Annotated in this window: 155 protein-coding genes, 3 tRNA genes, 3 pseudogenes and 1 riboswitch; of the genes and pseudogenes, 92 read left to right on the forward strand and 69 right to left on the reverse strand. The window is 73.6% G+C overall.

Translation table 11 applies throughout. The features are described from left to right. Positions 1 to 87: 87 nt before the first annotated feature. Together ABT026_RS16110 and ABT026_RS16115 are read right to left on the reverse strand one after the other, a co-directional pair. Positions 88 to 219 carry an LPFR motif small protein gene (locus ABT026_RS16110; RefSeq protein ID WP_351115060.1) on the reverse strand — a complete coding sequence of 44 codons (132 nt, stop codon included), beginning with the start codon at positions 217 to 219 and terminating at the stop codon, positions 88 to 90. 115 nt (positions 220 to 334) lie between these two features. After that, complete coding sequence (locus ABT026_RS16115) at positions 335 to 1075, reverse strand: enoyl-CoA hydratase/isomerase family protein (protein WP_351115061.1); 741 nt, start codon at positions 1073 to 1075, stop codon at positions 335 to 337. Positions 1076 to 1142: 67 nt separating this feature from the next. Here ABT026_RS16115 and ABT026_RS16120 point away from each other — a divergent pair, with 67 nt between their 5' ends. After that, positions 1143 to 1853, forward strand: coding sequence for an HdeD family acid-resistance protein (locus tag ABT026_RS16120; RefSeq protein WP_351115062.1), 711 nt, complete (start codon positions 1143 to 1145; stop codon positions 1851 to 1853). Between the two features lie 182 nt (positions 1854 to 2035). Continuing rightward, positions 2036 to 2539 carry an ATP-binding protein gene (locus ABT026_RS16125; protein ID WP_351115234.1) on the forward strand — a complete coding sequence of 168 codons (504 nt, stop codon included), beginning with the start codon at positions 2036 to 2038 and terminating at the stop codon, positions 2537 to 2539. 93 nt (positions 2540 to 2632) lie between these two features. Here the strand turns inward: ABT026_RS16125 and idi are convergent, their stop codons facing one another. Together idi and ABT026_RS16135 are read right to left on the reverse strand one after the other, a co-directional pair. Then, positions 2633 to 3208 (reverse strand): isopentenyl-diphosphate Delta-isomerase, encoded by a 576-nt coding sequence (gene idi, locus ABT026_RS16130; protein WP_351115063.1) that lies wholly within the window; start codon positions 3206 to 3208, stop codon positions 2633 to 2635. Between the two features lie 76 nt (positions 3209 to 3284). Continuing rightward, complete coding sequence (locus ABT026_RS16135; protein ID WP_351115064.1) at positions 3285 to 4229, reverse strand: cation diffusion facilitator family transporter; 945 nt, start codon at positions 4227 to 4229, stop codon at positions 3285 to 3287. A gap of 301 nt (positions 4230 to 4530) precedes the next feature. Here ABT026_RS16135 and ABT026_RS16140 point away from each other — a divergent pair, with 301 nt between their 5' ends. The 17 genes from ABT026_RS16140 to ABT026_RS16220 all read left to right on the forward strand — a co-directional run bounded on the left by ABT026_RS16140 (position 4531) and on the right by ABT026_RS16220 (position 22738). After that, complete coding sequence (locus tag ABT026_RS16140) at positions 4531 to 6366, forward strand: DUF5941 domain-containing protein (RefSeq protein WP_351115066.1); 1836 nt, start codon at positions 4531 to 4533, stop codon at positions 6364 to 6366. Further along, entirely contained in the window at positions 6363 to 7115 is a 753-nt protein-coding gene (locus ABT026_RS16145) for a phosphocholine cytidylyltransferase family protein (protein ID WP_351115068.1), read from the forward strand. The genes ABT026_RS16140 and ABT026_RS16145 overlap by 4 nt, the downstream gene beginning before the upstream one ends. After that, positions 7103 to 8167 (forward strand): iron-containing alcohol dehydrogenase family protein, encoded by a 1065-nt coding sequence (locus tag ABT026_RS16150; protein WP_351115069.1) that lies wholly within the window; start codon positions 7103 to 7105, stop codon positions 8165 to 8167. Before ABT026_RS16145 ends, ABT026_RS16150 begins: the two co-directional genes overlap by 13 nt. After that, positions 8145 to 8930, forward strand: a complete 786-nt coding sequence (locus ABT026_RS16155; protein WP_351115070.1) for a CDP-alcohol phosphatidyltransferase family protein — start codon at positions 8145 to 8147, stop codon at positions 8928 to 8930. The genes ABT026_RS16150 and ABT026_RS16155 overlap by 23 nt, the downstream gene beginning before the upstream one ends. Positions 8931 to 9064: 134 nt before the next feature. Continuing rightward, entirely contained in the window at positions 9065 to 9928 is an 864-nt protein-coding gene (locus ABT026_RS16160; RefSeq protein ID WP_502967997.1) for a glycosyltransferase family 2 protein, read from the forward strand. Between the two features lie 117 nt (positions 9929 to 10045). Then, positions 10046 to 10975: an ABC transporter permease gene (locus ABT026_RS16165; protein ID WP_351115071.1), complete on the forward strand. Its 930-nt coding sequence runs from the start codon at positions 10046 to 10048 to the stop codon at positions 10973 to 10975. Continuing rightward, positions 10968 to 11747 (forward strand): ABC transporter ATP-binding protein, encoded by a 780-nt coding sequence (locus ABT026_RS16170; RefSeq protein WP_351115072.1) that lies wholly within the window; start codon positions 10968 to 10970, stop codon positions 11745 to 11747. The genes ABT026_RS16165 and ABT026_RS16170 overlap by 8 nt, the downstream gene beginning before the upstream one ends. Positions 11748 to 12029: 282 nt before the next feature. Next, on the forward strand, positions 12030 to 12929 hold the full coding sequence (gene hpnC, locus ABT026_RS16175) for a squalene synthase HpnC (protein ID WP_502967995.1): 900 nt from the start codon (positions 12030 to 12032) through the stop codon (positions 12927 to 12929). Then, entirely contained in the window at positions 12926 to 13876 is a 951-nt protein-coding gene (hpnD, locus tag ABT026_RS16180) for a presqualene diphosphate synthase HpnD (RefSeq protein WP_351115075.1), read from the forward strand. Before hpnC ends, hpnD begins: the two co-directional genes overlap by 4 nt. A gap of 115 nt (positions 13877 to 13991) precedes the next feature. Next, the gene (gene hpnE, locus ABT026_RS16185; RefSeq protein WP_351115076.1) at positions 13992 to 15443 is read left to right on the forward strand and encodes a hydroxysqualene dehydroxylase HpnE; all 1452 of its coding nucleotides are present in this window, start codon (positions 13992 to 13994) and stop codon (positions 15441 to 15443) included. Positions 15444 to 15496: 53 nt separating this feature from the next. After that, the gene (locus ABT026_RS16190; RefSeq protein ID WP_502967998.1) at positions 15497 to 16582 is read left to right on the forward strand and encodes a polyprenyl synthetase family protein; all 1086 of its coding nucleotides are present in this window, start codon (positions 15497 to 15499) and stop codon (positions 16580 to 16582) included. Positions 16583 to 16682: 100 nt separating this feature from the next. Continuing rightward, on the forward strand, positions 16683 to 18689 hold the full coding sequence (gene shc, locus ABT026_RS16195) for a squalene--hopene cyclase (protein WP_351115077.1): 2007 nt from the start codon (positions 16683 to 16685) through the stop codon (positions 18687 to 18689). Continuing rightward, complete coding sequence (locus ABT026_RS16200) at positions 18689 to 19357, forward strand: phosphorylase family protein (RefSeq protein ID WP_351115078.1); 669 nt, start codon at positions 18689 to 18691, stop codon at positions 19355 to 19357. Before shc ends, ABT026_RS16200 begins: the two co-directional genes overlap by 1 nt. 6 nt (positions 19358 to 19363) lie before the next feature. Further along, on the forward strand, positions 19364 to 20437 hold the full coding sequence (gene hpnH, locus ABT026_RS16205; protein ID WP_351115080.1) for an adenosyl-hopene transferase HpnH: 1074 nt from the start codon (positions 19364 to 19366) through the stop codon (positions 20435 to 20437). Further along, the gene (locus ABT026_RS16210) at positions 20434 to 21813 is read left to right on the forward strand and encodes an aspartate aminotransferase family protein (protein ID WP_351115081.1); all 1380 of its coding nucleotides are present in this window, start codon (positions 20434 to 20436) and stop codon (positions 21811 to 21813) included. The genes hpnH and ABT026_RS16210 overlap by 4 nt, the downstream gene beginning before the upstream one ends. 119 nt (positions 21814 to 21932) lie before the next feature. Next, complete coding sequence (locus tag ABT026_RS16215) at positions 21933 to 22583, forward strand: helix-turn-helix domain-containing protein (protein WP_351115083.1); 651 nt, start codon at positions 21933 to 21935, stop codon at positions 22581 to 22583. Continuing rightward, complete coding sequence (locus tag ABT026_RS16220; RefSeq protein ID WP_351115084.1) at positions 22580 to 22738, forward strand: DUF6126 family protein; 159 nt, start codon at positions 22580 to 22582, stop codon at positions 22736 to 22738. The genes ABT026_RS16215 and ABT026_RS16220 overlap by 4 nt, the downstream gene beginning before the upstream one ends. 106 nt (positions 22739 to 22844) lie before the next feature. On the opposite strand, the gene ABT026_RS16225 is transcribed toward ABT026_RS16220, so the two are convergent. Then, entirely contained in the window at positions 22845 to 23642 is a 798-nt protein-coding gene (locus ABT026_RS16225) for a tyrosine-protein phosphatase (protein WP_351115085.1), read from the reverse strand. Positions 23643 to 24094: 452 nt separating this feature from the next. Next, positions 24095 to 24259, forward strand: a riboswitch (cyclic di-AMP (ydaO/yuaA leader). Positions 24260 to 24263: 4 nt separating this feature from the next. On the opposite strand from ABT026_RS16225, the gene ABT026_RS16230 reads away from it, so the two are divergent. From ABT026_RS16230 to ABT026_RS16240, 3 genes are all read left to right on the forward strand, one after another. Then, positions 24264 to 25115, forward strand: a complete 852-nt coding sequence (locus ABT026_RS16230) for a M23 family metallopeptidase (protein WP_351115086.1) — start codon at positions 24264 to 24266, stop codon at positions 25113 to 25115. A gap of 199 nt (positions 25116 to 25314) precedes the next feature. Beyond that, complete coding sequence (locus ABT026_RS16235) at positions 25315 to 26106, forward strand: SGNH/GDSL hydrolase family protein (protein ID WP_351115238.1); 792 nt, start codon at positions 25315 to 25317, stop codon at positions 26104 to 26106. A 321-nt stretch (positions 26107 to 26427) separates the two neighbouring features. Then, on the forward strand, positions 26428 to 27582 hold the full coding sequence (locus tag ABT026_RS16240; protein WP_502967999.1) for an MBL fold metallo-hydrolase: 1155 nt from the start codon (positions 26428 to 26430) through the stop codon (positions 27580 to 27582). A gap of 147 nt (positions 27583 to 27729) precedes the next feature. Here ABT026_RS16240 and ABT026_RS16245 read toward each other — a convergent pair whose 3' ends face one another. Further along, a complete protein-coding gene (locus ABT026_RS16245) occupies positions 27730 to 28050 on the reverse strand; it encodes a DUF8108 domain-containing protein (RefSeq protein ID WP_351115089.1) in 321 nt (106 codons plus the stop codon). 416 nt (positions 28051 to 28466) lie between these two features. On the opposite strand from ABT026_RS16245, the gene ABT026_RS16250 reads away from it, so the two are divergent. Continuing rightward, positions 28467 to 29327, forward strand: coding sequence for a helix-turn-helix domain-containing protein (locus ABT026_RS16250; RefSeq protein WP_351115091.1), 861 nt, complete (start codon positions 28467 to 28469; stop codon positions 29325 to 29327). A gap of 73 nt (positions 29328 to 29400) precedes the next feature. Here the strand turns inward: ABT026_RS16250 and ABT026_RS16255 are convergent, their stop codons facing one another. The 4 genes from ABT026_RS16255 to ABT026_RS16270 all read right to left on the reverse strand — a co-directional run bounded on the left by ABT026_RS16255 (position 29401) and on the right by ABT026_RS16270 (position 31459). Beyond that, complete coding sequence (locus ABT026_RS16255) at positions 29401 to 29823, reverse strand: hypothetical protein (RefSeq protein ID WP_351115092.1); 423 nt, start codon at positions 29821 to 29823, stop codon at positions 29401 to 29403. An 85-nt stretch (positions 29824 to 29908) separates the two neighbouring features. Further along, entirely contained in the window at positions 29909 to 30202 is a 294-nt protein-coding gene (locus tag ABT026_RS16260; RefSeq protein ID WP_351115093.1) for a LysE family translocator, read from the reverse strand. Positions 30203 to 30347: 145 nt separating this feature from the next. After that, the gene (locus ABT026_RS16265) at positions 30348 to 30650 is read right to left on the reverse strand and encodes a LysE family transporter (RefSeq protein ID WP_351115094.1); all 303 of its coding nucleotides are present in this window, start codon (positions 30648 to 30650) and stop codon (positions 30348 to 30350) included. A gap of 158 nt (positions 30651 to 30808) precedes the next feature. Then, a complete protein-coding gene (locus ABT026_RS16270) occupies positions 30809 to 31459 on the reverse strand; it encodes a TetR/AcrR family transcriptional regulator (protein WP_351115095.1) in 651 nt (216 codons plus the stop codon). Positions 31460 to 31608: 149 nt separating this feature from the next. Between ABT026_RS16270 and ABT026_RS16275 the strand changes: the two genes are divergently transcribed. The 3 genes from ABT026_RS16275 to ABT026_RS16285 are packed head-to-tail and all read left to right on the forward strand — an operon-like array spanning position 31609 to position 35440. Continuing rightward, on the forward strand, positions 31609 to 33009 hold the full coding sequence (locus ABT026_RS16275; protein WP_351115096.1) for a flavin monoamine oxidase family protein: 1401 nt from the start codon (positions 31609 to 31611) through the stop codon (positions 33007 to 33009). After that, positions 33006 to 33860: a universal stress protein gene (locus ABT026_RS16280; protein WP_351115097.1), complete on the forward strand. Its 855-nt coding sequence runs from the start codon at positions 33006 to 33008 to the stop codon at positions 33858 to 33860. Before ABT026_RS16275 ends, ABT026_RS16280 begins: the two co-directional genes overlap by 4 nt. Continuing rightward, the gene (locus tag ABT026_RS16285; RefSeq protein ID WP_351115099.1) at positions 33857 to 35440 is read left to right on the forward strand and encodes an APC family permease; all 1584 of its coding nucleotides are present in this window, start codon (positions 33857 to 33859) and stop codon (positions 35438 to 35440) included. Before ABT026_RS16280 ends, ABT026_RS16285 begins: the two co-directional genes overlap by 4 nt. A 112-nt stretch (positions 35441 to 35552) precedes the next feature. Here the strand turns inward: ABT026_RS16285 and ABT026_RS16290 are convergent, their stop codons facing one another. Further along, complete coding sequence (locus tag ABT026_RS16290) at positions 35553 to 36989, reverse strand: family 43 glycosylhydrolase (RefSeq protein ID WP_351115100.1); 1437 nt, start codon at positions 36987 to 36989, stop codon at positions 35553 to 35555. After that, the gene (locus ABT026_RS16295; RefSeq protein WP_351115101.1) at positions 36971 to 37948 is read right to left on the reverse strand and encodes an arabinan endo-1,5-alpha-L-arabinosidase; all 978 of its coding nucleotides are present in this window, start codon (positions 37946 to 37948) and stop codon (positions 36971 to 36973) included. Before ABT026_RS16295 ends, ABT026_RS16290 begins: the two co-directional genes overlap by 19 nt. A gap of 276 nt (positions 37949 to 38224) precedes the next feature. Between ABT026_RS16295 and ABT026_RS16300 the strand changes: the two genes are divergently transcribed. Beyond that, on the forward strand, positions 38225 to 39025 hold the full coding sequence (locus ABT026_RS16300) for a glycoside hydrolase family 71/99 protein (protein ID WP_351115102.1): 801 nt from the start codon (positions 38225 to 38227) through the stop codon (positions 39023 to 39025). 64 nt (positions 39026 to 39089) lie between these two features. Here ABT026_RS16300 and ABT026_RS16305 read toward each other — a convergent pair whose 3' ends face one another. From ABT026_RS16305 to ABT026_RS16340, 8 genes are all read right to left on the reverse strand, one after another. Then, positions 39090 to 39476: a VOC family protein gene (locus ABT026_RS16305; RefSeq protein WP_351115103.1), complete on the reverse strand. Its 387-nt coding sequence runs from the start codon at positions 39474 to 39476 to the stop codon at positions 39090 to 39092. 104 nt (positions 39477 to 39580) lie between these two features. Continuing rightward, entirely contained in the window at positions 39581 to 40957 is a 1377-nt protein-coding gene (locus tag ABT026_RS16310; protein ID WP_351115105.1) for an amino acid permease, read from the reverse strand. Between the two features lie 258 nt (positions 40958 to 41215). Then, entirely contained in the window at positions 41216 to 41470 is a 255-nt protein-coding gene (locus ABT026_RS16315) for a hypothetical protein (protein WP_351115106.1), read from the reverse strand. A gap of 61 nt (positions 41471 to 41531) precedes the next feature. Continuing rightward, positions 41532 to 42269 (reverse strand): class I SAM-dependent DNA methyltransferase, encoded by a 738-nt coding sequence (locus ABT026_RS16320; RefSeq protein WP_351115107.1) that lies wholly within the window; start codon positions 42267 to 42269, stop codon positions 41532 to 41534. Between the two features lie 57 nt (positions 42270 to 42326). After that, positions 42327 to 42827 carry an HAD domain-containing protein gene (locus ABT026_RS16325; RefSeq protein WP_351115108.1) on the reverse strand — a complete coding sequence of 167 codons (501 nt, stop codon included), beginning with the start codon at positions 42825 to 42827 and terminating at the stop codon, positions 42327 to 42329. Next, positions 42824 to 43297 (reverse strand): GNAT family N-acetyltransferase, encoded by a 474-nt coding sequence (locus ABT026_RS16330; protein WP_351115110.1) that lies wholly within the window; start codon positions 43295 to 43297, stop codon positions 42824 to 42826. Before ABT026_RS16330 ends, ABT026_RS16325 begins: the two co-directional genes overlap by 4 nt. Before the next feature lie 9 nt (positions 43298 to 43306). Then, positions 43307 to 44053: a class E sortase gene (locus ABT026_RS16335; protein WP_351115111.1), complete on the reverse strand. Its 747-nt coding sequence runs from the start codon at positions 44051 to 44053 to the stop codon at positions 43307 to 43309. 217 nt (positions 44054 to 44270) lie between these two features. After that, positions 44271 to 44843 (reverse strand): rhodanese-like domain-containing protein, encoded by a 573-nt coding sequence (locus tag ABT026_RS16340; RefSeq protein ID WP_351115112.1) that lies wholly within the window; start codon positions 44841 to 44843, stop codon positions 44271 to 44273. A gap of 70 nt (positions 44844 to 44913) precedes the next feature. Between ABT026_RS16340 and ABT026_RS16345 the strand changes: the two genes are divergently transcribed. The 13 genes and pseudogenes from ABT026_RS16345 (at position 44914) to ABT026_RS16405 (ending at position 57281) form a co-directional block, all read left to right on the forward strand. After that, complete coding sequence (locus ABT026_RS16345) at positions 44914 to 45192, forward strand: metal-sensitive transcriptional regulator (RefSeq protein WP_351115113.1); 279 nt, start codon at positions 44914 to 44916, stop codon at positions 45190 to 45192. Positions 45193 to 45360: 168 nt separating this feature from the next. Further along, positions 45361 to 46416 carry a patatin-like phospholipase family protein gene (locus ABT026_RS16350; RefSeq protein WP_351115115.1) on the forward strand — a complete coding sequence of 352 codons (1056 nt, stop codon included), beginning with the start codon at positions 45361 to 45363 and terminating at the stop codon, positions 46414 to 46416. A gap of 165 nt (positions 46417 to 46581) precedes the next feature. Further along, positions 46582 to 47451 (forward strand): MBL fold metallo-hydrolase, encoded by an 870-nt coding sequence (locus tag ABT026_RS16355; RefSeq protein WP_351115116.1) that lies wholly within the window; start codon positions 46582 to 46584, stop codon positions 47449 to 47451. Positions 47452 to 47521: 70 nt separating this feature from the next. After that, complete coding sequence (locus ABT026_RS16360) at positions 47522 to 47764, forward strand: acyl carrier protein (RefSeq protein ID WP_351115117.1); 243 nt, start codon at positions 47522 to 47524, stop codon at positions 47762 to 47764. A 334-nt stretch (positions 47765 to 48098) separates the two neighbouring features. Then, positions 48099 to 49323 (forward strand): annotated as a pseudogene (locus tag ABT026_RS16365) (sensor histidine kinase); the annotation flags it as partial. A 1473-nt stretch (positions 49324 to 50796) separates the two neighbouring features. Then, on the forward strand, positions 50797 to 51285 hold the full coding sequence (locus ABT026_RS16370) for a roadblock/LC7 domain-containing protein (protein ID WP_351115118.1): 489 nt from the start codon (positions 50797 to 50799) through the stop codon (positions 51283 to 51285). Then, on the forward strand, positions 51282 to 51659 hold the full coding sequence (locus ABT026_RS16375; RefSeq protein WP_351115119.1) for a DUF742 domain-containing protein: 378 nt from the start codon (positions 51282 to 51284) through the stop codon (positions 51657 to 51659). Before ABT026_RS16370 ends, ABT026_RS16375 begins: the two co-directional genes overlap by 4 nt. A 191-nt stretch (positions 51660 to 51850) precedes the next feature. Continuing rightward, positions 51851 to 52879, forward strand: a complete 1029-nt coding sequence (gene tdh, locus ABT026_RS16380; protein WP_351115120.1) for an L-threonine 3-dehydrogenase — start codon at positions 51851 to 51853, stop codon at positions 52877 to 52879. Between the two features lie 57 nt (positions 52880 to 52936). Continuing rightward, complete coding sequence (locus ABT026_RS16385) at positions 52937 to 54130, forward strand: glycine C-acetyltransferase (protein ID WP_351115122.1); 1194 nt, start codon at positions 52937 to 52939, stop codon at positions 54128 to 54130. 181 nt (positions 54131 to 54311) lie between these two features. Beyond that, positions 54312 to 55220, forward strand: coding sequence for a LysR family transcriptional regulator (locus ABT026_RS16390; RefSeq protein ID WP_351115123.1), 909 nt, complete (start codon positions 54312 to 54314; stop codon positions 55218 to 55220). Between the two features lie 62 nt (positions 55221 to 55282). Continuing rightward, on the forward strand, positions 55283 to 55642 hold the full coding sequence (locus tag ABT026_RS16395; protein WP_351115124.1) for an MmcQ/YjbR family DNA-binding protein: 360 nt from the start codon (positions 55283 to 55285) through the stop codon (positions 55640 to 55642). A 136-nt stretch (positions 55643 to 55778) separates the two neighbouring features. Then, positions 55779 to 57092, forward strand: coding sequence for an MFS transporter (locus ABT026_RS16400; RefSeq protein ID WP_502967996.1), 1314 nt, complete (start codon positions 55779 to 55781; stop codon positions 57090 to 57092). 115 nt (positions 57093 to 57207) lie between these two features. Then, a tRNA-Pro gene (locus tag ABT026_RS16405) sits at positions 57208 to 57281 on the forward strand. 235 nt (positions 57282 to 57516) lie between these two features. Here ABT026_RS16405 and ABT026_RS16410 read toward each other — a convergent pair. Continuing rightward, positions 57517 to 58044 carry an NUDIX hydrolase family protein gene (locus tag ABT026_RS16410; protein ID WP_351115239.1) on the reverse strand — a complete coding sequence of 176 codons (528 nt, stop codon included), beginning with the start codon at positions 58042 to 58044 and terminating at the stop codon, positions 57517 to 57519. 187 nt (positions 58045 to 58231) lie between these two features. Between ABT026_RS16410 and ABT026_RS16415 the strand changes: the two genes are divergently transcribed. Beyond that, positions 58232 to 58882, forward strand: coding sequence for a GntR family transcriptional regulator (locus tag ABT026_RS16415; protein WP_351115126.1), 651 nt, complete (start codon positions 58232 to 58234; stop codon positions 58880 to 58882). Positions 58883 to 59102: 220 nt separating this feature from the next. After that, positions 59103 to 60317 carry an L-2-hydroxyglutarate dehydrogenase gene (lhgD, locus tag ABT026_RS16420; RefSeq protein ID WP_351115127.1) on the forward strand — a complete coding sequence of 405 codons (1215 nt, stop codon included), beginning with the start codon at positions 59103 to 59105 and terminating at the stop codon, positions 60315 to 60317. A 143-nt stretch (positions 60318 to 60460) separates the two neighbouring features. On the opposite strand, the gene ABT026_RS16425 is transcribed toward lhgD, so the two are convergent. Continuing rightward, positions 60461 to 61450 (reverse strand): ABC transporter substrate-binding protein, encoded by a 990-nt coding sequence (locus ABT026_RS16425; RefSeq protein WP_351115128.1) that lies wholly within the window; start codon positions 61448 to 61450, stop codon positions 60461 to 60463. A gap of 153 nt (positions 61451 to 61603) precedes the next feature. On the opposite strand from ABT026_RS16425, the gene ABT026_RS16430 reads away from it, so the two are divergent. Further along, on the forward strand, positions 61604 to 62377 hold the full coding sequence (locus ABT026_RS16430; protein WP_351115129.1) for a sulfite exporter TauE/SafE family protein: 774 nt from the start codon (positions 61604 to 61606) through the stop codon (positions 62375 to 62377). Positions 62378 to 62386: 9 nt separating this feature from the next. On the opposite strand, the gene ABT026_RS16435 is transcribed toward ABT026_RS16430, so the two are convergent. After that, a complete protein-coding gene (locus ABT026_RS16435) occupies positions 62387 to 62908 on the reverse strand; it encodes a DUF309 domain-containing protein (RefSeq protein WP_351115130.1) in 522 nt (173 codons plus the stop codon). Positions 62909 to 63012: 104 nt separating this feature from the next. Here ABT026_RS16435 and ABT026_RS16440 point away from each other — a divergent pair. Continuing rightward, positions 63013 to 63086, forward strand: a tRNA-Pro gene (locus ABT026_RS16440). A 123-nt stretch (positions 63087 to 63209) separates the two neighbouring features. Here ABT026_RS16440 and ABT026_RS16445 read toward each other — a convergent pair. Further along, the gene (locus ABT026_RS16445) at positions 63210 to 64508 is read right to left on the reverse strand and encodes a M20 metallopeptidase family protein (protein WP_351115132.1); all 1299 of its coding nucleotides are present in this window, start codon (positions 64506 to 64508) and stop codon (positions 63210 to 63212) included. 397 nt (positions 64509 to 64905) lie between these two features. Between ABT026_RS16445 and ABT026_RS16450 the strand changes: the two genes are divergently transcribed. Continuing rightward, positions 64906 to 67824, forward strand: coding sequence for a glycoside hydrolase family 48 protein (locus ABT026_RS16450; protein WP_351115133.1), 2919 nt, complete (start codon positions 64906 to 64908; stop codon positions 67822 to 67824). 98 nt (positions 67825 to 67922) lie between these two features. Here ABT026_RS16450 and ABT026_RS16455 read toward each other — a convergent pair whose 3' ends face one another. Continuing rightward, positions 67923 to 69065, reverse strand: coding sequence for an RNA polymerase sigma factor (locus ABT026_RS16455; RefSeq protein WP_351115240.1), 1143 nt, complete (start codon positions 69063 to 69065; stop codon positions 67923 to 67925). Positions 69066 to 69082: 17 nt separating this feature from the next. Continuing rightward, complete coding sequence (locus ABT026_RS16460; protein ID WP_351115134.1) at positions 69083 to 69490, reverse strand: YciI family protein; 408 nt, start codon at positions 69488 to 69490, stop codon at positions 69083 to 69085. A 295-nt stretch (positions 69491 to 69785) separates the two neighbouring features. Here ABT026_RS16460 and ABT026_RS16465 point away from each other — a divergent pair, with 295 nt between their 5' ends. From ABT026_RS16465 to ABT026_RS16505, 9 genes are all read left to right on the forward strand, one after another. Continuing rightward, a complete protein-coding gene (locus ABT026_RS16465) occupies positions 69786 to 70691 on the forward strand; it encodes a universal stress protein (protein WP_351115135.1) in 906 nt (301 codons plus the stop codon). A 122-nt stretch (positions 70692 to 70813) separates the two neighbouring features. Beyond that, positions 70814 to 73189, forward strand: a complete 2376-nt coding sequence (locus ABT026_RS16470; protein WP_351115136.1) for a phosphoketolase family protein — start codon at positions 70814 to 70816, stop codon at positions 73187 to 73189. A 47-nt stretch (positions 73190 to 73236) separates the two neighbouring features. After that, positions 73237 to 75621 carry a glycoside hydrolase family 65 protein gene (locus ABT026_RS16475; RefSeq protein ID WP_351115137.1) on the forward strand — a complete coding sequence of 795 codons (2385 nt, stop codon included), beginning with the start codon at positions 73237 to 73239 and terminating at the stop codon, positions 75619 to 75621. 93 nt (positions 75622 to 75714) lie between these two features. Further along, a tRNA-Pro gene (locus tag ABT026_RS16480) sits at positions 75715 to 75788 on the forward strand. 617 nt (positions 75789 to 76405) lie between these two features. Then, positions 76406 to 77686, forward strand: coding sequence for an ABC transporter substrate-binding protein (locus ABT026_RS16485; RefSeq protein WP_351115138.1), 1281 nt, complete (start codon positions 76406 to 76408; stop codon positions 77684 to 77686). Between the two features lie 145 nt (positions 77687 to 77831). Further along, on the forward strand, positions 77832 to 78725 hold the full coding sequence (locus ABT026_RS16490) for a carbohydrate ABC transporter permease (RefSeq protein WP_351115139.1): 894 nt from the start codon (positions 77832 to 77834) through the stop codon (positions 78723 to 78725). Next, positions 78722 to 79624: a carbohydrate ABC transporter permease gene (locus ABT026_RS16495; protein ID WP_351115140.1), complete on the forward strand. Its 903-nt coding sequence runs from the start codon at positions 78722 to 78724 to the stop codon at positions 79622 to 79624. The genes ABT026_RS16490 and ABT026_RS16495 overlap by 4 nt, the downstream gene beginning before the upstream one ends. Positions 79625 to 79752: 128 nt before the next feature. Continuing rightward, positions 79753 to 81258 carry an arabinosylfuranosidase ArfA gene (arfA, locus tag ABT026_RS16500; RefSeq protein ID WP_351115142.1) on the forward strand — a complete coding sequence of 502 codons (1506 nt, stop codon included), beginning with the start codon at positions 79753 to 79755 and terminating at the stop codon, positions 81256 to 81258. A gap of 70 nt (positions 81259 to 81328) precedes the next feature. Continuing rightward, complete coding sequence (locus tag ABT026_RS16505) at positions 81329 to 82579, forward strand: MFS transporter (protein ID WP_351115143.1); 1251 nt, start codon at positions 81329 to 81331, stop codon at positions 82577 to 82579. A gap of 53 nt (positions 82580 to 82632) precedes the next feature. On the opposite strand, the gene ABT026_RS16510 is transcribed toward ABT026_RS16505, so the two are convergent. From ABT026_RS16510 to ABT026_RS16520, 3 genes are all read right to left on the reverse strand, one after another. Next, complete coding sequence (locus tag ABT026_RS16510; protein WP_351115144.1) at positions 82633 to 83229, reverse strand: hypothetical protein; 597 nt, start codon at positions 83227 to 83229, stop codon at positions 82633 to 82635. Continuing rightward, positions 83230 to 83508: a hypothetical protein gene (locus ABT026_RS16515; RefSeq protein WP_351115145.1), complete on the reverse strand. Its 279-nt coding sequence runs from the start codon at positions 83506 to 83508 to the stop codon at positions 83230 to 83232. A gap of 179 nt (positions 83509 to 83687) precedes the next feature. Continuing rightward, complete coding sequence (locus ABT026_RS16520; protein WP_351115146.1) at positions 83688 to 84029, reverse strand: antibiotic biosynthesis monooxygenase family protein; 342 nt, start codon at positions 84027 to 84029, stop codon at positions 83688 to 83690. Between the two features lie 124 nt (positions 84030 to 84153). On the opposite strand from ABT026_RS16520, the gene ABT026_RS16525 reads away from it, so the two are divergent. Then, positions 84154 to 84465: a hypothetical protein gene (locus ABT026_RS16525; protein WP_351115147.1), complete on the forward strand. Its 312-nt coding sequence runs from the start codon at positions 84154 to 84156 to the stop codon at positions 84463 to 84465. A 50-nt stretch (positions 84466 to 84515) separates the two neighbouring features. Next, positions 84516 to 85334: an inositol monophosphatase family protein gene (locus ABT026_RS16530; RefSeq protein WP_351115149.1), complete on the forward strand. Its 819-nt coding sequence runs from the start codon at positions 84516 to 84518 to the stop codon at positions 85332 to 85334. A gap of 7 nt (positions 85335 to 85341) precedes the next feature. On the opposite strand, the gene ABT026_RS16535 is transcribed toward ABT026_RS16530, so the two are convergent. Then, positions 85342 to 85902, reverse strand: coding sequence for a DUF6817 domain-containing protein (locus ABT026_RS16535; protein ID WP_351115151.1), 561 nt, complete (start codon positions 85900 to 85902; stop codon positions 85342 to 85344). A 267-nt stretch (positions 85903 to 86169) separates the two neighbouring features. On the opposite strand from ABT026_RS16535, the gene ABT026_RS16540 reads away from it, so the two are divergent. Beyond that, a complete protein-coding gene (locus tag ABT026_RS16540; protein WP_351115152.1) occupies positions 86170 to 87189 on the forward strand; it encodes a hypothetical protein in 1020 nt (339 codons plus the stop codon). Between the two features lie 24 nt (positions 87190 to 87213). Here ABT026_RS16540 and ABT026_RS16545 read toward each other — a convergent pair whose 3' ends face one another. Next, complete coding sequence (locus ABT026_RS16545) at positions 87214 to 89835, reverse strand: CHAT domain-containing protein (protein WP_351115153.1); 2622 nt, start codon at positions 89833 to 89835, stop codon at positions 87214 to 87216. A gap of 109 nt (positions 89836 to 89944) precedes the next feature. On the opposite strand from ABT026_RS16545, the gene ABT026_RS16550 reads away from it, so the two are divergent. The 3 genes from ABT026_RS16550 (at position 89945) to ABT026_RS16560 (ending at position 92540) form a co-directional block, all read left to right on the forward strand. Continuing rightward, positions 89945 to 91384, forward strand: coding sequence for a S8/S53 family peptidase (locus ABT026_RS16550; protein ID WP_351115154.1), 1440 nt, complete (start codon positions 89945 to 89947; stop codon positions 91382 to 91384). Positions 91385 to 91446: 62 nt separating this feature from the next. Continuing rightward, positions 91447 to 92022, forward strand: coding sequence for an RNA polymerase sigma factor (locus ABT026_RS16555; RefSeq protein ID WP_351115155.1), 576 nt, complete (start codon positions 91447 to 91449; stop codon positions 92020 to 92022). After that, complete coding sequence (locus tag ABT026_RS16560) at positions 92019 to 92540, forward strand: hypothetical protein (RefSeq protein ID WP_351115156.1); 522 nt, start codon at positions 92019 to 92021, stop codon at positions 92538 to 92540. The genes ABT026_RS16555 and ABT026_RS16560 overlap by 4 nt, the downstream gene beginning before the upstream one ends. A 39-nt stretch (positions 92541 to 92579) precedes the next feature. On the opposite strand, the gene ABT026_RS16565 is transcribed toward ABT026_RS16560, so the two are convergent. The 3 genes from ABT026_RS16565 to ABT026_RS16575 form a co-directional block, all read right to left on the reverse strand. Continuing rightward, entirely contained in the window at positions 92580 to 93827 is a 1248-nt protein-coding gene (locus ABT026_RS16565) for a cytochrome P450 (protein WP_351115157.1), read from the reverse strand. A gap of 153 nt (positions 93828 to 93980) precedes the next feature. Beyond that, positions 93981 to 96203, reverse strand: coding sequence for an NADP-dependent isocitrate dehydrogenase (locus ABT026_RS16570; protein ID WP_351115158.1), 2223 nt, complete (start codon positions 96201 to 96203; stop codon positions 93981 to 93983). A 172-nt stretch (positions 96204 to 96375) separates the two neighbouring features. Continuing rightward, the gene (locus ABT026_RS16575) at positions 96376 to 97434 is read right to left on the reverse strand and encodes a mechanosensitive ion channel family protein (protein WP_351115159.1); all 1059 of its coding nucleotides are present in this window, start codon (positions 97432 to 97434) and stop codon (positions 96376 to 96378) included. A 361-nt stretch (positions 97435 to 97795) separates the two neighbouring features. Between ABT026_RS16575 and ABT026_RS16580 the strand changes: the two genes are divergently transcribed. Together ABT026_RS16580 and ABT026_RS16585 are read left to right on the forward strand one after the other, a co-directional pair. Further along, positions 97796 to 99688 carry an ABC transporter ATP-binding protein gene (locus tag ABT026_RS16580; RefSeq protein WP_351115161.1) on the forward strand — a complete coding sequence of 631 codons (1893 nt, stop codon included), beginning with the start codon at positions 97796 to 97798 and terminating at the stop codon, positions 99686 to 99688. A gap of 802 nt (positions 99689 to 100490) precedes the next feature. Then, the gene (locus tag ABT026_RS16585) at positions 100491 to 101801 is read left to right on the forward strand and encodes a transglycosylase family protein (protein ID WP_351115162.1); all 1311 of its coding nucleotides are present in this window, start codon (positions 100491 to 100493) and stop codon (positions 101799 to 101801) included. On the opposite strand, the gene ABT026_RS16590 is transcribed toward ABT026_RS16585, so the two are convergent. Continuing rightward, a complete protein-coding gene (locus tag ABT026_RS16590) occupies positions 101771 to 102763 on the reverse strand; it encodes a DMT family transporter (RefSeq protein WP_351115163.1) in 993 nt (330 codons plus the stop codon). The two genes, ABT026_RS16585 and ABT026_RS16590, sit on opposite strands and share 31 nt — an antisense overlap. A gap of 259 nt (positions 102764 to 103022) precedes the next feature. On the opposite strand from ABT026_RS16590, the gene glgC reads away from it, so the two are divergent. From glgC to ABT026_RS16605, 3 genes are all read left to right on the forward strand, one after another. After that, a complete protein-coding gene (glgC, locus tag ABT026_RS16595) occupies positions 103023 to 104252 on the forward strand; it encodes a glucose-1-phosphate adenylyltransferase (protein ID WP_351115164.1) in 1230 nt (409 codons plus the stop codon). Between the two features lie 195 nt (positions 104253 to 104447). Next, complete coding sequence (locus ABT026_RS16600; RefSeq protein WP_351115166.1) at positions 104448 to 105986, forward strand: SDR family NAD(P)-dependent oxidoreductase; 1539 nt, start codon at positions 104448 to 104450, stop codon at positions 105984 to 105986. Between the two features lie 330 nt (positions 105987 to 106316). Continuing rightward, complete coding sequence (locus ABT026_RS16605; protein WP_351115243.1) at positions 106317 to 106496, forward strand: hypothetical protein; 180 nt, start codon at positions 106317 to 106319, stop codon at positions 106494 to 106496. A gap of 141 nt (positions 106497 to 106637) precedes the next feature. Here ABT026_RS16605 and ABT026_RS16610 read toward each other — a convergent pair whose 3' ends face one another. Further along, positions 106638 to 108044: a lipase maturation factor family protein gene (locus ABT026_RS16610; protein WP_351115168.1), complete on the reverse strand. Its 1407-nt coding sequence runs from the start codon at positions 108042 to 108044 to the stop codon at positions 106638 to 106640. Between the two features lie 110 nt (positions 108045 to 108154). On the opposite strand from ABT026_RS16610, the gene ABT026_RS16615 reads away from it, so the two are divergent. From ABT026_RS16615 to ABT026_RS16625, 3 genes are all read left to right on the forward strand, one after another. After that, positions 108155 to 108409 (forward strand): hypothetical protein, encoded by a 255-nt coding sequence (locus tag ABT026_RS16615; protein WP_351115169.1) that lies wholly within the window; start codon positions 108155 to 108157, stop codon positions 108407 to 108409. Positions 108410 to 108485: 76 nt separating this feature from the next. Continuing rightward, positions 108486 to 110561 (forward strand): SpoIIE family protein phosphatase, encoded by a 2076-nt coding sequence (locus ABT026_RS16620; protein ID WP_351115170.1) that lies wholly within the window; start codon positions 108486 to 108488, stop codon positions 110559 to 110561. A gap of 81 nt (positions 110562 to 110642) precedes the next feature. Then, positions 110643 to 111509 carry an Fpg/Nei family DNA glycosylase gene (locus tag ABT026_RS16625; RefSeq protein WP_351115171.1) on the forward strand — a complete coding sequence of 289 codons (867 nt, stop codon included), beginning with the start codon at positions 110643 to 110645 and terminating at the stop codon, positions 111507 to 111509. 18 nt (positions 111510 to 111527) lie between these two features. Here the strand turns inward: ABT026_RS16625 and ABT026_RS16630 are convergent, their stop codons facing one another. Continuing rightward, positions 111528 to 112034 (reverse strand): hypothetical protein, encoded by a 507-nt coding sequence (locus ABT026_RS16630; RefSeq protein WP_351115173.1) that lies wholly within the window; start codon positions 112032 to 112034, stop codon positions 111528 to 111530. Between the two features lie 109 nt (positions 112035 to 112143). Further along, a complete protein-coding gene (locus tag ABT026_RS16635; RefSeq protein WP_351115174.1) occupies positions 112144 to 112692 on the reverse strand; it encodes a sigma-70 family RNA polymerase sigma factor in 549 nt (182 codons plus the stop codon). Positions 112693 to 112901: 209 nt separating this feature from the next. Between ABT026_RS16635 and ABT026_RS16640 the strand changes: the two genes are divergently transcribed. Continuing rightward, on the forward strand, positions 112902 to 113810 hold the full coding sequence (locus tag ABT026_RS16640; RefSeq protein ID WP_351115176.1) for a polysaccharide deacetylase family protein: 909 nt from the start codon (positions 112902 to 112904) through the stop codon (positions 113808 to 113810). Between the two features lie 75 nt (positions 113811 to 113885). On the opposite strand, the gene ABT026_RS16645 is transcribed toward ABT026_RS16640, so the two are convergent. Beyond that, positions 113886 to 114548: a class F sortase gene (locus tag ABT026_RS16645; RefSeq protein WP_351115177.1), complete on the reverse strand. Its 663-nt coding sequence runs from the start codon at positions 114546 to 114548 to the stop codon at positions 113886 to 113888. 332 nt (positions 114549 to 114880) lie between these two features. On the opposite strand from ABT026_RS16645, the gene ABT026_RS16650 reads away from it, so the two are divergent. After that, positions 114881 to 115375 (forward strand): hypothetical protein, encoded by a 495-nt coding sequence (locus tag ABT026_RS16650; protein WP_351115178.1) that lies wholly within the window; start codon positions 114881 to 114883, stop codon positions 115373 to 115375. Positions 115376 to 115536: 161 nt separating this feature from the next. Here the strand turns inward: ABT026_RS16650 and ABT026_RS16655 are convergent, their stop codons facing one another. The 3 genes from ABT026_RS16655 to ABT026_RS16665 form a co-directional block, all read right to left on the reverse strand. Next, the gene (locus ABT026_RS16655; RefSeq protein WP_351115179.1) at positions 115537 to 116160 is read right to left on the reverse strand and encodes a hypothetical protein; all 624 of its coding nucleotides are present in this window, start codon (positions 116158 to 116160) and stop codon (positions 115537 to 115539) included. 179 nt (positions 116161 to 116339) lie between these two features. Next, on the reverse strand, positions 116340 to 117104 hold the full coding sequence (locus ABT026_RS16660; protein ID WP_351115180.1) for a bestrophin-like domain: 765 nt from the start codon (positions 117102 to 117104) through the stop codon (positions 116340 to 116342). A 52-nt stretch (positions 117105 to 117156) separates the two neighbouring features. Further along, on the reverse strand, positions 117157 to 117852 hold the full coding sequence (locus ABT026_RS16665; RefSeq protein ID WP_351115181.1) for a hypothetical protein: 696 nt from the start codon (positions 117850 to 117852) through the stop codon (positions 117157 to 117159). Between the two features lie 330 nt (positions 117853 to 118182). Here ABT026_RS16665 and ABT026_RS16670 point away from each other — a divergent pair, with 330 nt between their 5' ends. Beyond that, positions 118183 to 120309: a putative bifunctional diguanylate cyclase/phosphodiesterase gene (locus ABT026_RS16670; RefSeq protein WP_351115182.1), complete on the forward strand. Its 2127-nt coding sequence runs from the start codon at positions 118183 to 118185 to the stop codon at positions 120307 to 120309. 96 nt (positions 120310 to 120405) lie between these two features. Continuing rightward, positions 120406 to 120681, forward strand: coding sequence for a DUF1876 domain-containing protein (locus ABT026_RS16675; RefSeq protein ID WP_351115183.1), 276 nt, complete (start codon positions 120406 to 120408; stop codon positions 120679 to 120681). A gap of 153 nt (positions 120682 to 120834) precedes the next feature. On the opposite strand, the gene ABT026_RS16680 is transcribed toward ABT026_RS16675, so the two are convergent. Then, positions 120835 to 121722 (reverse strand): LysR family transcriptional regulator, encoded by an 888-nt coding sequence (locus ABT026_RS16680; RefSeq protein WP_351115184.1) that lies wholly within the window; start codon positions 121720 to 121722, stop codon positions 120835 to 120837. 92 nt (positions 121723 to 121814) lie between these two features. Here ABT026_RS16680 and ABT026_RS16685 point away from each other — a divergent pair, with 92 nt between their 5' ends. The 3 genes from ABT026_RS16685 to ABT026_RS16695 are packed head-to-tail and all read left to right on the forward strand — an operon-like array spanning position 121815 to position 125216. Next, a complete protein-coding gene (locus ABT026_RS16685; RefSeq protein WP_351115185.1) occupies positions 121815 to 122522 on the forward strand; it encodes a succinate dehydrogenase in 708 nt (235 codons plus the stop codon). A gap of 1 nt (position 122523) precedes the next feature. Then, a complete protein-coding gene (locus ABT026_RS16690) occupies positions 122524 to 124470 on the forward strand; it encodes a fumarate reductase/succinate dehydrogenase flavoprotein subunit (RefSeq protein ID WP_351115186.1) in 1947 nt (648 codons plus the stop codon). Then, on the forward strand, positions 124467 to 125216 hold the full coding sequence (locus ABT026_RS16695) for a succinate dehydrogenase/fumarate reductase iron-sulfur subunit (protein ID WP_351115187.1): 750 nt from the start codon (positions 124467 to 124469) through the stop codon (positions 125214 to 125216). Before ABT026_RS16690 ends, ABT026_RS16695 begins: the two co-directional genes overlap by 4 nt. Before the next feature lie 150 nt (positions 125217 to 125366). On the opposite strand, the gene ABT026_RS16700 is transcribed toward ABT026_RS16695, so the two are convergent. Continuing rightward, positions 125367 to 127148 (reverse strand): SpoIIE family protein phosphatase, encoded by a 1782-nt coding sequence (locus ABT026_RS16700; RefSeq protein ID WP_351115189.1) that lies wholly within the window; start codon positions 127146 to 127148, stop codon positions 125367 to 125369. 177 nt (positions 127149 to 127325) lie between these two features. On the opposite strand from ABT026_RS16700, the gene ABT026_RS16705 reads away from it, so the two are divergent. Continuing rightward, positions 127326 to 127817: a phosphatase domain-containing protein gene (locus ABT026_RS16705; RefSeq protein WP_351115190.1), complete on the forward strand. Its 492-nt coding sequence runs from the start codon at positions 127326 to 127328 to the stop codon at positions 127815 to 127817. A gap of 21 nt (positions 127818 to 127838) precedes the next feature. Here the strand turns inward: ABT026_RS16705 and ABT026_RS16710 are convergent, their stop codons facing one another. Next, a complete protein-coding gene (locus tag ABT026_RS16710; RefSeq protein ID WP_351115191.1) occupies positions 127839 to 128054 on the reverse strand; it encodes a dodecin in 216 nt (71 codons plus the stop codon). A gap of 247 nt (positions 128055 to 128301) precedes the next feature. Here ABT026_RS16710 and ABT026_RS16715 point away from each other — a divergent pair, with 247 nt between their 5' ends. Beyond that, positions 128302 to 129561 carry an extracellular solute-binding protein gene (locus ABT026_RS16715; protein ID WP_351115192.1) on the forward strand — a complete coding sequence of 420 codons (1260 nt, stop codon included), beginning with the start codon at positions 128302 to 128304 and terminating at the stop codon, positions 129559 to 129561. A 21-nt stretch (positions 129562 to 129582) separates the two neighbouring features. Here ABT026_RS16715 and egtD read toward each other — a convergent pair whose 3' ends face one another. The 7 genes and pseudogenes from egtD to ABT026_RS16750 all read right to left on the reverse strand — a co-directional run bounded on the left by egtD (position 129583) and on the right by ABT026_RS16750 (position 135767). Further along, positions 129583 to 130545 (reverse strand): L-histidine N(alpha)-methyltransferase, encoded by a 963-nt coding sequence (gene egtD, locus ABT026_RS16720; RefSeq protein ID WP_351115193.1) that lies wholly within the window; start codon positions 130543 to 130545, stop codon positions 129583 to 129585. 20 nt (positions 130546 to 130565) lie between these two features. Beyond that, positions 130566 to 131366: an ergothioneine biosynthesis protein EgtC gene (egtC, locus tag ABT026_RS16725; RefSeq protein ID WP_351115195.1), complete on the reverse strand. Its 801-nt coding sequence runs from the start codon at positions 131364 to 131366 to the stop codon at positions 130566 to 130568. Continuing rightward, positions 131366 to 132793 carry an ergothioneine biosynthesis protein EgtB gene (gene egtB / locus ABT026_RS16730; protein ID WP_351115197.1) on the reverse strand — a complete coding sequence of 476 codons (1428 nt, stop codon included), beginning with the start codon at positions 132791 to 132793 and terminating at the stop codon, positions 131366 to 131368. Before egtB ends, egtC begins: the two co-directional genes overlap by 1 nt. Then, a complete protein-coding gene (egtA, locus tag ABT026_RS16735; RefSeq protein ID WP_351115198.1) occupies positions 132793 to 134082 on the reverse strand; it encodes an ergothioneine biosynthesis glutamate--cysteine ligase EgtA in 1290 nt (429 codons plus the stop codon). Before egtA ends, egtB begins: the two co-directional genes overlap by 1 nt. A gap of 367 nt (positions 134083 to 134449) precedes the next feature. Then, positions 134450 to 134905: an iron chaperone gene (locus tag ABT026_RS16740; RefSeq protein ID WP_351115199.1), complete on the reverse strand. Its 456-nt coding sequence runs from the start codon at positions 134903 to 134905 to the stop codon at positions 134450 to 134452. 123 nt (positions 134906 to 135028) lie between these two features. Next, positions 135029 to 135489 (reverse strand): annotated as a pseudogene (locus ABT026_RS16745) (VOC family protein). Between the two features lie 65 nt (positions 135490 to 135554). Then, complete coding sequence (locus tag ABT026_RS16750) at positions 135555 to 135767, reverse strand: hypothetical protein (RefSeq protein WP_351115200.1); 213 nt, start codon at positions 135765 to 135767, stop codon at positions 135555 to 135557. Between the two features lie 345 nt (positions 135768 to 136112). Between ABT026_RS16750 and ABT026_RS16755 the strand changes: the two genes are divergently transcribed. The 3 genes from ABT026_RS16755 to ABT026_RS16765 all read left to right on the forward strand — a co-directional run bounded on the left by ABT026_RS16755 (position 136113) and on the right by ABT026_RS16765 (position 138004). After that, positions 136113 to 136418: a hypothetical protein gene (locus ABT026_RS16755; protein WP_351115201.1), complete on the forward strand. Its 306-nt coding sequence runs from the start codon at positions 136113 to 136115 to the stop codon at positions 136416 to 136418. A gap of 1 nt (position 136419) precedes the next feature. Continuing rightward, positions 136420 to 137694, forward strand: coding sequence for a glycosyltransferase (locus ABT026_RS16760; protein WP_351115203.1), 1275 nt, complete (start codon positions 136420 to 136422; stop codon positions 137692 to 137694). A gap of 103 nt (positions 137695 to 137797) precedes the next feature. Beyond that, complete coding sequence (locus ABT026_RS16765) at positions 137798 to 138004, forward strand: DUF4287 domain-containing protein (RefSeq protein WP_351115205.1); 207 nt, start codon at positions 137798 to 137800, stop codon at positions 138002 to 138004. A gap of 171 nt (positions 138005 to 138175) precedes the next feature. On the opposite strand, the pseudogene ABT026_RS16770 reads toward ABT026_RS16765, so the two are convergent. Continuing rightward, positions 138176 to 138409: pseudogene (locus ABT026_RS16770) on the reverse strand (MmyB family transcriptional regulator); the annotation flags it as partial. Positions 138410 to 138461: 52 nt separating this feature from the next. On the opposite strand from ABT026_RS16770, the gene ABT026_RS16775 reads away from it, so the two are divergent. After that, positions 138462 to 138971: an anthrone oxygenase family protein gene (locus ABT026_RS16775; RefSeq protein ID WP_351115206.1), complete on the forward strand. Its 510-nt coding sequence runs from the start codon at positions 138462 to 138464 to the stop codon at positions 138969 to 138971. Positions 138972 to 139271: 300 nt separating this feature from the next. Next, positions 139272 to 140609, forward strand: coding sequence for an NADP-specific glutamate dehydrogenase (gene gdhA / locus ABT026_RS16780; RefSeq protein ID WP_351115207.1), 1338 nt, complete (start codon positions 139272 to 139274; stop codon positions 140607 to 140609). A 119-nt stretch (positions 140610 to 140728) separates the two neighbouring features. On the opposite strand, the gene ABT026_RS16785 is transcribed toward gdhA, so the two are convergent. Continuing rightward, positions 140729 to 142036, reverse strand: coding sequence for a HEAT repeat domain-containing protein (locus tag ABT026_RS16785; protein WP_351115208.1), 1308 nt, complete (start codon positions 142034 to 142036; stop codon positions 140729 to 140731). A 159-nt stretch (positions 142037 to 142195) separates the two neighbouring features. On the opposite strand from ABT026_RS16785, the gene ABT026_RS16790 reads away from it, so the two are divergent. Both ABT026_RS16790 and ABT026_RS16795 read left to right on the forward strand, forming a co-directional pair. Beyond that, complete coding sequence (locus tag ABT026_RS16790; RefSeq protein ID WP_351115209.1) at positions 142196 to 143041, forward strand: TIGR02452 family protein; 846 nt, start codon at positions 142196 to 142198, stop codon at positions 143039 to 143041. Further along, positions 143041 to 143355 carry a hypothetical protein gene (locus ABT026_RS16795; protein WP_351115211.1) on the forward strand — a complete coding sequence of 105 codons (315 nt, stop codon included), beginning with the start codon at positions 143041 to 143043 and terminating at the stop codon, positions 143353 to 143355. Before ABT026_RS16790 ends, ABT026_RS16795 begins: the two co-directional genes overlap by 1 nt. Positions 143356 to 143398: 43 nt before the next feature. On the opposite strand, the gene ABT026_RS16800 is transcribed toward ABT026_RS16795, so the two are convergent. Beyond that, positions 143399 to 143755 (reverse strand): peptidase inhibitor family I36 protein, encoded by a 357-nt coding sequence (locus ABT026_RS16800; protein WP_351115213.1) that lies wholly within the window; start codon positions 143753 to 143755, stop codon positions 143399 to 143401. Between the two features lie 200 nt (positions 143756 to 143955). On the opposite strand from ABT026_RS16800, the gene ABT026_RS16805 reads away from it, so the two are divergent. Beyond that, the gene (locus tag ABT026_RS16805) at positions 143956 to 144507 is read left to right on the forward strand and encodes a DinB family protein (protein ID WP_351115214.1); all 552 of its coding nucleotides are present in this window, start codon (positions 143956 to 143958) and stop codon (positions 144505 to 144507) included. A gap of 103 nt (positions 144508 to 144610) precedes the next feature. Here ABT026_RS16805 and cpt read toward each other — a convergent pair whose 3' ends face one another. Continuing rightward, positions 144611 to 145132 (reverse strand): chloramphenicol phosphotransferase CPT, encoded by a 522-nt coding sequence (cpt, locus tag ABT026_RS16810; protein WP_351115241.1) that lies wholly within the window; start codon positions 145130 to 145132, stop codon positions 144611 to 144613. Positions 145133 to 145341: 209 nt separating this feature from the next. Between cpt and ABT026_RS16815 the strand changes: the two genes are divergently transcribed. Further along, on the forward strand, positions 145342 to 147807 hold the full coding sequence (locus ABT026_RS16815; RefSeq protein ID WP_351115215.1) for a tetratricopeptide repeat protein: 2466 nt from the start codon (positions 145342 to 145344) through the stop codon (positions 147805 to 147807). Between the two features lie 16 nt (positions 147808 to 147823). Here ABT026_RS16815 and ABT026_RS16820 read toward each other — a convergent pair whose 3' ends face one another. Then, complete coding sequence (locus ABT026_RS16820) at positions 147824 to 148702, reverse strand: LysR family transcriptional regulator (protein WP_351115216.1); 879 nt, start codon at positions 148700 to 148702, stop codon at positions 147824 to 147826. Between the two features lie 115 nt (positions 148703 to 148817). Here ABT026_RS16820 and ABT026_RS16825 point away from each other — a divergent pair, with 115 nt between their 5' ends. Both ABT026_RS16825 and ABT026_RS16830 read left to right on the forward strand, forming a co-directional pair. Continuing rightward, positions 148818 to 149186 carry a YybH family protein gene (locus ABT026_RS16825; RefSeq protein ID WP_351115217.1) on the forward strand — a complete coding sequence of 123 codons (369 nt, stop codon included), beginning with the start codon at positions 148818 to 148820 and terminating at the stop codon, positions 149184 to 149186. Between the two features lie 151 nt (positions 149187 to 149337). After that, a complete protein-coding gene (locus ABT026_RS16830) occupies positions 149338 to 149787 on the forward strand; it encodes a DNA-binding protein (RefSeq protein ID WP_351115218.1) in 450 nt (149 codons plus the stop codon). A gap of 45 nt (positions 149788 to 149832) precedes the next feature. On the opposite strand, the gene ABT026_RS16835 is transcribed toward ABT026_RS16830, so the two are convergent. From ABT026_RS16835 to ABT026_RS16855, 5 genes are all read right to left on the reverse strand, one after another. Further along, entirely contained in the window at positions 149833 to 150267 is a 435-nt protein-coding gene (locus ABT026_RS16835; RefSeq protein ID WP_351115219.1) for an SgcJ/EcaC family oxidoreductase, read from the reverse strand. Between the two features lie 33 nt (positions 150268 to 150300). Further along, positions 150301 to 151014 carry a nucleotidyltransferase domain-containing protein gene (locus tag ABT026_RS16840; RefSeq protein ID WP_351115220.1) on the reverse strand — a complete coding sequence of 238 codons (714 nt, stop codon included), beginning with the start codon at positions 151012 to 151014 and terminating at the stop codon, positions 150301 to 150303. 166 nt (positions 151015 to 151180) lie between these two features. Beyond that, the gene (locus tag ABT026_RS16845) at positions 151181 to 151513 is read right to left on the reverse strand and encodes a thioredoxin family protein (RefSeq protein ID WP_351115221.1); all 333 of its coding nucleotides are present in this window, start codon (positions 151511 to 151513) and stop codon (positions 151181 to 151183) included. Further along, the gene (locus tag ABT026_RS16850; RefSeq protein ID WP_351115222.1) at positions 151510 to 151935 is read right to left on the reverse strand and encodes a MerR family transcriptional regulator; all 426 of its coding nucleotides are present in this window, start codon (positions 151933 to 151935) and stop codon (positions 151510 to 151512) included. The genes ABT026_RS16845 and ABT026_RS16850 overlap by 4 nt, the downstream gene beginning before the upstream one ends. Positions 151936 to 152099: 164 nt before the next feature. Then, positions 152100 to 152306, reverse strand: a complete 207-nt coding sequence (locus tag ABT026_RS16855; protein WP_351115224.1) for a hypothetical protein — start codon at positions 152304 to 152306, stop codon at positions 152100 to 152102. A gap of 211 nt (positions 152307 to 152517) precedes the next feature. On the opposite strand from ABT026_RS16855, the gene ABT026_RS16860 reads away from it, so the two are divergent. Further along, positions 152518 to 154176, forward strand: coding sequence for a catalase (locus ABT026_RS16860; protein ID WP_351115225.1), 1659 nt, complete (start codon positions 152518 to 152520; stop codon positions 154174 to 154176). 99 nt (positions 154177 to 154275) lie between these two features. On the opposite strand, the gene ABT026_RS16865 is transcribed toward ABT026_RS16860, so the two are convergent. The 5 genes from ABT026_RS16865 to ABT026_RS16885 form a co-directional block, all read right to left on the reverse strand. Further along, a complete protein-coding gene (locus tag ABT026_RS16865; RefSeq protein WP_351115226.1) occupies positions 154276 to 154641 on the reverse strand; it encodes a DUF1232 domain-containing protein in 366 nt (121 codons plus the stop codon). A gap of 96 nt (positions 154642 to 154737) precedes the next feature. Next, complete coding sequence (locus ABT026_RS16870; protein WP_351115227.1) at positions 154738 to 156861, reverse strand: xanthine dehydrogenase family protein molybdopterin-binding subunit; 2124 nt, start codon at positions 156859 to 156861, stop codon at positions 154738 to 154740. A 64-nt stretch (positions 156862 to 156925) separates the two neighbouring features. Next, entirely contained in the window at positions 156926 to 157918 is a 993-nt protein-coding gene (locus ABT026_RS16875) for an FAD binding domain-containing protein (RefSeq protein ID WP_351115228.1), read from the reverse strand. Beyond that, complete coding sequence (locus tag ABT026_RS16880; protein WP_351115229.1) at positions 157915 to 158439, reverse strand: 2Fe-2S iron-sulfur cluster-binding protein; 525 nt, start codon at positions 158437 to 158439, stop codon at positions 157915 to 157917. The genes ABT026_RS16875 and ABT026_RS16880 overlap by 4 nt, the downstream gene beginning before the upstream one ends. Beyond that, the gene (locus tag ABT026_RS16885; RefSeq protein ID WP_351115242.1) at positions 158436 to 158927 is read right to left on the reverse strand and encodes a DUF5709 domain-containing protein; all 492 of its coding nucleotides are present in this window, start codon (positions 158925 to 158927) and stop codon (positions 158436 to 158438) included. Before ABT026_RS16885 ends, ABT026_RS16880 begins: the two co-directional genes overlap by 4 nt. A gap of 234 nt (positions 158928 to 159161) precedes the next feature. On the opposite strand from ABT026_RS16885, the gene ABT026_RS16890 reads away from it, so the two are divergent. Both ABT026_RS16890 and ABT026_RS16895 read left to right on the forward strand, forming a co-directional pair. Next, positions 159162 to 159593: a hypothetical protein gene (locus tag ABT026_RS16890; protein ID WP_351115230.1), complete on the forward strand. Its 432-nt coding sequence runs from the start codon at positions 159162 to 159164 to the stop codon at positions 159591 to 159593. A gap of 116 nt (positions 159594 to 159709) precedes the next feature. Further along, the gene (locus tag ABT026_RS16895; RefSeq protein ID WP_351115231.1) at positions 159710 to 160273 is read left to right on the forward strand and encodes a roadblock/LC7 domain-containing protein; all 564 of its coding nucleotides are present in this window, start codon (positions 159710 to 159712) and stop codon (positions 160271 to 160273) included. 15 nt (positions 160274 to 160288) lie between these two features. Here the strand turns inward: ABT026_RS16895 and tgmB are convergent, their stop codons facing one another. Together tgmB and tgmA are read right to left on the reverse strand one after the other, a co-directional pair. After that, the gene (gene tgmB / locus ABT026_RS16900) at positions 160289 to 161236 is read right to left on the reverse strand and encodes an ATP-grasp ribosomal peptide maturase (RefSeq protein WP_351115232.1); all 948 of its coding nucleotides are present in this window, start codon (positions 161234 to 161236) and stop codon (positions 160289 to 160291) included. 24 nt (positions 161237 to 161260) lie between these two features. After that, positions 161261 to 161458, reverse strand: coding sequence for a putative ATP-grasp-modified RiPP (gene tgmA, locus ABT026_RS16905; RefSeq protein ID WP_351115233.1), 198 nt, complete (start codon positions 161456 to 161458; stop codon positions 161261 to 161263). Positions 161459 to 161690: 232 nt separating this feature from the next. On the opposite strand from tgmA, the gene ABT026_RS16910 reads away from it, so the two are divergent. After that, positions 161691 to 161969, forward strand: coding sequence for a GlsB/YeaQ/YmgE family stress response membrane protein (locus ABT026_RS16910; RefSeq protein ID WP_108953573.1), 279 nt, complete (start codon positions 161691 to 161693; stop codon positions 161967 to 161969). The last annotated feature ends 55 nt before the right edge of the window (positions 161970 to 162024 follow it).

Raw genomic sequence — 162024 nt, forward strand, 5'->3', positions numbered from 1 at the left:
GCCGCGGGGGCCGGGCCTTCGCGCGTTTCTCGCGCTCACGACGCACGCACAGGAGCGCTCATGGCACGCTCACGACGGGACGCGCGCTCAGGCGCGACGACCGTGCGCCGTGGAGGATGCGCCGCCGAAGAGGCGGGCGACGGCTCGGAAGGGCAGCGTCACCACGGTGGCGATGGCACTGCCGATCTGACGGAGAACGTCCGCGACAGCTCGGAACACGTTGGTCACCTTCCCTCGCTCTGCCCGGCCGGAAGTCCCGGCGCCGGGGAACCTACAGGTAACCGGCCTCGCCACGGACATGCCTGATCGGTCCCGGAACGTGCCGGGCGGCCGGTCAGCGCGGCCAGGTGAAGGAGGCCACGCGGCGCTCCAGGAAGGCGGCGACGCCCTCCTCGAGATCCCTGCTCGCGCGGGCCGCCGCGGCCCAGTGGGCGTCCCGGTCGGTGCGCCCGTCGGCGAACTCCTTGGCCGCCGCCTGGGTGAGCCGCGAACGGGAGACCAGGATCCGGGCGAACTCCTCCACCCGGGCCGCGAGCCGACCGGCCGGCAGCAGCTCGTCCACCAGACCGGTCCGCAGGGCCCGCTCCCCGTCGACCAGCTCCCCGGAGAACAGCAGGTACTTCGCGCCCGAGGGGCCCACCAGCGACACCAGCCGCCGGGTGGAGGAGGACGGGTAGACGATCCCTAGCTTGGCCGGCGTCACCCCGAAGAGCGCGCCCTGCTCGGCGAACCGCAGGTCGCAGGCGGCCGCCAGCTGGGTGCCGCCGCCCACGCAGTGGCCGCGCACCGCCGCGAGCGTCGGCTTCGGGAACGCGGCCAGCGCCTCCTCCGCCTCCAGCGAGAGTCGCTGTGCCACCTCCGCGGTGTCGCGCAGCCCCGAGATGTCCGCGCCCGCGCAGAAGGTGGCTCCCTCGCCGGTGAGCACCAGGACCCGCACGGCGTCGTCGAGCGCCAGCGTCTCCAGCAGCGGCGGCAGTGCCCGCCACATCGCGTCGGTCATGGCGTTGCGCCGCTCGGGGTGGCTGATCAGGACGGTGGCGACGCCGTCGGCGACGCTGTGCGACAGATGGGGCATGTCGCGGATGGTACCGGCGGGCTGGGTACTCGGCCGGGCACGAGGGACAGCCGGCGAGGAGGCCGTGATGAGCAGGATCAGGGCGAAGGACGAGCGGACGCGGATCAACCGGAGTTTCGGCTGGCTGGCCGTCCTCGGTGTGGCGCTGGTGATCGCGGGGGTCGTCGGCCTCGTCTACACGGGTCTGGCGACCCTCACCAGCATGCTGCTGTTCGGCTGGCTGCTGCTGATCGGCGGCGTGGTGGGCCTCGGGCACGCGGTGCAGGCCCGGGGCACCGGATTCTTCTGGCTGGGCGTGGTGGTCGCGGCGCTGAACATCGCGGCCGGCGTGGTGATCCTCGTGCGGCCGGACGCGGCGGCGGTCTCGCTGACCCTGTTCGCGGCGCTGCTGTTCCTCACCGGCGGGGTGTTCCGCATCGTCGGCAGCCTCGTAGTGCGTGGGCCGCAGTTCGGCTGGACCCTGGTGCAGGGCGCGTTCGGCCTGCTGCTGGGCATCCTGGTGCTGAACTCCTGGCCGAGCGACAGCCGCTACGTCCTGGGCACCTTCTTCTCGCTGGCGCTGCTCTTCGACGGACTGGGGCTGGTCGCCACCGGCTTCGGCGGCCGCAACGTGGTGGGGATGGTGACCGAGGCCGAACACGCCGACCGCGGACGCAGCCTCGGGGGCGACGCCTACTACGCGGGCCGCTCGGACGCGGAGCGGAACGTGGCCGCGGGGGAGCGGACCGGCCCGGAGGACGGGCGTCGCGGGGGAGGAGGGGACGTTCCGCCCCAATAAGCGGAAGAGTTCGCGAAGCTTCCCCAGGCGCGCAGGAGCGATCCCGCAACCGCCTTTGGCATACGCCCATCGGTCGACATCGGTCGATAGTGATCGTTTTGTGGACAGCGTCCGGGCGGTGACCTGCCGGTTCCCACACTCGACGTGTGGTGACAGTCGAGCACGAGGGTGGGGACCGGACGATGGAGGACCCTGGGCGCGGAGGCGATCCGGGCCCACAAGGCCCCGTGGAGGCGGCCGCGCCCCGCGGGGCGCACGCCCCCTACGAAGGCGTGTGGAGGTTCACCGCCCCGGCCGTGGACGCCTCGGTGCCGCAGGCGCGCCGCGCCGTGCGGGACCTGCTGCGGCGCCAGGGGGTGCCGGCCGTCGAGGAGGTGGTCGACGGCCTGCTGCTGATCGTCTCGGAGCTGGTCACCAACGCCGTCCGCCACGCCGCTCTGCTCTCACCCGTCCTGGCGGTGGAGGTCGCGGTCGGCGCGGAGTGGATCAGGGTCTCCGTCGAGGACAACCACCCCTACCGGCCCACCGCGCTGATCGCCGACACCGGCCAGACCGGCGGCCGCGGCCTGCTGCTGGTGCGCGAGACCACCCGCGAGTTCGGCGGGGCCTGCGAGGTGGAGCACACCGTCGCCGGCGGGAAGATCATCTGGGCGGCCCTGCCGCTCCGCCCGCCTGTCCATCACTGAGGACCGCGCGAGACGGGCCGAGCCGAAGCCCGGCGGGGCCACGCACGGCGGGCCGGCGCCCCGAGGCGGCCGGCCCGCAAGGAGCGAGGGCGACTACCAGCCGGCCGAAGGGCCGGTGAGCTCGCGGACCGCGGGGCGCGCCGCGTCGAGGACGGTCATGAACCACGCCGAGAAGGGGTCGGCGTCGTGCCGCTTCTCCAGCTCCTCGGGGGTGACGAACGCGATGTCGCCCACCTCCTCCGGGTCCGGGTCGGGGCGGCCGCGGACCAGGCCGACGAAGAGGTGGTTGAACTCCTGCTCCACCAGGCCCGAGGCCGGGTCCGGGTGGTTGTAGCGGACCGTCCCCGCCTCGGCGAGCAGCGCGGGGGAGACGCCCAGCTCCTCGAAGGTGCGGCGCGCGGCCGCGGCGAACGGGGCCTCGCCCGGGTAGGGGTGGCCGCAGCAGGTGTTGGACCACACGCCGGGGGAGTGGTACTTGCCCAGCGCGCGCTGCTGAAGCAGCAGCCGCCCGCGGTTGTCGAAGAGGAAGACGGAGAACGCGCGGTGCAGCAGACCGGGCGCCTGGTGCGCCGTGAGTTTCTCCTCCGTGCCGATGGTCACGCCCTGCTCGTCGACCAGCTCCAGCAGGATGGTCTCGTCCGTCGTCGTCTTCACAGGTGTGCTCGGCATGGCCCCTAGTCTGCCGTACGTGACCCCGTGGCGCGGGCGCGGCACCGCCGACCGGACCCCGCGCGCCGGAGCGCGGTCAATGGCACAGACCCGCCTCGTGCGCCGCGTGGCCCGCCGGTTCGAGCTGGAAGGTGCAGTGCTCCACGTCGAAGTGCGAGCCCAGACAGGACTGCAGGTCGCGCAGCATCCGCTCGTGTCCCCTGCCCTCCAGCGCCTCGGGGCCGACCACCACGTGCGCCGACAGCACCGGCAGCCCCGAGGTGATCGTCCACACGTGCAGGTCGTGCACGTCGTCCACGCCCGGCAGCGCCAGCAGGTGCGCGCGCACCTGGGTCATGTCGACGTCGCGCGGGGCGGCCTCCAGCAGCACGTCCACCGTCTCGCGCAGCAGCCGCCAGGCGCGCGGCACGATCATCAGCGCGATCACCAGGGAGGCGACGGGGTCGGCGGCCTGCCAGCCGGTGAGCAGCACCAGCGCGGCCGAGACCAGCACCGCGACCGACCCCAGCGCGTCGGCGGCGACCTCGAGGAAGGCGCCGCGCACGTTCAGGCTCTCCTTGCGGCCGCCCATCAGCAGCAGGAGCGAGACCAGGTTCGCCACCAGGCCCACCGCGCCGAAGACCAGGGTCAGGCCGCCCTCCACCTCGGCCGGCTCCAGCAGCCGGCCGACGGCCTCGACCACCACGTAACCGCCCACCCCGAAGAGCAGGAGACAGTTGGCCAGCGCCGCCAGGATCTCCGCGCGGGCCAGCCCGAAGGTGTGGTGACCGCTCGCCGGGCGGCCCGCGAAACGGATCGCCAGCAGCGCCATGCCCAGCCCCAGCGCGTCGGTGGCCATGTGGGCGGCGTCCGCGACCAGGGCGAGGGAGCCCGCGAGCACGCCGCCGGTCACCTCCGCCGCGGTCACCAGCAGCGTGATCGCCAGGGCCGCCCGCAGCCGGCCGCGGTGCGCCGCGGTCACCGTGGCGGCGGGGCCGGCGCCCCCGCCGTGGTGGTGCCCGTGCTGATGTCCGGCCCCCATGGAAACCGCCCTCCGTGATCGCCGCCGCCCCCGGGTGATTCGGGGAACGCGGCCTTCCGCCGACCGTTGCCGCCCCCAGTCAACTACCTCCGGTCGCCCGGGGCAAAGCGACGCTGAACACCGTTGTCATATCCCTTGACCTGCGCAAACGCCCGGCGTCCTGCCTGCCGCGGGGCGGGTGGTGATCGCGGAGGTCCGGCGATCCGATAACCTCTGCCGACACGCCCCGGCCGCCTCGCCGGGCGGGCCACCACGTATGCCGCCGGCGCGCCGCAGCGCCGCACCCAGGGAGTGAGTACGGTTGCCGACCGCCATCGTCACCGGTCCGCCGGTTCCCGGATCTTCCTTGGCGGACGATCTCGGAACCCTCGGATTCGAGGTGCGGACCGCCGCCGACGTGGGTGAGACGGAGGCACTGCTCGCCGCCGTCCCCGGCGACCGCCGCGTCGCCCTCGTCGACGCCCGGTTCATGGGCCACCTGCACGCCCTGCGCCTGGGCCTCACCGACCCCCGGTTCCCGGTCTCCGCGATCGAGGGCGCCGTCTCGGTGAAGCCGGAGGCGCGCCAGGCGCTCACCCGGGCCGTCGCCCGGGCCAGCTCCGCCGCCGTCGACGCCGGGGACGCCCCCGCGCCCGGCGACGCCGTCACGGTCGCCGACCGCACGCTGGCCGACCGGCTCGCCGCCGCCCTCGAGACGGACGGCGCGCAGGTGCACCGCCCCGAGCTGGGCAGCCTCGTGGCGGCAACCCCCGCGGACCCGCAGAGCCGGCACGCCACCCGTGAGGCCCTGGCCGCCGTCGACGAGGAGTCGGTCCGGCTGCGCTCCGCGGTGAAGGCCCGCGACGGCTTCGTCACGACCTTCCTGATCAGCCCCTACTCCAAGTACGTCGCCCGCTGGTGCGCCCGCCGGGGACTGACCCCCAACCAGGTCACCACCGCCTCGCTGCTCACCGCGCTGATCGCCGCGTCCTGCGCCGCCACCGGCACCCGCGGCGGCTTCGTCGCGGCCGGCGTCCTGCTGATCGCCTCGTTCGTCCTGGACTGCGCGGACGGGCAGCTCGCCCGCTACTCGCTCCAGTACTCGACACTGGGCGCCTGGCTCGACGCCACCTTCGACCGGGCCAAGGAGTACGCCTACTACGCGGGCCTCGCCCTGGGCGCCGCCCGCGGCGGCGACGACGTCTGGGCGCTGGCCCTGGGCGCGATGGTCCTGCAGACCTGCCGGCATGTGGTCGACTTCTCCTTCAACGAGGCCAACCACGACGCCCAGGCCAACACCAGCCCCACCGCGGCGCTCTCCGACAAGCTGGACAACCTCGGCTGGACGGTCTGGCTCCGCCGCATGATCGTCCTGCCCATCGGCGAACGCTGGCTGATGATCGCCGTGCTCACCGCGCTGACCACCCCCCGCGTCACCTTCGTGGTGCTGCTGATCGGCTGCGCCGTCGCCGCCTGCTACACCACCGCAGGCCGCCTGCTGCGCTCGGTGACCCGCAAGGCGCGCCGCACCGACCGCGCCGCCGCCGCGCTGGCCGACCTGACCGACAGCGGCCCCCTCGCGCAGGCCGTGGCCCGGGTCGCCCGTCGTCCCGTCCCGTCCGGCGCCGCCCCGTTCCTCGCCGCCGCGGGCGCGCTGCTCGTGGTGATCCTCGCCGCAGTGTGCGGCGCCTCGTGGATCACCGTCGCCGGCGCCGCCGGCTACGCGCTGCTGGCCGGCGCGGCCGTCGCCCGGCCCCTGATGGGCGCGCTGGACTGGCTCGTTCCCCCCTTCTTCCGCGCCGCCGAGTATGGCGTCGTTCTGCTGCTCGCGGCCCAATCCGAGGTGAACGGAGCGCTTCCGGCGGCTTTCGGGCTGGTGGCGGCGGTCGCCTACCATCACTACGACACGGTGTACCGCATCCGCGGAAACGCCGGAGCGCCCCCGCACTGGCTGGTGCGGGCGGCGCTGGGCCACGAGGGCCGCACCCTTGTGGTCACCGTGCTCGCCGCACTGCTCACCGCGGCGCAGTTCCCGGTCGCGCTCACGGCGCTCGCCGTGGCCGTGGCCGCCCTGGTGCTCCTGGAGAGCATCCGCTATTGGGTGTCCGCCCACCGGGCCGGCGCACCCGCTGTACACGACGAAGGAGAACCCGCATGATCGGCCTCGTGCTGGCGGCAGGCGCCGGACGCCGCCTGCGCCCCTACACGGACACCCTTCCCAAGGCTCTGGTGCCCGTGGGGCCCGAGGGCAACGAGGACAGCCTCACCGTCCTCGACCTGACCCTCGGCAACTTCGCCGAGATCGGCCTCACCGAGGTGGCGATCATCGTCGGGTACCGCAAGGAGGCCGTCTACGAGCGCCGCGAGGCGCTCGAGGCCAAGTACGGTGTCAAGATCACCCTGATCGACAACGACAAGGCCGAGGAGTGGAACAACGCCTACTCCCTGTGGTGCGGCCGTGACGCCCTCAAGGACGGCGTCATCCTCGCCAACGGCGACACCGTCCACCCGGTCTCCGTGGAGAAGACGCTGCTCGCCGCCCGCGGCGAGGGCAAGAAGATCATCCTCGCCCTCGACACGGTGAAGAAGCTCGCCGACGAGGAGATGAAGGTCGTCGTCGACCCCGAGAAGGGCGTCCGCAAGATCACCAAGCTGATGGACCCGGCGGAGGCCACCGGCGAGTACATCGGTGTCACCCTGATCGAGGGCGACGCGGCCGCCGAGCTCGGCGACGCGCTGAAGACGGTCTGGGAGACGGACCCGCAGCAGTTCTACGAGCACGGCTACCAGGAGCTGGTCAACCGCGGCTTCAAGATCGACGTCGCGCCGATCGGCGAGGTCGCGTGGGTCGAGATCGACAACCACGAGGACCTGGCCCGTGGGCGGGAGATCGCGTGCCGCTACTGACGAGGCTCATTCCGTCGCCGGTCGTCGTCGACATCCGGTCCGGGGCCTTGGACGACCTGGCGGCGATCCTGTCCGACCAGCGGATCTCGTCCTCGGGCAAGCTGGCCTTCGCCATCAGCGCCGGCTCCGGTCAGGCGCTGAGGGAACGGTTCGCTCCCGCGATGCCGCAGGCGGACTGGTTCGACGACGCGGACGGCACCATCGACGGCGCCGTCCGGCTGGCCGACTCCATCAAGCGCAAGGGCCGCTACGACGCGGTCGTCGCGCTCGGTGGCGGCAAGGTGGTCGACTGCGCCAAGTACGCGGCCGCCCGGGTCGGGCTGCCGCTGGTCGCGGTCGCCACCAACCTGGCCAACGACGGACTGTGCTCGCCGGTGGCCACGCTGGACAACGACGCGGGCCGCGGCTCGTACGGTGTCCCGAACCCCATCGGCATCGTCATCGACCTGGACATAATCCGCCAGGCGCCGCCGCAGTTCGTGCGGGCCGGCATCGGCGACGTGATCTGCAAGATCTCGGCCGTGGCGGACTGGGAGCTGTCCCAGCGGGTGAACGGCGAGAAGGTGGACGGCCTGGCCGCCGCGATGGCACGGCAGGCCGCCGAGGCCGTGCTGCGTCACCCCGGCACCATCGCGGACGACCAGTTCCTCGCCACCCTGTCGGAGTCGCTGGTGCTCTGCGGCATCTCGATGTCGGTGGCGGGCGACTCGCGCCCCGCGTCCGGCGCGTGCCACGAGATCAGCCACGGGTTCGACCTGCTCTTCCCGAAGCGGGCCGCCGCCCACGGCGAGCAGTGCGGCCTGGGCGGCGCGTTCGCCACCTACCTGCGAGGGGACGTGGCGACCGCGGGCGAGATGGCCGAGTGCCTGCGTCGGCACGACCTGCCGGTGCTGCCGGAGGAGATCGGCTTCTCCATGGAGGAGTTCGTCAAGGTCGTGGAGTTCGCGCCGGAGACCCGTCCCGGCCGCTACACGATCCTCGAGCACCTCGACCTCCGGACCGACCAGATCAAGGACGCGTACGCCGACTATGTCAAGGCCATCGGTAGCTGAACTGCGGCCCGTCGTCCACCCCGAAGGGGTGAAGGACCGGCGCAGCGGTGAGCACTGGGCGGGTCGTCTCTACATGCGGGAGATCTCGCTGCGGGTCGACCGTTACCTGGTGAACACCCGGGTGACGCCCAACCAGCTCACCTACCTGATGGTGGTGGCGGGCGTCCTGGCGGGCGCGGCACTCCTGGTGCCGGGCCTCGCCGGGGCGCTCCTCGGCGCCCTGCTGATCCAGCTGTACCTCCTGCTGGACTGCGTCGACGGGGAGATCGCCCGCTGGCGCGGGCAGACCTCGGTCACCGGCGTCTACCTGGACCGCGTCGGCCACTACCTCTCCGAGGCCGCCCTGCTGGTCGGCTTCGGCCTGCGGGGCGCCGACCTGTGGGACGGGGCGGAGAGCCCCGAGTGGCTGTGGGCCTTCCTCGGCACCCTGGCCGCCCTGGGCGCCATCCTGATCAAGGCCGAGACGGACCTGGTCGACGTGGCGCGCAGCCGCAGCGGCCTGACCGCCGTGAAGGACGAGGCCGCCGCGCCCCGCTCCTTTGGCCTCGCGCTGGCCCGCCGGGCGGCGGCCGCGCTCAAGTTCCACCGGCTGGTCGGCGGCGTGGAGGCGAGCCTGTTCGTCCTCGCCGTCGCGATCGCCGACCTGATCGCCGGCGGCGGACTCTTCTGGACCCGCCTCGGCATCGCCGTGCTGGCAGGCATCGCGATCCTGCAGACCCTGCTGCACCTCGTGTCCATCCTCGCCTCGAGCAGACTGCGGTGAGCGCCTCCGTGAATTCCGTGAACCCCGTGCACTCCGTGAACGAAGCCCCGAAGGACGCCGTGACCGGCCCCCAGCCCGACGCCGCCCCCGCCGCCGGCCGCCGGCCCGCCAAGGTGGGCGCGGTGATCATCACCATGGGCAACCGCCCGGACGAGCTGCGCGCGCTGCTCGACTCGGTGGCCCGCCAGGAGGGCGACCCGATCGAGGTCGTCGTGGTGGGCAACGGAGCACCCGTGCCCGACGTCCCCGAAGGCGTGCGGACCGTCGAGCTGCCCGAGAACCTGGGCATCCCCGGCGGACGCAACGTCGGCATCGAGGCCTTCCGCTCCGCGGGGGCCGAAGGCTACGCCGGCTACGCCGTCGATATCCTGCTCTTCCTGGACGACGACGGCCTGCTCGCCCGCACCGACACCGCCGAGCTGTGCCGCCAGGCGTTCGAGGCCGACCCGCGGCTGGGCATCATCAGCTTCCGGATCGCCGACCCCGACACCGGGGTGACGCAGCGCCGGCACGTCCCGCGGCTGCGCGCCTCCGACCCGATGCGCTCGTCGCGGGTCACCACCTTCCTCGGCGGCGCCAACGCGGTGCGCACCGAGGTCATGGCCCAGGTGGGCGCGCTGCCCGGCGACTTCTTCTACGCCCACGAGGAGACCGACCTCGCCTGGCGCGCCCTGGACGCCGGCTGGATGATCGACTACCGGGCCGACATGGTCCTGTACCACCCCACCACGGCCCCCTCCCGGCACGCCGTCTACCACCGCATGGTGGCGCGCAACCGGGTCTGGCTCGCCCGCCGCAACCTGCCCGCCCTCCTCGTCCCGGTCTACCTCGGGGTGTGGACGGCGCTCACGCTGCTGCGCACCCGCGACGGCGCCGCGCTCAAGGCGTGGCTGGGCGGCTTCAAGGAGGGCTGGACCACTCCGTGCGGCCCCCGCCGTCCCATGCGGTGGAGCACCGTGTGGCGGCTGACCCGACTGGGCCGGCCCCCGGTCATCTGAGACGCTCGTCGCAGCGGGGCGACCGGGCGGCCCGTACCCTCGGCCGTGCCCGGTCCTCCGCCGGGACGCCGCGCCCGTCGAGACGCCGTATCCATCGAGACAGCGAGAGTTCGAGCAGTGAGTGAGTCAACGCATGACGGCCCGGTCGCGGTCGGCCCGCGCCCGTCGCCCGACGACCGCCTGACGGCGGCGGAGCTCGCCGCCAAGTACGGCCTGACCGTGAGCGGCGCCCGGCCCTCCATCCCGGCGTACGTGCGTCAGCTGTGGAACCGCCGGCACTTCATCGTGGCCTTCTCCCGGGCGAAGCTGTCGGCGCAGTACAGCCAGGCCAAGCTCGGCCAGCTCTGGCAGGTGGTGACGCCGCTGCTGAACGCGCTGGTCTACTACCTGATCTTCGGGCTCATCCTGAACGCGGGCCGCGGCCTGCCCAAGGACGTGTACATCCCGTTCCTGGTGACCGGCGTGTTCGTGTTCACCTTCACCCAGACGTCGGTGATGTCCGGCGTGCGGGCGATCTCCGGCAACCTGGGCCTGGTGCGCGCCCTGCACTTCCCGCGTGCCTCGCTGCCCGTCTCCTTCGCCCTCCAGCAGTTGCAGCAGCTGCTGGTGTCGATGCTCGTGCTCTTCGCGGTCGTCATCGCCTTCGGCAGCCGGCCCTCGCTGTCCTGGCTGCTGATCGTGCCCGCGCTGGCCCTCCAGTTCGGCTTCAACACCGGCCTGGCCCTGATCATGGCGCGGGCCGGGGCGCACACCCCCGACCTGGCCCAGCTCATGCCGTTCGTCACCCGGACCTGGATGTACGCCTCCGGCGTGATGTTCTCCATCCCGGCCATGCTCGCGGACAAGCCGCAGTGGATCGCGGACGTCCTGCAGTGGAACCCGGCCGCCGTCTACATGGACCTGATCCGCTTCGCGCTGATCGACGGCTACGGCTCGGAGAACCTCCCGCCGCACGTGTGGGCGGTGGCGCTGGGCTGGGCCGTGCTGGTCCTGGCCGGCGGCTTTGTGTACTTCTGGAAGGCGGAGGAGAGGTACGGCCGTGGCTGAGCAGCGCGAGGACGCCCACGTCCCGACCGTGATCGCGGACGAACTGCACATCGTCTACAAGGTCAACGGCGCCCGCAAGGGCAAGGGCAGCGCCACCGCCGCGCTCTCGCGCATCATGCGCCGGGGCGAGGAGCGGGGCGTACGCGAGGTGCACGCGGTGCGGGGCGTCTCCTTCACCGCCTACAAGGGCGAGGCCATCGGCCTCATCGGCTCCAACGGCTCGGGCAAGTCGACCCTGCTGCGGGCCATCGCCGGCCTGCTGCCGGCCGAGCGCGGCCGGGTGTACACCCACGGCCAGCCCTCCCTGCTGGGCGTCAACGCCGCCCTGATGAACGACCTGACCGGCGAGCGCAACGTGATACTCGGCGGCCTCGCCATGGGGATGTCGCGCGAGCAGATCCGCGAGCGCTACCAGGAGATCGTCGACTTCTCCGGCATCAACGAGAAGGGCGACTTCATCACCCTGCCCATGCGGACCTACTCCTCCGGCATGGCGGCGCGGCTGCGGTTCTCCATCGCCGCGGCCAAGGACCACGACGTGCTGATGATCGACGAGGCGCTGGCCACCGGGGACCGGAAGTTCCAGAAGCGCTCCGAGGCGCGCATCCGCGAACTGCGCAAGCAGGCCGGCACCGTCTTCCTGGTCAGCCACAACAACAAGTCGATCCGCGACACCTGCGACCGCGTCCTGTGGCTGGAGCGCGGCGAGCTGCGGATGGACGGACCCACCGAAGAGGTCCTCAAGGAGTACGAGAAGTTCACCGCCAAGTGACACCGCGGCGCTCCGGCCTGCGGCGCGAGCCCGGAGGCGCGGTGACCGTGGGTGACCCCCCTGCGTGCGCGCGCCGACGCGCCACGTAGGCTGGGGCGACGCCGCAATCACGGCAAGCGACGACGAAACGGCGTATATCTCGCACTTCGCACGCCTCGCGCTGCGCTCGGCGTGTCCGAAATAGTGCGATTTAGATCCACAGTGTAGAACGGGAGACATGACGGCAATGGCTACGGAAGTGTCCCGACCCGTAGGGTCCGCCGTCCCCGTCCAGGGCCGCGCGTGGTGAGGCGAGCGGCAGCGCCGCGTGCCGGGGACGGCACCCTCGTCAAGGCGGCCGACGAGAACTTCCCGGTGGCGCCCTTCTTCCTGCCCCGCGCCTGGCGTGAGGACCTGATGGCCGTCTACGGCTTCGCCCGTCTGGTCGACGACATCGGCGACGGCGACCTGGCCCCCGGCGGGGAGGACGCCCGGCTGCTCGGCGTCGCCCCCGCCGACGCGGACGACCGGTTCCTGATGCTCGACGCCCTGGAGGCCGACCTGGGCCGCCTGTTCGGCGCGCAGGAGCCCCGCCATCCGCTGATCGCGCACCTCGCCCCCACGGTGCGCCGGACCGGCCTCACCCCCGAGCCGTTCCTCGGCCTGGTCGCCGCCAACCGGCAGGACCAGGAGGTCACCCGGTACGAGACCTGGGAGGACCTGCTCGCCTACTGCGAACTGTCGGCCAACCCGGTGGGCCGCCTGGTGCTCGCCGTCACCGGCACCGCCACCCCCGAACGGATCCGCCGCTCCGACGCGGTGTGCACCGCGCTCCAGGTCGTCGAGCACCTCCAGGACGTCCGCGAGGACCTGGAGCGGGGCCGGATCTACCTGCCGTTGCAGGACATGAAACGTTTTCACGTCGACGAGGCCGCCCTGGCCGCCCCCACCGCCGGCGCCTCCGTGCGCGCGCTGATCGCCTTCGAGGCGGAGCGCGCGCGGACGCTGCTCGACGAGGGCGTCCCCCTGGTGGCGAGCGTCTCCGGACGCCTGCGGCTGCTGCTGGCCGGCTTCACCGCCGGAGGGCGGGCGGCGCTGGCCGCCGTCGCCGCCGCCGGGTTCGACGTGCTGCCCGGTCCGCCGAAGCCCGGCAAGGTACGCCTGCTGCGCGAGGCGGGCGTGATCCTGCGAGGAGAGAGGTGATCGGGACCGTGGACCTGGAGCAAGACGTGTCCGCGCCGGTGCTCGCCGCCTACAGCTACTGCGAGACCGTCACCGGACAACAGGCGCGCAACTTCGCCTACGGCATCCGGCTGCTGCCCGAGGCCAAGCGCCGTGCCATGTCGGCCCTGTACGCCTTCTCCCGGCGCGTGGACGACATCGGCGACGGCGACCTGCCCGACGAGGTCAAGGCGCTCCGGCTGAAGGAGACCCGGGCACTGCTCGCCCGGGTCCGCGACGGCGAGATCGACGCGTACGAGACCGACCCGGTGGCGGTGGCCCTGGCGCACGCCGCGCGGGTCTTCCCGATACCGCTGGACGGCCTGGACGAGCTGATCGACGGCGTGGTGATGGACGTCCACGGCGCGACCTACGAGACCTGGGACGACCTCGCCCTGTACTGCCGCTGCGTGGCGGGGGCGATCGGCCGCCTCTCCCTCGGGGTGTTCGGCGCCGACCCGGGGGCGCGCGACGCCGGACGCGCGGCCGAGTACGCCGACACCCTCGGCCTCGCGCTCCAGCTCACCAACATCCTGCGCGACGTCCGCGAGGACGCCGAGGGCGGCCGCGTCTACCTGCCCGCCGAGGACCTGGCCAAGTTCGGCTGCTCCGCCGGATTCGACGGGCCGACCCCGCCGGCCGGCTCGGACTTCGCCGGGCTCGTCCACTTCGAGGTCCGCCGGGCGCGCGCCCTGTTCGCCGAGGGCTACCGGCTGCTGCCCATGCTGGACCGGCGCAGCGGCGCCTGCGTCGCCGCCATGGCCGGCATCTACCGGCGGCTGCTGGACCGCATCGAGCGCGACCCGCTCGCCGTGCTGCGCGGCCGGGTCTCGCTGCCCGGCCGGGAGAAGGCGTACGTCGCCGTCCGCGGCCTGTCCGGCCTCGACGCACGCACCGTCACCCGGCGCGACGCCAGGAGGACTTCCTGATGGGGTCCCCGGAACACGGGCGCACCGGCGCCCGGACGGCCTCCGCGGCCGTCCGCGCACAGGGCGGCCCCGGCCGCCGGCCGCGGACCGCCCCGGGCGCGGGGGAGGGGACGCGATGACCCGCGCCGCCACGGCCCGCGCCGCCGCAGCGGGCCACGCCGTCGTCGTGGGCGGGGGACTGGCCGGCGTCACCGCCGCGCTGTCCCTCGCCGACTCCGGGGTCCGCGTCACCCTGCTGGAGGGCCGCCCCCGGCTCGGCGGCCTCGCCTTCTCCTTCCGCCGGGGCGAGCTGACCGTCGACAACGGACAGCACGTGTACCTGCGCTGCTGCACCGCCTACCGCTGGTTCCTCGACCGCGTCGGCGGCGCCGCGCTCGCGCCGCTGCAGGAACGTCTCGACGTGCCCGTCCTCGACGTCGCCCGGCCCCCGGGCCGCCGGCTGGGACGCCTGCGGCGCGACCCGCTGCCGGTTCCGCTGCACCTGGGCCGCAGCCTCGCCGCCTACCCCCACCTCTCGCTCGCCGACCGCGCCCGGGTGGGCCGCGCGGCCGCCGCGCTGTACCGGCTCGACCCCGCCGACCCGGCACTGGACGCCCGCGACTTCGGCGGCTGGCTGGCCGAGCACGGGCAGTCGCCGCGCGCCGTCGAGGCGCTGTGGGACCTCATCGGCGTCGCCACCCTCAACGCCCGCGCCGACGATGTCTCGCTGGCCCTGGCCGCCATGGTGCTGCGCACCGGACTGCTCTCCGGAGCGGGCGCCTCCGACATCGGATGGGCCCGCGTGCCGCTCGGCGAGCTCCACGACACCCTGGCCCGCCGCGCGCTGGAGGAGGCCGGCGTCCAGGTCCTCACCCGCGCCCGGGCGACCGCCCTGGAACGCCGCGAGGACGGCCGCTGGCAGGTCGCCCTCGCCGAGGGCGCGGGCGGCGCGCGGACGCTCGAGGCCGACGCCGTCGTCCTGGCCGTACCGCCCCGCGAGACCCACGGCCTGCTGCCCGGCGGCGCCCTCGAGGACGCCGGACGGCTCCTGGAGATCGGGCACTCGCCCATCCTCAACGTGCACGTCGTCTACGACCGCACGGTCCTCGACGCGCCGTTCGTCGCCGCCCTCGGCACCCCGATCCAGTGGGTGTGCGACCGCACCGAGGCATCCGGGCTCACCGAGGGCCAGTACCTGGCGCTCTCCCAGTCCGCGGCCGACGAGGACATCGACGCCCCCGTCGCCGAGCTGCGCGCCCGGTACCTGCCCGAGCTGGAGAGACTGCTGCCGCTCACCCGTACGGCCCGGGTGCGGGACTTCTTCGTCACCCGGGAGCGCACCGCCACCTTCGCCCCCGCCCCCGGCGTCGGGCGGCTGCGGCCCGGCGCGCGCACCCGGCTGCCCGGCCTGACCCTGGCCGGAGCGTGGACCGCGACCGGCTGGCCCGCCACCATGGAGGGCGCGGTCCGCAGCGGTGTGACGGCGGCCGACGCCGCCCTGGCCTCCCTGGGCCGTACCCGTCCCGTCCGCCACGCCTTCGCACCCGACCCGGCGCCCGCCGGAACCCTCCCGGGAGGCGTCGCGTGAGCGCCCGCGCCGCCCGAGGCGCTCCCCCCATCCCTGTCACCCCACGAGGAGAGATCGTGCCCACTGTGCCCCCGGCCGAGAAGGCCGCCGACGCGGTGAACGTGACCGCGCTGCTGGAGCGCGGCCGGACGCTGGCCACGCCGGTGCTCAGGGCCGCCGTGGAGCGTCTCGCGCCGCCCATGGACACCGTCGCCGCCTACCACTTCGGCTGGATCGACGCCGCGGGCAACCCGGCCGCCGGCGACGGCGGCAAGGCGGTCCGTCCCGCGCTCGCGGTGATGTCCGCGCAGGCCGCCGGCGCCGCCCCCGAGGTCGGCGTCCCCGGAGCCGTCGCCGTGGAGCTGGTCCACAACTTCTCGCTGCTGCACGACGACCTGATGGACGGCGACGAGCAGCGCCGCCACCGCGACACCGTGTGGAAGGTGCACGGCCCCGCCCAGGCCATCCTGGTGGGCGACGCGCTGTTCGCCCTCGCCAACGAGGTCCTGCTCGAGCTCGGCACCGTCGAGGCCGGCCGCGCCACCCGCCGGCTCACCGCCGCCAGCCGCGCCCTGATCGACGGTCAGGCCCAGGACATCTCCTACGAGCACCGCGAGCGGGTCACCGTCGACGAGTGCCTGGAGATGGAGGGCAACAAGACCGGCGCCCTGCTCGCCTGCGCCTGCTCCATCGGCGCCGTCCTCGGCGGCGCCGACGACCGCACCGCCGACGCCCTCGAGCGCTACGGCTACCACCTCGGCCTCGCCTTCCAGGCCGTCGACGACCTCCTCGGCATCTGGGGCGACCCGCAGTCCACCGGCAAGCAGACCTGGAGCGACCTGCGTCAGCGCAAGAAGTCCCTGCCGGTGGTGGCGGCCCTCGCCGCCGGCGGCCCCGCCTCGGAGAAGCTGGGGGCGATCCTCGCCGCCGACGCCAAGACCGCCGACCTGCGCCCGGCCGGCTCCGAGGACTTCTCCGAGGAGGAGTTCGCCTCCCGCGCCGCACTCATCGAGGAGGCCGGCGGCCGCGCCTGGACCGCCGACGAGGCCCGCCGTCAGCACGCCATCGCCGTCGCGGCCCTCGACGAGGTGCAGATGCCCACCCAGGTGCGGGAACAGTTCGTGGCGCTCGCCGACTTCGTGGTGGTTCGCACGAGATGATCCCGGAAGGTCCTCGCATCGCGTAGTCGCCGGCGGCTTCCCCCGGGAGCCGGCCGACGGCGGACCCGCAGCAGCCACACCACTGCAGGAAGGGGAAGCCATGACCGCGACAACCGACGGAAGCACCGGCGCGCTGCCCTCACGCGCCGACCCGGCGGCCGGAGTCCTCCCGGCCGACCACGCCGCCCGTCCCCCCGGGGACGGGGCGGCCGGCCCACGGGAGGCAGCGGCCCTCGCCGCCCGGCGGGCCGCCGAGCACCTGCTGGCCACCCAGGACGCCGAGGGCTGGTGGAAGGGCGACCTGGAGACCAACGTCACCATGGACGCCGAGGACCTGCTGCTGCGTCAGTTCCTCGGCATCCTCGACGAGGACACCACCCGCGCCACCGCCCTCCACGTCCGCGGCAAGCAGCGCGAGGACGGCGCCTGGGACACCTTCCACGGAGGGCCGGGCGACCTCTCCGCCACCGTCGAGGCCTACGTCGCCCTCCGGCTGGCGGGCGACGCGCCGGACGCCCCCCACATGGCACGCGCCGCCGCCTGGGTCCGCGCCCAGGGCGGCATCGCCGCCACCCGCGTCTTCACCCGCATCTGGCTCGCGCTCTTCGGCTGGTGGCCGTGGCAGGACCTGCCCGAGCTGCCGCCCGAGCTGATGTTCCTGCCCAAGTGGTTCCCGCTCAACATCTACGACTTCGGCTGCTGGGCCCGGCAGACCATCGTGCCGCTCACCGTCGTCTCGGCCAAGCGCCCGGTGCGGCCGGCCCCTTTCGCCCTCGACGAGCTGCACACCGACCCCACGCGGCCGAACCCGCCCCGGCCGCACGCCCCGCTGGTCGGCTGGGACGGCCTCTTCCAGCGGCTGGACGACGCGCTGCGCCGCTACCGCACCGCCGCCCCGCGGCCGTTGCGTCGCGCGGCGATGAACGCGGCCGGCCGCTGGATCGTCGAACGCCAGGAGAACGACGGCTGCTGGGGCGGCATCCAGCCTCCGCACGTCTACTCGCTGATCGCCCTCCACCTGCTCGGCTACGACCTCGGCCACCCGGTGATGCGGGCCGGCATCGAGGCTCTCGACCGCTTCGCGGTGCGGCGCGAGGGCGGCGCCCGGATGGTCGAGGCCTGCCAGTCGCCCGTCTGGGACACCTGCCTGGCCGTCATCGCCCTGGCCGACGCCGGGCTGCCCGCCGACCACCCCGCGCTGGTCAAGGCGGCCGACTGGATGCTCGGCGAACAGGTCGTGCGGCCCGGCGACTGGTCCGTCCGCAGACCCGGACTCCCGCCCGGCGGCTGGGCCTTCGAGTTCCACAACGACAACTACCCGGACATGGACGACACCGCCGAGGTGGTCCTCGCCCTGCGCCGGGTCCGCCACCACGACCCGGAGCGGGTGGAGCACGCCGTCGCCCGAGGGGTGCGGTGGAACCTCGGCATGCAGTCCGCGGGCGGCGGCTGGGGCGCCTTCGACGTGGACAACACCGGCGTGCTGCCCAACCGGCTGCCTTTCTGCGACTTCGGCGAGGTGATCGACCCGCCGTCCTCCGACGTCACCGCCCACGTGGTGGAGATGCTCGCCGTCGAGGGCCTCGCCGACGACCCCCGCACCCTGCGCGGCATCGACTGGCTGCTGCGCGAACAGGAGCCGGACGGCAGCTGGTTCGGCCGCTGGGGCGTCAACTACGTCTACGGCACCGGCTCCGTGGTGCCCGCGCTCGTCGCCGCCGGACTGCACACCGGCCATCCCGCCGTCCGCCGCGCGGTCGCCTGGCTGCGCTCCGTGCAGAACGCCGACGGCGGCTGGGGCGAGGACCTGCGCTCCTACCGCGAGGCCGGATGGGCGGGCCGCGGCGACTCCACCGCCTCGCAGACCGCCTGGGCGCTGATGGCCCTGCTGGCCGCCGGGGAGCGGGAGAGCGCGGCCGTCGAACGGGGCGTCGCCTGGCTGGCCGCCACCCAGCGCGAGGACGGCACCTGGGACGAGCCCCAGTTCACCGGCACCGGCTTCCCGTGGGACTTCTCCATCAACTACCACCTCTACCGGCAGGTGTTCCCGCTCACCGCCCTCGGCCGGTACCTCCACGGGGAACCCTTCGCCGCGAAGGCCCGGTGATGAGCGCCTCGACCGGGCCGCCGGACCCGCCCGCCCCGCTGCTGGTCGCCTGCGCGCTCGGCATCGAGCAGGTCGCCCTGCGCGCCGGCGCCCGCCGCGCCGGCCGCGCGGGCGGGCCCGGCGGCCCCGTCACGGTGCTGCGCACCGGCATGGGGGCCGCCGCGGCCCGGCGCTCCCTGGCCCACGCCCTGGCCGGGGAGGCGCTGCGGGACGCGGCGGTCCTCGCCACCGGCTTCTGCGCCGGACTCGCCCCCGGCATGCACCCCGGCGACCTGGTGGTCGCCGAGGAGGCCCGGGACGCCCGGGGCCGCGTGCGGTGCACCGGCGCCGCGACGCTGGTGAAGGAGCTCACCCGGGCCCTGCCGGGCCGCACCGTCCACACCGGGGTGCTCGCCGGGACCGACCACGTCGTCCGCGGTGCCGAGCGGACGGCGCTGCGGGGCGGCGGGGCCGTCGCCGCCGACATGGAGTCCGCCGCCACCCTGCTCGCCGCCGTCGGCGCCGGAACCCGTCCGGTTGCCGCCGTCCGGGTGGTCGTGGACGCCCCGGAGCACGAACTTGTACGAATCGGGACGGTTCGGGGTGGAATAACGGCGTTCCATGTCCTTCGTCGCGTACTTCCCGCGTTCTTCGAATGGCACCGTTCCCTGCCGCCCCCCGAGAGGTGAGCCCAGATGGCCATGCCGCTGCGCCAGTCCGTCACGGTCGCTACTTACCTGGCCCGACAGAAGCTCCGCCGCCGGGACAAGTTCCCGCTCATCGTGGAACTCGAGCCGCTCTTCGCCTGCAACCTCAAGTGCGAGGGATGCGGCAAGATCCAGCACCCCGCCGGCATCCTCAAGCAGCGCATGCCGGTCGCCCAGGCCGTCGGCGCCGTCGTCGAGTCCGGCGCGCCCATGGTGTCCATCGCCGGCGGCGAGCCGCTGATGCACCCCCAGATCCACGAGATCGTCCGCCAACTGGTGGACAAGCGCAAGTACGTCTTCCTCTGCACCAACGCCGTGCTGCTGCGCAAGAAGCTCGACCTGTTCACGCCCTCGCGCTACTTCGCCTTCGCCGTCCACATCGACGGTCTGCGCGAGCGCCACGACGCCTCGGTCGCCAAGGAGGGCGTCTTCGACGAGGCCGTGGAGGCCGTCAAGGAGGCCAAGCGGCGCGGCTTCCGCGTCACCACCAACTCCACGTTCTTCAACACCGACACCCCGCAGACCGTCGTCGAGGTCCTCGACTACCTCAACGACGAGCTCCAGGTGGACGAGATGATGATCTCGCCCGCCTACGCCTACGAGAAGGCCCCCGACCAGGAGCACTTCCTCGGGGTCGAGCAGACCCGCGAGCTGTTCCGCAAGGCGTTCTCCGGCGGCAACCGCCGCCGCTGGCGCCTCAACCACTCGCCGCTCTTCCTGGACTTCCTGGAGGGCCGCGCCGACTTCGACTGCACCGCCTGGGCCATCCCCAACTACTCGCTCTTCGGCTGGCAGCGGCCGTGCTACCTGATGAGCGACGGCTACGTGCCCACCTACCGCGAGCTGGTCGAGGACACCGACTGGGACAAGTACGGCCGCGGCAAGGACCCCCGCTGCGCCAACTGCATGGCCCACTGCGGCTACGAGCCCACCGCCGTGCTGGCCACCATGGGATCGCTCAAGGAGTCGCTGCGGGCCCTGCGGGACACGGTGGCCACCAACCGGGCCAACCAGCCGCAGGAACGGGTGGTGGCGGCCGCCGCCGTGAAGGAACTCCCGTGACGGAGTTCGACCTGGCGGCGCTGCTGGCCGACCGTGCGGGGGAGCGCTACGCCCTGCACGAGCGGCATCTCAACCACCAGCTCCCCCGGATGCTGCGCACCCTCGGCTTCGACAGGCTCTACGACCGGGCCGAGGGCGCCTACTTCTTCGACAGCGAGGGAAACGACTACCTCGACATGCTCGCCGGGTTCGGCGTGATGGGCCTCGGCCGCCACCACCCGGTGGTCCTCAAGGCGCTCCACGACGTCCTCGACGCCCGGCTCGCCGACCTCACCCGCTTCGACTGCCCGCCGCTGCCCGGCCTGCTCGCCGAACGGCTGCTGGCCCACAGCCCGCACCTGGACCGCGTCTTCTTCTGCAACAGCGGCACCGAGGCCGTGGAGACGGCGCTGAAGTTCGCCCGCCGGGCCACCGGGCGGCCCAGGATCCTGTACTGCGACCACGCGTTCCACGGCCTGACGGCCGGCGCGCTGTCGGTCAACGGGGAGGCGGGCTTCCGGGACGGCTTCGGGCCGCTGCTGCCGGGCACCGCCGTGCCGCTGGGCGACCTCGGCGCGCTGGAGCGGGAACTGGCCCGCGGGGACGTCGCCGCGCTCATCGTCGAACCCGTCCAGGGCAAGGGCGTGCACGAGGCGCCGCCCGGCTACCTGCGCGCCGCCCAGCGGCTGCTGCACCGGCACAAGGCGCTGCTGATCGCCGACGAGGTGCAGACCGGGCTCGGCCGCACCGGCGACTTCTACGCCTACCAGCACGAGGAGGGGGTGGAACCGGACCTGGTGTGCGTGGCCAAGGCGCTCTCGGGCGGCTACGTGCCGGTGGGGGCGGCGCTGGGCAGGGACTGGATCTTCAAGAAGGTGTACTCCTCCATGGACCGGGTGCTGGTCCACTCCGCCAGCTTCGGATCCAACGCCCAGGCGATGGCCGCCGGGCTCGCCGTGCTCTCGGTGATCGAGAACGACCAGATCGTCGCGGGCGCCCGGGCCACCGGCGAGCTGCTGCGGTCACGGCTGGCCGCGCTCACCGAGCGCTACGAGCTGCTGACGGCGGTCCGGGGCCGGGGCCTGATGATCGGCATCGAGTTCGGCCGCCCGCGGTCGCTGAAGCTGCGGGGGAGGTGGGCGCTGCTGCAGGCGGCCCGGAAGGGGCTCTTCGCCCAGATGGTGGTCGTGCCGCTGCTGCGGCGGCACCGCATCCTGACCCAGGTGTCCGGCGACCATCTGGAAGTGATCAAGCTGATCCCGCCCCTGATCATCGGGGAACGGGAGGTGGACCGCTTCGTGACCGCGTTCACCGCGGTGATGGACGAGGCGCACGAAGGCGGGCTCGTCTGGGACTTCGGACGTCAGCTGATGCGGCAGGCCGTCGCCAACCGCTGAGCCGGGCGCGGCGGCCCCGCCGGGCCGCGGTCTCCCGTTGCGGGGCTCTGCCCCTGTCGCTCTCTTGCCTCTGAGGCAAAGGATTTGCCCTGGAGGCAAGAGAGTGGCTGAATGGTGACATGCCCGCCGCAGCACAGGCGCCCGGCCCCGGGCCGGGAGACCTTCCCAGCGTAGCCCCGACGCTCCGCGCACTCCGGCACCGGACCGGCCTCACCCTCGAGGCCGCCGCCCGGGCCGCCGACCTCTCCCCGGCCCACCTCTCCCGCCTGGAGACCGGCCACCGTCAGCCGTCCCTGCCCGTCCTCCTCGGGCTCGCCCGCGTCTACGGCACCACCGTCTCGGAACTCCTCGGCGAGACCACCCCCGACCGCGAGGCCGTGGTGCGGGCGTCCGCCGCCGCGGAGACCCGGGCCGGCGGCTGGAGCTACTGGCCCGCCGGGGCGCCGGGACGCGCCATGCAGGCCCTGCGCGTCCGCATCCCGCACAGTGGCGGCCCCCAGGACCAGGTGGTCCGGGTCCACCCGGGGGAGGAGTGGCTGCACGTGCTCGCCGGAGCCCTCCGCCTCCACCTGGGCGACACGTCCCACGTGCTCGGCCCCGGCGACAGCGCCCACTTCGACTCGCTCACCCCGCACCGCCTGGCCGCCGAGGGCCCGGACGGCGCCGAGCTCCTGTTCGTCCACACCCTGCTGCAGAGCCCCACGGCCGCCCTCTGCCTCGGACCCGAGGCGCCCGGCGGCCACCCGACCCCGTCCGGAGCGACGTCATGACGAACCCCGAGAAGAACAACGTCCCCGACCGCAGGAACGTCGAGGACAAGTTCCCGCGTGCCCTGTGGATCCGCCTCTTCGTCTACATCGTGGCGGGCCACCTCTTCGCCGGCTTCATCTGGCTGCTCTTCGAGGCGGGCGCCCGCGCGAACTGAGCAGGGGTGCCGGTACGGCCCGGCACAGGGCGAGGGCCCGGCAGCGGACGTCCGCTCCCGGGCCCTCGCCCTGTGTCCTCACGCCTGTGTCCTCATGCCGGCCCCATCAGTCGAGGAGCCGCTCGCGCAGCCGCTCCCGCAGCTCCGGGGTCATGCCCAGTCCCCGCGTCAGGTAGGCGTCGACCCCGCCCCAGGTCTCCTCGATCGTCTCGAACGCCGTCCCCAGGTACTCGGGCCGCGCGTCGAACAGCGGGCTCAGCAGCTCGGTGATCTCCGGCGTGTAGGGATCCGAGGACTCGCCGCCGCGGTGCAGCTTGTAGCGCCGGTGCTTGGCCCCCGACTTCAGGTAGTCCTCCGTGATCGCGTCCCGCTCCACGCCCAGGGCCAGCAGCGTCACCGCGATCGACAGGCCCGCGCGGTCCTTGCCGGCCGAGCAGTGCATCAGGGCCGGTGCGCCCTCCTCGGCCAGCGAGCGCAGCACCCGGGAGTGCTCCTCGGTGCGGGTGAGGACGGTCTGCCGGTACGACGCGATCATGCGCTGCGCCGCGCGGCCGTCGCCCAGCAGGGGCCGCAGCTCGTCCACCCCTCCGCGGCGGACCCGGCGCCAGAACTCGGCGCCGTCGGCCGGGTCGGACAGCGGCAGGCGCACCTCCTGGACCCCGGGCAGCGTGACGTCGGGCCCCTCCAGGCTCCGGTCCGCCTCGTTGCGGAAGTCGAAGATCGTGCGCAGGCCGAGGGAGGCGAGGAAGGCGGCGTCCTCGGCGGTCGCGCTCGCCAGATGGCCGCTGCGGTACAGAACCCCGGGCCTCACCTTGCGGCCGTCCGACGTGGGCATCCCGCCCACGTCGCGAAAGTTGCGCACTCCGGCGAGCTGGGGCTCGGTCGACGGGGCCTGCTGCGTCACGGGGGCTCCTCCCACTCGGCCCCGCCGGCGCGGCATCCGGCGGGTGCGCTCCGACGATACGACACGCGTCCCCAGGACATGGAGGGTGCCGCCGCCCCGGAGCCGTGGTCGCCTCCGCCCGCAGGCCACTCACGCACTGTGCGATTCGGGCAAAAGGGCCTAATGGTGACTTGTCCGGGAAAAGAACAACTCTCCTGCATCGGGGGGCTCGTGGGGTGCGAGTGGGTGAGCAGCCTCATACCGGTGACCGAGCGTCGTCGGTGGCCGTGGTGCAACTGGGCCTCACGGGGCGGGAGTTGCGGGAGGCTCGGCGACTCTCTGTGACCGTTTTGCCCTTAAGTGATCACAAAGAATGCACGTTCGTGGAAATCCGGCGCTTGTCCGGTTGCGCTCCGGTCGCTTACGTTCACCATCCGATCCGGACGGACGCCTAATCCTGCCGCCGCCCGGATCTCTCACACTCACCCGAGTAACCCGAGTACGGCAGGAGCGGGGGACCCACAGGTACACGCCTGTTCCGGTCTCCGGAACGGGCTTGGGGTAAAGCCGCGCACGGCGCGGCCGGGCATCTCCAGCCCGCACCCGACAGCTCACCTCGCAGGCGACGGAGAGGACAACGTCATGCCCGCGAAGCGTCAGCAGCACCGCCGTCCCACCGGCGTCCAGCGCCTCACCCGCTCCATCGCCGTCGCCGGAACGGGCGCCATGGTGCTCGGCCTGCCCCTGATGGGCTCCGCCACCGCCCACGCCGCCGCTCCGCAGAACGCGGCGCAGAGCGTGCCGGCCGCAGCGAAGAAGGCCGTCGGCCAGACCTACACGGTCAAGAAGGGCGACTCCCTCTCGAAGATCGCCGAGAAGAAGAAGGTCGCGGGCGGCTGGAAGAAGCTGTACAAGATCAACCGCGAGGCCGTCGGCGACAACCCGCGCCTGATCAAGCCCGGCACCAAGCTGGACCTCGGCAAGAAGGCGGCCGCCAAGCCCGCCAAGGCCAGGACCGCCGCGAAGGCCGCCCCCGCGAAGCCCGCCGCCCCGAAGACCACGGTCGCCGACGCCGCCGCCACGAGCGGCTACACCGCTCCCGTGGACGCCGCGAGCCTGGGCACCGCCTACCACACGCCCGGCGGCATGTGGTCCAGCGGCTACCACACCGGCTCCGACTTCGTGATCCCCACCGGCACCCCGATCAAGGCGATCGCCGCGGGCACCGTGGTGGCGGCCGGCGACGGCGGCGCCTACGGCAACCAGGTCGTCATCCAGCACGCCGACGGCATGTACTCCCAGTACGCCCACCAGTCGCAGCTGTCCGTCTCCGTCGGGCAGACCGTGACGGTCGGCCAACAGATCGGCCTGTCCGGCGCCACCGGCAACGTGACCGGCCCGCACCTGCACCTCGAGATCCGCACCAGCCCCGACTACGGCTCCGACGTCGACCCGGTGGCCTACCTCAACTCGCACGGGGTCAGCCTCGGCTGACGCCCCTGAGGGACCTGGCGGTCGCACGCGAACCGAGGGCCGCACCCCCCGCCGGGGTGCGGTCCTCGGTGTGTTCGGGCCCTCACACGTGGTATTTCTCACCCGCCGTCAACCCCTCCCTACGGTCGCGTAGCTCACAACCGAAGGAGGAGGATGCCTCGATGTGGCAGACGATTCGAAGAATGACAGAAGAACAGTGATCGGGTCGGTCGGGTCGTACGTGGCCGTCGGGGACAGCTTCACCGAGGGCGTCGGGGACCCCGGGCCCGACGGGACGTTCGTCGGCTGGGCCGACCGCCTCGCGGTCCTCCTCGCCGACCGCAGGCCGGAGGGCGACTTCCGCTACGCCAACCTCGCCGTGCGCGGGAAGCTCCTCGACCAGGTCGCCGCCGACCAGGTCCCCCAGGTCCGTGACCTCGCCCCCGACCTGGTGTCCATCTGCGCCGGCGGCAACGACATCCTGCGGCCCGGCACCGACCCCGACGACGTCGCCGAGCGCTTCGAGAAGGCCGTCGCGGAGCTCGCCTCCGCGGCCGGGACCGTCCTCGTCGCGACCGGCTTCGACACCCGGGGCGTCCCCGTCCTCAAGCACCTGCGCGGGAAGATCGCCACGTACAACGGGCACGTCCGCGCCATCGCCGACCGGTACGGCTGCCCGGTGCTGGACCTGTGGTCCCTGCGCAGCGTCCAGGACCGCCGCGCCTGGGACAGCGACCGCCTGCACCTCTCCGCCGAGGGGCACACCCGGGTGGCGCTGCGGGCCGGCCAGGTCCTCGGTCTCGAGGTCCCCGCCGACCCGGAGCAGCCCTGGCCCCCGCGCCCCCAGCGCGGCGTGCTCGAGGTCCGCCTCGACGACGTCCACTGGGCGCGGGAGCACCTGGTGCCGTGGATCGGGCGCCGCCTGCGCGGCGAGTCCTCGGGCGACACGATCGTCGCCAAGGGGCAGCTGGCGCTGGACGACCTCAAGTCCTGGCTCGCCAGGGCGGTCTGACGCGCGGGCCGTCGGGGCGTGGCGGTGAAGCCGCCCGCCCGGCGGGGTCCGGCGGGGCGGCTCGCGGTCCCTTCCGCCCCGCCCCGTCGTGCCCCGCCCGGCGCGGCGCGGCGTCGGTGTCCGCGGCCCGCGGGCAACGTGAGGTCACGTCCCGGCGTCCTGGGGAACAGGGACGCCCGCGCGGACGTTGCCGGAAGGTCCGCGCGGACACACGTAATGCGACGACGCCGGCCCGGACCACCGGTCCGGCGCGGCGACTGGAGGCCACCTGTGAGCGACACCGGTTCCCTTGCCCGTTCCGTCTCCGCGGCAGGGGCGTCCCTGCTGCGCGGCCTGCGGCCGGAGTCCTTCGGGGCCGAGCCCCGGGGCGAGCGCCTGGCCCGCATCCAGGCCTCGCCCCACTTCGCCGACGGCGTCTTCCGCAACCCGGACGGCCCCGCCCGCACGACCCCGGCCCCCGCCGCGCGCCGCGAACTCGCCAAGGGGTTCCTCGACCGCGAGGCCCGCGCGCTGCGCGCACCCGCACGGCCGATACCCCTGCACCCCGGCACCCTCGCCGAGCTGTCCTCCCCGCCCGCCGACGGCCTGCGCGTCACCTGGCTCGGCCACTCCACCGTGCTGACCGAGATCGACGGCCGCCGGGTGCTGTTCGACCCGGTCTGGGGTGAGCGCTGCTCCCCGGTCGGCTTCGCGGGCCCCCGCCGGCTGCACCCCGTCCCGGCGGAGCTCGCCGCGCTCGGGCCGGTGGACGTGGTGGTGATCTCGCACGACCATTACGACCACCTGGACATGCCCACCATCAAGGCGCTGGCCGGCACCGACACCCTGTTCGCCGTGCCGCTCGGTGTCGGCGCCCACCTGGAGCACTGGGGGGTCCCCGCCGACCGCCTGCGCGAACTCGACTGGCACGAGTCCACCCGCGTCGGCTCCCTCACCCTCACGGCCACCCCCGCCCGCCACTTCTGCGGCCGCGGCCTGCGCAACACCCAGCACACGCTGTGGGCCTCCTGGTCCGTGGCGGGCGACCGGCACCGCGTCTACCACAGCGGCGACACCGGCTACTTCGAGGGCTTCCGCGACATCGGCGCGCGCTTCGGTCTGTTCGACGTCACGATGATCCAGCTCGGCGCCTACTCCGAGCACTGGCCGGACATCCACATGACGCCCGAGGAGGGCCTGCGCGCCCACCTCGACCTCCAGGGCGGCAGCCCCGGCGGCGTACTGCTGCCCATCCACTGGGGCACCTTCAACCTGGCCCTGCACCCGTGGGCGGAGCCGGCGGAGTGGGCGAAGGACGCGGCCGAGGAAGCCGGCCAGACGATCGCCTTCCCGGTCCCCGGGCAGCCTTTCGAGCCCGGCCGAGAAGTTCCGACGGAGCCGTGGTGGCGGGCGGTTTCCGCACCGCTCCAGCGGCCCTGGCGTCAGCGCGGGGACGGCACGGTGGACGTCCTCCCCGGAGGCCGGCCCGCACGGTGAGGGGGACGACTCCCCCGGATCGGCAGCGGCCGTGGGGGAGCGTGCCGACACACAACCGTCCGTCCACGGCACCACGTTCCACGCGATGGCCGCCGTGCGCAGACCACCCGTGGGGGCGAAGAGGAGCAGGCCCCGCGGCCGCTCCGGTCAGAGGCCGCGGATCCTGTTCCAGCGGCTGATGTGCATCGCGTACAGGACGTTGCCGATGCCGGCCGTGAAGAGGAACAGCCAGAAGTGGGCGGCCACGGACTGCCGGCGCCGGCGCATGCCGCCGTACGCGACGGCGGAGGCCATCGCCGAGACGTTGTTGTTGATGACGACGGGCGGAGGCTGCTGCCACTGAGGCGGTGCGGGCTGCCACTGAGGCGGTGCCGCCTGCCACTGAGGGGCCGGCTGCTGCGCGGCTCCCTGCGGGGTCGGCTGCTGCTGCCACTGCGGCGGCTGGTGCTGGGGGTTGGGGTAGGACATGATGGTGATCCTTCTGCGCACGCGGTGTGCAATTGGTGAAGATCGAACGGTACGGTGCGAAACCATCGAGGTCAACGCCGGTGCGCGGCTGCGGAGTGCGCTCTGCGTGGTCGGCAGCCGGCCCACCCCTCGCATTGCTGCGCTGTCTGCCGGCCCCGGCACCTGATAGCCCGTATCCGCAGGTCATGACCGCTGCCGCACCGGCCCGTCGCCCAGGCGACGGCCGCGTCGACTGCCGAGGGCCGCTCGTCCCGGGGGAGTTCGAAGCGGCGGGGCAGCGGCTGGACCCCCCGGCCGGTGCCGACTCCCCGTGCGCCGTGGACCGTTGCCGTCCGGAGGACCGTGCGATGCGGGCGCGAGCCCGCACCCGGTCACCGTGGTGATCGTCCGGGGCCCGATCCGCTACGGTCGGAGCCATGACGACTGTCGGCCCCGGGTCCACCCGGTCCACCCGAGACGGCACGGTCGGTTCCCTGTTGCGGGGCTGGCGCGAGAGGCGCCGCATCAGCCAGCTCGAGCTCGCCCTGCGGGCGGAGAGTTCGGCGCGCCACATCAGCTTCATCGAGACCGGTCGTGCCAGGCCGAGTCAGGCGATGGTGCTGCGGCTCGCCGAGCATCTGGAGGTCCCGGTACGGGAACGCAACGCGCTGCTCATCGCCGCCGGTTACGCCCCCGTCTACACCGAGAGGCCGCTGCACGACCCGGCCATGGCGGCCCTGCGCTCCCAGCTGGACAGTCTGTTGACCGCCTACGAACCCAACCCGGCGCTGGTCGTGGACGGTTCCTACGACGTGGTGGCCGCCAACAGCGGCACAGCCCTGCTGCTGCGCGGCGTGCCGGACCACCTGCTGCGGCCGCCGATGAACGCCCTCCGTCTGAGCCTGCATCCCCAAGGGCTCGCCCCCAGGATCCACAACCTGCGGGAATGGCGGGCGCACCTGCTGGAGCGGCTGGAGCGCCAGCTCGCGCTGCGGCCCTCGGTCTCGCTCCGCGAGCTGCACGAGGAGGTCTCCGCCTACCCGGTGCCGGGCGGCGATCCGGACGGCCGGCAGCCCGCCGGGGACGCCTACGCCTACGCGCTACCCCTGCGCGTCGAACTGGACGGGCGGGTGCTGTCGTTCATCTCCACGCTCACCACGTTCAACACACCCATGGACGTGACCGTCTCCGAGCTGGCGGTGGAGACCCTGCTCCCCGCCGACCCGGAGACGGCGCAAGCCCTGCGGGTGATCGCGGCCGGGGCCGCCGCCCGACCGTCACACCCCGGGGATGCCTGACGGTTCCCCCCAGGGGAGGTGGGCGGTGAGGCAGCCGGTGACGGGCTGACCGCGGCCGCGCCGACCGCCGCGGTCAGCCCCGGGACCGGCGCAGCGCGACGAACTGGAGGGCGGCGAAGCCTCCGACCGTCATCGCCTGCATCGGGATCCAGACCGTGCCGAGCGTGGTGGGGGCGTCCAGCCACAGCAGGAGCGTCAGGAAGCTGAGCACCGTCCACACCAGGTTCGCGTCGATCACCGCCGTCACCGCGGCCGCGGGCGGCGTGGGCCGGGTGGACACCACGGCCACCGCGACGGCGAAGGCCAGGAGGAAGACGCCCAGGCCGAACAACAGGTCGCTGCCCACCCCCAGCATCTCCCCGACGGGCTCGGAGGCCACCAGGTAGGCGATGCCGTTGGCGCCGGTGACGGCGGCGTCGAGGGCGAGGAAGCGGGACAGCCACACCCGTGCGCCCTCCTGGGGGCGGACGGCGGTCGATGCGTGGGTCGAGGTCATGGCAGGTGTTCTCCTCGGAGGTCGTCGGCAGCGGTTCTGCGTCCGTGTGGTTCACACCCTCGTGCAGGGGCCGACGGGCCGTCGATTACCGCAGAGGTAATGGGGAGAGACACCGGGTTGGCTCAGGCGGAGACGGCGATGCCGACGCCGATCGCGACGAACAGCCAGCCGGTGTCAGCTCCCAGCGGCGGTGCACGGCCGGGCGGGCGAGGAAGGCACGGAGCCGCGCGGCGACCGCGACCAGGGCGAACCAGTAGGCGACACCGATCAGCACGTCCAGGGCGCCCAGCAGGAAGATCTGCCGTGCCGGGGACCCCTCGCCGTGCACGAACTGCGGCAGCACACTGAGGAAGAACAGCGCCGCCTTCGGGTTGAGCACATTGGTCAGCAGCCCCCGCGTGAACCCGGAGCGCCACCGCCCCCACCGCCCCGCGCCGGAGTCGGCGCCGGTCTCCGCACCGGCCTCTGCGTCGACCTCCGCATCGCCGGAGCCGCACCCGGAGCCGGCCGGGGGAGTGGCCGGTTCACGCCGGGCGGCCCGTGCCCGCGCGGCCCGCCAGCACCGCCCGTACGCCGAGGTACACGAGGTACGCCGCGCCCAGCAGCTTGACCGCCTCGAAGACCACCGGGCTGCGGGCCGCGATCAGCGACAGCCCGACCGCGGCGGCGAGCATGTGCACGCACAACCCGGTCTGCGCGCCCAGGGCCGCCGCCCGCCCCTTGGACGGGTGGGCGGCGGCGGCCTGCACCACCACGAGGAAGTCCGGGCCGGGCACCAGGTAGGCCACCAGCACCACCCCCAGGAAACCGGCGAGGTCGACCGACATCCGCTCTCCCTCCGTCGCCCGGTCCGCACTCCACGTCGGCGCGTCCGGCCCGGGTACGGGTGCCCGCCCAGGCCCGCCGAAGGCAGCGGTGTTCCGGCCACCCCGCGTGCGGACGGGGCCGCCGATGCCCCATCAGGAGGGTTGCTGTTCCCGGGAGTTCACCCGGCGAGGGCCCGCAGCCGGTCCCGGAGACCCGCCAGCACCGTGGCCAGTCCCAGGTCGAACGCGGCCCGGGCCGCGTCACGTCCCACGCGCGCGCCGACGACCTGTGCCAGCACGGGGGCCTGGCCGGCCGGGACGTCGAAGATGTCGTCGGGCGCCGCCGCGTCCAGGGCCGACCCGAGGACGAAGGACTCCACGGCCACCACGACGTCCATGATCTGGTCGTCCGGCCACCCCCCGGCGCGCAGACCGGCGGCGACCTTCTCGTACATCGCGACCGTGTGGGGGGATCCGGCGACGGGCGTCACCGCGATGACGGGGACGAGCGTCGCGTGCCGTGCGTACGCGTCGAGGTAGGAGTGCGCCCACGCCTCGAGCGCGGCGTCCCAGGGCCGCACCTCGAAGGCCGAACAGTCGATCTCCCGGTTGACGTGGTCCTGGATCCACAGCAGGAGCTGGCGCTTGTTGCTCACGTGGTTGTAGAGCGCCGAGGGCGCGACCCCCAACTGCCGTGCCAGCGCCGCCATGGTGAGCGCCGTGTACCCACGCAGCTCGATCAGCTCCACCGCCGCCCCGGTGATCTTCTCCTGCGACAGCAGGGGCGCGGTGGGGCGCCCGCGGCGTCGCGGCTGGTCGGAGGATGTCACCGCGTCACCCTCTCACGACGCCGCTTCGACGCTCCCCCAGGGGCTGTCCGGCAGATGAACTTCTTACCCGGGACCTATTGACGGGGCACTTCCGGCCCGGGCTAAATGAGCGACATTCATATTGCCTTCGGGAAGAAGCACCAAGCACCATGCACAGCCCCCAGCCCACCCCCCTCACCCTCGACCGTGACGTGGTGGTCGTCGGCGCCGGCCCGGCCGGCCTGTCGACCGCCCGCCGCCTCAGCGAGGCCGGCGTCCGCGTCGCCGTCCTGGAGGCCCGCGACCGAGTCGGCGGGCGCACGTGGAGCGACACCGTGGACGGCGCCTGGCTGGAGATCGGCGGCCAGTGGGTCTCGCCGGACCAGACCGAGCTGCTGGCCCTGCTCGACGAGCTCGGCCTCGAGACCTACGCACGCCACCGGGAAGGCGACTCCGTCTACGTCGCCCCGGACGGCACCCGCACCCGCTACACGGGCGACCGCTTCCCGGTCGGCGAGAAGACCGCCACGGAGATGGAGCGGCTGATCGAGCTCCTCGACGCGCTCACCGCCGAGATCGGCGCCCACGAGCCGTGGGCGCACCCCCGGGCCCGCGAGCTCGACACGATCTCCTTCCACCACTGGCTCCGCGGACAGTCGGACGACGAGGAGGCCTGCCGGAACATCGGGCTCTTCATCGCCGGCGGGATGCTCACCAAGCCCGCGCACTCCTTCTCCGCGCTCCAGGCCGTCCTGATGGCGGCGTCCGCCGGCTCCTTCTCGAACCTCGTCGACGAGGACTTCATCCTCGACCGGCGTGTGGTCGGCGGCATGCAGTCGGTCAGCGAGGCCATGGCCGCAGCCCTCGGGGACGACGTCCACCTCTCCACCCCGGTCCGGACCGTGCGGTGGGACGAGGCGGGAGTCACCGTCGTCTCCGACCGCGTCACCGTCCGCGCCCGGAAGGTGGTCATGGCGGTGCCGCCCAACCTCTACACCCGGGTCTCCTACGAGCCGCCGCTGCCCCGCCGTCAGCACCAGCTCCACCAGCACCTCTCGCTCGGCCTGGTGATCAAGGTGCACGCGGTGTACGAGACGCCCTTCTGGCGCGCGGACGGCCTCTCCGGCACCGGATTCGGCGCCGGCGAACTCGTCCAGGAGGTCTACGACAACACCAACCACGGCGACACCCGGGGCACCCTGGTCGGCTTCGTCTCCGACGAGAGGGCCGACGAGGTCTTCGCCCTGCCGGCCGCCGAACGCCGTCGCCGCATCCTCGAGTCCGTCGCCGTCTACCTCGGAGAGCGGGCACTGGAGCCGGTCGTCTACTTCGAGTCCGACTGGGGCAGCGAGGAGTGGACCCGCGGCGCCTACGGCGCGACCTTCGACCTCGGCGGCCTCAGCCGGTACGGCGCCGACCAGCGCACCCCCGTCGGCCCGATCCACTGGGCCAGCTCCGACCTGGCCGCCGAGGGCTACCTGCACGTCGAGGGCGCCCTGCGGATCGGACGCCTCACCGCCGAGGAGCTGCTGGACGAGCTCGCGGACACGTCCCGAGGAGAGTCCTCATGAGCGCCCCGCACTACGTCGTCGCCTACGGCGGGGACGACCGGAGTAGGATCGCCCTGCGGACCGGCGCCGACCTCGCCCGGTCGCTGGGAGCGGTCCTCGACATCGTGCTCGTGATCCGCGCCGACGACCCCTTCGGCGCGACGTACCCGCCTGCCCCGGACGTCGAGTCGCTGGTCGAGCACCAGGCCCGGCAGTGGCTCGACGAGGCGCGGGCGTCGGTCCCCTCCGGCGTGCCGGTCCACACCCACGTCCGCCGGCACCGGTCCGTCGCCCAGGGGATCCTGGAGGCCGCGGCGGACCTCGACGCCCGCCTGGTGGTGGTCGGCACGGCGTCCGGCGGCGGCCCCGGCTTCACGGTCGGGCCGGTGGCCACCCAACTGCTCCACGCCTCGCCGGTGCCCGTCGCCCTGGTGCCCCGCCGTCACGAGTCGCCCGGGCTGCTCGACCGCGTCTACTGCGCCGTCGGCACCCGCCCCGGGGCCCAGCTGGTGGTGCGCGAGGCGGTCGAGGCCGCGCGTCGCGCCCGCCTCGACCTGCACCTCGTCTCGCTGCTGGAGCTCGACGAGCAGCACGGCGCCGAGGAGCCCGCACGCCGGCGCGCGACCGAACTGATCGCGGCCGCCGCGGAGGGCTTCACCGACGGCCGGGCCCGGGTCGAGATCGGACAGGGCCGGACCATGAAGCAGGCCGTCGAGTCCATCGCCTGGGACCCGCGCGGCGTCCTGCTGATCGGCTCCTCACGCCTCGCGCCGGGACGGCGCACCTTCCTCGGCACCACGGCCGCCAGGATCCTCCGGCACCTGCCCATCCCCATGGTGGTCGTGCCGCACACGGACGGAGAACCGCGATGACAGCGACGACCACTCAGACAGCCGGCGCCACCGCCTCCGGCGGCAACGACGGCGGCAGCGACGGCGGAAACGGCGGCGGCGACGGTGCCGGGGGCGGCGGCAAAGGGCTGGCGCAAGGTCGCGTCGGACTCCTGGGCGCGGTCGTCATCGGTGTCTCCTGCATCGCCCCGGCCTACACGCTCTCGGGCGCGCTCGGCCCCACCGCGGCCGTCGTCGGGGAGCAGCTCCCCGCGATCTTCCTCGTCGGCTTCGTCCCGATGCTCCTGGTCGCCATCGGCTACCGCGAGCTGAACCGGGCCATGCCGGACGCCGGCACCACCTTCACCTGGGCCTCGCGCGCCTTCGGCCCGTGGGTGGGCTGGATGGGCAGCTGGGGTCTGCTGGCCGCGACCATCCTGGTGCTCTCCAACCTGGCCGGCATCGCGGTCGACTTCTTCTACCTGCTCCTCGCCCAGGTGACGGGCGACGACGGCCTGGCCGACCTCACCCGCAACGTCCCGCTCAACGTCGCCACCTGCCTGGTCTTCATGGCCCTGGCCTGCTGGATCTCCTACCGCGGACTCGAGGCCACCAAGGCGGTCCAGTACGTCCTGGTCACCTTCCAGGTCGGCGTCCTCATCTGGTTCTCCGTCGCCGCCTTCGGCCACGTGAGCGACGGCACCGCCTTCGACGCCGCCTCGATCGACGCCGAGTGGTTCAACCCCTTCGCGGTCGACTCCTTCTCGTCCTTCGCCGCCGGCATCTCCCTCTCGGTCTTCATCTACTGGGGCTGGGACGTCGTCCTCACCATGAACGAGGAGACCAAGGGGTCCGCCACCACGCCGGGGCGCGCGGCCCTGACCACGATCATGGTCATCGTCGCCCTGTACATGGCGGTGGCGCTCGGCGTGCTCAGCTACTCCGGCATCGGCGACGGCGCGCACGGACTCGGCAACGCCGACATCCAGGAGAACGTCTTCGCGGCACTCGCCGGCCCCGTGATGGGACCGACCGCCATCCTGATGTCCCTCGCGGTGCTCTCCTCGTCGACCGCGTCCCTCCAGTCGACGTTCGTGTCCCCGGCACGCACCATGCTCGCCATGGGCCACTACGGCGCACTGCCGCCGGCCTACGCCCGCATCACCCCGCGGTTCCAGTCCCCGGGCTACGCCACGGTCGCGGCCGCGCTGGTGGCCTCCGCCTTCTACGCCGTCATGCGGGTGCTGTCCGAGGACGTCCTGTGGGACACCATCACCGCGCTCGGGATGATGGTCTGCTTCTACTACGGCATCACCGCACTGGCCTGTGTGTGGTACTTCCGCAAGGAGCTCGGCCGCGGCGTGAAGGCCTTTTTCATGAAGGGCCTGCTGCCCGGCACCGGCGGCATCCTGCTCCTGATCTTCTTCGTCCAGACCTGCTACGACTCGATGGACCCGTCGTACGGATCGGGGTCGCAGATCGGCGGCATCGGCCTGGTCTTCATTCTCGGCGTCAGCGTGCTGCTGCTGGGCGTCGTCGTGATGATCGCGCAGCGGCTGCGCCGGCCCGGGTTCTTCCGGGGCGAGACCCTTCCCCGCACCGATGCGCGGAGCACGGACTGACGCCCGGCTCCCCGGGCCCCGCGGGCCGGTTCCGCCGAGACGCGTGGGTCTCGGCGGAACCGGTCCGCGGGCGCGTCCGGATGCCCTTCCGGGAGGCGGCGGCCCCGCCCCGTCATACCGGGGTGAGCCGCCACTGCTGGCAGGCGTTGTTCAGCCACGACCACTGCCGGACGTCGGCCCCGTCCGCGGTGGAGCAGTTCGCCACGTCGGCGACCTTGCCGGTGGCCTGGTTGACGATCCTGACGTGGCCGCCGTCGGTGGCCAGGAACCGGAACCGCTGGCAGGTGTTGTCCAGCCACGACCACTGCCGCAGGTCCGCGCCGTCCGCGGAGGAACAGTCCGCGGTGTCGAGCACCTTGCCGGTGGCCGCGTTCACCAGCCGATGGGTGTCGTCGCCCCGGTCCTCCAGCCGCCAGCGCTGGTTGCTCCCGCCGTTACAGGCGTACTGCCGGACGTCGGCCCCGTCGGCCGTCGAACCACCGGCCACCTCCAGGCACTTGCCGCTGTTGCGGTTGGTGAGGGTGTAGGTGCGCAGGACCGCCGAGGGCTCGCCGGCCGGTCCGGCGAGGCCCGATCCGAGCGCGACGGGCGCGCCGAAGTCCGGCGTGCCGTCGGCGTTCCAGGTGAACTTCTGGGCCCGTGCCGTGCGGCCGTTGTCGCAGCCGTCGGACGAGGAGTCGTTGGCGTGGTAGACGATCCAGCTCTCGCTGCCGTCGGGTGAGGTGAAGAACCCGTTGTGGCCCGGGCCGTAGACCCCGGCAGCGTCGTCGCGCTGGAGGACGGGCGTCGCCTTCTTCGTCCAGGACGACGCCGACAGCGGGTCCGAACCGGTGAGGGTGAGCTGCCCGAGCTTGTAGTCGGGCGTCCAGCAGCCGCTCGCCGAATAGATCAGGAACGTCCTCCCGCCGCGTTGCAGGATCTCCGGTCCCTCGTTCACCGTGCCGCCCTGGCGCTCCCAGGACAGCGTCGGCGTCGAGATCGTCCGGAACGAGCCGCTCACCGTGTACGGATTCGACATGCGGGCCGCGACGATGTTCTGCGTGCCGCCCCCGCTCGTGCTGCCGAACAGGTACAGGGCGCCGTTCACCGTGGCGACGTGCGGGTCCAGCATCCAGGCGGGGTTGAGCTGCCCGCGGTAGGTGTACGGGCCCATCGGGTCGGAGCCCGCGCTCTCCAGGACGTGACTGCGCTGGGTCGGGTTGTAGTCGGAGACGTTCTGCCCGGCCACGTAGTAGAGGTACCAGCGGCCGTTCAGGTGGTGCAGCTCGGGCGCCCAGATGTTGCAGCAGCGGGAGGCCGCGTCGCCCTTCCACACCTGCACGCTCGGCGCCGTGGCGAGCCCGGCGAGCGTCGGCGCCTTGCGGACGGTGATGACGTCCGTCCAACTCGTCGTCACCAGGTAGTAGTTGCCGTCGTGGTAGGAGATCCAGGGATCGGCCCCCTTCTGCGCCTTCACGGGGTTGGCGAACGAGGCCGCGCTCGCGGGCGACTGCCCGAGCGACAGGGCGAGCAGCAGCGCGGCCAGCAGGATCAGTAGGCGACGGGCCATCCGCTGCTCCAGTTCAGAAGGTTGACGCCCAGCTTGGCGGTGCCGTTGTCCTGGCCGTCGTAGTAGTGGTAGACGATCAGGTCGCCGTCGGTGTCGTGCAGGATCGACTGGCCGCCCGGTCCGATGTACCGTCCGTGCGACTCCAGCACCGGGGTGCCGCCGCCCAGCATCATCGAGACGCCGTTGCGGTCGCGGTACGGTCCGGTGACGCTCGTCGCGCGGCCCACCTTCACCTTGTAGGTGGAGCTGGTGCCCGCGCAACAGGTGTCGTACGAGGCGAAGAGGTAGTAGTACCCGTTGCGCTTCACGATGTACGGCGCCTCGACGGCCTTGCTGCCGGTCGGACGGGAGGCGAGCGGGTAGCGCGTGGAGTTGCCGGAGAGCTGCTTGCCGGTCGACGGGTTCAGCTGGATCATCTTCAGCCCCGTCCACCAACTGCCGAACGACAGCCACCACGTGCCGTCGTCGTCGACGAACAGGTTGGGGTCGATGGCGTTGAAGTCGCTGGAGGCCGACGAGGTGTACACGACGCCGGCGTCTGACCAGGAACCCGGCAGCCCCGTGCCTGAGGTGGCCAGGCCGATGGCCGACCGGTTGGAGCCGAAGGTGGAGACGGCGTAGTACATCAGGTACCTGCCGCCCTGGTACGAGATGTCGGGCGCCCACGCCTCGGTGGTGCCGTACTGCGTCCACCAGCCCGGGCGGGTGGAGAACGCCTGGGAGCCGCCGCCGAAGGCGATCCGGTCGGTGGAGGTGCGGTAGGCGATGCCACCGCCGGTGCCGTAGAGGAGGTACCGCCCGTCCGGCTTGCGGAGCATGGTCGGGTCGTGGACGGTGACGGTCCCGGTGACCTGGCCGGGGTTCGGATAGGCGTGCGCGGTGCTCGGCAGCAGGGCGAGGAGGACGGCGGCCGGGACCGCCGACAGGATTCTTCTTCGTGTGCGGGATGTACGGCTCACGCGTGCCCTCCGGGGGAGTGGGGGTGCGGTGCTCGGACGCGGCGGTTCGCAAGGGGACCTTCCCGCACCGCCGGGTCTCGTACATCGGCGAAAACACCGGTACGCGCGGAATCGCCCCCGGCCGCCCTCCGGACCTGGCCCGCGGCGGACGGGGCGACGGCAGCCTCAAGTTACCAACGGGACACCCTGGGAATCGGGATGCGTACCGGCCAAGATGTCTTCGACGATCAACCCGCCCGGGACCGCCGGGCGGCATCGGGACTGGAGGCCCTGCACATGAGGAAGACCCGCTTATTCGCCGCGCTCACCGCCCTGCTGGCGGCGACCACCGTGGCGGCGCCCGCGTCCTGGGGGTCCGCCCCCGGACCGGACCACCGCGGTGGTGACCGTACCTGCGCCCACCGCCACCTGATGTTCTGCGAGGACTTCGCCACCCTGCGCGGTGGCGGGGCCACGGGGGGCCGCGGCTGGACGACGGACACCGCCAACGGCACGCTGAGCGTCGAGCGCGACGCCTCCCGTCACAACAAGCACCTGCGCATCCGCACCGAGGGCAACGGCAAGGCGTTCCTTCAGGTCGACGGCGTCAGGCCGCCCGCCAACAGCTTCTGGGGCCGCGTCCGCCTGCGCGTCGACGCCTTTCCGACCGCGCCCGACTGGGCGCACTGGACCATGGTCGAGGCGACCGGCGAGGGCCCCGGTTACATCCGTCCGCTCGGCGGCCAGTACGTGCCGAACCTCGGCAAGAACCTGTGGGGCGTCGGCTCCGACGGCGGGCCCACCGGCGACTGGACGGCCTGGCGCGAGTCCGCCCCCGCCACCGCCGGCGTCTGGCAGTGCGTCGAGTGGCGGATGGACGCCTCCGACAACCGGATCTCCGTCTGGATCGACGGGAAGCCCAAGCCCGAACTCACCGTCTCCACCCGCGATCACGGCGGTGCCGACACGGACTTCGTCTTCCCGAAGTTCGACACGGTCAAGATCGGCTGGCAGCTCTACCAGGGCAACCCGAGCCCGTCCTCGTACGACGTCCGCATGGACGACATCGCCCTCGACGGCCGCCGCATCGGCTGCTGAGGCGTCCGGGCCCGCATCCCTCCCGGGCGGTGCGGGCCCGGCAGCTCCTCACCGCGGCCCCGCGTCAGCGGCCTTGCCGGGCGACCAGGGTGAAGGAGTGACCGGCCGGGTCGGCGTAGGTGCGCACGTCGCGCGGGCCGGAGTTGTCGCGGGTCTCGATGGGACGCGCGCCGAGGCCGACGGCTTCCCGTTCGGCCTCGTCCATGTCCTCCTCGGCCACCAGGATGTGCAGGTGGGCCTGTTGGGAGTCGTCGGGGCGAGGCCAACTGGGCGGTGCGTAGCCGTGGTCACGGCGGACGGCGAGGTGGTTCCCGTCGTTGCCGACGACCTCGACGAAGTCCGGGTCGTTGCCGCGCCGGACGGTGGCGCCCAGCAACGCGGCGTAGAAATCGGCGAGTTCCTCGGGCGCGGCGCAGTCGAGGACGAGCACTGAGGTCTTGGAAGTGGCCATGCCGTACGTGTTCCCGCCCCCGGCCCGCCCAAGGCGCGCGCATCCGGCCGTCCCCCGGCCCGCGGAGGCGTGCCCTGGCCCGCGCCCGGCGCCGGGCCGACAGGTCAGTGGCGCTTGCCGGCCGTGGTGACCGCGTACACCAGGACGCCCGCGAAGAGGAAGAGGGCGCCCTGGTAGACGGCCGCGTAGCCGGAGCCGGCGACCAGCCAGAGGGAGAAGCAGGCGGCGGTGGCGGCCACGGTCAGGTCGCGCAGCAGGCGGGCGCGGTTCACCTGGTCGTGGCGGCCGGCCACCAGGTGGCGCAGCTGGGCGGCGGTGGCCAGGAGGTAGGGGACGGTCGCGGTGAAGGTGGTGATCAGGACCAGGACCTCGAAGATCCGGGCCGAGTGCGACGCGTAGTTGTAGACGGTCAGAAGGGAGGAGAGGACCACGGTGACCGCCACGCCGAAGACGGGCACCCCGCGGCGGCGGTGGGCGAAGCGGGCCGGGAAGAGCCCGTCGCGGGCGGCGGCGTACGGGGTCTGCGCGCTGAGCAGCGTCCAGCCGTTGAGGCAGCCGGTCATCGACACCAGCGCGGCCACCGCGACCGCCCAGCCGCCCCAGGTGCCGCCGACCATGACGTTCACCGCGTCGGAGAAGGGGGCGGAGGAGCCCACCAGGTCGTCGTGGGCGACGGTGCCGAAGACCGACAGCGTGCCCAGCAGGTAGACCAGCGCCGCACCGGCCGTGCCGATGACGGTCGCCCGGCCCACGTTGCGCCGGGGATCGGCCACGTCACCCGCGCTCACCGCGGCGGACTCGACGCCGAGGTAGGAGAACAGCAGGATCGCCGCGGCCGCCGAGACCGCGCCGATCGTGCTCTGCCCGCTCGCGTTGAAGGGGCCGAGGTTGTCGGCGTCGAAGAAGAAGAGGCCGCCCACGGCCACCAGCAGCAGGGGCACGAACTTCAGGACGGTGGAGACGAGCTGGACGGCGCCGACCCACCGGGTGCCGGCGAAGTTGGCGAGCGCCGGGAGCCACTGCAGGACCAGGGCGGCCGCGCAGAGGGACCAGCGGTGGTCGCCGACGACCGGCAGGAGCACGGTCAAGTAGCCGACCGCCGCGACGGCCAGCGCCGCGTTCGAGACCCAGGTGGTGATCCAGTACGACCAGGCGGCGAGGAACCCCGCGAAGTCGCCGAACGACTCACGCGCGTAGACGTAGGGGCCGCCGGTGCGCGGGTCGCGCCGCGCGAGCCGGCCGAAGGTGAGGGCCAGCGCGATCGCGCCGACGGTCAGCACCGCGAAGGCCACCAGGCTCACGGTGCCGAACGGAGCCACCGAGGCAGGCAGCAGGAAGATGCCGCCGCCGATGATGTTGCCCATGACCAGAGCGGTCGCCACCGGGAGGCCGAAGCGCCGGGCGTGCCGGCTGCCGTCACCGGCCGGCGGAGCCGGGGTGCGGACAGGGGCAGGGGAGGATGAGGTTCCGGTGGGGAGCATGGGTGGTGCGCCTCTCGTCGTGCAGACGCCCGGGATCGCCGGGCGCGCCGACCATGATTGGGTACGAGAGGAGATGACGCCAAATCGCACGATATCGTCCGCCTGGACCCCTGCGAGCGCGGCAGATTCTCCGTCGCAGGGGTCCCCGGACCGAAGGATTCCGGTCGGCCCGTGACGGGCCGGGAGGCGGGACCGTACAGGTGGGACCGGGCCCCGCAGCTGGGGCCCGGCAGCCGGGACAGGGCCCGGCGGGCGGGATCAGGCGCCCAGCTTGCCGATGGAGTCGCTCAGGGACGCCGCCGTCCGGGTGAGGTCCGCCTCGTCGGGCGAGGTGCCGCCCAGCCGCTCGACCAGTTCCCCGCGGGTCAGCACGACCGCCGCCCCGCGGAAGGCCGAGTCCCCCTCCAGGGCGGCGCCGTCGACCACCTGTGCCGTCCCTTCGAGCAGGACCAGGGAGGCGTCGTCCGACGGCCTGTCCAGCAGCTCCTTGACCAGCGTCTCGTCGATCACCATGCGTGTCTTCCCTCCGGCTAGCCGCTGTGTGCGCGGGTGCGGGTACCCGCCCTCGGGCGGCTCAGGCGGGCTTGCGCCAGACGGAGACGTGCTTCTCGGAGTCGTTGGTGAACGGGGAGCCGTCCCAGTCCGCGACCCGCAGCTCCCGCTCGAGTCCCGCGATGCGGGCCATCAGGTCGAGCTCCGCCGGCGACGCGTACCGGTGACGGGAGTTGCCCCGCCGGTAGCGGCCGTCCTCCTCCAGGACGAAGTGGTGGGAGACGAGGAGCTGCTCGGTCGTGTCGATCGTGTCGAAGCCGAGGTGTCGCTCGGAGACGTCGAAGGGGACGGCGGTCTGCCCCGGCGGCATCCGGCGCAGGGGGAGAACGCCCAGCTCGATCACGAAGCGGCCGCCGGGGGCCAGGTGCCGGGCCGCGTTGCGGAAGCACTCGACCTGCTCGTCCTGGGTGAGCAGGTTGGAGATCGTGTTGTAGACCAGGTACACGAGGGTGAAGCTGCCGGGCACGACGGTGGTGGCCATGTCGCCGAGGACGACCGGCAGCGTCTCCTCGTCGACCTTGCGGCGCAGTACGGCGGCCATGTGCTCGGACAGCTCGATGCCGGTCACGGGCACGCCCCGCTCCCGCAGGGGCACGCCGACGCGGCCGGTGCCGATGGCGAATTCGAGGGCGGGGCCGTCGCCGGCCAGTCGGGCGAGGAAGTCGACGGTGGGGCCGAGCACTTCGGGCGAGAACATCACCGTCTCGCCCGCGTCGTTGCGCTCGGCCATGGCCTTGGACCAGATCTGGCTACTCGTCACGAGCGGACAGTGTGCTGATCCGTCGGCAGGCTGTCGAAGGGTTTTCCCGGCGTGCACTCAGGTCGCGCCCAGGCCGGCCACGAAGGCGGCCAGCGAGTCGAAGTCCTCGTCGGTGAGGCCTTGGCGGGGGTCGACGCGGTGGAGCAGCGCGGGCGCCGGGTGGACGCCCTCCACCCAGAGCCTGTCCACCGGGCCGATCTCGTCGTCCACCCAGACGAACGGGCGGCCCTCCGCCCGGGCCACCAGGGCGGGGGTCTTCCAGTGCAGGCCCCGCGGTGTGCCCGGGGTGTCCGGGCCCTCGGGATCCACCGGCCACCTCACCACCGGCAGGGCGGGGAGGCCCAGGAGGGGGGCGAGGACCTCGTTGGCCTCGTCCTGCCAGGTGGTGGCCCACACGAGGTCGCAGCCCAGGGAGAGCAGGCGCGGGCCCAGGCCGGGGTCGAGGCGGGACAGCAGCGGGTTGCCCGTGTCGGCGGTCGAGGGCGCGGGACGGGTGCCGCCGAAGGGGAGCAACGGGCCGTCGACGTCGAGGAACAGGACCGTGGCGGTTCGGGTCACCGCCCGGTCACCGGGTCCTGTCGTACGGCGGGGCGGCGGGTCATGACCACGTCGACCGGGTCCTCGGACCGCCGCACGAAGCCGTGGCGCTCGTACAGCCTGCGGGCCGGGCTGCCCTGGAGGACGACGAGACGGAACGGCTCGCCGGCCGCGTCCGCGTCGTCGAGGAGGAGGCGGAGCACGGCACTTCCCAGCCCCTGGCCCTGCCGGGCGGGCGCCAGGTAGAAGTGTTCCAGCACCCGGCCCCCGTCCTCGTCGGGGCGCACGGTGACGCAGCCCGCCAGGGACCCCTCGACGGTCACCACGGATGTGTGCCGCGGGGACCAGGAGTCACGGAACCGCTGACGGACCCTGTGCGCGTCGTAACGGCCCAGCCGCTCCAGGTCCGGACGCATCACAGCGGCCCGTATCTCCACGATCGGTTCGACGTCCTCCGGGCGGGCGGGGCGCAGGGCCCACTGCGTGATCATGGGGAGAGGTTACGCGGGGCGGGAGGAGACCAGGACGCCGATCTTGTCGATGCGGTGCTCGGGATTGCCGTTGGCGTCCCGCCAGGAGTTGCCCGCCGCGTCGTCCTCGGGGGTCGCGCAGGTCGAGACGGTGATCATGGCCCGGGTCGCCTCGCGCCCCGGGTGTCCAGGAACCTCCGCGCGCTGCTCGGCGAGCGAGCGCTCGGAGCGGAAGGAGGTCGAGCGGGTCCCGCTGATCCGGTACTCGTGGACCGTGCCGCCCGAGGTGATTAGGACCGTGTCGCCCACGCCCAGGGAGGGCAGGTCGCGCAGCGGGCCGCCGGCCGAGAGCCGGTGGGCGGTGATCAGGTGGTTGCCGACCTCTCCCGGACCGACGCCGCCGTCGGGCCCGTACGGGGCGGCCGCGTGGCCCCGGTCCTGGATGCGGGTGCCGGCCCGGTCGTCCGTCGTCCCCTCGTAACGGACCACCCGCAGGTCGTCGAGGCCGAGGGCGGGGATGCTCAGCCGTGCCTCACGCGTGCGCGGATCCGGGCGGACGGGGGAGTGCTCCGCCGGCGTCCGGGGGTCCTGCGCCTGGCCCGCCCCTGACGGGGACGCCGGGGCAGTCACCTGCGCGGCGGCAGCCGGGGCCGGGGCGGGCGGACGCGCGTCGGGACGGTCGTCGGCCGTACCGGTGGCGCAGCCGACGGCCAGGAAGGCGGCGGCGACACCGGCCGCTACGGCCGAGGCCGCGGACCTGGGGCGGGAAAGGGCCATGACGCTCGTGAGGGGGACGAGGGACGGCCGGCGCCCCTGTACGGAGTGCGTGCCCCCGCGGGACGACGGCCGCACCTTTCCTCCCCCCTCAACACCGGACGACACCGCTGTGTTCCCCACCCTCGCGGGCGCGGGGGGACGGCCCGGCGAGGCGGCGGGCCGACGATCAGGCGGCGATGCGGCGATGCGGCGATGCGGCGATGCGGCGATGCGGCGATCAGGCGGCGATGCGGCGCCGGGTCTCGTCGAACGTCGGGCAGCCGGCGGCACCCCGGTTGTAGGGGAGCCTGCCCAGCACGGCGGCCATGCCGCAGGTGTTGGTCACCCCGGAGAACACCAGGCCCGCGCCGATCGCGCCGGACAGCCAGTGGGCCGGCGGCCAGGCCAGGCCGACGAGGAACCCGAGGAGCACCAGGGAACCCGCCACCAGACGGACCTGGCGGTCCATGGGCCACACGGAACGGGCGCCGGCCGGACGCTCGAGCGGGTGACCGGCGGCCTGCCAGGCGGCCGTCCCGCCCTCCAGGGTGGCGGCCTGTATGCCCAGCGAGGCCAGCTGCGCGCAGCCGTTCGCGGAGCGCGCGCCCGAGGCGCACACCACCAGCAGCGGGCCCCGGTCCGCGGCGGCGCGCAGGGTGTCCGCCGCCTCCTTCACCCGGTCCAGCGGGACGTTGTGGGCGCCGGGCAGGTGACCGCCCGCGTACTCGCCGGGCGTACGGACGTCGATGATCGTGAAGTCGCCCGCGCGCGCGGCCGCCTCGGCGGTGGACAGGGTGGTGAAGGTGCTCACGCGACAATGCCTTTCAGTGGGTGGCTCAACCGAGGGTAGAATACCCACGGGGGTATGAAGAGGAGGATGTGTGCAACTCGACATGAGTGCCGAGGAGCTCAAGTCGGCGCTGAACCGACTGCGGCGCGCCCAGGGCCAGCTGGCCGGCGTCATCAAGATGCTGGAGGATGGCCGCGACTGCGAGGACGTCGTCACGCAGCTGTCCGCCGTCTCCAAGGCGCTGGACCGGGCCGGCTTCTCGATCATCGCGACCGGGCTCCAGCAGTGCATGACCAGTGAGGACCCGGAGGTCCGCGACTCGGCGCAGATGCGGGCGCGCCTGGAGAAGCTCTTCCTGTCGCTGGCCTGACCGGCCGCTTCGGACCGTAGCGCCTGCCGTCTCCGGGCCTGGCGTCTCCGGCCTCGCCGTCTCCCTTGTCGGCTTCCGGTCCGCGCGGCGGGGGACAATGGCCTGCGCAGCGCCCTCCGGCCGCCCGGCCGCACCCGGGACGCGGCCGGACCCGAGGGAGAGCCAGGCATGAGCCGAAAGCCCGTCGCCGACGACAGGCCCGCGGACGGCAGGCGGGCAGGGGCGCACCCAGACTCGCCCCGCGACCGGCACGAGGTCCTGCGGGCCGTCGCCGAACGCACCCGCGCCGGGAGCCGTCCTGGCGCCCGCGACGACGGCCTGCGGCTCGCCTTGGTGATCGAGGGCGGCGGCATGCGCGGCACCTTCTCCGCGGGCATGGCGCTCGCCCTCCACGACGCCGGTCTGGTCGACGCCTTCGACGCCGTGTACGGCTCCTCGGCGGGCGCCATCACCGGCGCCTGGCTGCTCAGCGGCGCCCCGGAGCAGCTCAACGGCTGGGCCGAGCCCGAGTACGCCAACACCATGATCCGTCTGTCGAACTTCTGGCGCGGGCGGCCGGTGGTCGACGTGCGGACGCTGGTCGAGCACCTCTACGCCGAGGTGGCGCGGATGGACTTCCAGGCGGTCCTCTCCCACCCCGTCGAGTACCACCCGCTGGCCACCGACGCCCACACCGGGCTCTCCACGGACCTGCGTCCCTTCCTCGACGGCCCGGCGGAACTGCGCCTGGCCCTGCGTGCGAGCGCCGCGCTGCCCTTCCTCGCCGGCCCGGCGGTCGAACTCGGCGGGCGGCACTACTACGACGCCGGGCTCGCGGAGTCCGTGCCCTACCGCACCGCACTGGCCCAGGGGGCGACCCACGTCCTCGTCCTGCGCTCCCGGCCCGCCCCCAAGGACCTGCTGCCCGCGCCCGCGGCCGACGGGTCGGTCCGTCCGTCGTACGGCTCCCGGCTGGTCGCCGCCACCGCCCTGCGCCGCTATCCCAAGGCGCTGCACGACAGCTACTTCGCCCGGGCCCACCGGCTGCGGGAGGACGAGGCGCTGCTCTCCGAGTACGACCGCGGGGGACTGCCCGGCCGGGACGGCACGGCGGTGATGTCGGTCCGTCCGGCGCTGGACTCGCCACGGGTGGGACGGCTCACCCGCGACGGCAGGCTGCTCAAGGCGGCGCTGGAGTCCGGCCGCGCCGCGGTCGAGCGGGTCCTGGGTTCCCCCGGGGCCTGACATCCCGACGGGACCCGGACGGGACCTGAGCCGCCTGGACGTAGGCCTTCGGGACCTGCGCCTTCGGGACGTCGACTCTTCCCGAACGCCCGACAGGGGTACTCCGGGCCGGGAACCGGGGAGGCCGACACCTCCCGCAGCCCGGCCAGGAACACGGTGGTTCCCATGCACCCGTCGTCGGACGACAGCGACGCCCTCGACCTGCACTTCGTCGGCAACGCGACCCTGCTGCTCCGCTACCGCGGGCTCACGCTGCTCACCGACCCCAACTTCCTCCATCGCGGTGAGCACGCCTACCTCGGCAACGGCCTGCTCAGCCGCCGCCTCACCGAGCCCGCCCTGGCCGTCGGCGACCTGCCGGAGCTGGACGCCGTGCTCCTGTCCCACCTGCACGGCGACCACTGGGACCGCCGCGCCCGCCGCGGCCTCCCACGGTCCCTGCCGGTGGTCACCACGCCCCACGCCTCCCGCCGTCTGCAAGGGGTGCACGGCTTCCGCCGGGCCGTCGGACTGCGCACCTGGGAGGAGTACACCGTGCGGCGGGGCGACGCCCAGGTCCGGGTGACCGCCGCGCCGGGGCGGCACGCCGGTCACCCGCTGCTGCGCGGACTGCTGCCGCCGGTGATGGGCAGCCTGCTCGAGTTCGGCCCCCTCACCGGTCCTCCCCGGCTGCGCCTGTACATCTCCGGCGACACGCTGATGTACCCCGGGCTCGCCGAGATCGCCCGCAGGTTCCCCGGACCCGACCTCGCCGTGCTGCACCTGGGCGGCACCACCCTGCCCGGCGGTCTGCTGGTCACCATGGACGGCGAACAGGGCGCCGAACTGGCGCGCCTCGTCGACCCCCGTGCCGTCCTGCCGGTCCACTACGGCGACTACACGGTGATGCGCTCCCCGCTCACCGCCTTCCTGGCCGAGGCGGAGCGCGCCGGACTCGCCGACCGGGTCGTGCACTGCCGCCACGGACAGCGCGCGGTGCTCGCACCGGACGGCGTGCCCCGGGTGGTCGGCCGCGCGGGCGAGCTGCCCGTTTGACCCGCCGTCCCCCGTGAAACCCGCCCCACGTCCGCACTTCGACGCTTCGACGTACTTCGGGAGGACCATCATGGCCACGGGTGAGACCGGCTTCAGCGATGTCGTCTTCGACCTGATCTCCGTGCAGTACCACTCGCTCAAGGCCGGGCACGACTACGGCCAGTACGTCCGCGACGCGGAGAACGCCGGGAAGACCGAGATCGCCGAGTTCTTCCGCACGGTGATGGCGCAGGACTCCGACCGGGCGGTCAAGTGCCACCAGTACCTCAAGGAGCTCTCCGGGACCGAGGACGCGGGACCAGGGGCGAGCTGACGACGGAGGACGGGGCATCGCCCCGCCGAGGAGAGGTGGGCGGACGCGGTGGCGTCCGCCCTCTCCGTGTGTCCGCCGGGCTCGCAGGGTTCCCGGCGGCGAACACGCTGCGTGACACCCCGGATCGTGGGGCGGCAGGGGCTACAGAGGCGCGGACGTAGGTCAGGTGTGCGAACTGTCCTACGGGAGGGGGTTGTCGGGGTACGGACTTGCCCAACTGCCCGGCAACACGCGCGATCGCGTGACTACTGTGAGTGTCCGCCACGCGGGGGCGCAGGCGTCACCCGCACGAGCGCCCCCGGTCCCTGACGCACCGCTCAGCACGAGGACGTCGATGTCTCACCTTCGCGCACCGGCCGACCGCAGATCGCCCCTGCGGCAGCAGCAACTTCCGCCCCTCGGGCCACAGTTGTCCCGTATCGCGGTGCTGCCGCCGGTGGCGGTGGCGCTCGGGGGCGGGGCGGCGGTGCTGTTCGTGCTCCTCACCGCCGGCGCCCCCGGCGGGCCCGCCCTGTGGGCCGTACTCGCCGGGGCGCTGGCACTCGCGGTGATGGCGGTGGCCGCCGCGGCGGTCGCCGCGCGCCGGGCCGCGCACTCGGTGACCGTCCGCGTCGAGGAGCTCCGCCGGCAGGTCGCCGAACAGGCGGAGGAACGAAGGGCGGCCGCAGGGGAGCCGACGGTCTCCGACGCTCCGGACGGGGCAGGGGACCAGGCGTCCGCTCCGGCGCCGGGCGGGTCGGCCACCGACGCGTTCGGCAGGCTGGCCGAGGACCTCGAGCGAGCGCACCGCGAGTCGTTGGAGGTCCTGTCCCGGCGCGCGGCGACGACGGACGGGACGACGCACGAGGAGGCGCCGGCGGGAGAGCGCGAGGGCGAGCGGGGCACGGGGGTCGAGCACCGCATCGAGGTGTTCGTGAACGTCGCCCGGCGGCTGCAGTCGCTGGCCCATCGGGAGATCGCGGTCCTGGACGAGCTGGAACGGGAGATCGAGGACCCCGACCTGCTCCGGGGCCTCTTCCACGTCGACCACCTGGCCACCCGGGTCCGGCGGCACGCCGAGAACCTGGCCGTCCTGGGCGGCGCGGTCTCCCGTCGGCAGTGGAGCGAGCCGGTCGCCCTCGAGGAGGTGCTGCGCTCCGCCGTCGCGGAGGTCGAGCAGTACGCACGGGTGCGGGTCGTGCCGCCGGTGGAGGGCACGCTGCGGGGGCACGCCGTCGCGGACGTGATCCATCTGCTCGCCGAACTGGTCGAGAACGCGACGGTGTTCTCCCCGCCGCACACCCAGGTGGCGATCCGCGCCGACGCCGTCGCGGCCGGGCTGGCGGTGGAGGTGGAGGACCGCGGTCTCGGGATGCCCTCCGAGGAGCAGGAGCGGATGAACGCGCTGCTGGCCGACCCCGCCTCGGTCGACGTCGCGGGACTCCTGGCGGACGGACGGATCGGGCTGTACGTGGTGTCCCAGCTGGCCCGCCGGCATGGGGTCCGGGTCCGCCTCGGCGGCAACATCTACGGCGGCGTGCAGGCGGTGCTGGTGCTGCCGCAGACGCTGCTGGGGCCGCCGTCGGCGGAACTGCCCCCGGCCGCCGAGGACGCCCCGGCGGACCTGCCCACGGCGGGTGGCCCGGCCGACACCGGGGAGTGGCGGCTTCCCGGACGCGCGGCGCACCTCGGGGGGCGGCCCGGCGCCGCCGACACGGACGGACCCGGTGCCCCCGCGTGGCGCGGGGCCCGGCCCGAGACCTCGTGGGGTGGTGCCTCGCTGGCTCCCGTCGAGCTGAGCGCCACCGCACCGGACCGTTCCTCGGCCGATCCCTACGTCCCCTCCGCTCCGGTGCACCAGGACGGGCCGAGTTCGCCCGGTGCGGATGTGGTCCGGCCGGCGTTCTCGGCGGACCAGCCGTGGGACCGTGAAGCGGAGGACACGGTCGGACCGGCGGCGTCCTCGAACGGTGCGGACGCCCGGCGCCCGGATGCGGGACCGGACGGGTTCGTGCCCGCGCAGTACCCGTCGGCCGAGCCCTCGCTTCCCGCGGACGCGCCGTGGAGTCGGACCCCCGACCTGCTCGGGTCGGCCGAGCACGCCGCTCCCATGGCACCGGACCGCTTCGCCGAGGTGTCCGGGTCGCCGCCGCACGGGGCCGACCCGTGGCGCTCCGTCGGGGACGCCCCGGCCGACCGCCCCGGTGCCGCGTCCGGCGGCCCGCTGACGCCGCCCTACGCGGAGGTGGCGCACCACCTGGACCTGGGATCGGCCTGGCCGGAGCCGGAGCCGGAGCCGTCACCGGAACGCGCGGCGGCCGTCGAGACCCCCGCCGGGCAGGGGCCGAGCCGGAGCGACGTCGCCGGACGTCCGGGTGACGAGGGCGCCTGGCCCGTGCCGGTCGAAGCGTCGGCCCCGCAGGCCCGGGACGAGGACTCCCCGGCGCGGTCGGACCGGCCGGTCCCCGACGCCCTGCCCGAGGCATGGCGGCAGGCGACGCGCGCACCGGGGGAGACGACGCCTCTGGTGCCGTCGCCGCGGCACGGCGAGCACGCCGCCCCGCGGGCCGAGCCCCGGGTGCCGTTGCCCGTGAGGGAGCGGGACGGACGGGCGACGCCCGCGGGCGCCTTGCCCGGGACGCGGCCCGCCGCACCGCCCGGTGCCCCCACCGCACCCGAGGCCCTGACCTCCCAGGAGTCTCCCGTCGCCGTCCCGCCCCCGCTGCCCCGCCGCCAGGCGCAGTCGCACCTCGCCCCGCAACTGCGGTCCCGGCCGAGTCCCCGCGCCGACGCGGAGGCCATCGAGGAGGAGGCCGGACACGACCCCCACCTGATGGCCGCCTTCCGGCGCGGGGTCGGTCTCGCCGAGGCGTACGACGCGGAGTTCCCCGGCGTGGACGCCGACGCGGCTACAGGTCACCGCACCGGGACCGCCGCCTCCGCCGCCTCCCCGGCGACCGACGGCCGGGACGCCCCCAGCGGCCTCTGAGCAGCCCCGCCCGCCCCAGCCCCCCCCACACCCCAGACCCCCAGCCTCAAGGAGTCGACCCACCATGGCCCCCGATACGCACACCCCCACGCACACCGCCCCCCGTCCCGACCGCGCCGCCGACCTCGATTGGCTGCTGGCCGGCCTGGTCCGGCGCGTGCCGCACACCAGGAGCGCCGTGCTCCTCTCCTGCGACGGACTGGTCCGCTCCGCGTACGGCCTGGACCAGGAGGGCGCCGACCACATGGCCGCCCTCGCCTCCGGCCTGCACTCCCTCGGCCGCAGCGCCGGACTCACCTTCGACGACGGCGGCGACGTCCGCCAGGTGGTCGTCGAGCTGACCTCGGCCCTGCTGTTCGTCACCACCGCCGGCTCCGGCACCTGCCTCGCGGTGATGGCCGACAGCGCCACCGACGCCGCCGTACTGGGCTACGAGATGGCCATGCTCGTCAAGAGCGTGCGCCCTTACCTGGCGACGGCCCCCCGGCACGCCGCCGCCCGCCCGCCCGTACCGCACGCGGCCGCGCCCGAGCCCGCGGTGACCCGGCGTTGATCACGGCGGCGGCCGACGACGGCCCCTGGCTCGACGAGCAGGCGGGTCGGCTCGTGCGGCCCTACACGGTGAGCAACGGCCGCACCCGGCCCACCGCCCAGCTCGACCTGCTCACCCATGTGACGGCGACCGGCCACCCGGCGACCGGCCATCCGGGCCCCGAGCACGGCCGCGCCCTGAGACTCGCCCGCACCCCGGTGACCGTCGCCGAACTCGCCGCCCGGCTCGGGCTGCCGGTGGCCGTCGCCAAGGTGGTGGTCTCCGACCTCGTCGAGGCCGGACTGGTCCTCGCCGAGGCGCCGTCCTTCCGGCACACCCCCACGGACCCCGCCGTGCTGCGGCACGTCCGCGACGAGCTGCGGCGACGCCTCTGAAGGCGGGCACGCTGCCGCCGCGCGGACACCCGGGCGGCGTCTGAAGGAATCCTGAGGCCGAGGTTAAGAAAACCTCGATGGACCCGGACCCCTCCCGTGCGGCATGTTCTAGAGGTAACCCAACCTCTTCCCCGTGCCCGGGCTGCTTCGCCATGCCCGGGCACGGGAACGCACGCACAGGAGCCGCATCGGTGAAGGCGCTGGTCAAGGAGAAGGCGGAGCCGGGTCTGTGGCTCACGGACGTCCCGGAGCCCACGATCGGCCCCGGCGACGTGCTGATCAAGGTGCTGCGCACCGGCATCTGCGGCACCGACCTGCACATCCGCGCCTGGGACGGCTGGGCCCAGCAGGCCATCACCACCCCGCTGGTCGTCGGCCACGAGTTCGTCGGCGAGGTCGTCGAGACCGGCCGTGACGTCGCCGAAATCAAGCCCGGCGACCGGGTCAGCGGAGAGGGCCACCTGGTCTGCGGTCGCTGCCGCAACTGCCTGGCCGGACGCCGGCACCTGTGCCGCGCCACCGTCGGCCTCGGCGTCGGTCGCGACGGCGCCTTCGCCGAGTACGTGGCGCTGCCCGCGACCAACGTCTGGGTGCACCGCGTCCCCGTCGACCTCGACGTCGCCGCGATCTTCGACCCGTTCGGCAACGCCGTGCACACCGCGCTGTCCTTCCCGCTGGTCAACGAGGACGTCCTGATCACGGGCGCCGGCCCGATCGGCCTGATGGCCGCCGCCGTCGCCAAGCACGCCGGCGCGCGCAACGTCGTCGTCACCGACGTCAGCGACGAACGCCTCGACCTGGCCCGGAAGGTCGGCGCCGACCTCGCCCTCAACGTGGCGCGGACGACGATCGCCGACGGCCAGCGCGAACTCGGCCTGCGCGAGGGCTTCGACATCGGCCTGGAGATGTCCGGCCAGGCCGCCGCGATGCGCGAGATGATCGCCAACATGACGCACGGCGGCCGGATCGCCATGCTCGGCCTGCCGTCCGAGGAGTTCCCGGTCGACTGGTCCCGGATCGTCACCTCCATGCTCACCGTCAAGGGCATCTACGGTCGCGAGATGTTCGAGACCTGGTACGCCATGTCCGTGCTCCTGGAGAACGGTCTGGACCTTGCCCCGGTGATCACCGGCCGCTACGACCACCGCGACTTCGAGGCGGCCTTCGCCGACGCCGCGGCCGGCAAGGGCGGCAAGGTCATCCTCGACTGGACCGTCTGACCCGCGGCCCCGGCCGTCCGCCGCCCCGCCATCACCCTCTGGAGCCTGGAGCCCAAGATGTTCGACTCCGTGCGCGACGACATCCGCGCCACCCTCGACGAGATCCGCGCCGCCGGCCTGCACAAGCCCGAGCGCGTCATCGGCACCCCGCAGTCCGCCAAGGTCGACGTCACCGCCGGCGGCCGCCCCGGCGAGGTGCTCAACTTCTGCGCCAACAACTACCTCGGCCTCGCCGACCACCCCGAGATCGTCGCCGCCGCCCACGCGGCGCTCGACCGCTGGGGCTACGGCATGGCCTCCGTCCGCTTCATCTGCGGCACCCAGGAGGTGCACAAGGAGCTCGAGGCACGCCTCTCGGCGTTCCTCGGCCAGGAGGACACCATCCTCTACTCCTCCTGCTTCGACGCCAACGGAGGCGTCTTCGAGACGCTGCTCGGGGCCGAGGACACGGTGATCTCCGACGCCCTCAACCACGCGTCGATCATCGACGGCATCCGCCTCTCCAAGGCGCAGCGCTTCCGCTACGCCAACCGCGACATGGCCGACCTGGAGGCCCAGCTCAAGGCCGCCTCCGGGGCGCGCCGGAAGCTGATCGTCACCGACGGCGTCTTCTCCATGGACGGCTACCTCGCGCCGCTCGACGAGATCTGCGACCTCGCCGACCGGTACGACGCCATGGTGATGGTCGACGACTCCCACGCCGTGGGCTTCGTCGGGCCGGGCGGGCGGGGCACGCCCGAGCTCTTCGGCGTCATGGACCGCGTCGACGTCCTCACCGGCACCCTGGGCAAGGCGCTGGGCGGCGCCTCCGGCGGCTACGTCGCCGCGCGGGCCGAGATCGTGGCCCTGCTGCGGCAGCGGTCCCGCCCCTACCTGTTCTCCAACACCCTCGCCCCGGTGATCGCGGCCGCCTCGCTGAAGGTCCTGGACCTGCTGGAGTCCGCGGGCGAGTTGCGGACCCGTCTGGCGGAGAACACCGAGCTGTTCCGCCGCCGGATGACCGAGGAGGGCTTCGACGTCCTCCCCGGCGAGCACGCGATCGCGCCGGTGATGTTCGGGGACGCCTCGGTCGCCGGCCGGATGGCGGAGCTGCTGCTGGAGCGCGGCGTCTACGTGATCGGCTTCTCCTACCCGGTCGTCCCGCAGGGGCAGGCCCGCATCCGGGTGCAGCTGTCGGCGGCCCACTCCACCGAGGACGTGGAGACCGCGATCGCCGCGTTCGTCTCGGCCCGCGCCGAACTGGAGGGCTGACCGCCCCGGGGCGCCGTCCCCCGCACCACCACGGGCGCCGTCCGCCGCACCGGCGGCGCACCCGGCGCCCGCACCGCCCGCCCACACCCTCCGCCCCGGGACCCCGACGCCCCGGGGCGGACGGGTGCCCGGGGCCGGGCACGGTGCCGGGACACCCGCCGTGAGCTGAGACAATGGCAGCGTGATCGAAGCGCGGCGGCTGCACATCCTGCGGGCGGTGGCGGACCACCGGACGGTGACCGCGGCCGCGGCCGCGCTCTACCTCACCCCCTCCGCCGTCTCCCAGCAGCTCACCGCGCTCGAGCAGGAGACCGGGCACCGTCTGGTGGAGCGCGGCGCGCGCGGGGTGCGACTCACTCCGGCCGGGGAGATCCTGCTCGGACACACCAACGCGGTGCTCGCGCAGCTGGAGCGGGCCGAGGCCGAGCTGGCCGCCTACGGCTCCGGTGAGGCCGGCACGGTCACCGTCGCCGCCTTCGCCACCGGCATCGGCCTGGTCGTCGCCCCCGCGCTGACCGCCCTGGCCCGCAGCCGCCCCGGCATCCGGGTGCGGGTACGGGACGCCGAGGGCGACGCCAGCCTGCCGATGGTCCTCGACCGGCAGGTGGACGTGGCGGTCGCCGTCGAGTACCGCGGAGCGCCGGCGGCCGGGGACGCCCGCCTCACCCATGTGCCGCTGTACGCCGAGCCGTTCGACGCGGTCGTGCCGACCGCCCACCGTCTCGCCGAGGCGGACCGGGTCCCGCTGGCCGACCTCGCCAAGGACCCCTGGATCGGCCCCTACCCGGGCAACCCCTGCCACGACGTGGTGGTCCTGGCCTGCGAGAGCGCCGGCTTCCAGCCGGACTTCGACCACTCCTCCGACGACTTCAGGGCCGTCGTCGCGCTCGCCTCCGCCGGCGCGGGAGTGGCCCTGGTGCCCCGGTCCGCCCTGCGCGGCACGGACCTGACCGGCGTGGCGGTGCGCCCGGTGGAGGGCGTGGCTCCCACCCGCCGGGTCTTCGCCGCCGTGCGCCGGGGTTCCGAGGCGCACCCGCTGATCAGTCCCGTCCTGGACGCGCTGGGCGAGGCGGCGCGCGGAGACTGGTGAGCGCGGGGCGGCCGACGCGCCGCCCGCCCGCCGTTGTCGGTGCCCGCGGCTACCCTGCGGGCATGCCGGACGCGCACGACGTACGCCGAATCGCCCTGTCCCTGCCGGACACCGCCGAGAAGACGGCCTGGAGCATGCCCACCTTCCGGGTGGCGGGGAAGATGTTCGCCACCCTGCCGGAGGACGAGTCCTCCTGCGCGGTGCGCTGCCCCAAGGAGGAACGGGACGAACTCGTCCTCGCCGAACCCGGGAAGTTCTGGATCGCCGACCACGAGAGCGCCTTTGCCTGGATCCGGGTCCGGCTCGCGGAGCTGGAGGACGAGGGCGAACTCCGTGACATCCTCGCCGACTCCTGGCGCCAGGCCGCCCCCACCGCACTGCGCGACTCCCACCCGGAACTCGGAGTCCCCGCCGGGGAATGAACCCGCCCGGCCCGCCGTTGCGGCGACGGACCGGTTGGCCGGCAGGGCGTCATGTTCCGGCCTCCGTGGGCCCCTTCGGGGAAACCCCGGGCGGCGGGGAGCCACGACGCGCGAGGCGACGCGGTGGCGGGGTGGCGTGGCGGGACCGGGGAGGAGCACCGTGGCGGGGCGGGGACTGTGGTCACGGAACTTCACTCTGTTCTTCCTGGCCCGGGCGGTCGTCGCCCTGGGCGACGCCATGCTGCCGGTCGCCCTCGCCGCGGGTCTCCTCCAGCACGGGTACGGCGCCGGGGCCGTCGGTCTCGCGATGGCCTCCACCGCCGGCTCCTTCGCCGCCCTGGTCGTCTTCGGCGGGGTCCTCGCCGACCGGTTCGACGCGCGACGGCTGATGATCGGGGCCGACCTGGTCCGGCTGGTCACCCAGGCCCTGGCCGCGGTGCTGTTCTTCACCGGCCAGGTGGTGCTGTGGCAGATCTGCCTGATCGGCGCCCTCAACGGGGTCGCCGCGGCGGTCTTCCAGCCCGGAGTGGCCGGCACCGTGCCCCGGCTCGCGACCGACGTGCAGGGCGCCAACGGGGCGATCGGCACCGCCGAGGCGGGCGCCCAGCTCCTGGGACCCGCCTTCGCCGGCGTGCTGGTGGCCTTCGCCTCGCCCGGCGGCGTCTTCGTCGCCCACGCGGCCACCTACGGCGTCGGCGCCCTGTGCCTCGTCCTGCTGCGGCTGCCGCCGCTCCCGCGCCGGAAGACCGCGGCCGGCCGCGTGGTGGCCGCCTTCCTGGCCGATCTGGCCGAAGGCTGGCGCGAGTTCCGCTCCCGCACCTGGATGTGGGGCGTGATCCTCATCTGGTGCCTGATGATGGTCGCCTCCTGGGGCCCGACCATCCCGCTGGTCGCCGCCGAGGTGGTCCGCGAGCACGGCGCCGGCTCCTACGGCCTGGTCAACTCCGCCTTCGGGGCGGGCACCGTCATCGGCGGCCTGGTGGCGTTCCGGCTGCGCCCGCGGCGGATGCTGCGTGCGGGAGGCGTCGCCATCGCCGCCTTCGCGTGCTTCCCGGCCGTGGTGGGAGCCGGGCTGGAGGTGCCCGCCATGGCGGCGGGGGCCGTGGTCGCCGGAGCGGGGCGGGCCTTCTGGGCGGTGATGTGGGCGACCACGGTACAGACCCAGGTGCCCGCCGCCGTCCTCAACCGCATCCACGCCTACGAGGTCGCCGGGTCCCTCGCCATGGTCCCCGTCGGCCAGAGCCTCGCGGGACCCGCCGCGGAACTGTTCGGCGCCGACCAGGTGCTGCTGGCGGCGGGCGCGGCCGCCCTGGTCGTCTCCGCCGCCCTGCTCGCCGTCCCGGCCGTCCGCAACCTGCCGCGCGCCGACCGCCCCGCCGTGCGCGGCGGCCCGGCCGCCCCGGTGCCGGAGACGGCGCCCCCGGCCCGCCCCGGGAGCTCCGGAGCGTAGCCCCGGGCGTTCCCGCCGAGGGACGCGTGGGGAAACCCGCGCGCGACCACCGTCCGGAGTACGGTATGGTTGCCATGCACGTTCGGCCGGGGGAAACCCCAGGTCAGACGGCAAACGGGACGTGGCGCAGCTTGGTAGCGCACTTGACTGGGGGTCAAGGGGTCGCAGGTTCAAATCCTGTCGTCCCGACTCGAAGGAGTCGTCGATCAGGGGCCGGTACCGGAGCAATCCGGTACCGGCCCCTGATCGTCGTGCGGGCACGACGACGGTCCTCCCGCCCCTCCACGGCCGCCCCCTCCTCGACGCCCTTCAGCGGCTCGCCCGCCCCTTGCCGTCGGGCGCCCGCCCACCCCGGTGGGGGAGGACGGGCGCGATGCGGCAGGCGGGTACCCGCCGCCACGGGCGGAAAACGAGGACGACCGGGTCAGCTCACGCAGCCGATGTGGGCCATGGCCTGCTTGAGCAGCACACCGTGGCCGCCGGGCATCTCGTTCTGGACCAGCGGGGAGGCGGCCTCCTGCGGGCTGAACCAGACCAGGTCCAGCGCGTCCTGCCGGGGTCTGCAGTCGCCGGCCACCGGAACGATGTAGGCGAGTGAGACCGCGTGTTGCCGCGGGTCGTGGAACGGCGTCACGCCCAGAGTGGGGAAGTACTCGGCGACGGTGAACGGCTGCAGCGAGGCCGGCACGCGGGGGAGCGCCACCGGGCCGAGGTCCTTCTCCAGATGACGCAGCAACGCGTCCCGGACCCGTTCGTGGTGGAGGACGCGGCCGGAGACGAGGGAGCGGGTCACCGCTCCGTCCGGGCCGATCCGCAGCAGCAGTCCGACGCTGGTGACCTCACCGTTGTCGTCGACGCGCACAGGCACGGCCTCGACGTACAGGATCGGCATCCGGGCGCGGGCGAGTTCGAGTTCGTCGGTGGTCAGCCAACCGGGCGTGGTTTCGGTCATGTCAGACACGCTGGCGATCATACTTTCCTCGGTCGGTCGGTGGGCGTGGCGCAGCCGAGGACCCCCGCACGGGGGACGGAGCGTGCGCGGCGCCGTCCCGTCCGCTCCCACCGGGTCAAATGGGAACAAAATTGTTGACAATGCTTTCGCGCGAGCCGTACGTTCGACCGGCACTCAGGGAGGGCAGATGGATCCGAGCGTTCGGCCGGGTACCGGGGAGCAGGCCAAGCAGCATGCGCTGAAGCTGCTGCGGGACGCGATCACGCAGGGCGAGATGGCGCCGGCGCAGCGGCTGGTGGAGAACGAGCTCGCCGAGCAGTTCGGTGTCACCCGCGCGAGCATCCGGGCGGCCCTCATCGATCTGGCGGCCGAAGGGCTGGTCGAGCGGATCCGCAACCGTGGTTCGCGGGTGCGGGTGGTGAGCGTCGAGGAGGCGGTCGCCATCACCGAGTGCCGCATGGTCCTGGAAGGCCTGTGCGCGGCCAAGGCGGCCGTGGAGGCCACCGAGGAGCAGCTCGACCGGCTCCGCCGGCTGGGCGCCGCGATGTCCGAGGCGGTCGCGGCGGGCGAGTCCATGACCTACTCGCAGCTCAACCGCGAGCTGCACGCGCTCCTTCGGGAGTACTCCGGCCAGAGCGTCGCCGACGAACTCCTTCAGCGCCTCAACGCCCAGCTGGTGCGGCACCGCTTCCAGCTGGCGCTGCGGCCGGGGCGGCCGCAGCGGTCCCTGCCCGAGCACCTGGCCATCATCGACGCGGTGACGGCCAGGGACCCGAAGGCGGCCGACCAGGCCGTCCGCGTCCATCTGACGAGTGTGATCGCCGCCCTGCGGGAGTGATCGGCACCCACGGAACTCCGCCGGTGGACCGAGACCGGTGTCGCCCACGCCGAGAGCCCGGGCCGACGCCCCTGCGGTACCGCAGCGCGGTGTCGGGTCCCCCGGACTGCCGCGGCGTCGCGCCGATCTTCCCCGGCGGCCCTTTGAGCGGGCAGGATCACCCCGGGCCACCGGACGTCCCACCGGGGCGTCGGACCGGGCCCCGCAGAAAGGAGAGCCGATGCCCGAGGAAACGATCGCCGTCGTCGGCGCCGGCATCGTCGGCCTCGCCACCGCCCGCGAGATCGCCGCACGGCGCCCCGGCGCCCGGGTCGTCGTCCTGGACAAGGAGCGGCGCGTCGCCGCCCACCAGACCGGGCACAACTCCGGCGTGGTGCACGCCGGGATCTACTACCGGCCCGGCAGCCTCAAGGCGACCCTCTGCGCCCGCGGCGTCGCCCTGCTGCGGGAGTACTGCCAGGACCGGGGCCTGCCCTACGAGGAGTGCGGCAAGCTCGTCGTGGCCGTCACCGCGGAGGAGGTCCCCCGTCTGGAGGCGCTGTACGCGAACGCCTTGGAGAACGGCGTGCCCGGGGTGCGCCAGGTCGCGGGGGAGGGCATCCGGGAGATCGAGCCGCACGCCGCGGGGCTCGCGGCCGTCCACTCCCCGCACACCGCGATCACCGACTACACGGCCGTCGCGCGCTCCTTCGCCGCGGACGTCGAGGCGGCCGGCGGGGAGATCCGCCGGGGCTTCCCCGTCGGACGGATCCGCCGGGCGGCCGACGGCGTGGAGGTCATCTCCCGGGACGGCAAGTCCCTGGTCCACGCGGACCGCCTGGTGATCTGCGCGGGCCTCCACAGCGACCGGGTGGCCCGGCTCGCGGGCGCCACGGCCGACCCGCGCATCGTCCCGTTCCGCGGCGAGTACATGTCGGTCCGGCCGGAGAAGGCCGACATGGTGCGCGGCCTCGTCTATCCGGTGCCCGACCCCCGCTACCCGTTCCTCGGCGTCCACTTCACCCGGCGCGTCGACGGCACCGTGGAGGTCGGCCCGAACGCCGTCCTCGCCTTCTCCCGGGAGGGCTACCGCCGGAGCGACGTCGACCCGCGCGAGCTGGCCCGCGTCGCCGCCTTCCCGGGGGCGTGGCGGCTGGCCCGCCGGCACTGGCGCACCGGGGCCAGGGAACTCCGCGGCTCGCTCTCCGTGCGGGCCTACATGAAGGCCGCCGAGGCCTACGTCCCCGGCATCGGCCCCGCCGACGTGGTTCGCGCCGGTGCGGGAGTCCGGGCGCAGGCCCTCGCCCGCGACGGGTCGCTGCTCGACGACTTCGTCGTCCAGCACCTCGGCCCCGTCACCGCCGTGCGCAACGCGCCCTCGCCCGCCGCCACTTCGTCCATGGCCATCGCCGAACACATCGCCGACGCCGTACTCGACCGGACCGCTTCCGCCTGACCGCCCCAGCACGACCGGCCCGGCAGCCCCCAGCGGGCAGCCGGGCGGGTGCACCGGGCGCGGGTCCGGCGTGCTCGGCACGGGAGGGAGTGGAGGGCGCAGGCGCACCGCGCGGCATCCCGGGCGAGAGAGGCCCGGCGGGGTCAGCCTGCCGGGACGACCGCGCGGCGGACGTCACCCAGTACCGTGCGGGCCGCGATGGGGCCGCCCGGGGCCTCCCAGGCCGAGCCGTCGACCACGGCCACCCGGTGCTTCTCGTCCGCCTCGGCGAGACGCGCCAGGCCGGGGCGGGAGCGGGCCGACGCGAAGGTCTCGACGGCCTCCCCGCGCCCCGCGCCGCGCACGCCGAAGAAGACCCAGTCGCCGTCCGTGCCCTCGCCCGGAGCGCGGCGCAGGCCCAACGAGCCCAGCGTGGAACGAACATGGTCGGAGGCCGCCGGCGGCGTGAGCTCACCGTCCGCCCACCTCACCACGCCCACCGACCGCCGGGTGCCGGCCAGACGGGGTCTCACCGCCCGGGTCGCCTCGGCGAGTTCGGCGCCGTACTCGCCCAGCACCTGCCGCCCGGCCGCCGCCAGGTTCAGGGCGTGCGCCGTGGCCGTGAAGGCACGCTTCCAGTCGTCCTCGCGGGTCGAGGTCACCACCGTCGGCGCCACGGCCTGCAGCGCCTCCAGGTCGTCGACCGCACGGGTGGACTCGTCCAGCAGGATCAGGTCCGGCTCCAGGGCCTCCAGCCGCTTCACCCCGACCCGGCCGTCCCGCGCCACCACCCGGGCGGGCACCGCCCGGTCGGCCAGGTAGGACGGCGTCCGGTCGCCGTCCGCCGCGAACACCGCCGTGCCGTACGGCTCGACGCCCAGGGCCAGCGCCGCGTCCAAGGTCGCGCGGCTCAGCGTCACCACCCGCCGCGGGCCCAGCGGCACCTCCACCGTCCGCCCCCGCGCGTCCACGATCCGGCGCGTGCCCACCGGGCCCGCCGTCTCGGCGTCCTCCGCCCCGTCCGCGGGACCGAGGTCCTCGCCGGTGCACCCCGTGAGCAGCAGGGCTCCCGAGACGGCGACGGCCACGGACACGAGGACGGCCCGGCGAACGGTCCGGCTCGCGGGCCGGATACGGATCGGCGGCATCGGCATGCAGGCGCTCCTTGCGAGGGGTGTGATCGGCACGGTACCGGCAGTGAGGCGTCCGTTTCGAGGCGGGCGCGTCCCGGAGGCCACCCGGAGCGCCGGTCACGGGCCGGACGCGGGTGTCCGGCGGAGATCGATTCGCCTAGCATCAGCCTCCGCATGGACACGATGACACTCTGGAACATCACTCCCTGGGGGTTCGCCGCGCTCGCCGCCGCGGCCTTCCTCGTCGGCTTCTCCAAGACCTCCGTCAGCGGCGCCAACACGGTGAGCCTGGCCGTCTTCGCGGCCGTCCTCCCCGCCCGGGACTCCGTCGGCATCCTGCTCCCGGTGCTGATCGCCGGCGACGTGCTCGCCGTGCTGGCCTACCGGCGGCACGCCCACTGGCCGACCCTGTGGAAGCTCTTCCCCGCGGTCGCGGTGGGCGTCGTCCTCGGCACGTTCTTCCTGATGTGGGCCGACGACGGGGCGGTGCGCGTCTCCATCGCCGTCACCCTGCTGGTGATGACCGGCATCACCGTGTGGCGGACCCGCAGCAGCCGCCCCGACGACGCACCCGACGCGGTGGTCACCCGCTCCGGACGGATCAAGGCCCGCTCCTACGGCGTGCTGGGCGGCTTCACGACCATGGTCGCCAACGCAGGCGGCCCGGTGATGTCCATGTACCTGCTGTCCTCCGGTTTCAGAAAACTGGGCTTCCTGGGCACCTCGTCGTTCTTCTTCCTGATCGTCAACGTCGGCAAGGTGCCGTTCAGCGTCGGACTCGGCCTGATCGACACCCGGGCACTGCTGCTGGACGCGGCCCTGGTGCCGTTCGTGCTGCCCGGATCCCTGCTCGGCAGGTGGGCGATCACCCGGATCAACCAGCGGCTGTTCGAGCAACTCGTGATCGCGGCCACCGTGTTGGGGGCGGTGCAGCTGCTGCTGCGCTGACGCCGCCGCTCACCGGGCGCCGGGCCGTGCGCCCCGCAGCCGCGGGGCGCGGGCACACGGGTCCAGCGGGTCGCGAGCCGTCTCGACGTCGTCCGCCAGCGCCCTCGCCCACGCCACCACCGACGTCAGGTCCATGCCGTGAACCGCGTCCCGCCCGGCGGCGCGGCACCAGGCCTCCACATGACCGGCCCCCCGCCGCAGCAGCCGCGCCCCGCCCGTGAGGTTGCCGCGCGCCGCGTGGGTGAGGCCCACCGCCGTCTGCGCCAGCCCGCGCCACAGGTCGCGTTCCTGCTCCGGGCCCGCCTTCCAGGCGTCCTCGAACACCTCGTGCGCGTGGAACGGCCGCCCGGAGTCCAGCAGCGCCTGCGCCTCGGCCACCGTCTCCGCGGGGGTGCGCACGACGCCCTCCGGCTGGCGGTCGACCCCCTCCGCCCCGTACGGCAGCGGCCGGCCGAGGCCGTCCCGCGGCCGCGCGTTACGCGCCCGTCCCTCGTCGTCCCGGTCCCTCGGTCCCCGCGAAGAGCTGCTCATCGGCCCATTGTCCCGCCCGGCCTCCCCGCCCGCTTCGAGCAGGCCCTGGACGTGCGCTAAAGTACTCCTGAACGTGATCGCGCGGCCCGCCGCGGGAGAGCGATCGGGACGTGGCGCAGCTTGGTAGCGCACTTGACTGGGGGTCAAGGGGTCGCAGGTTCAAATCCTGTCGTCCCGACTGGAGACAGTCGCAGATCAGGGCCGGAATCGGATCTCTCCGAGACCGGCCCTCGGTCGTGTCCGGGGACCGGGCGCGCCCATGGGGCGGCGTCGTGCGGCGCGGGTGGCCCGTGCGCGCGCCTCAGCCCGCCGGGGCGTCCGGGACGAGCGCGCCGGTGAGATGGTCGAGCGCGACATGGGCGTGGAGGCGGACACCGGTGACCAGCGTGCCGTCGTCGGCGTAGAAGCGCGGGTTGTGGTTGGCCACCAGCCCGCGGCCGCCCGGTGCGGGGACGGGACCGCCCCGGTCGTCGAGCTCGGCGTCCTGGACGCCGAGCAGGACGTAGAGCCCGCCGTAGCGGTTGACGAGCTCGGAGACGTCGTCGTAGCCCAGGCCCGGAGGGGACTGCACGACCTGATCGCCGCCGACGACCCGTCGGAGGGTGGGCAGCGCGGCCGTCACCCATTCGGCTCGGTTGTGGACCGCCGGGACGTCCTGGAGGTAGTCGACGGTGGCGGTGCAGCCGTAGCCGGCCGCCGTGTGCTCGGCCAGGGCGGTGAGCTGCTGCCGCAGAGCGCTCATGTCGCTCTCCACCGAGCAGCGGATGGTGCCCCACAGGGTGACGCGCTCACCGATGATGTTGAAGCGGCCCACGTCCTCGACGTGCCCGATGCTGACCGTGAACGGGTTGAAGGCGGGCAGCCGGCGGTAGAGCTGGCCGACGCCGGTGATCACGGCGGCGGCGGCCGGCATCGGGTCGACGCCCATCCACGGCGTGGAGGCGTGCACCTGCTTGCCCGTGACGGTGACCTTGACCAGGCAGGAGGCGGCGTACTGGTTCCCGACCCGGTAGCCGACGAAGCCCTTCGGGTAGGGCGCCACGTGCATGCCGAAAGCCATCGTGGGCGTGGGGTCCGCGAAGGCGCCCCGCTGCACCATCTCGCGCGCCCCGCCCTTCTCGGTGACCGGCGGCCCCTCCTCGGCGGGCTGGAAGACGAACAGCACCGTGCCCGGCAGGTGCTCGCGCACGCCGGCCAGGACCTCGGCGGCGCCCATCAGCATGGCGGCGTGGCAGTCGTGACCGCAGGCGTGGGACACCGGGAAGGGGCCGCCGGGGTAGTCCTCGTCGACCACCCGGGAGGCGAAGTCGACGCCGGACAGGTCCTCGACCGGAAGGGCGTCGATGTCGGCACGCAACGCCACCGCGCGCCCGCCCGGTCGCCCGCCGCGCAGGACACCGACCACCCCGTGCCCGGCGACGTCGGTGCGGACCTCCTCGAGGTCCAGCGAACGCAGGTGATCGGCGATGTACCGCGCCGTGCGGGCCTCCCGGTTCGACAGTTCCGGATGCCGGTGCAGGTGGTGACGCCAGGCGATCACCCGGTCGGCCACCCCGGCGGCCCGCCGGTCCAGATCGGTGCGCAGCGTGCTCTCACCCATGGCCCTCGCACTCCGTTCCCGTCAGGCGGTACGGCCCCCTGTACGGTCCACTGTAGGAACACTCCGCCCGCTCCGCCCGCCGGGACGGCCCCGCTCCGCCCGCCGGGACGGCCCCGCTCCGCCCGCCGGGACGGCCCCGCTCCGCCCGCCGGGGACCGGCGGGGGCGCGCGCCCGCGTCGAGGCCGTTCCGTGGCAGGCCACGCGAGCGGCGACGGGTTCACCTTCTGATCACCGGGCCGCCGCGAGGGCGTCGGTGCCTTCGAAAAGCGAACGGGAGGTCTTGACAGTGTCCCTACAGCCTGCGAACTATGGGAGCGCTCCCACAGGTATCAGCGTCATCTCGTCACCTTCCGTCCCCCACGGGCCGACAGGCCCCTCGGAAAGGAATGCACCCGCATGCAGCTCCTCAGGAGACACCGGCCTCGCCTGCGCGGCCCAGCGGTCGCGCTGGCCGCCTTACTGGCGTTACCCCTGACGATCTCCAACCTGTCCGCCGCGCCCGCCCACGCGGCCGCGGTGCAGTGCAGCGTGGACTACAAGACCAACGACTGGGGCTCCGGCTTCACCGCCGAGCTCACCCTGACCAACCGGGGAACCGCCGCCCTCGACGGCTGGAAGCTGACCTACGACTACGCCGGCAACCAGAAGCTGAGCAACGGCTGGAACGGCGTCTGGTCGCAGTCCGGCAAGACGGTCACCGTCACCAACACGAGCTGGAACAAGACGCTCGCCGCGGGCGCCGCCACCTCGGCCGGCGCCCAGTTCAGCTACAGCGGGACCAACGCCGCCCCGGCCTCCTTCGCCGTCAACGGCACCACCTGCACCGGCGCCCACCAGCCCCCGGTGGCCGTCCTGACCAGCCCGGCGCCCGGAGCCTCCTACTCCGTGGGCACCGAGGTGCCGCTGGCCGCCACCGCCGCGGCGGCCGACAACGCGACCATCAGCAAGGTCGAGTTCTACAGCGACACCGCGCTGCTCGGCACGGACACCACCTCACCGTTCGAGCTGAAGACCACCAGCCTGGCGGCCGGTGACCACTCGCTCTACGCCCGCGCCTACGACTCGCAGGGCGCGACCGGGGAGTCCTCGCCGGTCGGCATCAAGATCGTCTCCGGCCCGTCCGTCACGGCCAACCCGACCCAGCTGGGCGTCCGTCAGGGCGAGAGCGGCACCTACGAGATCGCGCTCTCGAAGCAGCCCTCGGCCAACGTCACGGTCACCACGGCGCGCGAGTCGGGCAACACGGGACTCACCGTCAGCGGCGGGGCCAGCCTGACGTTCACCCCGTCGAACTGGAACGTCCCGCAGAAGGTGACCGTCGCGGCCTCCGCGTCGGGCTCCGGTTCCGCGGTCTTCGCGTCCTCCGCCAGTGGCCACACGGCCGCCAAGGTGACGGTGAGCCAGCTCTCCGCGGGCGGCACCTACGACGCCAAGTTCCTGGACCTGTACGGGAAGATCACCGACCCGGCCAACGGCTACTTCTCGCCCGAGGGCATCCCCTACCACTCGGTGGAGACGCTCATCGTCGAGGCGCCGGACCACGGGCACGAGACCACCTCGGAGGCGTACAGCTATCTGATCTGGCTCCAGGCCCAGTACGGCAGGGTCACCGGTGACTGGACGCGCTTCAACAAGGCGTGGGAGACCATGGAGAAGTACATGATCCCCACCAAGGCCGACCAGCCCACCAACTCGTACTACAAGCCGGCCGAGCCGGGCACCTACGCGCCCGAGTACGACCTGCCCTCGCAGTACCCGGCGAAGCTCGACTCGGCGGCCAAGTCCGGCGTCGACCCCATCGCGGCCGAGCTGAAGAGCGCGTACGGCACGGACGACATCTACGGCATGCACTGGATCCAGGACGTCGACAACACCTACGGCTTCGGCAACGAGCCCGGCAAGTGCGAGGCCGGACCCACCGCCACCGGCCCGTCCTACATCAACACCTTCCAGCGCGGTCCGCAGGAGTCGGTCTGGGAGACCGTCACCCACCCCACCTGTGACAAGTTCGTCTACGGCGGCAAGAACGGCTACCTGGACCTGTTCACCGGCGACTCCTCGTACGCCAAGCAGTGGAAGTACACCAACGCCCCCGACGCCGACGCCCGCGCCGTGCAGGCGGCCTACTGGGCCGACGTCTGGGCCAAGGACCAGGGCAAGGGCTCCGAGGTCTCCACGACCGTCGGCAAGGCCGCCAAGATGGGTGACTACCTGCGGTACGCCCTCTTCGACAAGTACTTCAAGAAGATCGGCAACTGCGTCGGGCCGACCACCTGCCCCGCCGGCACCGGCAAGGACAGCGCCCACTACCTGCTGAGCTGGTACTACGCCTGGGGTGGCGCGACCGACACCTCGGCCGGCTGGGCCTGGCGCATCGGCTCCAGCCACGCGCACGGCGGCTACCAGAACCCGATGGCCGCCTGGGCGCTCAGCAACTACGCCCCGCTGGCGCCGAAGTCCTCGACCGGCAAGTCCGACTGGGCCACCAGCCTGACCCGCCAGATCGAGTTCTACACCTGGCTCCAGTCCAGCGAGGGAGCCATCGCGGGTGGCGCCACCAACAGCTGGCAGGGCGCCTACGCCCAGCCGCCGTCCGGGACGCCCACCTTCTACGGCATGGCCTACGACGAGAAGCCGGTCTACCACGACCCGCCGTCCAACCAGTGGTTCGGCTTCCAGGCGTGGTCCATGGAACGCGTCGCCGAGTACTACCACCAGACCGGTGACGCCAAGGCCGGAGCGGTCCTGAAGAAGTGGGTCGACTGGGCGGTCTCCAAGACCACGATCAACCCGGACGGCACCTTCCAGTTCCCCTCCACCCTCCAGTGGTCGGGCGCCCCGGCCACCTGGAACGCCTCCTCGCCGGCCGCCAACACCAACCTCCACGTCACCGTCGCCGACTACACCAACGACGTCGGCGTGGCGGGCTCCTACGCCAAGGTCCTGACCTACTACGCGGCCAAGTCCGGTGACGCCAAGGCCAAGAGCACCGCGAAGGCGCTGCTCGACGGCATGCTGAGCGAGCACTCGGACGCGCTCGGCGTCTCCGTCCCGGAGACCCGTGCCGACTACAACCGGTTCGACGACCCGGTGTACGTGCCCTCCGGCTGGACCGGCAAGATGCCCAACGGCGACACGGTCGACTCGTCGTCGACGTTCCTCTCGATCCGCAGCTTCTACAAGAACGACCCCGCGTGGTCGAAGATCGAGGCCTACCTGAAGGGCGGCTCCGCGCCGGTCTTCACCTACCACCGGTTCTGGGCGCAGGCGGACGTCGCCACCGCGCTCGGCGCCTACGCCGAACTGCTCGAGTAGCACGCGGCGAGCGGTGACACGGACTGCCCCGGGGCGCTGCGCCCCGGGGCAGTTCCCTGTACCGGTGGCGGAACCGGTGCGGGTGCCCGCGGCAGGCCTCAGCGGCCGCGGGCGTTGAGCCGCGCGGCCTGACGCGTCAGGTGGTCGCGCTCGGCCACGGAGGAGGCGGCGTGCGCCGCCTCCGCGTAGAGCCGCGCCGCAGTGTCCGGGTCGCCGGCGCGCTCGTGCAGGTAGGCGGCCGCCGCGGTGCGGCGGGGGAGCGCGGCGTCCAGCTCCGCCAGCGCCGCCAGCCCCGCGCGCGGTCCGTCCGCCTCGCCGACCGCCACCGCCCGGTTCAGCCGGGCCACCGGGCTGCCGGTCAGGGCCACCAGCTCGTCGTACCACTCGACGATCTGCGGCCAGTCGGTCTCCTCGGCGCGCGGCGCGTCCGCGTGCAGCGCCGCCACCGCCGCCTGCGCCTGGTACTCGCCCAGCCGGTCCCGGGCCAGCGCCGCCTGCAGGACGTCCACGCCCTCGGCGATCGCTTCGGTGTCCCACAGCCCGCGGTCCTGCTCGGCCAGCGGCACCAGGCTTCCGTCCGGCGCCGTGCGGGCGGCCCGCCGGGCATGGTGCAGCAGCATCAGGGCGAGCAGCCCCGCCACCTCGGGATGGTCGATCACCCGGGCGAGCTGACGGGTCAGCCGGATCGCCTCCGCGGCCAGGTCCACATCGCCCGAGTAGCCCTCGTTGAAGACCAGGTAGAGGACGCGCAGCACGGTCGCGACGTCACCCGGCCGGTTCAGACGGACTTCGGAGACCGTGCGCTTGGCACGGCTGATCCGCTGCGCCATCGTCGCCTCCGGCACCAGGTACGCCCGGGCGATCTGCCGGGTGCTGAGCCCGCCGACGGCGCGCAGGGTGAGTGCCACCGCCGACGACGGCGTCAGCGACGGATGCGCGCACAGGAAGTACAGCCGGAGCGTGTCGTCCACCCCGGACACCGGGCCGGGCGCCGGCTCCTCCTCGACGAGGTCCTCCCTGCGGCGCCGCGCCGCCTCCGCGCGCCGGCCGTCGAGGAACCGGCGCCATGCGACGGTGATCAGCCACCCCTTCGCATCGCGCGGGGGGTCCTGCGGCCACACGCGCACCGCCTCCAGCAGCGCGTCCTGGACGGCGTCCTCGGCCGCCGCGAAATCGGCTCCGCGGCGGACGAGGACGGCGAGCACGCCGGGCGTGAGGCTCCGCAGGAGGACCTCGTCCATCGGCGCCGTCACTGCGTTCACTCCGTGACGGTGGGCGGGGCGCCGAGGAAGGGGCGCAGCTCGAGCCACTCGTGGATCGGCTTCCCGCCCGCCCCGGGGGCGGCCGACAGCTCGCCGGCCAGCTCCAGCGCGCGCTCGTAGCTGTCGACGTCGATGACCATCCAGCCGGCGATCAGGTCCTTGGTCTCCGCGAACGGCCCGTCGGTGACCGGCGGGCGGCCCTCCCCGTCGTACCGGACGAAGGTGCCCTCCGGCGCCAGCGCCTGCCCGTCCACGAACTCGCCCGTCTTCTCCAGTCGGGCCGCGAAGTCGTTCATGTACGCGATGTGGTCCTCGACCTCCTGCGGGGTCCACCTGTCCATCGGAACGTCGTTCACCGCCGCCGGGGCACCCCGGTAGTGCTTGAGGAGCAGGTACTTCGCCATGGTGTTCTCCCAGGTCTCGTCGTGACCATTGTGATCACTTCCACCCCGGGGACGGAGCCGGCCGACGGTTCTCGACATCGGCGGACAAGTTTTTCCCCACGTTTTTTCTCCGCGTCCCGCATTCTTTCGTCCCTCCGGAGAACCCGCGAGGCCGCGGGCCTCGCCGCGAGGCTCCCGGGCCGGGCTCCCCGCCCGCGCGGCTCAGCCGTTCGGGTCAGTCCGGGGCGTCACCGGGCCGGGCCGGCGGCAGACTCGGAAGGCCAGACACCGCCCGTGAGACCCGGAGGTCGCCACCATGGTCCGCACCGTCGTCGCCGGACTCGACGGGTCACCCGAGAGCCGCGCCGCGATCGACTGGGCCGCCCGCGAGGCCCGGATGAGCGGAGCGCCGCTGAAGATCGTGCACGTCCACGAGCCCACCCCCTCACGGCTGGCGCAGGCCCCCTTCCTCGCCGAGGAGACCCGGCAGGACTGGAGCCGCCGGGTCCCTCCGCAGGTCGCCGACGCGGTGCGCCGCGAGCAGCCCGGCCTGGAGGTCACCGTCGAGGGCGTCGAGGGCCGCGCGGCCGTGGCGCTCGCCGAGCAGGCGGGGCCCGACAGCCTGCTCGTGCTCGGCTCCCGGGGCCTCGGCAGCCTCGGCGGGTTCATCGCGGGCTCCGTCGGCCTCGGAGTGATCGCCCACGCGGAGTTCCCGGTCGTCATGGTCCGCGCGGGCGAGTCCGCGGCGGACGAACACCTCACCAACGCCGAGGGACACCACGGCGACCCCCTGGCCTACCGGCCCGTGGTCGTCGGGATCGACCCCGAGGGCACACCCGACGCGGTCCTGCGGTTCGCCTTCGAGGAGGCGGCACATCGCTCCACCGCCCTGCGCGCCGTGCAGGCGTACAACCTCCCCGCCTTCTACGAATGGACCGGCTCCGTGGAGGGGGAGGAGTTCGGGCAGATGCGCCGGCAGTACACCGAACTGCTGGACCAGGCCCTCGCGCCGTGGCGCAAGAGATACCCCGACGTGGAGGTGCGGCAGGAGACCGAGCCCGCGAAGGCCTCCCTGCTGCTCGCCCAGGCGTCCCACGACGCCTCCCTGCTGGTCGTCGGCCACGGCATGCGCCGGCACGCCTTCGGCCTGCGCATCGGCGCCGTCGCCCACGCCGTCCTGCACCACGCCGTCGCCCCCGTGGCCGTGGTGCCGCACCGCTGACGACCCCCGCCGACCGCCACGAACCGCCGACCGACCGCGCCACGAACCGTCCGCCACGAACCGTCCGCACCGCGTGCCGCCCGCGCAACCCGGTTCCGTACGCCGATTGATGGAGTCGCCCGATGACCACGGCCCCGCACAAGGACGTCCTGCCCGACGAGGAACTGCGCACCCTGCTGGCGCACTGGCGGGCCGCCAACTACCTGTCGGCCGGGCAGATCTACCTGCTGGCCAACCCGCTGCTCACGGAGCCGCTGCGCCCCGAGCACATCAAGCCCCGGCTGCTGGGCCACTGGGGCACCTCACCGGGCCTCAACCTGGTCTACACCCACATGAACCGGGTCATCCGCAAGCGCGACCTGGACGCCCTGGTCATCTGGGGGCCGGGGCACGGCGGCCCGTCGGTCGTCGCCAACTCCTGGCTCGAGGGCAGCTACAGCCAGACCTACCCCGACATCTCCCTGGACGCGGAGGGCATGGAGCGGCTGTTCCGGCAGTTCTCCTTCCCCGGCGGTGTGCCCAGCCACGTCGCCCCCGAGACACCCGGCTCCATCCACGAGGGCGGCGAGCTCGGCTACTCCTTGGCCCACGCGTACGGCGCCGCGTTCGACAACCCGGACCTGCTGGTCGCCTGCGTGATCGGCGACGGGGAGGCGGAAACCGGCCCGCTGGCCGCCTCCTGGCACTCCGACAAGTTCCTCGACCCCGTCCACGACGGCGCGGTGCTGCCGATCCTGCACCTCAACGGTTACAAGATCGCCAACCCCACGGTCCTCTCCCGCCTGCCCGAGCACGAACTCGACGCCCTGCTGCGGGGCTTCGGCCACGACCCCGTCCACGTCGGCGGCGACGACCCGGAGCAGGTCCACCGGGACATGGCGGCCGCCCTCGACCAGGTCCTCGACCGCATCGCGGTGATCCAGCGCACCGCCCGCGAGGAGGGCGTCACCGAGCGCCCCCGCTGGCCCATGATCGTGCTGCGCACCCCCAAGGGCTGGACCGGCCCCGCCGAGGTCGACGGCGTCCCCGTCGAGGGCACCTGGCGCGCCCACCAGGTCCCGCTGGCCGGCGTGCGCGACAACCCGGAGCACCTGGCGATGCTGGAGCAGTGGCTGCGCTCCTACCGCCCCGAGGAGCTCTTCGACGCCGACGGCGCACCCGTCGCCGAGGTCCGCTCCTGCGTGCCAGAAGGCGTCAAACGGCTCGGCTCCAGCCCGTACGCCAACGGCGGCGTGCTCACCCGCCAACTGCCCGTGCCGCCGCTGGAGGACTTCGCGGTCCCCGTCGAACGGCCGGGCGCGGGAACGCACGAGCCCACCCGGGTGCTCGGAGCCCTGCTCGAGCAGGTCATGAAGAACACCGCCGCGCGCCGCGACTTCCGCCTCGTGGGACCCGACGAGACCGACTCCAACCGGCTCTCCGCGGTCTTCGGCGCCACCGGCAAGGCATGGCAGGCCGAGACCCGCGCCGGCGACGTCAACCTCGACCGGCACGGCCGGGTCATGGAGATCCTCTCCGAGCACCTGTGCCAGGGCTGGCTGGAGGGCTACACCCTCACCGGCCGGCACGGCCTGTTCTCCTGCTACGAGGCCTTCGTCCACATCGTCGACTCGATGGTCAACCAGCACATCAAGTGGCTGAAGACCTCCCGCGCACTGTCCTGGCGGGCGCCGGTGCCCTCCCTGAACTACCTGCTGACCTCACACGTGTGGCGGCAGGACCACAACGGCTTCTCCCACCAGGACCCCGGCTTCGTCGACCACGTCCTCAACAAGAGCCCCGACGTGGTCCGCGTCTACCTGCCGCCGGACGCCAACACCCTGCTGTCGGTGGCCGACCACGCGCTGCGCAGCAAGGACTACGTCAACGTGATCGTCGCGGGCAAGCAGCCCTGCTTCGACTGGCTGTCCATGGACGAGGCCACGGTGCACTGCGCGCGCGGCGCGGGCATCTGGGAGTGGGCCGGCAACGAACAGGGCCGCGAACCCGACGTGGTCCTCGGCTGCGCCGGCGACGTGCCCACCCAGGAGGTCCTGGCCGCCGCCAAACTGCTGCGGCAGCACCTGCCCGACCTCGCCTTCCGGGTCGTCAACGTCGTCGACATGACCCGGCTGCTGCCCAAGGAGGAACACCCGCACGGACTAGCCGAGGCCGAGTTCCACGGTCTGTTCACCTCCGACAAGCCGGTCGTCTTCGCCTACCACGGCTACCCGTGGCTGATCCACCGGCTCGCCTACCGGCGGCGTGGTCACGTCAACATGCACGTCCGCGGCTACAAGGAGGCCGGCACCACCACCACACCGTTCGACATGGTCGTGCAGAACGACCTCGACCGGTACCGGCTGGTGATGGACGTCATCGACCGGGTGCCCGGCCTCGCCGTGCGGGCCGCCGCCGTCCGCCAGGCGATGGCCGACGTGCGGGCCCGCCACCACCTGTACATCCGCGCCACCGGCGTGGACCTGCCGGAGGTCGCGGAGTGGACCTGGACCGACTGACCCGCGCCGCCGGACCGCGCAGCGCACCACCGTCGTGAGGAGACGCCATGGGCGTGTGGACCTGGGAGTACGAGGGGTACGACCCGACGCTGGAGAAGCTGCGCGAGTCGCTGTGCACCCTCGGCAACGGATACTTCGCCACCCGCGGCGCCGTCCCCGAGTGCGCGCGGGACCGGGTCCACTACCCCGGCACCTACGCGGCCGGATGCTACAACCGGCTGGTCTCCGACGTCGCCGGGCGGCACGTCGACAACGAGGACGTCGTCAACCTGCCCAACTGGCTGCCGCTGCGCTTCCGCACCGACACCGGCCACTGGTTCACCCCCGACACCCACACCGTCGAGGACTACCGGCAGAGCCTGGAACTGCGCCGCGGCGTCCTGGAGCGCACCATGCGCTACCTGGACCACGACGGCCGCGCCGTCCGGGTCCGCCAGCTGCGGGTCGTCCACATGGCCGACCCGCACCTGGCCCTGCTGCGCACCGAACTCACCCCCGAGGGCTGGTCGGGGGCGATCGAGGTCGAGTCCGCGCTCGACGCCGGCGTCACCAACGGCAACGTCGACCGCTACAAGGACCTCGCCTCCCACCACCTCACCCACATCCAGCCCGGCGTCACCGAGGAGGGCGTCGTCTGGGTGCGCTGCCGCACCACCACCAGCGACATCCGCGTCGCCCTCGCCGCCCGCACCGAGGTCGACGCCCCCGCGGAGATCCTCACCGAGCAGGAGGAGACCGGCATCGCCCGGCTGATCCGCGTCTCCGTCGCCGACGGCCACACCGTCACCGTCGACAAGACGGTCGCCCTGCACACCTCCCGCGACCCCGCCATCAGCGACCCGCTGCACGCCGCCCTCGACCGGGTCGGCCGGGCCGGCGGCTTCGAGACGCTGCTGGACACGCACGAGGCGGCCTGGGAACAGCTGTGGCGCGCCGCCGAGATCGACGTCCCCGGGGAAGCCGGCCCGGTGCTGCGCGTCCACCTCTTCCACGTGCTGCAGGTCCTCTCCCCGCACACCGCCGAGCTCGACGTCGGCGTGCCCGCCCGCGGCCTGCACGGCGAGGCGTACCGCGGACACGTCTTCTGGGACGAGCTGTTCGTGCTGCCCTTCCTCAACCTGCACTTCCCCGAGGTCTCCCGCGCCCTGCTGACCTACCGCCACCGGCGCCTGGAACGCGCCCGGTTCAACGCGACCGACGCCGGCTACCGCGGCGCACTGTACCCCTGGCAGAGCGGCAGCGACGGCCGGGAGGAGACCCAGCGGCTGCACCTCAACCCGCGCTCCGGCCGCTGGCTGCCCGACCACAGCCACCTCCAGTACCACGTCGGCTCCGCCGTCGCCTACAACGTCTGGCGCTACGCCGAGGCCACCGGCGACACCGGCTTCCTGCACGGCAAGGGCGCCGACATGCTCCTGCAGATCGCGCGCTTCTGGGCCGACTTCGCCACCTTCGACAAGGACCTCGGGCGCTACCGCATCCGCGGGGTCGTCGGCCCCGACGAGTACCACGAGGCCTACCCCGACGCCACCCGCCCCGGGCTCGACGACAACGCCTACACCAACGTCACCGCTTCCTGGGTGATCTGCCGCGCCCTGGACGTGCTCGCCCAGCTCCCCGAACCGCTGCGCCGCGACATCACCGAACGCACCGGCCTCGACGACGCCGAACTCGAGCGCTGGGACGACGTCTCGCGCCGGCTCCACGTGCCCTTCCACTCCGGGGTCATCAGCCAGTTCGCCGGCTACGGCGAGCTCCAGGAACTCGACTGGCGCGGCTACCGGGCCAAGTACGGCGACATCCGCCGACTGGACCGGATCATGGAGGCCGAGGGGGACACCGTCAACCGCTACCAGGCGTCCAAGCAGGCGGACGTCCTGATGCTCGGCTACCTCTTCGCGCCGGGCGAGCTGCGCGCCCAGTTCCGGCGGCTCGGCCACGACCTCGACGAGGAGACCTGGCTGCGCACGGTCGACCACTACCTGGCCCGCACCAGCCACGGCTCCACCCTGAGCAGCCTGGTCCACGGCTGGGTGCTGGCCCGGGCCCGGCGCGGCCGGGCGTGGGAGTTCGTCCAGGAGGCGCTGGCCGGCGACATCGCCGACGTCCAGGGCGGCACCACGGGCGAGGGCATCCACCTGGGCGCCATGGCCGGCACCCTCGACCTGGTCCAGCGCTGCCTGCCCGGGCTGGAGACCGGCGCGGGCGCGCTGCGCTTCGACCCGGTGCCGCTGCCGCAGATGTCCGACTACCGGTTCTGCCTGCGCTACCGCGGGCACTGGGGCGTCAAGGTCCGGCTGCGCGGACAGGAGCTGGAGATCTCCGTCGCCGCGGCCGCCCAGGACCCGGTCACGGTCCAGCTGGGGGAGTGGACCGAGTCCCTGGCCCCCGGGGAGAGCCGCACGGTGTCGCTGCGGGAGTGCGGAGGGTGACCCGGCGGTTCACGACCACGCGCACACGTACGGTAGGCTTGATCCGCACGATCACGCAGGGCAACCCCCGGGGAGCCCCTGCTGAGAGGGCATCGGGACGTGGCGCAGCTTGGTAGCGCACTTGACTGGGGGTCAAGGGGTCGCAGGTTCAAATCCTGTCGTCCCGACACAGTGCACAGCACACCAGGGGCCGGTTCGGGATCTTTCCCGGGCCGGCCCTTGGCGCGTTTCCGGAGGCCGCCCGCCGCCCCGTTCCCGAATGTCAGGTGCATGCCAATTTGGGGGTCCGCAGTCCGTGCCACAACCGGCGACGTCCGGACATGCGCCGACGAGGAGGTACAAGCCGATCCGGGGCCGCCGGCCCTGGGAGGCCGGGCCTGTCCCCGGTTCTTCGAAATGTTTCGGAGACTGGCCCTGAAGGGCCCCTGCGAATTTCGGAAAACTTTCGGAAACATAGTCATTGACTGCCGCTCTTCAGCGCGCGCATACTCACGACCGTTCGAAACCTCCCCGTTGCGGAGACGACTCCGCACGGTCCGTACCCGTCCACCCGGCACGTCCACCGCGTATGTCCGTAGCCCGCCAGCAGGGGGCGCCGCGATCGTTGCGACTGGGCCACGTGCCCGAACCTCATCATGGCCACGGTCGGCCTTCCACCGGAAATGCCCGAATCGGTGCACGCGCACCGTTTTGGGCGTCCAGCAGGCGATTACTTCACGTTCATTATTCACACGCACCTGTGCCGGTGACGACAAATCAGGGAGTTTCCAAGATGGCGAGGAAAATGCGCAGCATCAAGGCTGTTGCGATCGGCGTGGGCATCGTTCTCGCGGCCACCGCTTGCGCAGGCAACGGCGAGACCGACGACAACGCCGAGTCCGGCGGCAAGGTCACGCTGACCGTGTGGGAGAACGCTTCCCCCGGCCCGGGCGCGGAGTACTGGAAGGGCGCCGTCAAGGAGTACATGGCGGCCAACCCGAAGGTCACGATCAAGCTGCAGCAGGTCCAGAACGAGGACTTCGACGGCAAGCTGCAGACCGCGCTGAACTCGAACTCCGCGCCGGACATCTTCCTGCAGCGTGGTGGCGGCAAGATGCGGGCCATGGTCGAGGCCGGCCAGCTCCAGGAGCTGCCCTTCAACGACGAGGACAAGGCCAACGCGGGCGCCCAGGTCGCCGGCGCCTCGGTCGACGGCAAGGTCTACGCCGTCCCGCTGTCCACGAACCCCGAGGGCATCTACTACAGCAAGGACCTCTTCGAGAAGGCCGGCATCAAGTCGACGCCGACCACGATGGCCGAGCTCGAGGACGCCATCGCCAAGCTGAAGAAGATCGACGTCGCCCCGATCGCGGTCGGCGCCAAGGACGCCTGGCCCGCCGCGCACTGGTACTACAACTTCGCGCTGCGTCACTGCAGCGAGGACGCGCTGAACAAGGCCGGCGCCGAACTGAAGTTCGACGACCCGTGCTGGACCGCGGCCGGCAAGGACCTGCAGAAGTTCCTGAAGAAGGAGCCCTTCCAGAAGGGCTACCTGACCACTCCCGCCCAGCAGGGCGCCGGCTCCTCGGCGGGCATGCTCGCCAACCACAAGGCCGGCATGGAGCTCATGGGCAACTGGAACCCGGGCGTGATCGCGGGCCTCACCCCGGACAAGAAGCCGCTCCCGGACCTCGGCTGGTTCCCCTTCCCCGCGGTGGACGGCGGTCAGGGTGACCCCAGCGCCATGATGGGCGGCAGCGACGGCTACTCGGTCTCCAAGGCCGCTCCGAAGGAGGCCTTCGAGTTCCTCCGCTGGCTCGCCACGAAGGAGCAGCAGGAGAAGTACGCCAAGGGCTTCAGCACCATCCCGGTGAACAAGGAGGCCCAGGGCGTCGTCACCGACGAGTACAACAAGTCGGCGCTGGAGGCCTTCAACAAGGCGGCCTACTCGGTCATGTTCCTCGACACCCAGTACGGCCAGAACGTCGGTAACGCGATGAACACCGCCGTCGTCAACCTGATGGCCGGCAAGGGCACGCCCGAGGACATCGCCAAGAACACCAACGCGGCTGCCGCGAAGGGCTGAGTAAGGAACCATGAGCGACACCCTGGGTACTGACACGGCCTCCGGCCGTCAGTCGCAGGGCACGCCAGAAGCCGGGGACGCGGGCAAGTCCGCGTCCCCGGCCTCGCCGCGAGCGGCTTCACGCCGCCGCAGTGGCCGTGCCCGGATGCGACTCGAGATCGCGATTCTGTCCGGACCGGCGATCCTCGTCTTCCTCGCCTTCGTGATCTTCCCCGTGGCTCTTGCCGCGTACTACGGCTTCTACCGCTGGAAGGGTTACGGAGACCCGACCGACTGGGTGGGGCTGGACAACTACAAGCTGATCCTCGGCGACCCCGCGTTCCAGGAGGTGCTGCAGCACAACCTGTTCATCGTGGTGCTCTCCCTGCTGATCCAGGGACCGCTGGCGATCGGCCTCGCGCTGCTGCTCAACCAGAAGATCCGCGGACGCTCGATCATCCGCATCCTGATCTTCGTGCCCTACGTGATCTCCGAGATCATCGTCGGCACCGGCTGGGGTCTGCTGCTGCAGTCCAACGGCGCGCTCAACGACCTCCTGGGCAAGATCGGACTGGAGTCCTGGCAGCAGGACTGGCTGTCCGACCCGGACCTGGCCCTGTGGACGCTGATGGGCATCATCACCTGGAAGTACATCGGCTTCGCGGTGATCCTGATGCTCGCCGGCCTGCAGTCCATACCCGACGAGCTCTTCGAGGCCGCGGAGATCGACGGCGCCTCCTACTGGCAGATCCAGCGCCGCATCACGCTTCCGCTGCTCGGCCCGACGATCCGCATCTGGGGCTTCCTGTCGATCATCGGATCGCTCCAGCTGTTCGACCTCGTCTTCATCATCTGGGGCCCCTACATCGCGGGTACCGCCGGGACGTCCACGATGGCGATCTACATGGTCGCCGAGGGCCGCAACGCGGCGAACTTCGGGTACGGCAGCGCCATCGCGGTCGTGATGTTCGTGATCTCGATGATCGTCGCGCTGATCTACCAGCGCTTCGTCCTGCGCCGTGACCTGCAGGGCGCCGTGACCGAGGGAGACGCGAAGTGAGCGCCACCACCGCCAAGTCCGCGAACCTCACCGGGATCACGCGGCGCCGGCGCAGCAACCGCGGCAACGACGGTGTCAAGCAGAAGTGGGGCAACCCCTTCACCTACATCGTGGCGCTGCTCTTCATCGCGGCGTGCATCGCACCCGTGCTGTTCATCGTGCTCGGCGGGTTCCGCACCAACTCGCAGTTCACCACCGACCCGTCGGGGCTGCCGAGCCCGTGGTCGTTCAGCAACTACACCGACGTCCTCGCGACCCAGACGTTCTGGGGACAGTTCGGCAACTCGGTCATCGTCGGTCTGGCGAGCACCGCGGGCATCGTGCTGCTCGGCCTGATGGTCAGCTTCGTGATCGCGCGCTACGAGTTCAAGTTCAAGGGCGCGATGTACTCGCTGTTCGCCGCGGGCCTGATGTTCCCCCTGGTCATCGCGATCACGCCGCTGTACATCATGATCAAGAACCTGGGCCTGATCGACAACCTGCTGGGCATCATCATCCCGCAGATCGCGTTCGGCCTGCCGACGACCGTCATCATCCTGGTGCCGTTCCTCAAGGCCATCCCCAAGGAGCTCGAGGAGGCCGCGTCGATCGACGGTACGAGCCGCCTCGGGTTCTTCTTCCGGATGGTGATCCCGCTGTCCACCCCCGGCGTGGTCACCGTCAGCATCCTGGGCTTCCTCGGCAGCTGGAACAACTACCTCCTGCCGTTGTACGTCCTGAACTCCGAGGCCAACTACACCCTGCCTCTCGGCGTCCAGGCGCTCTCCGCATCGCAGTACTCGCAGGACACCGCGAAGATCCTCGCGTTCACCTCGCTCGCGATGCTGCCCGCCCTGATCTTCTTCTCGATCTTCGAGAAGAAGATCGTCGGCGGCCTGACCGGCGCCGTGAAGGGCTGAGCCGCACCCCGTCCGCACCGGACCGTCCCACGCCTGCCCCCGTCGCCCCCGCGGCGGGGGCAGGCCCCGTTGACCGTGGCCGCGCCCGCCCCCGCACACCGCGCGCCGCCCCAGGAAGGACCATTGCCATGCCCCGCGCCCACATCGCGCTCGACCGGAAGGCCGTCGTCGCCCCCGTCCGGCGCCGCACCTTCGGCTCGTTCGTCGAGCACCTCGGCCGCTGCGTGTACACCGGCATCTACGAGCCCGGGCACCCGAGCGCGAACGAGGACGGCTTCCGCATGGACGTCGTCGACCTCGTCAGGGAGCTCGGCAGCACCACCGTGCGCTACCCGGGCGGCAACTTCGTCTCCGGCTTCCGCTGGGAGGACTCCGTCGGCCCGCGCGAGCAGCGGCCGGTGCGGCGCGACCTCGCCTGGCGCTCGCTGGAGTCGAACCAGGTGGGCCTCGACGAGTTCGCCAAGTGGCTCAAGCTCACCGACTCCGAGCTGATGCTCGCGGTCAACGTCGCCACCCGGGGCATCCTGCCCGCCCTCGACCTGCTCGAGTACGCCAACCACCCCTCCGGCACCACCCTGTCCGACCTGCGCATCGCCAACGGCACCCCGGAGCCGCACGACGTGCGGATGTGGTGCCTGGGCAACGAGATGGACGGCCCCTGGCAGACGGGCTTCATGACGGCCGACGACTACGGCAAGATCGCCGCCCGGACCGCCGCCGCGATGAAGATGGCCGACAAGGACCTCGAACTGGTCGTCTGCGGCTCCTCCGGGTCCGGCATGCCGACCTTCGGCGACTGGGAGCGCACGGTGCTCGAGCACGCCTACGAGCACGTCGACTACGTCTCCTGCCACGCCTACTACCAGGAGCTCGACGGCGACCTCGGCTCCTTCCTCGCCTCCGCGACCGACATGGACTTCTTCATCGACACCGTCGTCGCGACGGCCGACCACGTGGGCGGCAAGAAGCGCTCGAAGAAGAAGATCGACGTCTCCTTCGACGAGTGGAACGTCTGGTACCTCAAGGAGCACCAGGAGCAGGAGGCCCGGGAGACCGACCTGGAGTGGCGCCACGCCCCGCGCAAGCTCGAGGACGTCTACACCGTGGCGGACGCCGTGGTGGTCGGCAACCTGCTGATGACGCTGCTCAAGCGCAGCGACCGCGTCACCTCGGCGTCGCTCGCGCAGCTGGTCAACGTGATCGCGCCGATCATGACCGAGCCCGGCGGACCGGCCTGGCGGCAGACGACCTTCCACCCCTTCTCGATCACCAGCCGACTCGCCTCCGGGGAGGTGATCCGGCCCGTGATCGAGGCGCCGGTGTACGAGACGGCGCGGTACGGCGAGGCGTGCCTGGTGGACGCCGTCGCGACCGTCGACGAGGACCGGGCCGCGGTGTTCCTGGTCAACCGCGACCAGCGGGAGACGGCCCAGGTCACGATCGACGTGCGCGGCCTCGGCTGCTCCCGCGTCGTGGAGGCGCTCACGCTCGCCGACGCGGACGTGTACGCGAAGAACACGCTCGCCGAGCCGGACCGGGTGACGCCGGCCGTCAACGCGACCGCGGCCCTCGCCGACGGCACGGTCACCGTCGAACTCCCGCCGGTGTCGTGGACGGCGATCGCCCTGCGCTGACGCCGACCGTCCGGGCGTCTTTCGGCGGACATTCGACATTTTCGACGACACACGGTGAAGGAGCCGAACGATGGGCCGAGCCCTGGCCGGCGCGGCGTCCGGGGTGAGGCCCGCGGCGATCGCGGCTCTCGGCGCGCTGATGGCCGCGACGTTCTGCGTCTCGACCACAGAGAACCTCCCGGCCGGACTGCTGCCGGAGATCTCCGCCGGCCTGGACGTGTCCCTGTCCGCGGCCGGCCAGCTGGTCACCGGGTACGCCGTGGTCGTGGCGGTGCTGAGCGTCCCGCTGACGTACGCCACCCGCCGGGTCCCGCGCCGTCCGCTGCTGCTGGGCCTGATGGCGCTGTTCGTGGCGGCCTCCCTGGCGTCCGCCGCCGCGCCCACCTTCGGCCTGCTGCTCGCCTCGCGTGCCGTGACAGCACTGGTCCACGCCGTCTTCTGGGCGGTCGTCACGGTCACCGCGACCGGCCTCTTCCCGGTCGCGGTGCGGGGGCGGGTCGTCGCCATGGTCTTCGGAGCCACCTCGCTGGCCACCGTGCTGGGCGTGCCCGCCGGAAGCTGGATCGGGCAGCAGGCGGGCTGGCGCGTCGCGTTCCTGGTGCTGGGCGGGATCGGCCTGGCGGCCCTCCTCACCGTCGTCCTGTGCCTGCCGTCCACCGACGGCGCGCAGGCGGCCGCCGCCGAGGACCGCGCGCCGGACCGGGCGCGCTACGTCGTGCTGGTGCTGACGATCGTGCTGGTCATGACCGGCCTCGGCGCGGCGTTCACCTACACGGTGCCGTTCCTCCTGGAGGTGAGCGGCTTCTCCACCGAGGCGATCAGCCCGCTGCTGCTGCTCCGCGGCGCGGCGGGTGTGGCGGTGCTCTTCCTGGCCGGCCGCCTCGCCGACCGCCACCCCCGGCCGGCCACGGTGGCGCCGGTGGCGCTGCTGGCCCTCTCGTTGCTCGGCCTGTACGGGTGGGGCGCCGAGCCGGTGGTCGCCGCGGTGCTGACGGCGACCAGCGGCATGGCCCTGTTCGCCATGATCACCACATTGACCAGTGAGCTCCTCGCGGTGGCGCCCGGCGACCTGTTCATCGCCTCGGCCGTAGGCAACGCGGCGTTCAACGCGGGCACGGCCGCCGGGGCGGCGGCCGGCGGCACGGTGCTGTCCGCCTTCGGCATCCGCGCCGTGATGCTGATGGGCGGCGCGCTGACGGCGGGGGCGCTGGCCGTGCTGCTGGTCGACCAGCTGGTGCGGGCCACGCCGCGGGCGCCGCGCCCGACCACCGGCCGGCCGTCGGCAGGGGCGGACGTGGAGCCGGTGGCCGAGCGGTCGTAGCGGCGGGACGAGAAGCCGGTCGCCGAGCCGTCAGCAGGGGGCGGGGAACCGCATCACCGGTTCGAGCGGGTGAGTTCGAAGAGGTCCCCCGCATCCTCGTCCCCGACGTGGACGTACAGGAGCGGGTGTTCCTCGTTCCCGCCCACGTGCCACTCCTGGGTGGCGCAGCCCGGCACCCGGACGGTGACGCGCTGGGCCCAGGCGTCGTCACCCGGGTCGAACGTCCAGGAGCCCCGTCCGTCGCAGGGGTCCGCGCGCGTCCCGTCGTCCTCGAACTGGGCCAGCCCGGTGGCCGTCGCGGTGCCGTCCGCGTGGAGCACCAGGACGTCGGGATCGCCGCCGGCCCAGGAGCCGGCGAGCGTCCTCGAGGTCAGGGAAGGCGGCTCGTAGGCGTCCACGACACCGGTCGCCAGGGCCAGCGCCCCGAGCACGGCGGCGCCCAGCACCGAACCGGCGCCCCAGAGCGCCACCCGGCCGACCGGACGCCAGCTCCGCAGAGGTCCGCGGAGGCGGGCCAGCAGCACCGCGGGCAGCGAGAAGGCCGCGACCGCCGCCCACGTCGCGAGCCTCACCGGCACCGGCACGCCGTCGGCGCCGCGGAGGAACAAAAACGAGGCGGGCAGGGCGAGCAGCACCACGGGCGGCAGCACTCACCACCAGGCCGTCGGGCGGTGGAACAACCGCGCCAGACCGTCGCCCAGCCAGACGGCCGGCATGACCACGACGTGGGAGAACAGGACCCCGAACAGCACCCCCGCGACGGCGAGCAGCGGCAGGACGATCAGCGTCAGGGCGTTCGGGACCATGCCGGGGGACTCCGTCGTGGCGAGCACCACCATGACGGCCACCAGACCCAGCATCGCCTCCGACCCCAGCACCAGCATGGACATCACCAGCATCCACGCGTAGTTCCGGCCTCGATGGGCCATGATCCCTCCCCGATTCACGGCATGGTCACGGCATGCCGAAGAACGCGGTCCGCGCGGATGCGGCCGCCGCGATCATCCTGCCATGCTTTTGAACATGTTCAACTCGGGGGAGGGTCGAGAACGACACTGCCGCCCGCGTGAGGTCCACGCGGGCGGCAGAGCTGCGGTCGTCGGAGGGCTCAGGCGGTCGCGTCCGCGCCCGGTCCCGCCTGCTGCACCACCTCGAACGACCACAGCGTGGAGCCGCTCGCCGCCGGCTTCGGCCGCTCGCCGCCCTCGCCCTGGCCACCGCCCTGGTGGGCGGACTTCATCGGCCCCTCCATCCAGGCCTGGAACGCGGCCTCGTCGCGCCACCGGGTGTACACGAGATAGGTGTCGGTCCCCTCGACCGGGCGGAGCAGCTCGAACCACTCGAAGCCGTCGGAGTTCTCCACGGCGTGCGCCCGCGAGGCGAAGCGCTTCTCCAGGACCTCCCGCTGCTCGGCGGGCACGGACAGTACGTTGATCTTCACGACGCTCATGCCCTCATCCTGCCGTACCGCCCCGGAGCGCCGCCGGAGGCCTCGCGCGGCACGTGATTCTCGGGCATGGTGACTACAGGGCGGCCGTCCCGGTGAGCGGGTCGGGCGCCCGTGGGGAGGGCGGATGGCGGAGCCGTTGAGCGGCTGGATATGGGCCCAGAACGCGCTGCCCTTCCTCCAGTTGCTGTCCCACTACGCCGGTTACGCCTTCGACGGCACCGACTGGGAGACGGTCGAGGCAGGCATCGGGGACACCGACGACGACCGGGCGGACGGCTGGTACACCTATCCGCTGGTCGGCACCCGGGCCGAGCTGGAGGTCGCGCTGGCCCTCGCCGCCGGCTCAGACGTCCTCGCGGTCACCGTCACCGGCCTCGAGGACCCCGAACTCCGCCTGCGCGCCGACACGTTGATCTCCGCCTTCGCCAGCATGTGAGCCCGCGCCCAGCCCGGCGGACTCGCGGGAAGCCGCCTATGCTCCCCGTCATGACGACGACGAACGGGCCGACCGACGCCGAGGTGGCGCTCGCCGCCGCGCGGGCCGGCGCCGCCGTGGTGCGGGCCCTGTACGGCAGCGCGCCCGAGCGGCACGACAAGGGGAACGGCGACTTCGCCACCGCGGCGGACCTGGCGGCCGAGGAGGCGATCCTGCACGTCCTGCGCGCGTCCCGGCCGGACGACGCCGTGACCGGTGAGGAGGCCGGAGCCACCGGGGCGGTGGACGCCGGACGCAGGTGGCTGGTCGACCCTCTCTGCGGCACCCTCAACTACGCCGTGGACACCATGCTCGTCGGGGTCAACGTCGCCCTGCGGGACGGCGGGCGGGTGACGGCGGCCGCCACGGCCGACCCGTTCAGCCGCGAGGTCTACCTGACCGACGGCACGAGCGCCCACCTACTGGGGCCCGACGGCACGCAGACGGACCTGACCCCCTCGCCCGCGTCCTGCCTGGTCGACCTCAACCTCGACCCGCCGTTCCCCAACGCCCCCGCCTTCCGGGCCGCCCTGCTGCTCGCCGACCCGGCCTTCACCGCGCGCTTCCGGCCCCGCGTCGTCTCCACGACCCTGGCCGTCGCCTGGGTCGCGGCGGGCCGACGGGCCGCGTACGTCACCGACGGGGACCTGCGCGACAGCGTGCACTTCGCCGCCGGCGTCGCGCTGTGCCAGGCCGCCGGATGCGTCGTCACCGGCGTCGACGGCCGGCCCCCGTACACCGGCGCCAACGGTCTGATCGCCGCGTCCGACCCGGACACGCACGAGGCGCTGCTCACCATGGCCCGGTCCGGGGCCCTCGCGCAGCGCTGAGCGCCGCTCACCCGGACCGGGGAGCCAGCACCTCCTCGCAGTCGGCCCAGGCGTGCTCGCTCAGCAGCGGACGCAGACGGCTGAACAGAGCGAGCAGGCCGGCGCCCCACCGCTGCCGGAAGTCCGGGTCCACGCGGGCGATGTCCAGCTCGTTGACCGCCGTCAGCTCGGCGAAGTCGCGCAACTGCCGGTCGGTGGGGGTGAACTCCCGGCCGGTGAACCGGTCGTGGAACACCGGCGAGGGCCTGTCCAGGCCGGGGTAGGTGGCCGATCGGCCGCAGGCGGCGTAGAGGTGGACGATCGCCTCGGCCTCGTCGCCGATCACCGCGGCCAGCTCCCCGCGCCGCTCCAGCGGCAGCAGGGCCGTCGTGAACCCGTCAGTGCTGTAGAAGGCGTGGCACAGCCCCGCCAGTCGCAGGGCCGGGCGGGCCTCCCAATCCGCCAGCCGGGAGTACACCCGCGTCAGATGCGCGAGGAGAGTGCCGCCGGGGTGCGGAACGTCCCCCGCGCCGGAGCGGAGCAGCAGCTCCTCGGCGCGCGTCGCGGAGGGGGACTCGAGCACGGGCATCGGTCCTTTCCGGTGGGCGGGCGCCGGGCGCGGCGGTTCGAAGCCGGTCGATCGGGGGGCCCGGCCCGGCGATCTCGGGCCCGTCGATCTTCACCGTGGGTCGAACCCCAGGTCAATCCTGGGGATCACTCGACACCTCCCAGCCCTCCCTGGGATGTCAGGGCGGACCCGGAGGCGGCGGTGTGCCGATCGGCCGGACGGAGGAAGCGGACGGGGCCCCGCGCGGCGGCGGTGCCAGACTCGGTCTCCGGACGCTGGAGGTGCGCGGTGGATCTCGACGCTGTCGCTCAGGAGCTGTACGGCACGCCCCCCGAGCAGTTCACCGGGGTGCGCGACGAGCGCGCCGCCCGGGCCCGCGAGGAGGGCGACCGGGAACTGGCGAAGCGGATCAAGGCCCTGCGCAGACCCACGCTGTCGGCCTGGGCCTGCAACCTGCTGGTCCGGGAGCGCAAGGAGGAGACCGAACCGCTGCTGCGGCTGGGGGAGGCGCTGCGGCAGGCCCACCTCGACCTGGACGGCGGCGTGCTGCGCGACCTCTCGCGGCAGCAGCACCTGCTGGTGTCCGCGCTGGCCCGGCAGGCCGTCGAGCTGAGCGCGGCGGCAGGGCACCGGGTGGGGGAGGCGGCCCGCGAGGAGATCGAGGGCACCCTCCGCGCCGTGCTGGCCGACCCGGACGCGGCCGAGGCCTGGGCCGGGGGCCGGCTGACCAAACCGCTCACGGCGGCGCCGGGCTTCGGGGCCGCGCTGGGCGGCGGGACGTCGCCCGACCTGCGGCTGGTGCCCACACCGGAGGCGGGAGGTGAGGAACCGGAGGCGGGCCCGGGCGGCCCCGGCTCCGCGTGCCGGGACAAGGGCGGCGCGTCGGACGCGGACGGCGGCACACGGCGGGGGACCGCCGCCGAGGAGAAACGCCGCACCCGGGAGCGAGAGGCGGCCGAACGCGCGGCGGCGGAACGCGAGGCCGCGGAACAGGAGCGGCTGCGCGAGGTGGAGGAGGCCCGCGCGCAGGCGGAGGAGGCCGCACGGGCCCTCGGCGAGGCGGAGGAGGAGTCGGCCGGCGCCGACCGCGCCGCACAGGAGGCGGCGGACCGCGCCGCCGCCCTCGGGGAGCGGGTCCTGGGACTGGAGGAGGAACTGCACGCCGCCCGCGAGGAGACCCGCGAGGCACGGGCCGGGGAACGCGCGGCCCGCGACCGGGCCCGGGCCGCCGCCCGCGCCCTCCGCGACGCCCGTCGCCGCGCCACCACCGCCGAGACCCGCGCCGCCCGCCTCGCCGACGACGCGTGACGCCGCTCCCAGGGCTTTCCGTCCTCAGGCCGCTCCGAACGCCGTGAACGTCCACCCCGTCGCCTGGTGGACCGCGTCGTCCGGCAGGGCCGCCCGGGCGTCGCGCAGCGCCTCGGCGAGGGTCAGGCCGCAGGCGAGGCCCTTGTGCAGGGCCAGCATCAGCGGCACCACCGCCGCGTCGTTGACCGGCGCGCTGCTCGCCACCACCCCCGCCGTGCCGAGCGGCAGTAAGGCCGTGACCAGGCCCAGCAGTTCGTCCGAGCCGACCGGCGCCAGCCGCGCCGTGTCGCAGCTGGACAGAATGAGCCGGTACGGGCTGCTCTCCAGCCGCTCGAAGTCGTGCACGGTCAACGGCCCGTCGGCCATCCGCAGCGACGAGAACAACGGGTTGTCGGCCCGGAAGACGCCGTGCGCCGCGATGTGGGCCAGCGACGCGCCGTCCAGCGCCCGCAGCACCTCACCGGCCCGTGCGTCGTCCCCCTCCAACAGGGTCGGCCGCCCGTAGTGGTCGACCAGTTCCGGCACCTCCGCGCCGCCCGTCGCCAGCCCGGGCCCGCGCACCAGGACGTGCCGGCCGCCCGCGGGCGGCGCCGTCTCCCGGGCGCGCAGCCAGGCGCCCGCCGACGGCGACACGCTCACCACCCGCTCCCGCAGCGACGGCAGCAGCGCCCACGGCACCCGGTGCAGCCGCCCCGGCGGCACCACCACGACCGGCCCGGGACCGAGCCGCGCGGCCGCCTCGCCGAGCAGCGCCTCCTCCAGACGGCGCCCGGCCGCCTCCAGCAGCGGAAGCCGCGCCGCGCCGCCGGGATGCGCCAGCCGCCGCAGCCCGGCCTGCACCAGCTCCGCCTCCGCCTCCGCCCGCGACAGCAGGCCGCCGGTGAACACCTGCACCCGGCCGCCGCCGCACAGCAGCACCCGCACCCGGTCGTCCAGCACCACCAGCTCGACCAGCTGCGCGCCGTCACGGTCCAGGCGCTCCAGCAGCCTCGCCGGGTCGAACCGGCGGCCGTCACCGCCCGCCCCCGCGCCGCGGGCCCGCAGCGTCCGGGAGCGGATCTCCCGCTCCAGGCGCCGCTGCTCACGCTCCAGCACCGGCACCGGACGGCCGTCCCGGCGCGCCTCCTCGGCCCGGGACGCGATCTCCCGGAACGACGCCAGGTCCGCCAGCAGCCCGGGATCGGCGGGCGGCCGGGCGGCCGGCGCGGCCAGCGCCGCCGCCCGCCACCGCTCGCTCCACTCCAGCAGCCGCCGGGCGCCGCCGGAGGCAAGCGCGGCCTCCTGGGCCAGTGCCGCCAACTCCTCACCCTGCTCGGTGACCCGGGCCCGCAACTCCGGCGCGCCCAGCGTGGTGCGGTGCCCGTCCAGCACGTCCAGCCCGTGCCGGCAGGCCCGCAGCACACCGCGCCGCGACCCGGCGGCCCGGGCCCGCAGCGCCTGCGCCACCCAGCCCGTCACCCGCGCCTGCGGCGCACCGCCGTGACGGGCCCGGGCGGCCAGGGCCAGGTGGACCTCCGCCTCCGCGGGCCGGTCCAGGGCCAGGGCGATCCGCCCCGCCAGCAGCGCGGCCTGCGGCGCCGCCGGCGAGCCGAAGGAGGCCAGCCGCCCGGCGAGGGCCGCCGCGTCGGAGACCATCCGGCCGGTGCGCCGCCCCACCGCGAACCGGGCCTCGGCCAGCACCAGCCGGGCGTGCGCCTCGCCCCAGGGCCGGCGCTGCCGGGCGAACAGCCGCACCGCGGCCGCCGCCCGGTCCACCGCCGTGTCCGGGGCGCCCGCCGGACCGGCCGCCTGCGCCGCCACCAGCAGCAGCTCCGCCTTTCGGGTGGGCTGCCCGCCGATCCGGTCCAGCGCCGCGATCGCCGCGTCCGCCTCGGCCAGCGCCTCGGCAGCCAGGCCCGCCGCCCGCAGCACCTCGCAGCGCCGGATGCTCAGCATGAACGTCGGGGTGCCCAGGGCGTCGTAGCGCCTGGCGGCCTCGTCGAAGAGGCGCAGCGCCGCGGGGATGTCACCGGCACGGAACGCGGTCAGCGCCCGCGACTCCACCACGTCCGCCTTGTCGTGCTCCTGGCCGGTCGTCCCCCACAGCTCCTCCGCCGCCGCGAAGTCCGCCTCCGCGCGGTCCACCGCGCCCAGCGCCAGGTGGACCGTCGCCCGCAGGGTCAGCGAACGCGCCACCCAGATCACGTCCCCGGCCTGCCGCAGCACCGGCACCGCGCGCCGGACGTCGTCCAGGGCCTCGCCGTGGCGGCCCAGCACCCAGAACGAGTACGCCCGGCGGTACAGCACCCTGGCCCGGGTGTGGGCCGAGCCCCGGCCCACGCCCCGCTCGAGGGCCGCCAGGCCCTGCCGGGTGCGCCCCGCGTGCACCAGCGCCACCCCGAGCGTGGCCAGCACGTCGGCCTCCCGGTCCGCGGAGCCCGCACGGGCCGCCAGGTCCCGTGCGCGCCGCAGGTGCCGCAGCGCCACGTCGAGATCGCCGAAGTCCCGCTGCCAGATCCCGATCACCTGATGGGCCACCGACGCGTGCTCCGGCGGGGGACCGGACTCGAGGAGCCGCTCCGCCCTGCGCAGGGCCACGTCGGGCCTGGCGAAGACCATCGGCAGCAGTTCGAGGACGGTTCCGTTTCCCGCTGTCACCTGCCGCATCGTAGTGCCCTGGCCAGGGGTTTCGGCACGGGCGGTGTGAAGGCGGTGTATCAACCGCGATGCGGCAGACTCCTTCTGACGACGTAGCACCCGAGGGGGAGGAAGCCCTATGCCGGCCCGGCGGTTCCACGAACAGTGCGAGCAGGTCCGACGTTCCATGCCCGACGTACCGCTGGCCGTGGACGAGGGGGCGGGATTCCTCTACGAGCGCGGTCACCTGCTGGTGCGTGACGGGGAGGACGCCCGGCTGGTCGCCGACGCCCTGCGCGAGCGACGCGCCGACATCCCCGGCGCGGCCGGCCGCGAGCGGATAGCCCCCGCCGGACCCGGCAACCGCTCCGGTGTCACGCGGATCCGGGTCGCCGAGCCGGCCGAGGGGGCCCGCGCGGCCGGCGCCGCCGACCCCGCGGTGGACGGGGCGCTGCGCGCGGTGCGCGCCCTCGAGGACCGCGCCGGACGCCGCATGGTCTCCCGCAACCACGTCATCACGGTCGCGGTGAACGCCTGCCCCGGTGACGAGCCGGTGCCCGCCGCGCCGGGCGAGGGCCCCAACCCGGCGCCCGCCGGCCGCGACCACGAGCCGGAGGCCGGCGTCGGCGTGCTGGTGGTGGACACCGGCCTCACCTCCGACCACGCCCGCTGTCCCGAACTCGCCCGCGTGCGCGGCGACCTGGAGACCTCCGAGCGTGACGCCGACGGAGTGCTGCGGCAGTACGCGGGACACGGCACCTTCATCGCCGGCCTGCTGGCCGCCGTCGCCCCGCACGCCGACATCACGGTCTCCAACGCGCTCAACGACGCCGGCGCCGTCCTGGAGTCCGAGTTCGGCCCGCTCCTCCTGGACGCAGCCGAAAGCGCCGGCTGGCCCGCCCTGATCAGCCTCTCCGCGGGCACCGCCACCGGCGACGACCAAGGCCTCCTGGGACTCGAGCACTTCATGGCGGAACTGCTGAGGCACCCCGGCACCCTGCTGGTCGCCGCGGCCGGCAACAACGGCTCCGACACCCCCTTCTTCCCGGCCGCCTACGCCGCCCGGCCCACGTACCGCAAGGCGGTGTTCTCCGTCGGCGCCCTGCGGGGCGACGGCGAGGCCCACGCCTGCTTCAGCAACCACGGCCGGTGGGTGAACGCCTACGCGCCCGGCGAGCGCCTCACCGCCCCGCTGACGGGCTTCGACGCCCCCGTCCCGTACGTGTACCAGCACTCCAGCTACGACGAGTGCCGGCACGGCGGCGACTACTCCTGCACCTGCCGCTTCCCGGTCCGCACCGGGCTGCTCAGCGCCGACGGCGAGGACGCGCCCGGCGAGCCGGAGCGCGTCGAGTTCACCGGCTACGCGCGCTGGAGCGGCACCTCCTTCGCCACCCCGGTGGCCGCCGCCATGGTCGCCGCGCACATGGCCGCCCACAAGGAGAGCGACCCGCGCCGCGCCCGCCGCGACCTGCTCGCCTCCCTGAAGGACACCGCCGAGGTGCACGGAGCACGGGTGGCCGCGCTGCGTCCCCCGACCTGGCGGCCCGTCAGCGGGCCGGGGACGGCCGAACGTTGACCCCGTCCTTGAGTCTCACCCGTACGGCGTACGATGGCGTGCCGTACACGAGGGGTGGGGGAGTGGAACGAGCGACAGTCGGCGCCTTGCTGAAGTCCGCGGTCGAGGGCGACCAGGACGCCTGGCGGGGCCTGGTGGACGGGCTCAGCCCGTTGGTGTGGTCCGTGGTCCGCGGGCACCGGCTCTCCGAGGCGGACGCCCACGAGGTCTACCAGATCGCCTGGTTCCGCTTCGCGCAGAACCTGGGCCGGATCCGCGAGCCGGAGAAGGCGGGCTCCTGGCTCGCCGCCACCGCCCGCCACGAGTGCCTGAAGGTGCTGCGGTCGCAGCGCCGGTGGACGCCCACCGACGACCCGCAGGTGCTGGACCGCCCCTGCGACAGCTGCTCGCCCGAGCAGAAGGTCCTCGAGTCCGAGGAGGAGGCCGAACGGGCCGACCGGCACCGCACGGTGTGGGAGGAGTTCGACGCGCTCGGCGACCGCTGCCGGCAGCTGCTGCGCCTGATCATCGCCGAGCCGCCGCCCAGTTACCGCGAGGTGTCCGTCGCCCTGGGCATCGCGGTGGGCTCCATCGGACCTATTCGACAGCGGTGCCTGCGCCGGCTGCGCAAGCGCCTGACCGACCGGGGGGTTCTGTGAACGGCCCGCACGCCTTCGACGCCGACGCCGACGACGACGCCGGCGAGTTCGACGAGTTCGACGAACAGCCCTTCGACGACCTGAAGCTCCTGGAGGTGGAGGGACTGCTGCGGGAGGCAGCCGAGGTCTGCGACCCGGTGCCCACCGCGCTGCGCGAGGTGGCGCTGGCCGCGTTCGCGCTGCACGACCTGGACGCCCGGCTCGCCGAGCTCACCTTCGACTCCCTGCTGGACGCCGCCCCCGTCAGGGGCGCCGAGGACGGCCCGCGCATGCTCACCTTCGCGGCCGGCGACCTCACCGTCGACGTCGAGGTGGGCGAGGACGGACTGCTGGGCCAGCTCCTGCCGCCCCAGGCGGCGGGCGTGGAGGTGCTGACCCGGCCCGCCCCGGAGACGGCGGCGCGGTGCGACGCCGACGAGACGGGCGGATTCTCCTGCGCGGTCGACGTCACCGGCCCGTTCGCCCTGCGGGTCCGGGCCGGCGACGAGGTGGTCGTCACGGAGTGGCTGCGGGTCTGACGGCGGCGGGGCGGCCGCCCTCCTCGGGCGGCCGCCCGCTCACCAGGCGACCGGAAGCGCCTCGGGCCCGCGGATCATGGTGCGCCGCCGCCACGGGACCTCCTCCGCGGGCACCGCGAGCCTGAGCCCGGGCAGCCGCTCCAGGAGCGTGGTCACCAGCAACTCGGTCTGCAGCCGGGCCAGGACCGCCCCCGTGCAGAAGTGCGGACCGTTGCCGAAGGCCAGGTGCGGGTTGGGGTCGCGGGCCAGGTCGATCCCGTCCGGATCGGGGAAGATCTCCGGATCCCGGTTGGCGGCCAGGTAGGAGACGTACACCGGCTCGCCCGCCGTGATCGTCCGGCCCGCGAGCTCGACGTCCTCCAGCGCGATCCGGGCCAGGCCCACCGTGCTGCGGTGCGGGATCCAGCGCAGCAGTTCCTCCAGGGCGGCGTCCAGCCCGGCCGGGCGGTCCAGCACCTCGCGCATCCGGGCCATCAGGTCCGGCCGGGTGAGCAGCAGGAAGAGCATCTGCCCGCAGTTGTGCGTGACCGCCTCGCCGCCGATCTGCAGCGGCCCCGCCACCCCGATCGCCTCCTCCTCGGTCAGCTCCCCACGGCCCACGGCGGCGCCCAGCATCGACAGGACGCCGCCGCCCTGCCCGTCGTCGCCGCCGTCGGGGGAGCCCGCGCGGCGGTCACGGATCGTCCGCGTGATCCAGCCGTACAGCCCCGCCTTGGCCTCCTCGGCCGCCTCCGCGCCGCCGGAGGTGGAGATGATCTGCCGGGTCCAGGCGCGCACCCGGTCCCGGTCGGCCTCCGGGACGCCCATCACCTCGCCCACCACGGCCAGCGGGTACGGCTCGAGCACCGTGGCGATCAGATCGGCCGGCGGCCCCTGGGCCAGCAGGCCGTCGACCAGCGGGTCGAGCAGCGCCTGGGCGCGCGGGCGCAGGCGCCGCATCGCGCCGACGGTGAAGGCGCCCGCGAAGGCGCGGCGCAGCCGGTTGTGGTCGGGCTGGTCGGCGAAGGCCAGGGATCCCGGACGGGGCTTGAAGTGCGGGGCCAGCCGGGTGACCTGGCGGCGGGTCACCTCCGCGCGCCCGAACCGGGGGTCGTTGGTGACGGCCCGGACGTCCTCGTGACGGGTGGCGAGCCAGGCCCAGCCCTCACCGTGCGGCAGGCGGATCCTGGTCAGCGGGCCCTCGCGCATCAGCTCGGCCAGCAACGGGTCGAAGCCGGGGCCGTCGATCTCCGGCGGCACCCAGTCCCGGACGGGCGGAGGAGGCGGTGCGGTCATCTCCTGAGTCATGGAACCACCCTGGGGCGGCCCGCGGCGTCTGTCGCGCCCGGCTGCTCCGTGCGGTCCCCGCACCGGCCGTCGCAGGCCGGAAACGGGCTCCGCCCCGCCCGGTGTGCCGGGCGGGGCGGAGCGCGCGTACAGGGGCCGTGCGACCGGGTGAGGTCAGGCGCCCAGGGAGGCCAGGGCCTCGTTCCAGGTGGCGGAGGGACGCATGACGGCTGCGGCCTTCTCGGGGTCGGGCTGGAAGTAGCCGCCGATCTCGGCCGGCTCGCCCTGCACCGCGTTCAGCTCCTCGACGATCTTCGCCTCGGCGCCGGCGAGCTTCTCGGCCAGCGGCGCGAAGGCCGCGGCCAGCTCGGCGTCGTCCTTCTGCGCGGCCAGCTCCTGCGCCCAGTACAGGGACAGGTAGAAGTGCGAGCCGCGGTTGTCGATGCCGCCCACCCGGCGGGTCGGGGACTTGTCCTCGTTGAGGAAGGTCGCCGTGGCACGGTCCAGCGTGTCGGCCAGGATCTGGGCCTTGGCGTTGCCGGTCACCTTGGCGAACTGCTCGAAGGACGGGACCAGCGCGAAGAACTCGCCGAGCGAGTCCCAGCGCAGGTAGTTCTCCTTGACCAGCTGCTGCACGTGCTTCGGGGCGGAGCCGCCGGCGCCGGTCTCGAAGAGGCCGCCGCCCGCCATCAGCGGGACGACCGACAGCATCTTGGCGCTGGTGCCCAGCTCCAGGATCGGGAACAGGTCGGTCAGGTAGTCGCGCAGCACGTTGCCGGTCACCGAGATGGTGTCCTCGCCCCGGCGGAGACGCTCGAGTGAGAACGCGGTCGCCTCGACGGGCGCCATGATCTCGATCTGCAGGCCCTCGGTGTCGTGCTCCGGCAGGTAGGCCCGGACCTTCTCGATCAGCTTGGCGTCGTGGGCGCGCTCGGCGTCCAGCCAGAAGACGGCCGGGGCGCCGGTGGCGCGGGCGCGGGTGACGGCCAGCTTGACCCAGTCGCGGATCGGGTCGTCCTTGGTCTGGCAGGCGCGGAAGATGTCGCCGGCCTCGACCGGCTGCTCCAGCACGACGTCGCCCTTGGCGTCGACCAGGCGGACGGTGCCCGCCTCGGCGATCTCGAAGGTCTTGTCGTGGGAGCCGTACTCCTCGGCCTTCTGCGCCATCAGGCCGACGTTCGGCACCGAGCCCATGGTCGACGGGTCGAAGGCGCCGTTGACGCGGCAGTCGTCGATCACGGCCTGGTAGACGCCGGAGTAGCTGGAGTCCGGAAGGACGGCCAGCGTGTCGGCCTCCTGGCCGTCCGGGCCCCACATGTGGCCGGAGGTACGGATCATGGCCGGCATGGACGCGTCGACGATGACGTCCGAGGGGACGTGCAGGTTGGTGATGCCCTTGTCGGAGTCGACCATCGCCAGCGCCGGGCCGTCGGCGAGCTCGGCGTCGAAGGACGCCTTGATCGCGTCACCCTCGGGCAGGGCCTCCAGGCCCTTCCAGATACCGCCCAGACCGTCGTTGGGGGACAGGCCGGCGGCGGCCAGCTGCTCGCCGTACTGCGCGAAGGTCTTCGGGAAGAAGGCGCGCACCACGTGACCGAAGACGATCGGGTCGGAGACCTTCATCATCGTGGCCTTGAGGTGCACGGAGAACAGGACGCCCTCCTCCTTGGCACGGGCGACCTGCGCGGTCAGGAACTCGCGCAGCGCGGCGGCGCGCATCACGGAGGCGTCGACGACCTCGTTCTCGAGGACCGGCACCGACTCGCGCAGCACCTTGGTCTCGCCGGAGGCGGTGACCAGCTCGATGCGCAGCGAACCCGCCTCGGAGATCACGGCGGACTTCTCGGTGGAGCGGAAGTCGTTCTCACCCATGGTCGCGACGTTGGTCTTCGAGTCCGAGGACCAGGCGCCCATGCGGTGCGGGTGGTTCTTGGCGTAGTTCTTCACCGAGGCGGGGGCACGGCGGTCCGAGTTGCCCTCGCGCAGCACCGGGTTGACCGCGGAGCCCTTGACCTTGTCGTAGCGGGCGCGGATGTCGCGCTCCTCGTCGGTCTTCGGGTCGTCCGGGTAGTTCGGCAGCTCGTAACCCTGCGCCTGAAGCTCCGCGACGGCGGCCTTCAGCTGCGGGATGGACGCCGAGATGTTCGGCAGCTTGATGATGTTGGCCTCGGGCTTCTTGGCCAGCTCGCCGAGCTCCGCCAGCGCGTCCGGGATCCGCTGGTCCTCACGGAGGTACTCCGGGAAGAGCGCGAGGATGCGGCCCGCCAGCGAGATGTCACGCGTCTCCACGGGGACACCCGCCTGCGCGGCGTACGCCCGCACGACCGGCAGGAACGAGTACGTCGCCAGGGCCGGCGCCTCGTCGGTGTGCGTATAGATGATGGTCGAGTCAGTCACCGGGTGCTCCGCTCCACGTCTGCAACATTGCTCGACATCAAGATATCTCGTGATCGGGGCGACGCGACCCCCGGCCCGCCCTTCGGTCCCCGGACGCGCCCGGACACACGGCGACGGCCGCGGCCCCGGGGGTGCTCCCGAGGCCGCGGCCGTCGCCGTGAGGCGCCCACGGTCAGACGCGCTGGTGCGGCATGGACGCCGTGTCCTGGCGTCGCAGGGTGACGTCGTGCTGCGGCGGCGGCACGCCGATGCCCTCCGCCCGGAAACGGCGGTGCAGGCGTTTGACGAACTCGTGCTTGATCCGGTACTGGTCGCTGAACTCGCCGACGCCCAGGATCACCGTGAAGTTGATCCGCGAGTCCGCGAAGGTGTGGAAGCGGATCGCGGGCTCGTGCTCCGGCACCGCGCCCTCCACCTCCTTCATCACCTCGGTGACGACCTCCGCGGTGACCCGCTCCACGTGCTCCAGGTCGCTGTCGTAGCCGACCCCCGCCTGGACCATGATCGTCATGTCCTCGCCGGGGCGGCTGAAGTTGGTCATGTTGGTGCCGGCGAGCTTCCCGTTCGGGATGATCACCAGGTTCTGCGACAGGTTGCGGATGGTGGTCTGGCGCCAGTTGATGTCGACGACGTACCCCTCCTCGCCGCTGGTCAGCCGGATGTAGTCACCGGTCCGCACGGTCCGCGAGGCGAGGATGTGGATCCCGGCGAACAGGTTGGCCAGGGTGTCCTGCAGCGCGAGCGCCACCGCCAGACCGCCCACCCCCAGGGCGGTCAGCAGCGGTGCGATGGAGATGCCCAGCGACTGGAGGATCACCAGGAAGCCCAGCGCCACCACCGAGACCCGGGTGATGTTCACGAAGATCGACGCGGACGAGGCCACCCCGGACCGCGACTGGGTGATCGCCCCGACCATCCCGCCCACCCCGCGGGCCACCGTCAGCGTCACCACGGTGATCATCACCACGGTCAGGCCCTGGTTGACCGTCCGGCCCACCACGCGCGTCAGCGGCAGCAGCGCCGCGGCCGCCGCGAGGCCGCCGAGGACCGCCGCCCACGGCACCATCGTGCGCAGCGCGCCGACGATCACGTCGTCGCCCTCCCAGCGGGTGCGTTCCGCGTGCCGGCCCAGCCAGCGCATCAGCATCCTCGCCAGCAGCGCCAGCACCAGGCCGGCGCCCACCGCGACGCCCGCGCGGATCAGGTCCTGCAGCTCCAGCGCCCGGTTCACCGGACGTCTCCGGGGCTCGCCGCCGGACGGAGGGGGATTCTCGTCACGTTGTCACCTGTTCGCATCTCCGGGGACGGTTCGGCCCGCTGCCCGGCCGACCGCGCGCCCCGGGCGGGGCGCCCTCATCCTGCCGCACCCGGCCGACGCCCCGTCATCGGGCCTGCTCGGCAGGGGCCTTGGCGTGGCGCCCCGGCCTTGGCGCCGCCCCCGGGCCCGCTCTCCGGCCCCGCCCCGCCGCCCCCGCGCCGCCGCCCTCCGCCCCCGCATCGCCGCCCTCCGCCCCCCCCGCGCACCCGCGGCGGGAGGCGTCCGCGGGAAAGGCATTGACCTCGACCAAGCTGGAGGTTCTACCGTTCCGGGCATGAGTATGGAGACCACCGCCTGGACGCAGCTCCACAGCGTGATGAACGCCGACGAGCAGGCGCGCCACCGACCCCTCGCCCGCGCCACCCTGCGCCGCGTGGCCGCGTTCGCCCGCCCCCACCGCCGCCGGATCGCGCTCTTCCTGCTGCTCGGGGTGGCCACCGCGCTCCTCGCGGTGGCCGCGCCCGTCCTCGCCGGACACGTCGTCGACACGATCGTCTCCGGCGGCGACGAGAGCCGGGTCGTGCGCCTCGCCCTGCTGATCGCGCTGATCGCCGTGGTGGAGGCCGGCCTCGGCGTCCTCGCCCGCCGCCTGTCCGCCACCCTCGGCGAGGGCCTGATCCTCGACCTGCGCACGGCCGTCTTCGACCACGTGCAGAAGATGCCCGTCGCCTTCTTCACCCGCACCCGCACCGGGGCGCTCGTCAGCCGCCTCAACAACGACGTCATCGGCGCCCAGCGGGCCTTCAGCAACACCCTGTCCGGCGTGGTCAGCAACCTGGTCACCCTGGTGCTCACCCTCGCCGTGATGCTCACCCTCTCCTGGCAGATCACCCTGCTCGCGCTGGTGCTGCTGCCGGTCTTCGTGATCCCGGCCCGGCGCATGGGCTCGATGATGGCCCGACTCCAGCGCGAGGCCGCCCACCACAACGCGGCCATGGGCACGCGGATGACCGAGCGCTTCTCCGCCCCCGGCGCCACCCTGGTCAAGCTCTTCGGCCGCCCCGAGGAGGAGTCCGCCGAGTTCGCCGAGCGCGCCCGCCGGGTCCGCGACATCGGCATCCGCACCGCCACCGCGCAGTCCGTCTTCATGACCGCCCTCACCCTGGTCTCCGCGCTCGCACTGGCCCTGGTCTACGGGCTCGGCGGCTGGTTCGCGCTGCGCGGCAGCCTGGAACCGGGCGCGGTGGTCGCCCTCGCCCTGCTGCTGACCCGCCTCTACGCCCCGCTCACCTCGCTGGCCGGCGCCCGCGTCGAGGTGATGACGGCCCTGGTCAGCTTCGAGCGGGTCTTCGAGGTGCTCGACCTCGAGCCGCTGGTCCGTGACCGCCCGGACGCCCGCGCGGTGCCGGACGGCCCGCTGTCCGTCGAGTTCGAGGACGTGCGGTTCGCCTACCCGTCGGCCGACAAGGTCTCGCTGGCCTCCCTGGAGGAGGTCGCCGCCCTCGACACCCGCGGCGGCGAGGAGGTCCTGCACGGGATCTCCTTCCGCGCCGAGCCCGGACAGACCGTCGCCCTGGTCGGCTCCTCCGGCGCCGGCAAGTCCACCGTCGCACAGCTGCTGCCCCGCCTGTACGACGCCGACTCCGGTGCGGTGCGGGTGGGCGGCGTCGACGTCCGCGACCTCGGCGCCGCCTCGCTGCGCGGGGCCGTCGGCATGGTCACCCAGGACGGCCACCTCTTCCACGACACGGTCCGCGCCAACCTGCTGCTCGCGCGGCCCGAGGCCGGCGAGGACGAGCTGTGGGACGTGCTGCGCCGCGCCCGCCTGGAGGACCTGGTCCGCTCGCTGCCCGACGGGCTGGACACCGTGGTGGGGGAGCGGGGGTACCGGCTCTCCGGCGGCGAGCGCCAGCGGATGACCATCGCCCGGCTGCTGCTGGCCCGCCAGCGGGTGGTCCTTCTCGACGAGGCCACGGCCCACCTCGACAACACCTCCGAGGCGGCCGTCCAGGAGGCGCTCGCCGAGGCGCTCGAGGGGCGCACCGCCCTGGTGATCGCCCACCGGCTCTCCACGATCCGCGACGCCGACCTGATCCTGGTCGTGGAGGACGGCCGGGTCGTCGAGCGCGGCGGCCACGACGAACTCCTCGCCCGCGGCGGCCGGTACGCCGAGCTCCACCGGGCCCGCGGGGAGTCGGCCGAGCCGGTCGCCGAGCCGGCCGTCTGACCGCCGCGGGAGCCGGGGGCGGGACATCCCGGGCGGCCCTCGGCCGGACCGCGCCGCGGACGCCGGGGCCCGCTCGGCCGGACCGCGCCGCGGACACGGCGCCCGGCGCTCCGGGGTGCCCGGCGGGCGGCGGATACGGCGTCGGGGTGAGTGGGGCGGCCCGGAGCGGGCAGGCGTGGAAGGAGTCCAGATGCCGGCGCGGCGCCGCCGGCGCCGACTGGATGGGAGACGAAGTCATGACCGAGCCGTTCCCCGCGCCCGGTCCCGCCCCCGACCCGGGGCCCGGACCGGACCCGTTCCCCGACCCCGTGCCCGAGCCCGGCCCCAACCCGGTGCCGGCGCCCGAACCGCCCGGACCGCCGCGGCCGACGCCCCCGCCGCCGGGCCCCAGGCCCACGCCGCCCGGCCCCAGGCCCACGCCGCCCGGCCCCGGCCCCACGCCGCCCGGCCCCGGCCCCACGCCGCCCGGCCCCGGCCCCACGCCGCCGGATCCCGGCCCCGTCCCACCGGGGCCCGCACCCTCGCCCGTCCCGCGACCGCCCGGCCCGGATCCCGTGCCCGACCCGGAACCGGGCCCGCCGCGCTCGGACAGGCCCGGGCTGTGACGTGAACCTCAGGGGCGTCCGGCGCTTTCGCGCCAGGCGCCCCTCCCGGCGTCCACCCGGGCATATTCGTCCGGTGATATCCGTCAACAGCGGGTTTACCGGCATCCGGACCGCCACAGGCGTCCGAATACCTTCTTGTGACCCTCTGTCACTGCGCTTACGTTCTGTGTCTCCTGCAGCGTGTCGAGGAGGCACCGATGGCCGCACGCGGCCGGCACCGCCGGTACCAGCCCAACAGACTCAACCGGGCGTCGCTCAGCGTCACCGCGGGTGGCGCGGGTCTCGCGCTCCCGCTGGTCGCCGCCGGCACCGCCGACGCCGCCGACGCGGCCACCTGGGACCGGGTGGCCGCCTGCGAGGCGAGCGGCGACTGGGACATCAACACCGGCAACGGTTACTACGGCGGGCTCCAGTTCAGTCAGTCCACCTGGGAGGCCTTCGGCGGCCGCGCCTACGCGGCGCGCGCCGACCAGGCCACCCGCGCGGAGCAGATCGCCGTCGCCGAGAAGGTGCTCAAGGTCCAGGGGCCCGGCGCCTGGCCGGTCTGCTCGCAGCGCGCCGGGCTGGCCCGGGGCGGCCCCGCCCCCGACCTCGGCGACGGATCGGGCGGCACGGCGAGACCCGCGTCCGGGAAGAAGGCCGGCTCAGGCACTCCCGCCAAGGCCGGCGGCTCCGCCGCGTCCGGCTCCGCGACGTCGAACTCCCGTTCGGGCGCGAACGGCGACGACAAGAAGGACGTCCGGCCCCAGACCACGCCCCAGTCCCGGGCCGGCAAGACCGACATGTACACCGTCGTCCGCGGGGACAGCCTCTCCGGCATCGCGGACGCCCGCGAGGTCCAGGGCGGCTGGCAGTCCCTCTACGCGGCCAACCGCTCGACGGTGGGCTCCGACCCCGACCTGATCATGCCGGGCCAGCGGCTGCGGATGCCGGACACCGCCCGCCCCGGATCGCCAGCACAGCAGAAACCGCAGAGCGGAGCCAAGGCCGGCGAACAGCGCAAGGCGGAGCAGAAGAAGCCCCAGGCCAAGAAGCCCGCGCCGCAGAAGGCCGACGGACACAAGAGCGAGCGGCAGAAGACCGAGGCCCGCCCCGCCGCCACCCGCAACCGGGTGGCCCCCGTGGACGCCGCGCTCGGCACCGCCTACCGGGCCCACGGCTCCTCGTGGTCGAAGGGCTACCACACCGGCGTCGACTTCCCGGTACCGACCGGCACCGCCGTGAAGTCCGTCGGCGCGGGACAGGTCGTCACGGCCGGCTGGGGCGGATCCTTCGGCTACCAGGTGGTGGTCCGGCACGCCGACGGGCGCTACTCGCAGTACGCCCACCTGTCGGCGATCTCCGTGCGGTCCGGTCAGTCGGTGACCGCCGGGCAGCGCCTCGGACGCTCCGGCTCCACCGGCAACAGCTCCGGCCCGCACCTGCACTTCGAGGTGCGCACCGGCCCGGGCTTCGGCAGCGACGTCGACCCCCTGGCCTACCTGCGGGCGGGCGGCGTCGCCATCTGAACGCGTTCCGGGCCGTGGCGGTCCCCGTCCGGCCCGGACCTCCCGTCCCGCTCCGAGGACCCCTCGTCCGACGGCGTCCGGTCCGGGGCCGCCGGTTCCGCGGGCTCCCGCTCGCCGGACGCCTGCGCCGGCACCTCGGCGTGGGCGCGCCCCACGGAGAGCAGGACCAGCCCCGCCGCCGCGACCACGCCGCAGCCGGTGGCCAGCACCGCCCCGAGCGCGCCCATGCGGAACGACTCCCCGAACAGGACCAGACCCACCACCGTGGCGGCCACCGGGTTGACCACCGTCAGCGTCGCCAGCGGCGCGTGCAGGCCGCCGGCGTGGTAGGCCGACTGCGACAGCAGCAGGCCCGCCGCCGACAGGGCCACCACCGCCACGACCGAGGGCAGGCCGGACAGGACCAGCCCGTCGGACTGGTCGGCGGCCACCGCCTTGGTGAAGACCGAGCCGAGGCCGAAGGCGATGCCCGACCCGGTGGCCAGCGCGGCGGCCCGGACGGCCGGATGCGTGCCGGCGCCCTTCGCCACCGCCATCAGCGCCGCGAGCACGACGGCGGTGACGACCACCAGCACGATGCGCTCGCCGCCCGTGGGCGTGCGGGTGCCCGAGCCGGAGACCAGCGCCAGCAGGCCCGCCAGCCCCGCGGTGGCCAGGAACGCCCCGCGCCAGGCCGTCCGGTCGCCCGCCGCGCGGCCCACGAAGAGCGCGGCCATCGGCAGCGCGAACACGATGGTCAGCGCGCCCATCGGCTGCACCACGCTGAGCGGACCGAGCGCCAGCGCGGCGACGTGCAGCCCCGCGCCCACACCGTTGAGCGCCACCGCCGCCCACCACACCAGGTCGCCCAGCGGCAGGGAGCCGTTGCGGCGGACCGCGACGCGCTCCTGCACGATCGCCCCGCCGGCGTACGCCACGGCGGAGACGAGCGAGAGGACCACGGACCACATCAGGGGACTCATCGGCCGCACTCCGCGTGTCGCCGCGGCGTTCGTATCTGCTGCACGGACCACATCGTGCCGGTCATGCCCACCTCCGTCGTCGTACCGGAGGCGTTCTTCCGTCCTTCACGGGTCCTCCTGATGGTGGAGTACCCGGAAAGATCCGATCCTCCCCCGGACGGGTGACATGGCCTTGCTCTCACGGCAGGATTGGCAGGTCACAGGGCGGGGCACTCGGATCATGACCTAAGGGGTGGGTGAACCGGTGAGAGGAGCGGCGATGCGTCGTGGTGGGCCAACCGTACTCGGCATTGTGCTGGCGGGCGGCGAGGGAAAGCGACTGATGCCGCTGACGGCGGACCGCGCCAAGCCGGCCGTCACGTTCGGCGGGACGTACCGTCTCGTGGACTTCGTGCTGTCCAACCTCGTGAACGCGGACATCCGGCACATCGCCGTGCTGACCCAGTACAAGTCGCACTCGCTGGACCGCCACATCACGACCACCTGGCGCATGTCCAGCCTGCTCGGCAACTACGTCACCCCCGTGCCGGCCCAGCAGCGCCTGGGCAAGCAGTGGTACCAGGGCAGTGCCGACGCCATCCACCAGTCGCTGAACCTGATCCGCGACGAGGAGCCCGACTACGTCGTCGTCTTCGGCGCCGACCACGTGTACCGCATGGACCCCCGCGAGATGCTGCGCCAGCACATCGAGAGCGGAGCGGGCGCGACGGTGGCCGGACTGCGGGTGCCGCGCTCGGAGTCCTCGCAGTTCGGCGTGATCACCCCGGCCGCCGACGGCCGCACCGTCGAGCGCTTCCTGGAGAAGCCGGCCGACCCGCCGGGCCTGGCCGACGACCCGGACTCCATCCTCGCCTCCATGGGCAACTACATCTTCACCACCAGCGTGCTGGTGGAGGCCCTGCACCGGGACGCCGAGAACGAGGACTCCGACCACGACATGGGCGGCGACATCCTGCCCATGCTCACCGCGAGCGGCGACGCCGCCGTCTACGACTTCAGCACCAACCACGTCCCCGGCGAGACCAAGCGCGACCAGGGCTACTGGCGTGACGTGGGAACGATCGACGCCTACTACGACGCCCACATGGACCTGCTCGCCGACCGGCCGGTGTTCAACCTGTACAACCGCGACTGGCCCATCTACACCCACCACCCGACGCTCTCCCCGGCCCGCTTCAACGCCGGAGGCATCGCCACCGAGTCGATCGTCAGCCCCGGCTGCCTCATCAAGGGCCAGGTGACGCGTTCGGTGCTCTCCCCGGGCGTGGTCGTCGAGCCCGACGCCGTGGTGCAGAACTCCGTGATCCACGACAACGTCCGCATCGGCCGGGGCGCCGTCGTCCGCAACGCCATCCTCGACAAGAACATCGACGTCCCGCCGGGCGCCACCATCGGCGTCAACCCGGAGCGCGACGCCGAGCTCTACACCGTCTCCGACAACGGCGTCGTGGTACTGGGGAAGGCGCAGCCGGTACCCGCCCCCATGTGACACCCCGTGTGACGCTCGACGCCTCCGCCGTCGCCCATTTGGCGGACGTCGGCGGCCCTCAGTATCCTCGCCACCTGGTGGGACAGAATCCGGACGACGATCCGCGACACGGCTCCCACCGCCTTCATGTGGGAGCCGCGCGGTCACTCGACCGAGCTACGCGGCTGAGCGAGTGACGCGAGGAACACAGCGGCGATGACGGTGACGGACGACGGCCAGGGCACTGCCACGCGCGACCTGGGGGAGAGCGGGAACGGTTCGGCGAGGATCCCCTCCCAGCAGGACCACGGCGCGGAGGACTGGGGCCCGGGCATCGATCCGGAGCGCCTGGCCGTCTGCCTGAGCGTGCTCGAGGAGCTCGACCGGATAGAGGTCGACCACCCCGACGCCGTCGCGGTCCGCCGCGCCACCTCGCACATCTACCGGACGGTCAAGCAGCGCCGCCGCCAGGAGCGCCGCGCCGCCAAGACCGCCCACGACCGCGCCGTCACCGAGGCCACCGCCACGGGCTCCGCGCAGCGCATCGACGACGAGACGGCCGGCGTCCTGCCGTCCTCCTCCGTCGACGAGGGACGCCGGATCGCCGGCGTGCTGCAGCGGCCGCGCTCCTGCTACACCTGCAAGGACCGCTACGTCGAGGTCGACTACTTTTACCACCAGCTCTGCCCGCGGTGCGCGGACGAGAACCGGTCCCGCCGTGACGCCCGCACCGACCTGACCGGGCGGCGCGCGCTGCTCACCGGCGGCCGCGCCAAGATCGGCATGTACATCGCGCTGCGCCTGCTGCGGGACGGCGCGCACACCACGGTCACCACCCGCTTCCCCAACGACGCCATCCGCCGCTTCAAGGCGATGCCGGACAGCGACGAGTGGATCCACCGCCTGGACATCGTCGGCATCGACCTGCGCGACCCCGCCCAGGTCGTCGCGCTGGCCGACTCGGTGACGGCCCAGGGACACCTGGACATCCTGATCAACAACGCCGCCCAGACCGTGCGGCGCTCCCCGCAGGCCTACAGCGAGCTGCTGGCCGCCGAGTCGGCGCCGCTGCCGAAGGGCGAGCTGCCCGCCGCCCGGGTGATCGGGGCGTTCGGCTCCGGCGCCGTCGCCGCCCTGCCGGTCTCCGGCGGCGGAGCGATCAGCGCCCAGGACGTCACCGACCTCGCGCTGGTCTCCGGCTCGGCCTCGCTGGAGCGGATCGCCGCCGGCACCGCCATCGACGCCGGCGGTCTCGTCCCCGACCTGCACGACACCAACAGCTGGGTGCAGTCCGTCGAGCAGGTCACCCCGGTGGAGCTGCTCGAGGTCCAGCTGTGCAACTCCACCGCGCCGTTCATCCTCATCAGCCGGCTGCGCGAGGCGATGGCCGCCTCCCCGAACCGCCGGACCTACATCGTCAACGTCTCCGCGATGGAGGGCGTCTTCGACCGCGGCTACAAGGGCGCGGGACACCCGCACACCAACATGGCCAAGGCCGCGCTGAACATGCTGACGCGCACCAGCGCGCAGGAGATGTTCGAGAAGGACCGCATCCTGATGACGGCCGTCGACACCGGCTGGATCACCGACGAGCGCCCGCACCCGGACAAGGTGCGCCTGGCCGAGGCCGGTTTCCACGCGCCGCTGGACCTGGTCGACGGCGCGGCCCGGGTCTACGACCCGATCGTGCGCGGCGAGGCGGGCGAGGACCTGTACGGGGTCTTCATGAAGGACTACGCGCCCGGCAAGTGGTGACCCGGTCCGGGGCGGCCGGGAGGCGGCCGGCAGCCGGCCGGGGGGACCGGTGACCCGTCGGACGTGAGACGGTAACGCAAAGTTTTCGGCGCTATCGAGCGGGAGTCCGCTCATTTGGTTACTCTTGTGCTGACGGACGTCGTGGCGGGGCCGCACCTGCCCCCCACGGTCCGCCGCAGGACAGGCCGGGCACGCCGGTCTGCCCGAGAAGAGATGCCGGCGCCACCGCGCTCGAACGGCCTCCCTACCGACCCGCACCCGGGAGGCGCCCGGGCGCCGAGCACAAGACGGCGCCGCGCCTCGAGGGTGACCCAACATGAGGAGTGCGCGGTGACACCGGAGAAGACGACGTCCAGCACGATCGCGAGCGAGCGGCCCGTCGGCCGAGGCCCGGCCGACGGTGACGGCCCCCTGGGCAGCCTGGAGGTGTGGGCCCGTTCCGCGCCCATCAGGCTGGCCGGCTACGAGGACGACCTCGCCGAGCCCCACATCCTGCCCAGCGTCGACTGACGGCCGTCGGCGACAGCGACGCCGAACGGCACGACGCGGGAACAGCGACCCGAGAACAGTGCGGGGCGAACGGCGGCCGGGCCACCACCGGCCGCCGTTCGCCGTGTCCGGCCGGTCGGAACAGCCGGTCGGAACAGCCGGTCAGGACAGCCGGGTGGGCGGCAGGAAGTCGCGGACGTACTCGCGCACCCAGTACACGCCCTCGGCGCGCCGCTCGGCCCGGGTGGCGAACCGGTAGCGGAAGAGCCGGGCGCGGATCCAGCGCGGCGGCGAGGTGGGCGGGAAGGGTGAGTGCCGCAGCAGCCGCAGCGTGTCCCGGTCGCCCTCGAGCAGTTTCTCCACCAGTGCCGTGAACCAACGGGCCGGCACCGGCGACAGGGCCAGGAACCACATCAGCCAGTCCAGCCGCAGGTGGTACGGGGCGAACTGCCGCGGCCGGCGCCGCACGTCGCCCGGCTTGCCCCGGAACTCGTAGGCGCGCCAGTCGGAGTCGTGGCGCGGCCGCTCGTCGTCCGTTCCCTCCACCACCACCTCGTGCCGCACCCGGGTCACGCTGCCGAACGCCCCGTAGGTGTTGACCAGATGCAGCGGGTCGAAGGACCGGTTCATCGCCTGACCGCGGGAGAGCAGGTTGCGCGCCGGTTTCCGGCTCAGCCACAGCAGCCCCGCGGCCACCGCGAGAACGGTGATCTCGTACCAGAGCGGTGCTCCCGGATCGCGTCGGGGCGCGGCGCCCCAGGGCCAGGCGATCGCGGGCAGCGCGATCACCACCGTCAGCCAGTTGAGCCAGGCGAAGTTGCCCGAGACGATCAGCCACAGCTGGGTGACGACCATGAGCGCGGCGGCCCAGGAGGCGACCGGCTGCGGGGTGAACAGCAGGAACGGCACCGCCAGCTGGGTGACGTGGTTGGCGGCCGCCTCCACCCGGTGCAACGGGCGCGGCAGGAGGTGGAAGAGACGGCTCAGCGGCCCGGGCATCGGCTGCGTCTCGTGGTGGTGGTACAGGCAGGTGAGCCGGCGCCAGCACTCGTCGCCGCGCATCTTGATCAGCCCGGCGCCGAACTCCAGCCGGAAGAGCAGCCAGCGCAGCAGGAACAGCACCACCACCGGAGGACCCACCTCGTCGTTGCCCAGCAGCACCGCGAGGAAGCCGGTCTCCAGCAGCAGCGACTCCCAGCCGAAGGCGTACCAGGTCTGACCGATGTTCACGACCGACAGGTACAGCGACCACGGGAGCAGCCACAGCAGCATCGACGCCCACAACGGCACCGGGTCGGCCGCTCCGGCCAGCAGGGCGGCCGAGACGGCGCAGCCGGTCCATGCGCAGACGGCGAAGAGCCGGTCGGAGAAGCGCAGCCGGAACAGGGTCGGCGCCTGCCGCCAGGTCGTCCGCGCCAGGAACCGGGGCGCGGGGGTCAGACCCCGCTCCCCGATCAGCGGCCGGAACTGCAGGGCGGCGGCGAGGAAGGCCACCAGGTAGACGGCCGCAAGGCCCCGCTGGAGGACCAGCCGGCCCGTCCAGTACTCCGGCGCGGTGAACCACTCCACGACCTCGCTCCTCCTTCCCGGCCGCCTCCGGGAGACCCCGGGACCGACCGGCCGTGACGCCCGCTTCCGTTTGCGTGACCGCACCCGACGCGGCAGACAATGGTGACGAAGTGCCCCGAACCGAGTGGGAGGACACCGTGCGCGCACCGATCAGGGTCGCCGTCGTCGCCTGCGCCGTGCCGCTCGCGCTGCTCGGCGCCTCGCCGGCGGGGGAGCGTCCCGGCGGGAGCGACGCCGAGCGGGCCCCCGGACCGGAGCGCGGGGTCGTCGAGAGCGGGACGGTGTCAGGAGTGACCCCGGGCGGGGTCGCCGTCGTGGACGCGGAGAGCGTCTTCGGCAGCCCCACCGATGTCTTCGGTGGCTGAGCGGGGTCCCCGCCGGAGACGGGCCGGGGTGGAGAGCGATTCGAAGAAACGGACAAATGCTGGCAAGGTGGTCTCCATGGTTGATGGGGACACCGAGGAGACACTCCCGGAGGAGTGGCCCGCCGGCCCCGAGCCGATCCTGGCGCTCAACCGCATGGGCACCTTCGACTGGGACCTCGAGACGGACCTGTTCAGCATGGACGCCCGGGCCCACGAGATCTTCGACCTGCGCCCCGAGGAGTTCGACGGCACCGCGAACGGCCTCAGCCCCCGGGTGCCCTCCACCGAGGCCGTCCGCCTCGACGAGACGGTCACCCGGGCGATGAAGGGGGGAGCCGAGAACTACGGCGGCTACTTCCGGGTCCGGCGCCGCGACGGCAGCATGCGCTGGACGCACACCCAGGGCTACATCCGGCGCGACGACAAGGGCCGCCCCCGCCGCGTCATCGGCATCGTCCGCGACGCCACCCAGGAGCTGAGGGAGAGCGAGGCCCGGCTCGAGCAGGCCGTCGAGGACGAGGCGCGCCGCCGCCAGACCGACGTCGTCCAGGGCCTCACCGCCGCCCTCTCGGCCGCCCGCACCGTCCGCGACGTGCTGCGCGTCCTCGGCGAGGCCCACCAGCGGACCCCGCTGGGGGTCTCCCTGGTGGTCCTCGGCCTGGTGGAGGGCGACCGCGTCGTGCTGGTCACCGAGGAGCCCCAGGACGCCGTCCCGGGGGTCCGCATCACCCGGGTGGACGAGCCGTACCCGATGAGCGAGGTGGTCCGCACCCTGCAGCCCCGCTACATCGAGTCCGCCAAGGAGTTCGCGGTCAACTACCCGATCCTGTGGGAGAAGCTGGTCCCCCTCCAGATCACCGCGGGAGCGTACCTGCCGCTGATCGCCGAGGGGAAGGCGGTCGGCGCCGTCGGCCTGCTCTACAGCGGCCGCCGGACCTTCACCCCGCAGGACAGGGCCCTGTTCGGCGCGCTCGGCGGGAGCGTGGCCCAGAGCCTGCAGCGCGCCATGCTCTACGAGCAGCAGATGGACCTCGCGCAGGGACTCCAGCAGGCCATGCTGCCCCGCACCATCCCCAGCGTGCCCGGCGCCGACATCGCCGTCCGCTACCGCTCCGCCGCCGCCGGGCGCGACATCGGCGGCGACTGGTACGACCTGATCCCGCTCCCCGGCGGCCGGGTCGGCGCCGTCATCGGCGACGTCCAGGGCCACGACACCCACGCCGCCGCCGTCATGGGCCAGCTGCGGATCGTGCTGCGCGCCTACGCGGCCGAGGGCCACACGCCGGGCACCGTGATGGCCCGCGCCTCCGTCTTCCTCCACGAGCTGGACACCGACCGCTTCGCCACCTGCCTGTACGCCGAGATCGACCCGACCACCGGGGTGGTCAAGATGGTGCGCGCCGGTCACCTCGACCCGATCCTGCGCGGCGGCGACGGAACCTGCCGGCGGATCCCCGTCGAGGGCGGGCTGCCGCTGGGACTGTCCGCCGAGTTCGGCGCGCTCACCTACCCGGTCACCACCTTCGAACTCTCCACCTTCCAGACGCTGGTGCTCTGCACCGACGGCCTGGTCGAGCTCCCGGGCGACGACCTCTCCGTCGGCCTGCGCGAGCTGATGGACTACATCTCGGAGGGGCCGGACGACGTCCGGGGGCTCGCCGACGCGCTGATCGACCGGGCCGACCGCAGGGGCGGCGACGACGACGTCGCCGTCCTGCTGCTGCGCCGCCGCGGCCCCGGCCGGCAGCGCAGCGGCGGACAGCTGCGGCAGGAGGTCGTGCCCGGCGACCCGGACGCGCTCGCCGAGACCCGCCACATGATCCGCGCGGCGGTGCGCGCCTGGGGCACCGTGGAGCGGGCCGACGAGATCGAACTGGCGGCGGACGAGCTGATCACCAACGCCCTGATGCACACCGAGGGGTGCGCCACCGTCACCCTGCGGGTGCTGCTCGGGCCGCAGCGGCTGCTGAGGATCGAGGTGGAGGACACCTCCAGCGCCCTGCCGCACCGCCGCGACCCCGGCCCGGTGGGCATGAGCGGCCGGGGGCTGATGCTGGTCGACCTGCTCGCCGACAGCTGGGGCGTCGAGGCCCGCGGCGGCGGCAAGTGCGTGTGGTGCGAGTTCTCGATGACCTGGTCCGAACCCGGGTAGGGCGGCGCCGGCCGGCCCCGCGGCCCTTGTCCCGCCGCGTCGGCGCGGGCGGCCCGCGGCGCCCCGTGGCAGGCTGGGGGTATGCCCGAACTGCCGGAGGTGGAGGCCCTCAGGGACTTCCTCCAGGACCACCTGGTCGGGCGGGAGATCACCCGCGTGCTCCCGCTCGCCGTCAGCGTGCTGAAGACCTACGACCCGCCGCCCTCGGCCCTGGAGGGGCGCACGGTGGCCGCCGTGCACCGGCACGGCAAGTTCCTGGACCTCGCCACGGCCGACGGAGGGCCGCGTCTGGTGACCCACCTGGCCCGGGCCGGCTGGCTGCGGTGGTACGACAGCCTCCCCGTCACTCCTCCCCGCCCCGGCAAGAGCCCGATCGCCCTGCGGGTCGCGCTGGACGACGGACAGGGCTTCGACCTGACCGAGGCCGGCACGCAGAAGCGGCTCGCCGTGTACGTGGTCCACGATCCCGCCCAGGTCCCCGGCGTCGCGAGCCTGGGACCCGACCCGCTCGCCGACGACTTCGACGAGGCCCGGTTCGCCGGACTGCTGGCGGGGGAGCGGCGGCAGCTGAAGGGCGCGCTGCGCGACCAGAGCCTGATCGCCGGCGTCGGCAACGCGTACAGCGACGAGATCCTGCACGCCGCGCGGATGTCCCCGTTCAAGCTCACCGGTTCGCTGACGCCCGAGGAGATCCATCGGCTCCACGAGGCGCTGCGCTCGACGCTCACCGAGGCGGTGGAACGCTCCCGCGGGGTGGCCGCCGGACGGCTGAAGGCCGAGAAGAGGAGCGGCATGCGGGTGCACGGCAGGACCGGCGAACCCTGCCCGGTCTGCGGGGACACCGTCCGCGAGGTGTCCTTCAGCGACTCCTCGCTGCAGTACTGCCCCACCTGCCAGACCGGCGGCCGTCCCCTGGCCGACCGGCGTCTGTCGCGCCTGCTCAAGTGACGCGGAGCAGCACCTGACTCAGAACAGGTGGATGGCGAGGTGGCTGAGCGGGAGACCCAGCTGCCAGGCCGGCGTCCACCGCTGCGGCCCGTCGTCCCCGGGCACCGGACCGCCGCCGGGCACCGCGTCCAGATCCGGGGCGAGCAGCTCGGTCTCCTCCAGCCAGCGCCAGGCGGCCAGGGCCAGTCGCAGGTCCGGGCCCGGCCGGCCGCCCCGCTCGGCTGCCTGCGCGGTCAGCGCGTCCAGCCGCCCGCGCACCCAGTCCTGCCACGGCTGGTCGTAGGCCGTCAGGGAACGCCAGGTCTCCAGCCGGGTCACCACCTGGACGCCGCTCAGCTCGCCCTCCAGGTCGGAGAGGAACACCGTCAGCGCCAGCGCCTCCCGCCCCGCCCGGTACTCGAACGAGGTCGGCGGCATCAGGTCCCCGGACCGCAGCAGCTCCTCGGCGATGTACTCGGCGTACAGCCACGCCATCGGCACCGTCAGCCCGTCGGGCTCCGCGCGTCCTTCTCCTGTGTCCACCATGACTGCCTGCCTTCCTCCGGCCGTCCGCAACGAACCGATGGGAACAGCCGATTACTCAACCATGGTCATCGGCAAGGCGCTTTAAGAAGGCTTGACCGTGACGTCGGTTTCACCGCAGGTCGGGTGCGTAGCCGGGAAGCACCCTCCGCAGGGCCCGCAAGGCATAGTACGCACGGGACTTGACCGTTCCGGCAGGTATGCCGAGCGCGTCCGCGGCCTCCGCGACGCTGGCGCCCCGGAAGTACACCAGCACCAGGACGTCGCGATGCTCGGGCGACAGCCGCCGCACCGCCTCGCGGACGTCCAGTGCGGCCGCCGACCGCTCCGCGTGGTCCGCGCACACCCGCGCGTTCTCCAGCACCGCGTCACCCACCTCGGCGGGGCGCGCCTGGCGGGCCCGCCGGGCGTCGATGGCCAGTCTGCGGGCCACCGTGAGCAGCCAGGGGCGCACCGACTCGAAGGCGTCGTCGTGGAGCGCCGCGGGGTTCTGCCAGGCCCGGACCAGGGTCTCCTGGACCAGGTCCTCGGCACGCTGGCGGTCGCCGTCGCACAGCCTGAGCAGCAGGGCGAACAGGGGGCGCCCGTGCTCCCGCTGGAGCCGCGCCAGCTCGTGCTCGGCGGTCGTTCCTCGGTTCATGGTGGTCGTCGCGGCCGTCATGGCCGTATGGCATCGCACGCCGCGACGGCGAAACAGTGGGCGGGCGCGGATCTGCGGCGGACGGTCGAACGCGTCGCCGAGCGGTGCGACGAACGGTCGACCGGCGCCGCTGAGCGACACGCCGTGTCCCGTGCTCCGCAAGGGTGCAATCACCCCCCGCCACGCCCATCCGGGATGCGACGAGCGTTGGGCCGCGCGACTGATTAATCATGAAATTGGATGAACTGCTCGACCGGCGTGGCGTGTCCCGCCGGAGCGCGCTGATCGCGGGGGCCTCCGCCCTCATGGCGGCGGGCACGGCGGGCGTCGTGTCCCTCTTCTCCTCCGATACACCGCCCACCCGCACGCCTGCCGCAGGCGCCCCCTCGGCGAAAGCGGCGGGCGGGGCGCCCGGCCGGGCCGCCAGGGCGCCCGGCGCCGCCGGCGCCGCCCGCTCGCCCGTCTCCTCCTCGTACCGCCTGAGCCCGCTGGCCGGCTTCGCCCCGCCCGCGGTGAAACCGGCCCGCACGCCGGTGCGCGACGAACCGTTCCTGAGGGTCGGCGGCCTGGGCCGCACCGTCGTCCTCACCTTCGATGACGGCCCCGACCCCCGCTACACCCCCGAGGTCCTGCGCACCCTGCGCGAACACCGACTGCACGCCATGTTCTTCGTCTGCGGGAACATGGTCGAGGCCAACCCGGACCTGCTCCGGCGGATGATCGCCGAGGGCCACGTGATCGGCAACCACACCTGGTCCCACCCGCTGCTCACCCAGCTCTCGCGTTCCGCCGTGCGCTCCGAGATGGAACGCACCAGCGAGATCGTCGAGAAGTCCTGCGGGGTACGCCCCGCATGGTTCCGCGCCCCCTACGGCGCCTGGAACCGGGAGGCCTACCGCTTCGGCGCGGAACTGGGCATGGAGCCGATGGCCTGGACCGTCGACACCCTCGACTGGCGCACCCCGGGCGTCGGGGCCATCGCGGCCACCGTGGAGAAGGAGGCCTCGCCGGGCGCCGTGGTGCTCTCCCACGACGCCGGCGGCAACCGGTCGCAGAGCGTCCAGGCGCTGCGCCGCTACCTGCCCCGGCTGCTCGACGAGGGCTACCACGTCGCGGTGCCCCGGCGGCGCGCGGTCTGACCAAGGCGTACGACGACGGTGGGCCGGTACGAGTTGACGCTCGTACCGGCCCACCGTCGTGGGAGACGACCGGTCTCAGTGGACCTCGACCAGGCGGGCGAAGACCACCACGTTCCCCGCGTAGCCCTCCTGCGGGGAGTAGCCGCCGCCACAGGTGATGACCCGCAGTTCGGGTGTGCCGGTGGCACCGTAGACGCGCTCGCCGGGGAAGTTGTTCTTGTCGTAGACCTCGATGCCGTAGATCTCGAAGACGGCGAGCTTCCCGTCCTTGCGCAGCACCTCGACCTTGTTCCCCTGCTTGAGCGCACCCAGACCGTAGAAGACCGCCGGCCCCTGCGCGTTGTCCACGTGGCCCACCAGCACGGACGTGCCGTTCTCACCGGGGGTCACCGCGCCGCTGAACCAGCCGGCCAGGTTGGGGTCCTCCGGCGGCGGCGCCGCGACCCAGCCGTCGGGGTCCAGGCCCACCGGGACGACCGGCGCGTCCACCTGGATCGACTGGATCCGCACCCGGTCCACCTCGGAGTACGGCAGCGGGGCGGGCGCTCCGGGGAAGGCCTGCGGACGGACCCGGGTGTCGGCGGCGGCCACCGACGTGGGCTGCGGGGGACCGGTGTCGAACTCCCCCGAGCCGTTCCGGATGAGCGCGAGCCCGGTGAGGAGCACCAGCGCCATCACGCCCCAGGGCGCGCGCCGTCGGGGCCGCTCCTCCTCTTCCGCCAGTTCGGACGCAGACATGTTCGCCATTCCCCTCTCGACGCGGCCGTCGCCGTGTCTGTCGCGATAGCAGAACGCTAAGCGCGGTGCGCGCGACCGGCATCGGGGCGAGGGCGAACGGGTGGCCGCGCAGGGCGCCCCTGAGCCATCCGGGGCGGCACCGGAGAAAATCTCCGGTCCCGCGTGACCTGCGGAGATGACGCATTCGGCGCGTCCCTGCGGCGTGTCGGCTCACCAGGACGGCGGAAGCCCGAAATGCGGGGGAACAGCGGGCGACCCAGGGTCTGACTGGGAGGCGCTTTCTCGCCGATCGACCGGGGACGGGTCCCGGGGCGTCTTCCGCGGAGGAACACATGCGTACTCGTGCCCTGGCGGTCTCGGCCGCCGCGTTCGCCGCCATCGGGCTCGCTGCCCCGACGGCCGGCGCCTGGTCGGACCCCAGCAGCATCCAGGTCAGCCCCAGCACCATCGCCCCGGGCGGGCAGCTCACCGTCACGGTGGAGGGCAGCTCCTGCCGCATGCCGGGCTCGACGGTGACCTCGCCGGCCTTCCCCTCGACCTCCCTCACCCCGGTCAGTGGCAGCAGGACCAAGTCCACTGCCACGGTGCGGGTCAACTCCAACGCCACCGCGGGGTCGCACAGCATCACCGCCAACTGCGGTGAGGGCAAGACCCTGACCCGGTCCAACGCCTTCACCGTCCTCGGCGGCGTCCGCGGCGGCCTGGGCGGCAGCTCCCTCACCGGCGCCACGCCCACCGACGTCGCCATCGGCGGCGGGCTGGTCGCCGCCGCGGCCCTCGGCGGCGGCTTCTTCTGGATGCGCCGCCGCGCGGAGAGCCGTATCTGATCCCGCCCGGCGGTCCGGCGGTCAGCAGTCCAGCAATCCAGCAGTCCAGCGTTCCGGGGAACGTCGCATGCGCCGGCGTCCCGCCCCGCACCCCCGACGGGGGTGCGGGGCGGGACGCCGTTCCGGTGTCCGGCGCCCGCGCTCCGGGCCCAGTCCCGCGCTCAGCCCTGGTCGTCCGTCGTCGTGGCGGAGCGGGTCCTGCGATAGGCGGTCGCCAGCGCGCCGGTCACCAGCAGCGCGCCCAGACCGAGGTCGCCCAGGTCGAGCCCGGCGGTGGTGCCGCCCGCGCCGGCGTGCGCTCCGTGCTCCGGCTGCCCTGAGGAGTGGCCCCCGGGCGGCGGAACGGGAACCGGCGAACCGCTGTGCCCCGGACGGCTGGGGACGGGCGCCGGACGGGTGGGCGTCGGGGCCGGTCCCGGACGGACGGCCCGCACCCTCAGCTCGGTCACCCCCGTCTCGCGTCCGCACCGGAACGAGACCTGGTGGACCGTGCCGGGACGGGCGTCCCGGTGGATCCGGGTCCGGGCGGTCGTGCGGCCCTCGGGGATCGTGACCGTGGCGAAGAGGTCCGAGGACACCCGCGCCGTGTGCGGGCAGCCGTCCACCGACAGGGTGACCCTGCCGCCCGGAGCGACGGCCTCCGGGGCGACGGCGAACGAGAACGAGGTGCCGCCCTCGGCGCGCGGCGCGCTCCGGGCCGCGAACGCGACACCGGGCGTGACCGCGATGGCGGTCACGCCCAGCACGACGGCCGATGCGACGCGTATGACTCCCGTGACGCCCATGACGCCCTCCGGTTCTGCCGGTGCGGGCGGCGGACCTGCTCCACCGACCCTGCCTGGGCAGCACGCTAGGAACACGGCGGCCGGCCCGCGATCCCGCTCGGGCGAACGGGTGACGGCACTGCGCCGGACGGGTCGTCCGGCCCCCCGGAAGGTGTGGCGGGCCGCGGGCCCGCGACGGCCTACGTCGCCACGCCGGGGAACAACGCCGTGAACGGGGTGGCGTCCACGTCCATGCCCCGGCTGAACGGGGCGTCGAAGTCCCAGACCAGGAACAGCAGGAAGGCGATCAGCGCGGAGAACAGACCCGCCAGCACCAACTCCCGTGCGGTACGCCGGATCTGGAGGGCGAAGACCATGCCGATGGTCACCATCGCGCCGATGATCAGCCCGAACCACACCACCCCGGGCATCGTCGCCTGCGTGGCGTCCTCCCGGGCCCCGCGGGCCTGGTCCGCCACGGTCAGCTGGTCGAGCAGGGGCTGGTAGGCCTGTGCCTCGTAGTCCGACGCCGGCCGGTAGTCGGTCAGGTCGTGCCGGAGGCGCTCGAGGAGCGCCGTGCCCCGGCCGGTGAGCCGGCCCTCGTCGGCCATCGTCCCCCACTCGGTGTTCACCACGTGGCCGACGTAGGCACGTACGTCCTGCCTGATGTGGTCACGGACCTCCGCGGGATACGGCCGCACCCGTTCGGAGATCTCGTGCAGGGCCATCGCCTCGGCCCGCACGTTGTCCTGCGCGGCGCTGCGGGCCTCCCAGACGCCGGCGATCGCGAGACCGAGGACGATCGCGTAGACCACGCCGATCATCATCGTCATGTACTCGATCACGTCGGGGGTGTCGTCCGGGTCGTCGTCCTCCCGCGCCGTGCGCTCCCGGATGAAGGCGACCACGACGACCACGGCGCACGCGGCGGCCATCGCGAGGGCGAGTACGAGCCATTCCGGCAAGAAATCCTCCTGAGGAGCGGGGACGGGTCGGGAACAGGGCGGGTCGCCGGTGTCACCGGGGGCGGAGCGCCGCCACGGCGATCACCGCGGGGGCGGTGATCAGCAGGGCGAGCCGGACGAGGGAGCGGCGGGGGCGCGGCGGCAGCGAGGGCGTCGCGGCCTTGCGGACCGGATAGACCACGGGCTTCACCGGCGGCGCCTTCGGCCGGTCGACCGTCGGCTTCGGCTCCGGTTTCGGCTCAGGCTTCGGCGCGGGCGGCGCGGGCGGCGCGGGCGGCGCGGGCGGCGCGGGGCGCGGCGGCGGGGGAGGAGGCGTGGGGACGGGGGCCGGCGGCGGGGCCGCGGCGACCGGAGGGGCGACCGAGGGCGGCGCGGCCGGCGGCGGAGGAGGCGGTGGCGGCTCGGGCGTGGGCTGCGGAGCCGGGGGCGGCGGAGGGGGCGGGGTGGGTGTCGGCGTCGGGGCGGGCCTGGGGCACGGCCCCGCCTGGGCGTACGCGCCCGCGCCGTCGAGCCGCGCGATCGCGTCCCCGGCCGCCGCGGTGAGCCCGTCCGGTCCGGCGACGGCGACCAGGCCGCCGGGAGGAGTGGCGAACCCGCCCGGCGGCGGCACCGGCCCCACCGCGACGGCACCCGCGTCCGTGACGACGCCCGCGGCCGCTCCGTGCGGACCGCTCGAGGCGTACGCGCAGGCGTCCGCCACGGCCGCCGTCGGCCACCCGGGCCCGGTGAACCAGACGATCGAGGTCACCGCGAGCGTCCGTGTGGCCAGGGCGAGGCGATGTCGTGTAGGTCTCTCCACAGGAGTGATCATCGTCACGGCACTCCGGGACTACGCCGGATGTGTCATCGATTGCTGCGAACGGGTGGAAATGAGGGCGCGATGTTAACGACATGTCCGTCCAATTCGATTGACGGCCAACAGGGAGCGACCGCTATCGGATGGTCAATTTCCGTTTCTGCTCGCATGGTTGGCCGATTGATCAGTAGCCTCACCTCGACCGTCGGCCGTCTACTCCCCGGAGTGCCAGATGAACTGTCCTGCCCGTGCGTCGCGGAGCGTGGGTGGAGGCCGGACGGCATGACGGGGGCCCAGGACTCGCCGACGGACGGCCCGGACCGGTTCGCCACCGCGTGGAGCCGGGCGCTCCTGCCGGGGGCGCCGCCCGAGGCGGTGCGCGCACTGGGGGAGCGGCTGCTGCCGGCCGCCCGCGGACTGCGGGACGCGCTGCGCGCCCGGATCACCGACACGGCGGCGGGGGCGGAGGCCGGGGCCGCGCTGGTACGCGCCGGCCACGCCGAGCCCGAGGCGGTGGGCCGCACCCTGGAGTGCCTGGACTCCCACGCCGCCTGCTGCCTGGGGGACCGGGACACCGACCCCGCCGTGCTGCGGCCCCGCGCCGTACGGATCGGGGCCGCTCTGGCCTCCGGCTTCGCCGGGGCGCTGCGCGACCGTACGGTGACCGACCAGCGGGCGGTGGCCCGCGCCGCGCTCGGCGCCCAGGCCCAGCTCAACGAGGGCGCCACCCAGGCCCTGCACGAGAGCGAGGCCCGGTTCCGCGCCGTCTTCGAGGGCGCCGCCACCGGGATCTGGATCGCCGGACCCGACTCGACGATCCTGCAGGTCAACGGCGCGATGACGCGGATGTTCGGCGGCAACGCCGAGGCCCTGCTGGGCCGTCGCCTCACCGAGCTCACGCACCCCGAGGACGGCGCCCAGGTCTGGCGGCTGCACGACGAACTGGTCCGCGGGACCCGCGAGCACTACCGCGTGGACAAGGCGTTCACCCGCCCCGACGGCACCGTGCTGTGGACCAACCTCACGGTCTCCCTGCTCCGCGACGCCGACGGCCGCCCGCAGTACCAGCTCGCCCTCATGGAGGACACCACCGAGCGGCGGCTGCTCAACCTGCGCCTGCGCTACGAGGCCACCCACGACGCGCTCACCGGGCTGCCCAACCGCACCCTGTTCTTCGAACGGCTGGAGAAGGCCGTGGCGGCCGGCCACGGCAAGCGCTTCGGCCTCTGCTACCTGGACCTCGACGGCTTCAAGACGGTCAACGACAGCCTCGGCCACCAGACCGGCGACCGGCTCCTGGTCGAGGTCGCCGACCGGCTTCAGGCATGCGCCACCGGACCCGGCGAGATGGTGGCCCGGCTCGGCGGCGACGAGTTCGTCGCCCTGACCACCGGCCTCGGCGTCGAACGGGGCGTCGACGAGCTGGCCGAGCGGATCATGAACGCCCTGGCGACGCCGGTGCGCGTCGACGGGCGCGAACTGACCGTGCGCGGCTCCGTCGGCATCGTGGAGGGCGCGGCCGGCGAGCGGGGCGCCGCCGAGGTGCTGCGCAGCGCCGACATCACCATGTACCGCGCCAAGTCGGCGGGCGGCAACCGGTTCGAGTTCGCCGACCCGGAGGCCGACGCCCGCGCCATCAGCCGCCACCGCCTCACCAACGCGCTCCCCGCCGCCCTGGACAACGGCGAGTTCTTCATCGAGTACCAGCCGCTGGTCCGCCTGGAGGACGGCAGCGTGGGCGGCGCCGAGGCGCTGGTGCGCTGGCTGCACCCGCAGCAGGGCGTGGTGGGACCGGACCACTTCATCCCGCTCGCCGAACGGACCGGGCTGATCGTGCCGCTGGGCCGCTGGGTGCTGGAACAGGCCGTGCGGCAGGCCCGCGAGTGGAACGGCGCCACGCGGGTCAACGTCAACCTCTCCCCGTGCCAGCTCACCGACCCCGGCCTGGTCCGCGACACCGCGCGGATCCTGGAGGACGCCGGACTGCCCCCGCAGGCGCTCTGCCTGGAGATCACCGAATCGGCGCTGGTGGGCGCGGAGGACGAGGTGCTGCGACCGCTGCGCACCCTGTGCGAGATGGGCGTGGACATCGCCCTGGACGACTTCGGCACCGGGTACTCCAACCTGGCCGGACTGCGGCGCCTGCCGGTGAGCGAGCTGAAGCTGGACCGTTCCTTCACCCGTGGCATCCGCACGTCGCCGGCCGACCCGGTGGACGTCAAGATCGTCGAAGGGGTCGTGCGGCTGGCCCGCACACTGGGGCTCTCGGTCACCGTCGAGGGGGTCGAGACCGCGGCCCAGGCCGAGCGGCTGCGCAAACTGGGCTGCGACACCGCGCAGGGCTGGTACTACGCGCGTCCCGGCCCGCCGGAGCGCCTCCACCAGCTCGCTCTCGCCGACGCCTGCTGACGCAGGGCCGCGCCCGCCGACGCGGGCCGCGCACCTGCTGCGTCACGGGCGCATCGGGCGCACCCTGGAAGGAGGACCTTCAGGAGGTGAGGCACCATGCTGCACACCGCAGTGGGATGGCACGTCGAGATGGAGTTCAAGGAGGACGACACCCGCACCCGGGCCGCCGCGATGGTGCGGCTGCCCGACGGCAGCGAGATCCGCGGCCACGGGCACGCCAGCCGGCACGACTCCGACGCCAACCAGCCGAGAGTGGGTGAGGAGGTCGCCGGGGCCAGGGCGCTGAACGACATCGCCCTGCAACTGCTCGACAAGGCCCACCGGGAGATCGACACGGAGGCCGGCCGCCCCTCCCACCCGATCTCGGTCTGACCCGTACCCCCCGTCCGGGCCCGTTCCGGCCGTGCCCCGGCCGCCGGCGGGCCCCATGGCCCCGCAGCTCCCGCGGCTGCGGGGCCGTCGCGCGCCCCGGCGCGGGACGGGGAGCCGTGACGGGAAGTGCGGGACCGGGAGCCCGGGCCGCCGTCACCGTCCCAGGAGCAGCCGCTGCAGCTCACGGGCGGCCCGCGGCGGCGCCACGTCGCTGCGGTGGGCCAGCGCGATGGTCCGCGACGGGACCGGCGCCGCCAGCGGCGTCACCCGCAGCCCGGCCCGCGCCGCCACCATCCGCGGGACCACGGCGACCCCCAGGCCCGCCCGCACGAAGCCGAGCACCGCGTCCATCTCACCGCCCTCGACGGCGAAGTCCGGCTCGAACCCCTCCGCCCGGCACGCCTCCACCGTCAGTTCCCGCAGGTCGTAGCCGTGGCGGAACATGACCAGCCGTTCCCCCTCCAGGTCGGCGATCCGCACCCGCCGCGCCGGCCCGCGCCCGTGCCCCGGCGGCGGGGACTCCGGGGAGGACACCACCACCAGCTCCTCGCGCAGCAGCTCCACGGTGGTCAGGGCGGGCGAGGGCGTCCGCAGCGGCAGCACCACCAGGGCCAGGTCCAGCGCACCGCGCGCCAGCTCCCGCACCAGGTCGTGCGACCCGCCCTCCTCGATCAGCAGCTGGATGCCCGGGTAACGGTCGTGGAAGGCCCGCAGCACGTCCGGGAGCAGGCCGGTGCACAGACTCGGCGTCGCGCCCAGCCTCACCCGCCCGCGCCGCAGCTGCGCCACCTCCTGGACCTCCTGGCGGGCGGTCTCGGTGTCCGCGAGGATCCGCCGGGCCAGCGGCAGCAGCGTCTCCCCGGCGTCCGTCAGGGTGATGTTCCCGCGCGCCCGCAGGAACAGGTCCGCCCCCAACTCCCGCTCCAGCGCCTTGATCTGCTGGGAGAGCGAGGGCTGCGCGACGTGGACCAGTTCCGCCGCACGGGTGAAGTGCCGGGTCTCGGCCACCGCCACGAAATACCGCAGTTGCTGCAGGTGCATGCCGCGATGATAGGCAGCAATAGGCTGTACCTATCAAAACGAGGCGCACCATGTCTTGGACCGATCGGCCCAGGCGGTCGTACCTTCGCTCCATGGCTCTGGCAACGCGGACGGGCCGACGGCCGTCCAGAACACGCGCGGTGTGGGACTCGACCGTCGGCAAGAAGGCCGTGATGGCCGTCAGCGGCCTGATCATGCTGCTGTACCTGGTCGCCCACATGATCGGCAACCTCAAGGTCTTCTTCGGCCCGGGCGAGTTCAACGCCTACGGCCACTGGATCCGCACCGTCGGCGAGCCGTTCATGCACTACACGTGGACGCTGTGGATCATCCGGGTCGTGCTGGTGGCGGCGGTCGTGGCCCACGCCACGGCGGCCTACCAGCTCAGCCGCCGCGACATCAGGGCGCGCCCGGCCAAGTACGTCCACGCCAGGCGCCGGGCGAGCTACGCCACCCGCACCATGCGGTGGGGCGGCGTGATCCTCGGCCTGTTCATCGTGTGGCACATCCTGGACCTGACCACCGGCCACGTCCACGCGGGCGGCTTCCAGGAGGGGCACCCGTACCAGAACGTGGTGGACACCTTCTCCACCTGGTACGGCAACGTGATCTACATCGTCGCCATGCTGGCGCTCGGGCTGCACATCCGGCACGGCTTCTGGGCCGCCGCACAGACGCTCGGCGCGGGCGGCCGCACACGCGACCGCGCCCTGAAGGGCGTCGCCAATCTTCTCGCGCTGCTGCTCACGGCCGGTTTCGTCGCCGTCCCGGTGGGCGTCATGACCGGAGTGGTGAGCTGACATGTCCTACATTCGCTACACGACCGGCGAGCCCGTCGCCGACACGAAGGCGCCCTCCGGTCCCGTCCACGAGCGCTGGGACCGGCGCCGCTTCGAGGCGAAGCTGGTCAACCCGGCCAACCGCCGCAAGCACACCGTGATCGTCGTCGGGACCGGCCTGGCCGGCGGTTCGGCCGGCGCCACCCTCGCCGAACAGGGCTACAAGGTCGTCCAGTTCTGCTTCCAGGACTCCCCGCGCCGGGCCCACTCGGTCGCCGCGCAGGGCGGCATCAACGCGGCGAAGAACTACCGCAACGACGGCGACTCGATCCACCGGCTCTTCTACGACACGGTCAAGGGCGGGGACTTCCGCGCCCGCGAGTCCAACGTCCACCGGCTCGCCCAGATCTCCGTGGAGATCATCGACCAGTGCGTGGCCCAGGGCGTGCCCTTCGCCCGCGAGTACGGCGGCCTGCTCGACAACCGCTCCTTCGGCGGCGTCCAGGTCTCCCGCACCTTCTACGCCCGCGGCCAGACCGGCCAGCAGCTCCTGCTCGGGGCCTACCAGGCCCTGTCCCGGCAGATCGCGGCCGGCAACGTCGAACTGCACCCGCGCACCGAGATGCTCGACCTGATCGTCGTCGACGGCCGCGCCCGCGGCATCGTCGCCCGCGACCTGGTCACCGGGCGGATCGACACCTACTTCGCCGACGCCGTCGTCCTGGCCACCGGCGGCTACGGCAACGTCTTCTACCTGTCGACCAACGCCATGAACTCGAACGCGACCGCCGTCTGGCGGGCGCACCGGCGCGGCGCCCTGTTCGCCAACCCCTGCTTCACCCAGATCCACCCCACCTGCATCCCGCGCACCGGCGACCACCAGTCCAAGCTCACCCTGATGAGCGAGTCGCTGCGCAACGACGGCCGCATCTGGGTGCCCAAGGCACCCGGTGACGGCCGGGCGCCGAACGAGATCCCCGAGGAGGAGCGCGACTACTACCTGGAGCGCCTCTACCCCTCCTTCGGCAACCTGGTGCCCCGCGACATCGCCTCCCGGGCCGCCAAGAACGTATGCGACGAGGGCAGGGGGGTGGGCCCCGGAGGACAGGGCGTCTACCTCGACTTCGCCGACGCCGTCGGGCGCATGGGACGCAGGAAGGTCGAGGAGAAGTACGGCAACCTCTTCGAGATGTACGAGCGGATCACCGCGGAGAACCCCTACGAGGTGCCGATGCGGATCTACCCCGCCGTGCACTACACGATGGGCGGACTGTGGGTCGACTACGACCTGCAGACCACCGTCCCCGGGCTGTTCGCCGTCGGCGAGGCCAACTTCTCCGACCACGGGGCCAACCGGCTCGGCGCCTCCGCCCTGATGCAGGGCCTGGCCGACGGCTACTTCGTGCTGCCGGCCACCATCAACGACTACCTCGCCCGCCACCCGCACGCCGAGGACGTCACCGCCGCGCACCCGGCCGCCCGCGAGGCGGTGGACGCCACCCGCGAGCGCCTCGAGCGGCTGCTGTCCGTCGACGGCGACCGCACCCCCGACTCCTTCCACCGCGAACTGGGCGAGCTGATGTGGGAGTTCTGCGGCATGGCGCGCGACGAGGGCGGCCTGCTCAAGGCGCTCGAGCGGATCCCGCAGATCCGCGAGGAGTTCTGGCGGCGCATCAAGGTGCCCGGCACCGGCGAGGAGTTCAACCAGTCGTTGGAGAAGGCGAACCGCATCGTCGACTACCTCGAACTCGCCGAGCTGATGTGCCTGGACGCCCTGCACCGCACCGAGTCCTGCGGCGGCCACTTCCGCGAGGAGTCGCAGACCCCCGACGGCGAGGCCGCCCGCAAGGACGACCAGTTCTCCTACGCGGCCGCCTGGGAGTTCACCGGCACCGGCACCGCGCCCGTGCTGCACAAGGAAGACCTGGTCTTCGAGTACGTCCACCCCACCCAGCGGAGCTACGCATGAAGCTCACCCTGCGCGTCTGGCGCCAGCGCGACGCCGCCGACGACGGCGCCATGTCCACGTACGAGGTGGACGGCATCTCCCCCGACATGTCGTTCCTCGAGATGCTCGACACCCTCAACGAGAAGCTCATCCTGGAGGGCGAGGACCCCGTCGCCTTCGACCACGACTGCCGCGAGGGCATCTGCGGCGCCTGCTCCCTGGTCATCGACGGCAACGCCCATGGACCGGAGCGGACCACCACCTGCCAGCTCCACATGCGCTCCTTCCGGGACGGCGACGTCATCGACGTCGAACCCTGGCGGGCCGCCGCCTTCCCGGTGATCAAGGACCTGGTGGTGGACCGGTCCGCGTTCGACCGCATCGTCCAGGCCGGCGGCTACATCACCGCGCCGACCGGCGCCGCACCCGAGGCGCACGCGACGCCGGTGCCCAAGCCGGACGCCGACTACGCCTTCGAGCACGCCGAGTGCATCGGCTGCGGGGCGTGCGTGGCGGCCTGCCCCAACGGCGCCGCGATGCTGTTCACCTCCGCCAAGGTCAACCACCTGAACGTCCTCCCGCAGGGCGCCCCCGAACGGGAGACCCGGGTGCTGGACATGGTGGAGACGATGGACGCCGAGGGCTTCGGCGGCTGCACCCTGGCGGGGGAGTGCGCGACGGTCTGCCCCAAGGGCATCCCGCTGTCGTCCATCACCGACATGAACCGCGAGTGGCTCCGCGCCACCGCCAAGGGAGCGCGGCGCTAGCCGCGCAGGAGGCGGCGTCAGCCGCACGACGCGGCGTCAGCCGCACAAGGACCGTTCGCCGACGAGGTGCGGACGGGCGGGGCCGGCGTGGTGCTCATACCGGCCCCGCCGAACCCTCCACCGCACGGGCGCCGTCCCGTCGCGCCGCGGTCACCGGGCGGACGGCCGCCAGCGGGGCGGCCACGCCGAGGACTCGGCCGGGACGCGCACCGCGAGCATCGCCACGTCGTCCTCGTTGTGCGGCGGGCGTGAGCTCTCGAGGAGTTCGTCGGTGAAGTCGTCCAGGTCCCGGTGGACCAGCGAGGCGGCGTTCCGGCGCAGACGCTCGAGGCCGTCGTCGATGGCATCGCGCGGCGACTCGACCAGCCCGTCCGTGTACAGCACGAGGGTGGACCCCGGCGGCAGCGGTGCGACCCCGTCGGGCCGCTCGGGAGAGATGCCCAGGCCGAGCAACGGGGCGTGTCCGTCGAGGAGGTAGCGCGCCTCGCCGTCCCGGGTCACCAGCAGGGGCGGCGGATGACCGGCGTTGGTCCAGGACAGCTCGTAGCGGCCCTCCGCCGAGCAGGTCAGCCGCCCGCAGATCAGCGTGGCCATGGAGACCTCCGCGATGTGCGTGCACGCCTGGTCCAGCCATTCGACGATCTTGCTCGCCGGTTTCTGCTCGGACCAGCTGTAGGCGCGGAGCATGTTGCGCAGCTGCGCCATGCCGGCGGCGGCCTCCAGGTCGTGGCCCACCACGTCCCCGACGGCCAGTATCAGGGCTCCGTCGCGCAGCACGAACGCGTCGTACCAGTCGCCGCCGACCTCGAGGTCCTCCGGTGCGGGCCGGTAGCGTGCGGCCAGGCCCAGGCCCGGCACCCGCGGAAGCTGGGGCAGCAGATGCCGCTGCATCGTCCTGCCCACGGTGAGCTGCCGCTCGTACAGGCGCGCGTTGTCCAGCGCCAGACCGGCACGGCGGGTGATGTCCTCCAGCAGCGGCAGGTGGGCCGGCGTGTACGGCTCCGGCTGCTCGCTGCGCCCCAGCGTGAGCGCGCCGAGCACCTGCCGCAGGCCTCGGATCGGCGCGATGACGGCGGAGTGCATGCCGGTGGCGTCGAACAGGCGGCGCTGCGCCACGGCGATCTCCGCGTCGGATGGCCCCTGGTAGGTCTCCCGGCCCGCGATCGCGGAGGCCGCCCCGCGCAGGGCCCGGGAGAGAGGCATCACGGACTCCGGAGGGATCGGCGGCATCGGCCCTTCCAGGTCGTGCCTGCGGACCACCACACCGTCCTCCTGATGGGCCACGGCGAACCGGGTCACCTCCGAGTCCCGCTCGATCAGGTCGACGACGGCCCAGTCGGCGAGCCGGGGCACCATGAGCTGCGTCAGCCTGCGCAGGGCCTCCTCCACGTCGAGGGTGCTGGTCAGCCGTGTCGTGGTCTCGGCCAGCAGGGCGAGCCGCTCCAGTTCCGAGAGCGTCGCGCCGTCCGGTCCGGCCGGCCCAGGGGCGTCCGTCGCCTCCGCCCCGCCGTCCGCACCGGTGACGGCGTCCTCGCCGGCGCCCGGGGTGAAGATCACCAGCGCCACCGGATCGAGCGTCCCCACCTGGCACCCGGTGGCGAGCCAAGCCACCTTCACCACCGAGCCGTCGGCGCACCCGACCCACATGCGGTCGCCCTGCGCGGTCCGCCGGGTCAGCCCGGCCTCGCGGATTCCGCAGCGTGCCCGGGCCACGGTCTCGCCGTGCTCGTTGCGGTGGAGCAGGTCGTGGCCGTCCTGCCCGACCATCGCGGAGGCGTCCATGCCCACGAGCTCGGCCAGGGCCGGGCTGACCGCCAGGATGGTCCCCGACGCCGCGGCCATGTAGGCGGGAGCGACCAGGGAGTCGAGCGCCCTGCCGATCGCCGCCAGGGCCTCCGTGTCCGTCGGTGTGCCGTCCTCGTGGTCCGCCATCGGTGTCCGCCGCCTCCCGGTGTGCTCGAGGGCCGGGAGGTGGTCGTCCCGGTCCGGTCCATGGTGCCCGCGCGGGACCGCGGTGATTCCTCCCCGCCCCGGAGATCAGCCGGACGCGCCCGGCGGGTGCGCGCCCGCGAGGGCGTGACAGCGGTGGCGCACCCTAGGCTGGGAGGCGTGACGGAGACCCGACGCCCCCTCGCCGTGTTCGACCTCGACAACACGCTCGCGGACACCGCGCACCGTCAGCACTTCCTGGAGACCCGGCCCAAGAACTGGGACGCCTTCTTCGACGCCGCCCCCCAGGACCCGCCGCTGGCCGAGGGCGTCGCCCTGGCCCTGGAGGCCGCCGAGGAGTGCGAGGTGGTCTACCTGACCGGCCGCCCCGAGCGGTGCCGCCGCGACACCCTGGCCTGGCTCGCCGCCCAGGGACTGCCCGAAGGCCGGATGTGGATGCGGCGCAACCACGACCGTCGCCCGGCCCGGCGCACCAAGCTGGAGATCCTGCGGGACCTGGCCCGAGGCCGGGAGATCCGCATGCTGGTCGACGACGACGAACTGGTCTGCGACGACGCGCGGCGCGCGGGCTTCCGGGTCGTCAGGGCACGCTGGGCGGCCGGGGCGTCGGAGGGTCTGCGCGAGGCGCAGGAACGCGAGGGCCGGACCTGACGGACCGCGGGGAGCCGCCCGTCACTCCGGTTCCTCGATCCGGAAACCCACCTTCAGTCCCACCTGGTAGTGCGCGATCTCGCCGTCCTCGATGTGCCCGCGCACCTGGGTGACCTCGAACCAGTCCAGGTTCCGCACGGTGCGCGAGGCGCGTGAGACGGCGTTGCGGATCGCGTGGTCGACCCCCTCGTGGGAGCTCCCGACGATCTCGGTGACCCGGTAGACGTTGTCCGACATGGCGGCGACTCCTTCTCCAGGGCGTCGCGGGGACGAGGACGCCCGACTCGTTCCACCGTGCCCCATGCCGGGGCGGACCGCGAGGCGTGCCCGGCGGTCGTGGGCCCGAAGCCGTCCGTCAAGCCTTGACGACGGTATTGGTCCATACCAAGATATTGGTCCATACCAAAGAGGCGCCCCCGCGAGCCGACCGTGCTCGTCCCCCCACGGGTCTTCCTGCTGCACCCTCCACAGAACAGGACCCACCGTGAGACGTCGTCCGCTCGCACTCCTGGCCGTCTGCGCCGCCCTGACGACCACCGCCGCCTGCGGGCTGCTGCCCGGCGGGGAGGGCCGTGAGACGGTCACCGTCTGGCTGATGAAGGGCACCGCGTCCGCGGACTTCCTGCGTCGCTTCACCGCCGATTTCGAGGCGGACCACCCGGACACCCGGCTGGACATCCGCATCCAGGAGTGGACCGGCATCGGCCCCAAGGTCCAGGCGGCGATGGACCCCGAGGAGAACCCCGAGGGGCCGGACGTCATCGAGGTCGGCAACACCCAGGTGCCCCAGTACGTGGAGGGCCAGCTCTTCGACCTGACCCTGGAGGCGGTGCGCGACTGGGGCGTCGACGACTGCCTGCCCGGCCTCGCGGACCCGGGCCGCGACCGCAACCAGCAGTACGGCATCCCCTGGTACGCGGCCAACCGGGTGGTGGTCTACCGCAAGGACCTCTTCGAGGAGGCCGGCGTCACCCCGCCCCGCACCCGCGAGGAATGGCTGGACGTCACCCGGCGGCTGGACACCTCGGGGAACCAGGGCATCTACCTGGCCGGTCAGGACTGGTACACGCTGGCCGGATTCATCTGGGACGAGGGCGGCGACCTCGCCGTCGAGCGCACCAGCTCCTGGCAGGGCGCCCTGCACACCGCGGAGGCCCTGCGGGGCATGGAGTTCTACCGGCAGTTGCACGCCCTGGGCGAGGGCCCCGCCAACGCCGACGAGGAACACCCGCCGCAGGCAGGGGTGTTCGCCGAGGGGAGGACCGCCCAGATCATCGCGGTGCCGGGTGTGGTGCAGACCGTCCTCGCCGAGAACCCCGAACTGAAGGACAAGATCGGCTACTTCCCCGTCCCGGGGAAGCGCGCGGACAAGCCCGGCGCCGTCTTCACCGGCGGTTCCGACCTCATCGTCCCGCGCAACACCGACCAGGCCGGCCGGGCCATCGACGTCATCGGGGCGCTGGTGGGCGAGAAGTGGGCCACCGACCTGGCCCGGACCATGAACTACGTGCCCAACAAGGAGAAGCTGGCCGACGCAGTCGCCGACAACGAGGGCGTGGCGGCGATGGCCGAGGGCGCCGCGCAGGGCCGCGCCACGCCCTCCACCCCCGAGTGGGCCGAGGTGGAGGCCGACAACCCCATCAAGCGGTACATGACGGCGGTCCTCCAGGGCGGCGACGCCCGCCGTGAGGCCGAGAAGGCGTCGCAGCACATCACCGAGGTCCTGGACCCGGTCTACGGCTGAGCCGACGCCCCGCGGGGCCCGTCAGGACACCACGCCCAGCCAGAGCGCGTACCGGTCCTCGCGGTCCGTCCACCCGTGGGCGACCTCCATCCCCACCGCCGCGAGTTCCGCCCGCACCTTCTCCGGGCGGAACTTGGCGGAGATCTCCGTCCGGATCTCCTCGCCCTCGGCGAGGTCGACGACCAGATCCACGCCCGGGATCTTCACGGTCTGCGCCTTCCGCGCCCGCAGCCGCATCTCGATCCATTCGGCCTCGGCGTTCCACACCGCCACGTGGTCGAACAGCTCCGGCCGGAAGTCCGCGCCCAGCTCGCGGTTGACCACCCGCAGCACGTTCCGGTTGAACTCCGCGGTCACACCCGCCGCGTCGTCGTACGCGCGCACCAGCACCCGCTCGTCCTTCACCAGGTCGGTCCCCAGCAGCAGCGCGTCACCGGGGGCCAGCGACCCGCGCACGGAGGCGAGGAACCGGGAGCGCTCCGCCGGCTCCAGATTGCCCACGGTCCCGCCGAGGAAGGCCACCAGCCGCGGGCCGGGGCCCTCGGGCAGCTCGAGCCGCCCGGTGAAGTCCGCCACCACGGCGTGCACCTCCAGCCCCGGCAGCCGCCCGGCGAGCTCCTCGCCCGCCCCCGTCAGGGCGCTCTCGCTCACGTCCACCGGCACGTACAGCCCCAGATCCGGCATGGCGTCCAGCAGCAGCCGGGTCTTCTCCGAGGACCCCGAACCCAGCTCCACCAGCGTCCGGGCCCCGGCGAACCGGGCGATCTCCGCCGACCGGTCGGTGAGGATCTCCCGCTCGGCACGCGTCGGGTAGTACTCCGGCAACCGGGTGATCTCGTCGAAGAGTTCGCTGCCGCGCGCGTCGTAGAACCAGCGCGGCGGCAACGTCCGCGGGCGGCCGCCCAGCCCGGCGAGGACGTCGGCGCTCAGCGACGCCCGGGCGGCGTCCTCGGGCAGTGTGCGGGAGATACGGAACGGGCTCACGGCTTGCTCCTTCTGCTCCTTCAACGGTGCGGGCTCCGGACGTCCGCGCCGGCCGGCGGCCCGGGGCCGCCGGGGTCGTCGTCCAGCGGGGTGAGCAGCACATCGGTACGGGTGGCCGCCAGCAGCGTCCGGTCCGGGACCTCCCGCCAGCGGGGATCGTCGTCGTACGGCTCGGACGCCACCACCACGGGGCCGTCCGGCTCGGCGAGGTACCACAGGGTGTCCCCCCACGCCGTGGCGGCGATCGCGTCGCCTCCGGTGAGCAGCAGGTTGAGCCGCGAGCCGGGCGCGGCGGCCGCGACCTCCGCGACCGCCCCGGCCAGCGCCCGCCCGGCCTCCTCCCCGGCCCGCAGACGCCGCAGGACCAGGGCCCAGACGAACGCCGAGTCGGTGCGCGCCTCCAGTTCCAGCAGCCGGGCCGGCGGCAGCGCCGCGGTGAGCGCGGCCATCGATCCCGGCCAGCCGGACACCGCCCCGTTGTGGCTGAACAGCCACCGCCCCGCGGCGAACGGCGCGGCCGCCGCCTCCCCGTCGGCGCCCGCCTCGGTGGCGTCCCGTACGGCCGCCAGCACCGCGCCGGAGCACACCACCCGCGCCAGGTCGGCGAACGAGAGGTCCGCCCACACCGGCCCGGCCCTGCGGTAGCGGCCCGGCACCGGGTCGCCCGGCGCGTACCAGCCCACCCCGAACCCGTCGGCGTTGACCGTCCCGTGGCGCTGCCTGCGCGGCTCCCAGGACTGCCGGAACAGACTGTGCGGGGGAGCGACCAGTACCCGCCCCAACGGCACCGGCGGCCCCAGGTAGGCGAGGTGCCGGCACATCAGTGCGCGCCTTCGCCGAACGGGCCGCCCGGCGGCACGCCGCCCCCCGGCGCCGGACGCTCGGCGACCGCCGAGCGCGCGGTGCGGAAACCGGAGAAGATCTGCCGCCGCACCGGGTAGTCCCAGTTGCGGAACGTCCCCCGGCAGGCCACCGGGTCCACGGCGAAGGAACCTCCGCGCAGCACCTTGTACTCGGAGCCGAAGAACACCTCGGAGTACTCCCGGTAGGGGAAGGCGGAGAAACCCGGGTAGGGGAGGAAGTCGCTCGCCGTCCACTCCCACACGTCGCCGATCAACTGCCCCACACCCAGCGGGGACCGGCCCGCCGGGAAGCTGCCCGCGGGCGCCGGACGCAGGTGCCGCTGGCCGAGGTTGGCGCGCTCCGAGGACGGGTCCTCGTCGCCCCAGGGATACCGCCGCGAGCGGCCGGTCGCGGGGTCGTGCCGGGCCGCCTTCTCCCACTCCGCCTCCGTCGGCAGCCGCCGCCCCGCCCACCGGGCGTAGGCGTCCGCCTCGTACCAGCTCACGTGCATCACCGGCTCGTCCGGCGGGACCGCCTCCGTCCGGCCGAACCGCCGCCGCAGCCACTGCCCGCCCTCCCGCCACCAGAACAACGGCGCCCGCACGCCCTGGGAGCGCAGCAGGGCGAAGCCCTCCGGCCGCCACCAGCGGGGCCGGTCGTAGCCGCCGTCCTCCATGAAGGCGAGGAAGGCCGCGTTGGTGACCGGGGCGGTGTCCAGGAAGAACGGAGCCACCTCCACCACGTGCGCGGGACGCTCGTTGTCCAGCGCCCACGGCTCGTCGGAGGTCCCCCTCACGAACGGGCCGCCGGGGACCAGGACCTCGGCGGGCCCCCGGTGCGCCGGCGCGGGTTCCGGGTCGGGAGCGGTCAGGACCGCCGGGCCGCGCCGCAGCTGGTGGGTGATCAGCATCGTCTCGTCGTGCTGCTGCTCGTGCTGGGCGACCATGCCGTAGGCGAACGCGGCGTCGGTGAGCGGCGACGACCCGTCGAGGGAGGCCGCCTCCAGCAGGTCCAGGACCCGGCCGCGGACCTCGGCGGCGTACCTCCTGGCCTCGTCGGGCGACAGCAGCGGCAGCGCCGGACGCTCCGCGCGGGGGTGCTCGAAGGCGTCGTACAGGCCGTCGATCTCCGGCCGCAGCGCCTCACGCCCGCCCACCGCACGCAGCAGCCACTGCTCCTCCTGGTTGCTGACGTGCGCCAGGTCCCACACCAGCGGCGACATCAACGGAGAGTGCTGGGCGGTCAGTTCGTGGTCCTCCACGCAGGAGGTCAGCAGCGCGGTGCGTTCCCGGGCCGCGGCCAGGGCCCGCGCGGCGCGTTCCCGGGCCGCCTCGGGGGAGCCGGCGCCACGGGGCGTGGCGTCGGCCGGGTCGCCGGTCGGGCCGTCGGTCGTGCCGTCGGTCATCAGGAGAGCTCCTTCCCCTGCCGCAGGGCGTCCAGCAGGTCGTCGGCCGGACACCGGCCGCGGGCGACGTACCGCTCGGTGAACTCCCCGACCGCGTCGATCACCGCGGCGCCCGCCCCCAGCCGGGGCAGCGCCTCCAGCGCCGCCGCGAAGCAGACGGCGGCGGCCTCCCGCAGCTCCGGGTCGGCCAGGGCGTGCCGGGCCGCACCGGTCCACAGCGGGTTGTGCGGCGCGGGCAGCTGACCGCACCGCTCGGCGAGCGGCTTCACGGCCCGGAAGGCGGTCTCGGTGGCGGCCAGGTCGTCGAAGAGCGCCGCCGCCACCGCGAGCGGCACGATCCAGCCGTCGTCGCCCGGCTGGGCGTCGAGCATCCGCAGCTCCAGGAAGCCGCGGGGCCGCACCGGCGGGAACAGCGTGGTCAGGTGGTACTCGAGGTCCTCCCGACGCGGCCCCTGCCCGCTCGCCGCGCCCCGGCGCAGCCAGTCGCGGAAGGTCGTCCCGTCGGGTACCTCCCACGGGCCGACGGTCCGGCGGCGGCACATCAGCTCCGCGTCCAGCGCGTGCCGCGTCCAGGCCGCCCGGGGCTCAGCGTCCAGCGGGGGAGCACCGGCGCGTGCCGCGCCGATCTCCGCCCACCGCAGCTGCCGGGTGGAGCGCCAGCCGGTGGCGCGCCGCTCGGCCACGGGGGAGTGGGCGAAGGCCGCCAGCAGCACCGCGCCCAGCAGGTGCGACATCCGCCAGCGCCGCACGTGCCCCAGCGGGCCCGGCTCCTCGTACCCCGCGTCCAGGTTGACCTGGACCGAGGCCGAGGTGCACATCATGCTCCGGCCGGCCGGACCCGCGCGGTCCAGGCTGCGCTCCATCGCGTCGTACCGGGGCTCGCGCAGGAAGCGCCGGGGCGCCTGCCAGGGATCCAGCCCCATGCCCGCCAGGGTCAGGCCCTGAGCGGCAAGCATGGACCGCACCGTCGCGAGATCGGCGCGCATGGTCTCCACGCACTCGGTCAGCGAGGCCGCGGGCCGGGAGCTCAGCTCGATCTGGCCGCCCGGCTCCGCGGTCAGGAGCGAGCGCACCGGCAGCCCGGGCAGCGCCGCGTGCGCCGCCTCCAGCCGCTCGGCGCTGACGGTGGTACGTGGGTCCTCCAGGTCGTGGACCAGCCATTCCAGTTCCACGCCGAGCAGTCGCGGCGGACCGGTCTTGAAGCAGATGCCGTGGACCAGCGCCTCGGCGCCGGCCTCGGACAACACTTCTCCGGACCGCGCCGCCGCCGTCCCTGTCGCCTCGGACATGCCGGGGTTCTCCCTCCTGAGAGAGTCGACGCCGCTGGCTTCCCACCCAAGACCCTGACACGGAAGGACACAAGGGCGCACCTCGGGAGCCAGGGGGGCGGGAGAGGGCACAGGCGACCGCGAGAGCGCTAACAGCAAGAAGCGGCGCGCGATCGCGGGGTGCCGGGCGAGAGGCGCATCCGGCGGTGGGTTTCCCCGGGGGGAGCCCCGGACACGCGGGAGGGCCGGGCCCCGGGGTCACCCCCGGCCGGCCCGGCCCTCCCGCGACGCGGCCGACAGCCGGCGGCGCGGCCGACAGCCGGCGGCGCGGCCGACAGCCGGCGGCGCGGCCGTCGGTCCGCGGGGCCGCCGTCGGTCCGCGCCGCCGTCAGTCCGCGGCCCTGCGGACGAGTTCGGCGAGCCGCGCCTCGAGTTCGTCCGTGAGCTGCGTCAAGGCGTAGGCGGTCGGCCAGAACGCGCCGTCGTCCAGGGCGGCCACGTCGCTGAACCCGAACTCGGCGTAGCGGGTGTTGAACTTCCCCGCGGCCTTGAAGAAGCAGAGCACCTTGCCGCCCTTGGAGTAGGCGGGCATGCCGTACCAGAGCCGGGGAGCGAGCTCCGGGGCGGCCTCGCGGACGATCTCGTGGACGCGGGTGGCGAGGAGCCGGTCGGCCTCGTCCATCTCCGCGATCTTCGCGAGGACCTCGGGCTCGGGGTCGGCCTTGGCGCCGCGGCGCGAGACCTTCCGGACCTCCTTGGCGCGGTCCTTCATCGCGGCGATCTCCTCCGCCGTGAAACCTTCCTGCGCCTCGTCCACCGTGCCCGCCGCTCGTGTGGTCTTCATCGCGTTCCCCTCTCGCGCCGCCTCGCCGGGACCACCGGGTGTTCCGGGTCCACCGTGCCGCCTGTGTCCCTCACGCTAGGCGCGCGGAGCGTGCGGTGGCTTCTCGAGAACTGACCGGTCCGCTCAGCGGATCTCCTTCACCCGGATCAGGTTGCCCGCGGGGTCGCGGAAGGCGCAGTCCCGCACCCCGTAGGGCTGCTCCGTCGGCTCCTGCACGACCTCCCCGCCGCCCGCCCTGACCTTGTCGAAGACGGCGTCGAGCTGACGGGTGGCCAGCAGGATCCAGCCGAAGTGCCCTTGGCCATCATCTCGGCGATGGTGCGCCGTTCGGCGTCCGTGACGCCCGGATCCGCGCCGGGGGGAGCCAGCAGGACGGAGGTCTCCGGCTGTCCGGGGGGACCGACGGTGATCCAGCGCATGGTGCCCTCCCCGACGTCTCCGCGCACCTCGAAGCCGAGGAGGTCGCGGTAGAAGGCCAGGGAGGCTTCCGGGTCGTCGTGCGGGAGCGAGGCGGTGTTGATGCTCAGGTCCATGCCGTCACCGTAGAACGGCCGGACCCGCGCCGCCCGTTGTTCGCCGATCATGCTCGACCGGGCGATGCGGGCCCTCCCGGGACGGAGGGCCGAAGGGGCCGCGGTGGACCGGAGGTTCAGGGAAGCTCGGGGAAGGGCGGCGCGGCCGGGGGCCGCACGCCGTGCCCGGGGCCCCCGCCGTGCGGCGGACGGCCGGGGTGGACCTGGGGCGGAGGGCCGAGCAGCGGCGTGAGGCTGCGGTGTATGCGTTCGGCCTCCCCCCGCACCTGGACGGGGATGTCGCCGCGCTCGGCGACGAGGCGGTTGTAGATGGGCGTTTCCTGGAACACAGGTCTGCTTTCGTGACGGCCTGGGGCCGGATCCGGGGTGTGGGCACGGCCGGGCCGGTCACCGGCTCGGCCCGCGTCCCGCGCACCTCGCGCGGGGCGCCTGCTGGGGGGCGGGACCAGCCTAGGCCGTAGCCGATCTTATGGGGGTGCGATCGCCCCGATGCGACCGCCCCCGCCGCCCTCCGCGCCGCGCGCGGCCCCGCGACGGGCGACGTGACATGGCTCACCGCGGCGACGTGGCGGAGCTCACTGTGCGACAAATCGGACATTTCTGTCATGGTTCACGGCGCCGTCACGTCGGCGCACCGGCGGCCTGGAGGCCGCGGGCGACGAAGCCCACATGCCATGGAGGACACGGTGGTCCCGATCCGGAAGCAGCGGCCCGCGGTCGTACGCGAACGCTACGAGGTGCGCTTCAGCCCCTCGGTGCCGGTGCCGGTGCCGGTGCCGGTGCCGCGGGTCGGGGTGGGCAGACGTGTGCTGGCGGCCGCCCTGCTGTGGACGCTCGCCGTCCTGGGTGGTCTGTACTTCCTCGGGGACGGAGTGGTCATGCTGGCGCTCCTGCCGGTGGCCGCGGGCGGGTTCCTCGTCGGCGGCGCCGGACTGGTGCTCGGCCTGCTGGTCCGCGAACGGGCCAGGGGAGGCACCTGACATGGACCCCGGCAGCCTCCTGTTCCAGTTCGTCGTCCTCTACCCCGTCGCGACCGGCGCGGTGTGGATGGTCGGCGGCATCCTCTTCCGCCTGCTGGACCAGCGTTCCTCACTGGTCCGGCCGGAGGGCGGCTGGCCCGGAGTCACCGTCCTGGTCCCCGCCTACAACGAGGAGGCGGTCGTCGCGGATTGCGTGGCCGCACTGAGAGTCCTCGACTATCCGGATCTGGAGATCCTGATCCTCAACGACGGATCCCGCGACGGCACGGTCGCCGCGGCCCGCGCCGCCGCCGAGGGCGACCCGAGGGTCACCGTCGTGGACGACGGCGTCAACCGCGGCAAGGCCGACAGGCTCAACGGCGGGTTCCACCGGGCCCGCCATGACCTCGTCCTGTGCTGCGACGCGGACACCCACCTGCATCCCCAGGCCGTCAAGTACCTGGTCGCGCGCATGCTGCGCTCGCCGCGGTACGCGGCGGTGGCCGGCAGCCCGCACGTCACCAACCAGGCGGGCCTGATCCCCGCCATGCAGGTGCTCGAGGCGGCCGCGCTGATCCGGTTGATGCGGCGCACCCACGCCCTCGCCGGCCGCGTCGGGACCGTCGCCGGGGTCCTCGGACTCTTCCGCCGCCACGCCGTCCTCTCGGTCGGCGGGTACTGCCCGGCCATGGCCACCGAGGACATCGAACTCACCTGGCGGCTCCTGAAGGCCGGTTACCTCACCGGGTACGAGCCCGAAGCCGTGATCGGCATGGAGGTGCCGCACACCCTGCGCTCCGTCTGGGCGCAGCGCAGGCGTTGGGCGCGCGGGCAGGGAGAGGTGCTGCGCACCCACGGCCCGAGCGTCCTGCACCCCCGGCACCTGCCGATGTGGCCGATCCTCTTCGAGTCGGTCCTCTCCTATGTCTGGGTGCTGACGCTGGTCGGCACGACGCTCCACGGCCTGGTCTCCTGGCTGGTGCTGCACACCGACTCGGAGGTGCGGTGGATGCTCGGCTGGGGCATCGGGATCGCCGTCATGTGCGCCCTGCAGATCACCGTCGCCGCGGTCATCGACCGTCGCTCCGAGCCCAGTCTTCCCACCGCCTATCTGCTGACCCCGCTCTACCCCGTCGCCTACCGGCTGGTGAACGCGCTGGCCGCGTTCCGCCACCAGACCGCCGGCCTGGTCCGCGGCCCGCGCGGCAAGCGGGTCACCTGGGACCTGCCGCACGACGGCGCCCCCGGCACGGCAGGCGTCCCGGCCGCCTCCCACGGGCAGGGGCGCGTCTCCTGAACGAGAACGTGAGCGAGAACCGATGAGTTCGCGCGGTGCGGGCGGTCGTACGAGGTGACAGCGCTTCGGCGACCCCCGTACGGCACCCCGCAGGAGAGACCGCATGACCGCACCCGTGAAGGGCCCCGCGAGCTACTTCCCCTCCATCGAGAAGAAGTACGGCCGTCCGATCGCGGAATGGAAGGACCTGATTCGCGCCTCGCCGCTGACCCGGCACATGGAGCTCGTCGCCTGGCTCAAGAGCGAGCACGGACTCGGGCACGGCCACGCCAACGCCCTCGTCGCACACACCCTGGCCGAGACCGGCTGACGGCCCCGCAGGCTCCGGGACCGGGAGGCGACTCAGGGATGGAGAGGGCCGGCGGTCATGTCCTGGAGGCCGAAGACCTGGAGCAGCCGCAGCCAGTTCCGGGGGCCCACCGCCCGGACGCGCGGTGTGGACGATCAGGGAGCGTCGCCGGTCAGGCGTCAGCGGCACCTCGCAGTCCAGCTCCAGCAGCCGCACCACCGGATGCGGGAACCGCTTGACCGCGGTGCGCGGGACGGCCAGCCGATGGTCGTCCCACCGGCGGGCGAACTCCCCGCTCCCGGCCCGTAGTTCAGCCGCGAAGGCCGCCGGGCGCGGGTCGCCGGGATGCGCCGCGGTGACCGCCCGCAGGGTGGCGACCTGGGCGCGCGCGGGTGTGATCCGGCCGTAGGCTGCGGCCTGTCCCACCGCCGCGCGGGCACGGCCGTGCGGCGGCCGACGACATCAGGGGGAACACGCCATGGAGATGGAGACGGCTCGCTCGGTGGTCCTGGTCGCCGCGACGGTGACCACCGGTCTGATGGCCGGTCTGTTCCACGCCTTCTCGATCGCGGTGATGCCGGGGCTGGCCAGGACGGACGACCGGACCGTGGTGGAGACGATGCGGAACATCAACGTCGCCATCCTGAACGGCTGGTTCCTCCTCGGCTACGGGGGAGCGCTCGTGTGCGACGTGGCGGCCCTGGTCCTGCTCGCCGTGGACCGGGACGCGGGCGGCGGCCTCGTCCCGGTGGTGGCGGCGACCGCCTTGTACCTGGCCGCGGTCCTGCTGACCGCGCGCGTCAACATCCCGCTCAACAACGAGCTCGAGCAGGCGGGCGCGCGGGCCGGAGCGGCCGATCTCGCGGCGGCGCGGAGCCGTTTCGAGCGGCCGTGGGTCCGCGCCAACCACGTCCGGACCCTCCTGTGCACGGCGTCCCTCGCCCTGCTGTGCCTCGCGCTGGTGGAGCAGGGGGCGGCCACCGGGTGACGGCCCCGGCGCACCGTCGCTCCGATGGCGGGTCCGGCAGGACGACGGTATGTGTGAGGTGGGCCACTCAGGGTGACCGCTGAGCGGTGGGTGGTGTCCGCCATATGGATACGGCCGGTGGAATCGGTGGGACCACTGGGACAATGGAGGTGCACGAACGGTTCTGCGCGTCGCGCGCACGGGCATCCCCAGCTGTTGGGTGGCCCTCGGCGGCGTCCTCAACGGCGAGGGGAACCCTCTTGACCGCCCCCGGGACGGGGCGCAGAGATCATTCCGACCACGAGAGGTCACGGGCTGCACATGCGCGTCATCGAGTCGCTGTACGCGGAGATTCTCCGTCGCAACCAGGGTGAGACCGAGTTCCACCAGGCGGTGCGTGAGGTACTGGATTCCCTCGGCCCCGTGCTGGAGCGGCGGCCCGAGCTGGTCGAGGCCCGCATCGTCGAGCGCATGGCCGAGCCCGAGCGGCAGCTCATCTTCCGCGTGCCGTGGTCGGACGACGCCGGAAACATCCACGTCAACCGTGGCTTCCGTGTCGAGTTCAGCAGCACCCTCGGCCCGTACAAGGGCGGCCTGCGGTTCCACCCGTCGGTGAACCTGGGCATCGTGAAGTTCCTCGGCTTCGAGCAGATCTTCAAGAACGCGCTCACCGGCATGCCCATCGGCGGCGGCAAGGGCGGCTCCGACTTCGACCCCAAGGGCCGTTCGGACGCCGAGATCATGCGGTTCTGCCAGTCGTTCATGACCGAGCTCCACCGCCACCTCGGCGAGTACACCGACGTCCCCGCCGGTGACATCGGCGTCGGCGGCCGGGAGATCGGCTACCTGTTCGGTCAGTACAAGCGCATCACCAACCGCTACGAGTCCGGCGTCCTCACCGGCAAGGGCCTCGGCTGGGGCGGCGCCCAGGCGCGCACCGAGGCCACCGGCTACGGCTGCGTCCTGTTCACCCAGGAGATGCTGCGCAGCCGCGGGGGCTCGCTCGACGGCCGGCGCGTCGCGGTCTCCGGCTCCGGCAACGTCGCCATCTACGCGATCGAGAAGGCCCACCAGCTCGGCGCCACGGTGGTGACCTGCTCCGACTCCGGCGGCTACGTCGTCGACGAGAAGGGCATCGACCTCGAGCTCCTCAAGGAGATCAAGGAGGTCCGCCGGGGCCGCGTCTCCGAGTACGCCGAGGCCCGCGGCGACAGCGCCACCTACGTCCCCGGCGCCGGCCTGTGGAGCGTCCCGGTGGACGTCGCCCTGCCCTGCGCCACGCAGAACGAGCTGCACGAGGCCGACGCCGTCGCCCTGGTGCGCAACGGCGTCGAGGCGGTCGCCGAGGGCGCCAACATGCCCACCACCCCGGAGGCCGTCCGCGTCTTCCAGGAGGCCGGTGTGGCCTTCGGCCCGGGCAAGGCGGCCAACGCCGGCGGCGTGGCCACCAGCGCCCTGGAGATGCAGCAGAACGCCTCCCGCGACTCGTGGAGCTTCGCCCACACGGAGGAGCGCCTGGCGGAGATCATGCGCCACATCCACGACTCCTGCCACACCACCGCCGAGCGCTACGGCAGCCCCGGCAACTACGTGGTCGGCGCCAACATCGCCGGCTTCGAGCTGGTCGCCGACGCGATGCTCGCGCAGGGTCTCATCTGACCTGACGTCCCGACGTCCCCGACGTCCCCGACGTCCTTGACGCGCCGAGGCCCGGCGCCGCCCCTCGAGCGAGGGCGCGGCGCCGGGCCTTTCGGGCTGTGCGCGTCCGGGTCCGCAGGTCAGGACCTCTGTCCCGTGCTTGCGGCGCCCTTCCGGCGCCACTCCCACGCCCACAGGCCGGAGGTGCGCACGTCCTCGACGAATTCGGGACGCAGCGGGCCGAGACGGGCCTCGGCCTCAGGGGTGCGGGGATCGTCCAGCAACGACAGCCCGTACGCGCCCTCCAGACGCAGCTCCTGGTCGTCCTCGTCGAGGAGCCCCCACAACGCTCGGGCCACCGAGGGATGCGGATCGCGCGTCCGGTTGAGCGCGCTCGCGGCGGCGAGGCGGACGGTGTGGACCGTGTCGTCGAGCAGCTCCAACAGGATCCGCCGGGTCTCGGGACGCCGACAGCGACCGGCGGCCGTCGCCACCGCCTCCCGCACCCCCGGGTCGTCGTCCCCCGCCAGGACGGTGAGGGCGGTGAGGGCGGCCGGCGAGGACGCGGACGGCCACATCAGCAGGCAGTCGGCGGCCGCACGGCGCACCCGTGCGTCGGCATGCCCGGTATGGGGAAGGACGACGGCCCCCGAGCCGTCGTCGGCCGTGGCCAACGCGGCCAGCACGCCGGCCAGCACCTCGGGATCGGACTCCTGCGCGGTCCAGGCGACGAGGACGCGGTCCGCCTCCCGCTGCCGGGTACCGTCCTGCGTCATGGCGACCCCCAGCCCGCGCAGGTGCTCCGCCACGAACAGGCGGTGGCCGCGGTCGGGATGGTTCCGGTGCGCGAGGACGGCCTGCCAGGTCCGGTCGCTGCCGCGCGCCTCGAGGACCAGGTGGGACTCCCAGAAGTCCACGTGCCACACGTCGGTGCGGGCGGCCCGGCCGACCAGCTCCTCGGGCGGAGTGAGAACGCGGAACGCCCATTCGAGCTTGGTGAGGACCGCCCCGTGCCCGGCCCGGACGGTCCGGCCGCCGAGGGTGAACCGCTCGATGTCCGGCTCTTGCCAGTCCGCGAACGGGTCGTCCACGATGCGTACCACCTCGGCGTCGCCCGACGCCCCGGTGAGCCGCCGCAACTCGGCTTCGGCCCCTGTGTCGTACCAACGCCGGGCCAGGGCCAGCAAGCGGTCACGTTCCACGGCCGGCAGACGCAGACGCGGTTCCTTCCCGAGCACGGCGCCCACCAGCCCGGGCGAGCCCGACGCGACGGCGAGCGTCAGCGGGGTCGTCCCGTCCGGCAACGGACGGTCGGGATCGGCGCCGCCCTCGACCAGGTCCCCGGCCCGGTCCACGTCCCACGCCCGGATCGCGGCGAGCAGCGACTCGTCCGCCGCCCCGTCCGTGGACCCGTTCGCCTGTCCGTTCTGCTCACCCTGCTCGTCCATGCGGACATCACCCCCTCGGCGCATCGTGTCACGCCTGGTGGGAAGGGTGCTTCCGGATTTCCCGCCGCGGAAAACCGGTGGGGGAGACGGGCGCGTCGCGGCTGCCGTGCCCGGTCGGGGGTGGGCGCCGCCCGCCCGGGAGGAGGAACGGCACACCGGATGAGCGCACGGCTGCGGGGGATCGCCCGGGAGAACGAGGAGATCGTGGCGGCGGGGTTCTACCGCGGGTCCGACGGACGCGAGGTCTCCATCGCCGAGGCGGTGCGGGCGGCACGTGAGGGCACCCGCATGGTGGGCCCCGGCCCCGTGCCGGTGCCGGCCGCGGAACCGGTGCGGACCGTCGTCGAGGTCACCGCGGAGAGCAGCCTGGAGGCCGCGCGCCGCCTCGCCGGCAACGGCGCGGACCCGGTGGCGGTGCTGAACTTCGCCTCGGCGCGCAATCCCGGCGGCGGCTACCTCAACGGGGCGCAGGCGCAGGAGGAGGCGCTCTGCCGAGGCTCGGCCCTGTACACCTGTCTGCTGCGCGCGCCCGAGTACTACGAGCACCACCGGGCCGACCGGGACCCTTTCTACTCGGACCGGGTGATCCACTCCCCGGCGGTGCCGGTCTTCCGGGACGACCGCGGCCGTCTGCTGGACGAGCCGTACACGGCCGGCTTCCTCACCTCGCCCGCGCCCAACGCCGGCGTGATCGCCCGCAAGGCCCCCGACCGTGCCGCGGAGGTCCCCGCCGCCCTGGCCTCACGGGCCGGGCGCGTGCTGGAGACGGCGGCTGCGCACGGCTACCGACGGCTGGTGCTCGGCGCCTGGGGCTGCGGGGTCTTCATGAACGACCCGGCCGAGGTGGCCGAGGCCTTCCGCGTCCCGCTCGCCCCGGGCGGGAGGTTCGAGGGACGGTTCGCGCACGTCGTGTTCGGCATCCTCGACCGGACCCGGGCCACCACCACCCGCACGGCCTTCGAGAACGCCTTCCGCGACCTCACCGAAGCGGGCAGGGTGTCCTGATGAGCAGTGATCAGCCCGGAGATACCGGCGCCTCCGTCGTCGTCAGCGCGCTGGCGGTCAACGTCACCGTCCCGGAGGCGCTCCGCTGGACGGACGTCAGGCGCGGGCAGGAGTTCACCCTGTCCACGCTGAACATCCGCCTCCTCCCCGACGGAACCCTCGCCGCGAAGGCCTACGGCCGCCCTACGGCGGGCGGCCGCGGCGCCTACGTGTCGTTCCCCGTCCCGGCCGACCGGCCCGAGCTCACGGCCCTGATCGCGGCGGCCGCGACCCGTGCCGGTGAGCTCTGGGCGGCCCACCGCGGCCTCGGCTGACGCACGGAGAGCCCGGGGCGGGGGAGGAAGCGGAGGGAGGCGGTCAGCGCCCGAAGCGCACGCTGTTGAAGACGAAGCCCTTCGGCGCCTTCTGCCCCGCCGCCAGGCGCTTGGCCGCCCCGCCGCACTTCTTGCCGGCGTAGACGGTCGCCCTGACATTGGTCCGGTTCTGCGCGGCGCGCCCCTTCTCGGCCATGCCGAGGCACTCGCCGGTGGGCGGGTTCTCCACGAAGTAAGGGGTGCCCTTGGCGCCGATCCAGTGGAACTGGCCCTTCGCGGCGACGGCGCCCGGCGCCGCGGCGGACATGTCGGCGGACGCGGTGGAGGACAGGCCCGCCGCCAGAGCGAGTCCGCAGGCGAGGACGAGGGCGGAACGGCGCAGGTGTGTAAGTGATCGCATGCCGGGTGAAACGATCACGGCCGTGATCGGTCACGCCCCGGTGGACCGGCCGCAGGGGACCGACCGCGGTCGACGGACGGCAGCGGACCGGCCGCAGCGGAGCTGACCGCCGGGCCCCCGGCCGTGTGGTCGTGGCCCCGGGCGGGCGCGAATCGGCCGATCCCCGGCCGACCGAGGGTGCGGTGATGGATGATGTGGCCATGAAGATCCCGGAGCGTCGCGTCCAACTGGCCGACGGCGCCGACAGCGAGCGGCGGTTCACCGGTCCCGCCACCGGCGGCGAACGCGGCATGCTGGTCGCGGCCCTGGACGCGCAGCGCGCCACCCTGCGGCTCAAGTGCGCGGGTCTGGGAGCGGAGTCGGCCCGTCGCTCGGTTCCGCCGTCGTCGCTCTCCCTGCTCGGGCTGGTCCGACACCTCGCCGACGTGGAGCGGCGCTGGTTCCGGGTGGTGCTCGCCGGCCAGGACGTCGAACTCCGCTTCTCCTCACCGCGGACGCCGGAGGGGGACTTCGACGGCGCGTCCCCGGCCCCGGAGGTCGTCGCGGAGTCCTGGGCGGCCTGGCACGAGGAGGTCGCGTTCGCGGAGGCGTTCACCGCGGCCGCCCCGGACCTGGACGTCGAGGGGGAGGACGCCTGGAGGGGCGTCGTCTCGCTGCGCTGGGTGCTCCTGCACATGGTCGAGGAGTACGCCCGTCACAACGGCCACGCCGACCTCCTCCGCGAACGGATCGACGGTGCGGTCGGCGTGTGACGGCTCCGCGGGCGCGCGGCCGTCACACGCCGCCGCGCGCCGGCGCTCCCGCGCGCCCGTTCCCCTGCACCGCCCGTGCCCCTGAGCGCGCGTGCGGAACGGGTCAGCGGACGCGGGCCGCGATCGCCCGGGCGCACGCCAGCGACTCGGTGCGGGTGGTGTCCACCTCCAGGTCGTAGGTGACGCCCTGATGGACCAGGTCGGCCTGTGCGGCCGCCATCCCCCGGACGCGGTCCCCGCGGGCGATCTCCCGCCCGGAGGCGACCGCGCTGTCGCACCGCACCCCCACCCAGAGCACGTCCAGGCCGTCCAGGGCCCTCAGCCACCGCTGCTGGGACCGCGCCCCGCCGAGGAAGACGTCGTCGATGATCACCCGGGCGCCGGCACGGGCCATCGTCGCGATGCCCTCGGTCCAGGCGGCCTCCAGGGCCCGGAACTCGGCGCCGACCGTCACCTCGCCGTCGGGCCCGAGTTCGATGCCGTCCTGGGAGGACTGCATCCGCGCCGGCAGCGCGTCGACGAAGGAGTCGCAGCCGAAGGCGAGCCACGGATCCGGCAGCAGGGACTGCAGACACCGGACGATGCCGGACTTCCCCGCGCTGGAGCCGCCGTTCAGGATGATCATTCGAGTGTGCACCGCGCCACCCTAGAGCGCTCCCGTGCGTGGCCGCACCGGAATATGGACGAGGCGGCCCGCAGAGCGGAGACGTCCACGGGCCGCCCGGCGAGGTGTGCGGGGCAACCACGAGCGGCCCGCGGACGTCGTACCGTGGGGCCGGACGAGGGAGGACCGCGCACATGCCGAGAGCGCAACGGCGGGTATCACGAGGTGAGTTGACGGCCCTGCGGGCGCTGGACCGGTTCGTGGGGCGCCGCGAGGAGATGGCGTTCTTCGCGCGGAACCTCGCCAAGGACCCGCTCTCTCCTACCGACCCTGCCGTGTACCTCTTCCACGTGCGCGGCGTCGGCGGCGTCGGCAAGTCCAAACTGTTGCGGCAGTGGCGCGAGACCGCCCGGCAGGCGGGCGCCGCCACCGCCGCCGTGGATGAGAACGACGTGCACGGCATCCTGTCGACGATGATCGCCCTGGCCGGACAACTGTCGGACGGGACACGGCCCTTGAAGGCGTTCGACCGGGCGGTCGAGCAGTACCGCCGGGAGCAGGACGCCGCCGCCGAGCCGGTCGACCTCGACGGGGCGGCCGACGACGGTCCCACCCCGGCGAGCCGGGCGATCTCCCGGGCCGTCCTCGGCGGCGCGTCCACCGTCCTGCCCGGCGGCGGCCTCATCGCGACGATGGTCGACCCCGACGTGGTGGCCGAGGGCATGGACCAGATGCGCGAGCGGGTGCGCGGTCGCCGGACGCGCGGTAGGGGACCCGAACTGGACGCCGTCAGCCGGGAGTTCGTGACCGCGCTGGACGGCCTGTGCGAGGAGCGCCCCTGGGTGGTGCTGTTCCTGGACACCTGGGAGCAGACCGGCCGGCACCTCGACGCCTGGCTGCGCACCATGCTGCGCGACGGGTTCGGTCCGCTGCCGGTCAACGTCATGGTCGTGCTGGCCGGCCGCGACGACCTGGACGAGCACGACTGGTCCGGGCTCATGGCCCAGGGCCGGCACGTGCCGCTGGAGGCCTTCACCGAGCAGGAGACCCGTGAACTGCTCGCCCGGCGGGGCGTCACCGAGCCGGCGACCGTGGACGCGGTGGTGCGCCTGTCCATGGGCCTGCCGCTGCTGGCCGACCTGCTCGCCCTGGCCCGCCCGGAGAGCGCGGCCGCCGTCGACGCGGACGGGGACGCCGCGGAGATCGCGGTGGAACGGTTCGTGCGCTGGATCGCCGACCCGCTGTGCCGTGAGGCGGTGCTGACCTGCGCCCTCGCGCCCCGGCTCAACGAGGACGTGTTCGCCGCGGCGGTGCCCGAGGAGGCGCGCGGGCTGTGGGCCTGGCTGTGCGGGCAGCCGTTCGTGAGCGGCAGCGGCGAGTTCAAGAAGTACCACGCCGTGGTGCGCGCCGGGATGGTCCGGCGGGAGCGGGCGCGTTCGCCCCAGGGCTGGACGGCGGTCCACCTCCGGCTGGCCGACGCGAACGCCGCCTGGCGCGCGGGCCTGGAGGTGAACCTGCCCGCCGCCCGGCGCCGCCAGGACGCCCGCTGGCGCCGTCACCGGCTGGACGAGATGTACCACCGGCTCTGCGCCCACCCGGCCGGCTGTCTGACCGGCGCGCTGGAGGAGGCCGTGCATGCCGCCGAGGCGTCGCCGGACGCGTTGCGGCAGTGGTTCGACGCCTTCACCCGGGCGGCGGAGGACACCCAGGACGAGGCCCTGGGCGCCTGGGCCGGCCGCCTGCGCGAGGCGACGGCGGAGGCGGCGGACCCGGTCGTGGCCGCGCTCGGCGCACTGCTGACCCCACTGAGCCCGCTCGACGCGGCCGCCCAGGCCCACGCGCACGTGGTGCGCGGACGCCGGCTGGAGGCGGTCGGCCAGGAGGACGCGGCCCTCGCCGAGTTCGACCGGGCGATCGCCCTCGGCCCGGACGACGCGGCCGCCCGGTTCCACCGTGGACGCGCCCACCTGCGGGCCGGACGACCGGAGGCGGCGGTGCGCGATCTGGACGTCGCCGTCCGCCTCGACCCCGCCGACCCCCGGGCGCTGTCGCAGCGGGGCGAGGCGCACCGCCGGGCCAGACGGTTCGACGAGGCCGTGGCCGACTTCACCGCCGCGCTGGCGCTCGACCCCAGCCAGGTGCGGGCGCTCGGGTCCCGGGGCCAGGTGCACCAGCAGGCCGGGCGGTTCGACGAGGCCGTCGCCGACTTCACCGCCGCCCTCGCCCTCGACCCCGGATACGTCTGGGCGCTCGGATGCCGCGGCCGGAGTCATCGGCAGGCCGGCCGCTACGAGGAGGCCGTGGCCGACCTGACCGCGGCGCTGGCCGCGCGGCCCGACCACGCCTGGGCGCTGGCCGAACGGGGCAAGACGCACCGGCTGGCGGGGCGCCTCGACGAGGCGGCGGCCGACCTGACCGCGGCCCTCGCGCTCGCCCCCGACTACCGCTGGGCGCTGGTCGAACGAGGCATCGTGCGCCTCGAGGCCGCCCATCCTGCCGCCGCGGAGGCCGACTTCACCGCCGCGCTGGACCTGGCCCCCGACGACCTCTGGGCGCTCGTGGGCCGCGCCCGCGCCCGCGAGGCGGCCGGCCGCGCCGAGGGCGCCCGGCAGGACCTCGACCGGGCCGCGGCCCTGGACCCGGACGGCGCCTGGCGCGACGGCGCGGACCGGTGGCCCGGCGAACGCACCGTCTGACCGGAGCCCGCCCCGCTCACCCCGCCACGCCGAACGCCTGCCGCATGCGCCGCAGCAGCGCCGGGACCGCGGGCGCGCCGTCGCGCCAGACCAGCGCGAGCAGCGCGGGGTCCGCGACGTCGCGCAGGGCCACGGCGGTCAGCCGGTCGGCGTGGCCCGCGGCCATCGACTCGCTGAGGATCGCCACCCCGAGGCCGCGGGCGGCCAGGTCCGCCACCGCGCCGGCCGCGCTGGCCTCCAGGGCGATGCCGGGCCGCAGCCCCTGGGCGGCGCAGGCCCGGTCGAAGACCGTGCGCAGACCGGTACCCGCCGGCATGCACACGAGGGGATGGGCACAGACCTCGCGCAACGCGACACGCTTCCGGCCCGCGAGCGGGTGTCCCGGAGCCACGGCCGCGACCAGAGGCTCGCTCACCACGGTCACCGAACCGACCCCCTCCGGCGGGGCGGCCGTCCCGACCAGCGCCAGATCGAGGGCGCCGCCGCGCACGGCCTCCACCAGCCGGTCGGAGTTGTCCTCCGTCAGTGAGAGCTCCACCCCGGGGTGCGCCGCGTGGAAGCCGGCCAGCGCCTCGAACAGCGGCAGCACCGCGCACCCCACGACCATGCCGACGGAGATCCGCCCGCGCAGCAGCCCCGTCACCTCGTCCACACTCCGGCGGACCGCTTCGGCCGCGGCCAGGGCCGCCCGGGCGTGCTCCAGGGCCGCCTTCCCCGCGACGGTGAGGGTCGCGGCCCTGGCCGACCGGTCGAACAGCTCCGCGCCCAGCTCCCGTTCGAGCTGCCGGACCTGGGCGCTCACCCCGGACTGACTGATGTGCACCCGCTCCGCCGCCCGCGTGAAGTTCCGCTCCTCGGCGACCGCGACGAAGTACTCCAGCTGACGCAGTTCCATGACTGCTGATTCTAGTAGCCAGCGCCACCATCTGTTGGACTTCTGGTGATGTCCGGCAGAGGCTGGAGGTGAAGCGACGGAGACCGCCTCCGCCGTCCCGACAGGGAGGAACACCATGACCGCCGACGCCGAGAAGGCCATGCGTCCCGAGGACATCACCCGCCTCTTCGTCGAGAGGTCCAACGCCGGCGACGCGGCCGGGGTGGCCGCGCTCTACGAGGAGGACGCGGTGATGGCCTACCCGCCCGGCTCCACCACCGTCGGCCGGGAGGCCATCCGCGCGCTCTGGGAGAAGGTGCTGGCCTCCGGCCCCCGTTTCGAGCCGGAGGAGCCCCTGCCGACGCTCGTCGTCGACGGCATCGCCCTCACCGCGACCCCGCCCAAGGACGGCGCGGGCGCCCGGGCGCAGGTCGTCCGCCGCCAGCCCGACGGCAGCTGGCTGCGCGTCCTCGACCGCCCGGAGTTCCTCCCGCCCGCCGGCTGACGCCAGCCGCCGTCCCGACCGCCCACCCCTGCGTCCGCCTGTCCTCCGCCGGGCCGACGGGCCGCCTGACCGTATGAACAATCTGACCGTATGAACAATCTGTTCACAACGGAATGTTGACAACGGGGATGGCCACGCCGATCCTGGAGGCATGTCCGACAACCCTGAGCAGCCCGTCGCTGATCCCTTCCAGCCGCCGGACCCCGAGGAGGCGAGGTCGCGACGCGCCCCCGGGGCCCTCTTCCGTATCGCCGAGCGGCACGCCGCGACCGAGGAACAGCGCCGTCGGCAGACCAACCCGATGCTCCCCGCGCCGCACGAGGCGGTGCGCACGGTCGCGTTCCTGCTGAGCGGCGCCGCCCGGCTGGAGGACGGCGAGCCCGAGGTCGACAAGGCCGACATCACCGCCGCGCTCACTCTTCTCCCGCTGGTGCGGGGCGAGTTGGACGAGCTCGAGACGGGCCTGCTCCACATGGCCCGCGGCCGGGGCATGACCTGGCAGGAGATCGCCTTCGGGCTGGGCCTGGGCACCCAGCAGGCGGCGCGGCAGCGCTACGAGCGCCTGGCCTCCCGCACGGCCCGCGACGAGGATGCTTCCTGATCCCCGACCGGATCCCGATCAGGGTGGATGCCGCGGTGCCGCCCCTCAGCCCGTGGGCTGCACCGCGGTGTTCTGGCAGGCGGTCAGGAACCAGCGCCCCCGCTCCTTGGAGGCGACGTACAGCGGAGACCCTTCGCCGTCCGGCGTGCCGTCCGGGGCGAAGTAGCGCTGGCGCACCTTGAGCGCGGCGACGTCGGGCCGGACGAAGCTCACGTGCTCCACCTCGTAGGTGGCTCGGGCGCCGCCCGCAGTCCACCCGGGGAGCGCCTTCGCGGTGAATGCGGCGATGGCCTCACGCCCGTACAGCCGGGCGCCGGCGCTGGTGGTCCAGACGGCGTCGGCGCGGAAGAGTGGCACGAACTCGTCGACCAGCTCTTCTCGTTGTACCCGCTCCACGGCCGCCACCAGGGCGCGCAGGGCGGTGGCCTCCCCCTCGGGGTCGGCGGGCAGGTGGCTCGTGTCGTGCGTGGTGGACGTCATGCACCCACCGTGCGACCTCGACCACGCTCGAGGTCAAGCCACCGGCTCGCCCTGGGCCGCGGGCTCGTAGAAGTGTGCGCGGACCCGGTGCAGCCAGGCCTCCACGGGGCCCTCGTCCGGGGCCTGAGGCAGGACGCTGCGGGCTTCCGCGAAGGCGGACTCGTAGTGGCGCAGCAGGGGTTCCGCGGCCGACGGGTCCGCCGCGACCCGGGCGCCGAAGTCGTGGAACTCCTGCGGATCGTCGACCCGCAGGGTCAGCGAGCCGGTCGTGTACAGCTCCAGTCCCTGCACGCAGAGCCGCTTCAGATGGCGTGCGTGCTTGGCGGTGCGCTTCCGCAGGTCCGCCGAGAAGGAACCGTCGCCCCGCCGCTCCAGCCGCCGGAACTGCTGGACGGCGTAGCCGAGATAGGCGTCGCGTACCCGCCCGGCGCTGAGGAACGAACCGCGGATCGCCACCAGTTCGTCCCCCAGCGGGGTGCGCACCTCGTACAGCTCCTCGGGCAGCCACACCAGCTCCATGGCGGTGGGGTTGGCGGAGAGGGCGAGCCGGCACCACTTGGCCGCCTCGTGCAGCGTGCGGTCCGGTGCGGTGGTGACGTGCGACTCCTTCGGCCGCCGCAGCCCGTGCAGGTCCACGGTGGGGACGGCGAAGACGCCGAGCCGGTCCACGTCGGAACCGGCGTGGGCGAGCCCGTACGCCGTGGAGCCGACGATCCCGGACAACAGGACGTTCGCAACGGTGGTCATGGTGGCCGCCTCCCCCTGGTCGCACGCGGAGGAAGGTGCCCGATCCGCGTGACGCCCATTCTCGTGGGGGCGTCGTCGCACGTCACCCGCATTTTCCGGCGGACGGTCAGGGCTCCGCCCCGTGGCGGGCCCCGGCAGGGCGCCCCGGCCCCTACCCCCAGGCGGCCTACAGGGCCTCCTCCAGCTCCGCCAGCAGCCGCCGCTTGGGCCGCGCACCCACCATGGAGCGCAGCGGTTCGCCCCCGCGGAACAGCATGAAGGTCGGCATGGACAGCACGCCGTACCGGTTGGTCGTCTCCGGGCTGGTGTCCACGTCCAGCTGCACGACCTTCAGCCGCTCGGCCTCCTCCGCGGCCAGCGCGGTCAGCACCGGGGCCATCTGCCGGCACGGCGGGCACCAGTCCGCGGTGAACTCCACCAGCACCGGCAGCTCCGCCCCCAGAACCTCCGCCGTGAAATCGGCGTCCGACACCTCGGCCACGCCCTTCGCCCTGATCATCCTCGTCCTCCCAGTTCGCAGACGGGCTCCGGGCCCCCCGGAACCAGCGCCTCGGCGGCCAGGCCGTCGCGCGCCCGCTCGGCCCGGACCAGCTGCCGGGAGACCTTCTCCCGGACCACCCGCAGCTGCTCGATCATCGCGTCGAGCTCGTCGAGCTTGCGCCGGTACACCAGCTGGGAGGCGGGACAGGAGTCCCCCTCCGCGTGGCCCGCGCGCAGGCACTCCACGAAGGGCCGCGTCTCCTCCAGGCCGAACCCGAAGTCCTGCAGCATCCTGATCTGCCGCACCTGCGCCAGGTCGTCCTCGTCGTAGGTGCGGTGCCCGTTGCCGTCCCGCCGCGCCGACAGCAGTCCGCGCGACTCGTAGTACCGCAGGGTGCGGGTGGTGGTCCCGGCCTCCGCGGCCAGCTCGCCGATTCGCATGCCGACGACGGTACGACTTGACGCCGACGTCAAGGCAAGCGTCCCGCCCCCGGGACGGACCGGGGCGCGGGACGCGCGGCACCGGGGGCGGTCGCGGCCGCCCCCGGTGCCGGAAGGGAAGGAAGGAGGAAAGGGGGCGGAGAGGAACGCCCGCCCCGGCCCGGTCAGGGCAGCAGTTTCTCCAGCGCGGCGGATCCCTCGGAGGCCAGCTTGCGTTCGGCCCACTTGAGGGTGTCCGGCGTGACGTCGCGTCCCGTGGCCAGGACAAGATCCTCCGGGGTCACCTCGGAGTCGGGTCGGGCATGGAGCATCCCGTCCGGAGTGACCCCCTCGAAGGAGGCGCGGGACTCGTCGGGCTGTGCAGTCGACATGGGTCTCTCCCTCGGCTCGCCGATAGCCACCCGCGTACCCCCGCGAAACCTGACCTATGCGTGCAAAGCGGTCATCGGGCGGCATGGGGGGAGTGGCCGTTCGCCGTCATCGACAAAAGGTGCTAAAACCATAAACGCCCCATAACTGTGCGTCGCGTGCCCGCATACGGTGCGTGAGCGCGGCGAGCCAGCGCCGAAGGAGCACCCCCGCATGACGGACGTATCCAGCAAGGGCCCCGCGCAGGGTGACGACAGGGAGATCCTGACCAACCGGCAGGGACACTTCGTCTACGACAACCAGAACCAGCGCACCGTGGGCGCGCGGGGGCCCGCCACGCTGGAGAACTACCAGTTCCTCGAGAAGATCAGCCACTTCGACCGCGAGCGCATCCCGGAGCGGGTGGTGCACGCCCGCGGGGCGACCGCCTTCGGATACTTCGAGGCCTACGGCGCGTGGGGCGACGAGCCCATCGACCGGTACACCCGGGCGAAGCTCTTCCAGGAGAAGGGCAGGCGGAGCAGGGTCGCCTGCCGCTTCTCCACGGTGATCGGCGGGCGCGACTCCTCGGAGTGCAACCGCGACCCGCGCGGCTTCGCGGTGAAGTTCTACACCGAGGACGGCAACTGGGACCTGGTCGGCAACAACCTGGGCGTCTTCTTCATCCGGGACGCCATCAAGTTCCCGGACGTCATCCACGCCCTCAAGCCGGACCCGGTCACCTTCGTCCAGCAGCCCCGCCGGATCTTCGACTTCATGTCGCAGACCCCGGAGTCCATGCACATGCTGGTCAACCTGTTCAGCCCGCGCGGCATCCCGGCCGACTACCGGCACCAGCAGGGCTTCGGCGTCAACACCTACAAGTGGGTCAACCAGCAGGGCGAGACCAAGCTGGTGAAGTACCACTGGATGCCCAAGCAGGGCGTCAGGAGCATGACCGAGGAGGACGCCGCCAACCTGCAGGCGCAGGACGTGGGCCACGCGACGGCGGACCTCTACGGCGCCATCGAGCGCGGCGAGTACCCGGAGTGGGAACTGCTCGTCCAGATGATGGACGACCACGAGCACCCGGAGCTCGACTTCGACCCGCTGGACGACACCAAGACCTGGCCCGAGCAGGAGTTCCCGCCCAAGGCGGTGGGCCGCATGGTGCTCGACCGCTGCCCGGAGGACTTCTTCGCCGAGTCCGAGCAGATCGCCTTCGGCACCGGTGTGCTGGTCGACGGCCTCGACTTCTCCGACGACAAGATGCTGGTGGGCCGCACCTTCTCCTACAGCGACACCCAGCGCTACCGGGTGGGCCCCAACTACCTCCAGCTCCCGGTCAACCAGCCCGACCACGGACTGGTGCGCACCAACCAGCGCGACGGCCAGATGGCCTACCACGTGGACGGCGGGGGCGGTAACCCGATCGTCAACTACGAGCCGTCCATCCTGGGCGGACTGCGCGAGGCGCACTACCCGACCCACGACGAGCAGGGGCCGGAGATCAGCGGACGCCTCACCCGCAAGCGCATCCCGCGCACCAACGACTACCTTCAGGCCGGCCAGCGCTACTGCCTGCTGGAGGAGTGGGAGCGGGACGACCTGGTCAAGAACATGATCGACCTGCTCTCCCAGTGCGACCGCCCGATCCAGGAGCGCATGGTCTGGCACTTCCTGCTCGTCGAGAACGACTTTGGCACCCGGGTCGGCGAGGGCCTGGGGATCGCCGCGAAGGACGTCGCCCACCTCGAGCCGCTGCAGAGCCAGGACCTCACCGACGAGGACAAGGAGCGGCTGCGCAACCTGGGGAACAACCCGCCGCGCGACGTCCAGGGCCTCACCATGACCCACTGCGTGCCGAACGAACGATTCGTGGTCACCCGCTGACCCGGCCCGCCTCTCGCACGCAGCGAGAAGCCCCCCGGCGGACGGACCGGGGGGCTTCTCGCTGCGCGCGAGGGGTGCGTGCGGGCGGCGCCGCGGGAGTCAGTCCCGGTGGGGCGCGGCCGCGAGACCGGCCGCGCCGGGGGCGCTTGCCGCGCCGGGAGCCGCGGCGCGCGGCCGCCTCGGCAGCGTCATGCCCTTGGGCAGCGCCGCGCGCATGCTGCGCAGGGCCAGCAGCAGGGCGCCGATGTCGTCGAGGTACACCGGGTCGGGCACCAGGTCGGCCGGCAGCACCAGGTAGGCGACCGCGCCCCAGAAGACCCACTTCGGTCCGGTCGGCAGACCGGCCTCCCGCAGCGCGCGGCGGGTGCGCACCAGCCGCAGCAGCAGCCGCACCGCGACCGCCAGCACGACCACCGCGACCGCCACGGCGACCACGATCACCACCAGCGTCGTCCGCTCGTCCACCGCACACCTCCAGAGCGAGGAGGGCGGCGCCGGTGCGTCGCCCTCCTCTTCAGCTTCCCCGACGAAGGGCCCGTACGACCCCTGTCGTGGCCGAGGTCACGCCCGGTGGAGCGCCGCCCCCTGCTCGGAGAGTGCCTCCAGCACCCGGTCCGGGGTGAGCGGCAGCTCCCGCAGCCGGACGCCCACCGCGTGGTGGAAGGCGTTGCCCACGGCGGCGGCCGTCCCCACCACGCCGATCTCCCCGATGCCCTTGCCGCCGACCGGGTTGAGGTGCGGGTCGTCCTCCTCGATCCAGTGGGCCTCCACCGACGGGACGTCCGCGTTGACCGGCACGTGGTAGGCGGCCAGGTCGCGCTCGGCGAAGTCCCCGAAGGCCGGGTCCAGGGTGGATCCCTCGGTGAGGGCCATGCCGAGCCCCATCACCATGCCGCCGACGAACTGCGAGCGCGCCGTGCGCGGATTGAGGATGCGCCCGGCGGCGTACACGCCCAGCAGGCGGTTCACCCGGACCTCGCCGGTGACGGTGTCGACCCCGACCTCGGCGAAGTGCGCCCCGAAGGCGTGCCGGGCGTGGTCGCTCTCCGCGTCGGCCCGACCTGCGGTGTCGGCGTGCTCCTCCAGCCCCTCGGGGGGCAGCGTGCCCTGGTGCTCGGCGAGCCGGCGCACCAGCCGGACGCAGGCCTCGTGCACCGCCCAGCCCCAGGACGCCGTCCCCGAGGAGCCCCCGGCCAGCGGCGCGGAGGGCAGGTCGCTGTCGCCGATCTCGATCCGCACCCGCTCGCCCGGCGCGCCCAGCGCCTCCGCGGCGACCTGGCCGAGCACCGTGCGCGCCCCGGTGCCGATGTCGGTGGCGTTCACCCGCACCAGGAAGGACCCGTCCGGCAGCGCCCGCGCCGTGGCGGTGCTGGGGGAGACCAGCACCGGGTAGGTGGCCGAGGCCACGCCCGTGCCGGTGAGCACCTGTCCCGCCCGGCGCGCCCCCGGCCGGGGGTCGCGGTCCTCCCAGCCGAACCGGCGGGCGCCTTCGCGCAGGCACTCCACCAGGTGGCGGCTGCTGAACGGCTTGCCGGTGTCCGGCTCGGTGCGGCAGTCGTTGACCACCCGCAGCTCGATCGGGTCCATGCCCAGCGCCTCGGCCAGCTCGTCCATCGCCGACTCCAGTGCGTACATGCCGGGCGTCTCGCCGGGGGCGCGCATCCAGGACGGGGTGGGGACGTCCAGCCGTGCCACCCGGTGCGCGGTCCGGCTGTGCGGCGCGGTGTACATGGTGCGGCCCGGCACGGCGGCCTGCTCGACGAACTCCTTCACCCGCGAGCTGTACGTGGTCACCTCGTGGAGCAGCGAGCGGATCCGGCCGTCCTCGCCGGCTCCCAGCCGCACCCGGTGCAGCGTCGTGGCGCGGTGGCCCACCAGGGCGGGCAGGTCGCGGCGGGGCAGCGCCAGGGCGACCGGCCGCCCCGTGCGCAGCGCCGCCATGGTGGCCAGCACCACGTCGGGGCGCGGCGTGCCCTTCGACCCGAAGCCGCCGCCGACGTGTTCGGCGCGCACCGTGACGGAGTCCTCCGGCACCTCGAACATCGCGGCCAGCGTCTGCCGGACCTTGGTGGTGCCCTGGCTGGAGCACCACGCCTCCAGCCGGCCGTCGCTCCAGCGCGCGGTGGAGGCGTGCGGCTCCATCGGGTGGTTGTGCAGCGGCGGCACCCGGTAGGCGGTGTCCACCCGCACCGGTGAGGAGGCGAACGTGCCGTCCGGGTCGCCGTGCTCGCGCAGGGCCGGATGTCCGCCGTTGGCCTTCTCGGGCACGTACGCGTCCGGGCGGTCCGGCGTCAGCAGCACGTCGTGGTCCAGCGCCAGGTACGTGACGTCCACGGCGCCGGCGCCCTCGCGGGCGGCCTCCAGGGTCTCGGCGACCACGAGGGCGACGACCCACCCGCGGTGCGGAACCCGGTCGTCCTGGAGGACCGCGAGCGTCGGGTCGTCCGGTTGTGCGAGGCGGGGAGCGTTCTCGTGGCTGAGCACCGCCAGCACGCCCGGCACGGCCAGGGCCGCCGAGGCGTCGACCCGCTCCACCCGGCCGCAGGCGACCCGGGCCAGGACCGGCCAGGCGTGGGCGAGGCCGGGCAGGCGGTGCTCGACGGCGTAGCGGGCCCGGCCGGTGACCTTGTCCAGGCCCTCCCGGCGGACGACGGGAGCGCCGAGCGCGGCGGGGGCGTCGGACATGGGATTCCTCCTCCGGGTGACGTCGGGCGACGTCCGAAGCGGTGAGCCGGCCGGGACCGGCGGGTCAGCCGGCGTGCCGTGCGGCGAGACGGGTGAGCACGTCGACGGTGAGGGAGCGGGCCAGCGGCACCTTGTAGCCGTTGTCCCGCAGCGGCTCGGCCGCGTCGAGTTCGAGATCCAGGGCGTGCTCGAACGCGGCCCTGGACGGCGCCGCGCCGGTGAGAACCTCCTCGGCCCGGCGTGCCCGCCACGGCCGGTGCGCCACACCGCCCAGCGCGATGCCGACCCGGGCCACCACCCCGCCCTCGACGCGCAGCACCACCGCGGCGGAGGCCAGCGCGAAGGCGTAGGAGGCCCGGTCGCGGACCTTGCGGTACGCCGACGGCAGGCCGCGGGTCGCTGCGGGCAGCACCACCGCGGTGACCAGCTCGCCGGGACGGATCTCGGTGTCCAGCTCCGGGCGGTCGCCGGGCAGCCGGTGGAACACGTCGGCCGCCACCTCGCGCTCCCCGTCCGGCCCGGTCAGCTCGACGCGGGCGTCCAGCGCGGCGAGGGCCACCGCCATGTCGGAGGGGTGGGTGGCCACGCAGTGCGGGGAGTGGCCGAGCACGGCGTGGTCGCGGTGCACGCCCTCCCTCGCCCCGCAGCCGCTGCCGGGCTCCCGCTTGTTGCACGGTTTGGAGAGGTCCTGGAAGTAGGGGCAGCGGGTGCGCTGCAGCAGGTTCCCGCCGGTCGTGGCGGCGTTGCGCAGCTGGCCCGAGGCGCCGGACAGCAGCGCCCGGGACAGGGCCGGCCAGCCCTCGCGCACCAACGGGTGGGCGGCCAGGTCGCTGTTGCGGACGGTGGCGCCGACGCGCAGGGACCCGTCCGGCAGCTCGCCGACCGTGTCCAGCGGAAGGCGGGAGACGTCCACCAGGGCGGCCGGGCGCTCCACGCCGAGCTTCATCAGGTCGACCAGATTGGTGCCGCCGCCCAGGTAGCGGGCGCCCGGGGCCGCGGCGAACGCGGCGGTCGCCTCGTCCACCGTGCGGGCCCGGACGTACTCGAAGGTCTTCACGGGACGACGTCCTCCACGGCCTCGACGATGCGCGGATAGGCCCCGCAACGGCACAGGTTGCCGCTCATCCGCTCACGGATCTCCGCAGCGCCCAGCGGGGCCGGCTCACCCGCCTCGGCCTCGGGGCCGGTGACCGCGGACGGATGCCCGGCGGCCGCCTCGGCCAGCACGCCCACGGCCGAGCACAGCTGGCCGGGGGTGCAGTAGCCGCACTGGAAGGCGTCCCGCTCGAGGAACGCGCGCTGCAGCGGATGGGGCTCGCCGTCCTCGCCGGCGAGCCCCTCCACGGTGGTGACCTCGCTGCCGTCGAGGGCGACGGCGAGCAGCAGGCAGCTGTTCATCCGTCGCCCGTCGACCAGCACCGTGCAGGCGCCGCACTGGCCGTGGTCGCAGCCCTTCTTGGCCCCGGTTAGGTCCAGGTCCTCGCGCAGCAGGTCCAGCAGGACGCGCCGGTTGTCGACGGCCAGGGTGTGCTCCCGGCCGTTGACGGTGAGCGTCGTGCGGGAGGTGCTGGGGGTCACAGCGGCCGCTCGTCCTCGTCCGGGACGCGGTGCACCGCGGCCTCCTCCGCCGAGGCGGCGCCACCGCTGATGCCCACGTCCTCGGCCACCATGTCCTTCTCGGCGTCCTCGCGGGCCCCTTCGTCCGGGGCCACCAGCCGCCCGGCGCGCTCCTCGCCCACCTCGTCGTCCAGGGGCTCGCCCTCGCCGCCGGGCAGGTCGCCCACGCCGTCGCCGTCCACCCGGGGCTCCGCCGCCGGGTCGGGGCGCTCCTCGGCCAGCCGCTCGTCGAGGGTCTCGCCCTCGCGCTGCTCGCGGGCGGTGGTCCCGTGGTTGTCCACGCCCAGCGGCCGCTCGGGCGGCGAGTACCCCTCGTCGTAGGGCTCGGCCTCCCGCTCGTTGAGGGTGTCCTCGGGGTCCAGGATGCCGTCGTCCTCGCGGCCCTCGGGGCCGCCCTGCGGCTGGTACACCTCGTCGCCGAAGTCCTGGCCGTCGGCGTTGCCGTCCATCGCGTCTGTCGGGTCAGTCATGGGGACCGCGTATCCAGCGCCGGTCGCCTGACACCCCCCGGCGACGGGCGCCACCCGGACGCCCCCGCCGCGCCGCGATCGATCACGATCATCAAGCGGTCCCAATCCGTGCATGTTCCAAATGAAAATGCCAAAGCCCCGAACGGGGGTCGGCACATTCCGTAGTCTCTGGTCGCGTCCGCGGACACCGAGCGACGGGGGAGGGGATTCGGCGTGCCCGGAATCGACGACAGCCTGCGGGAGATCATGCGGCAGCCGGGAGCACGCGGCGCCGCACTGGTCGACTGGATCAGCGGGCTCTCCCTGGGCGCCGTCGGAGAAGCCCCCGGCAAGGACCGGGAGGCGGCGGCCGCGGAGGTCGCCGAGGTCGCCCGCATCAGCTCCGAGCACCGCGTCTTCGCCCCCGCGCAAGCGGTGGGCGGGGACGGCCCCGCCGAGGGCGCGGCACCGGACGAGCCCGGCCAGGAGCCGCCGGTCGAGGATGTGATCGTCACCACCGCCTCGGCCTACCACGTGCTGCGCTTCGTGCCCACCGCCTTCGACGGCAGCGTCTGCCTCCACCTGTGGCTCGACCGGGCCGAGGGCAACCTCGCGATGGCCCGGATCCGGCTGGCGGAGGTCGTCGACCGGCTGGTGCTCGGATGAGGCTGCCGGGGCGGCGTCGCGCGGACGACGGCCCGCTCGGTGCGCTCGGTGCGAAGAAGGACGCGGACGTGGCGGACGACGAAGGCGTTGACGGGCGAGGCGAAGGGAGCGGACCGATGACCGGTGCCGCAGGGATCGACGAGGCCGAGATCAGGGAGGAACTGCGCGGGCTGCGCTCCCGGGTCCCGGAACTGACCGGGGCGCTGCTGGCCAGCGCCGACGGACTGGTGCTGGCCCACGAGACGCCTCCCGGCACCGAGCCCGAAGGGCTGGCCGCCCTCACCGCCGCCGCCCTGGGCGTCGGCGCCCGGCTCTCCGACGCCGCGGGGCGCGGGGACTTCCGCGAGCTGCTGGTGCGCGGGTCCGGCGGCTACGTGGCCACCTACGCGGCCGGCGGGGCGGCGGTGCTCACCCTGCTCGCCGGCGACCGGGTCAACGTCGGCCGGCTCCACCTGGAGGGCCGCCGCGCCGGCCTCCGGCTCGCGGCGATGGTGCCCGCCCTTCCCGACGCGGTCCCCGACGGCGCCCGGCCGGCGCCGGTGGGTGCCCGGGCGGGCCGTGCCGCGGCCGCGGGGAGCGAGCAGCCAGGGGCCCTTCCCGTCCGCTCCCCGGGTGCCGCCCGGGCAGGCCGCCGCCAGGGCAACGGACCCCGCTCCTCCGGGTCGCGCTCCTCGGCCTGAAGCCGGCGGCCCGGCTCAGCCGCGCGGCGCGGGCCGCGCCAGCCAGGCCGCCACCGCGTCCGTGATGGGCTGACCCGTGTCGAGCTCGACGAAGGCGAACTGCCCGGACTGGTTGCACTCGAGGAACCACCAGTCGCCCCGCGCGTCCTCCGCGAAGTCGAAGGCGCCGTAGGCGAGACGGGCGGCCTCGAGGTAACCGTGCACGCCCTCGGCCACCCGCCCGGGCACCCCCACCGGCCGCCAGGCGTGCGCGGACGGGGCGAAACGGACGTCGACGTCGTCCGCGGACGCGTCCGGGGAGACCTCCTTGCGGGCCGCGAGGAGCCGGTCGCCCACCGCCGTCAGCCGTATGTCCGCCCGCTTGGCGACGAGTTGCTGCAACAGCGTCGGCCCGAGCGCCACCGCGTCGAAGTCGGCGTCCGGGGGCACCCGGCTGGTCGGCACCACCAGCGGCGGATCCTGAGGGTGGGTCCCCGACACGGGTTTGACGACCAGTTCGCGGTGGCGGCGGGCGAAGTCCCGTGCGTCGTGCGGCACCGTGGTGATCAGGGTGGCGGGGACCGTGAGCCCGCACTCCTGGGCCAGCCGCAGTTGCCAGGGCTTGTGCCGGGCCAGGTACGCCGCCTCCGGAGGGTTCATCCAGCGGGCCCCGCTGCCTCGCAACATCCCGTACAGCGCCTGTGACGCCTCCTGGGTGAGCCAGGCGGATGCCTGCCCGGCGGCGCTCCCCGGCACGCCCGGCCGGCGTACCCACACCGACCGCAGGGCGCCGAGCCCCACCCGACGGCCGCCCACCGACAACGTGCCCTCCAGCACCCCGCCCCCGTACTCGCCGGACAGCCCGACGGCGCCCGGCAGTTCGGCCGGATCGACCCGTAGCACCGGCACGCCCCGGGCGTCGAGCCGGTCCACCACCAGATCCGCGGTCACGTCCTGTGTACATGTCAGGATCAGTACGGTCATCGTTTCGCGCCCGCGCCGACGGCGTCAGTCGTCGAAGTGGGTCTTGGAACCGGCGGTGGAGGTGGTCGCCCCCAGGACCCGCAGGAGGTCCCGGTCGCGCACGGCCACCCGTCCGTCGTCGAGGACGTTCAGTTGCAGCGACGGGTCGTATCTGTGGGGCGGAGCCGTGGTGACCTCGCACTCCTGTGCCGGCCGGGCGTAAGCGAGGGCGAACATGTGCATGGGTCTCTCCCTGGGACGGTCCGTGACATACCCCGTGCGGACACGACCCGCCCGGCCCCGCGATCAGGTCGCCGGGCGCTCCGCCTCCAACGACTTATACGTGCCGGGCCGTTGATTGGTTTCCTCACGCTCCGTGACCGCGCTCGGAGGTGGCGAGAAAAATTTGGTTTGCCGAGGCGTGTACGGATCATCCGAAGAAAGGACAGAGAACCTGGATGACTGTGGAGGAATGGTGGGCATTCTCGCCTGGATCCTGATTGGCCTGATCGCCGGCGCCATCGCCAAGGCGCTTCTCCCGGGGCGCGACCCCGGCGGCATCATCATCACGATGGTGATCGGTGTGCTCGGCGGTCTCCTCGGTGGCTGGCTGGGTAAGGTCATCTTCGGCGTCGACTCGATCGACGGCTTCTTCGACCTTTCTACATGGATCGCGGCCATCATCGGCTCCGTGATTCTGCTGCTGCTCTACCGTGCCTTCACCGGCGGTCGAAGCACACACCGTCACGCCTGACACGAACGGGTAGCACCCGTTCCCCAATCGTCGGCGCCCGCACCGGACTTCCGGT

Origin of the sequence: Streptomyces sp. NPDC002734 (assembly GCF_040295685.1) — a bacterium.
In the GTDB taxonomy this organism is placed as follows: Bacteria; Actinomycetota; Actinomycetes; order Streptomycetales; family Streptomycetaceae; genus Streptomyces.

Coding starts and splice junctions, on each gene's coding strand:
- ABT026_RS16115 (WP_351115061.1), bottom strand. CDS start 1,075: ATGCCCCATCTGTCGCACAGCGTCGCCGACGGCGTCGCCACCGTCCTG.
- ABT026_RS16120 (WP_351115062.1), top strand. CDS start 1,143: ATGAGCAGGATCAGGGCGAAGGACGAGCGGACGCGGATCAACCGGAGT.
- ABT026_RS16125 (WP_351115234.1), top strand. CDS start 2,036: ATGGAGGACCCTGGGCGCGGAGGCGATCCGGGCCCACAAGGCCCCGTG.
- idi (WP_351115063.1), bottom strand. CDS start 3,208: ATGCCGAGCACACCTGTGAAGACGACGACGGACGAGACCATCCTGCTG.
- ABT026_RS16135 (WP_351115064.1), bottom strand. CDS start 4,229: ATGGGGGCCGGACATCAGCACGGGCACCACCACGGCGGGGGCGCCGGC.
- ABT026_RS16145 (WP_351115068.1), top strand. CDS start 6,363: ATGATCGGCCTCGTGCTGGCGGCAGGCGCCGGACGCCGCCTGCGCCCC.
- ABT026_RS16155 (WP_351115070.1), top strand. CDS start 8,145: ATGTCAAGGCCATCGGTAGCTGAACTGCGGCCCGTCGTCCACCCCGAA.
- ABT026_RS16160 (WP_502967997.1), top strand. CDS start 9,065: ATGGGCAACCGCCCGGACGAGCTGCGCGCGCTGCTCGACTCGGTGGCC.
- hpnE (WP_351115076.1), top strand. CDS start 13,992: ATGACCCGCGCCGCCACGGCCCGCGCCGCCGCAGCGGGCCACGCCGTC.
- shc (WP_351115077.1), top strand. CDS start 16,683: ATGACCGCGACAACCGACGGAAGCACCGGCGCGCTGCCCTCACGCGCC.
- ABT026_RS16200 (WP_351115078.1), top strand. CDS start 18,689: ATGAGCGCCTCGACCGGGCCGCCGGACCCGCCCGCCCCGCTGCTGGTC.
- hpnH (WP_351115080.1), top strand. CDS start 19,364: ATGGCCATGCCGCTGCGCCAGTCCGTCACGGTCGCTACTTACCTGGCC.
- ABT026_RS16215 (WP_351115083.1), top strand. CDS start 21,933: ATGCCCGCCGCAGCACAGGCGCCCGGCCCCGGGCCGGGAGACCTTCCC.
- ABT026_RS16220 (WP_351115084.1), top strand. CDS start 22,580: ATGACGAACCCCGAGAAGAACAACGTCCCCGACCGCAGGAACGTCGAG.
- ABT026_RS16230 (WP_351115086.1), top strand. CDS start 24,264: ATGCCCGCGAAGCGTCAGCAGCACCGCCGTCCCACCGGCGTCCAGCGC.
- ABT026_RS16245 (WP_351115089.1), bottom strand. CDS start 28,050: ATGTCCTACCCCAACCCCCAGCACCAGCCGCCGCAGTGGCAGCAGCAG.
- ABT026_RS16250 (WP_351115091.1), top strand. CDS start 28,467: ATGACGACTGTCGGCCCCGGGTCCACCCGGTCCACCCGAGACGGCACG.
- ABT026_RS16255 (WP_351115092.1), bottom strand. CDS start 29,823: ATGACCTCGACCCACGCATCGACCGCCGTCCGCCCCCAGGAGGGCGCA.
- ABT026_RS16265 (WP_351115094.1), bottom strand. CDS start 30,650: ATGTCGGTCGACCTCGCCGGTTTCCTGGGGGTGGTGCTGGTGGCCTAC.
- ABT026_RS16275 (WP_351115096.1), top strand. CDS start 31,609: ATGCACAGCCCCCAGCCCACCCCCCTCACCCTCGACCGTGACGTGGTG.
- ABT026_RS16280 (WP_351115097.1), top strand. CDS start 33,006: ATGAGCGCCCCGCACTACGTCGTCGCCTACGGCGGGGACGACCGGAGT.
- ABT026_RS16285 (WP_351115099.1), top strand. CDS start 33,857: ATGACAGCGACGACCACTCAGACAGCCGGCGCCACCGCCTCCGGCGGC.
- ABT026_RS16290 (WP_351115100.1), bottom strand. CDS start 36,989: ATGGCCCGTCGCCTACTGATCCTGCTGGCCGCGCTGCTGCTCGCCCTG.
- ABT026_RS16300 (WP_351115102.1), top strand. CDS start 38,225: ATGAGGAAGACCCGCTTATTCGCCGCGCTCACCGCCCTGCTGGCGGCG.
- ABT026_RS16305 (WP_351115103.1), bottom strand. CDS start 39,476: ATGGCCACTTCCAAGACCTCAGTGCTCGTCCTCGACTGCGCCGCGCCC.
- ABT026_RS16310 (WP_351115105.1), bottom strand. CDS start 40,957: ATGCTCCCCACCGGAACCTCATCCTCCCCTGCCCCTGTCCGCACCCCG.
- ABT026_RS16315 (WP_351115106.1), bottom strand. CDS start 41,470: ATGGTGATCGACGAGACGCTGGTCAAGGAGCTGCTGGACAGGCCGTCG.
- ABT026_RS16330 (WP_351115110.1), bottom strand. CDS start 43,297: ATGATCACGCAGTGGGCCCTGCGCCCCGCCCGCCCGGAGGACGTCGAA.
- ABT026_RS16335 (WP_351115111.1), bottom strand. CDS start 44,053: ATGGCCCTTTCCCGCCCCAGGTCCGCGGCCTCGGCCGTAGCGGCCGGT.
- ABT026_RS16350 (WP_351115115.1), top strand. CDS start 45,361: ATGAGCCGAAAGCCCGTCGCCGACGACAGGCCCGCGGACGGCAGGCGG.
- ABT026_RS16355 (WP_351115116.1), top strand. CDS start 46,582: ATGCACCCGTCGTCGGACGACAGCGACGCCCTCGACCTGCACTTCGTC.
- ABT026_RS16360 (WP_351115117.1), top strand. CDS start 47,522: ATGGCCACGGGTGAGACCGGCTTCAGCGATGTCGTCTTCGACCTGATC.
- ABT026_RS16370 (WP_351115118.1), top strand. CDS start 50,797: ATGGCCCCCGATACGCACACCCCCACGCACACCGCCCCCCGTCCCGAC.
- ABT026_RS16385 (WP_351115122.1), top strand. CDS start 52,937: ATGTTCGACTCCGTGCGCGACGACATCCGCGCCACCCTCGACGAGATC.
- ABT026_RS16395 (WP_351115124.1), top strand. CDS start 55,283: ATGCCGGACGCGCACGACGTACGCCGAATCGCCCTGTCCCTGCCGGAC.
- ABT026_RS16410 (WP_351115239.1), bottom strand. CDS start 58,044: ATGACCGAAACCACGCCCGGTTGGCTGACCACCGACGAACTCGAACTC.
- ABT026_RS16415 (WP_351115126.1), top strand. CDS start 58,232: ATGGATCCGAGCGTTCGGCCGGGTACCGGGGAGCAGGCCAAGCAGCAT.
- lhgD (WP_351115127.1), top strand. CDS start 59,103: ATGCCCGAGGAAACGATCGCCGTCGTCGGCGCCGGCATCGTCGGCCTC.
- ABT026_RS16425 (WP_351115128.1), bottom strand. CDS start 61,450: ATGCCGATGCCGCCGATCCGTATCCGGCCCGCGAGCCGGACCGTTCGC.
- ABT026_RS16430 (WP_351115129.1), top strand. CDS start 61,604: ATGGACACGATGACACTCTGGAACATCACTCCCTGGGGGTTCGCCGCG.
- ABT026_RS16435 (WP_351115130.1), bottom strand. CDS start 62,908: ATGAGCAGCTCTTCGCGGGGACCGAGGGACCGGGACGACGAGGGACGG.
- ABT026_RS16445 (WP_351115132.1), bottom strand. CDS start 64,508: ATGGGTGAGAGCACGCTGCGCACCGATCTGGACCGGCGGGCCGCCGGG.
- ABT026_RS16450 (WP_351115133.1), top strand. CDS start 64,906: ATGCAGCTCCTCAGGAGACACCGGCCTCGCCTGCGCGGCCCAGCGGTC.
- ABT026_RS16455 (WP_351115240.1), bottom strand. CDS start 69,065: ATGGACGAGGTCCTCCTGCGGAGCCTCACGCCCGGCGTGCTCGCCGTC.
- ABT026_RS16460 (WP_351115134.1), bottom strand. CDS start 69,490: ATGGCGAAGTACCTGCTCCTCAAGCACTACCGGGGTGCCCCGGCGGCG.
- ABT026_RS16465 (WP_351115135.1), top strand. CDS start 69,786: ATGGTCCGCACCGTCGTCGCCGGACTCGACGGGTCACCCGAGAGCCGC.
- ABT026_RS16470 (WP_351115136.1), top strand. CDS start 70,814: ATGACCACGGCCCCGCACAAGGACGTCCTGCCCGACGAGGAACTGCGC.
- ABT026_RS16475 (WP_351115137.1), top strand. CDS start 73,237: ATGGGCGTGTGGACCTGGGAGTACGAGGGGTACGACCCGACGCTGGAG.
- ABT026_RS16485 (WP_351115138.1), top strand. CDS start 76,406: ATGCGCAGCATCAAGGCTGTTGCGATCGGCGTGGGCATCGTTCTCGCG.
- ABT026_RS16490 (WP_351115139.1), top strand. CDS start 77,832: ATGCGACTCGAGATCGCGATTCTGTCCGGACCGGCGATCCTCGTCTTC.
- arfA (WP_351115142.1), top strand. CDS start 79,753: ATGCCCCGCGCCCACATCGCGCTCGACCGGAAGGCCGTCGTCGCCCCC.
- ABT026_RS16505 (WP_351115143.1), top strand. CDS start 81,329: ATGGGCCGAGCCCTGGCCGGCGCGGCGTCCGGGGTGAGGCCCGCGGCG.
- ABT026_RS16515 (WP_351115145.1), bottom strand. CDS start 83,508: ATGGCCCATCGAGGCCGGAACTACGCGTGGATGCTGGTGATGTCCATG.
- ABT026_RS16520 (WP_351115146.1), bottom strand. CDS start 84,029: ATGAGCGTCGTGAAGATCAACGTACTGTCCGTGCCCGCCGAGCAGCGG.
- ABT026_RS16525 (WP_351115147.1), top strand. CDS start 84,154: ATGGCGGAGCCGTTGAGCGGCTGGATATGGGCCCAGAACGCGCTGCCC.
- ABT026_RS16530 (WP_351115149.1), top strand. CDS start 84,516: ATGACGACGACGAACGGGCCGACCGACGCCGAGGTGGCGCTCGCCGCC.
- ABT026_RS16535 (WP_351115151.1), bottom strand. CDS start 85,902: ATGCCCGTGCTCGAGTCCCCCTCCGCGACGCGCGCCGAGGAGCTGCTG.
- ABT026_RS16545 (WP_351115153.1), bottom strand. CDS start 89,835: ATGCGGCAGGTGACAGCGGGAAACGGAACCGTCCTCGAACTGCTGCCG.
- ABT026_RS16550 (WP_351115154.1), top strand. CDS start 89,945: ATGCCGGCCCGGCGGTTCCACGAACAGTGCGAGCAGGTCCGACGTTCC.
- ABT026_RS16565 (WP_351115157.1), bottom strand. CDS start 93,827: ATGACTCAGGAGATGACCGCACCGCCTCCTCCGCCCGTCCGGGACTGG.
- ABT026_RS16580 (WP_351115161.1), top strand. CDS start 97,796: ATGAGTATGGAGACCACCGCCTGGACGCAGCTCCACAGCGTGATGAAC.
- ABT026_RS16585 (WP_351115162.1), top strand. CDS start 100,491: ATGGCCGCACGCGGCCGGCACCGCCGGTACCAGCCCAACAGACTCAAC.
- ABT026_RS16590 (WP_351115163.1), bottom strand. CDS start 102,763: ATGAGTCCCCTGATGTGGTCCGTGGTCCTCTCGCTCGTCTCCGCCGTG.
- glgC (WP_351115164.1), top strand. CDS start 103,023: ATGCGTCGTGGTGGGCCAACCGTACTCGGCATTGTGCTGGCGGGCGGC.
- ABT026_RS16600 (WP_351115166.1), top strand. CDS start 104,448: ATGACGGTGACGGACGACGGCCAGGGCACTGCCACGCGCGACCTGGGG.
- ABT026_RS16620 (WP_351115170.1), top strand. CDS start 108,486: ATGGTTGATGGGGACACCGAGGAGACACTCCCGGAGGAGTGGCCCGCC.
- ABT026_RS16625 (WP_351115171.1), top strand. CDS start 110,643: ATGCCCGAACTGCCGGAGGTGGAGGCCCTCAGGGACTTCCTCCAGGAC.
- ABT026_RS16630 (WP_351115173.1), bottom strand. CDS start 112,034: ATGGTGGACACAGGAGAAGGACGCGCGGAGCCCGACGGGCTGACGGTG.
- ABT026_RS16635 (WP_351115174.1), bottom strand. CDS start 112,692: ATGACGGCCGCGACGACCACCATGAACCGAGGAACGACCGCCGAGCAC.
- ABT026_RS16640 (WP_351115176.1), top strand. CDS start 112,902: ATGAAATTGGATGAACTGCTCGACCGGCGTGGCGTGTCCCGCCGGAGC.
- ABT026_RS16645 (WP_351115177.1), bottom strand. CDS start 114,548: ATGTCTGCGTCCGAACTGGCGGAAGAGGAGGAGCGGCCCCGACGGCGC.
- ABT026_RS16650 (WP_351115178.1), top strand. CDS start 114,881: ATGCGTACTCGTGCCCTGGCGGTCTCGGCCGCCGCGTTCGCCGCCATC.
- ABT026_RS16655 (WP_351115179.1), bottom strand. CDS start 116,160: ATGGGCGTCACGGGAGTCATACGCGTCGCATCGGCCGTCGTGCTGGGC.
- ABT026_RS16670 (WP_351115182.1), top strand. CDS start 118,183: ATGACGGGGGCCCAGGACTCGCCGACGGACGGCCCGGACCGGTTCGCC.
- ABT026_RS16675 (WP_351115183.1), top strand. CDS start 120,406: ATGCTGCACACCGCAGTGGGATGGCACGTCGAGATGGAGTTCAAGGAG.
- ABT026_RS16680 (WP_351115184.1), bottom strand. CDS start 121,722: ATGCACCTGCAGCAACTGCGGTATTTCGTGGCGGTGGCCGAGACCCGG.
- ABT026_RS16685 (WP_351115185.1), top strand. CDS start 121,815: ATGGCTCTGGCAACGCGGACGGGCCGACGGCCGTCCAGAACACGCGCG.
- ABT026_RS16690 (WP_351115186.1), top strand. CDS start 122,524: ATGTCCTACATTCGCTACACGACCGGCGAGCCCGTCGCCGACACGAAG.
- ABT026_RS16695 (WP_351115187.1), top strand. CDS start 124,467: ATGAAGCTCACCCTGCGCGTCTGGCGCCAGCGCGACGCCGCCGACGAC.
- ABT026_RS16700 (WP_351115189.1), bottom strand. CDS start 127,148: ATGGCGGACCACGAGGACGGCACACCGACGGACACGGAGGCCCTGGCG.
- ABT026_RS16710 (WP_351115191.1), bottom strand. CDS start 128,054: ATGTCGGACAACGTCTACCGGGTCACCGAGATCGTCGGGAGCTCCCAC.
- egtC (WP_351115195.1), bottom strand. CDS start 131,366: ATGTGCCGGCACCTCGCCTACCTGGGGCCGCCGGTGCCGTTGGGGCGG.
- egtB (WP_351115197.1), bottom strand. CDS start 132,793: ATGACCGACGGCACGACCGACGGCCCGACCGGCGACCCGGCCGACGCC.
- egtA (WP_351115198.1), bottom strand. CDS start 134,082: ATGTCCGAGGCGACAGGGACGGCGGCGGCGCGGTCCGGAGAAGTGTTG.
- ABT026_RS16740 (WP_351115199.1), bottom strand. CDS start 134,905: ATGAAGACCACACGAGCGGCGGGCACGGTGGACGAGGCGCAGGAAGGT.
- ABT026_RS16755 (WP_351115201.1), top strand. CDS start 136,113: ATGGAGGACACGGTGGTCCCGATCCGGAAGCAGCGGCCCGCGGTCGTA.
- ABT026_RS16760 (WP_351115203.1), top strand. CDS start 136,420: ATGGACCCCGGCAGCCTCCTGTTCCAGTTCGTCGTCCTCTACCCCGTC.
- ABT026_RS16765 (WP_351115205.1), top strand. CDS start 137,798: ATGACCGCACCCGTGAAGGGCCCCGCGAGCTACTTCCCCTCCATCGAG.
- ABT026_RS16775 (WP_351115206.1), top strand. CDS start 138,462: ATGGAGATGGAGACGGCTCGCTCGGTGGTCCTGGTCGCCGCGACGGTG.
- gdhA (WP_351115207.1), top strand. CDS start 139,272: ATGCGCGTCATCGAGTCGCTGTACGCGGAGATTCTCCGTCGCAACCAG.
- ABT026_RS16785 (WP_351115208.1), bottom strand. CDS start 142,036: ATGGACGAGCAGGGTGAGCAGAACGGACAGGCGAACGGGTCCACGGAC.
- ABT026_RS16790 (WP_351115209.1), top strand. CDS start 142,196: ATGAGCGCACGGCTGCGGGGGATCGCCCGGGAGAACGAGGAGATCGTG.
- ABT026_RS16795 (WP_351115211.1), top strand. CDS start 143,041: ATGAGCAGTGATCAGCCCGGAGATACCGGCGCCTCCGTCGTCGTCAGC.
- ABT026_RS16800 (WP_351115213.1), bottom strand. CDS start 143,755: ATGCGATCACTTACACACCTGCGCCGTTCCGCCCTCGTCCTCGCCTGC.
- ABT026_RS16805 (WP_351115214.1), top strand. CDS start 143,956: ATGAAGATCCCGGAGCGTCGCGTCCAACTGGCCGACGGCGCCGACAGC.
- cpt (WP_351115241.1), bottom strand. CDS start 145,132: ATGATCATCCTGAACGGCGGCTCCAGCGCGGGGAAGTCCGGCATCGTC.
- ABT026_RS16820 (WP_351115216.1), bottom strand. CDS start 148,702: ATGGAACTGCGTCAGCTGGAGTACTTCGTCGCGGTCGCCGAGGAGCGG.
- ABT026_RS16825 (WP_351115217.1), top strand. CDS start 148,818: ATGACCGCCGACGCCGAGAAGGCCATGCGTCCCGAGGACATCACCCGC.
- ABT026_RS16830 (WP_351115218.1), top strand. CDS start 149,338: ATGTCCGACAACCCTGAGCAGCCCGTCGCTGATCCCTTCCAGCCGCCG.
- ABT026_RS16835 (WP_351115219.1), bottom strand. CDS start 150,267: ATGACGTCCACCACGCACGACACGAGCCACCTGCCCGCCGACCCCGAG.
- ABT026_RS16840 (WP_351115220.1), bottom strand. CDS start 151,014: ATGACCACCGTTGCGAACGTCCTGTTGTCCGGGATCGTCGGCTCCACG.
- ABT026_RS16845 (WP_351115221.1), bottom strand. CDS start 151,513: ATGATCAGGGCGAAGGGCGTGGCCGAGGTGTCGGACGCCGATTTCACG.
- ABT026_RS16850 (WP_351115222.1), bottom strand. CDS start 151,935: ATGCGAATCGGCGAGCTGGCCGCGGAGGCCGGGACCACCACCCGCACC.
- ABT026_RS16855 (WP_351115224.1), bottom strand. CDS start 152,306: ATGTCGACTGCACAGCCCGACGAGTCCCGCGCCTCCTTCGAGGGGGTC.
- ABT026_RS16860 (WP_351115225.1), top strand. CDS start 152,518: ATGACGGACGTATCCAGCAAGGGCCCCGCGCAGGGTGACGACAGGGAG.
- ABT026_RS16870 (WP_351115227.1), bottom strand. CDS start 156,861: ATGTCCGACGCCCCCGCCGCGCTCGGCGCTCCCGTCGTCCGCCGGGAG.
- ABT026_RS16885 (WP_351115242.1), bottom strand. CDS start 158,927: ATGGACGGCAACGCCGACGGCCAGGACTTCGGCGACGAGGTGTACCAG.
- ABT026_RS16895 (WP_351115231.1), top strand. CDS start 159,710: ATGACCGGTGCCGCAGGGATCGACGAGGCCGAGATCAGGGAGGAACTG.
- tgmB (WP_351115232.1), bottom strand. CDS start 161,236: ATGACCGTACTGATCCTGACATGTACACAGGACGTGACCGCGGATCTG.
- tgmA (WP_351115233.1), bottom strand. CDS start 161,458: ATGCACATGTTCGCCCTCGCTTACGCCCGGCCGGCACAGGAGTGCGAG.